Genomic DNA, 225199 nt, shown 5'->3' on the forward strand with positions numbered 1-225199 from the left:
TTTCCTTGGAACGTTGAAGCTTCGCAACCTCAGCTTCCTCGGTTCAGACCAGATGGACAACCTCCTGAAACACCAAAGTTAGCTCAGCGGATGCGCGAAGCGCAGTCCGTTGAGCGTAACCCACCAACTTCGGTTGGCATTTGCGAAAAGCATGGTGGGTCACGCCGTGCGAACCGCGCTTTGCGGTCGCAGGGCTAACCCACCCTGCGACAGCGGTGGTTCACAGAGATCAGCTGCCCGGCGGCTTGTAGGACGCGCGCAGCTTGACCGCATTCTGCCGCACCTGCTTGATCTCGTCCTGGGTGAACAGGCGCGTCAGCTTCACGTTCTGCAGCGCACCTGTGGCGACGGTCAGCCCCGAAATCGCCGGTGCAATGCTCGGATCAGGCACGTCGAAGATCACGAGAACACCGGGCCCGTCGGCAGCAACGCTGTACATCGAGACCAGCTTGCCACCGCCGGCTTCGATCACCTTTGCTGCCGCTTCCTGGCGATTGGTCGTGGGGTTTTCCAGGATCGCATTGAGAGAACGCGGGGTGTATTGCCCTGTGATACAGAAATGCATGGCTGAATTCCTTCTGAACTCATGAAAATCTGGCCGCGACGAGTTGGTCGTCACGAGCGTAGGCTTGCGAACAATGATGGAGTACTTGCCCGCCGTGGGCACAAAGGCCGCCGGTTACCGACGAGATTTCGGCACACCTCGTTGGCGGCTCGTCCTGACGATACATCAGCCGGAGCAGGTGTGAAAGACGCCTTTCGCGTGCAGCCGCTGCAAGCGCGTCGGATGAGTTGCGCTCTTGCAAGTGCACTGTCACCGCATTTTTCGAAGGTGGTGAAGAAGCCGGGGTATCCGATGGGGATCATGGCGGCAGCGCGCGTTGCTCGCTCACATCACGCGGTGAAGCATGAACGCCGCCAGCAGCCACTTCAATTCGTCGTGGTCTTGCCACCGCGCATGGACACCAGCTTGTCCTCACGAAATCCGAGAATGAGCCATGCGGTCTCATCGAAACCGTGTGGGCGCTTTCCCGCGTGAGAATACACCATCTGGGCAGCTTCCGACTTCGACGGTGGTCCCAGCGCCGTGATGACCTGCTGACGCGACATACCCAAATGCAGCTTGCCGTCGAAGACGACGGGCGAGAACTTGTCCGGGATGATGGCGCAATCGGTCGAGGCGCTGGCGTCTTTCTCGGCGAGCTCCTCGACGATCTCCGTGACGCGATGGTCCGCGCCGCCCATCTCTCCGCTGGACATCACCCATATCAGATGCTGCGCGCGCCGATAACACAGCCAGTAGATGCTACCTGCAGCGTCGCCCTGCTGTTGCATGGTCCCCTCGCCCACGGCTTCGCTGATAGCACCGAGCGGCGTCTCCTCGAAGCGGCCGGCGAATCCGCCCAGCGAAAAGCGGGTCGCCAATCTCTTCGCGACCGTCGGCGGCACGCGCTCGAGCGCATGTTCGTCGAGTGGCGGCGGCGATGTCTGCGCGAAGCAGACATCCGCAGGAATCGCGAAAAGCAGAAGCAGCAGGAAGAGCGTCTTTGTCTGAACCATGCAGCTTAGTCGCGCTCGCTCGACAAGGGTTCAGTTGGCTTCCACCGTTCACTGCGAAGTCTTGATGGAGCCTTTGCCCTTCATCCAGCTGCGGGGAACCGTCGGAAGCGCATCTATAGGCCGGTCACCTGTCCTTTGACTTAGGTCAACATAGCGCCCGCCCGCGCAGTCCTTCTACTCGGGGGCGCAGGATACAAAGCTCAGGAGTGTGCCATGGGCAGCAAAGCAAGCTTTGCGGCGATCGCGCTGCTGGCGACGACTTCATCTCTCACCTTCGCAGCCGAGACGCTATCGACGGTGGGAGTAGCGCAGCCGAGCGCCGCCGACCTGAAAAGCCTGACGGACATGCGTGTCGGCATCGTCAAGGCCGCGTTGCAATTGACCTCCGAGCAGGAAAAACTGTGGCCGGCCGTCGAGGAAGCCATCCGCAACAGAGCGAAGAACCGGCAGGCTCGCCTGGAGCGGATCGCCGAACTGCATGACGACGCCACGGATCCCCTCCACCAAGGCAACCCGGTCGAGCTCATGCAACGCAGGGCGGACCGGCTGATTCAGCGCGGAGCCGATCTCAAGAAGCTCGCCGATGCCCCTGGGAGCCGCTCTACAAAACATTGAGTGATGATCAGAAGAGGAGAATGTCTTTTGCTTCCTATGTCGTCGTGCGGGGCATGCACGACGTGATCGAGCACAGCGTCGAAGCCGAGGACGACGACGATTAGAGCCATCCACATGGAGGTAGATCATGCTTCGATACATCCTCACTGCTTTGGCAGCACTCATTCTCGTGACCGCCAGTCTCGTTCCCGATGACGCGCTCGCCCGGCGAGGTGGCGGCGGTGGCGGGTACCGTGGTGGTGGCGGCATGCGCGCCGGGGGCTTTCATGGCGGCGGCATGCGCGGAGCTCACGTCCGCGGCGGTGCCGTTCATGCCGGGCGCATCCATGGTGGCCGCGGCTACCGCGTCGCCGGAGGTCCTCGGCCGTCGCATCCAATAGCGGGCCGGCCTGGTCGCCCCGGCTATCCCGGTCGTCCGATCGCGGGCCGTCCGGGCCGCCCAATCGCCGGCTACCCCGGATATGGTGGCGGCTACTATCGCCCCGGCTGGGGCTACGGTGCCGCCGCTGTGGGAGCAGCAGCCGCTGCAGGAGCTTACGGCTACTACAACAACTACAACAGCGGCTGTTACTACGACGCCTCTGGCAACTACGTCTGTCCCGGCCAATATCCTTACGGATACAGCTACTGACGAAATCGATCGGGCGCGGGCGGCGGGCTATACCGCCCCCGCGACGTCGAACGGCCGACATTCAAAAAAATCGGCGCGAAGCGTCCTGCACATTCAGCTGGTCCAGCTTCGTACCGTCAGAACGGCCGCTGCAAAGTCTTCAGGTGCTTCCCAGGGCAAATTGTGACCGCAGTCGACGACGCGATGTTCGTGGCGGCCGCTGAACATCGGCGCATGGCTGGCCGTTCCGCCCGGCTTCAGCGGGTCGCGGGTGCCGTCGAGTGTCACGCAGGGAACGCTGATCTTGGGCTTATCCGCGAGCCGCGCTTCAAGCGGATCCAGGTGTGGCTCGCCCGCTTCCGTTCCCAAATGGAAGCGATAGCAATGGATGAAACAACATCCACAAAGTCGGGGTTGTCGAATGAGGCGGCCGTCCGCTCAAACGTCGCATCATCGAATTGCCAGCCCGGGGACCATTGCGCCCACAGAATCCGGCAAAGCTCGCGCCGGTAGTTCGCAAGACACTCGCGCCCGCGCTCGCGCTGGAACAGGTGCTGATACCAGACAACTTGTTCAAGCGAGGGCTCGTAGGCGTGCCGCTGGCGCTCGACATCGGCGACGTCATAACCGGCGTAGGAGACCAGTCCCGTAACCCGCTCCGGCCACAACGCCGAAGCGACGCACGAGGCGAGGCCGCCCCAGTCGTACCCCGCCAGAATCGCGCGATCCAGTCCCAGACCGTCGAGCAGGCCGATGATGTCGGCAGCGAGCGCCGCCTGCTGACCGCTCCGCATGCGGTCGGCCGACAAGAAGCGCGTCGGCCCGAAGCCCCTGAGATAAGGCACAATGACGCGGGCACCCGCCTCAGTAAGTTTTGGGACGACGTCATCGTAGGCGTGAACGTCGTATGGAAACCCATGCGACAGCACCACGGGCCAACCACCAGCGGGGCCCTCCTCCAGATAGGCGATCTCGAGAATATCGGTGCGCACAGTCTTCAAGGTCGACTCCCCCGCTCATCTGAAGCCACAACATTCCCATCAATAGATAGGTGCAGGTTGCGTTCCAGGATTCGAGGGCGGAGCGCAGCCCTGCGGGTTGCAATCGGTCATGGGGAATGACGGTGATGCTGCTGGACTGGACTGCATCCCTGAAGTGAGACACGATCATGGCAGTGTCGGTGCATCGGATCGTCCGCCGCCAGCGTCAGTGACGTGCACCGCAATAAAATAGAAAACGGCAGGGAAGAAACGATGCAGCGAAAAAGAAATCTGGCGCCTGATAGTGCCATGGCTTGCCCGGCTCTCGTCGCAGCCATCATGGTCCTTGCCATCTCGCCGGCACGCGCCGAAGATTCAGCCAACATCCCACCTGCGCTCAAATGCGCTGACTTGACTAGCTGGAAGCTGCCGGGATCGACGGCATCTGTCACCAAGGCCGAGCTGGTGCCGGAGGCGCCGCCGGGCACCGTGCAGCCGTCGCCGCCGGCGCCGGCCACAATATCGGTTGCGCTTCCGCAAAACTGCCGCGCGGATGGCGTGATCGATCAGCGCGTGGGGGTCGAGGGCAAACCTTACGCGATCGGCTTTGCCGTCGCCCTGCCCGATCGCTGGAATGGCCGGTTTTTGTTTCAGGGCGGCGGCGGTTTGAACGGCTCGATCCGGCCGCCGCTGGGTTACCAGGCGGCCGGCGAGGTGCCGGCGCTGGCGCGCGGCTTTGCCGTCGTCTCGACCGACAGCGGTCATCAGGGCGCGGTGTTCGATGCCTCGTTCCTGAAGGACCAGGAAGCCGCGCTCAACTTCGCCACGGCATCCGTCGGCAAGGTGACGATGGCCGCCAAGGCGATCGTCGCGCATTACTATGGCCAGCCCGCAAGACGTTCCTATTTCACGGGGTGCTCGACCGGCGGCCGCGAAGGCATGCTGGCCTCGGCGCGCTATCCCGAACAATTCGACGGCATCGTCGCCGGCGCGCCTGCGATGCGCACCGGCAACTCCAATATCGGTCTCGCCTGGGCCAACGCTGCTTTCAGCAAAATCGCGCCGAAAGATGCGTCCGGCAAGCCGGACCCCGCCAGGACGTTTTCCGCTGATGAGCGCAAGCTGGTCACCAACGCGATCCTCGATGCCTGCGACGCCAAGGATGGCGTCAAGGACGGCCTGATCTTCGACGGCAAGGCCTGTCAATTCGATCCCGCCGTGCTCACCTGCAAAGGCGACAAGACCGATTCCTGCCTGGCCCCGCCGCAGGTCGATGCCATCAGGAAAGCTTTTGCCGGCCCGAAGAATTCACGCGGCACGCCGGTCTACCCGCCGTTCCCGTGGGACAGCGGCGTGGCCGCCGAAGGCGTTGCCATTCCCGGCATCCTGGCGACAGGCGCGCGCAGCCCGGTCGGGCCGCCTGTCTGGGAAAGCATCGACGTCGATCAACTCGAGGACCGGGTCAACGCGAGCGGGATGGATCGCCTCACCAACACCGCCTACTGGACCAACCTTTCGAGCTATTTCGGCCGTGGCGGCAAGCTGCTGTTTTACCACGGTGTGAGCGATCCCTGGTTCTCGGCGAACGACACCGTGAATTACTACGAGCGCATGGCGGCGGATTCCGGCGGCATGGAGATGGTGCGGGAGACATCGAGCCGGGCCTTCCTGGTGCCCGGCATGGGTCACTGCTCGAGCGGCGAAACGCTCGATCGTTTCGATCTGCTCAGCGCGGTCGTGAACTGGGTCGAAGACGGCAAGGCGCCCGATCAGGTGGTCGCGACCGGACCCGCCTTCCCCGGCCGCAGCCGCCCGCTCTGCGCCTATCCGCAACATGCGCAGTACAAGGGCCAAGGCGACCCGGAGAGCGCGGCGAGTTTTGAGTGCAGGTAGGGAGATGCGCGCGGTTATGCATTCAATTCATCTTGCAGAGACTTCGAATAGTGGGCGGCGGAAGCAATTGAGTGCACCGTAATTTTCTGCCCCGCTGTCACCGAAATTTTCGTGTCTCACTTCGGGGGTGCAGTCGAGCACTGTCACCGTAGTGAGGCTCTCAATCGTTCAGCGACTCCGCGATGACGTCAAACAGTTCGATAAGCGCCTTGCCGCCAAGCAACAGATCGTCGCTCTCGAAAACCCGCTTGTATTCGATGACGCCAGGAACCAACCGATCGAGAGTTTCCAAATTTGTGATCTCAAAGGCGAATTTCGGATCGTTCTCGCAGTAGATCTTGAAGATGATCGGCGGCCCGATGCAAAACGCATTCCCCCCGGTATCGACCCCAACTTCAAAAATCAGAGCATCCCCATCAGAGTCCGCGATCGTCTTCAGCCATCGATTGCGGCGGCGGGTGAAACCAAGCGCGGTACAGAATTCATCCGCGAAAGGAACAAAATCACGCTTGCTGCCGGACCAATTGGTTGGCTTGATACCCAAACGCTCTCTTTCGCGTTCATGTAGCCTCCGGAAGAAGGCGGTCTCACCTTCTCGAAATGCCGCGTCGAAGTAGATTTTCTTGTAGCGCTCGAACAAGCATGGGACCAGTGGCGGAGCTCGAAACGGCTCTTCGACGATCCTCTCGAGGAAAAGCCCGTCCAGAAGACGCGAGCGATACCGGGGCTGGATAACGAACTTCCGCGTGTCGGGATCGCCGCGTCCCAGCGATTGCATCGTTTCCAGAGCGACGTCATCCCAATATTGATTGAGAATATCGCTCTGGCCCTCGCCACAGAAACCTGCGACCCTTTCTTGCCACGCTCGGTGGAGCGAGTAGCCGCGTGCCTCGAAGGCAAGCTGTGTCGGACGTCGACCAGGCCAAGTTTCAACTCTGCGCAGAATCCGTTGTTCTTCCATTCGCCTCTATTCTTCCATCGGCATCGCGAATAGCAGCAACTGTGCACCAATTGAACCGCTGTCACCAGTATGTTGCCGGCTCCATTCATCGGACGTGCCGGGAAGCCGGCTCACATTTCATTGCGGTGACAGTGCACTAAACTCCACACGTCGTCGCCGTGCGGCCGCCTAACGGCCATTGTGAATTGCGCTTGCAGGATGGGTTGTGCCCCGCGAAACCCATCTCTTCTCGATTACCGCTCTCCGTAAACCCGAGATAACCCGTCAGCAACGTCAGCTTCCGCTCGGCTCGATTGACGGTGAAGAAGCCTCCCCACGAAACAAAGCCGAGGAGGTCCGCGGTCATGGGGCGGCACTACCACGCAACAAGAGCGATGGGTTTCGCAAGGGCTCAACCCGTCCTGCGGGCTGTATACCCTTGCAGCGGCTTTCGAATGGTGCCCCGGCGTCGCGTTTGCAGCGGCTTTCGAATAGTGCTCGGCGGATACCCAATTTAGGGCACTGTCACCGCAATTCTTCGATTCAATCGTGCTTCGACGGCGTGCTGCATTCTGTGTCTGATTGTGCATTCATGAATTTGGACATCGGTTACGTTTTCCGCTTCGCAAATTCTGCGCAAGGAAGCAGTGTCCAAATCTTCCCTTTGCGATACGTCGGAGGCGACCAAACCATGGATCAGCAGGACGAACAGACCGGCACTGAATATGGTGAAAATTGAAAAATTGCTCATCTCCTCACCTCTTAGGCGTCTCCCATTGGTCCCATAACGCAAACGTCTTTGCCGAGTTTTCCCGGTCTTCAAAATATCGTCAGCGTCGGATAGCGGTGGCACTGCAATCAAGCTTGGCTGGCTTCAGCAACCGCGCCGTCTGTTGCTCCAGCACTCGCTATGGGCGTTGCAGCAGAAGAAGTCTCTATCCAACCAAACAGTTTGACCGCAATTTTCCGACAGGCCCAACCCTGCCTCAGGTTCCCCGCCCCCTGCCCCTCCCCCCACTTTCCTGCTATCTCTCCCTCGCCGTTCCGGCCCAAAGCAAAACCCTCCGACCTAAAGGGAGCAACAACCATGCGTTATCTCCACACCATGCTGCGCGTGCGCAATCTCGATGTCGCGCTGAAGTTTTACCAGGATGCGCTGGGGCTGAAGGAGGTGCGGCGGATCGACAACGAGAAGGGGCGGTTCACGCTGGTGTTCCTGTGCGCGCCTGACGATCTCGAGGCACTGAAAAAGCAGCCGCCGACGCGCGGCGCGCCGCTGGTCGAGCTCACTTACAATTGGGACGAGGAGAAGTATGGCGAGGACCGCTTCTTCGGCCATCTCGCCTATGAGGTCGACGACATCTACGCCACCTGCGAGAAGCTGCAGAAGGCCGGCGTCACCATCAACCGGCCGCCGCGCGACGGCAACATGGCCTTCGTCCGCTCGCCCGATCTGCACTCGATCGAGCTGCTGCAGAAGGGCGAGCCGAAGGCGCCCGCCGAGCCCTGGGTTTCAATGCCGAACACCGGGCACTGGTAGGCGGCTATCAGCAGGAACAAGCGCTCGCGGCCGGCGTTGGCCCTCCGATAATGCTGATGGAGGAGAACGCGATGGGACGCGGAATTTTGCTGTGGCTGCTGGGTGTGCCGATCCCGGTGATCATTCTGTTGTGGCTGTTCTTCGGCCATTGATATCGGCGCAAACGCGCTTAGCGTTTGTCGCTCCAGCGCAACGCGTTTGCGTTTGTCGCTCCGGCGCAAACGCATCTTGCTGATGTCGCATTCGGCACCGCCGCAGTGAAAGCTCCGCTCGCCTGGGCGGAGCTTTTTGCATGAGGGGCGCGCGGCAATCGGCGTCGCTGCGTGCGGCGAATTCGGCTATCACCCGCGATAAATAAACTTGCGGGAGACGCTCGATGCCGGACACACAGCTGACGATCTGGGGCCGCGCCAATTCGGTCAACGTGCAGAAGGTGCTGTGGTGCCTGACGGAGCTCGCGCTGCCCTATCAGCGCATCGATGCCGGCATGGCCTACGGCAAGACCCGCGAGCCCGCCTATCTCGCCATGAACCCCAACGCGCGGGTGCCGACGCTGGTCGAGGGCGACTTCGCGCTGTGGGAATCCAATTCGATCATGCGCTATCTCTGCATGGCGCATGGGCGCGGCACGCCCATCTATCCGGAAGCGCCAAAGCTGCGCGCCGGCGTCGACCGCTGGCTCGACTGGACGCTGTCGATGGTGCAGCCGGTCGACCGCCCGGTGTTCTGGGGCATCGTGCGCACGCCGCCTGCCGAGCGCGACATGATCCAGGTGCAGAAGGATGCCGATGCCGCCGCCGAGGTCTGGGCGATCGCCGATCAGCTCCTGGCGAGCCGCCCCTACATGGAGGGCGACGCCTTCACGCTCGCCGATATCGCCGTCGGTGCCTATGCGCGGCGCTGGCTCGGGGTCGAGGGCATCACCCGTCCGGCGCAACCGAACCTGACGCGGTGGCTTGCCGGGCTCGCCAGGCGGCCCGGATTTGCCGAGCATGTGGCCCCGCCGATGTCATGAGCCGCGGGCGCGCTTAAGGGACGGACATCGCATGCCGAATTGCCGAAAGCGCGCAAAACACCCCGCGCCCGGCGTCTACTGTGCATGGGGTTGTTTTCACGTTTTGGTTTGAAGGGCCTAGTGCCAGCCGCGCTCGACCGTCACGACGATGGCGATCAGCGCCAGCGTCACCACCGCCGTGGCTATCCTTGCAGTCCAGGACAGCCCGCGGCCGACCCACCACAGCAGCGCGCAATAGATCAGCACGGGCATCAGAAGATCGAGCCGCACCAGATCCGGTGACATCGGGCTTTAGGGCCTGACCGTGGTGTCGACGCGAACCGCCCCGCCGATCTTCACGCAGGTGCCCTCCACCATGGTGAAGCCCTGGCCATAGGCGGCGCAGGCATTGGCCTTCGCTGTCCCGCTTGTGCCCTTGAGCGGCAGGGTCTTGGCGGATGGCTCGGTGGATGGCAGGCGCAGGGTCTCGGCGCCGGCGGCGGTGGTCATCGCGAGCGAGACGAGGATGAGGAGAGCACGCATGCGGCCCTTGTAGCGTGGCGCGCTACCTGGCGCCATCCGGACCGCCGCAGCGGTGGTTTCAGAGGAACCTGACGCCGGCCGACTTGCCGCGGCGCCAGACCACCTGGCAGCTGCGCCCGGTCCGCGCGTCCCGCGCAAAGGCCATCCGGATCACGCCCGGAAGCTGGCTGGCATCCTCGTCCAGCGTGATCCTGGCGCCCGAGGGCGAGATGTCCCGGACCAGGCAATGCCGCGCCGCGAATCCGCCGTCCAGCGTGATCCAGGCGTGCTGCGACAGCAGCTTGCGGGCTGCGCGCTTCTTGGGCTGAGGCATCGGCAAAAATATCTCCCGCGTCAGCGCTAGCGCAAGGAACCCTAAGAAACCGTTGAAATCGCGGCCCGAACCAGCCCCGGGCCTTCTATCCACCGCCGGCCAAAGAGCCTGCCGGAACGGCTTGCCCACGGCCGCAAAGGCCACTATACGTTCGCCCGCTGCAAGCCGCCGGGCACGACTCGGACGGCCAGCGGGCCTGTCGCCATCAGCGGCGTGGCCTTGCGTTTGCTCCCTTCGTCTATCGGTTAGGACGCCACCCTTTCACGGTGGAGAGAGCGGTTCGATTCCGCTAGGGAGCGCCACGCAGCCGGCCCGACCTAGATCGCCTTGATCTTGAGGAAGGCGAAAGCCACCATCTTCAGCAACATCCAGCCATGTCGAAACCTCGAGATCTGGGTCTCGCCATAGGTGCGCGCGGCGTAGCGGATCGGCAGATCCACCGATTTCAGATTGAGCTTCGAGGCGCCGAAGATCAGGTCGAAGTCGCCGAACGGATCGAAATCGCCGAAATAGGCCTTGCCGGCCTTCAGGCGCTGATAGTCGCTGCGGCGCAGAACCTTGGTGCCGCACAACGTGTCCGTGTAGCGCTGATTGAGCAGCCAGGAGAACAGATAGGAAAAGATCTTGTTGGCGATCAGGTTGAGGAAGCGCATCGCGCCATCATCCATGGGATAGACCAGGCGCGATCCGTTGATGAATTCGCCCTTGCCCGACAGCAACGCCTCGGCGAATTTCGGAATCTGCTCCGGCGGCATGGTCAGGTCGGCATCGAGGATCACCAGCACGTCGCCGCGCGCTGCATCGAAGGCGGTGAAGACGGCGTCGGCCTTGCCTTTGCCGGGCTGACGCATCACCTTGATGTCCTTGGACGGGTAGGCCTGTTTGACCCGCTCCATCTCCTCGAAGGTACCGTCCTGGCTGTGGCCTTCGACGAAGATGATCTCGATATCGTTGCAAAAATCGGGAATGCGTTGGACCGCAGGCTCGATATTGCCGCGCTCGTTGCGCGCCGGGACGACGACGGTAGCCGAGGCGAATTCTTCCCTCGCCTTGAGGCTGGAGCGCGCCACCAGATAGTGCCGCAACGCCAACTGGCGGATTCCCGGCAGCACGCTGACGAAACGATTGAGAAAGCGTCCGAGCCCGAACATCCGGACCGGTAAGAGCACCCGCTGCTCCGACTTCACCGGATCGAAATCCGCAAGCCTGGCAAGGCTGCGCAAATCAGGCGGCGACAGCACGTTCTGCTCGGGATGCGGCATCCGCAGGCCGACGAATTCGGCGAATTTGAGCACCGGGTACCAGAGATGGGAGAAGTAGCCGATCACCAGCCGCGTATCCCGGGTGCAGAGCGGATGGAGGTGGGCGATGAATTTCTGGCAATCCTCAAGCGAGCCGATCGTATCGAGGACGAGGATGTAGTCGAACGGGCCCTGCAGCGCCTCGAGCGTCACCGGGTCCTCGGCATCGCCCTCGACGAACATGAGATCAGGATGGCGCTGCCGCGCGATCGCAATTTGCTTGCGACAGAAATCGATTCCAACGCCATATGACGGCGCGAGGCTCGCAAGCGTATCACCGACGCCGCAGCCGATGTCGAGCACGCGACTCCTTGCGGGGATCAGAAACTGGAGATAGCGCTCATCCTCGTGGTGGAAAAAGCTATTCTTTTCCCGCCATGCCACGCGATCCGTAGCGATGCGCTCAGCGTGATCGAGAATGCCCGCTTTCCGCGGCGACAGGCAGCCGGACATCACGGTCATGTCCAATGCAAGCCACAGGCCTGGTTGAGCCCGCTCGAACTGAAACCAATCGCGAAACCAAACGCGGCTGCGCAAGACGACGCAGCCATGAAAATAGCCATCAACATGGTCCCCCCAGACCTCGCCGTACACAAGCGCAACTGGGAGACGAGATCAACAGGAAGATGGTCGGCGAGCAATGACGCGAGATCGGGCCTCGGGCCCGTGAAAATCCGCCATCCAGGCTTGAACCTCCCCGCCCCTCACCTCCGACCAACGTCGGAAGGAAACCGCCCCGCCCGCCGCGATGGCGTCACGGACGGCAAGATCGGTTCGGCCCATGGAGCAGCGCAAATCCACCAAGAACGACCAGTCGGGCGTCCCGTCGGCGACGAGCGCGCCTCCCACTTGGATGCATCGTGCGACGTCCTATTCGCCCGACCGGCGCGCCAAGATGCTGGAGCACATGGCGCGCGCCAGATCGGTGCCCCAGCATCAGCCCGCTGTCGCACCGGTGCCGGCACGAAAGAGTGGCCTGGACATCCTCGGCGATCTGTTCGGCTATATCGTCCTGTTCGGCGCGATCGCCATTCTGTGCATGTCGCGCATTCCCCTCTATCTCGGCGCGTTTCTGTTCTTGGCCGACGATGCGCGCATCGAAGGCGCCTTCGCGGCGGTCGGCGTCCGGTTCGAGCCCGATACGGTCGGGCCCGACCTCATCAAAGCGTTCGCGTCGTGGTTCGGATGGATCGCCCTGCTCGCGTGCTTGCGAACTTCCGCCCCGGTCTGGCTTGCGCCGCTCCTGCCGCCGTCGCAGTCGTGGGCCAACATCGCCGGCATCGCCCTTGCGCTCTCCGTGGTCGAAGCCCTCGGATCGCTTGCGATGCGACGTGCTCGGCTGCGGTTCGGATGGGAGGTCGGGCTCGACGGCCTGACTGTTACGACCATCAAATTCGTGATCGCCATCGGTGCGCTGCTGCTGGTGGTGCTGCTCGGCGCCGTTTGAAGACCTGGTCCGGTCCGGGCGAGGCCGCCCGTTTACCGGAAATTTACCCCTACTCCTGAGCTCCGGTATCATTTGCTTAGAATTCGATTGCTACCGTGGAAGTACGGAAACAATCCGAAACACAATTTGGGCGCCCATGTCCGTCGCAGAGTTCCTCAGGCAGCGTGCAGTGGAAGTGACGGTGGACGGCAGCTATTCGCTGCCGCGCTGGTATGATTGCGAGGGCAAGTTGCGAAACTTCGCCTGCCGCACCAAGCGTGTCTCGCCGTTCCGCATGATCGTGGACGTGCCGGTCGTCGGCAAGATCGGCGAGCGCGTGACCTCCTACTTCCAGGATTTCGGCGAATTCCAGGGCACCATCAGCGCAACGCTCAAGTCGGGCTTCCTGATGGAGCTCGAGATGACGCGGGCGCGTCGCGCCTGGATGTCGGAAAAGCTGACCTGGCTCGAGAAAAAGCAGAGGGATGAGAGCATCCAGGAGCTGCGGCGCGAGGCCCGCTTCGTTCCGCAGGCCTCCCACACCACTCTGACGCTGGCCGACGGCAGCGGTCATTCCTGCTTCATCATCGACGTCTCCACCGCCGGCGTCGCCATCTCCTGCGAATATGACCCGACGCTAGGTACCCCGCTTGCAGTCGGCGCCTGCGTCGGGCGCGTCATCCGAAAGTTCGACAATGGCTTCGCGGTGAAGTTCGCCGAGAAGCAGCAGCGCGACAACCTCGTCCGCTTGCTCGTGCGCCAGGCCGCGCCGCCGCCGGCTTGACGCCGAAGCTCAGCCTCCTGCGGTCAACCGACTTGCCCAACCGACTTGCCCAAGCGACTTGCCCAAGAGACTTGCCCAAGCATCGCTGCCCTATCCCGGCCCCAATGCAGGATCAGCCTTCGAGGGTCCGGCGCGCCGGACCGTCAGTTGCAGACTTGCGGTCGGGGGACCGGATGGCAGTCGACAGGATCACAGTTGACAAGATCACTTGGGACCGGGTCGGGCGGGTGACCGAGCCTGGACGCTACATGTACACATTCGGCTGGCTGACGATCACGGCCGGCGATCTGGATATCTGGAAGCAATACCCGCAAGCCGCATTCACGCTGCTTGCAAACGCTTCCGAGTTGGACCAGACCATCGCCGGGGAATTCCATCTAGGCGCCTTCGACGTCGCGCCCGACGCCCCATCGCCGCTCACCACGCATTGAGCGCCGCAAGCGGCGGCGTGGTCGTCTATGCGCTCAGCGCAGGCGAGAACGGGAACGCATGGCATGCGCATTGCTTAATATTTGCCATGATGCAGATCCCAGCCGTCGACCAGGCCTTCCTGCTGTTCCTTCTCGTCTCCTGTCTCGGCACGTGCCTCGTACGCGCCCTTTGGGAGTTGGAGCAGATCCGAGCCCGCCGAATTGCGTCACCGCCGCGCCAACGTGTAACCAAGCGCGACTAGGGACTCGCGCTGTCCGGGCGAGACTTCACGCTCGCCTCTGGACTCGAAGCCCGCAGACGTGCATCGTGAAGAAACTGGCGCACCACCTTGATCCACCTTGGCAATTCCGGTCCAACAACAACCGGGGAACGGTCACCAAGGACGCCAGGGCGGTCGTGTCATGCAGTTGATCGCGCTGGTATTCCAACACGTAGGGGTCCTGATGAATGCCAGCTGTCGCGCTTGTTAAGCGACGCGACAGCCAGTGCATGACAGATGGTCGCAACTGCCGCGAGTGGATAAGCCGGCCAAGGGAACCTATTTTCGACGCCGATGTACCTGATTGAAGCGTTACCCACCGTCATCGGAACGGCCGCCATCGCCCCGGCACTGCTGATGCTGTGGCTTGTGATCGCGGCCGAGGAACGTCCTGGACCGCCAGCCCAGGTCTGGACGGCGTTCCTGCTCGGCGCAGCCAGCATTTCGCTTCTCGGCCTCGCCCGGGCCCCGTTCGCCAAGATGGTCGCCGCGCCCGAAAATCCCTGGGCGGAGCTTGCGATGCATTCGGTCTTCGGCGTCGCGCTGCCCGAGGAGGCGGTGAAGGTGATCGCGATCGTGCTGGTCTCCTCGACCAAGCGGCGGACCTTCGCCAATCCCATGGATACCGTAGTCTACGGCGCCGCTGTCGGCCTCGGCTTCGCGGCGTACGAAAACCTCGCTTATCTGGTCCAGCACGCCGAGATGTGGCGATCGCTGGCGGCGCTGCGCAGCGTGCTCACCGTCCCGTTCCATGGCGCACTCGGCATCATCGCTGGCGCTTATCTGACGATCGCGCGTGCAGGCACGGCACTGGGCGCGAACCGCCATCACCGCGACTGGGCCCGCCTCTCCAGCCGCCTGCTGATCTTCGCCGGCCCGCTGGCACTGCATTCGGCCTTCGACTTCCCGCTGCTCACGCTCCAACGCATGCCGGACCTCGATCCTACCTTGCGAATGTGGCTCGGCGGCGCGAGCCTGCTGATCGGCTTCAGCTCGATTGCCTTCGCCATGCGTCTGGTGCGCCGCGTCGCACGCCATCACGCGCCCCGCACCGATATCGCGCGGGAACGTCTCAGCCAGCTGCGCCGGATGTGGGCGCTGTGGCTGGCGGGCGGCGGCGTCGGCTTCCTCGGCCTCGCCTTCGTGCTGACCTCGATCCACCACTGGCTCATCAACCCCGACCGCAATTTGACGCTGGCACTGATCCCGATCGGCTTCGTCTCGATTCTGCTCGGCCTTGCGCTGTTGGTCGTTACGACCGCGATCTACGTGCTCGGCCGCAACCGCATCCGCACAACTGGCGAAGGTTTTTCGTCAGCGCACGGCGGCGGTTGATCCATCGCATGGCAAGCGTCGTGTGTGCGTCCTAGATTGAACCTACATCTTTCGATCTGGAGCTTGCCGATGACGTCGCCTGAGAAATTTTCACGGCTGCAATCTGCGATGAGCAAGGCGGTCAAGGCGCATTGGAAGGCCTTTCTGTTCGAAGGCATTTTGCTCGCCGTCCTCGGCATTGCCGCGCTGATCCTGCCACCGCTCGCGAGCCTCGCCGTCACGATCTTCCTCGGCTGGATGTTCCTGATCAGCGGCATCGGCGGATTGATCGCGACCTATTGGGCGCGCGCCACGCCGGGCTTCTGGTGGTCGCTGATCTCTGCGGCACTCGCCGTACTTGCCGGCATGTTACTGCTGGCGCGCCCGATGCAGGCCGTGCTGACGCTGACCATCGTGCTCGGCGCCTATTTCCTCGCCGAGGGCGTCACCACCATCATGTACGCCCTGGAGCACCGCCGCGAGCTGAGCGGGCGCTGGTCGTGGCTGCTGATCTCGGGCCTGGTCGACATCGCGATCGCGTTCATGGTGATCACGGGACTGCCTAGCTCGGCAGAATGGGCCATCGGCGTGCTGGTCGGCATCAATCTTTTGTTCGGCGGCGCCACCCTGATCGGCATGGCGCTGGCGGCGCGCAAGAGCAGCAGCTGAGGCACCTGGCCCATGTGCGCCGATTGGGGGGTGACAACTCGCTGGCGGCGCGCTATATGACCGGCCATGATCACCGTCGCCACCAGCTATTTTTGGTACTTTAGCTACGACAGCTTGCTGGCGGCAGGAGGATCGCGCTCAATCTAAGGTATTGAAGCCAAAGTCCGAACAGCCGCCAGACCTGGCGGCTTTTTTATTGGCCGGCAGGTTCTCGAAACAGACAGGAGCCCGCCGTGCTGAGCACGACCGACGATCTTCGTATCCGCGAACTGAAAGAGCTGAGCACGCCCGAGGACGTGATGCGGGAGGTCCCGCGCACCCTCACAGCCACGCGTGTGGTCATGGCGGCGCGCAACGCCATCCACGCCATCCTGGGCGGCCAGGACGACCGGCTGCTGGTCGTCGTCGGTCCCTGCTCGGTGCACGATCCCAAGGCGGCGCTCGACTACGCCGAGCGCCTCGCTAAGCTGCGCGAAGACCTCGCCGACCAGCTCGAGATCGTGATGCGGGTCTATTTCGAGAAGCCGCGGACGACAGTCGGCTGGAAGGGCCTGATCAACGACCCCGATCTCGACGGCAGCTTCGACATCAACAAGGGCCTGCGCCTCGCGCGCAACGTGCTCTCGGCCGTCAACAATCTCGGCCTCCCCGCCGGCACGGAATTTTTGGACATGACGACGCCGCAATACATCGCCGACCTCGTCTCCTGGGCTGCGATTGGCGCGCGCACGACCGAAAGCCAGATCCATCGCGAGCTGGCCTCGGGTCTGTCCTGCCCGGTTGGGTTCAAGAACGGTACCGATGGCAACGTGCGCATCGCGGCGGACGCGGTGAAGTCGGCCTCGCATCCGCATCACTTCATGGCGGTGACGAAGCTTGGCCGTTCGGCGATCGCCTCGACCGCGGGCAACGAGGACTGCCACATCATCCTGCGCGGCGGCGCCAAGCCGAACTACGACGCGGCAGGCGTTGCGGCAGCGTGCAACGAACTTTCAAAATCAGGCGTCGCGCCGCTGGTGATGGTGGATGCCAGCCACGCCAATTCGAACAAGAAGCCGGAAAACCAGCCGCTGGTCATGGCCGACATCGCGGGCCAAATCTCGGGCGGCGAGAATCGCATCATGGGCGTGATGATCGAGAGCAATCTCGTCGCGGGCCGTCAGGATGTGGTACCGGGCAAGCCGCTCGTGTACGGCCAGAGCATTACCGACGGATGCATTGATTGGGCGACAACGGCCACCGTGCTCGAGCAGCTCGCTGATGCGGTCGAAATCCGCCGCAACACTGCTCGCGCCGGACTGCACGAGCGCTCCGCGTAATCAGGGACAAACGCGGGCGGGGCGACGCTGCTCGCGCCCTGCCCGCTCTTGTTGCTAGCAGCCGCGGCAGATGCTCTTGATCTTCTTGTCGAGCGCCAGGTTTTCCTTGCTCAGGGGATCGTTGGGATCGCTGCTGATATTCTTTTCGTTCGGAACGTCGCCGGCACGGGGCTGTCGATGGCCGACGGGCGCCTGCGGCACCGATCCCGAGCTTGCGCCACCTGACGTCGATCCCTTGGCGGCGGGTTGGGCAATCGCCGCTCCGCCAAGCAAGACCACGAGCGATGCCGCCACCATGATCTTCTTCATATCCGTACCTCCATTCCTCAAACCGCCGTCCCCCTGACCCGCTCACGTTTCGGGTGGATAGAGATGAACATCGCCGCAATAGTCGACGATACGATAGCGCGTTTCCGTCATCGCATCACCAGCATCGACTGCGGTATTTTGTGCCGCCAACACATAATTCGGCCCGATCGGTGATTTGCCGACGCCGCCGGGAATGTCGATCACGTATTCGGGCTGACACAGTCCTGACACCCGTCCGCGCAGCTGCCGCATCAAGTCCTGCCCTTGCGCCAGCGTTGTCCGAAGATGCGCCGTGCCCGGCGCGAGATCGCCGTGATGCAGATAGTAGGGCTTGATCCGGCATTCGACGAAGGCCCGCATCAAATCCGACAAAGCGGCGACGTTGTCATTGACGCCGCGCAAAAGCACGGACTGGCTCACCACGGGAATCCCGGCATCGACCAGGCGCGCGCAGGCGGCGCGGGCCGTATCCGTCAGCTCGCGTGCATGGTTGGCATGCAGCGCGACCCAGGTGGTCGCGCCCTCGACCTTGAGTGCTGCGACCATGTCCTCGCTGATACGCGCAGGGTCGGCCACGGGCACGCGGGTGTGAAGACGGATGATCTTGACGTGATCGATTGCAGCAAGATCAGCCATGATCTCGCTCATGCGACGCGGCGACAGCATCAGGGGGTCGCCGCCGGTCAGGATCACCTCCCAGATCTCGCTATGCGTACGGATGTAGTCGATCGCCGCGCGATAGGCGCTGTCCGAGAGCGCGTTCTCCTTGCCGGGACCGACCATCTCGCGGCGGAAGCAGAAGCGGCAGTAGACCGCGCAGACATGGACGAGCTTGAACAGCACGCGATCGGGATAACGGTGCACGATGCCCGATACGGGCGAATGCGGGTGGTCGCCGATCGGATCGGCATTCTCGCCCGGCTGCATCTGGAGCTCCGCAGCGGCCGGAACGAACTGGCGCGCGATCGGATCATCGGGATCGGCGGGGTCGATCAGATCGACCAGCGCCGGCGTGATCGCAACTGCATAACGCGCGGCCACGCGCTCCAGCGCGGGCAGCGCCGTGACAGGCGCGAGGCCCGCAGCCACGAGTTCGGCCGGCTCGCGCAATGTCTTTGCAAGATTGGTCTTGGTCATCTCTCATCCGCAGGTGGTGTCCATACCACCTGATCAATCCGTGTTGCGCCGCTCGCCAGCATCACCAGCCGGTCGAAGCCGAGCGCGACGCCGCTCGCCTCAGGCATTTGGGCGACGGCGGCCAAAAAGTCCTCGTCCAGCGGATAGGCCTCGCCGTAGCGACGCTGCTTCTCTGCCATCGACTCCGTGAAGCGCTTGCGCTGCTCCTCGGCGTCGGTCAATTCGCCAAAGCCGTTGGCGAGCTCGACGCCGCAGGCATAGACCTCGAACCGTTCTGCGACCCGTGAGTCGTCCGTCTTCACCCGCGCCAGCGCCGCCTCTGGAGACGGGTATTCGAACAGAATGGTCAAACGCCCCCGCCCCAGATGCGGCTCGACATGTTCAACCAGGACCTTGCTGAAGATGTCCGACCAGGTGTCGTCCTCGGCGACCCGGACCTTGCCGTCGGCCGCTTGAGCGAGCGCGGACCGGTTACCGCTGTTACCCGAGATTGTCGATAGCAGGTCGATTCCAGCGAAGCGCTCGAACGCGCCGGCAACTGTCAACAGCTCCGGCTCGGCGAATGGGTCGGAGGTGTGGCCCCGGAAGGCGAAGGTCCCGATTCCGGTCGCCTGGGCCGCACTGGCGATCACGACCACCGTGTCCGCCATGATAGCATCATAGGGCGCCCCCGCCCGGTACCATTCCAGCATGGTGAATTCGGGCAGATGCAGGTCGCCGCGCTCGCGGTCCCGGAATACCCGGGCGAACTCGAAAATCCGTTGCTCGCCGGCGGCCAGCAGCTTCTTGCAGGCGAATTCGGGCGAAGTCCGCAAGTATCGGCTGGCTCGGCTGCCGTCGGCGCGGATGATCTCGGTCCGGGGGGCGTGCAGATGGGTCTCATTGCCCGGGGAGACCTGGAGAACCGAGGTTTCCACCTCGACAAAGCCCTGCTCGGCGAAAAAGCCCCTGACAGACCCGGTAACGGCCGCCCTGGCCTGGAGGAACGGCCGCCGGTCGAGGTGCCGCGAGGGGGTCCAGAACGGCGATATCGGCTTGTCCCCAGCCATCAACCGAACGTCCCCTGGACCAGCAAAGTGCTGGCATCCAACGGCAAAATCAGTATGTTGCGGCCCGAAACGGGCGCCGAGGTCTGATTTGAGGCCCCAAGTCCCCCATCGATTTGACCACGTCCTGGCCTGAGCCGGGCCAAGCAAGCAGGAAATACAGCTTTGAGAGTCATCGCCAGTTCTATTCGCAAGGGCAACGTGATCGAGCAAGACGGCAAGCTCTATGTCGTCGTGAGCGCCGAGAACATCCATCCCGGCAAGGGCACGCCGGTCAGCCAGATCGAAATGCGCCGAATCTCGGACGGGGTAAAGATCTCCGAGCGCTACAAGACCACCGATCAGGTCGAAAAGGCGACGATCGAAGAGCGCAACTACACCTTCCTGTATGAAGATGGCGACGGCTTCCACTTCATGAACCCCGAGACCTTCGATCAGGTCCAGGTTTCCAAGGACGTCGTCGGCGATGCCGCCGCCTATCTCCAGCCAGATATGACCGTCAAGCTGTCCATGCACGACACCAACCCGGTGTCGATCGCGCTGCCGCAGCGCGTGACGCTGGAGGTGGTGGACACGGAGCCCGTGACCAAAGGCCAGACCGCCTCCTCGTCGTACAAGCCGGCGGTGCTGTCCAACGGCGTCCGCACCACCGTACCGCCGCACATCACGGTCGGCACCCGCATCGTGGTGATGACCGAAGACGGCTCCTACTCCGAGCGCGCCAAGGACTAAGCCAGGGGCTGGCCAAGGGATCGGGGATCAGGGCAAGTGCCGCCGGGGGGCGAGACAGTGGTTGGGAAGAGTTTCCGCTTCGTCTCGCTGTTTCTGGCGTCGCTCGCACTCCTCACCGCCACGCCGGTCGCTGCGGACGAGATCCGGAGCCCGTCCCTCACAGCCCTGCGCGTCGATTGGCGCGCAGCGCTGGACCAACTCCGCACCGAGATCAACAGCCGCCCGCAGATCGCGGGCGATTTCATCTTCGTGCCGCGTCGGTCGGTGCCGCGTTTTGATCCGCGGGGGATGCCGGCGCTGGTGCAGCTCAATGCGATCTCCTCGCAATTCTATACCGGCATCGCCCGCAGCTCGGTTCCCGTGCTGCTGCCGTTCGATGCTGCCGCCTATCTCGAGGCGCAACGCAACGGTGCCCCGGCCACATCAGTGCTTTCGCGCTATCAGGCCGATTTCAATCCCGTCGACATGTTCGACGCCGGCCCTGCCGGTTACAGCGCAACGTTTTCACTCGAGCCCGGTGCCGGCGACGGCATGCCGGCCCGCGTGTTCGCAAAGCCGGTCGAGATTCAAATCACGGGATCTGCCCTCGTCTACGACATCGCCGATCCCGCCGGCGGCAAGGGCGAGCCGGTCAAACCGCTGGCATCCATCTATCCGGATCTGCGGAAGTTCATCCGCGAGGGCTATGTGCGCTACGCCTTCACGCGGTTTGGTGTGGCCTATGTGGTGTCCATTCAGTGCCTCGACAGCGTCGCAAAACCGCGGCGGCTGGCGTGCAAGGAGGCCTATCCGGTCGCCGAGCGCTTCCTGAAGGCGCTCCACGTCACAGGCGGCCAGCGCATGCGGCCGCTGATGGACGTTGCCTCCTACGTGATCGATCGCCCCGCCGCGCGCTCGGCGGATTTCGGCTACCGGCCCAGCGGCGACATCATCCCGAACACCGGCTATCGCAAACAGGGGGGCCACCCTGATGTGATGGCCTATGCGCAGATCCGCTTCCCGCTCGAGAAGGCGCCGGCCTTCGTGCATTCGCAATCCTACGCCAAGCGCAACAAGGATGACCGCCCGACCGCCTATCCCTGGCGTGACAATTTCTGCGAGTCCCGCAGCTTCGAGGTCTGGCAATGCGGCGGCGGCTTCGGTCACCAGGGCGAGGACATCCGCGCCGCCGACTGCCCCTCGCCCGGCGATGCCCGCGAGCCCTGCGATCCCAAGCAACGCGGCGTCGTTGCCGTGCGCGACGCCATGGTGATCCGGACCTCCAAGGATCAGGCTGCGACGCTTGAAGTCAACAGCCGCACCGAGCACATCCGCTTTCGCTACATGCACATGAATCCGCAGGCGTTGAACGCCGACGGGGTGATCAACGGCCGCATCGTCGCCGAGGGCGAGAAGATCGGCGTGATCTCGAACTATCTCGATCATCCCGCAGGCACGTCAATGCACCTGCATTTCGACGTGCAGGTGTTCACTCGTGACGGCTGGATCTGGGTCAGCCCCTACGTTACGCTGGTCTCGGCTTATGAGCGCCTGATCCGCGCCCGCGGGCGCGAGATCGGCACGGAGATCGCCGGCACCCCGCAACCGGTCGCGCACGCGCTGCCCGAGGACGTCGTCAAGCCCGACCTGCGCGAGGGATCGAGCAGCGAAGAGAACTGAACGGCCGGCACCCGCCGCCGCGCTTCGATGACCCGTCAATGCCAGCGCCCCGGGCGGCCGGATCGGATTTCGGACCCGCCCCGCACCGCCAGACCTTCCACTGGCCCCAGAATTGCTTTGCTCCCTCCCGGACAAACAGGACGAGGGGAAGCACATGCGTTATCTCACCACGGTGGCTATTCTGGCCACTGCTCTCGCTGCGCCGATACACGCGCAGGAACTGACCGGCACGCTGAAGAAGATCAAGGACACCGGCGCGATCACGCTCGGGATACGCGACAGCGCCGTGCCCTTCAGCTACATCGACGACAAGCAGAAGATCGTCGGCTACGCCGTCGACATCTGCATGAAGATCGTCGACGAGATCAAGACCGAGCTCAGGCTGGACAAGCTCGAGGTCAACGAGAGCATCGTCACGTCATCCACTCGCATCCCGCTGATGGCGAACGGCACGGTCGATCTCGAATGCGGCTCGACGACCAACAACGCCGACCGCCAGAAGCAGGTATGGTTCACCAACACGCATTTCCTCACGGCAAGCCGCTTCGTGTCCAAGAAGGCGCTGAAGCTCGATCAGGTCGACGATCTCAAGGGCAAGGCCGTCGTCTCGGTCGCCGGCACGACCAACATCAACCAGCTCACCAAGGCCAACCTGGCCCGCTCGCTCGGCATCACCGTCATGAGCGCCAAGGATGTCCCCGAGGCGTTCCTGATGGTCGAGACCGACCGCGCCGCGGCTTTCGTCATGGACGATATCCAGCTTGCGACCATGATCGCCTCTTCGAAAGACCCGTCGCTCTACGCCATCAGCAACGGCGCGTTCTCCGATCCGGAGCCGTATGGCATCATGCTGCGCAAGGATGACGTGCCGTTCAAGACGGTGGTCGATCGGGCGACCGCAAACCTCTACAAGAGCCCAGAAATCGAAAAGATCTACAACAGATGGTTCATGGAGCCCGTGCCGCCGCGCGGCCTGAACTTCCACGTCCCGATGCCGGCTTCGCTGAAGAAGTCGTTCGAAAATCCGTCCGACAATCCGGATCCCGCGTCTTACGGAGGCTGAGGATAATTTACGCGGCCCGGATGGCGCGTAACGACATCCGGACTATGGCGGTCAGTCCAGATACGTCGTCAGTTCGGCGCCCTCATCCGCCACGAACACGGCGATCAGTTCGGCAGGCTCCGTGATGCTGGCATTTGCGGAGACCAGATGCGTCGCGCCCGGCGGCTCGAAGAAGGACTGCCCGACGCCGAACGTCTCGACCGGACCGCCACCGAGCCGGGAGCGGATCTCGCCCTTGGTGATGTAAGCGGTCACTGAACCCGCATGCCGGTGCGGCCGCGAAAACCCGCCGGGACCGTAGAACACGCGCACGATAGTGACGCGTTTGCCCGGCACATTGGGCAGCGCGTAGGAGCCGATCGGCTCGACCTTGTCGAGCGGCGAGCTTTCTGCAGCGGTCGCACAGAGCGGCGAAAGCGCGCCTGAGACCGTATCCATCGTCACCGGCAGCGCCTTGCCAATCGCGAATGCACAAGCAAGCCCGCCGACGATGGCCAAAACCATCGATCGCGATTGACGTGGCGCGGCCGCCAAACTCAAAGCCGTCATGGTCATTTCCCTCGCTTGACTCAGGATGCTGCGGCATTGGCCGCGACCTGCCGCTTCGGCGGCGTCCAGCGAAAGGCCGCGCCAAAACGGTTCCAGACATTGATCGAGGCAATGGCCGACGTCAGGTACATCAGTTCGGTCTCGGAGAATTCGCGCTGCACCTCGTCGTAGACCTCGTCGCCGAACCGATCGGGCAGCAGGGTCAGAGCCTCGGCCCAAGCCAGCGCGGCACGCTCGCGCGCGGAATAGATCGGTGCCTCGCGCCAGACGGCGACCAGGTGGAGCTTGTCCGCAGGTATCCCGAGCCGCTCCGAGAGAAGAACATGATGCTGCACACAAAAAGCGCAACCATTGATTTGCGAGGCACGTAACTTGACCAGCTCGAGCAGTTGCTTGTCGAGCCCGGCCTTCGCCGCGACCTGACCGAGTGCCAGCACCAGATCATACGCATCGGGCGCGACCCGCTTGAAATCCTCGTATTCGCTGCGCGCGTGTGACATTGCGGTTCGCCTCGTGATATTGTAAGACTACTTATATCTTATAAGAGCTCGTATATTATGCGCAAGCTGGCCAGCATCACGAAATCGAAACCGGAGCGGAGGGCATCCGGCGAGGAGGTCGCGGTGCGTGTTCCCGCGCCCGGCGAGGGCAAGCGCGGCGAGCAGGGCTATCTTGGCTACCTGCTACGCCAGGCCCACGCTGCCGTCCGGCTGAAGATGGAACGGACACTGGCCGATCTCGGCGTGACCTCGCCGCAATTCGCCGTACTGACCATGCTGAATGCCTATCCGGGCCTGTCAGGCGCCGACGTCGCCCGCCTCACCTTCCTGACGCCGCAGACCGTCGGCGTGATCATCCGAAACCTCGAGCGCGACGGCGCGATTGTGATGACGCCGCATCCCGTCCATGGCCGTATCCAGCAATGGACGCTGACACCGCGCGGATCGACACTCCTGAAGGCTTGCAGAGAGCGCGTGATCGGGTTGGAGAAGCGTCTGGCCGGTAGCCTCGATGCCAAGGCGGAGGCAAGCGTTCGCCGCTGGCTCGCCAATGTCGCGACGGAGCTGCAGGAGGACTAGGCGAGGCTAGTCACAGCGTCCTCCGTCCCCGCCACCATCGAAACCGCCGAAATCACCGCCCGCGGCGCCGTCCCCTTGGATGCCGCGGCCAAAATTCTCGGCGATGATCATCAGGACCACGACCAACAGCCCGGCGCCAAACGGCCAGGGATTGGCATGGATGATGTCGAACAGTTCGCGCATGGACGCATCATGCGCAGACAGAAGCGAACCGAGCGTAAATCGACACGCTTAAAAATGGGGATATCCAGCGCGGCGCAGGCGCGGCCTATCCGCCCTTCAACTCTTTTTTGACCTCACCGTCCGGCCAGTCTTCGCCTGCGGCGATCACGCGGACGCGGCTTTGGTCCGTGCCATTGATCAGCACATGCGAACTCACCCGGTCGCCGCTCTGCTCCAGGCGCAAATCCGTTTCAGGTTTCCAGCTCAGCGTTGTCGCGAGATCGCCAGGGAAAATCCGCCAGCACGATCCGTCGTCGAGCTCGACGACATGGCTCTCCGCATGCGCGCGTATCTGCATTCGACCTCGAATATTCCGATGAACCAACCATCTTCGAAAGGAATGCAAGAGCGCGACCCTTTGTTCCGGAGGAACGGCCGGTTCCGCGCGTTCCAGGAACCGGCTCACAGCAGCCATGTTTCCCGCTAGAATGACGCCATGAAACAAGCTGATTCCTCCGCCAATCGCATCACCAGGCGCGCCCTGCTCCAATCCACGCTTGGCGCAACCGCGCTATTCGCAGCTCCGACGCGTGTCCTCGCATCGCCTCCCGGCTTTGACGAATGGCGCGAAGGCTTTCGTGCGCGCGCCATGGCAAAAGGCATCTCGGCCGCGACGTGGCAACGCGCGATGGCGCGGATCGAACCCGACATGAGCGTGTTCAGGCAAATGCGCAACCAGCCGGAGTTTCACGAGCAGGTCTGGCAATATATCAACCGCCGCGTCTCCGACTGGCGCATCATCAACGGCAAGATCGCGCTGAAGAACAACGAGGCGCTGTTCGCGCGCATCGAACGTGATTTCGGCGTTGAGCGCGGCACGCTGTTGGCGCTGTGGGGCGTCGAGTCCGCTTACGGCGATCCGCTGGTGCAGCAGAACCACATGACGCCGGTGTTTCCCTCGCTTGCTGCGCTTGCCTGGAATGAGCCGCGGCGCAAGGCCTATTGGGAGGCCGAGCTCATCAATGCGCTGCGCATCGTCGACAAGGGCTGGAGCACGCCCGAAGAGATGCGCGGCTCCTGGGCCGGCGCGATGGGAAATTCGCAATGGATGCCGGAGGTCTGGCTCAATGTCGGCATCGACTATGACGGCGACGGCAAGGTCTCGCCGTTCGGCGAGCCCGACGACGCGCTGGGATCGACGGCAAAATATCTCGTCAATCGCGGCAAATGGCGCCGTGGCGAGCATTGGGGTTATGAGGTGCGCGCGTCGGGCGAGATGAGCGGCAGCCGCACCTATGCGGCGTGGCAGGCGGCCGGCGTCACCCGCGCCGATGGCCAGCCGTTCCCGCAGCCAAATGCAACCGCGCAAATGTGGACGCCGGTCGCGGGCGGCCCGACCTTCCTGCTGGGACCGAACTTCTATGCGGTGAAGAGCTACAATCCCTCGATGAACTATGCGCTCGCGATCTGCCATCTCGGCGACCGCTGCCTCGGCGCGCCACCCTTCATCCAGCCCTTCCCCGGCTCCGAGCGCGTGCTGACGCTTGCCGAGGTGCAGGAGATGCAGACGCGGCTGACCAAGGCCGGTTTCGACACCGGCGGCACCGATGGTCGCGTCGGCAACGACACGATGAAGGCGATCAAGGATTTCCAGCTGCGCGCGGGGATCACGCCCGCCGACGGCTACGGGGGGCTGAAGGTGCTGGCGAAGCTGCGGCAGGGATCGTAGTGGCACGTCATTCCGGGGCGCGCGAAGCGCGAACCCGGAATCTCGCGCAACAATCTCCGGATTCCGGGTTCGAGGCTTCGCCTCGCCCCGGAATGACCTCTTTGATTTCAATGCCTGTACTGCGGCTCTTCCGCGTCGAGCTGGCGGCGGATCGCGGCGAGATGCAACCGGGCGGATTCGGAATCGCCCTCGCGCATTTGTTGGTAGGTCGCGGCCGCAATCGCGGGATCGACCGGCAACACCTTGCGTCCCGTCGACATCGCCAGCACCTGTACTTCGGCGGCGCGCTCGAGGTAGTAGAGATCGTCCCACGCCTCCGCGATGGTCGGCGCCAGCACCATCACGCCATGATGCTTCATAAAGACGATGTCGGCATCGCCCACGGCCGACGCGATGCGCGCGCCTTCGCGGTTATCAAGCGCAAGGCCGTTGTAGTCGCGGTCGACGGCCGTGCGCCCGTAGAATTTCAGCGCGGTCTGACCCGCCCAGATCAAGGGATCGCCGTCGGTCATCGACAGCGCGGTCGCATAAGGCATGTGGGTGTGGAACGCGACCTTGGCGCGCGGCAGGCGCTTGTGCATCTCGGCATGAATGTAGAATGCGGTTGCCTCGGGCTCACCTTCACCGTCAAGGACGTGGCCGTGGAAGTCGCAGATCAGAAGCTTTGACGCCGTCAGCTCCCGAAAGGCGTAGCCGTAAGGATTGACGAGGAAAAGATCATCGTGCCCGGGCACCACGGCCGAGAAGTGATTGCAGATGCCTTCCTCAAAGCCGTTACGCGCAGCCATGCGGAAGCATGCGGCGAGATCCTCGCGCGCGGTGCGGATCGCGTCGGTCGCAAGGTCTGGCCGGTTCGAGCGAACGGCAGCAGGTGAGGAGGCGTGAAGGCTGTGCGCCATGGCGAAGGAGACCTCTTTCGAGCGGGAGACGACAGCGTTTTACAGCGCCGACGCCTGCGCGTCAGCCCCTGCGGCCGCCGCCCTGCCCTGCGCCTTTCACGCCCGCCGCGGCACCCCGCCGGCATTCATGCCGCCGTCGATCACGAGCTCGCTGCCAGTGACGTAGCGCGAGGCATCTGACGCCAGATACAGCACACCGGAGGCGATCTCCGCGGCCTGCCCGGCGCGGCCGAGCGGTGTCGCCGCCTTGGCGCGCTCCTCCGGATCAACAGGCGCATTCTGGCCGGCGCCGGTCGCTCCGGTCGGGATCTTGCCCCAGATCGGCGTGTCGATGATCCCGGGATGAACCGAATTGACGCGGATGCCGTCGCCGGCGGCCGCGCACTCCATCGCAATCGATTTAGCGAACAGCCGGACGCCGCCCTTGGTCGCCGAATAGGCCGACAATCCAGGCGCACCGCGCAGCCCCGCCAGCGAGGACATCATGACGATCGAACCGCCGCCATGCTTGCGCATCAAGGGCAGGCAATGCTTCACCGAGAGAAACACGCCGTCGAGATTGATTGCGTTCTGCTTGCGCCAGTCAGAGAGCGTCATGTCAGTGATCGAGGATACGTGGATGCCGATGCCGGCATTGGAGACGAGCACATCGAGCCGGCCGTAGCGCCTGGCGATCTCGGCTGCGATCTCGATCCAGCGCTCCTCGCTGGTGACATCATGCTCCAGGAAGATCGCTTTGCCGCCGGCCCTTGTCACGCGCGTGGCGAGTTCGGGGCCGCGCAATTCGTCAATGTCGGTGATGACGACGGTCGCGCCTTCGTGTGCAAACAGCTCGACGATCGCCTCGCCAATGCCTGAGGCGCCCCCCGTCACCAGCGCTATCTTGCCCTCAACCTGCCCTGCCATGTTCACTCCCTTTTTTGTTGTTCGAGGTTTATTGTTTGAGGCGATTTATTTCTGCGCATGATCTTGCCGGAAAACGGCTTCGCACTTTCCGGACTATGCGCTACCTAATCACGGATGGCCCCTGGTCCGGAAGCGCGACGTCGATGACTCGGAATTGCACGCGCTCGGCGCCCTGGTACCGATCGACTGATAATGACCCCGCGACATGCAGTTGTTGGCCGCGGTTGGCGAGAAGCGCATGGCCCAGCTTCTGCCCGACCGAACGGAACGCGATGCCGTTGACGATCGCGCCGTCGCCGGACTTGAAGCGCAGCCTTAAGTGCGCCTGCCCGACCTCCTCGGCAAAGACGAGCTGATGCGCCGGCAGCGCCAGCACCGGCTCGGGATTGCCGCTCCCAAACGGTCCGGCACGATTAAGCGTGCTCGCAAGCTCCGTTGTCACCGCTCGCGCCGAGACCGCGCCATCGATATAGAGCTCGTTGACGTGGCGTGCTTCGGCGACGTCCTGCGCCAGTGCGTTATCGAGATAGGCGCGGAATTCGGCGAGCTTCTCCTTTCGGAGGGTCACGCCAGCGGCCATCGCGTGGCCGCCGCCCTTCAGCAGAAGGCCGTCAGCTACGGCCTGCCGCACCACCTTGCCAAGATCGACGCCGGCAATCGAGCGTCCCGAGCCGGTGCCGATGCCGCCGGGCTCGAGCGCAATCGCAAAGGCGGGCCGCGAGAACTTCTCCTTGAGGCGCGAGGCCACGAGGCCGACCACGCCGGGATGCCAACCCTCGGACGCCGTGACGATGACGGCGAGCTTGTCCTCCAGCCCGATCGAGGCGAGCGCCTCGGCTTCGGCCTGGGCTTCGGCGGCCTGTTCGATCACCCGACGTTCGCTGTTGAGGCGATCGAGCTCGGCGGCGATCCGCGCGGCCTCAACGCTATCGCCCTCGAGCAGAAGCCGCACACCGAGATCGGCGCGGCCGATCCGGCCGCCGGCGTTGACGCGCGGTCCCAGCTTGAAACCGAGATGCCAGGCTTCGGGCGGGCCGTTGAGCCGCGCCACATCCATCAGCGCGGTGTGGCCGACGTGGTCGCGCCGCCGCATCGCGATCAGCCCCTTGGCGACGAAAGCGCGGTTCAGCCCGATCAACGGCGCCACATCCGCGACGGTGCCGAGCGCGACGTGATGCAGCATGCCGAGCAAATCGGGCTCGGGCATCCCCGCGTTCCAGAAGCCGCGCTGGCGCAGCTCCCTGTTGACCGCGACCAGCGTGACCAGCACGAGGCCGACCGCAGCGAGATGTCCAAGCCCCGAGAGATCGTCGAGCCGGTTCGGATTGACCAGCGCGTCGACCTCCGGCAGCTCCGTGCCGGCCTGATGATGATCGATGACCACCACGGACATGCCCAGCCGTTTTGCTTCAGCGAGCGGCTCGATGCTGGTGGTGCCGCAATCGACCGTGACGAGCAGCGTGGCGCCCTTGGCCGCGAGCCCGCGAACTGCTTCCACGTTGGGGCCATAGCCCTCAAAGATGCGGTCGGGAATGTGGATCAGCGGGTCGAGCCCGCAATGGCGCAGGTGCCAGGCCAGCAGCGCAGCAGAGGTCGCGCCATCGACGTCGTAATCGCCGAAGATCGCGACGGTCTCGCCCTTCGCGGCGGCATCGGCGATGCGCCTTGCGGCCGCCTCCATCTCCGTCACCGTGAACGGGTCCGGCAGCAGCTTTCGGATGGTCGGATCGAGGAAATCAGGAACGGCATCGATGTCGACACCGCGGCCGGCCAGCACCCGCGCCAGCAGTTCCGGCAGCTGGTGCTGCTGCACGATGGCAAGCGCCTTGGCTGCCCCTCTTGCGTCCAGCCGGTCGCGCCAGAGCTTGTCGGTGAGCGAACGCGCCACGCCCAGGAAGGCCTGGGGCATCTCGACGGGCAAGGCGGTGGTGGGCGGCGTCATGGCGAGAGCTGGCTGTTGGGAACTCGGGACCCGGGTGATCACGGAGGCCGGGTACGTCAAGGGATTGGCCGGCAATCCCTGCGGATTTGCAACGGCCCAGCCGCACAAAGCGGTGGATGGCTGCCCAACCGGCCGGCGTGACTACCATTTAGGCACTCCGCCGAACAGCAAATTAAGCAGGCGTTAGGCGGAATCCTCGAAAAAGAATTGTATTCGATCTGTAGTTGATTGTTCCGGGTTCATTGCAGATCAAGACCTCATTGCCAAGGGAAGTCCCCGATGTCTGCTGCGCTGGGTCTGAAAACCAAATCGGTTGCCACCGAACCCGCCGACGACGATTCCGATATCTCCGCGTTGATCAACCGACTGACCGCGGAGGTCAACCAGATCGCGGTCGACAAGACCAAGTCGATCCAGCAGATCACCAACCAGATGAAGATGCTGGCGCTGAACGCGCTGATCGAAAGCTCGCGGGCCGGCGCCCAAGGCGCGGGCTTTGCGGTGGTGGCGCAGGAGGTGCGCGGCGTCGGCCAGCAGGTCGAGACCATCGCGCGCGAGCTCGAGACCCAGCTGACCAGGCGCACCGGCGATCTCGTCGCCTCGATCGAGCGCATGAGCCAGCGCTCGCGCGGCGAGCGCATGATGGATCTGTCGCTGAACGCGATCGAGCTGATCGATCGCAACCTCTATGAGCGGACCTGCGACGTGCGCTGGTGGGCGACCGATTCCGCCATGGTCGATTGCGCCGCCTCGCCCGCCCCTGCTGCGGTCACCCATGCCTCCCAGCGCCTCGGCGTCATCCTCGGCGCCTACACCGTTTACCTCGACCTCTGGCTCTGCGACCTCGACGGCAATGTCATCGCCAATGGCCGCGCGGATCGCTTTCGCGTCGTCGGCCAGAACGTCGCCCACACCAAATGGTTTCGCGAGGCGAAGGCCTTGCGCTCAGGTGACGACTATGTCGCCGGCGACATCGAGAACCAGCCGCTGCTCGGCAACGCCCAGGTCGCAACCTATTGCGCCAGCATCCGCGCCGGCGGAGAGGCCCACGGCGCGCCGCTTGGCGTGCTCGCCATCCATTTCGACTGGGAGCCGCAGGCGCGCGCGATCGTGCAAGGCGTGCGCGTCGGCGACAGCGACAAGGCCCGCGTGCTGCTGGTCGACTCGCATTTCCGCGTCATCGCCGCCTCCGACGGTCAGGGCATCCTGAGCGAGCGCATCCCGCTCTCGCTCGACGGCCAGCGCTCCGGCTTCTACAATGACCGGACAGGCGCGATGATCGCCTTCCACGCAACGCCGGGCTACGAAACCTATCGGGGGCTCGGCTGGTACGGCGTGATCGTCTGCGGGGCGTGAGGTTGGGCCGGTGTCCCCGGCTCCTCGATCCAAACCGTGAAAACAACCCCATGCACAGTAGCGAGAGTGCCGTTTTCGTGGCGCTTGCGCTCGCGGCTTGACACGTCGGGCAAAACACCGCCGACCTCCGATGATCGCAAGGTCTGGAACTCCATTTGCCGCCGGGCCAATACGTAGGTTCCGGCGAGTTTGCGCCTTATCAAAACCCCTCCGATCGTTCCTGCCTAGTTTTCCCGAAAATCAGGGGAGACACCCTATGCTGGTCAGGATCAACGCGGCGCACCGCCGGCCGGTCGATGGGCATTTAGCTGCGGTTGCCGGCGATCGCGCGTTCTGCAGCGAGTTCTGCTATCGCAGAGGCAGCGAGATTTTCGGCGAGGGCGAGGAAGCGGAATACGTCTATCAGATCAACTCCGGAGCGGTGCGCACCTACAAGCTGCTGCCGGACGGTCGGCGCCAAATCAATGCGTTTCATCTGACCGGCGACATGTTCGGTTTCGAGAACAACGAAACGCATCGCTTTACCGCCGAAGCCATCGTCGAGACTGACGTGCGCATCATGACGCAAAGCAATCTCCTGGGCGCGATGCCCGATCGAGCGGCCGGGCCGAAGCACCTGATCGGATTCGTCACACAAAATCTTCAGCACGCCGAGAACCACATGCTGCTCCTGGGGCGGAAGACATCCCTGGAGAGGGTCGCTGCATTCCTGCTCGAAATGGACGACCGGCTGGCACATCCGAGAGTCATGTACCTGCCGATGACGCGTCGCGACATCGCAGACTATCTCGGACTGACGCTCGAGACGGTCTCGCGCGCCCTGTCGATCTTGCGGGACGACCAGATCTTGCGATTTGACGGAACAACCCAGCGACGGGTCGAGGTGCTTGATCGAAACCGGCTTTCGAAGCTCGACGCCTGATGTTGCAGGGGACGTCGCCTTGGCTGGGCCGGGCGAGAGCCGCCTGGATCTCTGCAAGGCCAATGGGAGGAATGGTCATGCTCATCAAGACGCTCACATTGCACTCCCTGACCTACCTGGTGGGGATTAGCAGCTCGGTCGCGGTCTACCAGAATGCCCTTTGGAGCCCCGGAGCAGACCAGACGGACACGCGCCAGATTGTTCTTCGCGCAACCAAGAGCGACAGACTGCCCGTCAAGCTGAGCAGATCTCACGCGCGCGACAAAGCGCCCGCGCAGGCGCCGACAGTCGTCAATCCCAGGATCGAGGACGCTTGCAAGCCGCCGATCGACGTCCGTGGGCGCTGCTTTGCTTCGGTCGGCTTGAGCAGCCAGGCTGCGTAATTCTGCCGGCCGAGCTACCCTTCCAGCTGGGCTCTGGCGACGTCGTCCCCTTCAGCCAGCAAAGTCGCCCCGCCGAGCGTCTGCGACGGGCGCTCCCCGAACATCGCCTGGTAATATTGCGCGAACCGGCCGAGTTCATAAAAGCCCTGCTCCATCGCGACGGCTGATACGGTGACCGAGCCGGGCGCGCTATCGCGCAGGATCGAATGGACCGCGCAGAGCCGCTTGTGGCGGAGGAAGCTGACCGGGCCGAGGCCGAACACCTCCTGAAAGGCGCGGTGCAGAGTGCGCCGCGAGACGCCGAGCGCTGCGCAGATTTCCGACACATGCACCGGGCGATTGCCGGTCGTGTCGAGATGCTCCTCGACCCGACGGATCAGCCGCCTTGCCGACCGCAGCCAACCCTCATCGTCGGGCGGCAGCGACGACATGACATTCGCCGCCATGCAATCGACGATCGATCGTTTCCAGAAATTGGCGGTGGCTGGCGTCAGCGCCCCGCTATGCGTGCGCAAATGCGACATGATGCGAACCAGGCGGCGCGATGCGATCGCGCCGATCTCGGTATCCGCACGGAAATGGCCGCGGCTACGCCAGGTGTCGGGATCGCTCAACCGCGCTTCCCCGCCGAACAGCGGGACGACCTCATTGAGATCGAACCTCATGGCGGCATAAGCGGATGCGCCGTGAAAAACCCCGTCATGCTCCACTTGTGGCGGGATCACAAGCACGTCGTTGAGCTGCATGTCGAACGACCAGTGCGCGACGCGTTCCTCGGCCGACAGCAGCATTCCGATGATCAACTTGTCATCACTCGCGACACGCTGGGTCCGCATGCCGACGTTGAACGAGCCGATGCTCAGCGAGAAATCGCCGATGCCGACATGGGACAAGCTTCCGCGCAATCGCCCGCGACCGAGTTGCATCACGTCGACATGCGAGCCATGGACGGCCTGGTGAAGACCTTCGAAACCGTCCAGCCGCTTCGAATCAACCAGAAGGAATGGCTCCATGCCGTACCCTGTTACTGAAGCGCGACTATTCTGCGGCAGGCGACAAGGGAATACTACCACAACGCGAAGTGGGTGCGACAATCTGACTTCGTGTTGAGACCAACGCTTTCGAGATCGTCTCGTCAAATCCGCCTCATTCGGCTGTACTTTCGCGGATTCTCGAGGGTGGGGCGTTACGTCTTACCCAGCGCTGTCGCGTCGTGGCACAAACTGCACATCACAGCCGGCCGAACTTCGGATACGTTTTTCAACCTTAGCGATATCGATCAAAAGCGCTCTGCGGATGGCTGAGCGCTCCGCCGAAAGATTTTCCGCGTGCTCGAGAGCGTCCGCGCGATGGGAAAGAGATCTTGACGCAATGAGGCGTCGTGCTCTCCCGAACGCCAAAAAAGAGGGAACCAGACAATGCGTCCAACTTGCCGTCGTCGAATCCTGCCAGCGTCTGCGCCGTAGCGTCAGGTGGACTAAGCGTATCGGAATTTCCACCATGCTGCGGGCGGATCCGGATCACTGCGAATGGTTGCCGGATGATGCGAATACCGGCGAGATGGTCTTCATTCCCGGCGCAACCTTTCGCATAGGGTCCGATCATCATTATCCAGAGGAGGCGCCGAGCCACCGCGTCTGCGTTGACGGCTTCTGGATCGACCGCACGCCTGTTACCGTCAGGCAGTTCAAGCAATTCGTCGATGCAACAGGCCATGTCACCGAAGCGGAGATCGTGCCCGATGCGAAGGACTATCCCGGCGCACTGAGAGAGACGCTCTACGCGGGGTCGCTGGTGTTCTCGCCGCTGCCGCGCATCACAGATCTCACCGACTGGAGCCAGTGGTGGTCGTTCGTGCGCGGCGCCAATTGGCGCCACCCCTATGGCCCCGGCAGCAACATCAAAGACTTCGACGATCATCCGGTCGTACACGTCTCCTATAGCGATGCAGCGGCCTTTGCCCGGTGGGCCAGCAAGGACCTGCCGACCGAAGCCGAGTGGGAATTTGCTGCGCGCGGCGGCCTCGAGGGGGAAGAGTTTGCCTGGGGCGATGCGCTGATGCCCGGCGGCAAGCACATGGCCAACCTCTGGCAGGGCAACTTCCCTGTCCAGAATCTCGGCGAGGATGGGTTCGAGCGTACCTCGCCGGTCCTGGCCTTCCCGCCGAACGGCTACGGTCTTCACGACATGATCGGCAACGTCTGGGAATGGACGTCGGACTGGTGGTCGGCGGCGCACGCGGCCGACCCGGCAAAGCCCTGCTGCATTCCCCAAAACCCCAGCGGCGGCCGCGAGGATTCAAGCTACGACCCTCACCTCCCCGACATCAGGATTCCGCGCAAGGTCGTGAAGGGCGGCTCGCATCTCTGCGCGCCCAATTATTGCCGCCGCTACCGTCCCGCTGCCCGCCACGCCGAGCCGGTCGACACCTCGACCAGCCATATCGGCTTCCGCTGCGTGGTGCGGACGCCGCTCACGTCTCGAAGGCCGGCAGCGGCCGCCACGTCTTCACCGGACCGATGCAGATGAAGCCTTGTAGATGAGACCCTCGATCCTCGAGTGAGACCCGGGGCCACGTCATCAGGACGACGTCTGCGTTATCCGCCGCTCTCCACGAAGGCAACCGGCGTGCCTTTCGCGACGCTGGCAGCGACCCGCTCGGCATCCCAATTGGTCAGACGCACGCAGCCATGCGACTGTCCCTTGGAGATATTTTGCGGCGACGGCGTGCCGTGGATGCCGTAGCCGTCGGCGGACAGATTGATCCACATCGTGCCGACCGGATTGTTCGGCCCCGGCATGATCTTGAAAGGTTTATTGGAACGAACGCCCTTGAAGTGATAGGCGGGATTGTAGCGATAGGTCGGATTTGGATCGATCTCGGTGACCTTCAGCGTACCTGACGGTGACGGCTTTTCCTCGCTGCCGACGCTCGCGGGATAGAAGCCGATCAGCGCATTCGACTTGTCGAACAGTTTCACGGTTTGCCTGACCTTGTCGATCTCGACCCTGTCGGCCCTGGCAGGCGCAGTGCCCTCGCTGGTGTCGACGACGGCGATGGTCTCGCCGGCGCGGTCGAAGCGATGCCCTGGATTGAGCGCCGCGAGCAACTGCTCGCTCATGTGAAACCTCTCGGCCAGCTCTTCGCGCGGACTGGTGTAGCCGAGCTTCGGAATGTCCTTCATGTCTTCCATCCTGGACGGAAGCTTGTGCAGGAACGGGCCTGCGACGTCCTTGTCGGTGATGGTGTAGGTCGTCATCGGCGATCGCGCGTCCGCCTGGAGCGCCTTCCAGAGATCTTCCGTCACCGCATCCGAAGCAGGCAGTTGCCGCGCTTCCGCATAGGCGCGAAGCGCCTTCCTGGCATTCTCGCCGAATTTGCCGTCGATCTCGCCGGGCGAGAAATGGGCTCTGTCCAGCAAGACCTGCAGACGCACGCCCGCCGGGGTGGGCTTGTCGTTCGACAGGGTCTTCTTCGAAGGCTCGGCGGAAGCGATGGCGGCCGCATCCATCCCCGCAGCGAGCGCCGGTGTGGCCGCCAGGGCGAAGCATGCGGCGGCGAGCGCCATCTTCATTGCTGGCATGTTCCAGCTCCGACGTGGACACGATGATCGGATCGGCAACTCGGCTCGACGGCGGAAGTTTCCAGTTTTTCCTGAACCGCGAAGGCCGGCCGGCCGACACCCCGCCCGCGCATCGCAGGCGGTGCCGTGCGCGATCGCGCCGCGTGCCGGCCGTTGCTGGCCAGCGTGCTCCCAAACATAGGGGAATAGTTCCTTACCGATTTTGGATTGCGCTGTCCGATGCATTTTTACGCGGGGCAGGCGCAATCCCGGCAAGAACCTTGATCTAGCGCAACGTCTGCGTTGATACCGAGAGCACGGCTTCCATGGGCAGGAAACCGTGGAGCCAATCCATGAACAAGCTGCACATCAGAAACGTTGCAATCGGGGCCTCGACCTTTGTGTGCGCGGCATTTCTTTCATTTAGCTGGTCCGGGTCCGGCGGCCCGGCGCTGTCGATCGATAGCGCTCAAGCGCGCGTCGGCCGTCCGCTGACTCCGGTGAGTGTCGCCGGCGTCGCACGCCGTCAGTATCGGCGAGGCAATTACGGCTATGGCGCCGGTGCCGTTGGGGCCGGGCTCGCAGGCGCAGCCGTGGTCGGAACGGCAGCTGCTGCGGCGGCGACGGGCTGGCCTTACAACAATGGCTATTACGGGCGCGGCGGTACACTTGCGGCCAACGCCTATTATACCGGGCCGGTGGAGACCAGCCCCTTCTACCTCCAGCGCGCCTATTACGGAAACGGCCCCTGGTATGGCTACAACGGCTGGGCCGACTACAAAGCGCGCTATGGCATCGTCTGCGATCCCGGCACGACCTTCAAAGGTAGTGACGGCCTCATGCACGTCTGTCAGTAGCGTCTCAGTCCAGTGACCAGGGCGGCTCAGTCGCTGCCCCCGTTTACTCGCCGCGCCGTCATCTCCGCCGCAAGGAGCACCGCGGCGCGGCTGGCGCCTATCGATGCGACGCCCTGCCCGACGATGTCGTAGGCGGTGCCGTGCGCGGGCGTGCAGATCGGAAACGGGAAGCCGCCGAGCAAGGTGACGCCGCGATCGAAGCCCATCAGCTTCATCGCGATCTGGCCCTGGTCGTGATACATCGTCAGCACCGCATCGAAGGCGCCGGCCTTGGCGCGCAGGAACACGGTGTCGGCAGGAAACGGGCCCTCCACGGCGATGCCGGCGCGCTGGCCGGCTTCCACCACGGGTGCAATGACATCGATCTCCTCGCGGCCGAAATTGCCGCCGTCGCCGGCGTGCGGATTGAGGCCGGCAACCGCAATGCGCGGGCGCGCGAAGCCGGCATTGCGCATGCAGGTGTCGGTCAGCCTCAAGGCGCGCTGGATGCGCTCGCTCGACAGTTTTGCAGCAACATCCCTCAGCGGAATGTGCGAGGTCACGCGTGCATTCCAGAGCTCGCCCAGCACGTTGAATTCGCTGGCCGGCGTCCGCAGGCCAACCACCTCCGCGGAGAAGGCGATCTCGTCGTCATAGTCCGAGTGCGCCAGTCGCATCGCCGCCTTGTTGAAGGGGGTGAAGCAGACGGCATCGACCCGGCCGTCCCTGCCAAATTCGAGCGCCTGCTTGTAGTTGGCGAGCGCAAATTGCCCGCCCTCAAGGCTCGCCACACCCCGCTCGACCCTGATGGGATCGAGGTGGCCGAGATCGAGGAAGAGCGCATCGTCTTTCAACTCATCGAAATCGGCGCCCTGCTCCACCGCGGTCATTTCAGGCGCAACGCCTGCGATCTTCGCACCCTCGTCGAACACCCTGACGTCGCCGATGACCACGAGCCGGCACCGCGCGCGGATATCATCCTGCGCCACGAGTTTTGCCGTCAGCTCCGGGCTGATGCCGGCAGGATCTCCCATCGCCAGCGCAATCAGCGGCTTTCCGGTCATATGATCACCTTTTCCTGGTTGGTCGTTTCCAAACCGGCGGGCTTGCGGAAGATGCGTGCGAACAGCAGCAATACCAGCGGCAACAGCAGCAATGCGACGCCTGATATGACGAGACACGTCACCAGCTTGTTGGCGAAGAAGATCCCGAGGGATCCCTTCGACATCAGCATCGACTGCCGGAACGCATCCTCGGCCTTGTCGCCGATGACGATGGCGAGCACCAGCGGCGCCAGCGGATAGAACAGCTTCTTGAAGAGATAGCCGACGACGCCGAATCCCAGCATCATGACCACGTCGAGATAGGAATTCGAGACCGAATAGGCGCCGACGACGCAGATGATCACGATCAGCGGCGCAATGACCACGAAGGGAATCCGCATCAAGGCGGCGAACACAGGCACGGTCAGCAGCACCAGGGCGACCGCGACGATGTTGCCGACATACATCGAGGCAATCAGGCCCCAGACGAAGTCTTTCTGGTCCACGAACAGCATCGGACCCGGATTGAGACCCCAGATCATCAGCCCGCCCATCATGACGGCGGCGGTCGCCGAGCCGGGAATACCGAGCGAGAGCATCGGCAGCAGGGCGCTGGTGCCGGCGGCATGATCGGCGGTCTCCGGCGAGATGATGCCTTCGACCTCGCCGGTGCCGAAGTAGCGGCCACGGCGGGAGAAGCGGCGGGCGATGCCGTAGCTCATGAATGATGCCGCGGTCGGGCCGCCCGGCGTGATCCCCATCCAGCAGCCGATCGCAGCGCTACGCAGCAACGCAACACTGTGGCGTGGCAGGCGGCCAACCGCCCGAAACACCTCGCGCCAGTCGATCTTCGAGGAGACGGCACGGGCATGAAATTCCTCCTCGACCGCGACCAGCAGCTCGCCAATGCCGAACAGGCCCATCACCGCGACGACGAAATTCACGCCCTTGACGAGTTCGTCGATGCCCATGGTGAGACGGACGCTGCCGGAGACGGTGTCGATGCCGATGGCGGCGATGGCAAAGCCGATCGCAAGCGCCACGACCGTCTTGATCGGCGCCGCGCCGCCCATGCCGACGAAGCTCGCAAAGGCGAGGAAATAGACGGCAAAATATTCCGGAGGCCCAAAGGCGAGCGCGACCTGCGCCACCCAGGATGCCAGGAAGGTGATCAGGATGACGCCAACAAGCGCCCCGAACGCCGCCGAGCCGAACGCGGTGGCGAGCGCCGTGGTCGGCCGTCCGTCGCGCGCCATCGGATAGCCGTCGAACGTGGTGGCGACCGAGGACGGCTCGCCGGGGATGTTGAACAGGATCGAGGTGACGGAGCCGCCGAACAGCGCACCCCAATACATGCTGGAGAGCAGGATGATCGCCGAGACCGGCTGCATGCCGAAGGTCAGCGGCAGCAGCAGCGACACCCCGTTCGGCGCGCCGAGCCCCGGCAGCACGCCGACGAGAATGCCGAGCAGCACGCCTGTCGCCATCAAGGCCAGGTGCGGCACGGTAACCGCGATGGTGAAACCGTGCAGGAGCTCCGAGAGATTATCCATCGCCTGCTCCCTTAGAGCCCGAGCGCGGCGGCGAGCGCGCCGTGCGGAAGGCTGACCTGGAACATGCGTTCGAATACGACGTAAAGCGCGAGCGCCGTTGCCGCTGCCGTGATCGCCGACCACAGCGCCTGTTGATGCCGAGGGATCGCGAGCACCGCGAAGACGTAAGCCGCCGAGGCGATGTACATCCCGAGCAGCGGAATCGCGCCGACGAAGATCGCGGCGGGCACGAACAGGCCCGCCAGCCGCCGCAGCTCAATCGACGTGATGGCGACGGGAACGCTCGCCAGCGAAGCCGCCGGCACCACGCCGCGCGCCAGATTGTAGAGACTGCCGACGACGATGATGATGCCGGTCAGGAACGGGAACGTGCCGGCATCGACACCTTCGCTCGACCAGCCGATGCCGTTGTCCAGGCTCTGGACCACCACCGCAACGCCAAAACTGCCGGTAAGGATGGCGGTCGCAAGTTCGAGGGCGCGGCGTGAGATCATGGAAGGCTCCGGTCAGACCACACACAGCGGCGGTTATGGCCCTCGCTTTTCCCCAATGTCTGGTGTCGTCCCGGCGAAGGCCGGGACCCATACCCCCAGGGAGAAGTTTGACGAAGACTAGACGTCAAATCCACAACGGTACGACGACCGCCGTCGATCGAGAGATCACGCGGTATGGGTCCCGGCCTTCGCCGGGACGACGAGAGAGTGTGTGGCGATCTCCGCCTCACTTGACCAGCCAGCCCTGCTCGCTCGCGACTTGCTTGACGTGCTCGAGGTCCTCCTTGATGAACTTGTCGAACTCGGCGCCGGTCAGGAACGTGTCCACCTGGGAGGTCTTCTCGATGTAGTCCTTCCACTCGGGCGTCGCCTGCACCTTCTTCATGAGATCGACATAGTAGGCCGCCTGCTCCGGCGTGACCTTGCCGGGCAGCCAGACCGTGCGCGGCTGCTCATATTGCTTGATGTCGAGGCCCTGCTCGGTGCAGGTCGGAACGTCGCTCCAGCCTTCGGTGGCGGTGATCTTCGGCGCTTCAGGCAGGCGCTTCGGGCTGAAGACGCAGAGCGGGCGCTGCGTGCCGCCGCGCCATTGGCCGAGGCTCTCGCTGGGATTGTTGACGTGGGAATCGATGTGCCCGCCGGCGAGCTGCACGGCGGCCTCGGCGCCGCTCTTGAAAGGAATGTAGGTCAGCTTGACGTGTCCCGTCTTCTCGATCATGCGGGTCAGGACCTCGTCGGTGTCCTTGGACTGCGCGCCGCCCATCTTGAATTCGCCTGAGGCGGCCGCCTTCAGATAGTCGCCGGCCGTCTTGTACGGCGCGTCCTGCTTGACCCAGAGCAGGAATTCGTCCTGCGCCATGGCCGCGATCGGAGTGAGGTCGGTGTAGTTGAAGGCGACCTTGGAGACGAGCGGCTGCTGCCAGGCGTTCGAGGTGCCGAAGATCACCTTGTAGGGATCGCCGGCAGAGGCCTTGCCGTAGACATAGCCTTCCGCGCCGCTGCCGCCGCCCTTGTTGACGACGACGATCGGCTGCTCCGTCAGCTTGTACTTGGTGATGATGTTCTGCACTGCGCGGGCGAGATTGTCGGTGCCGCCGCCGGGACCTGCGGTCGCCACAAACTCGATTGGCTTTTGCGGCTGCCAGGCCGCGAATGCCGGCATCGGGCCTGCGAGCACGGCCGCACTGACGGACAGCAAAAAGAGAGACATCCCACGCATGATTTCCTCCAACTGATTTTTCTGTTTTTTAGATCAGCCGTCTCGACGTCCGTTCAGGCGACGCTTTCTTGGCGCTGCCTGGATGCCGAGACGATTGCGCCTTCTTGCTCCAGCGCTTCGATTTGCCTCTGGTCGAACCCGTGCTCGGCCAGCACCTCGCGGGTATGTTCGCCATAGACGGGCGCGCCTGATGCGACCTTGCCCGGCGTCTCCGAGAATTTGACCGGCAGCCCGATCGTCTTGACCCGGCCGAGCGTGGAATGCTCGACCTCGACGACCATCTCGCGCGCCAGCGTCTGCGGATCGCTGAGCGCCTCCAGCATGTCGTGCACGGGCCCGCAGGGCACGCCCTTCTCGTCCAGCGCGGCGAGCCAATGCGCGCGCGTATTCGTGCGGAAGCGCTCGCTCAGGACGGCTTCCAGCTCCTTCAGATTGGCCATGCGGTCGGCGCCGGTGACGAAGCGCGGATCGGCGGCGAGCTCGCTGGCCCCGAGCGCTTCCAGCATCAAGAGCCAGTGCTTCTTGTTGGCGCCGCCGACGACGAGCCAGCCGTCCGAGGCCTCGAACGCCTGGTACGGCGCGTTGAGCGGATGGGCCGAGCCCATCGCGCGCGGCGCGCTGCCGGCGGCGAGCGCAATGGTCGACTGCCAATAGGTCTGCACCAGTGCCGCCTCAAAGAGCGAGGTCTCGACCCACTGCCCCTCACCGGTCTTGAGGCGGTGCGTGTAGGCGGCCAGGATGCCCATGCTCGCGAGCAGGCCCGCGGTGATGTCAGACAGCGGCGGGCCGCATTTCACCGGCGGACCATCGGGGCGCTCGCCGGTGAAGCTCATGATGCCGCTCATGGCCTGCGCGACGAGGTCAAAACCGCGGCGGTGCTTGTAGGGACCGGTGCGGCCAAAACCCGACAACGAGCAATAGATCAGCGACGGATAATGCTTGTGCAGCTCCTCGTAGCCAAAGCCCAGGCGCTCCATCGCGCCCGGCGCAAAGTTTTCGACCAGCACGTCGGCGTCCGCGATCAATCGGCGCAGCACCTCCTTGCCGCCGTCGCTCTTCAGGTCCAGCACGATGCCGCGCTTGTTGCGGTTCATCATCAGGAACGAGGCGGCTTCGTCGCCGATCTTCGGCGGCACCGAATGGCGGGTGTCGTCACCACCGGGCCATTTCTCGATCTTGATGACGTCGGCGCCCATGTCGGCGAGCATCAGGGTGCAGGTCGGCCCGGCCATGACATGGGTGAGGTCGATGACCTTGAGGCCGGCGAGCGGTCCCGAACGGCGTGAAAAGGATTGCGATCGATCGCTTTGCATTCGGGGCGTCCTATTGGCCGCGCCACTGCGGGGCGCGCTTGCTGAGGAAAGCATCGAGCCCTTCACGAAAATCCTGGCTCGTGTAGCACATCAGGATGAGGTCTTCGCCCTCCTCCGGCATCAGCCGCCGTTGCAGCCGGGCGACCGCCTGCTTGGTCGCATTCAGCGTCAGCGGCGCGTGGCTGGCAACGAGGCGCGCGACTTCGTCCGTGCGCTTGTCGAGCGCGGTGAGATCGTCGACGACCTCGCCGAGCAGCCCGATGCCGGCGGCTTCGGCGGCATCGACGAGACGTGCGGTGAAGATCAGGTCCTTGACCCGTGCCGCCCCGATCAGCGCGGTGAGACGGCTGACATTGGACATCGACAGGCAATTGCCGAGGGTGCGGGCAATGGGAAAGCCGATCCTGGTGCTGCGCGTGCCGATGCGCAGATCGCAGGCCGCGGCAATGGCCGCACCACCGCCGGTGCAAAAGCCGTTGATCGCCGCGATGGTCGGTACCCGGCATTGCTCCAGCGTCGTCAGCACCCGGTCGATCCGGTTCTCGTAGTCGATGGAGTCCTGCGGCGTCCGGAATGCGCGGAACTGGTTGATGTCGGTGCCCGAGGCAAAGGCCTTGTCGCCGGCGCCCCGCAACACCAGCACCTTGATGGACCTGTCATCGTTGGCCTGCTCGCAGATGGTGGCGAGCCGCTCGTACATGGTGAAAGTGAAGGCGTTGCGCGCCTGCGGGCGGTTGAAGGTGATCCGCCCGATCCCGTCCCTGCATTCAAAAACGAGGTCGTCCGCCGCCACGGCCTGGTCCATTTCCTCGATCTCCGACTGTTTTTTGCATTTTTGAATGCAAAATTTTGGTTTTTCAAGATATAATTACCTGACTTTCGTCTATTGGATCATTTTTGCATTCAAAATAGAGAGTACCCCATGCTGCATGAGGAGGTCGTCGGCCGCATCCGCGAGATTCTGCTCGACGGCGAGATCCCGCCGGGCGCGCGGATTCCCGAGCGCGAGCTGTGCGAGCGGCTGGAAATTTCGCGAACGCCGCTGCGCGAAGCGCTCAAGGTGCTGGCCGCCGAGGGCCTCGTGCAGCTGCTGCCGCATCGCGGCTCGCGCGCAGCGAAGCTCACCGACAAGGACATGCGCGACCTGTTCGAGGTCTGCCAGGGGCTCGAAGCGCTGGCGGGCGAGCTCGCTTGCGAGCGCATCACCGATCACGAGATCGCCGAGATCGCCGCGGCCCATGCAGCCATGGTGCAGCATTATCGCGAGGGCGATCTGATCCAGTATTATCGCGGCAACCGCGCCATCCACGAGGGGATCGTCAACGCCGCCGGCAACCCCGTCCTCACCGGGCTCTACGCATCCGTGACCGCGCGGATTCGCCGTGCCCGCTATGTCACGCCGATGACGCCGCAGCGCTGGGCGCTTGCGGTGACGGAGCACGAGGCGATCCTGAACGCGCTCCAGCGCCGCGACGGCGTCGGCCTCTCCCACGTCCTGCGCGCGCATCTGCGCCACAAGCGTGAGGAGGTCTTGCAGGCGGGATTTGCGGAGACGGAAACGAGCGAGCCTGCGCTGAAGATTGCGTGAGGCGGCGGCTTGCCTAGCAGCCGAGCTTGTCGGCGATGCCGCCGAAATCCTTGGCGACGATGTCCCAATGGCCGGTCGCCTCGAAATCGACCTTCTGGTGCGGCCCGTACTCGGTCGGCCGGGCGACGAACGCGGTCTTCAGGCCGTTCTTCTGCGCAGCGGCGAGATCCCCATTGTGGGCGGCGACCATCATCACCTCTTCCGGCTTGAGGCACAGCAGCTTTGCGGCACCGAGATAGGTTTCGGGATCGGGCTTGTAGTGCTCGAACAGCTCGGCCGACATGATGAGGTCCCAGGGCAGGCCCGCGAACTTCGCCATGTTGGTGAGCAGCGCGACGTTGCCGTTCGACAGCGGCGAGATCACGAATTTCGTCTTCAATCGTGTCAGGCCGGCGACGCTGTCGGGCCAGGGGTTGAGGCGGTGCCAGCCCTTGGTGAGATGATCGAGGTCGGCGTCCGTGAGCCCCTTGATGGCGAATTTCTCGACCAGCTTTTCCAGGGAACGGCGATGCAGATCGTCGAGCATCACATAGCCGCGTTCGGGATGCTCGCGCACGTCCTGCATGGAGGCGACATAGGTGCCGCGCCAGCCGTCGACGAGCGCGGTCCAGTCGGCGCTGATGCCGCGGCCCTTGCCCCACCACATGAAGTCGGTGATCAAGCTGGTGCGCCAGTCCACGACGGTGCCGAACACGTCGAAGATCAGGGCTTTGACGGCGGAGAGATCGGACATGGCGCTTCCCTGGTTGTTATTTTCGTCATTCCGGGGCGCGCGGAGCGCGAACCCGGAATCTCGCGCTACAATCTCCGGATTCCGGGTTCTCGCTTCGCGAGCCCCGGAATGACGCTTCGCGTCAATCCAGATGGAACTTCGCGAGCTCGCGATGCTCGGCCTTGATGTAGCGCACGGTACCGGTGACGGAGCGCATCACCACCGTCTCGGTCTCGATCACGCCGTCCTTGCGGAATTTGACGCCCGACAGCAGTGAACCGGTGGTAACGCCGGTCGCGGCGAACAGGCAGTCGCCGCGCGCCATGTCCTCGATGCCGTAGATCATCTTGGGATCGTTGACGCCCATCTTGGCCGCGCGCTCGATCTTCTCGCCGGAATCGAGGATCAGGCGGCACTGCATCTGGCCGCCGATACAGCGCAGCGCCACGGCCGCGAGCACGCCTTCCGGCGCGCCGCCGGTACCGAGATACATGTCGACGCCGGTGTTGTCGGGGTCGGCGGTGTGGATCACGCCGGCAACGTCGCCGTCGGTGATGAGGCGGACGGCAGCGCCGGTCGAGCGCACGCTCTCGATGATGCTGGCATGGCGCGGACGGTCGAGCACGAGAACGGTGATGCCCTCGGGCTTGACGCCCTTGGCCTTGGCGAGGCGGCGGACATTGTCGGCCGGCGATGCATCGAGCTCGACGACGCCCTTGTCGTAGCCGGGACCGATCGCGAGCTTCTGCATGTAGACGTCGGGGGCGTGCAGCAACGTGCCGCCATCGGCCATTGCCATGGTGGCGATCGAGCCCGGCATGTTCTTGGCACACAGCGTGGTGCCTTCGAGCGGGTCGACCGCGATATCGACCTCGGGGCCGGCGTTGACGCCAACCTTCTCGCCGATGAAGAGCATCGGCGCCTCGTCGCGCTCACCCTCGCCGATCACGATGGTGCCCTGGATCGGCAGCTTGTTGAGCTCGCGGCGCATGGCGTCGACGGCGGCCTGGTCGGCGGCCTTCTCCTGCCCGTGCCCGCGGAGACGCGCCGACGACACCGCCGCCCGCTCCGTCACACGCACGATCTCCAGCGTGAGAATGCGCTCGAGCAATGCTTGCGGCGGCACTGAAATATGGGTCGACATCGGCTAACTCCTTCGAAGCGTTTGGGACGGAAATCTCCGTCCGCATCAACTCGTAACACCCACAGTTCGTTCGAACTGTCTTATCGTTTGAGCATGATCTTTCCGGAAAACCGCTGCACACTTTGGGCTGACGCGGTCCTTCGGGTCCGGATCATGCTCTAGTTCTTCTCAATCCTGATGACTTGCGGCCGCCCGCTGATCACCTTGTCCTTTTGCACGGCCGCGAGCGCGCGGCGCACCGCGTCCTCATGCGTGGCATAGGTGATCAGGATGACGGGCACGGGCACCGCCTTGCCGTCGCTAGGTGCAGCGCCGCCATTAGGGTGGCGCTGCACGATGGACTCGATCGAAATCTTCTGCTCGGCGAGCCGGGTCGCGATTGCAGCCGCGGTGCCCGGGAAATCGCGCGCGAGCAGGCGGATGTAATAGCCGCCTTCGTGGCGCTCCATCGGTGCCTTCTTGGTGTCGTGCAGCTGCGCGATCGGCCTTCCGAACGGATTGGCGCGAATGCCGCGCGCGACGTCGGCGATATCGGCAACGACGGCGGATGCGGTCGCAGCTCCACCCGCCCCCGGGCCGACCAGCGTGATCGGCGGAATGCCCTCGCCATCGATCGTAACCGCATTGGTGACACCCATCACCTGCGCGATCGAGGATGTCTTGGGAACCATGGTCGGATGCACGCGCTGCTCGATGCCCTTGGCGGTGCGAACGGCAACGCCGAGCAGCTTGACGCGGTAACCGAGATCGGCGGCCGCGCGAAGATCTTCCGGCGCGATGGAGGAGATGCCTTCGACATACACCGCGCTTTGAGCAACTTTCGTGCCGAAAGCAAGGCTGGCGAGGATCGCGAGCTTTTGCGCGGTGTCGTGGCCGTCGACGTCGAAGGACGGATCGGCCTCGGCATAGCCGAGCCGCTGCGCATCCTTGAGGCACTCGGCGAACGACAGGCCCTCCTGCTCCATCCGCGTCAGGATGTAATTGCAGGTGCCGTTGAGGATGCCGTAGACGCGATTGATGCCGGTTCCGGCAAGACCTTCACGTAGCGTCTTGATGACGGGGATCGCAGCGCCGACCGCTGCCTCGAAATTCAGCGCACCGCCGTGCTTTTCGGCGGCTTTTGCCAGCTTGATTCCGTGCTTGGCCAGCAGTGCCTTGTTGGCTGTGACAACCGACTTGCCAGTGCTCAGCGCGGCTTCGACCGCCGAGAGCGCGGGATCGCCGGCGCCGCCCATCAGCTCGACGAAGCAGTCGACCTCGGGATGCGTGGCGAGGGCAAGCGGATCCTTGGCCCATTCGACGCCGCGCAGGTCGATGCCGCGCTTCTTGGCCTTCGAACGTGCGGTGACGGCGACGACGCGAATGCCGCGGCCGCTGCGGCCCGCAAGCACGCGCGCCTGCGTTTCGATCAAACGGACAACTTCGGCGCCCACGGTGCCGAGCCCCGCTATGCCCACTTTCAGGGGTGCAACCATGATGCTTGAGTGAACCTGCAGAAGAGAATTAGCGCCGGTTGGCGAGTGGAACGACGTTGTGCAACGTTTCGATGCCGCTTTCAAGGAAGCGGCGCACGCCGCGTGCGGCCTGCCTGATCCGTTGCTCATTTTCCACCATGGCGATGCGGACATATCCTTCACCATGTTCGCCGAAGCCGACGCCGGGCGAGACCGCAACGCCTGATTTCTCCACCATCAACGTCGCGAACTGCATGCTGCCGACACTGCGGAACGCCTCCGGCAGCGGCACCCAGGCGAACATCGAAGCCTCAGGCGGCGGAATCTCCCACCCCGCGCGACCGAAAGATTCCACCAGTGCGTCACGGCGCTTGCGATAGGTGTCGCGCATCTCCTTGATGCAGTCGTCAGGGCCGTTCAGCGCCGCGGTCGCGGCGACCTGCACCGGCGTGAAGGCGCCGTAATCGAGGTAGGATTTGACGCGGGCGAGCGCTGCGATGACGCGGTCATTGCCGACCGCAAAGCCCATGCGCCAACCGGCCATCGAATAGGTCTTCGACATCGAGGTGAACTCGACGGTGACGTCGATCGCGCCGGGTACCTGAAGCACCGAGGGCGGCGGATTGCTCTCGTCGAAATAGACCTCGGCATAGGCAAGATCCGACAGGATCAGGATCTCGTGCTTCTTCGCGAAGGCGACGAGGTCCTTGTAGAAATCGAGGCTCGCGACATAGGCGGTCGGGTTCGAGGGATAGCAGACCACGAGCGCGAGCGGCTTCGGAATCGAATGCACGATCGCCCGCTCCACCGCCTCGAAGAATTGTGGCGTCGGCTCCGAGGGCACCGAACGGATCACGCCGCCCGCCATCAAAAAGCCGAAGGCATGAATCGGATAGCTCGGGTTCGGACAGAGGATCACGTCGCCCGGCGCGGTGATGGCCTGCGCCACGTTGGCAAAGCCCTCCTTGGAGCCCAGCGTCGCCACCACCTGGGTGTCGGGGTTGAGCTTCACGCCGAAGCGGCGGTCGTAATAGGCAGCCTGGGCGCGGCGCAGGCCGGGAATGCCACGCGAGGCCGAATAGCGGTCGGTGCGCGGCTTGCCCAGCGTCTCCTTGAGCTTCTCCAGCACATGCGGCGGGGCCGGCAGGTCCGGATTGCCCATGCCGAGATCGATGATGTCGGCGCCAGCGTTCCGCGCGGCCGCCTTGGCCCGGTTGACCTGCTCGAACACGTAAGGCGGAAGGCGGCGGATGCGGTAAAATTCTTCCATGGGTCTCTGGGCTCCGGGCAACCGGTCAGGGCAGAATCGAGGAGCAATGACACTCCTTCCAGGAGACATCGCCCGGCACGCGAAAATCACTCAAAATCAGATACTTGGAGTAATTTTCGGCGGCAAGGACTGAACTCCTTCGCCCTGACTCTCGGCTGAATTGAAGTCTTTTTAGCACGGAGTGGCGGTGGCGCCAGCGATTACGCGGCCTTATTTGGCATCCTTGGCCGCGACGGCCTGACGGTCGCGCGCGGCCGCAAGCTCGGCCTCGATCTTGGCGCGTTGGTCCGGCGGGATGATGGCCTGATCGCGGTCAGGCGGCAAATCGTGCACCGGCAAATAGCCGGCAGGCTCCTTGGGGTGAGCGGGCGTGTCGGCGGCAGACATATCCGCGAGCTGGCTCGAACAGCCGCCCAGCATGAAAGCTGCGGTCAGCAGCGCACAGCACACGAGCCGCGACTTTTGCAGGTCCCACAACGCCAACACTTGGGAATTCCCCTACTCGTCCCAACGCAAGGCTGCCGGCAACTTAGCCAACAACCCGCCCAAGCTCAAACCATTGCTGCCCACAAATGGCACGAGCGAGAAATCTTCCAAGGCCCACGGCACGAGACGTGCACCGCGATTGTGACAAAAGCAAGAAGCATTGTCGCAGTGCAGCACATCTTCGCGCCTGTTTCGCGCGAAACCGGCGAGCTTCGCGGTGACGAATACGGAATGAATCGTTACTGTTGTCCTCATGAGTACCGTCACGACCGACATGCCCAAGCCTGGCTCGACGTCAGGGTCAAAGTCCGAAACGAAGTTCGATGCGGAAGCCTTCGCGATGAATGTCGCGCGGGCGATGGAGAGCGGCGGCAAGGCGCTCGCCGCGTATCTGAAGCCGCGCGAAAGCGGCGAGGTGCAGGACCGCCCGCCGGCCGAGCTCACCGAGGTCGTCAAGACCTTCACCACGGTCGCCGAATATTGGCTATCGGACCAGTCGCGCTCGTCCGACCTGCAGACCAAGCTCGCCAAGGATTATCTCGATCTCTGGGGCTCAGCGGCACGGCGAATGGCCGGCCAGGAGGCGCAGCCCGCGATCGCGCCCTCGCCGCGCGACAAGCGCTTTGCCGATCCGGAATGGAAGTCGAACCAGTTTTTCGATTTCGTGATGCAGCTCTATCTGCTCTCCAGCAAATGGGCGCAGGAGCTGGTCCGCGACGCCGAGCTTGATCCGGCGACGCGCCGCAAGGCCGAGTTCTACGTCCAGCAGGTCACCAACGCGATCTCGCCGTCGAACTTCGTGCTGACCAATCCGGAGGTGCTGCGCGAGACCGTTGCCAGCAGCGGCGAGAACCTGGCGCGCGGCCTGACCATGCTGGCGGAGGACATCGCCGCCGGCAAGGGCATGTTGAAGATCCGCCAGTCCAACCCGGACAACCTCGTGGTCGGCGTCAACATGGCGACGACGCCTGGCAAGGTGATCTACCAGAACGAGATGATGCAGCTGATCCAGTATTCTCCGACCACGGAGAAGGTGCTGCGCACCCCGCTCCTGATCGTGCCGCCCTGGATCAACAAATTCTACATCCTCGATCTCAAGCCGGAGAAATCCTACATCAAGTGGTGCGTCGACCAGGGCATCACCGTGTTCGTGATCTCATGGGTCAATCCCGACAAGAAGCTCGGTTCCAAGAGCTGGGAAGACTACATGAAGCTAGGCCCGCTCACGGCGATGGACGTGATCGAGAAGATCACCGGCGAGATGAAGGTGCACACCGCCGGCTATTGCGTCGGCGGCACCATGCTCGCGACCACGCTGGCCTGGCTCGCCGAGAAGCGGCGTCAGCGCGTGACCTCGGCGACGTTCTTTGCCGCGCAGGTCGACTTCACCCATGCCGGCGATCTTCTCGTCTTCGTCGACGAAGACCAGATCGCCTCGCTCGAGCAGGACATGAAGGCCTCTGGCGTGCTCGAGGGCTCCAAGATGGCGATGGCCTTCAACATGCTGCGCTCCAACGACCTGATCTGGTCCTACGTCGTCAGCAATTACCTCAAGGGCCAGCAGCCGAGCGCGTTCGACCTGCTGCACTGGAATTCCGACGCGACGCGGATGACCCAGGCCAACCATTCCTACTATCTGCGCAACTGCTACCTGGAGAACCGCTTGTCGACCGGCACCATGGTGCTCGACAACACGCTGCTCGATCTCTCCAAGGTCAGGGTGCCGGTCTACAACCTCGCCACGCGCGAGGACCACATCGCGCCGGCGGAATCGGTGCTCTACGGCTCGCAATTCTTCGGCGGGCCGGTGAAGTATGTCCTGTCAGGCTCCGGCCACATCGCCGGCGTCGTCAATCCGCCGGCCTCGGGCAAGTACCAGTACTGGACCAACGACAACATCAAGGCCGCCAACGTCGCGGAGTGGATGAAGGGCGCGGTGGAGCACAAGGGCTCGTGGTGGCCGGACTGGCGCGAATGGCTGGGCGGGCTCGATCCGGAGGAAGTGCCGGCGCGCAGCGTCGGGAGCGAGGCCTTCCCGCCCATCGAGGACGCGCCCGGCAGCTATGTCAGGGTGCGCGCATAGCGCAAGGCTGCGCGTTTTCGTATAAGCTCACGACATCGAGTTGAGAGGGGACCGGGTTATGACGCGCGAATTGTTCTGGCTGACCTGTACGGTGATCCTGACCGGGATCCTCTGGATCCCCTACACCATCAACCGCTGCCAGGTTCGCGGCCTCAGCGGCGCCATGGCCAACCCCACGCGCGGCGACAAGCCGCAAGCCGAATGGGCGAACCGTTTGATGTTCGCGCATGACAATGCGGTCGAGAACCTCGTGCTGTTCGCGCCGCTGGTGCTGATCCTCAATGCGATCGACTATTCCACGAAATGGACGGTGCTCGCCTGCGTCGTCTATTTCTGGGCGCGCGTTGCGCATCTGATCGTCTATGCGCTGGGCATTCCGGTGTTTCGCACCCTCGCCTTCACCGTCGGCTTCCTGGCACAGGCCGTGCTGGCGCTGGCGATCTTCAAGGTGTTTTGAGGCTCTCTCCACCGTCATTGCGAGGAGCGCGCGACAAAATCGCGAAGCAATTTTGCGCTGATGCGACGAAGCAATCCAGACCGTCTTCGCGGTGAGAGGTCCTGGATTGCTTCGCGGAGCCTGTCATCGGGCCGCGCTGCGCGCGGACCCGGTGGCTCGCAGTGACGACGGATAGGCTGTCGCCTTATTCCTCTGGCAGGCCCAGCATCAGCCGCATGTTCTGCACGGCTGCGCCCGAAGCGCCCTTGCCGAGATTGTCCAGCCGCGCGACCAGCACCGCCTGGTGATACTTGTCGCTGGCGAAGACATAGAGCTCGAGCATGTTGGTCTCGTTGAGAGCCTCGGGCTCGAGCCGGCCGCCCTTGCTCGCCTCGTTCTGGAGCGGCATCGCCTTGACGTATTTCGAACCGGCATAGCGCTTCGCCAGCGCGGACTGAAGGTCCGCGCCGCTGGGCTTGCCCGGTAGCGTGTCGAGCTGCAGCGGGATCGAGACCAGCATGCCCTGCCGGTAATTGCCGACCGAGGGGATGAAGATCGGCCGACGCGTCAGGTTCGAATAGAGCTGCAGCTCCGGCAGATGCTTGTGCTCGAAGCCGAGGCCGTAGAGCTCGAAGGACGGCGCGCTGCCGTCTTCGAAACTCGCGATCATCGACTTGCCGCCGCCGGAATAGCCGCTCACCGCGTTGACGCAGATCGGATAGTCGGCCGGCAACAGGCCGGCATCGACGACCGGCCGCAGCAGCGCGATGCCGCCGGTCGGATAGCAGCCGGGATTGGAGACTTTCTTCGCGGCCTTGATCTTGCCGGCCTGGTCCGGCGCCAGCTCCGGAAAACCGTAGGCCCAATCGGGCGCGACCCGGTAGGCGGTCGAGGCGTCCAGCACGTTCGGCCCCGAGGGACCCATGCTATCGATCAGCGCCACCGTCTCCCTGGCGGCATCGTCGGGCAGGCAGAGGATGACGAGATCCACCTCCGCGATCAGCGCCTTCTTGGCCGCAGGATCCTTGCGCTTGTCGTCGGGAAGCGTCTTCACCACGACATCGTTCTGGAGCTTCAGCCGCTCGTTGATGCCGAGCCCGGTGGTGCCGGAGCCGCCATCGACGAAGACGGTGGCAGGCTTCCTTGCTGCGCCCGAGGTCGGGGCTTTCGTCGTCTCGGTGAGGCTCATGGTGCCGTCCTTTCGAGCGTGTTGGTTTCGTTCGCGAAGGCCTCAGGCCTTACGTCCTGCATCAGTTGCGCGATCTCTCTCGCGTCGGCATCGGCTTGCGCGCCGAGCGCATTGGCAATCGCCGTGTAATCGGCGTCCGATTTGTGCTGGTTGAGCTTGAAGCTGCCTTCGACATCCTCAACCGTCATGACCAGACCCACGATCCCTTTCTTCAGTGCCGCGAGCCGGCCCGCCGTCATCTTACCCGACGTCCACGGCTTCTTCGGCAGGAGCCGCTTCTCGAACTTCTCGCTGAGAGTGTCGACCTGCACCGACAGTTCGTCGTCGGACAACACCCGTACCGGCCCGCTCAGATGCACGGACTGATAGAGCCAGGTCGGCACCTGATCCGGGGACACGTACCAGTCCGCGGAGACATAGGCATCAGGACCGGTCACCGCGAGCAGCCAGGACGCCGTGCCGTCTGCCAGCTTTACCATCGGATTGTGACGGGCGACGTGAAAGGCGACCTGCGGCGTGCCGTCGACGGCATAGGTCAAATAGAACGGCAGCGGGGAAGCGATCGGCTTCCTGCCGTCGAAAGCACACATGATGCCGAAACCGCGTTCGCCTGCGAATTTCAGGCTCGCGGCGCGATCCGGCTTGAAATGGGGTGGCGTGTACATCGTAGTCTCCTGCTGGGCCTCCTCGGGGGCCGCCGGATCAGATCGCGCTGACAGGAGAGAGAATGCCGCGGATCGGGTCCAGCGGCAAAGACGATGATCTCAAACGCGATCGACCGCCCAAACCGCAAGAGTGCGGCGGCGGCGACGGGCGAACAGGATGGTCGCGGCGTTGATCATGGCGCGCGGCTATAAGGCCAGATGCAGTTCCCGTCAAGGTGATGGTTGTCATTCCGGGGCGATGCGAAAGCATCGAACCCGGAATCTCGCGACACAATTTCGAGATTCCGGGTTCGCTCGCTTTGCGAGCGCCCCGGAATGACGGGAATTAAATCAGCCGCCAGATCCATTCCATGATCCTGGCGATCACATCGCCGAACAGCAGAAGCGCCGCGGCCCAGACCAGTGCCGAGACGAAATTGGCCGCCTGGAAGCTCCAATACGGCATTTCGAAAATGCCGGCCGCGAGCGGCACGGAGGCGCGCAAGGGACCGAAGAAGCGGCCGATGAAGATGCTGGGCACGCCCCAGCTGCGTACGAAGGCCTCGCCCCTCGGCAGGATTTCCGGATAGCGCGAGAGCGGCCATATCTGCGCGACGTGCTCCTTGTAGCGATAGCCGAACCAGTAGGAGACCCAGTCGCCGAGGGCGGCGCCGATCGCACCGGCAATCCAGATCGGATAGAAGCTGATGCCACTCACCCCGATCAGCGCGCCGATGGCGACCAGCGCCCCCCAGGCCGGGATCAGGAGTGAGATGAAAGCCAGCGATTCCCCGAACGCCAGCAGGAACACGATCGGAGCAGCCCAGGCCTGATGGAGGCGCACGAAATCGGCCAGTGCATGCGCAAACTGCTCCATTCAAAAAATAGCCTTCCCGCCCCGCCTTGAGGTCCTGCCAGATAGGAAAGACTGGTAAGCCAAGGACTTGTGTGACATCAAGTCACAAAGACCAGGCTGGAACCGACCGAGGCGTCAAATTGCCGGGACTTGGCCAGCTTGCGGCGTAAAATTGCCGGCATTAACTCCCACCCACAGCGCCGGGTCTGCCCAACAGTGACCTTTGGGAGCCAGAAGTGGCATAGTCAGGCCAACCGATTCGCCGCCTCCGCGGCCCTCAAAACACATCAAGATATATGTCCAAACAGTTGAAAACGAAAGCCAAAGACGATTTGTTCGAGGGCAATGAGCCAAAGGGGCGCGCAAACGCCGCGAAGGCCGCCCCGCGCGCCAGTGGCGGCGAGGCCGATTACACGGCCGCTGACATCGAGGTGCTCGAGGGCCTGGAACCGGTGCGGCGCCGGCCTGGCATGTATATCGGCGGCACCGACGAAAAGGCGTTGCATCATTTGTTCGCCGAAGTCATCGACAACTCGATGGACGAGGCGCTGGCGGGGCACGCAACCTTCATTGGCGTGGAACTCTCCGCTGACGGGTTCCTCACCGTCACCGACAACGGCCGCGGCATCCCGGTCGATCCGCATCCGAAGTTCCCGAAGAAGTCGGCACTGGAAGTCATCATGTGCACGCTGCATTCGGGCGGCAAGTTCGACAGCAAGGTCTACGAGACCTCCGGCGGCCTGCACGGCGTCGGCATCTCCGTGGTGAACGCCCTCTCCTCGCGTCTCGAGGTGGAGGTCGCGCGCAGCCAGAAGCTCTACCGCATGAGCTTCGAGCGCGGCCACCCCAAGGGCAAGCTCGAGGATCTCGGCAAGATCAACAACCGCCGCGGCACGCGCGTTCGCTTCAAGCCGGACACGGACATCTTCGGGCCTAAGGCCGCGTTCAAGCCGCAGCGCCTGTTCAAGATGACGCGCTCGAAGGCCTATCTGTTCGGCGGCGTCGAGATCCGCTGGAATTGCGCGCCCGAGCTGCTCAAGGGCGTCGAGGACGTGCCGGCGGAAGCAACCTTCCATTTCCCCGGCGGCCTCAAGGATTATCTGGCCGCGGCGATCCACGCCGACACGCTGGTGCATCCCGATATCTTCTCCGGCAAGTCAGGCCGCAACGGCGCGCACGGCGCCTGCGAATGGGCCGTGGCCTGGACCGCTGATGCCGACGGCTTCCTGTCGTCCTACACCAACACCGTGCCGACGCCCGATGGCGGCACGCATGAATCGGGCCTGCGCAGCGCGCTGCTGCGTGGCCTGAAGGATCACGCCGAGCGCGTCGGCCAGGGCAAGCGTGCCTCGTCCATCACCTCGGAAGACGTGATGGTGGGCGCCGCTGTGATGCTCTCGGTGTTCGTGCGCGAGCCTGAATTCCAGGGCCAGACCAAGGATCGTCTCGCCACTGCCGAAGCGCAGCGCATCGTCGAACAGGCGATGAAGGATCCGTTCGACCATTGGCTGTCGGGCAATCCGAACATGGCCAACCGGCTGCTCGACTTCGTCATCGACCGCGCCGAGGAGCGGCTGCGTCGCCGTCAGGAAAAGGAGACGGCGCGCAAGACGGCGGGCAAGAAGCTGCGCCTGCCCGGCAAGCTCGCCGACTGCACCGATGCCGGCACCGAAGGCTCCGAGCTCTTCATCGTCGAGGGTGACTCGGCCGGTGGCAGCGCCAAGCAGGCGCGCGACCGCAAGACCCAAGCCGTACTGCCCTTGCGCGGAAAAATCCTCAACGTGGCCTCCGCCGGCAAGGACAAGCTCACCGCGAACGCCCAGCTCTCCGATCTCGTGCAGGCAATCGGCTGCGGACAGCTTCTGCACTATCGGGAAGAGGATCTGCGCTATCAGCGCATCATCATCATGACCGACGCCGACGTCGACGGCGCGCATATCGCCTCGCTGCTGATCACCTTCTTCTACCGGCAGATGCCGAAGCTGATCGACGAAGGCCACCTCTTCCTCGCGGTGCCGCCGCTCTACAAGCTGACCCACGGCAACAAGTCGGTTTACGCGCGCGACGACAAGCACAAGGACGAGCTGATCAAGACCGCCTTCAACGCCAACGCCAAGGTCGAGGTGAACCGCTTCAAAGGCCTCGGCGAGATGATGCCGGCGCAGCTGAAGGAAACCACCATGGATCCGAGCAAGCGGACGCTGCTCAAGGTGGTCCTGCTGCCTGATGACCGCGACACCACGGCGGATTCGGTCGAGCGCCTCATGGGCACCAAGGCCGAAGCGCGGTTTGCCTTCATCTCCGACAAGGCCGAGTTCGCCAGCGACGAGCTGCTCGACGTATGACCCTACGATTCCCTCTCAAAAGCCCCGGCCTCAGGCCGGGGCTTTTTCATTTTGGGGGCGCTGCACCGGCCCTTCCCGGTTATTCAACCACGGCGATCCGTCTCCCGAGAGTGCGACTCAGCCGGCGACTCATAGGGGCCAGGCAGCGCCACGGTTGAGGCAGGATTGCCTGCATTTCGGACAAAGGCGAACTCCTAACGAAAACCTACCCCGGGCCACGAATCTCAAAACACATGCAATGATATGAAATCACTCACATTTTCTGGATTCCTATGACGACGTCATGCAACCCGGGCGACCGGCGTTTTCCGGCGACTGTGCCTGCCCTGCAACAGCATTTCGGCGAGAACCGTCTATAGTCCGGGCATCAGATCACACGGACTTCAGTGCGCTCGCGCCTGCCAAGGTTGGGGATTTAATCATGAAGAAGATTGCACTCGCTCTGACGGCGGTTGCGGCGATGACCGGTTCGGCTTCCGCTGCCGACCTGGCTGCCCGTCCCTACGTGAAGGCCCCGATGGCTGCTCCGGTTGCCAACTGGACCGGCTTCTACGTCTTCGGCGGCGCCGGCGGCGGTCTCTCGAACTCCGACCAGAGCATCGTCTCGACGACGACCGGCACCCCCCTCACCATCACCCAGCGTCAGGGTGGCTCGGGCTGGTTCGGCACCGTCGGTCTCGGCTACGACTGGCAGTTCAACAGCACCTGGGTCGCCGGCGTGTTCGCTGACGGTCAGTTCGGCAGCATCCGCGGCACGGTGCAGGATCCGATCCTCGGCCTCACCGGCCGCCAGAAGCTGGAAGACTCCTGGGCCGCCGGCGTTCGCCTCGGCTGGCTGGTCGCGCCGAACGTTCTGTCCTACGTCAACGGCGGTTACTCGGGCGCCCACTTCGGCAGCACCAGCTTCACCAACCTGGCTGGCGGCCCGACCGGCCTCCACCTCAACGGCTACAACCGCAACGGCTGGTTCGTCGGCGGCGGCGTCGAGAACAGCCTGAACATCTTCGGCATCTCCTCGCCCGGCTGGTTCATGAAGACCGAATACCGCTCGGCCTTCTACGACGCGAAGACCCGGGACGAAATCGTCGACGCAACCAACCTGCCGACCGGCGTGAACAGCATCCGCGCCAACAGCTGGAACCAGACCATCTCGACCTCGCTGGTCTACCGCTTCAACTGGACCGGTCCGGTCGTCGCCAAGTACTGATCCGATCTCACGATCGAGCGTCAAAGCCCCGGCATCGCCGGGGCTTTTTCGTTGTGGGCCTTGCTAGTGCGCAACGCTCGCCTTCAACGATTGGTAGGCGTCCACGAGCTTGGTTTCGATCGCGACCCAATCGGCTTCGGTGATAGCTTCGCCCTTTGCATCGCGGAACGCCATGGCGTCTGCCCGCGTGACCCCAAAGTGCCTGATCCCTGCGTCGTCGACGCTCTTGCCATAGGTCAGCGCGGCCACGCGTGCGATGGTCAGGCCGTAGTCACGGGGACCGACCGCCTCCCGCCGAGCCTGCCACCAATCGAGCTCGAGCCGGGCTGCCTGCTCCACGTCAAACGCCACGGGCGCGGCCGCCGCGTAATCGCGATAGTAGGCCACGAGAGCCGGCAGCGCCGCATTGGCTTCCTGTCGTGAGTGCGTCGGCTGGAACATCTTGGCCGCCTCGGCGGCACTGAACGCGATATGCAGGCTCCTAAGCAGAGAAAAGCCGAACTGCGTCCGCGTCGAGGCGTAGAGATGGTAGAACAGCGCGGCATAGCGCTTGTCGTAATAGTCGCGCCACATCGCGGTCTCGAGCCGGGCCATTTCGGCCGGATCGAAAGCCCGCAGATCCGCTTGGCGCGGAATACCGGCATAAGCAGCGACAAGGACGGCCGCAGCAGCCGTGCCCAAAATCACCCTGCGCCTCGAGATCAGCTTGCGCACGGACATCCTCCCCGCGGTCTCGCGTCCGCGGCCATTGTATCCGAACTGAAGCTACGGCTAGTCTTGCGGGAAGTTTTCGTGACCGGCGGCGATCGTTCCTGCCGGGGGTCGCGACAGAATCAGACCGACAGGGAGGAATCCATGCGCAGAATTCTGCTAGTCGCAGGCCTGTTTGCCCTCGCTGTCGGGCTGCTCTGGATCGGACAGGGTACGGGCACCCTCGCCTGGCCGCGATCGAGCTTCATGATCAACCAGCTGCAATGGGCTGGCTACGGCGCGGCCATGGCCGGCTTCGGGCTGGTCCTGATCTGGCAGAGCAACCAATAAAAGAAACCAGGAAGCAAAAGCATGACATCCAACCGGTTCGATCTCCGCGGCAAGGTCGCGATCGTCACAGGAGGTAATGGTGGCATCGGGCTCGGCCTTGCGCATGGGCTCGCCGACGCCGGCGCCGACATCGCCGTGGTCGGACGCAACGAAGCCAAATCGACCGCGGCCGTCGCCGATCTCAAGGCGCGCGGCGTGAAGGCGATATCAGTCACCACCGACGTGACCGACAAGGCCGCGGTCGCGGCGATGATCGACCGCGTCGTCAGAGATCTCGGCCGCATCGACATCCTGATCAACAATGCCGGCATGAGCATCCGCAAGCCGCCGCACGAGCTCGAGCTCGACGAGTGGAACAAGGTGATCGACACCAACCTCACCAGCGCTTTCGTCTGCTCGAAGCTGGCCTATCCGGCCCTGAAGGCATCGGGCAACGGCAAGGTCATCAACATCGGCTCGATGATGTCGATCTTCGGCGCGAGCTTCGCGACCGCCTATGCGGCAAGCAAGGGCGGCATCGTGCAGTACACGCGCGCCTGCGCCAACGCCTGGGCGCCCGACAACATCCAGGTCAACGCGATCCTGCCGGGCTGGATCGACACCGATCTCACGCGCGGTGCGCGACAGCAGGTCTCAGGGCTGCACGAGCGCGTGCTCGCGCGCACCCCCGCGGGACGCTGGGGCGACATCGACGACTTCGCGGGCATCGCCGTGTTCCTCGCCTCATCAGCCTCGAATTTCGTCACCGGCACGGCGATCCCGGTCGATGGCGGCTTCTCGGTGATGGCGTAACGAACGTTCTCACGACAAAAGCCCCGGCATCAGCCGGGGCTTCGTAGGCAGCGCAACTCCGGAGAGACTAGTACCTTGCGACCACCGGGCCGCCGAAACGATAATTGACGCCGATCTTGCCCGTGTGAACGCCTGGGTCGGAGTTGCTGTTGGTGTACACGGTCCCAACGCCGCCTCCAGCGGTGAGGACGCCGGACTGGGTATATGTCTTTTGCGTACCGAGATAGAGATACTCGCCCTTGATGGACCAATTGGTGTTGAAGGCATACTCGACACCAGCTCCGACCGCGTAGGTCACCTGCGTGTCACTGTGGCGGGTGATGAGCGCGCCACCGCCGCAGCCGGGCGGGCCAGCGCCGACACAGGAATCATTGAAGCTGTAGGAGTTGGCGACGAAAGCGACGCCACCTTTGACATAGAGCAATGCCTGGTTGACGGCCCACCCGGCGCGCCCTGCGATCACCCCATAGGCATCGCCGATGCGGGTGGTATTCACACTATCGGGAAGCGCGAGGCCAAACGCAGCGGCGTTGACGTCCTGCCTTGACCCATTCAGGTGAAGATAGCCGGCCTCGCCTTCGATACCGAGCACGAAGTTGGTGCCGGGCCTCTGCCAGTTGTAGCCGATCGTGCCGCCGCCGATGAAGCTCGCGCCGAGGCTATAGGGGGTGTTGAGCCCCGTCCCGTTGTAGAAGAAACCGGCGGCATTGGCCGGCTCGCTCGCGGATGCGTCGCGGTCTGCGACCGCACCGCCGACGAAGCCCCCGATGTAGAAACCGGTCCAGTTGAACACCGGCGGCGGAACCATCGGCGGTGCTTTGACCGCCATGTCGGCGGCGGACGCCGCGCCCGAAATCGCAAGCAGAATTGACATTCCTGCTGTCAAAGCAAATGTCTTTTTCATCCATGCCCCCCTGGAAGAACTGCAAGAGCGAACGCTCCGTTGAGTCGATTTATACAAAGCGCATCTCGGGCAGCGAGGCACAATCTGCAGTTCCCGCTCGCTCGCATGCACTATCCGCGAAACAGTGACCTTTTCCGCACGCAAAGGTCAGACATACCGACCTATACACGCAAAAGGATCATAGTCCTGTTGGCGTCAATCCCACGAGGTAGGGCGCGACGTCTCTTCTTCGCTTCGGGAAAAAAGATCGCACGCGTCAGCCGATCCCGGGTCCCGGGGATTGCGCTTAATTTCGCAAAAGAAAGAAGCCCCGGGCGACGCCCGGGGCTTTGAAGTCTGGCACTGACCGTTTTCTTTTTCGGTTTCAGTAGCGCGCGATCACAGGTGCGTCGAACTTGTAGCTGGCGCGGACGACCGCCCACTGGATGTCGCGCGGCTTGGCGTCGAAGGTGTAGTTTCCGGACAGGCCGCCGAGCTGATAGGTCTGGCTGCCGAAGGCCGCGTAATTGTACTCGAGGCCGACGATCCAGTTGCGGGTGATGCCGTATTCCCAGCCGGCGCCGACAGTCCAGCCGTTGGCCCAGTGAGTCTGGCCGCCCGAGCCCTGAGCCACGCCGACGGTGTCGCTGACGTTGAGACGGTTGTTCACGCCGGCATAGCCGCCCTTGACGTAGAACAGGTTGTTCTGAACGGCGAAGCCGGCGCGGCCGACGACGGTCGCGAGAACGTTCGTACGCCAGGTGAAGACGTCATCGCCCGCACCGAACGCGGTGTTCACGACGGTGCCCTTGTTGTCGAGGCCGGAGATCGTGCCCTCCATGCCGAACACGTAGTTATTGGCCTGCCAGTTGTAGCCGATCTGGGCGCCGCCCATGATGCCGGCGCCGCGCTGGCGATAGCCCTGGCCCGGAACGAGGTCGCCGAACGGCGCGCCGGTCCCGTTGTTGATGAACTGCTCGTTGGTCCAGGCGCCACCGATGTGGCCACCGACATAGAAGCCGGTCCAGTTGAACAACGGCTCGATGTAAGCAGGCGCCTTGGTGTAAGGACGCGCGGCGAGATCGGCGGCGGAAGCAGCGCCGGTCGAAACCAGAGCGGTCGTGCAGGCGAAGGCGGCAATCAATTTGTTACGCATGGTACATCCCGTGTCCTTTGATGGGCGCACGCTCACACGCAAGTTCTTACTCAAATTTGAATCAACAAAGTTAAGGCGCCGGATTGGCATTTGGCGGTCTTTGAATCCCGGACCGCTGTTGCTGGCGCGCAACGCGGACGCCGCAATTTAACGCGGCGTTATCCCTATCAAATCGCTGCGTCAGGATGCCGGCGAATGCACGTGCTCGGGCCGCACACCGATGGCGATGAAGCGCGCGGGAATGCCCTGGAGCCACGGCCAAGCGGAGATCAGGCGCAGGATCAGCGGCACCTTGAACGGCCGACCTGTGCCTTTCAGCGCGCTGCTGACGATGTTGTTCTGCACGACCACCTGCATCGCCTGGGTCATCTTCACCGGGAATTCGCGGCGACGCCTGACGGCATCGAGCTCAGCCTCGGATGGGCAGCCCCGCATCAGCTTCTCGGCGAGCAGGTTTGCGGTCGCGACCGCATCCTGCACGGCCAGATTGACGCCGACGCCGCCGACTGGCGACATCGCATGCGCGGCGTCACCGATGCAAAGCAGCCCGGGTCGCGTCCAGTGGCTCAGACGGTTGATCGCGACCGTCAGCAGCTTCACGTCATCGAAGCTCTTGACGTCGGCGATGCCGTGCCTGAGGACCGGCGCCATGCGCACCACATCGTCGAGCAGCGCCCCCAGTCCCCTCGCCTTCACCGCATCATACTGTCCCTTGGCGATGACATAGGCGCATTGCCAATAATCGCCGCGGTCGAAGGTGACCATCATCTTGCCGGGCTCGATGCGCGCAAACAGGTTCTCGGTCTCGTCCGGCCTGCGGCCCGCGCGGAACCAGAGCACGTCCATCGGCGCCCCGATCTCCTCGACGGCAAGGCCTGCGCGCTCGCGCACCGTCGAGTGCCGGCCGTCGCAGGCGATGGTGAGATCGGCCTCGATGTCGACGTCACCGTCTGGCGTCGTTGCGCGGACGCCGGCGATGGTCTCGCCCCGCCGGATCAGGTCGACAGCCTCCGTGCTCATCAGCACTTCGAGCGAGGAGAAACGCTTGCCGGCCTCGCGCAGGAAATTGAGAAAGTCCCATTGCGGCATGAAGGCGATGAAAGGGTATTTCGTGTTCAGCCGGCTGAGATCGGCGATCCGCACCTTGGTGCCACCGAACAGGCCGTCCATCTTCTGCAAGCGCTGATGCGGCAGCTTGAGGAAGCCGTCGATGAGGCCGAGCTCGTCCATCACCTGAAGTGTCGAGGGATGCACGGTGTCGCCGCGAAAGTCGCGGAAGAAATCAGCATGTTTCTCCAGCACCACGACGTCGATGCCGGCGCGTCCCAAGAGATAGCCGAGCATCATGCCCGCAGGTCCGCCGCCAACGATGCAGCAACGGACTTTTATGGAACGTGATGCGGATTGATCCGAGGTCGCTGCCGCCATGATCCTGACCTCACTGGCAAGTGGATCCGTAAACAGGATAACAGCACCACTTTACTTCGCTACCCGCGTTCATTGGCTCACCGTGCCGGAACCAAGATGACGGGTCACCAGATCGAGGAACTCGCTGGCCATCGGTGAAATGCTCAAGGACCGGTGCCGAACGACGCCCACGGTCCGCTTGATCTCGGGCGCAGCGATCGGAATGGCCCGGATGTTGGAGCCGGAGCTTGTCGGCAGCGCCGTCGCCGGCAGGATCGCGCAGCCGACACCCGCTTCCAGCAATCCGAGGATGCAGGAGACGTGTTCGACTTCGTAAAACCATCGCAGCTTCAGGGCGGCATTTCCGAGCAATACCTCCAGCAGGAGACGGTTGCCGCTGTCGCGCCCGCCGATGACGAGCCGAACCTTTGCCGTAGCCTGAAGCTCTTGCAGCGTGATCTCCTGGCGAGCGGCGAGCGTGTCATCCTTGTGCATGGCCAGAACGAAGCGATCAGCCAGCAACGGCGTGAACGTGAGATCCGGATCTTCCCCGGGGTCAACGCCGATCCCGAATTCGGCCAAGCCCGACAATACGTGGCGAACGACAAAGTCCTGATTGCCGTCGAAGACCTGCACACCGACGTTTGGATGACGCCCGCTGAACGTCTTCAGCAAGGACGGAAAGGCCTGGCAGACCACGGTAGGGATGCTGGCCACCCGTATCTTGCCAAAGCGCTTCTCAGCGACCTCGCGGATCGAATCCAGCATTCCGTTCAGGTTGTTGATCTGCTGGCGAGCCATTGGAAGGAAGTGGCGTCCGGCCCCGGTGAGGACCACCGACCTCGTGGTGCGGCTGAACAGTTCGACACCCAGCGTCTGCTCCAGCTTCTGGATCCGGCGCGACAGACCGGGCTGGGTGAGATGAAGCTTCTCGGCGGCGCGCTGGAAATTCAGCAGCTCTGCCGCGATCACGAAGGCCTCGAGTTCAGCGTTCTCGACTTTCATGCGGCGCTCTCATCAGTCGCAAGCGAACCCGCATTGGACCTCAATGATGACGGTTCCTACGATCCCCGGGATAGCCGAACCAAAGGGAACAGGTAGCACCGATGCCCACCCAGCAGCAACTTGCCTCGTCAATGCCGATTGTGGCGGCCGCATCATCCGATGTGACCGAGGCCGATGCCACATATCGGAAGATCGTGCTTCGTATCGTTCCGTTCATTCTGGTCTGTTATTTCTTTGGCTATCTGGACCGGGTGAACGTCGGATTTGCCAAGCTCGGCATGGTCCACGACCTCAGTCTGAGCGAGGCCGCCTATGGCCTCGGTGCAGGCTTGTTCTTCATCGGATATCTCCTGCTCCAGGTGCCCGCGGGCTATCTGGTTCAGCTCCACGGCCCCAGGAAGTGCATCGCGGGATCGATGATCGCATGGGGGCTCGTCTCCGTGGCGACGCTGCTGACCCGAGACGAGGCCAGCTTCTACGCGCTTCGATTCCTGCTCGGTGTCACGGAGGCCGCCTTCTTCCCGGCCGTGATCGCCTGCTTCAGCCTCTGGTTTCCCTCCTACAGGCTGAGCAAGGTGATGTCCCTGCTGTTCCTCGCCCTGCCGCTCGGGGTGATCGTCGGCGGCCCGATGTCGGGTTGGATCATGGATGCGACCCACGGCGGCTACGGCCTGACGGGTTGGCAATGGATGTTCCTGCTCGAAGGGCTGCCGGCGATATTGCTCGGGCTGTTCGCGACCAAATCGATTGTCGAACGACCGGACGGTGTCGAATGGTTGACACCCGGCGAGAAGGCTTTGGTGCTGCGGGAGCTCACCCAGGAATCCCGGGACAAACAAACGAGCTTGTTACCTGCATTGCGTGAGCCGACGCTCTGGATTCTGTTCGCGACAACGTTTCTCTACAACCTCGGCAATTACGGCCTCGTGTTCTGGATGCCGAGCATGATCAAGTCCATCGGCGGGCTGACGAACTTCCAGATCGGCGTCGTAACTGCCCTACCCTATTTCGTCGCCGCCTGCGCGATGCTGATCAATTCGTTCCACTCGGTCAAGACCGGCGAGAGGCTCTGGCATACCGCGCTGCCGCTGATCGCTGGCGGAGTCGCCCTGGTCGCAAGTGTGACAATGCGAGACGTGCCGGCGCTCTCCCTCTTGTGCCTGACCGTCGGCATCTCCGGCATCCAGTGCACGCTCGCCATGTTCTGGAGCCTGCCATCGCGCGTGCTTGCCGGGACCGCTGCGGCCAGTGGTGCGGGGCTCGTCAATATCGGAGCGGCCATTGCCGGATTTGCCGGTCCGACGATCCTGGGCCTTCTCGGTCAACTGACCGGCAGCAATACGGCCGGCGTTTCGCTGCTGGCGATCGGGCTATTCGCCGCGGCCGGACTGATCTTTGCGATTCCGCGGCACCTGATGGCCCGGCCTGTCGTCTCGGCCTAGGAGGTGTCGTAGTGCTCTACAAGGCTCCAATTCCCCGTCTTCCCGACCCTCGCCCGCGCAAGCCATTTCGGATCGCTGTCGCCGGATTTCATATTGAGTCCGTGAGTTTTCTGCCGGTCGCCTCGACCTGGGACGATTTCGAGCAAGTGGCCCTGCGCGGGAATCGCATCGTCGAAGAGCTCCGAGGTACGAACACGGTGATGGGAGGCTTCATCGACGTCTGCGAACAGGACAGCGTGGAGTTGGTCCCCCTCGTCCACACCGCCCTCGGCGCCGTCGGACCTGCGACCGACGAGGCGGTCAGACGCTATGCGGACGAGATGGCAGTCAGTATCCGCGCACTCCCGGACCTGGATGGCGTGCTGCTCTTCCTCCACGGCGCGTGCTGGACGGCATCCTATCCAGACCCTGAGCGCTTCATCATCGACACGGTGCGTGGCGTCTTAGGGAAAGACAAACCCTTGATCGTCGCCCTGGACTACCATGGCAACATCGACGCGGACACGTTGAAGAACGCGACCGCGGCGTTCGCCTATCGGAAATCGCCGCACACGGACACGGGTGACACGGGACGCCGGGCCGCCCTCTGCATGCTGCGCACGCTGCGGGGAGAGATTTCGCCGGCATGGGCAATCGCTAAGCCGGGCGTGCTCGTTCCGTCGATCTTCAGTGCGACCGCGCTGCGCCCCCTGGCGGACATTATCGAGGAAGGACAACGGATCGAACACGACAGCCAGCATTACACCGACATTTCGCTGATGGCGGGCTTTTCCTATGCGGACGCGCACAATGCAGGCTTCTCGGCGCTGTGCGTCACGGACGGCGACCCCGCGCGCGCTCAGAGGATCGCGGACCATCTGTCAGACCGGGTCTGGCGCGAACGGCACGCGCTTTACAGGCCCTTCGACGTCTACACCGCGGAGTCAGCGGTCTCCCGGGCGTGCGCAGGCCTCACACGGCGCGACGCAAAGGGACGTCCATACGTCCTGGTCGAGCACGCGGACCGAATGAACGATTCCACGTACTTGCTGGCGGAGCTGCTGAAGCGTCGCGTCGCAAGGTCTGCCGTGCCATTCCTCTGGGATGCGGCCGCGGCGCAGAGGGCGTTCGATGCCGGTGTTGGCGCGATGGTGAAGCTTCAGCTTGGCGGCCACAGCTCGGAGAAGGCGGGACCGACCTTGGACGTGATCGCACGCGTGCTGTGGGCTGGCCCCAAGTCATACCGCGTGTCGGGGTCCTACATGCATGGCATGCCCGTCGACCTCGGAATGACGGCCTTGCTCGACGTCGATGGCGTATCGGTGAGCGTCGTTAGCGCCTTTGCGTTCGCGGTCGATGGTGATGCATTCGGCGTGTTCGGGTTGCGCCCTGAAGACTTCGACATCATCGTGCTTCGTTCCAAGACCCATTTCCGCGCCTTCTACGAAGGTTTGGCGGAGGAAATCCTGATCGTGGATACGCCCGACCACGGCGGCGCCGACCTCCGGCTCCTGCCCTACGAGCGCCTGGATACGCTTCGCGTATTTCCTCTCGCTCCCGAAACTTCAACGCACCGTGCGGCAGAGGATCGGCAGAAATCAAAGCCGCCTCACCGCGCAAACCGAACCGCTTAATTGTTGCTGCGGTTCGCCGTGCGGAAACTCTTGACCTCCGACACGCTGCCGTCACGGTAGGTCAATTCGACCGACATGAACTGCGTCGCGGGCGGCAGTTTCTCATAGAGCAGCATGCCGGCGGTGATGGCCGAGGGATCGCGGAGATCGCAAGGCGGCAGCTTGAGCACCCTGTCCGGCACCGCCGTGTCGATGCCGATGCGCGCCTCGCGGATCGCGCAGCGGTACGACACCAGGTGGGAATAATAAACCAGGAGCCCATTGAACTGCCGGAACGACAGCCAGCTCGTCGCGGTCATGTCGAGGATCTTGCGCTGGTCGCGGATCAGCGCCGCCTCGGGATCGAACTTGATCGGGAACGGCCCCTGCATCTCGCCGGAAGCATCGACGTAGCGGACCTCGATGGTGCCGGCCTGCGCATCCGTCGGCAGCTCGATCGAGGGGTTCGGCATCCGCTTGCGGGTACGAGGGTCGAGCGTATCGATAAAGCCGGTCTCGCGGAAATCCCCGTTGCCGGCCATGCGCCATGAAATTCCAATGGTGGGATCGGCGAAGGAGAACGTCACGCTCCAGCCGCCATTGTGCCGGGAGAAGCTCGCGATCGGCGCATTGGTGCTTTCTTCCTTCGGCACGCGCGGCACCGACACCGGCGGCAGCGAGGCGAGTTTTTGCGGTGGCGGATCGGCGGGCCGCGCCGCGGCCGCCGCATCCTTCGCCGCGCCGCTGAGGAAGACGTCGTCGACCATCTGGTCGAAATAGACAGGCACCTGCTTGTGCCTGACGGTGTCGGCCATCTCGCTGACCAGACGGCGCGTGTGCTGCGCGACCTGCACGAGGTTCTCGCCGGGCTGGAGCAGCTCCTTGGCGAAGGTGCGCGTGAACACCGAGTTGGGATTGGCATCGTCGTTGGAGAGACGATCGAGCGCGGTCTGGCGCGGGCCGGCCGAGAACACCGAGAACACGCCTTCAGGCAGCTGCGTCATCGGCGCGAGCCCCCCGCCGCCGGCCACCGCGCGCGTGCCTGCGCGCTCGAACGGATTGTTGCGGCAGGCGTCGAACACCAGGATCGAGGTGCGCGCCTTCTTGTTCTGGAGACGCTCGACGACACGGTCGGCGAGAATGGAGGCGTCGCGCACCAGCTCTTCCTGGCCCTCGGTCGCCGCCGGCACGTCGGTCGGCAACAGATAGTTCTGGCCCGCGATCTCGAATCCGTGGCCGGCATAGAAGAAGAACGCGGTGTCGCCCGGCTCGATCGCCCGGTCGAAGGCGAGCAGCGTCTCGGTGAATTGCTGACGGTTCTGGTTCTCGGCGACCATCACCTGGAAGCCGAGCTGCTTCAGCGTGTCGCCCATGGTGCGGGCGTCGTTGACGGCCTTCACGAGCTTCGGCACGTTCTTGTAGTCGTTGTTGCCGATCACGAGCGCGACGCGCTTTTCGGCATGTGCAACGCTTGCCACCCCTGTGAGGCTCGCCGCCACACCAAGGGCCACCAGAATTCTCAGAAGCCGACGCGTCATGTTAACATTCCCCTTGCAGCATGGCTCCGGTCGGGCCCCTTGCGCCTTTGCTCTGATAGTCGGTCCAGCCACGGCCGCGGTTCAACCAGTCCATCGGCGCGGTCCCATCCTCTGGCCTATGGCAGATTCTGCTGGAATCTGCTTCTTCTTGGCAATTGCGCGCGTGTGAGGGCTGCCGTGTATCGCTGGTGTACCGACGAAGTCGAACCTCAGGACCGCTTCGACTATTGGCGCGAGGTGCGCGCAAAAGGTCTGTTCGGAGTCACCGCTGAGCTCGAGCGCGAGCAGCGCACGGGGTTTTACGGGGAATTCTCGCTGAGCCAGGTCGGCCCCGGCGGCCTCGTCGAGCTGAAGGCCTCGTCCTATGCGGTCGAACGGAGCCCGTCCGACATCAACAACGCGCCGAGCGACAGCATCTGCGTCTACCAGCAGCTTGGCGGCGGCGGCTGGTTCGGCGGCATGCGCTCGAGCGATTTCGCCATTGCCAATGGCAGCTTTGCCACCAGCCACACCGACCTGCCCTACCGCACCCGGCCGCTGGGCGTTTCAGGCTTTCATCTGCGCATCCTGAAGATCCCCGTCAGCGGCCTTGCGACACAGGACAGGCGCATGCGCGAGCTTGCGCCCAAGACCTTCAACGATGCCACGCTGGCGCCCCTGCTCGATGCCTGTTTTGCCGATCTCGGCGAGGCGGCCGCGATTGAGGGCTCGGCCGACGCCGCCCCGCTGGTGCAGGCGCTCGGGCATCTGGCACTGATCGAGCGCGGCATCGTCAGGCCGGGCAGCCGGCGCGGACAGGCGGCGCTCCGGACCGCCCGCCTGTCGCTGGCGCGGCGCCTGATCGCGCGCCATTTGCAGGACCCGGATCTGGCGCCTTCACGGGTGGCCGACCTGCTCGGCGTCTCGGTGCGCCATCTGCATATGCTGTTCGAGGTTGCCGAGCGCAGCTTCTGGCAGACCGTGACTGAGGAACGGCTGAAAAGAAGCCGCCAGCTGATGCGCGAAGCGCCGGACCGGCTGATCGCCGACATCGCCGCCGCCTGTGGTTTCGAGAGCCTGGCAACCTATTACCGCGTCTTCAACGCCGCCTATGGCATGGCGCCCGGTGATTTCCGCGCCCGGCCACAGGAGGCCGTTAACCACCCCGTCGGCTGCCGCAGCCGAAAAGCCGAGCCGCGCCCGCTATTTGGGCAAAAACCTTAGGGTTTTTAGGACCTTCCCGCGCCTGCTCCATTGACTTTGGTCGATTCCGCCCTATGTTCCGAGGCGACGCGGCTCAGATCGAAGAGCGATTCCTGAGCCTGGCGCTTTGTTCGCGTGAGTCAGCACCCCCAGCTTCTTTGAGAGCGCGCCGTTTCGGGGTGGAACGCGACAGCCTTTTTACCCTCGATTCCGAACGGCGGTTTCGACCAGAGGCTCAATGTCCTTTTCCAATCTCGGACTGTCCGAAAAAGTCCTCGCCGCAGTGGCGGCCACCGGTTACACCACCCCCACCCCCATCCAGGAACAGGCGATCCCCCACGTCCTCGCACGCAAGGACGTGCTGGGCATCGCCCAGACCGGCACCGGCAAGACCGCAGCTTTCGTGCTGCCGATGCTCACCATCCTCGAAAAGGGCAGAGCCCGTGCCCGCATGCCGCGCACGCTGATCCTGGAGCCGACCCGCGAGCTCGCGGCGCAGGTGAAGGAAAACTTCGACCGCTACGGTGCCGGCCAGAAACTCAACGTCGCCCTGCTGATCGGCGGCGTCTCGTTCGGCGACCAGGATGCCAAGCTGACGCGCGGCGTCGACGTCCTGATCGCCACACCGGGCCGGCTGCTCGACCATACCGAGCGCGGCGGCCTGTTGCTCACCGGCGTCGAGCTGCTCGTGATCGACGAAGCCGACCGCATGCTGGACATGGGCTTCATTCCCGATATCGAGCGCATCTGCAAGCTGGTCCCCTTCACGCGGCAGACCCTGTTCTTCACCGCGACCATGCCGCCGGAAATCCGGCGCATCACCGAGGCCTTCCTGCACAATCCGCAGAAGGTTGAAGTCTCCAAGCCCGCGACCACCGCCGTCACCGTCACGCAGTCCCAGGTCCCGGCCGGTCGCGAGGCGCATGAGAAGCGCGAGCTGCTCCGTCGCCTCTTGCGCGAGGCCAAGGATCTCAAGAACGCGATCATCTTCTGCAATCGCAAGCGCGAGGTCGCGATCGTCCACAAATCGCTTCAGAAGCACGGCTTCAGCGTCGGCGCCCTGCATGGCGACATGGACCAGCCGGCCCGCATGGCCGCGCTCGACCAGTTCCGCAAGGGCGAGCTTCCCCTCCTCGTCGCCTCCGACGTCGCCGCCCGCGGCCTCGACATTCCCGAGGTCAGCCACGTCTTCAATTTCGACGTTCCCCACCACGCCGACGACTACGTTCACCGCATCGGCCGTACCGGACGCGCCGGCCGCACCGGCACCGCGATCTCGATCGTCACGCCGCTCGACCAGAAGTCGATGGTCGCGATCGAGAAGCTGATCGGCCAGAGCATTCCGCGCGCCGAAGGCGACTACGAGGTGCACGCCAACAGCGGCGAAAGTGATCGCCCGCGCGAGGAGCGTGGACGCGAGCGTTCCCGCGGCGGACGCGGCAAGCCGCAGCGCGGCGGTCGCGATCGTGAGCGCAGCCACGAGCCGCGCGGCGAGGCCAGACATCAGGCGGAAGCACGGCCCGCCGGCGAGCGGCCGGCACGCGAGGCACGACCGCAGCGCGAAGCAAGGCCGTCGTCCGAGGGGCGCCATGGCTCGCGCCAACAGGCCAACAATTCCCACGTACCGTCGATCGGCCGCCCCGAGCCGCGGCGGCAGCGGGAAGCCGACACCGAGCCAGGCGATCACTCGCATCTCCCAGCGTTTCTGTTGCGTCCGGTCCGCTCTCCCGCCGGAGCCTGACCCCGCGATACACGCGTGAGTTGAGCGGTCGAACGTTTACCGACCGTTCATCATCGTCCGTTAGCCTACGAACATAATTTAAGCATTGCCGTGGTCGATGGGCGCACCGACCGCTGTGGGGTATGTTCCGTGGTCAAAATGCTCGACGAACACGAACGCACGATGGCGTTCGCCGAGGTTGCGCTCGGTCAGATCCGATCGCTGAAGCAAGCCGCAATTCCCCGCAATTACGAGATCTGGTACGTCTACGCGACCGGCTATAACGCGCCGCTCAACAAGATCATCAACGAGACGCTGGCCCGCAACGGCAAGCTGTCCGAAGCCGATCTCGAGCAGATCTACGACACCTACCTCTCCCACATCAAAACGACCGATCGTATCGACAAGGTCGGCGCGCGCGTCATCGGTGAGATCGACAACGTGGTGAAGGTGTTGGGCGATGCGCTCGGCATGACTGGCTCCTATGACGCCAGCCTGTCGGACGCGACGGCGCAGCTATCCTCGGCCAAGAGCCGCGAGGAGATCAAGACCATCGTCGAAAAGCTGCTGCACTCGACCAGCGAGATGCGCGATACCAACAAGGCGCTGGAAGACCGGTTGACGCTCTCGAAGAATGAGATCAGCAATCTCCAGCAGAGCCTGGAGGCAATCCGCGCCGAAAGCCTCACCGATCCGCTGACGGGCCTCGGCAACCGCAAATATTTCGACCGCATGATCGGCACGGCGGTGCAGAGCGCGCTTGCGAGCGGCGAGCCGCTGTCGCTGCTGCTGTTCGATATCGATCATTTCAAGTCGTTCAACGATTCCTACGGCCATCTCACCGGCGACCAGGTGCTCCGGCTGGTCGGCCTGTCGTTGAAGCAGACCATCAAGGGCCAGGACATCACCGCGCGCTATGGCGGCGAGGAATTCGCGGTGGTGCTGCCCAACACGGCGCTGCGCCAGGCTCTCACCGTCGCCGATCACATCCGCCGCGCCGTGATGGCGAAGGAATTGAAGAAGAAGTCCACGGGCGAAATTCTCGGCCGCGTGACCATTTCGGTCGGCGTCTCCCTGCTGAAGCAGGGCGACGACACCGACGCGCTGATCGAGCGCGCGGACGCCTGTCTCTATGCGGCCAAACGCAACGGCCGCAATCGCGTGATCTGCGAAGTCGATCCGGAGTTTGCGGTCGAGCAGCACGGCCGGGTGGCCTGATACGGGCTGCGAGGTCCGGCTCCGCTTGACATTCCAATCCGACGACCAACATCTTCCTCGCCGCATCAAAGTAAGTGATCGCGAGGACCCGTCGCTTGCCCAATCCCCGTGATTTTCACACGCCGCAACCGTCCTACACCAAGGACGAGCTTCTGAGATCGAGCGAAGGCGGTTATTTCGGCCCGGGCAATGCGCAATTGCCGGCCCCGCCGATGTTGATGATGGACCGCATCACCGAGATCAGCCTGGATGGGGGCGAATACGGCAAGGGCCATATCGTCGGCGAGCTCGATATTGTGCCTGAGCGCTGGTTCTTCGATTGCCACTATCGCGGTGACGCGATGATGCCGCCCACTCTCGGGCTCGACGCCATGTGGCAGATGATCGGCTATTGGCTCGGCTGGTCGGGTTCGCCGGGCAAGGGCCGCGCCATCGGCGTCGGCGAAGTCGAGGTGACGGGAGCCATCACGCCGCAGACGCGATCCGTGCGCTACGAAGTCACCATGCGCATGGTCCGCCGCGGCAAGCTGGTGCTCGGCATTGCGGATGGGCGCGTGATCACCGACGGCACCTGCGTGTTCGTGGCGAAGGACATGCGGGTAGGTTTGACGAGGGCTGTCGATTGAGCAAATGGTCTCGTAGGGTGGGCAAAGGCGCTTTGCGCCGTGCCCACCATCCTTGCGTCGTGGGCACGCTGCGCTTTGCCCGCCCTACCGCACCGTCTTCTTGGCTAATTTTCTGGCCGATTTCTTCTTCGTCGCGATTTTCTTCGTCGGCTTGTTTGCCGCCTTCTTCGTCGCCCTCTTCCCCCTCGGCCGCTTCTTGACCTTGGCGCGCTGGGCGGCGGCGAGCGCCGCCCTCGCCCATTGCGCCAGCTCCTCGGAATCGTCGAACAGCCGTGCCGGCAGCTCCCAGTAGGAGTTCACCAGCACGGTCTTGGCGCGGGTCGAATACTGAAACGGCTTCGAGCCCTCGGCTTCAAAATCCGGGATGGTCACCTCGTCGGCGCGGAAGAACAGGCCGGCTCGCAAGGCGAGCGCGAAATTGATGCCGTCGGCGGAGATGCCGTAGCCGGAGAACATTTTTCGGATGGCGACAGGGCCGAAATCGGCGAACAGGTCGATCAGAAATTCGCGATCCATGGTTGGCTTCCCGAGGCAAGCAAGCCAGCCTTGATACCACCGCCGTCATTGCGAGCGAAGCGAAGCAATCCAGACTGTCGCCGCAGAGACAGTCTGGATTGCTTCGTCGCAAGTGCTCCTCACAATGACGAAAGAGGCTTACCCGTCGATCTTGGCCGGACGCAGCTCGACGGACTCGCCGCAGCCGCAGGCGGAGATCTGGTTGGGGTTGTTGAAGACGAACTGGGCCTGCATCTTGTCGGCCTTGTAGTCCATCTCGGTGCCGAGCAGGAACAGCACGGCCTTGGGATCGACCAGGATCTTGACGCCCTTGTCCTCGACGACCTCGTCGGTCGGGCGGATCTCGTGGGCGTATTCGACCGTGTAGGACTGGCCGGCGCAGCCCCCGTTCTTCACGCCAACGCGCAAACCCACGATCTCGGAATCGGCGCGCTGGGTCAGCTCGCTGATGCGCTGGGCAGCAGCGTCCGTCAGCCGCATCACCTGCGGGCGCGGGCGCCGGGGCTTTGGTGTCGAAGCTGGAGTTGCCTGGGTCATGTTGTTTATGTGGTCCGTTGCAGAACGAAATTCAATGCGCGTTGAGACCGTCACCACATGTTGAGCACGAGGCGGGCCTCGTCGCTCATGCGTTCCGGCGTCCAGGCCGGCTCCCAGACCACCTTGACGTTGACCACGCCGACGCCGGGCACGCTGGCGACCGCGTTCTCAACCATGGTCGGCAGCTCGCCTGCGGCCGGGCAGTTCGGCGTTGTCAGCGTCATCTGCACGTCGACGGAACGGTCATCCTTGATCTCGACCTTGTAGATCAGGCCGAGCTCATAGATGTCGGCGGGAATTTCCGGGTCGAACACGGTCTTGAGCCCGGCAATGATCTCGCGGGTCAGACGCTCGGTCTCCTCCGGCGGCAACGCCGAATGCGTCTCCATCGGACTAGCTTTGATTTCGGCCGTGTCACTCATGCGAACAAATCCCGCGCTTTGAGCAGCGCCTGTGCCAGATGATCGACTTCTTCCCGCGTATTATACATGCCGAACGAGGCCCGGCAGGTGGCCGTGACGTTGAACCGCTCTAAAAGCGGCATGACGCAATGGGTGCCGGCGCGCACCGCGATGCCCTGGCGGTCGATCACGGTGGCGACGTCATGGGCGTGCGCGCCCTTGAGCTCGAAGGAGATCACCGGGCCCTTGCCCCTCGCCGTGCCGATCAGCCGCAGCGAGTTGATCTCGCGCAGGCGCTCCTGGGCGTAGGCCGTGAGGTCGGCCTCGTACGCGGCGATGCGCTCCTTGCCGATCGAATTGACGTAGTCGATCGCAGCGCCAAGGCCGACGGCCTCGACGATCGCCGGCGTTCCCGCCTCGAACTTGTGCGGGGGATCGCCATAGGTGACGATCTCGCGCGAGACCTCGCGGATCATCTCGCCGCCGCCGTTGAAGGGACGCATCGCGACGAGATGGTCGTACTTGGCCCAGAGCACGCCGATGCCGGTGGGACCATAAACCTTGTGGCCGGTGAAGACGTAGAAGTCGCAGCCGATGTCCTGGACGTCGACCGGCAGATGCACCGCGCCCTGGCTGCCGTCGACCAGCACCGGAATGCCGCGGCCGTGCGCGATCTTCACGACGTTCTTGACCGGCACGATGGTGCCGAGCGCGTTCGACATCTGCGTGATCGCGACCAGCTTGGTCTTCGGGCCCAGCAGCTTCTCGAACTCGTCGATGAGGAAATTGCCCTCGTCGTCAACGGGCGCCCACTTGATCACCGCACCCTGGCGTTCCCTGAGGAAGTGCCAGGGAACGATGTTGGAGTGGTGCTCCATGATCGAGATGACGATCTCGTCGCCTTCTCCGATGTTCGGCCCGCCCCAGGACGATGCGACGAGATTGATCGCCTCTGTGGCATTGCGGGTGAAGATCACCTCTTCAGTGCGGGGCGCGTTGATGAACTGCGCAACCTTGGTGCGGCCGCCCTCATAGGCTTCCGTCGCCGCGTTGGCGAGGTAATGCAGCCCGCGATGCACGTTGGCATATTCGCTCGTATAGGCCTGCGTCATGCGGTCGAGCACGGCGCTCGGCTTCTGCGCGGACGCCGCGTTGTCGAGATAGACCAGCTTCTTGCCGTAGACCTGCATGGCGAGCGCCGGAAAATCCTGGCGCACGCGCGCCACGTCATAGGCGCCGTTCTTGACTGCGGGATGCGTCGTCATGACCGCCGCTCCAGCCAGCGCTCGGCAATGCCGATCACGTGCTCGCGCAAGACATCATCAGCGATCTGCTCGATCGCCTCGCCCACAAACGCCTGGATCAGCAGCGCCTGGGCCTGCTTCTCCGGCAGGCCGCGGGCCTTCAGGTAGAACAAGAGGCTGTCGTCCAGCGCGCCGGCGGTGGCGCCGTGGCCGCAGGAGACGTCGTCGGCAAAGATTTCCAGCTCGGGCTTGTTGTCGGCCTCGGCTTCGTCCGAGAGCAGGAGCGCCCGGGTCATCATCTTGCCGTCGGTCTTCTGCGCGTCGGGACGGACGATGATGCGGCCCTGGAACACCGAATGAGCGCGGTCGTCGATCACGGCGCGGAAGGTTTCCCGGCTGACGCAGTTCGGCACGGCATGGTCGACCACCAGCGTGGTGTCGCCGTGCTCGGTTTTCTGCAGCAGGTTGACGCCATTGGCCGAGAGCTCGCTGCCCTCGCCTGAGAGCGTGATGAAGCCCTGCAAGCGGCTGACCGCAGCGCCGGTCGTCATGTTGAAGAAGTTGAACTTCACGGCGGCGCCGACGGTGACGAAGTGCGAGGAGACGTTCACCGCATCAGGCGCGTCGTCCATCAGGCGGATATGCGCGACGTCGGCATCGTCACCGATCCAGAGGATCACCGCGTCGTTGACCTGGTAGCCGCTCGCCTTCCCGGCCGCGACGAAGGTCTCTACGAGAGTAGCACGCACGCCTTTGCCAATTCGCAGATGCGAGCGGGTGAACGCGGACGCGCCGGCCGCCGTCGCGATATGGATAAGCTGGATCGGCGCCGACAAATGAGTGCCGTCGGCCACCGAAACCACGACGCCGTCCGTCGCCAGGGCCGCATTGAGCGAGATGACCGCATCGGTCGAGGCGGTCCGGAGGAGATCGCCGGCGGCAGGGTTGGCCTCATTCGCGAGAACCTCACGCAGCGTCTTGACGCTGACCTCGGACGCAAGTGCCTTGACGTCCGACAGGTCGGCCGCGAACACGCCGTCGACCAGCACCAGCTTGCGGGCGCCCGCAATCGCATGCGCCTTCACCGCCTCCGCGGCGCGCTTCAGCGCGGCGGCATCGGGCGCGGCTGCGAGCGGCAGCACCTCGCCGACCAGTGCGCGCAAATCGGTGTATTTCCATTCCTCGATCCGGCGGTGCGGCAGGCCGAGACGCTCATAGGTCTCGAACGCCTCGCGGCGCAGTGCTGCCACACCAGGCGAACCCGGCAAGCGGCCTTCGGCGCTGGCGAAGAGATCGCTCACCGCGCGGCCGTTCCCGGTCTTTGCCACAGCAACGTTCATCGCAAAATTCCTTACGCGGCATCCTCGAACTGGGCGTAGCCGGATGCTTCGAGCTCCAGTGCCAGATCCTTGCCGCCGCTCTTCACGACACGGCCCCTCGACATCACGTGCACCACGTCGGGCACGATGTAGTTGAGCAGCCGCTGATAGTGGGTGATGACGACCATCGCGCGCTTCGGCGAACGCAGCGCGTTGACGCCGTCGGCCGCGATGCGCAGCGCGTCGATGTCGAGACCGGAATCCATCTCGTCGAGGATGCACAGGCTCGGCTCGAACAGCGCCATCTGCAGCACCTCGTTGCGCTTCTTCTCGCCGCCGGAGAAGCCGACATTGACGCCGCGTTTGAGCATGTCCTGCGGGATATTCAGCGACTTCGAGACTTCACGGACTTTCTTCAGGAAGTCCGGCGTCGAATACTCGCTCTCGCCGCGGGCCTTGCGCTGCGCGTTCAGCGCGGTGCGCAGGAAGGTCATGGTGGCGACGCCGGGAATCTCGACCGGATACTGGAACGCCAGGAACACGCCCTTGGCGGCGCGCTCGTCGGGTGACATCTCCAAGAGGTCCTCGCCCTTGAAAAGAATCTGGCCGTCGGTGACCTCGTAGCCGGGCTTGCCGGCGATGACGTGCGAGAGCGTCGATTTGCCGGAGCCGTTCGGCCCCATAATCGCGTGCACCTCGCCCTCGTTCACGGTCAGCGTCAGCCCATGGAGGATCTCGCGCTCCTCGACACGAACCTTGAGGTCTTTCACTTCAAGCAAAGCCATTTTGGTGTCCAGTTTATTCAATTCATGTTGGAGCGCGTGAGCGCACCGCTGGGGTCGGCAATCAGCCGACTGACCCTTCGAGCGAGATCGAGATCAGCTTCTGCGCTTCCACCGCGAACTCCATCGGCAGTTGCTGCAGCACGTCCTTGACGAAGCCGTTGACGACGAGGCCGACCGCCTCTTCCTGGCTGAGGCCGCGCTGGATGCAGTAGAACAGCACGTCCTCGGAGATCTTCGAGGTCGTCGCCTCGTGCTCGAACGTCGCCGAGGAGTTCTTCGCTTCGATGTACGGCACGGTGTGCGCGCCGCATTTGTCGCCGATCAGCAGCGAATCGCAGGCGGTGAAGTTGCGCGCGCCGGAGGCTTTCCGGTGCGCGGTGACGAGACCGCGATAGGTGTTCTGCGATTTGCCCGCGGCGATGCCCTTGGAGATGATCCGGCTCGACGTGTTCTTGCCGAGATGGATCATCTTGGTGCCGCTATCGACCTGCTGGAAGCCGTTCGAGATCGCGATCGAGTAGAATTCGCCGCGCGAATTATCGCCGCGCAGGATGCAGCTCGGATATTTCCAGGTGATCGCAGATCCCGTTTCGACCTGGGTCCAGGAGATCTTGGAATTGGCGCCGCGGCAGTCGCCACGCTTGGTGACGAAATTGTAGATGCCGCCCTTGCCTTCCGAATTGCCGGGGTACCAGTTCTGCACCGTCGAGTACTTGATCTCGGCGTCATCGAGCGCGACGAGCTCGACCACGGCGGCGTGCAGCTGGTTCTCGTCGCGCTGCGGCGCGGTGCAGCCTTCGAGATAGGAGACGTAGGAACCCTTGTCGGCGATGATCAGCGTGCGCTCGAACTGGCCGGTGTTGCGCTCGTTGATGCGGAAATAGGTCGACAGCTCCATCGGGCAGCGCACGCCCGGCGGCACGTAGACGAACGAGCCGTCGGAGAACACCGCCGAGTTCAGCGTCGCGTAGAAATTGTCCGAGGTCGGCACCACCGAGCCCAGATATTTCTGCACCAGTTCAGGATGCTCGCGGATCGCTTCCGAGATCGGCATGAAGATCACGCCGGCCTTCTTCAGCTCCGCCTTGAACGTGGTCGCAACCGAGACCGAATCGAACACCGCATCGACCGCGATCTTGCGCCTGGCCGGATCTTCCTCGCCCACCTTGGGCTCGACGCCTTCCAGCATGGCGACTTCCCGCAACGGGATGCCGAGCTTCTCGTAGGTCTTCAGAATCTCCGGGTCGATCTCGTCGAGCGAGGTCACCGTCTTCTTCGGCTTCGGCGCCGCGTAATAATAGAGGTCCTGGAAGTCGATCTTCGGGTAATCGACGCGGGCCCAGGTCGGCTCCTGCATGGTCAGCCAACGGCGATAGGCCTCCAGCCGCCACTGCAGCATCCAGGCGGGTTCATTCTTCTTCTGAGAGATGAACTTGACGATCTCTTCCGACAGCCCCTTGGGGGCCTTCTCGGACTCGATCAGGGTCTCAAACCCATAACGATACTGGTCGACGTCGATGCGCTTGACGCGCTCGACCGTCTCTTGAACGGCTGGCATTCCATCCTCCGCTCGTGGTTTCAAGGACCACGGTGGATCAAACTCGAACGACTATTACGATGTTTCTGTGCGGAAAGCACGGGCTTAGAACGGTTCAAGCCGTGTTTCGTCGCTTAGCCTCTAAGTAGGGTATTACCGAGCTTTCGCCAAGCCTCTAACGCCCTATTGATGTCCTCAGGTCCCGTGGACCAGCCCAGACTAAGGCGCACCGCTCCCTGGGCCACGGTGGCATCATACCCCATCGCCGAAAGTACATGGGACGGCTGGACCTTTCCCGAGGAACAGGCGGAACCCGAGGATACGGCAATGCCCTCGAGGTCAAAGCCGATGACGGCGGTCTCGGCCTTCAGCCCGGGCGCAGTGAACAAGACGGTATTGGGCAACCTCTTCACATCTTCGGCGAAGACCGTCGCTCCGGCAATTTCGTGAAGACCATTTCCCAAGCGATCTCTGAGGCTTGCCATCCGCTCCCCATCCTCAGGCAGAGCCTGAAGGACGGCTTTCACCGCCGCGCCGAAGCCCGCGATCCCCGCGACATTCTCGGTTCCAGCCCGCCGGCCGAGCTCCTGCCCGCCGCCGCGCAGGACCGGTTCCAATCCGGCAAGCCCCTCGGCCACGACCAGGGCACCGACGCCCTTGGGCCCGCCGATCTTGTGCGCAGAAAAGGCCGCAAGGTCGGCGCCTACCGCGTTAAGATTGAATGCAATTTTGCCCAGCGCCTGGATCGCATCGACATGCAGAAGACCGCCGGCCTCGTGGACCAGCCCTGCCGCCTCGGCCACCGGCTGAAGCGCACCAGTCTCGTTGTTGGCCGCCATGATCGAGACGAGCGCTGGGGGGCCAACATTCAGCAATTCTCGGAGGTGATCGAGATCAACGACGCCGGATCGCGTGACCCTGATCTGGCCGACGCTCTCAGCCGGAAACCGGCCGCCCGCCAGCACTGAGGCATGCTCGACGGCAGAGATCAGAAGCCGCCGCACCGGCTCGCCCGATCGGCCGCGTAGGCCGGGCGACAGCGCCAGAGCATTGGCCTCGGTTCCAGCCGACGTAAAGATCACATTCCGCGGCAGCGCGCCCACCGCCGTCGCCAGCGCGGCTCGCGCCTCCTCGACCAGCCGCCGCGCTTCCCGCCCCTCGGCATGGACCGAGGACGGATTGCCGATCAGCTCATAGGCGGCCAGCATCGCTGCGCGCGCTTCGGTGCGCAGCGGTGTGGTCGCATTCCAGTCGAGATAGACACGGCTCGGCATGGCGCCCTCTTAGCACCTTTTGTCCGCTCGCCAATCGGGCGCTGCCGCACATCAGGCCGGCTGCTGTCGCGCGATCCCGGCGACGGAACGCGGCTCCATCCGCAGACCGAACAACGGACGCAGCCAGCCGATGCGCCGCGCGAACTCGTAGCTCGCCGCACAGGCGAGCGCCGTGCCTGCTATCACGATGGCGGCCTCGCTTGCCGCAGACAGCCGGCTGCCTCGCAGCGCGTGTGCGATCATGATGATCGCGGTTTGATGGACGATGTAATAGGGAAAAATCGCATCGGTCAGGTAGCGGCGCACCGGGCCATCAGCGGTCAAATGGCGGCGCGCAAAGCCGAGCACGGCGATCATCGCGATCCATTGGTAGCTGCCATAGGCCGAACCGGCGATCCACTGGAGCATCGGCGAGCGCGGGAACAAGCCGGCGTAAGCGAGAACAAAGACGGTGAAGCAAACGGCTGCTAGCGACAGCGCCACCCATCGTTGCCGCTCGATGTCGCGCCAGATGCCGCCCTCGCGTGCGAGCAGGAAGCCGATCAAGAACGCGGTCGCATGGTCGGCGTGGTTGTACCAGTCGCCGAACAGGGCATGCGTCGAGGGGAAAATCGGCGACAGGAACAGCCGCCAGGCCGCGAACAGCAGGCACGGCAGCACCAGCAACCATGGCCCGGCGAGCAGGGCCGCGAGCCTCTGGCCGATCCAATCGGCGGCCGCCGGCCACAGCGCCAGCACGCCAGCCAGGGACATGGTGTAGACCCAGAGATAGACCACGAACCAGAGGTGGTTCCAGGTCGGCTGCACGATGCAGGGGTTCGGACAGAACTGCGCGCTGAACGCCAGATAGTGATGGAGGTAGTAGTCGGCGAACCCCTCGGGGTAACCGAAGCTCTCGGCGATCTGGAGATACGACTGCGGCGGCACGATCACGACCATGCCAAAGATCAGCGGGATCAAGAGCCGCACCGACCGGGCCCGGGCGAACGCCGCGAGCCTGACCTTGCTCAGCATAAAGCGGCTGGCGACCCCGGAGACGAGGAACAAGAGCGACAGCCGCCAGGGATTGAGGACCAGCATGGCCGGCTCGAGAAAGGTCAGCCGGTGCTCGCTCTTGATGTGAAATCCCCAGGACACGTAGAGCATGCCGACATGGTAGAAGATCAACAGCCCAAAGGCTAAAATCCGTACCCAGTCCAGATCGATGCGTCGTTCCGAACCTGATGCCTGCTGTGATGTTGACATGGATCTCTGCTCCCTAGGCTCTCGATATCAGTGGGTTTGGGGCCATGGCTGACGGCCAAAATGCGCCGGAAGCGGAGCGCGTCGAGGCGGTTTGGGATCAGAACCGAACGCGAGGGGACGAAGCGTCGTCCTCAGGGACGAGCGGTTGGCGCGCCGGGATCAGCGGCGACTGGGCGACGTTCGCTGCGATCGCCGCCATCGCGCTCATCGTCGGAATCGTCAATGCGCTCTCCGGCGCACAGGACGCGGCTTGGCGCGGCGACAGCGCCGATATCGGCCGGCGCCTGTTCTGGGAGATGACGAGCATCGTCGTCATCTTGGCCCTGGTGCCGATTCTGATGCTGTCGGTCCGGCGCATGCGCCGGACAACGAGCATCGCGGCGCGGATCGGAATCGCGGCAGTCGCCTTGCTCGGCTTCTCGGCGCTCCACGTCGCCGGCATGGTGGGCTTGCGGAAGTTCCTGCTCTGGCTCGCGGGCGGCGCTTACGAGTTCCATTTCTCGCCGGCGTTCGTCCTCTACGAGTTCCGCAAGGATGCTGTGACAGCATTGCTGATTGGGGCAACGCTCTGGCTGTTCGAAAGCCGCCGCGAACTGCGCAAGGCCGCGCAGGAACCCCAGTCCAATCCGGCCGCTTCGCTGGAGCAACCGTCGTCGAACCTGATCTGGCTGCGGGACGGTACCAGCCGGATTCGAGTCGCGCCGCGCGACATCCTGTGGGTGGCCTCCGCCGGCAATTACATCGAATACAGCCTTGCCAACGGCACCCAGCACCTGATCCGGGGGACCCTTGCCGCGACAGAAAGCGAGCTGGCCCGTTTCGCCATCGTGCGCGTTCACCGCACCCGGCTTGCCAATCTCGACCGCGTCAGCGGCGTGGACTTCAAGCCGTCGGGGGATTTCGAACTCACCTTCGACAACGGCAGGACGCTTGGCGGCAGCCGCCGCTACCGGCCCGCCGTCGCCGCACTCGGAAGCCGTGCCGCGCCCGTGTGAATCGCCGCTCGGATCGGCCGGCAGCCGATAAAACGATCGTGATTCCAAATGCTTGCCGCCTCAATGCCAACCTCCGCAATCTGCCTGCTCGATCCCGACCATGCCGGACGTCGCATTGCCATGACCCGCTAAGGTCTTGAGCAGATTGGCAGATGTCGAAGATGCTTGCTTTTTGCCCCGCTGCCTATGTTAGAACGCGCACCGTCAAGTCACCGCGCGCCATCTGCGCATCACCGCAAGGCGCACGGCCTTCTCGTCCTTCCATTCGCGCTTTCGTCGGCATCCGCCGATGAGGCCACAATCGGTTGATTGCCAAGGACCCGCTTTCCAGCAAGTCAATCCAGAGATCATCAATGCCCGAAGTCATTTTTGCCGGCCCCGCTGGCCGTCTCGAAGGCCGCTATCACCCGGCCAAGCAGAAGAACGCGCCGATCGCGATGATCCTGCATCCGCATCCGCAGTTTCACGGCACGATGAACCATCAGATCGTGTACCAGTGCTACTACGCCTTTGCGCATCGCGGCTTCTCGGTGCTCCGCTTCAACTTTCGCGGCGTCGGCCGCAGCCAGGGCTCGTTCGACCATGGCACCGGCGAATTGTCGGATGCGGCGGCAGCGCTCGACTGGGCGCAGACCATCAATCCTGAGGCGCGCGCCTGCTGGGTCGCGGGCTTCTCCTTCGGCGCCTGGATCGGCATGCAACTGCTGATGCGCCGTCCCGAGGTCGAGGGCTTCATCTCGATCGCGCCGCCGGCCAATCTCTACGACTTCTCGTTCCTCGCGCCCTGCCCCTCATCGGGGCTGATCGTGCATGGCGAGAAGGACGCCGTGGTGCCGCCGAAGGACGTCAACACGCTGGTCGAGAAACTGAAGACGCAGAAGGGCATCGTGATCGACCAGCAGGTCATTCCCGGTGCCAACCACTTCTTCGACGCCAAGCTCGAGCCGCTGATGGAAACCATCACGGCCTATCTCGACATGCGCCTCGCCAACGTGCGGTAAGACTCTTGTTGAGCATGATCTATTCGGAAAACCGCTTCACACTTTTCCGGATCATGCTCTGACATGACCGCGTTTGTAGCCCTGCTGCGCGCGGTCAATGTCGGAGGCACCGGCAAGCTGCCGATGACCGAGCTCAAGGCGATGTGCGAAGAGCTCGGCTTTGGCGCCGTGCGCACCTACATCGCCAGCGGCAACGTGGTCTTCACCAGCCGTAAATCGGAATCCGCCATCAAGGCCGCGCTGGAAAAGCGTCTGCACGCTTACGCCGGCGCGCCGGTCGGCGTGCTCGTGCGCAGCGCTGCCGAGATGGCAGACGTCCTGGCCAATAATCCCTTTCCAAAGATGGCGCCGAACCGCACAGTCGCGATCTTCCTCGACAAGGCGCCGCCCGCCGACACGCTCGCCGGCATTCGCAGTCAGAAGGACGAAGAGGTCAGGCTTGGCGGCCGCGAGATCTACGTGCATTACGGCGCCGGCATGGGGACGTCAAAACTCGTGATCCCCGCCGCCAAGGCCGGCACCGCGCGCAACATGAACACCGTCGCAACGCTAGCGAAGATGGCCGCGGAGCTCTAGGCCAGCTTCAGCGCGGCAATCCCCGTCAGGAACAGCACGATACCGACAAGCTTCATCGCGCTGAGCGCCTCGCCGAACAGCACCACACCCATCAGGAACGTGCCGGCGGCGCCGATCCCGGTCCACACCGAATAGGCGACGCCGACCTCGAGCACCTTCAAGGCACGTCCGAGCAGAAAGACAAAAGCCGCAAGCAGCACGAGCGAAGCAAGGCTCCAGCCCACGCGCGTGTAGCCTTCCGCGTACTTCATCGAGATCGCCCAGCCGACATCGAGCGCGCCAGCGATCACCAGCATCAGCCAGGCCAGCGATTGCGACATGTGCTCAGGCCGCGAGCTTGAGCAGATGAGCATCGTGCCGAACAAGGAAGGCGCGCAGCAATTGCGGATAGTCCGCGCCGACGGCGCCACCTACGCTTGGACGTTTTGCAAGCTCCGCTCGCCACGCCCGCACCTTCGGCACATCGTTGAAGATGCCGTGCTCGGTCAGTTCGTCGAACAGATCGAAATAGCGGAAGACCGGCGCGAACACCGCATCGACCAGACTAAACGCTTCGCCGGCAAAGAACGGTCCTGTGCCAAGCGCGGCCTCCACACGCGCGAATTTCGCGGCGAGTGCCTGGCGCTTGCTCTCGAATGTCGCGGGATCCGTCGTGGTCTCCAGCCCCCAGAGGTCGCCAAGGATCGCCGAGCCGAACTCCATCCAGGCGCGGTGCTTGGCGCGTTTCAGCGGATCGGCCGGATGCAGCTTCGCGCCGCCTTGCGTCTCCTCGATGTATTCGCAGATCACGTTGCTCTCGAACAGCGCGACCTCGCCCTTGTCCGTCGTCACCACCAGCACCGGCACCTTGCCGAGCGGCGATATCTTCAAGAACCAGTCGGGCTTGTTGGCGAGATCGATGTCGATCCGCTCGAACGGCACGCCCTTCTCTTTCAACGCGATCACCGCGCGCTGCACGTAAGGACAAAGCTTGTGGCTGATCAGCTTGAGTGAGGCGGACATGGTGCGATCCCGACGGTTCGATGCAACTGCATCCAATATAGATGCACTTGCATTTATCCGTCAAGATCGATGCTGTTGCATCAATCACCCGTGATCTCACGGCCGCGCGATCACCCCGCCGGTCATCGGCATCGGCACGCCTGTGGTGGCCGGATAGGACAGCGGCAGACCTTTCAGGCCGCGTGCGGCGAGGAAGCCGAAGGCCTGGGCTTCGATGGCATCAGACGCCCAGCCGAGCGTCTCGGCGGCCTCGACGGTGGCGGGCGCCAGCCGCTCGCGGAGGATCCGGAGCATGGTGAGGTTGCGGGCACCGCCACCGGCAACGATCCAGCTTTTCGGCGGCTTGGGCAGCAGCGGCACGACCCGCGCGATCGCCGCAGCGGTGAAGGCAGTGAGCGTCGCAGCACCATCGGCAGGCAGCACATCGCCAAGCTTCAACGCCACGAAATCGTTGCGATCGAGCGATTTCGGCGGCGGCAGCGTGAAGAACGGCAGCTCCAGCGCGCGCGCGATCCAGGCTTCATCCGCCTTGCCGAGCGCCGCGAACTTGCCCTCCGCATCGAACGCCTGGTTCATGATGCGGTACATGAAATCGTCGAGCAGCGCGTTGCCGGGCCCGGTGTCGCAGGCGATCAGCGTGTCGTTGCCGTCGATATAGGTGATGTTGGAGACACCGCCGATATTGACCACGACGATCGGCCCCTCGCGCGCCAACGATTGCGTCAGCGCCCGGTGATAGACCGGCACGAGCGGCGCCCCCTGCCCGCCAGCCTCGACGTCGGCGGCACGGAAGTCGTGCATGACGGGGATATGGATGGCCTTGGCCAGCGCCGGCGCATCGCCGATCTGCACCGTCAGCCGCTTCTCGGGCCGGTGCAGCACGGTCTGGCCGTGGAAGCCGACGATGTCGATGTCCTCAGGCCTCATCCGGTTCTGAGCGACGAAGGCGGCGACCGCCTCGGCATGGGCGCGCGTCACCACCCGCTCGGCCTGGGGCAGAATACCCGGCCGGGCATCGCGTTGCGGCAGGTTCACCGCCTCGCTCAGCGCCTGGCGCAGCAAATTACGCTCTGCCGGGTTGTAGGGCCGGTAGCCGGAGGGCCCGAACGCCTTCACCTGCCTTCCATCGGTTTCGATCAGCGCGACGTCCACCCCATCCAGCGAGGTGCCGCTCATCAAACCGAGTGCCGTCAACATCATGGGATCAGCGTCCTCAAACATCCCCTCCGGGATGCCGATCTTGTGCCAGAGGGGCACATCTTATAATGCCACAGCGCCAAGTGGCGGGCAGCAATCGAGTTCCCAGGTAGACCCTTAAATTGCTCCCAAAACAGTAAACCAAGAATTGTTGGGCATGCCGACAGATGACTGCATTTAAATCGGATTTCCTCAATACCCTGCAGGAACGTGGATTCATCCACCAATGCTCCGATTTCGAGGGGCTGGACGCGCTCGCCGCCAAGGGCGAGGCGACCGCCTATGTCGGCTACGATTGCACCGCCCCCTCGCTGCACATCGGCAACTACCTGACCATGATGATGCTGCACTGGCTGCAGCAGTCCGGCAACAAGCCGATCACGCTGATGGGCGGCGGCACCACCATGGTCGGCGATCCCTCCGGCAAGGACGAGACCCGCGCGATCCGCACCATTGCCGAGATCGAGGCCAACAAGGAATCGATCCGCGGCGTATTCGCAAAGGTGCTGAAATACGGCGATGGCAAGAGCGACGCCATCATGCTCGACAATGCAGAGTGGCTGACCAAGCTGAACTGGATCGAGATGCTGCGCGACGTCGGCCGGCATTTCTCGGTCAACCGCATGCTGACCATGGACTCCGTGCGCCTGCGCCTCGAGCGCGAGCAGGAGATGAGCTTCATCGAGTTCAATTACATGGTCTGCCAGGCCTATGACTTCGTCGAGCTCGCCAAGCGGACGGGATGCAAATTGCAGATGGGCGGCTCGGATCAGTGGGGCAACATCATCATGGGCGTCGATCTCGGCCGCCGCATGGGCACGCATCAGCTGTTCGCGTTGACCACTCCGCTGCTGACCACCGCGTCGGGCGCCAAGATGGGCAAGACCGCGCAAGGCGCGGTGTGGCTCAACGCCGACCAGTTCTCGCCCTATGACTTCTGGCAGTACTGGCGCAATACAGAGGATGCCGACGTCGGCAAATTCCTCAAGCTGTTCACGACACTGCCGATGGCCGAGATCAAGAAGCTCGAGGCGCTCGGCGGCTCCGAGGTCAATGAGGCCAAGAAGGTGCTCGCGACCGAAGCGACCGCGCTGCTGCACGGCCGCGATGCCGCCAATGAAGCGGCCGAAACCGCGCGCCGCACCTTCGAGGAAGGCACACTCGCCGAAAGCCTGCCGACGGTGGAAATTCCGCGTGGTGAGCTGGAGTCCGGCCTCGGTGTGCTCAACGCCTTCGTCAAGGCAGGGCTCGTTGCTTCCAATGGCGAAGCGCGGCGCCAGATCAAGGGGGGTGGCCTGCGCGTCAACGACGTCGCAGTCACCGACGAAAAAATGACGCTGTTGGCAGGCAATCTGACGCCTGAAGGCGTGATCAAGCTGTCCTTCGGCAAGAAGAAGCACGTCCTCCTCAGGCCTGCATAGGCGTATGAGCTTTTGATGCTTGTCAGGGCGCGCGGATGCGCGCTCCCTGATGGCAATGGATCAGAAGGCGCCCAAGGAAACGTCGGCGAAGGCGAGCAAGGGTTGCGTCGCGGCGGCGCCGGAAGGCGCCGTGCGCATCGCACTCACCGTGCTGGCGCTCTGCTTCACGCTGGCCGTCCTCGGGCGCGGGCTCGGCGACAGTTTTACGGTGTTCCTCAAGCCGATCTCGGAGAGCTTTGGCTGGGATCGCGCGCAGATCGTTTCGGTCTATTCCCTCACCTGGCTCGCCAGCGGCCTCACCGCCCCCTTCGTCGGACGGCTGTTCGATCACTCGGGACCACGCATCGTCTATGCGCTCGGACTTCTGCTGCTCGGCGCGGCGTTCCTGATCGCGGCGCACGCCCAGCATCTCTGGCAATTCCAGCTCTCGATCGGCCTCTGCGTCGGCATTGGCGTTGCTTTCATCGGCATCGTGCCGAACTCGATCCTGCTCGGCCGCTGGTTTGGACCACGGCTGCCGACCGCGATGTCCGTGGTGTATTCGGCGATGGGCGGCGGCGTGCTGGCGCTGTTGCCGGCCTCGCAGCTCCTGATCGATCACATCGGCTGGCGCGACACCTACCAGCTGTTCGGCTTTGCGGCATTGGGGCTGCTGGTGCCGCTGCTGCTGCTGCCATGGCGGCTGTTCGCCGCGGGCTCGCCGCATGTCGTGAAGAGGACCGATCCCGATTTCGTCGACAACGGCTGGACACTCCTCGGCGCGATGCGCCACCACGCTTTCTGGGGCTGTTCTCGACCTTCTTCTTCACCGCCGTCGGCATGTACGCGATCGCGGCCCAGATCGTGGCCTATCTGATCGACGCCGGCTTCCCGCCGCTGCAGGCCGCGACCGCCTGGGGCTTCTCCGGCGTCGTGCTGGTGTTCGGCATGCTGGGTGTCTCCGCGCTCGACGGCCTGATCGGGCGCCGGCCGTCCGTGCTGCTGAGCTACGCGATCTCGATCCTCGGCATCATCCTGCTCTGGCTGTTGCAGTATTCGCCGAACATCTTCCTGCTCACCGGCTTCGTCGTCTGCTTCGGCAGCATGATGGGCTCGCGCGGCCCACTGATCAGCGCGACTGCGATGCGGATCTTCCAGGGCAAACGGGTCGGCACCATCTACGGCACCATCTCGATCGGCAGCGGGCTCGGATCGGCCTTCGGCTCCTGGAGCGGCGGCCTGATCCACGACGCCACCCATGGCTACAACGCGCTGCTCGTTTTCGCACTTGCGAGCGTCGTGCTGGGGATGATTCCATTTCTGATTGTGCCGGCCTTGCGGCGCTAGGTTTCCCGACGGTAACCTGCACTCATTCGTGTCACCGGGGAACTACGGGCGGCCGTGCGCGTAGACGCCAAGAAAATGCAGGCACCTCGCGGCTGAAACCCCAGCCTGCGGTGTTTTGTCCGTCATGACGAAAATGTCAGCGTGAATTGACCTGGCGCAGCTTGCGAGGCGGTACCGAATGCGGTCCTAGTCGCAGCATTGGATGGAGGGCACAAACCAATGAACTTTCCTTATCTCTCTCGCTATCAACCGGTTCTCTTGAGCCTGTTTCGCTTCATCACCGGACTGCTGTTGTTCCAGTACGGCATGACCAAGCTCTTCCACATCCCGCAGGTGGCCATGTTCGCCAATCCGCCGCCGCTGATCTGGACGGCCGGCCTGATTGAGCTCGTGCTTGGCGCAGCCCTGATGATCGGACTGTTCACCCGCCTCTCGGCCTTCATCCTCTCCGGTGAAATGGCCTTCGCCTATTTCCTCGGTCACGTCTTCCACATCTCGAAGGAAGGCCCGCCGGTGTTCCTGCCGCTGCTCAACGGCGGTACCGCGGCGATTCTGTTCTGCTTCGCTTGCCTCTACCTCGCGGCCGCCGGTGGCGGCGTGGTCAGCGTCGATGCGCTGGTGGGCAAAGAGAGCGAGGCGACCGGCGGCGCCTTCGCGCGACGCTAAGGCGTCCTCGATCAAAGAAAAGAGGCGGCGCCCACGACAATCGCGGCGCCGCTTTTTTATCGCGTGCCCAGCACGTTCCAGATCAGGACCAGCACTGCCACGAGCAGCGCGAACATGATGATGCGGTGAACGAAGCGGCTCATTGCTGATCGCGCCAGGGCTGCGGCAGTCAGGTTTCGCGCTAAAGCGCGATGAGATTAGGATGAATCGTCATCGCGCTTTAGGTCATTTTTGAGCATGATCTTTTTCGGAAAACCGCTTCGCACTTTTCCGGATCATGCGCTAACGCCGCGCGAGGCTGCAACCGCTCGACAGTGGCCGCGATGATCCCGTCGGGCTGTCGCCCGCCTGCGCCGCCGGCAGCTGATCGTCGAACGGCGAGTTCTGCTTACCGGTATTGAACTCCATGATCTTCCGAGTCACGCCGGGAAATATTGCCGAGATCGGGTTGACGCGCATCACGGGCGCAGCCGGGGTGCCGATGACCTCGTAGGTCACGCCGATCAGTCCCTCGTTGTTGCCACCACCCAGGAACAACCCGAGTACCGGAATCTGTCCGAACATGTTGTTCAACCCGTACATCGGCACAAAGGTACCACTCATGCAAACCTGGTTGCCGGGATAGTCGATCGAGCCTTCGATCGTGGCGCCGATCATCGGCCCCTTGACCACGCCGTCACGAACCGTGAGCGCGCCGTTCTGCCGCGTGAACTCGGCGCGCAATGCACTGAAGGAAACGCCGTTCCCGGTCCCGTTGGGCGAACCAGCCGCAACCCGCTCGAGCTGCGCCTCGCCCTTCACCGTGAAGTCGCGCACGTTGATAAGGCCCTCGCGCGAGGTATTGGGCTCCGATGTCGGCGGCTCCATCGCTACCACCATCTGGCCGCCGACCGCCTTGGTGTAGGTGTCAGTGAACTTCAGTAGCGATCCCGCATCATTGGTCTGCAGATAGATCACCTCGCGGCTGCCTTGCGCGCGCCCGCCGCGCAGATCCGCTGCCACCGGGGTGTTTTGGCCGATCCGGCCGCTCAGCGTGAATGCCTTGATCGCCCCGGCGCGCTTCGACATCTTGGCATCGACGCTGCGCATCGTCTCGCCGTTGAACCCGGCGACCGTGCCAAGCTTCACATCGATGTCGTAGTCGATGTTCTTCAGCTTGCTCTTGCCGTCGTCCTTGGAAGTGCCCGAGATCGCCGACTTCAGGAAGCCGCGGCCGTCGAACACATCGCCGCGCATGGTGCCCCTGACCACGCCGTCCTGACCGCGCTCCACCTTGAGCGACGTCTTGTCGCCGTCGGATGGCGAGTAGACCGGGAAGTTCGCATTCATGAGGTCGCCGTTGGGGTCGACTTCGAGCGAGCCCTTGATCGAGGCGCCGCCGCCCTCGATCACGATGTCCTCGAGCCGCGTCGATTGCGCCGTCGGCACCACCTTGAACGTGGCCTTGCTCGCCTTACCCGGCAGCTTGACCCAGCCTGGGAGGATGTTGTCGAGCTTGACCGAGGTGAGGTCGGCCTCGATGCCGAGCTTGGTCGTTGCGTCGGGACTGCCGGCAATCTTGCCCGACACCTTGACCGGCACCGAGCCGCTGACGGCAGGACTGAGGTCGAAGCCGAGGCGTGCGCGGCTGGCATCGTCCAGCGTCGTCTGCAGCTTGACGTCGGCATCGCCATCGGTCGCCTTGCGATAATCGAGCGCGGCCGCCTGCCCGTTGATCTTGACGTCGCCCTTGACCTGGTACCCCCCGTTGTTGGCGACGATCCTGAGATTGTTGGCCTCGAGCTTCTGGTTCATCACCAGCTTTTCGGCGCTGAAGCCGTTGAGATCGGCGGTGACGGCGTAGGTGGTGTCCGCCTTGGTCAGCTCGCCCTTGACCGGCAGGCCGAGCTGGATATTCGCCGTGAACGTGCCCTTGCTGGTGTTGGGGTCGACGACGGTCGACGACAGATCGCTCAGCCGGTCATTGGACAGCATTTCGGCCGCCGCCGGCACCGGACCTTCGACGCGGAAGCGCGTCCGCGAGGGCGACGGTTTTGGCGCCATGTCAGGCACCTCGAAGGTGAAATCGGAGATCGTGATCTTGCGGCCCGCGGGCGTGTCGGCAATGCCCTGGCCGATATTCACCGTGGCCGTGCGTCCGGTCACATGCGCCCTGAGGTCGGCGTCGTGCACGACGGGCATGCCGTCGACAGGCCGGACCGCGACGCCGCTGGCCACGATGTTGACCGAGAGGCCGTCATCGGGAATCGGCGGTCCCTTGCGCGGCAGGTTACGTGTCGGCGAGTTGACGCCGACCTCGATGCGCTGGAGCGTGCCGCGCTCGATCCGCTCGATCACCCATTGGCGCAATTCAGGCACGACCAGCGTCGGCCACATCCGCTTCAAGGCGGAGGCCGACATCGGCGTTCCCGCAAAGCCGAGCGTCAGGCGCGGCTCGCCGGAATAGTCGATCGCACCGGTGCCGGCGACGCCGATCTCGCCGTTGCTGATATCGGCCTGCATCAGCAGCATGCGCTTGTGGTCGGTATCGAAGCGGAAGCCGATCGCGATGCGGTTGAAGACGAGCGGCGGCTCGTTGTCGATGCCGCCGAGCAGGATCGAACCGCCGCTGAAGCCGAGCTGCCAATCGTTCACGGTGCCGTTGGGCGGCTCAAGATGGGCCAGCAGTGTCAGACGGTTCGCGCCCGAAAGGATCTTGAACGGCGCGACCAGCACCCGTCGATTGGCATCCCATTCGATGTTGATCTCGGCCTGGTCGATCGCCATCGGATAATCGGGCGTGTCGGTGTCGATGATGTTGCCCGCGCCGATGCTGACCTTGCCGCGGAAGAATGTCGGCACGCCGTCGCGGCCGAGCTCGCCTTTCAGCTCGCCAGTCAGCGGCAGGTCGGCCGTATAGGTCAGGTCCTTGACGCGCAGCGCGAGCAGGATGTTCGAGGTCGAGACCTTGTCGGCGCGGATATCGACCGAACGCACCCCATTCTCGCTGGGTCCGATCGTGGCGCGCAGCGACCACGGATGCGCGCCCTCTTCGCCGAGGCTGAGCGCCACACCGCCCTGGCTCGGCCGGCGCAGGCTGAGCGTGATGTTCTCAAACGTCCATTTGCCGCCGCGCTGCTGGTCGTCGACGATCAGATTGCCGTTCTTGAGACCGATCTCGTTGAGGTTCTGGCCGTCGAGGCCGGTCATGCTCAGGCTGTCGAGCCAGTCGAGCCCCTGAAGAATGCCGCTTTGCGCGGCGGGTTGGGGCGCGGCCTGGGATGCATCCGGCGTTGCAGGCGCCATCCCGAAAGGCGGCGGCGGCACGCCGTTGCGGGGGAAGGTCGGCGGCAGCCCCGCTTCCTTCTTGGACGCGACGCCGGTCGCGAGCGGCTTGGCGGTGTCGCCGGCGGAGACCGTGACGGTGCCGTCGGGCGCGATCCGGATCGCGAGTTCTGCATCGACCAGGTTGAGGCTTTCGGCGCGCAGGCGACCGGTGAGAAGAGCTGTTCCCGACAGCCTCACTTCGGCCTTCGGCGCGCTGGCGACGATGGCATGGTCATGATCACGAACGATGATGTCGCGGATGCGCACGGCGATCCCGACGCGCCCGGTCCGTTCGATCTGGGTGCCGCCGACCTCCACGGTGTTGCCGTGGCCGATATTGTCCTCGATTGCGGCGGCGAGCCATGGCGTTGCCACGTCGAGATTGATGGGGCCGGCGCCAAGCCGCCACCACAGCGCGCCAAAGCAGCCGACGAAGATGACGATCAAGGAGCCGAGGACGACGGACATCCGGCGAAGCCAGCGTCCGCTCGGCAGTGTCCGGCGAAACGCCGAGGCGCCGTTACCGATCTGGAAGCGCGAGTTGGAACGCGACAACAGGCGGCGTGCGCGGTGGCCCGCCTCCTCCTCCTGGTCCTGATCCCAGTCGGCCTCGTCCCAATCCGGCTGCTCGTGATGGCCGGCGTGTCGATCGAAGTCCCGATTGTGATCCTGGGTGTGATCCTGGGGCGACGTATTCCTTGCCATTGCCTCTCGATACAGGCGCCCGTCGTAGGATTGAGCGCCGCCGGGACCGCAGCCATCGACGGGGATAGACGCTCCCCGCCCCGGCATTGCCGCCATACCTCTGATGTTCCTGCTGTTCGTCATTTCGCCCCGGGAGCGCGTTCAACGAGCAGTGGGGTGGTGCGTGGAATTCCTTGTAACCATACTCCGGCGCCGCCAAAATTGCCCAGCCGAGGGCGCGAATCCGGCACACCGGACGAGAGCTGCAATACCGCTTTGGTTGACCCGCCGAAAGCGACGAAAGGAAGGCGTATGTCCAAGAAATCCCGAAAGAAATCGTCCAAAACGCCCTCCGGCAGTTTGACCGCTAAAAAGAAGCCCGTGAAAACGCGGGCAACGACTCAAACGCGCAGCGCAAAGACACAGCCGGTATCGGCCGGCACATCAACCAGGACGGGCGCAAAATCAGCATCGCATAAGGCCGCATCGAAACGGTTAAAATCTTCTGAAAAGGCCTCCAAGCCCGCGGCTACGGCGCCCGGCGCCAAATCCGCTTTGGCCGAGGGCCAGAAGGCCCCGGCGTTCCGCCTCCCTCGCGACGGTGGCAACGTCGTCACACTGTCGGACTACGCCGACCAGAAGCTTGTCCTGTTCTTCTACCCCCGCGCCGACACGCCGGGCTGCACCCGCGAGGCGATCGACTTCACACGGCTCAAGGGTGACTTCGCGGCCGCCGGCACCGCGGTGCTGGGCATTTCGGCCGATCCGCTAAAGGCCCAGGAGAAATTCCGCGACAAGCACGGTCTCGGTATCCCGCTGATCTCGGACGAACACCATGAGATGCTGCAGGCCTATGGCGCCTGGGGCGAAAAGTCCATGTATGGCAAGACCTTCCTCGGGATTCTTCGCACCACGGTGCTGATCGGGAGCGACGGCAAAGTGGCCAGGATCTGGCGCAATGTGCGGGTCGACGGCCATGCCGACGAGGTGCTGGCTGCAGCAAGAAGTCTTTAACCAGCCCGTTAAAATCGAGCACTCCCGTTTCCGGAAAATTAACCATGACCGGCCCAGATTGCTCGGCAATTTGAGGCCGCAAGGAACCGTTCCGACCGGCGCGGGAGTGCCGATGTCGAAAAGTTCTGCCCAATATTCGCAGTACCCCCAGCATCATCCGCACGACCACGGACGGTCCTTTCACCGCCGCCCTGCTCCGGCAGTAGCTGCAGCGATTCCCCTCTCCGATACCGACGACGCCTACACCATCCAACATCACGGCAAGCAGGTTCGCCTCGGGCCCGTGGTGTTTTGGATCGTGGTCGGCACCGTCGTTCTGCTCGGGCTCTGGTCGGCGGCAACCGCCACCTATTTCGCTTTTCGCGACGACGTGCTGACACGGCTGATCGCCCGCCAGGCCGAGATGCAGTACGCCTATGAAGACCGCATCGCCGAGCTGCGCGCCAAGGTCGATCGCGCCACCAGCCGGCAACTGCTCGACCAGGAACAGTTCGACCAGAAGCTCGACCAGATCATGAAGCGCCAGACGGCGCTGGAGTCCCGGGCCACGGCGCTCGGCGCCATGCCCGACGTGACCGGATCGATCCCCCGCGCGGCGCCGCAGCGTGGCGAGGCGAACCAGACGACCCAGGGCACGCCCAAACCGTCGCCGATCAGCGACACCGTGATCTTCGTGGCGCCGCCTGACCGAGAGGCGCGACTCGAATCGCGCGCACCTGCCGTGATCGCCCCGCCGGTCAATCAATTCGCCAAGAACCAGGGTTTTGACAATGTCCTGGTCCGGCTCACGAACGCGCTCGATCAGGTCGAGCGCCGCCAGGTCGCGGCGCTCAACGCCGTCGAGGAAGGCATGGATTCGCGGATGCGGCGGATGCGCGGCGTTGTCAGCGACCTCGGCCTGAACCTCGCCAGCCTCGAGGCCGCGGTGCCGCGCGCGCCGATGGGCGGTCCGTTCGTGCCGGTGAAGCTCACGGCGAACGCCGGCCCCTTCGAGAAGCAGCTCTATCGCATCAACGTCACCCGCGCCGAATTGGACCGGCTCAATCGCACGCTGGCGCAGGTGCCCTATCGCAAGCCGGTCGTCGGCGAGGTCGAATTCACGTCCGGCTTCGGCGTGCGCAGCGACCCCTTCCTCGGCCGGCCGGCGATGCACACCGGTCTCGACTTCCGCGCCGCGACCGGCGATCCCGCGCGCGTCACCGCCAACGGCAAGGTGGTCTCGGCCGGCTGGTCCGGTGGTTACGGCCGCATGGTCGAGGTCGATCACGGCAACGGTCTGTCGACCCGTTACGGCCACCTCTCCGAGATCAACGTCAAGGTCGGCGAGATCGTGAGGATCGGCCAGGTCATCGGCCTCGTCGGCTCGACCGGTCGTTCAACCGGTCCGCATCTGCACTACGAGACCCGCATCGACGGCGAAGCCGTCGATCCGCAGAAGTTTTTGCGTGCCGGCGTGCGGCTCAGCGCCGGCTAGGCCCCGCACGTCGGCCCTTCGCGCCGCCAGCTCTGATTACTGGCTGTGCTCGTGGCCGACCTCGCCGGTGATGACGTCGCCGAACAGCTCCCAGGCCTGTCCGTTGAAGCGCATCAGCTGCATCTGCTCGATCGGGAAATAGTCATCAGGTGAGGTGTTGACCATGATGCCCGGCAGCATCAGGTCGGTGTGAAAGTTCTTCAGGCTGGCCGCTTGCTTCATGACGTTGTCGCGCGTGAGATTGTCGCCGCACTGCCTCAGGACCTGCGCCATCGCCTCGGCCTGCACGTAGCCATAGAGGTTGTTGGCGTTGGTCTTGTCGCCATCAGGATAATACTTGTCCATGAACCCCCGCCACGCGATCACCGCCGGATCCTTGTCCCAGGTCGGATCGGTCGGATCTTTCAGATAGGCCGTCGAGATGATGTCCTTGGCATATTCGAGCCCGGCGGGCTTGAGCACCGAGGCGATCGACGTTGCGGTGTTGGCCAGGAAGAATTTGGGCTTCCAGCCGAGCTCACCGACTTTACGGATCGCCTGGGCCGAGCCCTTCGGCGCGGCCCATGAGAAGAAGATGTCGGCGCCCGAATCGTGCAGCGCGACAATCTGCGAGTCGATCGAGGGATCGCTGACCTCATAGGATTTGTCGGCGATGATCATGCCAGCCTTGTCGCCAAGGCCATCTTTCAAGCCCTTGAACTGATCCTTGCCGGCGTCGTCGTTCTGCCAGAACACCGCAATCTTGCCATCAGGGAAATTGTCGAGGATGTATTTTGCGTAGATCCGCCCCTCGCTCTGGTAGTTGGGCTGGAATCCCATCGTCCACGGAAAATTCTTCGGGTCGCCAAACTTGGTGCCGCCGGAGGCAACGAAGAGCTGCGGCACTTTCTTGGCGTTCATGTACTTCATGATCGCAGAGTTCGAGGGCGTGCCGAGCGCCTGGAAGATCAGCAGCGCCTCGTCGCTCTCGACCAGCTTGCGCGCCTGCTCGATCGCCTTCGGCGGCGAATAGGCATCGTCATAGCTGATGAAGTTGATCTTGCGCCCGTTGATGCCGCCCTGATCGTTGATCATCCGGAAGAACGCCGCCTCGGTCCTGCCGATCACGCCATAGGACGACGCCGGCCCGCTGTAGGGCATGATGTTGCCGATCTTGATTTCGGTGTCGCTGGCGCCGGGACCGTATGTCTTCTGCGCCAAAGCCGGCGTCGCGACGAGTACGCCGGCAACGAGCATGGCGAGGGCAGCGAGGTGTTCGCGACGACCCGGCATTGGTCTCTCCCTGGATTTTATCGTTCTTGTTTTGGGAGAGTGTCGCAAGGTGGCCGGCTGCTGGCAAGCGGCAGGATTTTCCGCGAAGTGAAACGATCGGACTGGGAACTTACCCGACGCGCTGCAACACTCGCAGAGCCCGTCCGTCGATCACGATCAAGGCGCTGCCGATGATGATTGCGCCGCCTATCTCGTGCATGGACATCGGCTCACCCAGCACGAGCCATCCCAGCAGGATGGCGGTGACGGGGATGAGCAGCGTCACCAGCATGACGTTTGTTGCGCCTGAGCGTCGTATGATCTGAAAGAAGACGATGTAGGCAAGCGCGGTCGAGAGCGCGGCGAGGCCGAGCACCGCTAGCCAAGTCGCAAGGCCCGGCATCGGGTGCCGCCAGGGCTGCTCCACGACACCTGCGACGATCGCCATCATCACCGTTGACGCCATCAGTTGAAATGCCGCCGTGCCGAGCGGGGCTGAGTCCTTCAGCAGCCTGCGCGCGGCAAGCGCCGCAAAGCCATAGCTCAGCGCGCCCCCAAGACAGAGCAGGATGCCGATCCCTTGCCCGCTTCGCGTCTCGATTCCCGATCCCCGCAGGATGATCACGCCGGCGATGCCCAGCGCCACGCCAGCCACCCGCCGCGCCTGCAAGGTTTCTTCGCCCGCAGCGGCCATCACCAGCACCGTGAACAGCGGCGTGGTCGCATTCAGGATCGACGCCAGCCCGCTCGGAACGAGGGTCTGCCCGATCGCGATCAACGAGAACGGGATGACGTTGTTGAGCAACCCGATCGCGACAAACGGTGTCCAGCCGGCGACGCCCTTGGGAAAGCCGATCCCCTGCATGCGCAGAAGCGGCAGCAGCATGGCCGCGCCGAGGACGACACGCAGGAACACCAGCGTCAGAGGCGGCAATTCTCGCAGCGCGGCGCCGTTGAAGAAGAACGAGCCACCCCAGAGGATCGAGAGGACGGCAAGCAGCGACCAGTCCCGCGCGTCGATCCGGTGGTCGTTCGGAGACATAGGTTTCACCTCGGCGGGGCGAGCTTGCTCGCCTAGGACAACATCCTGCCACCCGATTTCCGTTGAAGTCTGCAATTCCAAGTCATCAGCGGCAAACGCAACTGGTCTGCGCCAGCGTTAAGACGGCTGCTTCGGCCGCGATACCAGCTCGATCATCCTGCCTTCGTCGTCGTCGGGCATTGCGGCCTTCGCCTGCGCGTAAGCATCGACCGCAGCCCGCGAGACCAGTGGCTTGCCCGCGAGCAAGCTCTCGGCCAGCTTCACGGCATAGGCGGCATCCTTGTGCCGCAGCGCGGTCGTGAACGTCGCGCCGCTGAAATCGCGGGCGACCATGCGCTTGGAGTGGCGCTGAACCTGCGGGCTCGCGGCAACGCCCGCCTGGATCGACTCCAGCACCAGCGTCATATCGAGCCCGGCCTGCTCGGCGATGGCGAGGCCCTCGGCAAGGCCGGCGATCTGGATCGCGCCCATCAGATTGTTGATCAGCTTGTAGACCGTGCCGGAGCCGACCGCACCGAAATGCCTGACGGTCGAGCCGATCGGTTCGAGGAAGGGCCGCGCGCGCTCGAGGTCGGCCGGGTCGGCGCCAACCAGCAGTGTCAGCTTTCCGGCCGCTGCCGCATCCGGCAATCCCGTCACGGGACAATCGATATAGATCAGGCCACGCGCATCGAGCTCACGGCCCATCTCGCGCGCGTGGTCATAGGAAACGGTGGAGCACTCGATGGCGATGGTGCCCGCCTTCGCGGCCTTGGCGGCGCCATTGGGGCCGAGCCAGACCGCGCGCGAGGCTTCGTCGTCGGCGACCATGGTCACCACGGCATCGGCGTCGATCGCGGCATCCTCAGGCGAGGTCGCCCACTTTGCGCCGCGCGCGATCAGGTCTTCCGCTTTGGCCTTGCTGCGGTTCCACAGCGTGACCGTGAAGCCGGCGTCGAGATAGCGGCCGGCCATGCCATGGCCCATCCGCCCAAGCCCGATGAAGGCCACGCGGGTCATCGCTAATCCACGTCCTCGACATCGCCTGCAGTGGTGCCGAAGGCGCGCTGCGCCAGCGTCGCGGCCATGAACTCGTCGAGCTCGCCATTGAGCACGCCCGACGTGTCGGAGGTCTGCACCCCGGTGCGCAGATCCTTCACCATCTGGTAGGGCTGCAGCACATAGGAGCGGATCTGATGGCCCCAGCCGATGTCGGTCTTGGCGGCCTGGTCGGCCGCGGCCTTCTCCTCGCGCTTCTTCAGCTCGATCTCGTAGAGGCGCGCGCGCAGCATGTCCCAGGCCTGCGCCCGGTTCTTGTGCTGGGAGCGGCCGGCCTGGCAGACCACCGCGACGCCGGTCGGGATATGCGTCAGGCGCACCGCGGATTCGGTCTTGTTGACGTGCTGGCCGCCGGCGCCGCCCGACCGCATCGTGTCCGTGCGGACGTCGGATTCCTTGATGTCGATCTTGATGCTGTCATCGATGACGGGGAAGACCTGCACGCTCGAAAACGAGGTGTGGCGCCGCGCGTTGGAATCGAACGGCGAGATACGCACGAGGCGATGCACGCCGGCTTCCGTCTTCAACCAGCCATAGGCATTGTGGCCGGAGACCTGGATGGTCGCGGACTTGATGCCGGCCTCTTCGCCTTCGGACTCTTCGAGATACTCGACCTTGAAGCCGTGATTCTCGGCCCAGCGCGTATACATGCGCAGCAGCATCTGCGCCCAGTCCTGGCTCTCGGTGCCACCGGCCCCGGCATGGACTTCGAGATAGGAATCGAAGCGGTCGGCCTCGCCCGAGAGCAACGCTTCGAGCTCGCGCCGCGCGACTTCCTTCTTCAGGTTCTTCAGCGCAGCTTCGGCTTCGGCCACGACGCCGTCATCGCCCTCGGCCTCGCCGAGCTCGATCATGCCGATATCGTCTTCGAGCTCCTGCTCGACCTTGCCGATGCCCGAGAGCGAGTCCTCCAGCGAGGTCCGCTCCTGCATCAATTTCTGGGCTTTCTGGGGATCGTTCCAGAGGTTGGGATCTTCTGCGAGCTTGTTCAGCTCAGCGAGGCGCGCCGTCGATTTCTCGACGTCAAAGATGCCTCCTCAGCAGCCCGACTGACTGCTTGATCTCTTCTACCAACCGCTCGATTTCGGGGCGCATGTCGTTCTCTGGTTTCGCGGAACTGGTTCCGCGCACAATTGAGACCGGGATGTAGCGGCGGCGGCTGCAAAGCGCAACCGCCGGAGCTGCGATCGTCCGTCTTATCCGCTGGCCTAGTAGAGCCCGCCGGTGCCGGGCCGCATGAAGAAGCCGGAATCCGGCGCCTGCTGCGGCGGCGACACGCCACCACGCCCGTCGGCGTCGGCAACGCCGATAACGGAGTAATTATCCGGCGGCGCCGTGCCCGGCTTGAAGGCCTCCAGGATGGTTCCACCGGTCTCGCCGGGACCGGCGCGCATGCCGGTCTTGGCAACGACGCGGACCAGCTTGATGCCCGCCGGCACCTTGAACGGCACCGCCGGCTTGTCGGCGAGCGCGAGCTTGAAGAAATCGCGCGCGATCGGCGCCGAGAGATGGCCGCCGGTCGCCGCATTGCCTCGGCCGAGCGGACGCGGCTTGTCGTAGCCCATGTAGATAGCGACAGCGACATCGGGCGAGAAGCCGACGAACCAAGCGTCCTTGGCCTCGTTGGTGGTTCCGGTCTTGCCGGCGATCGGCTTGCCGACCTCCCGGACGACTGTCGCGGTACCGGCCTGCACCACGCCTTCCATCAGCTCGGTGATCTGATAGGCGGTCATGGCATCGAGCACCTGCTCGCGACGGTCGATCAGCTGCGGCTCGGGCTGATTCTTCCAGCCGCTGGGCGCATCGCAGCCGCGGCATTCGCGCTGGTCGTGCTTGAAGATGGTGTGGCCGTAGCGGTCCTGGATGCGGTCGATCAACGTCGGCTTCACACGACGGCCGCCATTGGCGAGCATCGAATAGGCCGTGACCATGCGCATCGCCGTGGTTTCACCGGCGCCCAGTGAGTAGGACAGGTAATTGGGCAACTCGTCATAGACGCCGAAGCGTCGGGCATATTCGCCAATCAAGGGCATGCCGATGTCCTGGGCAAGCCGCACCGTCACCGTGTTGCGCGACAGCCGCAGCGCATTGCGCAAGGTCATCGGCCCCATATACTTGCCGGCATCGAAGTTTTCAGGCCGCCAGACACCTGCGCCCTGGCCCTGGTCGATTTCGATCGGCGCATCGAGCACGACCGTCGACGGTGTATAGCCGTTGTCGAGCGCGGCCGAATAGACGATCGGCTTGAACGACGAGCCGGGCTGCCGGTAGGCCTGGGTGGCGCGGTTGAACTGGCTCTGGTCGAACGAGAAGCCGCCGACCATCGCGAGCACGCGGCCGGTCCAGGGGTCCATCACCACCATCGCGCCCGAGACTTCGGGAATCTGTCGCAGGCGATACTGGCCTTCGACCGGTTGTCCTTCCTTGCTGTAGAGCGGATCGGCATAGATCACATCGCCAGGCTGAAGCACCTGCGCTACTGACGTCGGCGTCTTGCCCTTGAAGTTGCCCTGGGTCGGCCTCGCCCAGCGCACGCCGTCGACCGTAATGAGTCCAGTCTCGCGCTGCTTGCTGACGGCGCCGCCAAGCTCGCGGTTCGGCTGGAAGCCGATGCGCGCCGACTGGTCGCTGGTTTCCAGCACCACCGCCATACGCCATGGCGAGATGTCGGAGAGCGACTTGATCTCGGCGAGCTTCACGCCCCAATCGCCCGAAATATCGAGCTTGCTGATGGCGCCGCGATAGCCCTGCTGCTCGTCATAGTTCACGAGGCCGGCGACCATGGTCTTGCGCGCCATGACCTGGATCTTCGGATCGAGCGTGGTTCGAACCGAGAGGCCGCCCTCGTACAGCTTCTTCTCGCCATAGCGCTCGAAGATGTCGCGGCGGACTTCCTCGGCGAAATATTCGCCGGCGAAGGTGTGGGCACCGTTGGAACGGCTGGTGACGACCAAGGGCTCCTTGCGCGCCTTGTCGGCGTCAGCCTGCTTGATCCAGCCGTTCTCCTGGAGACGGTCGATCACGTAGTTGCGGCGCTCGATGGCGCGATCGCGGTTGCGCACCGGATGCAGCGTCGCCGGCATCTTCGGCAGCGCCGCGAGGTAGGAGGCCTCAGCCACGGTGAGCTCATTCACCGACTTGTCGAAATACACCAGCGAGGCGGCGGCAATGCCGTAGGCGCCGAGGCCGAGATAGATTTCATTCAGATAGAGCTCGAGGATCTTGTCCTTCGAATAGGTCTTCTCGATGCGCATCGCGAGCAAGGCTTCCTTGATCTTGCGCGAGAACGAGACCTCGTTGGTCAGCAGGAAATTCTTGGCGACCTGCTGGGTGATCGTGGAGGCACCCTGCGGACGGCGGTTGGAGCCGAAGTTCTGGAGATAGAGCACGCCGGCGCGCGCCATGCCGGTGTAGTCGATGCCGCCATGCTCGTAGAAATTCTTGTCTTCGGCGGCGAGGAACGCGTTGATCACGAGCTTCGGCACTGCCTGGATCGGCAGGTACAATCGCCGCTCCTTGGCGTATTCGCCGAGCAGCGAGCCGTCGACCGCGTGCACGCGGGTCATCACCGGCGGCTCATAATCCTGGAGCTGAGAGTAATCGGGCAAGTCCTTGGAGAAATGCCAGATCAGGCCTGCCACGGCGCCGACACCGACAAGGAACACCACCGTTCCCGCGGCGAACAGGAAGCCCATGAACCGCACAAGCAAGCGCATTATGTGTTTATCCGTTTAATCCCAGGATCAGCCCAAGCCGCCTAAACAAGGCGCCCCAAACGGGCGCCGTCCTCACGTCGCGAATTCACCGGCCTACCCAATACCATCGATGCCGGACCGAAAGACGCTCGCCGAACGGGATTCTCGTCGATTCCGGAACCCCCTGCCTCGTTTTTATAAGGCGCCCGCTGTGGCCAAACTAGGGCTTAACAGCTGACTCGGCATTCTCTTCTTAATTGCTGGCCCCCGCCGTCGCCATCCGCTTGGCCAGGAACGTGTCGATCGCCTGGGCCATCGAGCCGACGGCTTTGGACCGCCAGCCCTCGGAGACGAGATGCTCGAGATCGCCCTTGTTGGAGACGTAGCCGATCTCGACCAGCACCGAGGGCACGTCGGGCGCCTTCAGCACCCGAAAGCCGGCCGACTTCAGGGGATGCTTGTGCATCCGCATGGTCGTCTTCATTTCGCTCATCAGCAGATGGGCAAAACGGCTTGAAAAGGTACGGGTTTCCCGCTGCGTCAGGTCGATCAGGATATCGGCAACGTCGGTCGGCTCTTCCGCCAGGTTGAAGCCGGCGATCGCGTCGGCGCGGTTTTCGGCATCGGCCAGGCGCTGCGCTTCGGCGTCGGAGGCCTTGTCCGACAGCGTGTAAATGGTGGCGCCCTGGGCGTCGCCCTCGGCCTTCGGCAGCGCATCGGCGTGGATCGAGACGAACAGCGCGGCATTCAGATTGCGGGCGACCTTGGACCGGTCATTCAGCGGAATGAAGGTGTCGTCGTCTCGCGTCATCACCACCCGGTATTTGCCTGATTTTTCCAGCCGGTCGCGCAAGGCGAGGCCAAAGGCCAGCACCAGATTCTTCTCGCTCTCACCGCTCGACTGGGTGCCGTTGTCGATGCCGCCATGGCCGGGATCGATCACGACGACCGGGCGGCCGTCCGAAGGTGCACCCGGCTTCTGCTGCGCCGGTTCGGGCGCGGCGGGAAGGGTTGCCGGGGGAACGACGGCGATCGTCGGCCGCAGCTCGGAGCGATTTTCCGGCGGGGGAGTTTGCACGAAGGCGGCGCGGTCGACCTCCTCGAGTTCCAGCACCAGCCGGGCTGGCTGGCCATTGGCCGCATCGAGCACGTAGGAATTGGCGATCTTGGCCGGCCCGGTCAGGTCGAACACGATTCGGGAGCCGCCGGGCATCACCAGCCCGTACCGGAAGGCCTTGACCAGCCCTCGCCCGGCCCCTGTGCCCGGCGCCAGCTGAAAATTGACCTGGGGAACATCGACCACCACCCGGTAGGGATCGGCGAGCGTCGTGGCGCGGAAGGTCACGGTCTGGTCGAGATCGAGAATGAAGCGAGTCTGCTTGCCGTCACCGGCCAGGCGCGCAGCTGAGGCGACAGGAAAATTTGCTGCCGCTACAGAGGGCCGCGAGGGGCTTTCCGCCGCGTTGAGGCGCGAGGAATCGGCGCATGGCAAGGCTGAGGCGCATAGAAGCGCAAATCCCAGCAAAACCCGTTGATTTGTGCGGCTCGCCACCGAATCCGTGCCTCCGAGCAGCCCTCTTTAACGCAATAGAACCACAGGGTTAATCGGTCCTTAATGACGGAAACGCAAAACTCCCGGACTGTGACCGGCGTGCGACGCTCCCTTGCACGGATGGCCCATTCCTCGTATGTACGGAATGCTGACGGCCAATGATTTCCGGTTGTGTCGCATTCAGCCTCCCGGTGCAGCGCCGGAGCTCCCAAGGTTCGGGAATTCCAGCGTTTTTCTGTTCCCCTCAACGACCAGCGCGGTGCGCGGCAGCGAGGCGAACGGGGCAAGCCCCGGCGGCGGACGGTTTCCGGTTACCACACTGTTTCCGGAACAGTTTTGACAGCGACGCGGCCAGTTACCCACTCCCTTAATCCAGAGGGGGCGGTTCTTGATCCAGGGCGAGCGCGCACGCGCCATGCCTGGCCAGCAGCAACTGATTAGGGGCGGCCCCGCCGTCCAACGTTTCATACGGGCCGACGCTTGATGCGCCAGACTGTGCCGACGAATTCTGAAGGACCTTTCGCGACGCGGCGGAGTGAAAATCCCGCGCGCCGCTTCGGTTCTGAAGCTTCCGATTCGGCAAGGCGCGAGAGACGGCGTTTCGGCCTTCCCCTCACCCCCGAATCAGGTGGACCGTCGCGTCACCCGGCAGCGCTCTTCGCGCCCACGGTGAACCGCGCCCGCCGCCGCCAAGAGTTAAGACATGCCCAACAAGATGTTGATCGACGCCACCCACCCGGAAGAGACCCGGGTCGTCGTGGTCCGCGGCAATCGCGTCGAGGAGTTTGACTTCGAGACCGCGCAACGCAAGCAACTGCGCGGAAATATCTACCTCGCCAAGGTCACCAGGGTCGAACCCTCGCTCCAGGCCGCCTTCGTCGAATATGGCGGCAACCGCCACGGCTTCCTCGCCTTCAGCGAAATCCATCCCGACTATTACCAGATCCCGGTTGCCGACCGGCAGGCGCTGATCGAGGCCGAAGAGCAGGCTCATCGCGAAGCCGAGGAGGAGAGCGAGAACCGTTCGCACGGCCGCCGCCGCTCGCGGCACCGCAATGCCCGCCGCCGCGGTCACGGCGAGCGTGTCCGCAGCGACATCGTCGAGGGTCTCGACGCAGGCGCCGATCCCGCCGCCCAACCGGTCGAAGGTCAGTCCCTGCCCGAGCACGCCGAAGGCGCGCTGCAGGAGGGCGAGCACCTGCACGCTGATGCCGAGCATCACGGCGAGCACCACGAGGATCAAGATCACGACCATGATCACGACGATCACGGGCATGACGATCATGAGCATGATGATCACGGCCATCACGATCATCCTCACGCCCATGATGACGCGCATGCGCACGATCATGACGATCATGGTCATGACCACGAGCATGATCATGACGAGCACGAACATCACGCCGACGAGACGCCCGCGCCTGTCGCGGCTGTGGGCGCCGAGCCCGCGGTTGCGGCCGAAACGGTTGCCGAGCCTGAGCGGGCTCCTGCCGTCGAAGCCCATGGCGAAACGTTTGCGGAAGTCGTGACCTCGGTCACCGAGCCGGCCGATGCCGTTTACGCCGCCGGCGAAGCGGCGGAGGCGCCGCATGGCGAGGCTGCGGAAACCGAAGAAGACGAAGAGGACGACGAGGACGGCGAAGAAGCCGAAGAGGAAGTGGTTGAATCCGTCGGCGGTGACGACGTGCTCGAGGAAGTGCCGGAGCGCACCTTCCGTCCGCGCCGCCAGTACAAGATCCAGGAAGTCATCAAGCGCCGCCAGGTGATGCTGGTGCAGGTGGTCAAGGAAGAGCGCGGCAACAAGGGTGCGGCGCTGACGACCTATCTGTCGCTCGCCGGCCGTTATGCCGTGTTGATGCCGAACACCGCCCGTGGCGGCGGCATCAGCCGCAAGATCACCTCGGCGCAGGATCGCTCGCGCCTGAAGGAAGTGGTGCAGGATCTCGACGTGCCCGAGGGCATGGGCATTATCCTGCGCACCGCGGGTGCCGCCCGCACCAAGCCCGAGATCAAGCGCGACTTCGAGTACCTGATCCGGATGTGGGAGACGGTGCGCGATTTGACGCTGAAGTCGCAGGCCCCGACGCTGGTCTACGAGGAAGGCTCGCTGATCAAGCGCTCGCTGCGCGACCTCTACAACAAGGAGATCGACGAGATTCAGGTCGCCGGTGAAGCCGGCTACCGCGAAGCCCGCGACTTCATGAAGATGCTGATGCCCGCCAATGTCAGTGCGGTGAAACAGTATCGCGACGGCCAGCCGCTGTTCTCGCGGATGGGCGTCGAGAGCCAGCTCGATGCGATGTTCTCGCCGACCGTGCAGTTGCGCTCGGGCGGCTACATCGTCATCAACCAGACCGAGGCGCTGGTCTCGATCGACGTCAACTCCGGACGATCGACCCGCGAGCACCATATCGAGGACACCGCGCTCAAGACCAATCTGGAAGCGGCCGAAGAGGTCGCCCGCCAGCTTCGCCTGCGCGACCTCGCCGGCCTGATCGTCATCGACTTCATCGACATGGACGAGAAGCGCAACAACCGCGCGGTCGAGCGCAAGCTGTCCGATTGCCTCAGGCAGGACCGCGCGCGCATCCAGGTCGGCCGCATCTCGCATTTCGGCCTGCTCGAGATGTCGCGTCAGCGCATCCGCGCCAGCGTGCTGGAGTCTTCGACCGATCCCTGCCCGCATTGCGGCGGCACCGGCCATGTCCGTTCGGTGTCCTCGGTGGCGCTGCAGCTGCTGCGCGGCCTCGAAGAGATCCTGATGAAGGGCGCGACCCACAATCTCGTGGTCCGCACCCGCACCGACGTCGCGCTCTACGTGCTGAACCACAAGCGCGGTCATCTCCGCGATCTCGAGAACGGCTTCAAGGTCACGCTGTCGGTGATCGCCGATCCCAGCGTCTCAGGACCGCAGGCTTATGTGATCGACCGCGGTGAGCAGGTGCATACGCTCGAAGCCGCCAAGGCGCTGCTGGCCGCACAGGCGGCCGCAAGCCCGCCGCCCCTGCCCGAAGAGGCCTATGACGACGAGGACGGTTTCGACCTCGAGACCGAATCAGAGGTCGAGACCGACGAGACCGAAGGTCTCAGCGAGGAGCAGGCGTCCGGTGAAGCCGGGTCCGAAGGAGACGGCCAGCGCCGCAAACGCCGCCGCCGTCGCCGCGGTCGCGGCGGTCAGCGCGACGGCGAGCTTCGGGAAGATAGTCCGGCCACGCTTCCAGAGCCGGCCCTGGCCGCCGGCGAAGGCGAAGAGGATGGCGACACCGAGCAGGACGGCGAGGACGGTGAGGAGCAGGCCGCCCGTGGCGAGCAGCAGGGCAGCGGCGAGCGCCGGCGCCGGCGCGGCCGTCGGGGTGGACGTCGTCGGCGCGGCGGCAACGAGGACGGTCTCGCCGGATCCATCGGCGACGAACTCGGCGGCAATCCGCCGCCGGAAGCAACCAACGCTGTGGCCGATTTCGACAGCGCCGACAGCGAGGCCGCTCCGTCGATTGCGCATTCAGGGCAGATCGCCCCTGATGAGCACGAGACGTCCCAGCCCGAGCCCCAATACCACCAGGCCCCGGTTGAAGCGCCGGTCCAGGCCGCACCGGCTGCTGCTGTGGCCGAGGAAGAGCCGGTCGTCGACGGCGACGGGAAGGCGGCACGTCGCCGGTCGACTGTCCGCGAGAAGGTGAGCTTCCTGTCGAGCAGCCCGAGCGAGCCGGCAACCCCGGTTGCTTCAGCTCCGGAGCCGGTTGCTCCGCCCGCCCCTGCACCCGCGCCGGAAGCGGCGACCGAGACGCCGGCGGCCCCGCGCCGCGCCGGCTGGTGGTCGCGCCGTTTCGGCGGCGGCCAATAAAGCCGAACACCCCCAATGCAAAACGCCCGGCCAAAAGCCGGGCGTTTTCGTTTTCATGCCCCGCCAATCCGCTACGGCGGCAGTTCGCCATCACCTGATGAGGCCACATCTCGCGATGCGATCTGGCGAAGCTGGTCGTAGAGATCGGGCGCCTCGCTGGTGCAGAGACAGACGCCCTTGGCAGACGCTCCCTCGCCGGCATTGAGGTAGGCGTGGCCCATGGTGCTGTCGAGATAGATGCCGTCGCCCTCGCCCAGGATCTCAGGTGCGTAGAACTCGGTGTGGACGGCCACGCGCCCGCTCGTCACCAGAAAATACTCTTCGCCGGCGTGACGCAGCAGTGGCCCGAATTCGTCCAACGAGCGCGCGCGGACCTCGGCGACGATCGGCACCATGCGTTTGCCGATCAGGTCGGTGCATTGATAGGTGTAGGTGTAGAATTTCGTGTTGATCAATTGCCCCTGCCCGGCCCGGCTGATGCTTCGGCGCGCGGTGACCGGCCGGCCCTGTGCAGGCGTCGCGACCGCGGGATTGAACAGCTCCGCGATCTCCATCTTCAGACCTGAGGTCAGCTGGAGCAGCTTGTCGTAGGTCAGCGACATCAGGCCGTTCTCGACCTTCGACAAGGTCGACAGCGCCATCCCGGTCCGTTCCGCTACCTGCTTGAGCGTCAGACCGCGCGCCTGACGGGCGGCCTTGAGACATTGGCCGAGCTGGGAGTTGGCACCCTCTGACGTCGTGATCTCGCTCATGGAGCATCTCTACCATGGACCCGAGAAAAAATATTGGCTGATCGGCCTAATCTTTTCGACGCCATGCACTCTCGGATACCTCTCTTGGTTGCCGGCTGGGCATGCCGGCCAGGATTTGTGCACGAATGGGCCGGTTTTGACGAATATTGGTGCGTCGGAGCTCATTTCCGATATGCTAAATCGTTTTCATAATCTGAAAGGGATTGGTCTTGCCCGACCTGTGCGATTCCAGCGCCGTTGAGTTACGCCGCCTGCTGGCCAGCAAGGCGATCTCGCCTGTCGAACTGCTCGACGCCTGCCTGTCACGCATCGCCGCCGTCAATCCCGCTGTCAACGCCGTCGTCACTCTGGACGAGCCGGGCGCTCGCGCCGCCGCAAAGACCGCCGAGACCGCCATCCGGTGCGGTGAGGATCGAGGCCCGCTGCACGGGCTCCCCGTTCTGATCAAGGACACGCAAGACACCGCCGGGATGCGCTCGACCTATGGCAGCCCGCTGCTCCGCGACAACGTGCCGGCTGCTGACCAGGGCTCGGTCGCGCGCTTGCGCGCCGCCGGCGCCATCATCTTCGGCAAGACCAACACGCCGGAATGGGCGGCAGGCGGCAACACCCGCAATCCCGTATTCGGCGCGACCGGCAATCCCTTCGATCCCATGCGCTCGGCGGCCGGCTCCTCCGGCGGCTCCGCGGTCGCGCTCGCCTGTGGCATGGCGCCGCTCGCCTCGGGCTCCGACACCGGCGGCTCCCTGCGCAATCCGGCGGGCTTCTCCGGCATCGTCGGGATGCGCCCCTCCTATGGCCTGGTGCCGAGCGAGAAGCGCATCTTCGGCTGGTCCAACCTGTCGACCGATGGACCGATGGCGCGCAACGTTGCCGACACCGCATTGATGCTGTCGGCAATGGCGAGCGACGATCCCCGCGATCCACTCGCCTACACCCTGCCCGGCGAGCCCTTGCGCGGACGCGCCGAGCGCTGGGCGGCGCCGCGCCCAACAGACCTCGGCAAGCTGCGCCTTGCCTTCACCGAGGATTTCGGATTCGCGCCGACCGAGCAGGCGATCCGCCGCGTGTTCCGCCAGCGCGTGAGCAAGCTCGCGCCGCTGTTCGCCGAGAGCTGCGAGGCGACACCCGACTGCACCGGCGCCGACGATGCTTTCGCCGTGCTGCGCGCGGGCCTGTTCCTGGCGACCCATGGCAAGACCTACAAAGAGCGGCCCGAGATGCTCGGCCCCAACGTCCGCGCCAACGTCGAGGAAGGCCTCCGCTATACGCTCGAAGACCACGCCCGCGCTTGCACGACGCAGACACGGATTTATCGCGCCTATCAAAGCTTCTTCGAAACCTGCGACGTGCTGATCAGCCCGACCATCACGCTGAGCCCGCGGCCCTGGTCGGAGCTCTATCCCGCCGAGATCGACGGCGTGCCGACGAAATCCTACTTCCACTGGCTCGCGCTGGCCTACGCCGTCACGCTTGCCGGCCACCCCGCGATCAGCATTCCGCTCGGCCTTGATGAAGCCGGCCTGCCGTTCGGCCTCCAGATCGTCGGCCCGCGTGGTGGCGATGCCATCGTCCTCTCGGTCGCCGCGAGCATCGAGGCTGCGTTCGCGAACGATCCGGAAATGTGCCGGCCGGTGCCCGACCTCGCACGGCTCGCCGCCGCGCCGCCGCTGTCGGCCGCGCCCGGCTTTCTCACCTGGGAATAGAGCCGGCGCATAAACCAAACAGGCATGACCGCCGGCTCGCCGGCATCGAGGAGATCAGCATGGCCGAATTGTCGAACCGAAAGACCGGAATCGTCGCCTTCGTCCTGCTCTATCTCGCCTATTGCATCTCCTATATCGACCGCGCCGCGATCTCGCTGGCGCTGGCGCAGATCGGCAAGGATTTCAATCTGCAGGCTGCCGATCTCGGCATCGTCATCAGCGCATTCTTCCTGGGGTATGCAGCCATGCAGGTGCCCGGCGGATGGCTCTCCGACCGCTTCGGCTCGAAATATGTCGTCATCGTCACCATCGTGATGTGGTCGCTGTTCACCGCGTTCACGAGCCTTGCCTGGTCGCTGACCTCGCTGATCGCGATCCGCTTCATCTTCGGCATCGCCGAAGGCGGCTTTCCGCCGGCAAGCATTCGCGCCATCGCGGAGCTCTTCAAGAAGGACAGCCGGCCCAAAATGTCGTCGCTGCTGCTGTCTTCGAATTATGCCGGCAGCATGATCGCACCGCTGATCATGGCGCCGCTGATCGTCTGGCTGGGCTGGCGCCACGCCTTCAATACGATCGGCATCGCCGGCATCGTCTTCGCGGTGATCTACTTCGTCTTTGTTCCGCATCTGGCGCGTATCGGCGTCGGACCGGTGACGGCAAAGCCCCGCGCGCCGATGCGCGAGCTGATGAAGAATCCGCTGCTGTGGCAGCTCATGGTGGTGTGGTTCGGCCTGAGCTGCGTCAACAAGGGCCTGGATTCCTGGATGCCGCTCTATCTGCTGCAGCAGCGCGGGCTCGACCTCAAGACCGTCGGCGTGGTGGCGCCGATCCCGTTCGTGATGGCGACATTTGCAACCGCAATCGGCGGCTGGGTGATGACCACCTTCTTTGCCGAGCGCGAAAAATATCTCTTGATCGGCAGTTCCGCGTTAACGGGCATCTTCCTCTACGCCATGTACAAGGCGGAGACGATCACCGCCTTGATCGTCTATCAATCGGTGGTCTACTTCTTCAAATCCTTCGTCCTGGCCTCCGTGATTGCGCTGCCGACCAAGCTGCTGCGTGACGACCAGATCGGATCGGGCATCGGCATGGTCAACCTGGGCGGCCAGAGCGCGGGCTTCGTTGCACCCGCCATCATGGGGTTCATCGTGACGGGGTCAGGATCATTCGACGCGGCCTTCGGCTTCCTGGTGACGATGACGGCGATGTCGGTCGTCGTCGCCGCGACCATCAACACGGCGCAGCCGAAGTTGGCGCCGAAGCCGGCCTGACGGGAGTTCTGCAGATGCGAAGCGCAATCATTCTCGGCGGCGGCATGGTGGGGGTCGGCGCCGCCGTGCATCTGCGCCAGCGCGGCTGGACGGTGACACTGGTCGACCGCCGGGAGCCCGGCCGCGAGACCAGCTACGGCAATGCCGGCATGATCCAGGCCGAAGCGGTGCGGCCCTATCCGATGCCGCGCGACCTCTCTTCGCTGCTGAACATCGCGACCGGCCGCACCAACGACGTGCGCTACAGTTTTTCCTCGCTGCATCGTCACGTCGAGCCGCTGTTGCGTTATTGGTGGCATTCGGCGCCGAAGCGCCATCGCGAAGCGATCGCGGCCTGGGCGCGCCTGATCGCTTATGCGACGCCCGAGCACGACGTCCTGATCCGCGAGGCCCACGCCGACAATCTGATCCGCCGCGCCGGCTATCGCGCGGTGTTTCGCGATGCCGCGGCGCTCGACCACTCGATCAAGGAGGCGGAAGCAGACCGCCGCGAGTTCGGCGTGAATTTCCGCGTGCTGTCGGGCAGTGAGTTGACAAAAGCCGAGCCGATCCTGCGCAACGATCTTCCCGGCGCGATCCACTGGCTCGATACCTGGACCGTGTCCGATCCCGGCGCACTCGTGACGGCCTATGCCGAGCTGTTCGAGCGCCTTGGCGGTCAGATCGTGCTCGGCGATGCGCAGTCGCTGCAACAGACCGCAACCGGATGGTCGGTGAACACCGACAACGGCCGCATCGATGCCGCCAACGCCGTCGTGACACTGGGGCCGTGGTCGCCGGATCTCTTGCACAAATTCGGCTACCGGATTCCGCTGGTGCGCAAGCGCGGCTATCACATGCACTACACCGGCGGCGCCACGCTCGATCTGCCGCTGGTCGACAAGGGCCAGGGCTACGCCATGGGTCCGATGGCCAAGGGCATCCGCATTACCACAGGCGCGGAGCTGACGGGCCCTGATGCACTGGCGACGCCGGTGCAGCTCGCCAGTGCCGAAGCCTCCGCGCGCGAACTGATCGATCTCGGCAAGCGCGCCGAGCCCGAGCCGTGGTTCGGCACCCGCCCCTGCACGCCTGACATGGTGCCGGTGCTCGGGCGCGCCCCGCGCCACGGCGGCCTCTGGATGAATTTTGGCCACGGCCACCAGGGCTTTACGCTGGGACCCGCCACCGGTCGCCTGCTCGCGGAGATGATGAACGGCGAAACGCCGTCGATTGATCCGACACCATACCGTCCGGAGCGGTTCTAGCCGTCAGATCGCGCGACGAGCACTTTCCTGATGCGCTGGGCATCGTCCGGCGTCGCCGGGTTGTAGACGACCATGCCGAGATCGGGCCGGCCGTCGACCGCGAAGGCCGAATATTCGAACGCCATCTGGCCGAGCACCGGATGGCGCAGATGCTTGACGCCCTCGCTATAGGAGCGGACGTCATTGTCGGCCCACAGCTTGGCGAAGTCCGGGCTGAGACGGCACATCTCATCGACGAAGTCAGCGACATGCGAGACCGCGCCGGCGCGCGCCACGTCGGCACGAAACGCTGCGACTACGAAACGGGCCACGCTCTCCCAATCATATTGGGCGGCGCGAACCCGCGGCTCGCAGAAGATCAGGCGCAGGATGTTGCGCTGTTCGGGCAGCAGCTTTGAATAGTCGGTCAGCACGATCGTGGCCGCCCGATTCCAGGCGACGACGTCCCAGGTCACTGTCCTGATGATGGCGGGGCTCGTCTCCAGCGCATCGAGCACGCGCTGAAGCCGTGGCGAGACGCCTTCGCTCGCCCGGTAGCGCACCTCTGGCGGACGGCCCAGCCCGATCAGAAACAAGTGCTCGCGCTCGACGTCGGTCAGCATCAGCGCACGCGCGATGCGGTCGAGCACGTCGGCCGACGGCGCGCCGCCCCGGCCCTGCTCCAGCCAGGTGTACCAGGTCGGGCTGATATTGGCGCGCTGCGCCACCTCCTCGCGGCGGAGCCCGGGCGTGCGCCTGCGAGGGCCGCTGAAGCCGAACGCCGCCGCATCGAGCCTGACACGGCGGTCCTTCAGGTAGGTCCCGAGCAGGTTGTCGCTGGTCGTCTCGCTCATCCTGTTAGCTATTATACCCTGATAACGTCACTACTTTACCGGGATAATCCTAGCGCAGATGCTGGCTCCAACCAACTGGAGACCTGCTCATGCGTGTATTCGTCACTGGCGCCACCGGCTTCGTCGGCTCCGCCGTCGTTGCGGACCTGATCGCCGCCGGCCACAGCGTCACGGGCCTTGCGAGGTCCGACGCCGGCGCGGCCGCCCTCACCGCGATGGGCGCCAAAGTCCATCGCGGCTCGCTGGAGGACCACGCCTCCTTGCGCAGCGGCGCGGCCTCTTCCGACGGAGTCCTGCACCTCGGCTTCAACCACGACTTCTCGAAGTTTCTGGACAATTGCGAGCTGGACCGCCGCGCCATCCTCGCCCTCGGCGAGGAGCTCAAGGGCTCCGACCGTCCGCTCATCGTCACGTCGGGCGTGGCTCTGCTGGCGCCGGGGCGGCTTGCAACGGAAGACGACGAGGCCGCGCACCGCTTTCCGCGGGTATCGGAATCCACCGCGCTGTCGCTGGAAGGTGTCCGCGCCGCGGTGGTTCGACTGCCGCCGACGACCCATGGCGAGGGCGACCATGGCTTCGTGCCGATCCTGATCAACCTCGCGCGCCAGAAAGGCGTGGCGGCGTATATTGGCGATGGCATGAACCGTTGGCCGGCCGGGCACCGCTGCGATGCCGCTCGCGTCTATCGCCTCGCACTCGAGCAAGGCGCAACGGCACCGCGCTATCACGCCATCGCCGAGGAAGGCATCCCGTTCAAGACGATTACGGAGGTGATCGGCAAAAGGCTGGGCCTGCCCGTGGTCTCGAAATCGCTGGACGAAGCGACCGAGCATTTCGGCTGGTTCGCACAATTCGCCGGTGCCGATGTGCCGACGTCCAGCGCCAAGACGCGCGCCCTGCTCGGCTGGCAGCCCAAAGAAAAAGGGCTGATCGAGGATCTCGACCAGCCCTATTACTTCAAGGTCTAACGGCGCAACGCGCCGTTAGATCCTGATCAGTCCGTCGTGACGGCGGTTTCCATGTCGGTCGGATCGATCTGCTGGCTCAGCCGCGCGTTGAGCTTGTCGCGATCGAGCTCGCCCTCCCACCAGGCGACGATCACGCAGGCGACGCCGTTGCCGCAGAGATTGGTCAGCGCACGGCACTCGCTCATGAACTTGTCGATGCCGAGCACGATCGCCATGCCCGGCACGAGGCGCGGATCGACCACCGCAAGCGTCGCCGCCAGCGTGATAAAGCCCGCGCCGGTGATGCCGGACGCGCCCTTCGAGGTCAGCATCGCCACGACCAGGATCGTGAGCTGCTGGCTGAAGGTGAGGTCGTAGCCGAGCGCCTGCGCGATGAACAGCGTCGCCAGCGTCATGTAGATGTTGGTGCCGTCGAGATTGAACGAATAGCCCGTGGGCACCACGAGGCCGACCACCGACTTCGAGCAGCCGAGCCGCTCCAGCTTCTCCATCAAGGACGGCAGCGCGCTTTCGGAGGACGAGGTGCCGAGCACGATCAACAGTTCGTCCTTGATGTAGGCCAGGAACTTGAAGATCGAGAAAACCGCGATCCGCGCGATGATGCCGAGCACGACGAACACGAACAGCGCGGCGGTCAGGTAGAACGTCGCAATCAGGCCCATCAGGTTGAGGATCGCGCCGGTGCCGAACTTGCCGATGGTGTAGGCCATCGCGCCGAAGGCGCCGAGCGGCGCCGCGCGCATCACGATGGAGATGACGCCGAACACCGCGTGCGCGGCATCGTCGATGAAGCTGCGGATCACATGGCCGCGCTCGCCGAGGCCCATGATGGCGAAGCCGAACAGTACCGAGAACAGCAGCACTTGCAGGATCTCGCCTTGCGCGAAGGCGCCGACCACGGTGTCGGGAATGATATGCAGGATGAAGTCGACCGACTTCTGCGCTTCGGCCTGCTTGGCAAAGTTGGCAACGGCATTCGCATTGGCTGCCGCACTGCCGAAGCCTGCGCCCGGCTTCACGACATTGCCGATGATCAGGCCGATGATCAGCGCGAATGTCGAGACCACCTCGAAATAGACCAGCGCCTTGACACCGATGCGGCCGACCTTCTTGGCGTCCTGGATGTGGGCAATGCCTGACACCACGGTGCAGAAGATGATCGGGGCGATCACCATCTTGATCAGCTTGATGAAGCCGTCGCCGAGCGCCTTGATCCAGTCGTTGGTGGCAACCGTCGGCCACAACCAGCCGACGATCGCGCCAAGCACGATCGCGATTAGCACCTGGACATAGAGAATTTTATACCACGGCTTGGCGGTAGCAGGTGCAGCCGGCGCGCCAGCCATCGTTGTCGTTGTCATTGTTACCTCCCCCTCGAAACTCTGAGCCAGCCAAGATCAACTTGGCCGGCCCTGTCAATTGGAACCGTTCGCCGTGGTAAGCTCTAGCAGCGGTGGTCGACGATCCGGCGCACCGCCGGCAGCAGCGCAGCCCCGAGCGCGTTCTTGATGACCGAAGCCGCGATGAACGGCGCGACGCCGACCGCCCAGGCCTTGTCCGCACCAACGCCGATTCCGTAGGCCAACCAGCCGAAGCCGGCGATGAAAATGACGACATGACCGGCGGCCATGGCCGCAAACAGCAATACGACGTTGCGATCCCAGCCGCGCTCGGCGAGCCAGCCGGTGATGAAGGCAGCGGCCACGAAGCCGAAGAGATAGCCGGCGGTCGGGCCGACCAGCGGTGCAATTCCACCGACGGGGCCGGCGAACACCGGCAGCCCCATCGCGCCCTCGGCGAGGTAGGCGATCATGGTTGCGCTGCCAAGGCGCCAGCCATAAGCCGCGCCGATCATCAACACGACCAGCGTCTGCAGTGTCATGGGCACGTAAGGCAGCGGCAAATTGACTTTGGCCGACAGCGCCATCAGCGCGGAGCCGAGCGCAACAAGCACCACAGCACGCAAGTGCCCGACGGCTTCGCCCGGTCGGGTCGGCCACATCACGGCGGCAAGAGGAGAACGCGACGGGACGGCGGACTGGACGGTTCGGTCAGACAAGATGCACTCCGGCAGTAGCAAAAACTGGCGGCTATTTAAGCCAGTGAGCGATCCGGTCAACTGCCTCCTGCATCTCTTGAAGCGAGCGCGCATAAGAGAATCGAATGAACGAACGGCCATGAATCGGATCGAAATCGACGCCGGGCGTGGCCGCAACATGGGCCTTCTCCAGCATCTGCTTGGCGAACTCCAAACTGTCGGAGGTGAAATCCGAGACGTCGGCATAGAGGTAGAACGCGCCATCCGCCGGCAGGAACTTCGCCAAGCCCGCCCTGGGCAATCCCTCGATCAGGATGCGCCGGTTTTCCTGATAGCCATGCTTGATCTCCTCCATCTCGACGGCGCCGTCGAAGGCGGCCTCCGCCGCGATCTGCGAGAGCGAGGGCACCGAGATCGAGAGATTCTGCTGCAGCCGCTCGATCGGACGCACCAGAATATCAGGCACGACCATCCAGCCGACGCGCCAGCCCGTCATGCAAAAATACTTCGAGAACGAGTTGATCACGAGCGCATGGTCGGACAGCGCGGCCGCCGTCACGGCGGGAAACGCATAATCGAGCCCGTGATAGATCTCGTCGGAGATGAAGCGAATGCCGGCATCTTCCGCGGCTGCAATCAGGCCGGCGAGCGCCTCTCGGGACATCATCGTTCCCGTTGGATTGGCGGGGCTGCCGACCAGCACGCCCTTCAGCGGCGCCTTGCGATGGGCGGCGAGCAGCGCCTCGCCGGTGAGCGCGTGGCGGGTGTCATGGGTGGTCTCGATCAACACCGGCTCGCAGCCGAGCGCGGTGAGGATGTGACGATACGGCGGATAGCCAGGCACCGTGACGGCGACGCGATCGCCGGGCTCGAACATCGACAGGAAAGCCAGGATGAAACCACCGGAGGAGCCCGTGGTCACCACGATCCTGTCCGGACTGACGGTGCAGCCATAGGCGTCGCGATAATGCCGCGCAATGCGCTCACGCAGGCTGGGAATGCCGAGCGCCGAGGTGTAATCGATCCGCGCCGTCGCAAGCGCCGCCTGAGCAGCCGCAATCGCCGTCTTCGGCGCACCTGCCGCGGGCTGGCCGACCTCCATGTGAATGACATGGCCGCCAGCGGCCTCCATGCGGGCCGCTGCCGCCATCACGTCCATCACCATGAACGGGGGAACATCGCTGCGGCGGGAGGGCTCGAGCCACTGCCCCACCCGGTTCCTTAGTGTCGCATCGTGCATTGATTTCTGCTATTTCGCTGGCAAAACAGGGCGCTTGCGCCCCAGACTAGCCGCATTATACGGCTCATAAGGGCATATCGCGTATCCGGTCCGCCGCCAATCGCCAAAACCAATCACAAAACTGCATCCAAATCCGTTTGCAAGCCCGTTTGATGTCGCTCCAGATCGTATTGCGCAAGAAGGCCACCGCCCTCACCGCCCTCGTTACCGCGACTGCAATCGCGCTGCTGCCGGTCCCGGCAGCGCAGGCGCAGGAAGGCCGCGGGCCGCCGACCTTGCGCGACTCGGAAACCGAGCAGCTGCTCCGCGAATATACGCGCCCGATTCTGCGCGCCGCCGGTCTGGAGAAGCAGAACATCCAGATGGTGATCATCAACGACAACTCGTTCAACGCGTTCGTCGCCGATGGCCGTCGCATCTTCGTCAATTACGGCGCAATCCTGCAGTCGGAGACGCCGAACCAGCTGATCGGCGTGCTTGCGCACGAGACCGGGCATCTGGCCGGCGGCCATCTGGCCAAGATGCGCGAGCAGCTCGCCAGCGCCCAGACGCAGATGATCATCGCCATGCTGCTCGGCGCCGGCGCCATCGCGGCCGGTGCCCGCGGCGGTGGCAATAGTGGGCTCGCCAACGCCGGCGCGGCCGCGGTTGCCGGCCCGCAGGAGATGATCCGCCGCTCGCTGCTGTCCTATCAGCGCCAGCAGGAGGAGAACGCCGACCGCGCCGGCGTGAAGTTCCTGACCGCGACGCAGCAGTCGCCGAAGGGCATGTACGAGACCTTCAAGCGCTTCACCAGCGAAAGCCTGTTCGCGGCGCGCGGCTCGGATCCCTATCTGCAGTCGCACCCGATGCCCGCCGACCGCGTAGCAGCGCTCCAGGAATTTGCCAGCACCAGTCCCTATTGGGACAAGAAGGACGATCCCGCACTCCAGCTGCGCCATGACATGGTGCGCGCCAAGATCTCCGCCTTCATGGAGCGGCAGGAGGTGGTCTATCGCCGCTACCCCCTGACCAATGACAGCCTGCCGGCGCGCTATGCCCGCGCCATCAGCACCTATCTGCATGGTGACTTGCGCAGTGCCCTCGCCCAGATCGATGCCCTGATTGCGGTGCAGCCCAACAACCCGTACTTCTACGAGGTGCGCGGCCAGGCCCTTCTGGAGAGTGGCAAGCCCGCCGATGCGATTGCCCCCCTGCGCAAGGCCGTCGCACTCTCGAACAATTCGGCCCTCATCGAGATGTTACTTGGGCAGGCTCTGGTTGGAACCGATAATAAGGCCTACACGGACGACGCCATCAAGATTCTCCGTGAAGCGGTGGCGCGCGAGCCCGAGGCGCCGATCGGCTACACCCAGCTTGCGATGGCCTATGGCCGGAAGGCAGACTATGCCGAGGCGGATCTCGCCTCTGCCCAGGCCGCTTATCTGCGCGGCGACAACAAGACCGCTCGCGAGCTTGCCACGCGCGCGAAAACCCGTTTCGCCGTCGGCACGCCCGGATGGGTCAAGGCCGACGACATCGTGGCGTCGAAATCGCCGCGCAACTAAAGCGTTTTCAAGCGAAGTGGATACCGGTTCGCGCCAGGAAAACGCGTCAAAACAAAAAGCTGGAGCCCCGTTCCGACCTCGTCGGATCGGGGCTCCAGACCGAAGCCTGAACTGCTCATTTGACGTCACGACACCACGACTAGGTCCGCCGGGACGTTGTTTCAAAACCTGCTCTGGATAAGAGGATTTGCCAATGCCATCGCTGCGCCTGCTTGCTTCCGCGCTCATTGCGCTCGCCTTCGTCGGCGCAACGGGACCGGCTTCGGCCGAGAGCTTCTCGGATGCCCAGCGCACCGACATCGAGGCCATCATCAAGAACTACCTCGTCAGCCATCCTGAGGTGCTCGAGGAGGCGATGACGGAGCTCAGCAAGCGGCAGGCCGCGGCAGAGACCGAGAAGCACGAAGCCAGCATCGCGCAGAACTCGGATGCGATCTTCAACTCGCCGCGTCAGGTCGTGCTCGGCAACAAGGACGGCGACGTCACCTTCGTCGAGTTCTTCGATTACAATTGTGGCTATTGCAAACGCGCGATGAGCGACATGCTCGACCTGATGAAGTCCGATTCCAAGCTGAAGGTGGTGCTGAAGGAGTTTCCGGTGCTGAGCCAGGGCTCGGTCGAGGCCGCCCAGGTCGCGGTCGCAGTGCGCATGCAGGATCCCTCCGGCAAGAAATATCTCGACTTCCACCAGAAGCTGCTCGGCGGTCGCGGCGCGGCCGACAAGGCGCGCGCCATGCAGGCGGCCAAGGAAGCCGGCCTCGACACCGCGAGGATCGAGAAGGACATCGCCAGCCCCGAGGTGCGCTCCACCATCGAGGAGAATTTCAAGCTCGCCGAGGCGATGGGCATGAACGGCACGCCGAGCTACGTGATCGGCAAGCAGATCGTGGTCGGCGCCATTGGCCTCGAGGGCCTCAAGGAAAAGATCGGCGTGGCGCGCTGCGGCAAGGCGACTTGCTAGCGAGACGATTCACCACTTGCGGACGGAACGAGGCCGGCTGAAAAGCCGGCCTTTTTCGTATGCCGAGAACCGGCGCGAATCCGGCGCGGATGTTCATCTCGCGTTTAAGAAACAAATGCCGGGGAACAGCAGATGTTCCGGAACAAGTGACACCTCCTCTCGTTGTCGGCGCGGGCAATGACGCAAAGAAACACGTGAGGAGAATACGCATGTTGAACCGCTTTATGATCTCGGTTGCCGCACTCGCGCTGATCGCGGGCGCCGGTCTGGCGAACGCACAAGGCACGATGAAGAATGACAGCGGCGCCGGTGCGCAGCCGATGGAGCACTCGCAGTCTTCGGGCGGCGCCACCGAGCGCGGCAAGGAATCCGCAAGTCCGCAGAAGGGCACGGTGGGTCAGGCCGGTGGCTCCATGAAGCAAGGCGAAGAGAAGTCGTCTGGCGCGATGGAGAAGTCCGGGACCGCGGAGAAATCCGGCGGCGCGATGAACAAGAACGCGGCTGAGGAGAAGGCCGGCGCGGCGAAGGGTGAACACGCCCAGAGCGCGCAGGACAAGTCCACGCAGGACAAGTCCAAGAACATGAGCCAGGACACCAGCAAGTCCGGCGCCCAGAAGGACATGAAGGCTGAGGGCAGCAAGAGCGGCACCTCGACCAACAATGCCGAGAACCAGAAGGGCACCACGAGCACCAACCAGAAGGCCCAGGGTCAGACCAGCCCCAGCACCAACCAGAACGCCCAGGGCCAGACCAGCCCCGGCACTAACCAGAACGCGCAGGGCCAGGGCAGCACCAACACGACGGTCGGCCAGGCCGGCGCCGGTGCCAAGCTCTCGACCGAGCAGCGCACCCAGATCACCTCGGCGATCCGCGAGGAGCACATCGCTCCCGTGAGCAACGTGAACTTCTCGATCTCCGTCGGTACCCGCATTCCGCGCGAGGGCATCGAGCTGCACGCCCTGCCGTCGCGGGTCGTGACGGTCTATCCGGAGTGGCGGACCTACAAGTACGTCCTGGTGAAGGATGAGATCGTGATCATCAATCCGGACACCTACGAGATCGTGGCTGTCCTGAACGTCTAAGGCCGGAAGACGGCAACCTCAGGGGCGGGCAGCGATGCCCGCCCCTTTTGCATTGGGCCGGCAGCCATGCTTGGAACTGGTTAGCAAGCAATTTCCGTAGTTTCCGCACAGGTTTTTGCATGCTGGATGAGGTGCCTGAACCGGCCCGGGAAGCCCTTGAAGGCTTCCCCTCACGCACTTTGTTACCTATAACCCCGCCACGCCGAAACACCTTTCCGGGACAGAATGGCCGAACCAGCGACCGACACGATCCTCGTTCTCAACGGGCCGAACCTCAATATGTTGGGGACGCGGGAGCCGGAGAAGTATGGCCATGTCACGCTGGCCGACGTCGAGAAATTGTGCCGGGAGACCGCGGCGAGCTTCGGCATCAAGGCCGACTGCCGGCAGTCCAACCGCGAAGGCGAGCTGATCGACTTCATCCACGAGGCACATGGGCGCAAGACGAAGGGCATCATCATCAACGCCGGTGGCTATTCGCACGGCTCGATCGCACTGCACGACGCGCTGCTCGCCGCGCAGATCCCGACGGTCGAAGTGCAGGTGACCAACATCCACGCCCGCGAGAGCTTCCGTCACCACTCCTACACCGCGCGCGCGGCCTTGGCCTCGCTCTGCGGCTTCGGCATCGAGGGCTACCGCCTCGCTATCCAGGGGCTTGCCGCCAAGCTCGGCACCAGGCCCAAAGCCTGACGCTCTCTCTCTTCACCCAGAACATTCGGATCAAAGAACATGGCGCGCCAGCCAGACGACAAAGCAGCCGCAAAGTTTTCCAGCGACGATTCCGCGCTCATCCGCGAGCTCGCTCTGCTGCTCGATGAGACCAGCCTCACCGAGATCGAGATCGAGCGCGCCGGCCTGCGCCTGCGCGTCGCCCGCAACATCAGCGTCGCCGCGACCATGCCGATGCCGGTTGCTGCCGCAGCCCCCGGGGTCGTCGCAGCTCCCGCTGCCGCGCCTGCGACCTCAGGCGTCGCAGACGTCTCCAAGCATCCAGGCGCGGTGACCTCGCCGATGGTGGGGACCGCCTATTGGGCGCCGGAGCCCGGCGCCAAGCCGTTCGTCGAGGTCGGCTCCAAGGTCTCGGTCGGCCAGACCCTGCTGATCATCGAGGCGATGAAGACCATGAACCAGATCCCCTCGACCCGATCAGGCACCGTGACGCAGATCCTGGTCGAAGACGGCCAGCCGGTCGAGTTCGGTGAGCCGTTGGTCATCATAGAATAACGCAAATGGCGAGTAGCGAAGGGCGAATGGCGTCAGCCTTCCCTATTCGCCATTCGCCACTCGCCATTCGCTGCAGGACAACATGTTCGACAAGATCCTCATAGCCAATCGCGGCGAGATCGCCCTTCGCATCCTGCGGGCCTGCAAGGAGCTCGGGATTGCGACCGTCGCCGTGCACTCCACCGCCGATGCCGACGCCATGCATGTGCGCCTGTCGGACGAGAGCGTCTGCATCGGGCCGCCGCCGTCGAAGGACAGCTATCTCAACATTCCCGCGCTGCTTGCGGCCTGCGAGATCACAGGCGCCGACGCCGTGCATCCCGGCTACGGCTTCCTGTCGGAGAACGCGCGCTTCGCCGAGATCCTTGCCGAGCACAATCTGCAATTCATCGGTCCCAAGGCCGAGCATATCCGCCTGATGGGCGACAAGATCGAGGCCAAGAAGACCGCCAAGCGGCTCGGCATTCCCGTGGTGCCCGGCTCCGACGGCGCGGTCGGTCCCAACGATGACGCGATGGCGATCGCCAGGAAGATCGGCTTCCCCGTGCTGGTGAAGGCGGCGGCCGGCGGCGGCGGCCGCGGCATGAAGGTCGCGCAGAGCGAAGCGGATCTGCAGATTGCGCTGTCGACGGCGGCCAACGAAGCGAAATCCGCGTTCGGCGACGCCTCGGTCTACCTGGAAAAATACCTGCAGAAACCGCGCCACATCGAGATCCAGATTCTCGGCGACGGCCGCGGCGGCGCAATCCATCTCGGCGAGCGCGACTGCTCGCTGCAGCGCCGTCACCAGAAGGTCTGGGAAGAAGGCCCCTCGCCCGTGCTGGCTGCGGCTGCGCGCGCCAGGATCGGTGAGACCTGCGCCAAGGCGATGCGCGAGATGAAATATCTCGGCGTCGGCACCATCGAGTTCCTCTACGAGGACGGCGAGTTCTACTTCATCGAGATGAACACGCGCATCCAGGTCGAGCATCCCGTCACCGAGAGCATCACCGACATCGACCTGGTGCTGGAGCAGATCCGCATCGCCGCCGGCGGCGAGCTGCCGGCCCGGCAGGACGAGATCCAGATCATCGGCCACGCCATCGAATGCCGCATCAATGCGGAGAACCCGCAGACCTTCCGCCCTTCGCCCGGCCGGATTCTCCAGTATCACCCTCCCGGCGGCCTCGGCGTGCGCATCGATTCGGCGGTCTATCAGGGCTACCAGATCCCGCCTTATTACGATTCCCTCGTCGGCAAGCTGATCGTCCATGGCAAGACCCGCGCCGAATGCCTGATGCGCCTGCGCCGCGCGCTGGACGAGATGGTGGTCGAGGGCATCGAGACCACGCTGCCGCTGTTCCGCGATCTGGTCCGCCAGGATGACATCATCAACGGCGACTACCACATCCACTGGCTGGAACAGTACCTCGCCGCCAAGTCGGAACCATCAGCGAAATAATCGTCACCCTGGTCGGGAACCCCTTGGCCCCCATTGCGTTTTGGACGGTGGGCAGTTCCAAGGGGGCGTTTTGACTTCCAGATATGATCGAGCGAGTTCGTCGTGACCGCCGAGGGGCAGCGACGTCGCGCATTTTGGCAGATCCTGCTGTTCGCAGCCGGCCTCGTCGTGCTGACCGCGATCAGCGCAGGCTCGGTCTATCTGGTCAACGAGGCGCGCAACGACAGCAAATGGGTGGTTCACACCATCGAGGTGGAGAACCAGGTCAATGCATTGCTGCTCGAGGTCCGCCGTGCCGAGAGCGGCGCGCGTGGCTACCTGCTGACGCGGGAGGCGGGTTTCCGGACCGATCACGAAAAGGCCGTCGCCGCGATCATCCCTGCGCTCGACAGGCTGACGCGCCTGATCGGCGACAATCCGGCACAACGCCAGAATATCGAGCAGCTCAGTGCCGCGATCGAAACCCGCCTCGGCCAGTTCGCGCGCGAGATCGATTTCGTGGGCCAGGGTCAGCCGGAGAAGGCCACGGCGCTCGTCAGCGAAGCCGCTAGCGCCGGCACCACGATTGCCATCGGCAGTGCCGGCAGCGCGATGATCCGCGAGGAGGAGCGGCTGTTCCAGCTCCGCACGGCCAACGCCGACCGCAGCCAGACGCTGGCTGCCTCCCTCACCGGTATCGGTTCCGGCCTCGTGGTGGTCCTCGCCCTGATCTCGATCTGGCTGGTGCGGCGTTCGGCGCGCATCCGCGACGAGGCCGAGGCACAGCTGCGCGATGCCAACGTCAACCTGGAGGCCACCGTCGACGAACGCACGGCAGACCTGCGTGAAGCCAACGACGAGATCCAGCGCTTTGCCTATATCGTCAGCCATGACCTGCGCTCGCCGCTGGTCAACATCATGGGCTTCACCAGCGAGCTCGAAGAATTGGGCAACGACATCTTCCGACGGATCGGAGGGCTTACGCGTGTGCCGGCCGGCGGTCCACCGGTCGATGCCGCAGAGATTCCGCTCGATGACGCCGACAAGCAGCTGTCGGCGGATTTTTCCGAAGCGCTCGGCTTCATTAAATCTTCGATCGCCCGGATGGACCGGCTGATCTCGGCGATCCTCAACCTCACCCGCGAGGGCCGGCGCGAGTTTCAGCCGGAGCGGATCGACACCCGCGACTTCATCGAGGCCATCGTCTCCTCGCTGGCGCACCAGGCGGCCGAAGCGCAGGCCGAGATCCACATCGAGCCGTTGCCGAATATTGTCAGCGACCGCCTTGCACTGGAGCAGATTTTCTCCAATCTGATCGATAACGCGATCAAGTACCTCAAGACCGGGGTCCCCGGCGAGATCAGAATTCGCGGGCGCACCAAGCTTGGCTACGCTATCTTCGACATCAGCGATAATGGCCGTGGTATCGATCCCAGGGATCATCAGCGGATTTTCGACCTGTTCCGGCGTGCTGGAACCCAGGACAAGCCCGGTCAGGGCATCGGTCTTGCCCATGTACGTGCACTTGTGCGCCGCCTCGGCGGCACCATGTCGGTATCATCGGAACTGAATGCAGGCAGCACGTTCACGATCACGCTGCCCATCAATTGGAACGCCAGCAACCGGAATGCGGACCGATGACAATGCCCGTCACCATCATCATGATCGAGGACGACGAGGGCCACGCCAGGCTGATCGAGCGCAATATCCGCCGTTCCGGCGTCAACAACGAGATCCTCTCCTTCACCAACGGCAACTCGGCGATGAAGCATCTGTTCGGCCCGGACGGAACCGGGCTCGCTCAGAAGGGCAACGCGCTGCTGATCCTGCTCGACCTCAACCTGCCCGACATGAGCGGCATCGACATCCTGAAACAGATCAAGGAAAACAAATATCTCAAGGCCTCACCCGTGGTGGTGCTCACCACCACCGACGACAGCCAGGAGATCAAGCGCTGCTACGAGCTCGGCTGCAACGTCTACATCACCAAGCCCGTCAATTACGAGAATTTCGCCAATGCCATCCGGCAGCTCGGCCTGTTCTTCTCGGTCATCCAGGTCCCGCCCGCCGCCTCATGACCCAACAGCGCACCCCGACACTGCTCTATATCGATGACGACGACGCACTGGCGCGCCTGGTCGATCGCGGCCTCACTCGGCGCGGCTACAAGGTCGTCCATGCCGCCAGCGGCGAGGAAGGCCTCGAGCGGATCCGCAACGCCAGCACTCAGGGCTGCATCGATGTCGTGGCGCTCGACCAGTACATGCCGGGTCTCGACGGGCTCGAGACGCTCGAGCAGATCATGGCGATCCCGGACGCCCCGCCCGTGGTCTTCGTCACCGCCTCGCAGGATTCCAGCATCGCCGTCACCGCGCTGAAAGCTGGCGCGGCCGACTATCTGGTCAAGGACGTCAAGGGCGACTTCATCCCGCTGCTGCATGTCGCGGCCGAAGGCGCGCTGCGCCAGGCCGAGCTGCAGCGCGCGCGTGACGAAGCCGAGGCCGAGATCCACGCCTCGCGCGACCGCTACGCCGCGCTTGCCGCCGAACGCGAGCTGCTCTTGCGCGAGGTCAATCACCGCGTCGGCAATTCGCTCCAGATCATTGCTTCGCTGCTGCACCTGCAGGCGAGCTCCGCCGCACAGGACGAGGTCAAGGCCGCCCTCACCAACGCGATGGGCCGCGTTGCCGCCGTCGCCCAGGTGCACCGCCGCCTCTACACCTCGCAGGATCTGAAGAGCGTGATGCTCAACCAGTATCTCGACTCCTTGCTCGAGGACCTCCGCCGCTCCGCCGAAGGCAACCGGATGTCGCGCCTGACGGTGAAGGCCGAGCCGATCGAGATCGACCCCGACCGCGCCGTCGCCGTCGGTATCATCGTCAACGAGCTGGTGATGAACGCTGTGAAATACGCCTATCCCGATGGCGCCGGGCCCATTCACGTCGAGCTGACCTCGCAAGGCGAGGATCTCCTGCTGTCCATCACCGACGACGGCGTCGGCGACAACGTCAAGGCCGATCCGCGCTCCACCGGCATGGGCCAGCGCATCGTCGCGGCCATGGCTTCCAAGCTCGATGCCACCGTCGAGCGCGATCCGAACCATTCCGGGACCCGCATCCTCCTCCGGTTCCGCCGCACCCCCGCCGTATCAGGCCAGGCGAACAGCGCCGCGGCGGCGAGCTGATCCCGGCCCCGCCCCATCGCACCGGCATCGCGATCCTGCTATTGTAGCGATCATGACTTCGCGCGACTCCGCCTCATCTGAAATCACACCCGCCGTGCTGCTGCGCGCCTATGCCTGCGGCATCTTTCCGATGGCCGAGAGCGCGGACGACCCGACCCTATTCTGGGTCGAGCCGGAAATGCGCGGCGTGATCCCGCTCGATGGCTTTCGCGTCGCCTCGCGCCTGGCGCGCACCGTGCGCGCGGACGCGTTCCGCGTCACCGTCAACACCGCGTTCAAGGCAACCATCGCCGGCTGCGCGGCGCCGCAGGCAGGGCGCGAGGACACCTGGATCAACAAGCGCATCCGCGACCTCTATGGCGGCCTCTACGAGCTCGGCCATTGCCACAGCGTCGAGGCCTGGCAGGGCGACGATCTCGTCGGCGGCCTCTACGGCGTGAGCCTCGGGCGCGCCTTCTTCGGCGAGAGCATGTTCCACACCGCGCGCGATGCCTCCAAGGTCGCGCTGGTGCATCTGGTCGCGCGGCTGATCCACGGCGGCTTCGAGCTGCTCGACACCCAATATGTCACCGAGCATCTGAAGAATTTTGGTGCGACCGAAATCTCGCGGCGGCGCTACACCGCTCTGCTCGACAAGGCGCTCACCGGCGAGCCCGGCGATTTCCTGCGACTGTCGTCAGGCGATGCGATCCCGGGCGCACGCGCGCTCGAGATCATCGCTTCGCGGCAGTAGATCAGCCTTACCGGCTGCCAAGGGATTTGGCCTAGCGGCCAAACCCGGGAATACCGAACAGACCGGGCCGCTGCTCCGGCGGCGGAGGTGGCGGCGGGGCCGCCTGCGGCGGTGGCGGCAGAGGCTGCGGCGGACGCTGCTGCACGGCCTGCTTGGGCGCGGCCTTCTTCTGCGCCGCTGGCGGTGGTGGGGGCGCGGCCGGCTTGGTTGCCGGATCCGGCGCTGCGGTCGCAATGGTCTGCTGCGGCTCTTTGCAATCGGTCAGCCAGATATCGTAGATCGGGTGCTCGACGCCGTGCAGGCCGGGGCTTGCGGCATACATCCAGCCGGAGAAGATCCGCTTCACCTCGCCCTGCAAGGTGATCTCGTCGACCTCGACGAACGCGTCGGTGTTGGCGGCCTCGGTCGCGGGGCGCGTGTAGCAGGCATCGGTCTTCACCCGCAGCGCGCCGAATTGCACGGTCTCGCCGATATCCTCGTCGAAATTGATGATGCGGCCGGTGATCTTGTCGAGGCCGGAGAAGGTCGCCTTCTTGTTCACGATCTTCTGGGCCGGCGGCTCGGTGACGACCTCGTCGCCCGGCTGCAGGCTCGCCGGTGCCTGCGGCACGGCGCCCTGCTGGGTCCCGCCCTTCTGCTGCGGCTGGCGCTGACCAGGAACAGCACCGGGAGCTGCGCCCGGCTGGGCCGGCCCGCCCGGGGGCGCAACCGCCACGGCCGGCGGCTGGTTCTGCGGCGCGATGGTGGTGCCCGGCGGCGGCGCCAGCGGCTGGGTTTCGACCGGTCCGGGCATGGCATTGCCCTGGCGCGGCATCGGGCGCGACGGCAGCACACGGCCCTGCGGCGGCAGCTCAGGCACCTCTTCGTCGTCGTCGGGGGTCGGGGCCGGCTGCGGCTGTCCGCCACGGGGAATGGTCCCCGGCGGGCGCAGCGGCGGCGGATCGGAGAAGATCGTGCCGATCTGCGCCTGCACCGGCGTTGCAACCGTCAGCGCGCTGGCAGCCAGCAGCGCCGCAAGGCCTGTCAGGGTAAAGGTTTTGAACATCTCGCGCGGCTTCAACAGCGAATCGGGCTTGTTGGACATTCTACAGGGGATACCGCCGCTCGCAGGCCAACCGGTTAACACGGCGAATACGGCGGGGAAAGGGCGGCATTCCTGGCCTGCCGGCCACCCGCTGGCCATCCCGGCCCCTGGATGGGATAGTTGGAGGCCTCTCCCCGGGGCCCGAAGCGGGCATTGCCCCCGTCCAACGATAACCAGAAACCACCGAGGTCGCCCCCATGCCCGTCGTGCTCGATCCCGATGCCGCCGCCGTCTACCGCACCTTCCAGGAGGCTGGCCGCCCTCCCTATGAGACGCTGCCCCCTGCGGAAGCGCGCGACGATTACCTCCGGGCCCGGTTTGCCACCAACCCCGAGCCGCCCGAGCTGGCCCGCGTCGCGCCGCTGTCGATCCCTGCACCCCACGGCGCAATCCCGGCACGGATCTATGTGCCGAAACAACCGCGCCTCAAGGATGGGCTGGCGCCCGCGCTGGTGTTCTTCCACGGCGGCGGCTGGGTGATCGGTGATCTCGACAGCCACGACGTCGTCTGCCGACAACTCGCCGACGCAGGCGCGCTGATCGTGATCGCGATCGACTACCGCCGCGCGCCCGACCATAAGTTCCCCGCCGCAACCGATGATGCGATTGCCGCGACCAGATGGGTGGCTGCGAATGCGCGCGAGCTCGGCATCGACCCTGCGCGCCTTTCGATCGGTGGCGACAGCGCCGGCGGCAATCTCGCGGCCGTCGTTGCGCTGGCCGCGCGTGATGGCGACGGCCCCAAGCTCGCGGGCCAGGTGCTGATCTATCCCGCCGTCGACTTCGCCATGACGCACGGCTCGCACAGCGAGCCAGAGACCAGCGTGCTGCTGACGCATGCGGTGGTCCGCTGGTTTCGCGACCATTATCTCAACGGCGCCGCCGATATCCATGACTGGCGCGCCTCGCCGGCCCGTGCGACCACGCTCATCGGCCTGCCGCCGGCCTATGTGCTCACCGCCGGGGCCGATCCCCCGCGCGACGAGGGCGAGGAATACGCCGCACGGCTGAAGCAGGTCGGCGTGCCGGTCACCACCAAGCATTATCCCGGCCAATTCCACGGCTTCTTCACCATGGGCAAACTGCTGCAACAGGCCAATGTTGCCGTGAGCGAGATCGGCGCCTGGCTGAAGACGTTGGGCTGACAACGCCACCATCCTGATGTCATCAGCGCTTCAATCCCTCTTCGCCCTTCCGCTGCGCGGCCTGACCTGGCTCGGCAGCCAGGGCACGCGCGCGGTGGCGGCTGTCGTATTCATCGCCGCAGCCGTGCCTCCGCTCGGCGCGTTGCTGCGTCCCTACGTCACCGAGGCGATCCTCGTTCTACTCTGCATCTCTTTCATGCGGGTCGATCTCGTGGCGCTCTATGGCCATCTGCGTCGGCCTGCGCTGGTGGCGACCGCCACGGCCTGGACCACGATCGGCGTGCCCGTCATCGTTGGCTTGATCGCGCATGCGACCGGGCTCACCGAGCACGCGCCCGGCCTGTCGCTGGCTCTGATGCTGCAGAGCATGGCCTCGCCGATGATGGCCTCTCCGGCGCTCGCCGCCCTGATGGGCCTCGATGCGACCCTGGTGCTGGTCACCCTGGTGACCGCAACCGCGATCGTGCCGTTCACCGCCTCGCTGTTCGCAAGCCTGTTTCTCGGCGGCATGCTCAGCATTTCCCCACTCACGCTTGGCCTGAAACTGCTCGGCATCCTGGCGGCATCGCTGCTGGCCGCGACCGTCATCCGTCGGCTGTTCGGCACCGAGACGATCCAGCGCTACAAGCAGCCGATCGACGGCTTCAACATCATCATCCTCTTCATCTTCGCGGCCGCCGTGATGGGCGACGTGATCAGCGACCTGATGGCGCGGCCGATCTTCACCATCGGCCTCGCGGCTCTGTCCTTCACGATCTATTTTGCGCTGCTTGCCATCACGACCTTGCTGTTCCGCCGCATCGGCACCGAGCGCGCGCTCGCACTTGGGCTGATGGTGTCACAGCGCAATCTCGGCCTGATGCTGGCCGCGACATCAGGCGCGCTGCCGCCGACGACCTGGATCTATTTCGCGATGACGCAGTTTCCGATTCATCTGGCGCCGTACTTGCTGACACCGATCGCGCGGCGGCTGACGGCGCGGGCGGAAACGTCCAGCCCGGTGGCTCCAAGCAGCGCAACTTAAAAGCTGCCGTCTGGAGGGCGCGGAAGCCCTTATGGATTGCGCGACTTCTTTTTCTTGCACTCCGCCAAGATCCAGTCGTGGAACGCCTTCATCGCATGCGAGAGCCTCTTGGATTTGAGCGACGTGAGCCAATAGGATCCCAGAAAGACTTGGTCGTCATAGGGGCAAACCAGCCGCTTGCGCGACAGATCGTCCGAAAACAACGCGACCGGCAGGAGCGCGACCCCGGCGCCTTGAGCCGCGGCATGCGCCAGGGAGACCGACGAGTCGAAGGTGGGGCCGGTCATCCGCGGTTGCCTGCATTTGACCGCCTCGAACCATTGCGCCCACTCGCCCGGCCGGTACGACCGCAACAACACCTCCTTATGGAGGTCGACTGGATCTTTCAGGCGCTTGGCGACATCAGGCGCGCACATCGGTGTGAAATGGGCCTCGACCAGCCGCTCGGCGTTCGTTCCATGCCACGCGCCGTCGCCAAATCGAATGGCGTAGTCCAACCCTTCGCCGCCGAGGTCCACACGGTTTTGTTCGCAAAGATTCTGACATCGATGTTCGGATGATCAGAGGTGAAGCTCCTGAGACGCGGAAGGAGCCAGCCGGATGCGAACGTTCCGACGACGCCAACTGTCAGCATTTCGCGCATTCGACCGTTCTCGAACCGGTCCAGCACCTGATTGATTCGGCCGAACGCATCCGAGATTGCAGGCTGCAGCGCCTCGCCTTCTTCCGTGAGAGCGAGCCCGCGGGTCAATCGCCGGAAAAGCTTGACGCGCAGGCTCTCTTCCAGAACCCGCACCTGCTGGCTCACGGCCGCCTGCGACACCCGCAGTTCGAGACCGGCCTTGGTGAAGCTGAGATGGCGCGCGGCCGCTTCGAATGAGCGGAGCGCGTTCAGGGGCAGATTGGAAATATTGGCAGGGCGACGGGCCAAGTCCGGATCCAAGTTTTTTCCGATCCAAGTTTTACTTATGGATGGCCTTACGAACCATCGTTTGTCAATCGCCCGGGCGCGACGCAAAACCTTGCCGCATTCAGGGGAGTTCTCGATGCTCACACGACGTCAATTCAGCTCATCCGCATTTGCGATCGTCGGAAGTCTGTTCCTGCCAGATGTTTCGGTTGCCGCGTCAGGTGGAACTGCACCGCTCATCGAGGCGATCAAGCAGCTGGAACAGAAGAGCGGAGGCCGACTCGGCGTTTCCGTGCTCGACACGAATTCCGGCGTTCCGATCCATCACAGGGGAGACGAACGCTTTCCCATGTGCAGCACATTCAAGGTCCTGGCAGCGGCAGCAATATTGAAAGACGTGGGCAGCAAGCTGGAAGGCCTTGAACGGCGCGTTCGTATCGAGCAGGCCGATCTCGTCGAGTACTCGCCGGTCACGAGCAAGCATGTCGGCGGAGAGGGAATGTCGCTTCGCGAACTTTGCGAGGCTGCCATCACCCTGAGCGACAACACGGCCGGCAACGCACTTCTGAAAAACATTGGCGGTCCCGCCGGCTTGACCAGCTTTGCGCGCAGCCTGGGCGACGAGACGACCAGGCTCGACCGGATTGAAACCGAACTGAACGAAGCCGCGCCGGGCGATCCCCGCGACACCACCACGCCGAATGCGATGGCCGCAAATTTCCGGCGTCTGCTGCTCGGTGATGCCCTCGTTCCTGAAGGGCGCGATCAACTGATCAAATGGCTTGTGGCCAACAAGACCGGCGACAGCCGTTTGCGCGCGGGCCTGCCGCAAGGCTGGCGTGTCGGCGACAAGACCGGTTCGGGTCAACGCGAGACGGCCAACGACGTCGCCATCGTGTGGCCGCCTGCGCGTTCGCCGATCATCATCGCGGTCTATCTCACCGGCGCATCGCTCGATCCCAACGGACGAAACGATGTGATCGCATCCGTCGGTCGGGAGGTCGGCAAGGCCTTTGGCTGACGATCGTGTGCCCGCCCTCCCCGTGCCGCTGTCGATCCCGGCCCCTACGGCGCGGAGATGTGCGGGGCTACTCCGGCAAGCCAGCGGCTCGCAAGGCCGATGCGATCTGCTTGCGCACGTCGTTTGAGCGGAAAGGAACAGCCTGTCGGCCACGCGAAGCGTGGTAGTCCGGCTGAAGTTTCAACAATTGCGCCGCCGCTTCGCGGGCTTCGAAAGCATGTCCAGCTCGGACCGAGTTCGCAATATAGGCTTCGAGCATATTTGTATCGGCGGTGAACTGGAATGCCTTCACCGCCAAGGCGCATCCTTCCTCGAATCGTCCCTGACAAAAGTGTGCAAACGAGATCCCCAACCAAGCAGTTGCTCGTAACGGATCAAAAGGACTTAACCTGATCATTCGGTCGAAACTCTCAATGGCGCGTTCTGGTTCACCACACATCAGCGACACCCATCCCCGGGAGTACCAGGCGATGGCGAGATTTGGGTTGAGAGCGACAGCCTGCTCGACCATCAACAATCCACGATCATATTCCTGCCCAAAGTACGTCAGCACATGGCCGCACCTGGCCAATGTGAAAGCGTCGAAATTTGCCGCTCTTGCACCCAAGCGAGCAAACTGAACCGCATCCGCTCGCATTTCCTCCGTCAGAGGCAAGCCGCTGGTCACTTGCTGCACGAGAAATGTCCACGCAGCCATGGCAAATGCTGCGGCGTATTCTTCGTCTCGTTCAAACGCTTCCTTAAAGAAGGCCCGCGCTAGAGGTTGCGCCCTCCGACTTGTCCCCAGCGCCATACCCCGCAAGAAGAAATCGTAGCTGTCCAGCTTTTCGGTAGGTTTCCGTCTCGATCGTTCGATTTCCGCCTGCTCGAGTTTCGGAGCAATCAGCCCAACGACCTTTGCTGTGATTTGGTCTTGCAGACCAAAAACGTCCTCGAGCGCACCATCAAAATGGTCAGCCCACAAATGTCGATCCGTCACAGCCTCTAGAAGCTGCCCGGTAATGCGAACCTTGCTTCCGGCTTTTCTAACGCTTCCCTCTAATACGTAGCGGACGCCGAGTTCTCTACCGACCTGCTTTGCGCTGACAACGCGCCCCTTGTAGGTGAAGCTCGTGTTGCGACCAATGACGAACAGCGATTTGAACCGGGACAGTGCAGTCGTGATCTCTTCAGTCATGCCATCGGCAAAATACTGCTGCTCGGGATCACCGCTCATATTCTCGAACGGCAGCACCGCGATGGACGGTCTATCGGGAAGCGCGAGAGTGGGTGCTTCCGGTCCTGGCCTGCTCCCAGGGCCCATCGGCTCTCTGGTCTCACTCTCCGCCACGGTTCCGATGAACCGGACGCCCTTGCGCGGCAGGGTCTTGATGAGGCGCTGCTCTTCACCGGAGTCGCCGATCGCAATTCGGGCGGCATTCAGGCGGGTCGTCAGCGCAGCGTCGGACACGATGCGGCCCTTCCAAACGGCGTTCACCAGGTCATCCTTGCTGACGACCCGATCCCTGTTTCTGATCAGGTAGTCGAGCAGGTCAAATACCTGGGGTGCGATCGCGATGAGGCTATCCCCGCGATGCAGCTCGCGCCGGTCGGTGTCGAATGCGTACTCTTCGAACAGATAGCGCAAATTCTGATCCGTTGAGTGAGCCGGCCGACCGGAGGTTGGTCCCGGCGAAAACCGCAAGAATAAGCTGCTGAAAAGGAAAATGTAAGCTGCCGGTCAAGCGCGGCTGGATCTCCCCTGGCAATCTCGTGCGGGTGCAGATCTTCCAGAGGAGACAGGGCAATGAGCACGATCTACAGCACCAGCTGGCTCGAAAGAACCTCCGCATCAACGCGGTGTGTCTGCAGCCTTTTCTGGGAGTGCTGGGATGCCTTCCAAGAATGGAGTGATAGGCAGAAATTACACGCTACGTTGTCTAACTTGAGTGATAGGGAGTTGATGGACATCGGCGCTTCGCGCGGCGAGATCGACTACGTCGTCTCAAACAGCGACATCGGCCCGCGAGGCATCCGGAGCCGCGTCCATCCTCTCGTCTGAGGCGCACCGGCCTCCATTGGACCGCCTATCCCGCCCGTGCCGCGCGCCGCAACGCCTGCGGCGGCTGGCCGAAGGCGCGGATGAAGGCGCGGCGCATGCGCTCGGGGTCGCCGAAGCCGGTTGTTTCGGCGACGCGCTCGATCGCCTCGCGCGAGGACTGCACGCGCTCGCGGGCGACCTCTATCCTTAAGCGCTCGATCGCTTTCGATGGTGTCGTGCCGGTCTCGGCGGCAAAGGCGCGGGCGAAATGTCGCGCGCTCATGCCGGCGCGATCGGCGAGGTCTTCCACGGTCAACCTCGCGTCGAGATTTTCCCGCGCCCACGACAACAGCCCACCGAAGCGGCCGTTCGGCGTCTTCAACTCGAGCAGCGACGAGAACTGCGACTGGCCGCCGCTGCGGCGATGGTAGAGCACGAGCTGGCGCGCGGTCGCTTGCGCGATCTCCTCGCCGTGGTCCTCGGTGACCATCGCGAGCGCGAGATCGATGCCGGCGCTGATGCCCGCCGACGTCCAGACGTTGCCGTCCCGGGTGAAAATCTGGTCCGGCTCGAACTTCACCTTGGGATAGCGCGCGACGAATTCGCGGGTGCGGCCCCAATGCGTGGTGGCGCGGCGGCCGTCGAGCAGGCCGGCCTCCGCAAGCACATAGGCGCCGGAGCAGACACTGGCGATGCGCACACCGCGCCTGGCCAGCCGCTGCACGAAGGCGAGCGTCGCAGGACAGCCCGCCGGAGCCGACACGCCCGCGCCGCCGGCCACGACCAGCGTCGTGATCGCGTTCGCAGATTTGAAATCGCGCGCCATCATCTCGACGCCGGAGGACGAGCGCACGGCGCCCGCATTCAGCGCCAGCACCCGCAGCGCCAGCGGCTTGCCGCTGGCGCGTGCCGCGATCTCGAACACCGAGATGGGACCGGCCGCATCGAGCAGCTGGAAGTCCGGGAAGATCAGGATGCCGATCATGGTCATGTCCGAAAGTGAGGGAAGTACGCCATTTTGGACAGGAGGGCACCATGCCATTTTGCGCCCGTCAAGTTCTTCTTCGGAGGCTCTCATGTCGGCACCGCTCCAGATCGGACTTCTGGTATTCCCGCGCGTCACCCAGCTCGACTTCACCGGCCCGCTGCAGGTGTTCTCATCCCTCCCCGGCGCGACCGTGCACCTGATCTGGAAGACGCTTGATCCGGTGCCGAGCGATTCCGTGCTGATGCTGACACCATCAGTGACATTCGCCGACTGTCCGCAACTGGATGTGATCTGCATTCCCGGCGGGTTCGGCACCGATGCGCTCCTGAATGATGAGGAGACGCTCGACTTCGTGCGCAAGCAGGCAACAAGCGCCAAATTCGTCACCTCGGTCTGCACGGGATCGCTGGTGCTGGGCGCGGCCGGGCTTCTGAAGGGCTACAATGCCGCGACCCATTGGAGCGCAATGGAGATGCTGAATTTGTTCGGTGCGACACCGACAAAGACACGCGTCTGCGTCGATCGCAACCGCGTCACCGGCGGCGGCGTCACGGCGGGGATCGATTTCGCATTGACGCTGGTCTCGCTGCTGGTCGACCGCACCACTGCCGAGGCCATCCAGCTCCGCCTCGAATACAACCCCGCGCCGCCCTTCAATTCGGGCTCGCCGGAGACCGCGCCAGACGAGGTGCTCGCGCTCATGAAGGAGCGGATCGCGCCATTCCAGGCGCGGCGCTTGGATGCGGCCAAGCGGGCGGCCGAGCGGCTGATGTAGTGTGTCCCAACGCTGCGCTCGCAATGACAGAGCCCGCGGCCCCGCTCTTCTCCCCCCAACCCAACAGAAAAAGGCCGCTCGGTTTCCCAAGCGGCCTTTCCTGTCTCACGGCGGCGCACATTCTCATCGGGCGATGTCGGAGCTTCCAGACCGGGGGCCTATCTCCCGATCGAGTCCTTCCTCGGCAGCCGCTGCATTTCGGGACAGTCGCGAACTGTTGCCCGAACCGAACGCGATGGTTTCCCATCTCCGTAAGATGGGTTCATTGAGCCGCATTGCTCGTGCGGACGCAACGGCCCGGCAATCAGCATCCCCGCTGATCCCGTTGTCCACAGCGACGTCATCAGGATGCGCGTGCATCCAATCCGGAAGATGAAGAAGGCTGGAGCTAACCAGGCGTCCAGGGCTGGTAGTCGCCGGTCGCCTTCGGCCGCCTGCCGCTGGCCAGGGTCGAGCCCGCGGGCCGGTAGGCCTTCGGCGTGCCGGTCAGATTCGGCTGGTGCGGCTTTTCCCACTCGCGCGGCTGGTAATTGATCTCCGTCGGCGGGGTGTCGACGACGTGATGGATCCAGCCGTGCCATTCCGGCGGAATGCGGCTGGCCTCCGCATAGCCGTTATAGATCACCCAGCGCCGCTCGAAGCCGAGCGTTGGGTCGATCTTGCCGCCGGCGGTGCGGTAGTAACGGTTGCCCTGCTCGTCCTGGCCAACCAGCTCCCCGAACCTGGAGGTCCAGAGTTGGGTGCCAAAGGTCTGGCCGTTCCACCAGGTGAAGAGCTTCAGGAAGAATTGTTTCATGCGGCAAGGGCCCTGCTTCGTGGGGTCCTGATGCCATCCGGACGGCCAAATGTCCAGTTCGGCGGGCGCGGCCATGCCCGGCCCAAATGCGGTGACGGGGCCGCCAGAACGACCACAAAGAGAACGCCGCGCCTCGGACGCCATCCGTTCACGCTGGGTACAGCAGCCCGGTGGGAATCTGCGGTCCATGCGCAAACCGGCGTGATCCCAGGAACTGGTGCCCTCTCAAGGGATTTGCTTTTCGGGAAAAGGAGTTTGAACATGAACAGTCTGAGAGTTTTGGGTGCGGCCGCAACGCTGGCACTCGTTCTGCCGATGGCGACGCCGAGCTTCGCCCAGGGCCACGGCGGCCATTTCGGCGGCGGTGGCGGTGCTCACTTCAGCGGAGGTGGTGCTCACTTCAGTGGTGGCGGTGCTCACTTCGGCGGCGGCAGCTTTGGCGCCGCCCGCCCCGCCGGTGGCAATTTCGCTGCCAGCGCAGCCGTACGGCCGTCCGGAGGAGCGACCGGCTTTACGGGCCGCAACTTTGCAGCAGCCGGAGGCCAATGGAATGGCGGCGGCGGCCACTGGAACGGCGGTAATTGGCACGGCGGCTGGCATCACCATGGCGGCTTCTGGCCGGGTTTCGCGGCGGGCGCAGCGATCGGCGGACTCGGCTCATACGCCTATTATGGCGGCCCGTATTACGGCGATGGCTACTACGACGACGGCTATTATGACGACAGCGCGACCGTCGCCGTGGTGCCCGACACAGGTGGCGATTCGTCGGCCTATTGCGCCCAGCGCTACCGGTCCTACGACCCGGCCTCGGGCACCTATCTCGGCTATGACGGCTTGCGTCATCCCTGCCCGTAGGACGGGGTGACGATCATCGTTCAAGGGCGGCGCCGATGACAGGCGCCGCTCTTTGCTTGACCGAGCCTTCGCCAATTGGGCCCATCACCTCAACCTGTCATTGTAATCCGATGAAATTCAGCTGCGGCACCCACGCCGGCATCGGGAACTCGCAGGGCGCTATGCATTGCTCCGTGCATATCTTTCGGTCCAATCCAAAATTGACCCGACGTACGATTCGCCTATATCACCAGTCGCTGTGGGGACTTCGATCTACTGGGAAAGGTCATGCCGCGTATTCTCGTGGTCGATGACGATCCGATGGTCGGCGCGACCATCGAGGTCCTCCTCCAGCGCCAGGGCTTCGACGTCACGTTGACTGACGGTGGCGAAACGGGACTTGCTGCGCTGGAAGCGCAGACGTTTGACGTGATGTTGGTTGATATCTTCATGCCGCATATGCGCGGCTTTGAATCGATCCGTATCTTCCACGAACGCGCGCCGGCGATTCCGTTGATCGCCATGTCGGGCTACGCCTTCGCCTCATCCGCCTCGCCCTCCCCGGACTTCCTGCGCATGGCGCTGGAGCTCGGGGCGACGCGCTGCCTACGCAAGCCATTCACGCCCGAAGCGCTGCTGGCCACGATCCGGGAATGCCTCGGCGAGAGCGCGCCGCCAAAGGACCAGAAAGAGGCCCCTTGATCCCCTCGCAGCGCGTCATTCTCGGTGCTGGACTTGCCGTTCTCCTGCTCATCACCGCCGCCTCGATCGGTCTCGATGTCAAGTCGCGGTCGGACGCCGCCCAGGTCAACCGTACCGTCGAGGTGCTGAAGAAGGTCTCGGATCTGCGTATCCTGCTCCGCCGTGCCGAAAGCGCCGCGCGCGGCTACGAGATCTACCGGAGTTCAAGCTTCAACGACGAATTCCAGACGGTGCGTGCCCGGATCGCGCCTGCCCTTGCCGACCTCAAGCGCAACAGGCGCGACAATCCGGATCAGCTCGCGCTGCTCGAGAGCACCGAGCCGCTAGCGCTGCGCCGGCTCGACATCGCCGCGGAGGCCATGCGCCTGCGCACCGCCAATGACAGCGACGGCATCGCCGCGCTCCAGAGCAAGGGCGAAGGCCGCAGCCTGATGGACATGGTGATGGGCAATCTCGACCGCCTGAGTTCAGGGGAAGAACGGTTGCTCAACGAGCGATCGCAGGCTTCGCGCCGCACCGGCACCGTGCTGCTCGGCATCGACGTCGCCGGCGCCCTGGTGATCCTGTTGCTGGTCGTGATGGTGATGCGCGAAAGCCAGCGTGCCACCGTACAACTTCAAAGCTCGCTCGATCAGACGCAAGCGGCCAAGGAGGCGCTCGAGGCCGCCGTTGCCGAACGCACCGAGCACCTCGTCATCGCTCACGACGAATTGCGTCTGTCGGTCAACGTGCTGCAGAGCACGTTCCGCAGCATGGCGGAGGCGGTGCTGGTGATCGACAAGGAAGGCACCGTGCTGCTGTCCAATCCGGCGGCCGAGCGCATGCTGCTGCATCGGGCCGGCACGAACCTCGGCAATCTGCGCGCGCTGTCCGACGTGTTCCACGGCGACGGCGTCACGCCGCTGAAGTCCGACGAGCTGCCATCGGTGCGCGTGCTGCGCGGCGAGGAGTTCGAAGATCTCGAGATGATCGTCCGCCCGCACAGCGGCAACGGCACGCGCCACCTGATGATCAGCGGCCGGCCGATGCGCGACGGCCAAGGCAACATCTCCGGCGCGGTGCTGGTCTATCACGATGCGACCGCCTCGCGCGAAACCGAGCGGCAGCTGTATCAGTCGCAGAAGCTCGATTCGATCGGCAAGCTGACCGGCGGCGTCGCGCACGACTTCAACAACATGCTGACCGTGATCTCGGGCAATACCGAGACGCTGGTGACAGGGCTGAAGGATCAGCCCGAGCTGCAGCGCACCGCGCGCCTGATCGACGATGCCGCCGCGCGCTGCGCCGACCTGATCCAGCATTTGCTGGCCTTCGCGCGCAAGCAGCCGCTGCAGCCGCGCGATGTCGAGATCAACGCCGCCATCACCGACATCGCAAAATTGCTGCGCCCGACCCTCGGCGAGCAGATCCAGATCGAGACCGTGCTCGAAAAGGGACCGATGACCTCGCACATCGATCCGTCCCGCCTCACCAATGCCGTGCTCAACATGGCGATCAACGCCCGCGACGCCATGCCGAACGGCGGCAAGCTGCTGCTCGAGACCCATCACGTCGTGCTGGACGAGGCCTATGCGCAGGCCAATGCGGACGTCACGCCCGGCCCCTACGTCATGCTCGCCGTCAGCGACACCGGCACCGGCATGCCGCAGAGCGTGCAGGACAACGCGTTCGAGCCGTTCTTCACCACCAAGGAGATCGGCAAGGGCTCCGGCCTCGGCCTCTCCATGGTCTACGGTTTCGTCAAGCAGTCCGGCGGCCACATCAAGATCTACAGCGAGGAAGGCCACGGCACCACGATCAAGCTCTATCTGCCGCCTGGCCAGGGCATCGCAGAAGCGGCCGGCGTGAGCGTGCCGCAGGCTGAAGGCGGCGCCGAGACCATCTTTGTCGTCGAGGACGACAATCTGGTGCGCACCTTCGTCACCGCCCAGCTCCAGAGCCTCGGCTACAAGACCGTCGCCGCCGCCGACGGCAAGGCGGCGCTGGAGCTGATCGACGCCGGCCAGGCCTTCGACCTGCTCTTTACCGACGTCGTCATCCCCGGCGGCATGAGCGGCCGCGAACTTGCCGACGAAGTGGCCAGACGTCGGCCTGGTGTGAGGGTGCTCTACACCTCCGGCTACACCGACAACGCCATCGTCCATCACGGCAAGTTGGATGACGGCGTGATGCTGCTGACCAAGCCCTATCGGCGCAACCAGCTCGCGGAGATGATCCGGAAGGCGCTGGGAGCATGATCCGGAAAAGTGTGCAGCGGTTTTCCCTCGCGACATCAGCGGAACGCGTTTGCGCGGAGATCATGCTCGAACAAAAAGCCTAGCGCGTCGCCAGCAGCACCGCGGCGAGCGTGAAGATCAGCCCGGCGATCTGCCCTGATCCGAGCGGCTCGTGCAGCGCGATCGCCGACGCCACCACGCCGATCACAGGCACCGCCATCGTCCCGATCGCCGCCACCGAGGCCGGCAGGCGCGCCAGCGCTGCGAACCAGCTGACATAGGCGATGCAGAACTGCACCACGGTCGAATAGACCAGCAGCCACCAGCCAACCGGCGTCACCTTGTCCAGATGCGAGGTCTCGACGAGTAAGCCGATGATCGAGATCGGCAGGCAGCCGATGCCGATCTGCCAGGCCGCAGCCGTGATCGGCGGCAAATGGATCGGGTACTTCTTCGAGAACACCGTGCCGATTGCAAAGCCGAGCGCGCCTGACAGCGCCATGATGATGCCGGGCAGCTTCTCGGCGCTGGCGGCAATGCCGTTGCCGCCCATGATCGAGGCAAGGCCGGCAAAGGCCATCACCAGCCCCAGCGTGCGCAGCAATGTCGGCCGCTCGCCGAGCACGGGCCAGGCGATCAGCGAGGCCCAGACCGGCATGGTGTAGGCGATCAGCGCCGCCTCGCTGGCCGGCAGCCAGAGCAGCGCCAGCCCCATCAGCACCATCCAGCCGGTGACGTTGAGGAGCGCGGCCGTCAGCAGCCGTGGCCAGATCGCGGGCGCGACCTTCAGGCTGTCGCCGCGCACCAGCGCCAGCAGCGCCAGCAGCGCGGCGCCGAGCACGCCGGTGACGCCGCGCAAGGTGAGCGGCGGCAGCTCGCCGATCAGGAATTTGGTAACAGGCCAATTGAATCCCCAGCCGATCGAGGTGATGGCGAGGAACATCAGGCCGGCCGGGGCGATGCGCGGTCGCGCATCCCGGCGAGTCGAATCAAGCATGTGGGCAGTCCGGCAAATCAGCGCTCAGCTTGGCGCGGATTCGCGGCCGCGACCACCACCGCGGCGGGCATGCCTGCCCTCAGCTTCCGTACCACTACGTGAGTCCCGCTGACGCAATCCCGGTCCCGAAAAATATACCTGCCCTGTGAACAGCGGGATGAAGGGTCCGGATCAGCGCGGGATGCAAATTTTTTCGGTTGGGAATCCCTGAGGACTCACCGATACTTGCCTCCACAACAGGCACGGGCCTGCCCCCTGTTATCCCCCGCAATCCACCATATTTAGTATTTGATTCAGGAACTCGCACTAGTTCTTGACGGGCGCTTTGGAGAGTCCTAGCTTTCGGACCGTTCGGCGCGAGTGAGTTTGCGTCCCGCCGGCACTCCCCCAAAGGGTCCGCACAACTGCACTCCGCCAAGCCAGACGAAGGCAGCGGGATGAGGGCTTGTCTGCCCTTGGAAGGCGGATTTTCGGGCGCCAGAACGGGCCGGCAACAGGCTCGGATGGCATCAGTAGACGTTGTGACGTTGTGGGGCGTTTGAACGCATGTCGGGCTCATCCCTTTGGGGCGGATGGGCCTGGGCATGCCGGCGGATGATCGGTGCGCGCATCGAGGAGTCACGTCGGGAGAAACTGGGCCGGATCCACCGGCTGAACTGCGGTGCCCAAGGGCCGATGCGGCCCTGAAGGAAACGCGAAATGAAATGTCGAGCCGGCCGCCTTCAACGAGAGGCGGATCCGGCTCAAGATTAAGGACGGGGCAAGACCATGCGGATTGAGCGGCGCCACACCATCTCGGGACAGTCACCTTATGCGGGAATCGAATTCCGCCTCACCACGTCGGAGATCCGGAATCCCGACGGCTCGGTCGTGTTCAAAATGGACGGCGTCGAGGTCCCGGCCGCATGGTCGCAGGTCGCCTCCGACGTGCTCGCCCAGAAGTATTTCCGCAAAGCCGGCGTTGCCGCCCGCCTGAAGAAGGTCGAGGAGGAATCCGTCCCCTCCTTCCTGTGGCGCTCCGTGCCCGACACCGAGGCGCTGGCGTCTCTCCCCGAGAAGGAGCGCTATGTCAGCGAGCTCTCGTCAAAGCAGGTGTTCGACCGCCTCGCCGGCTGCTGGACCTATTGGGGCTGGAAGGGCGGCTATTTCTCCTCCGACGAAGACGCGCAGGCCTTCTACGACGAGCTCCGCTACATGCTCGCCATGCAGATGGTGGCGCCGAACTCGCCGCAATGGTTCAACACCGGTCTGCATTGGGCCTATGGCATCGACGGCCCCGGCCAGGGCCATTATTACGTCGACCCCTTCACGGCTAAGCTGACCAAGTCCAAGTCCGCCTACGAGCATCCGCAGCCGCACGCCTGCTTCATCCAGGGCGTCGGTGACGACCTCGTCAACGAGGGCGGCATCATGGACCTCTGGGTCCGCGAAGCCCGCCTGTTCAAATATGGCTCCGGCACCGGCTCCAACTTCTCGCGCCTGCGCGGCGAAGGCGAAAAGCTGTCCGGCGGCGGCCGCTCGTCCGGCCTGATGAGCTTCCTCAAGATCGGCGACCGCGCCGCCGGCGCCATCAAGAGCGGCGGCACCACGCGCAGAGCCGCCAAGATGGTCGTGGTCGACGTCGACCACCCCGACATCGAGACCTATATCGACTGGAAGGTGAAGGAGGAGCAGAAGGTTGCTGCGCTGGTCACCGGCTCCAAGATTAACCAGAAGCACCTCAAGGCGGTGCTGAAGGCCTGCGTCAACTGCGAAGGCTCGGGCGACGATTGCTTCGACCCCGAGAAGAACCCTGCCCTGCGCCGCGAGATTAAATTGGCTCGCCGCTCGCTGGTGCCTGACAATTACATCAAGCGCGTCATCCAGTTCGCCAAGCAAGGCTACAAGGACATCCAGTTCGACACCTACGACACCGACTGGGACAGCGAAGCCTACCTCACGGTGTCGGGCCAGAACTCCAACAACTCGGTCTCGCTGAAGGACGATTTCCTGCGCGCCGTCGAGACCGACGGCGACTGGAATCTCAACGCCCGCACCTCGAAGAAGGTGACGAAGACGCTGAAGGCACGCGACCTCTGGGAAAAGATCGGCTACGCCGCCTGGGCGTCGGCCGACCCGGGCCTGCACTTCAACACCACCATGAACGACTGGCACACCTGCAAGGCGTCAGGCGACATCCGCGCGTCGAACCCGTGCTCGGAATACATGTTCCTGGACGACACCGCCTGTAACCTGGCGTCCGCCAACCTCTTGACCTTCTACAACACGACGACAAAACAGTTCGACGTGAAGGGCTACGAGCACCTCTGCCAGCTCTGGACCATCGTGCTCGAAATCTCCGTGATGATGGCGCAGTTCCCGTCGAAGGCGATCGCCGAGCTCTCCTACGAGTTCCGCACGCTCGGCCTCGGCTATGCCAATATCGGCGGCCTCTTGATGACCATGGGCCTGTCCTATGACAGCAAGGAAGGCCGTGCGCTCTGCGGCGCGCTGACCGCCGTGATGACCGGCATCACCTATAAGACCTCAGCCGAGATGGCGGCCGAGCTCGGCACCTTCCCCGGCTACAAGAAGAACGCCGCGCACATGCTGCGCGTGATCCGCAACCACCGCCGCGCCGCGCATGGTGAGGCCAGCGGCTATGAGGCGCTCAGCGTCAACCCGGTGCCGCTCGACCACGCTTCGTGCCCGCAGGCAGACATCGTCGCCCATGCCAAGGCGGCCTGGGATGCGGCGCTCGAGCTCGGCGAAATCAACGGCTATCGCAACGCCCAGACCACTGTGATCGCGCCGACAGGCACGATCGGCCTCGTCATGGATTGCGACACCACCGGCATCGAGCCCGACTTCGCGCTGGTGAAATTCAAGAAGCTCGCCGGCGGCGGCTACTTCAAGATCATCAACCGTGCAGTGCCCGCGGCGCTGCGCGCGCTCGGCTATCGCGAGAGCGAGATCGCGGAGATCGAAGCCTACGCCGTCGGCCATGGCTCGCTGTCCAATTCGCCCGGCATCAACGCCTCGACCCTCAAGGCAAAGGGCTTCACCGATGAAGCCATCGCCAAGGTCGAGAAGGCGCTGCCGACCGCCTTCGACATCAAGTTCGCCTTCAACAAGTGGACCTTTGGCGAGGATTTCATCCGTGACCAGCTCGGCATCGGTGCTGAAGCCATTGCGGCCCCCGGCTTCGACCTGCTCCAGGCCGTCGGCTTCACCAAGCGCGAGATCGAGGCGGCCAACGTCCACATCTGCGGCGCGATGACGGTCGAAGGTGCTCCGCACCTCAAGGCCGAGCACTATCCGGTGTTCGACTGCGCCAATCCCTGTGGCAAGATCGGCAAGCGCTATCTGTCGGTCGAGAGCCACATCCGCATGATGGCGGCGGCGCAGCCCTTCATCTCGGGTGCGATCTCCAAGACCATCAACATGCCGAACGACGCCACGGTGGAGGACTGCAAGTCCGCCTACATGCTGTCGTGGAAGCTCGCACTTAAAGCCAACGCGCTCTATCGCGACGGCTCCAAGCTCAGCCAGCCGCTCAACTCGCAGCTCATCAGCGACGACGAGGACGAGGACGATGCGGTCGACCATCTCTACGAGAAGCCGATGGCGGCGCGCGCCGCCCAGGTCTCGGAAAAGATCGTCGAGAAGCTGGTCGAGCGCATCATCGTGATGCGCGAGCGCGAGAAGATGCCGGACCGCCGCAAGGGTTACACCCAGAAGGCTGTCGTCGGCGGCCACAAGGTGTACTTGCGCACCGGCGAATATGACGACGGCCGTCTCGGCGAGATCTTCATCGACATGCACAAGGAAGGCGCCGCGCTCCGCTCCTTCATCAACAATTTTGCGATCGCGGTCTCCCTCGGTCTGCAATATGGCGTGCCGCTCGATGAATATGTCGACGCCTTCACCTTCACCCGCTTCGAGCCGGCGGGCCCCGTGCAGGGCAACGACAGCATCAAATACGCGACCTCGATCCTCGACTACGTCTTCCGCGAGCTCGCGGTGAGCTACCTTTCTCGCTTCGACCTCGCCCATGTCGATCCCAACGAGACCGGCTTTGACGCGCTCGGCAAGGGCGTCGAGGAAGGCAAGGAGCCCGACGAGGACGGCGGCCACCACGCCACCAAGCTGGTGTCGCGCGGCCTCACCCGCTCGCGGACCGACAACCTCGTCGTGATGCGCGGCGGCAGCGCCGCGATCGCCCAAGGCAACGACAGCGCTCCGTCAGGCGGCAGCAAGATCACGGCGCTGGCCCACGGCGCCTCCCGCGTCGGCGACGCCATCGAAGGCGCCGTCGCCCTGAAGCAGGAAGCCAGCCACGACCTCTCGCCCACCGAGAAGCTCGAGGCCCTGCAATGGAGCAAGGCCGGCAGCGCCGCGACCGCCGCCCCCACCAAGGCCGAGCGCCGTGCCGAAGCCAAGGCCAAGGGCTACGAGGGCGAGATGTGCTCAGAGTGCGGCAACTTCACGCTGGTGCGGAATGGGACCTGTATGAAGTGCGATACGTGCGGAAGTACGACGGGGTGTTCGTGAGGGGAGCTCGCGCTCGCTAGGATCGCTGAGCCCGACTTTGCTCAAGCATCTCAAAGGGCGGTCGCGAGACCGCCCTTTCTTCATTCTCGTACTGCAACTTATAGTTTTCCATCGTCAACTATTTTGAACGAGGACCAAAATGAGCTTCGGGACACTTGGAGCGCGTGGAGGCGGTGGATCGAGGAATGTATTGGCCGTGACAAAATATGCATTTGTTGATGGAGGCTTTATCGACGCAATGATTCGGAAGACTTCCGAATATTTCGCAATGGACCTCAGTCGCAACAAAATCGACTACCGCGCAATCGCCGGCGGACATCAAAGAACCTTTTACTACGATGCTCTGCCAGCCCAAAAGGAAAATGAATCTGATGAGGAATACGAACGACGAGTAAGACGCAAGCGAGAACAATTCGAGCTGGTCAATCGCACGCCATTTATGCACGTTCGAGAGGGTCTGACGCGGGGGCAAAATAAGACGCTACGTCAAAAAGGCGTCGACATCTTACTCGCAATTGACGTTTTCAAACATGCGACGTCAGGGCACATGTCCGAAGCCCACATCATGACCAAGGACCTGGACTTCTTTCCGCTTTTTGAAGCGTTGCGCGATACGCCGGTAGCCGTGCATTTGCACTGCTATCCAGCCGAGACATCCAGCGAACTAATGGCACTGGCTGATGTCGTAGTACCGGTCAATCCATTCAAGATATTGCAGTGGATGCACCACCAATCAAGGGATAGCTACGTCGAGTGGAACATCGCTTGGACCGACGTGAATCCTCAGAAGCTATTCATAGTCGGCAACTACGAAGGGCTAGACTTCCATATTTACCAGGACGACGATAAGCCGTTCGTCGGTCGCGCCATGGCACACAATCCTCTGAGCTTGATGCGCTCCGACCGATGGGAACATATCGTTGCTGACTTTGAGGCCCGCGTCGGTAAGCGTGTCTACTTGGATCAATTGAACCGATAACCCACAGGAACACGGTGACAGCCCGTAGGGTGGGTTAGCGCAGCGTAACCCACCTCTTTGCTTTCCGAGCGGATCAAAGTTGGTGGGTTACGCCTTCGGCTAACTCACCCTACGCGCTACAGTTCGCCGTTGGGCCTCGATCCACCCCGACCCACCTCCACCCCGACCCACCTCCGCCCGGCCATAATTTCTCCTTTGCCCGCGCGTTGTGTTGGACGACGGCGAGGCCTATCCTTGCAGCGATCGGACTGCCGCACTCCCATTGACCCGACTGGATGGAGCGCGCATCGGTGCCTGAAGCGAACGACCCCAAGCCTGACAGCGAAAAAACTGAGACCCAAAAGCCTGACGCCCCCAAGCCGAACGAGGCGCGGGCCGATGGGCTGGCGCGGGCCCTTGATCAGATCAAGAGCGCCGGGGAAGATCTTGCGCGGCTGGACCGGCTGGTTTCGGGAATGGAACACGACGGTCCGCGAGCCTCGCCGGTAAGTGCCGGTGCGAAAGCGGCCGAGACTTCCCAGTACGTGGCTCCCAAGTACGGGGCGACCGACAGCAACGTTCGCGCGCGCGGCCTGAAGGGAGATCGGCCGATGCTGCGTGCTTTGGTTGGCCTCGTGCTCGCGATCGGCATCCTCGGTGCCGCCTTCGCTTCGCAGTATCGCGATGAGGCCAAATCGATCAGCAAGTCGATCGTGGCGCGGTGGGTTCCGCCAGCCACAAGCCAGCCCCAGCAGGCAGCCGCGGTTGAAAGTCCGGCGCAGCCGCCGGCCGTGCTACTGGCTGCTGCGGATCATCCGACTTCGATCCCCGCGCCGCCAGTCGGCAAGGAAACGGAAAGCGCTTCAAGACCTGAAGCTCAAAGTCCTGACGCTTCAAAAACCGGCACCACAGCGCCTGACCAGTCGTCGTCCGATCTCGGGCAATCGCTCAAGACCATCACAGGCGAGCTTGCGAGCATCAATGGAAAGCTCGAGCAACTGAGGAGCCGCAACGAGCAGGCGCTGCGCGAGCAGGCCGACACCATTCAGCCGCTCAAGGCGGCGCAGGAGAAGGACGCGGCTGAAAATGCGCGCCTCGCTGCGCAGGTCCAGGCGCTACAAACGCAGCTGCAAACGCAAGTGACGTCTTCATCCGCATCTGCACCCACGAAACCCGCCATGCGGAGCGTGATGAACAACGAGGCGGCTGCACCTGCACGTCCGCACGTGCAAGCTGCGCCACCCCGGCGGCCGAGGCCTCCGCCGCGAGGACCCTGGATGCCCCCGCCCTATATGGACTACGGCGATCCGTATTGGTGAGCCCGCAGGGCGCGTGATTGCGCACGGCGGCGAGAACGCCGTACAGCCCGGATGTCGCTCACGCTCCACCCGGGCTTTCTGCTCCTCACCCCTCATCATTCGCCACCACATCTCGACGCGCCTGTCGTGCAGCTTGCCTCGCCGCTCTCCTCGCAACCCAGCGCGCGCGAAACTGCTTTGCGGCACGAAAGGTCCGCGGGGCCACGACCTGAAAGGCCAAAGAGGCTATTCCGGCGACCACTCCTTTGACCACGTCGAAAGCGAAATCGGGTCCAAAATACTGCCACATGACCCTGCCTCCTTCTCGCGAAGGCTCCGCCGGGCGGACGTGGGCAAATTGCAAATATGAAAAAGCCCCGTCCGTCACCGGCGGGGCCCTCGGGAAAATCTCTGTGCGCTCTGTTCAGCGCACGCGAAATCTCTCGGTACACCCGCTCATGGTGGACTCGATGAACCAGTTGCAAAGCATGGCCGTGCGATAAAAAACGCCCATGGCGATCACCCCAAAATTTCGAAATGCGATGGCGTCAGGTGCGCAATGCCAAATGCGCGCATGAGAGGCCTGTTGGCGGCAGATAAACAGACCGGACGGCCGCCGTCTGTGGCGTAATTCACATCTGCGGTGCGACTTTTTTGCGGCGCGGTTGAGCGAAGCGGCTCCCGTCGGCGCGATGCGACACTCTCTCCTATTTCGCAGCCCCAACCGCGTCCATCAGCGGCATATCGCGATGAGATTCGCAGAACCGCGCGAGCTTGTTGCCGTTTCGCTCCACGGCCTGCACGTCGACGACCGGGTTGTTCTGGCGACCCGCGTCGAAGCCGGCCAGCCAGACGTTCACGGTCCGCGTATGGGTGATGCGCTGGGTGAGATATTGATCGCAGCTGATCTTGGAAACATCGATCGTCACCTGGGCATCGGCCTGCGCGACCATCAGGACCACGGTTGGAATTGCGGCGAAGGTCGCTTTTGACAAAAACATGATCTCTCCTCTCGACTGATGCCGCGAGGTTCACGTCCTGTCCCGCCATCGTCTTGATTCAGATCAACGAGCCATCCTTCAGCGAAGCGCGTAGGGTGGCTTACCCCTGCAGATGCGCGCAGCGCTTCTGCTCGGCGTAACCCACCTCTTTATTCCCCGCAGAGACAAGATCGGTGGGTTACGCCGCGCGATCTGCGCTTCGCGCAATCGCACGGCTAACCCCACCCTACGCGCTGTCACCTTCATGCGCACGAAGTTCGCGCGTGCTATTCCGGCATCCCCGCCTCTCGAAAAGCCTTTGCGACGGCACGTTTCACCTCTACAACTCCCATCCCACCGGATTTGCAACGGAACCGGTCAGACGCGCGGAGGAGAAGCTATGTCCAAGCCGGAAAGCTTCCCGATCGAGAAGATCTTCGTTCCGACGAAGCGGAAGAAAGAGATCAAGCCCGAGGTCGTCGCAGAGATCGCGGAAAGCATGTTGGACATCGGGCAGCAGGCCCCCATCTCCGTCCGGACCGAGGGAGACCGCCTCGTCCTGGTCGAGGGATTGCATCGGCTGGAGGCCTGCAAGGCGCTCGGCGAGACCACCATCCTCGGTGTCGTGGTTCCCCCCGAGCTGGCGCAACACAGAAAGCTGTTGTCCGAACGACCCGAAGTCGAGGCAGAACGCCTCAAGATGGCGCGATTGAAGCAGCTGCGCCTCGAGCGGGAGGCTGCGGAAGCGTCGAAGCGCGTCCATGAAACGAAAGCGCCGCGCGCCCGTCCGACCAACGGCGTCCGGGATACTGCGAAAGCACCCAGCCGGACTGCGAAATCACCACCGAAAACATTGTCGGACTGGATCACGCAGCAAAAGAGCAGCGGCGGCCGCTATTGATGGCCGGCCGCCCGCTCATGTCAGCCAATTCATCCAGTGCCGTAGGGTGGGCAAAGGCGCAAAGCGCCGTGCCCACGATCTCTCTCGGTCACATCAAATTCGTGGGCACGCGGAGCCTGTCATCGGGCGCGCATTCGCGCGCCCCGGTGGCTTTGCCCACCCTACGAGACTGTTCGCGCGGCGGCCTACCACCAATACGGCCAACGCCATCCCTCATAGCGAACATAGGACGGCACAAACGGCGGACCATACGGATCGACCTTGTCGTCTTCGGGCCGATAGCGATAGCGCGGCACGACATTGTAGTCCCACGGCGTCGGCCTCAGCACGGGCGCCGTCACGATGAGCCGTTCCTGCGGAACGGCGACGACCTTCCGTGTGCGGGCTTCCGCGCCGGACGCCCCAAGCAGCACCAGCGCCGTTCCGAGCGCACATGCGACAGTCACGATCTTCATGCGTTGATCTCCTTTGCTGCGGAGAGTGCGCAAGGACGCCAGCCAAGGCAAGTCAATTCATCGCGGCTGAACGAAGTGCCGTAGGGTGGGCAAAGGCGCCCTCGCGCCGTGCCCACGATCTCCCTCGGTCACATCAAATGCGCGGGCACGCCTCCGCCTGCGCTCTGCGAGCTTCGGCGGACGCTTTGCCCACCCTATTCGCAGCTCGGCCAGACCCTCGCCTTCCCTCAAGCCGCGCGGGTTTGCGGGCTGGCATTGATCTCCTTCAGGCACGGATCGCTCTGATGGATGGCGAGAATGTTGATGCCGAGCGTCATCAGCTGGTAGCCGACGTCCACGAGCCATTGCTCGAGCTGCTTCAGATCCGTCTTGATCTTCTCGATCAGCAGGATCGGGCGATAGCTCTTGATCGTCTCGCGCGCCCCGGCGAGCGCCTCCATCTCCATGCCCTCGATGTCGATCTTGATGAAATCGACCCGCGGCAAATTGAGCTCGTCCAGCGACATCTTGCGCACCAGGACCGTGTTATTGGTGTAGTCGATCGGCTGACCGATGAATTCATTGCTGGGGCGCGGGCGCAGCTCCAGGCTGCCGAAGCTCGACGGCGTGAAATAGTTCGGGTTCGGCACCTGCATCGTGCCTGCCTCCGACGACACCGCCGCGTGCACCGCCAGCGCATTGAAGCAGTTGTTGATGGCGATGTTGCCGGCCAGCGCATAGTAGATCCGCTCCTGCGCCTCGATCGCGATCACCGAGCCCCAGCCGGTCATGGCGGATGCCCATTCGATCGTGTGCACGCCGATATTGGCGCCGCAGTCGATGGCGATGAGGCCGTCGCCATGGTGCTTGCGCCGCAACGCCAAAAGCTCCAGCGCGATCTTGACCTCGCCGGGATCGAACGCCGCCGCTTCCAGGATCTGATAGCCGACGCCGTAACCGCGGTCAGGGCCGACCATGCGATAGTCGAAGCGGTTGACGATCATGGTGCCGTGGTTGGACGAGGCCATGACAAAGGCCAGCTTTTGCCCCGCGATCGGCATTTGCAGAATCTCCTCAAGATGAGTGCGGATGCCGTTATTGCAAGGAGTGCTTATGCCAGGCTTGCCCCGATAGCAGTTGCGGGCGTAGTGCCGTAGGGTGGGCAAAGGCGCAACGCGCCGTGCCCACGAACTCTCTCGGTCACATCAAATGCGTGGGCACGCCGCGCTTTGCCCACCCTACGAAGCCCGCGCAAGACCAGGAATCACCTCATGACGGTCCTCCGCATCTCCGCCTTCTCCGACGGCATCAGGGGCGGCAATCCCGCCGGCGTCTGGATCGGCGACGCCCTGCCCGATGCCGCTGCCATGCAGGCGATCGCGGCCGAAATCGGCTTCTCCGAGACGGCCTTTGCCGCGCCCGAAGGCGAAGCCTGGCGCGTCCGATATTTCTCGCCTGTCATGGAGGTGCCGTTCTGCGGCCACGCCACCATCGCGCTCGGCGCCGCGCTCGCCCATCGCTTCGGTGACCGGACGTTCGAATTGCATCTGAATGCTTCAGTGATCTCCGTGTCGGGCCGGCGCGACGGCAACACCATCGCGGCCGCGCTGCAATCGCCGCCGACGCGCAGCGCGCCGCTCGATCCCGGCTTGCGCGATGAATTGCTCGACCTGTTCGGCTATGCCAGCCCTGATCTCGACCCAAAGCTTCCGCCGGCAAAAATTCACGGCGGCGCCGATCATGTTCTGCTGGCCCTGCGATCGCGCCAAGCGCTGGCGCGCATGGCCTATGATTTCGAGCGCGGCCGCGCGCTGATGGCGCGGGAAGGCCTCATCACCATCGCGCTGGTGAACGTGGAGACGCCGCGCCTGTTCCACGTGCGCAATGCCTTTGCCGTCGGCGGCGTGGTCGAGGATCCCGCCACGGGCGCGGCCGCCGCCGCGTTCGCCGGCTATCTGCGCGACATCGGCTGGCCGCATGGCGGCGCCATCGACATCATCCAGGGCGAAGACATGGGCGCGCGCTCGCTGATCCGCGCCGAGATCGGCCCGGCCAAAGGCAGCTCGATCCTGATATCGGGCACGGCGCGGTTCATGGAGGGCTGATAGAAAAAACTCTTCGCCATCAGGCGCGTCAATTGCGTTTCAGGCTCAAGATGTACTCGGAGAGCACGTCGGCCTGATCGGGCGCGATCACCAGGTTCGGCATGTCGTGGTGGCTGGTGCGCCAGAACACCTTGAGCGAAAGCGCGGTGGTGCCGTGGCGGTCGGCGACGGCCTGGAAGCTCGGCGCCAGGTCGAAGAACCCGGACATGTCAGGCTCGATGGCGTGGCACGTCTGGCACCAGGCCTGCGCGAGGCGATGTCCTTCGGCAACTTTGCGCGGGGAAAGGGCGTATGCGCCAGCCGCGGTGTGGACGACGCCAAGGAGAAACAGCACCGACAAAGCGATCAGGACGGCAAGACCAACGTAAATTCGAACGCTGCGCGACATCGCTCCGGCCTCGCCTTCGCTGCGGTGATTTCATCAGCGTAAGGCGGCCCGCGCGCAGGACATTTGATCTGCCTCAACTGGTGATCTGCCTCAACTGGCCGGGGCCATGCCCGCAGGAAGAGATGGGCTGCGCGCAATCCGGGCTACCGGGCGCCGCGCCGTCGCACCTGCCCATTCTGCCATCCTACGCCTGTTTTGCCCGACGGATCAACAAATATTCTGCATTACCGAAATCGGAAAAGTCGCAGTCGTTTCTACTGTGCATGGGGTTGTTTTCGCGAAAATTGACCTGCATCAAGACATCAGACCCGATTCCCCGCCAAGAGCCCGCCCATGACCTCCTCGACACACTGCCCCGCCTGCCGCTCCGAACACGCCTATCAGGATCGCGATCTCTGGATCTGCCCGGAGTGCGGCCATGAATGGAGCGCGCTTCCCGGCGCCACCGCGGATGCGCCTGTCGAGGCCGGCGTGCGCGACGCCCATGGCAATGTTCTGGCCGATGGCGACAGCGTCATCGTGATGAAGGACCTCAAGGTCAAGGGCTCGTCCTCGGTCGTCAAGGGCGGCACCAAGGTCCGCAACATCCGTCTGCAGGACGCCACCGACGGCCACAACATCGCCTGCAAGATCGACGGCATCGGCGCCATGAACCTGAAGTCGGAGTTCGTGAAGAAGGCCTGAGGCGGAGCTCGCCCGCCCCGCTGCCGTTCTCGGCCGGCGGATTTGATGCTAAGCTCCGCCCGGCTGGCGGAGGAGCGCATCATGACAATCTTTCGACGAATCCTGCTGACATCTGCGGCACAAGTGCTGCTGCTTGGCGCGGTCACTGCAGCCAGCGCCGACGGCCTCTGCGGTCCCGGCTGCCACACCAGCATGTTCGGCGCCTGCGTCGCCGATGGCTGGGAGACCGGCGCGCGGGTCCGGAATGAATGTCCTGTCACGACGCGCCCACGCCCGCCCTGCGGCGGTCCGGACTATGTCTGGAGTCCGCGCAAGCAGGCCTGCTTTCCCCGGGTGAAAGACTGGCTCTGACGCGCCTGTCGTCGACTGCGCTCAGAAGAAGCCGGGGCTGAGATCGAGCCCGTAGGTCAGGCTGAGCACGAACACGAACAGCGCGGCAGCTGCGAACATCGCGAGATGCCGGACAATGAACTCACGCGGCGAGGTGGCGGCAGCAACGACTTTCTGCGCAACGGGCATGACGGCTCCACTATGAAAAATGATTCTTGGCCGCCAATATGCGGCGCGCGCATCAAGCGCCGCGATCAGCAAAACAACTATTAAGCAGATCACACTCGTTTTGAACCGCGGTACACACGTCGCGCGCGATCAGGCATTTTTGCGCGGAGGAATTCTCAGTCAGCGCATCGAGACGCAACGCCCCGGCGCCACGGGAACCTCGGGGAACCCGAGTTGCATTTGCGCAACACCGGCTTGAAAAGCCCGATTTGGGAGATTTGCGCCATTGCGCTGCCACATCATCTCTCAAACAATTGACCCGCCGCGTACTTGGCTATGCAATCTGGTTCGTTCGCGAACCTCGGAGGCAGGGATCATGAATGATCGGCAGTCTCTTCTTGTGGCTGTTGCGTGCCCCTCGGCCGTGATGGTCGGCTGGCTGGCGCTCTCCCTTTCTGCTTATGCCCCCGCCTTGATCGAGAACAGCGGCGCCAATGCAGCCGCCGTCTCCCGCGCCAAAGATCTCACCCGTCTCGAGCTTGCCGACATCCCGCGTGCCGCAACCATCGACGATGGTATCGCGCTGACCGCCGACATCGCCGCGGCTGCCACACCACCCCTGGCGATCGTCGAACCGCCACCGCCCGAAGCATCCGCCCCCGCCGTCCAACTCGCCTCGGCCGATCCGACCGAGGTCTTGCCTGCGGCCTCGCCCGCGCCGCAGATCGCGCCCGAACCAGCCCCCGTCGCCAACGAAGCTGCGGCCGTCATCAACGAAACTGCGGCCGTCACCAACGATGCCGCGTCCGCCGCGAATGAGTCTGCACCCGCGGCCGAGCCCGCAATCAAGCTCGCCTCTGCCGATCCCGGCGACGTCGTGCCGCAGGAGACGCTGTCGCCCGCCGCCATCGCGAGCGGGCCCGTGCCCGAGAGCAAGGCCTCGCCGTCTGCCGACACGGTGGCCGTGCTCGACGAATGCTTCTCGATGGATGCCTGCATCGACCGCTATCTCTGGGCGCTTTACCAGCGCACGCCGAAGGAAGACTCGATCAAGGTCGAGGACCGCCGTGCCGTCACCATCAAGCGCAGGGGCAAGATGGTCACCGTGATGCGCAGCTTCACGAAGCTCGTCGACGAGGATTTTACCTGGAAGGATCCGAAGGCGGCCGAGCACGCCAAGATGCCGCTGATGGATTACGTCATCGGCGGCATGGACAAGAGCTTCAAGCAGAAGCTGTTCCGCATGCTACTTGCTGCGGAAGCTGCCGGTCTGTCGCCCGGCATCACCAGCGCGTTCCGTGACGATTACCGCCAGGAGATTGCGAGCGGCCTGAAGGCGGCGTCCAACCGCTCCTATCACGGCGGCAGCCTTCGCGGTGGCTACGGCCACGGCCTCGCAGCAGACATCGTCAGCACCAAGGGCAACAACCGCGCGCAGCGTTGGACCTCGACGGAAGTACTGTGGAAATGGGTCGACGCCAACGGCAAGGCGCTCGGCATCGGTCGGCCCTATCTCGACCACGATCCGCCGCATGTCGGCCCGATCGATGGCCCGGAATATATCTCCAAGCGCGGCATCGCGACCGACCGCAAGGAGGCCGCCAACACCAAATCGAAAAAGGCGCGCGTTGTGGCGAGCGCCAAGCGCTCCAAGGCGCAGGCTGCACGCGAGCAGAGGGCTTCTGCAAAATCGCAAAAATCGGCGCAATCGGCCGGGAAGCGGACGACTTGATCCGGACCTTAAGTGCCTGATGCGGGCAGCGGCACGAGACGCATCTCCGCCGATCCTGCCGCTTGCGTACGAACGAGCACGGCAAAAATAGTTTCGACCGCAAGCCGCACCGCCGCCTTGATCGCCGTGCCCTTGGCAAGACGCGCCGCGATCAGGCCGGTCAGGAGATCGCCGGTGCCATAGGGGCGGATCGGCAGGCGCGGCGTTGCAAAGCGCGACAATTGCCCGTCAGCCCACAGGATCGTCTCCACCTGCCCCGCTTGCGTGTCCGCCAGCGTGCAGCCGGTGGCGACGACGTCGATCCGGCGTTGCCCCGCCAGCGCGGCCGCTGCGGCGCGCAGGCCCTCGGTATCAGCAATCTTGACGCCGGAGAGCAGCTCGAGCTCGAACTGGTTCGGCGTGATCAGGTGCGCCGCCGGCACCAGGCGGTGCCGTACCACATCGAGGATTCCGTCGGCGACATAAACGCGATCGTCGTCGCCGATCACGGGATCGCAGAGATAGACCAGCCTGGAATTGCGCGCCAGCGCCCGCTCGACGAAATCGGCGATGACGACGGCGTTGTCGGGTGAGCCGAGATAGCCGGTGACGAGCACGGCGGCCTCATCGACGAGGCCTCGTTCCTCGACGCCCCTCAGCAGATCGGCGACCAGCTCTGCGTCGAGCACCCGTCCGCGCAAGGTCGGGTAACGCGGATGGTTCGACAGCAGCGTCGTTGGCACCGCGGCGACGTTCACGCCCTCGGCCTGCATGGCGTGAACCGCCGCGCTGTTGCCGACATGGCCGTGGACGACCTGGCTTTGAATCGAAATGACGAGCATGCAAGAGCTCCGTAAGATCAAAAGCCTGAGGTGGCAAGTGCACCCACGGATGTCAGGAATGACCTCCGCGGTGCGCCAGCTCGTTGAGGTAGGCGCAGAACATGTCGGCCAGCCCGTCGGCGTGACGGATGATCTCCGCCTCGCTGCGCGATGTCTCCGAGAAGCGCTTGCCAATTTCAGTCAGCGTCGTCTTGATCAGCTCCCCGGCGAGCTCGCGCGTTGCCTCCGGCGCGTTTGGCAGCGCGTCGCGCATGAAGGCCGCGACGATGCCCTTGCCCGCCGCGCGTGCTTCCTGCGCCTCGGGCGCATCGCGATAGAGTGGCGCGGCATCGCTGAGCGCGCCGCGGATCGCGGCCTCCTCGCATTCCGAGCGAATGAAGGCGTGCACCAGCGCGCGCAACCGCGCCGGTGGCGGCCTCGTCCCATCAGCCAAAATGCCGCGCAGAAGCTCGCTCGTGCTGCGCCATTCGTCGCTTTGCAGGCGGAACAGGATCGCCGCCTTGTTGGGAAAATATTGATAGAGCGAGCCAACGCTCACCCCGGCCCTGTCAGCCACCCGCGCGGTGGTGAAGCGCTGTGCGCCCTCCTTCGCCAGAACCTGAACCGCGGCATCGAGAATCGCCGCAACGAGCTCGTTGGAGCGCGCCTGTTGCGGCTGTTTTCGTGAGGAAACTGAACGGCTTCGACGATCGGCCATAACGCTTCCAGGGGAATGCGAATAGGAAATGCGATGCATTAGTCGTATTTCCATTCGCACGCAAGCATGCGCTCTGCCCTGAACCTGGAGATACCAAATGACCACCCCGACAATCACATCGCTGGCACCGCTGCTGGATCGTCTGTTCGACCAGGACGAAGCAGCGCGCGGCGACCTGCGAGCCGCCTTCGCCGGTGTGACTGACGCCGAACGCGTCAAGATGACGCGAAGCAAGACGGGTTACCGCGACCTCTACGCCCGCCTGAAGGACGCACCACTCGCCGTCTCGCGCGAGACGGGCAGCCTGCTGTACATGCTGGCGCGCAGCGCGCGCGCCAGCACGATCATCGAATTCGGCACCTCGTTCGGCATCTCGGCCCTGCATTTGGCTGCAGCCTTGCGCGACAATGGTGGCGGACGCCTCATCACCAGCGAATTCGAACCATCCAAGGCCACGCGGGCCCGCGATAATCTCAGCGACGGCGGGCTGATTGATCTGGTCGAAATCCGCGAAGGTGATGCGCTGAAGACGCTGAGCGTCGATCTACCCGATCAGATCGATCTCGTGCTGCTCGACGGCGCCAAGGCGCTCTATCCAGAAATCCTCGATCTGGTCGAGGATCGCTTGAGGCCGGGCGCGATCATCGTGGCGGACAATGCCGACGACAGCCCCGATTATCTGGCGCGCGTGCGCGCGCCCGGCAGCGGCTACATGTCCACACCCTTCGCAGAGGATGTCGAGCTCTCCGTGCGGATCATTTAGAACCGCATCGAACATATCGCGCATCCCGGAGCCGCCGTACGATTCGTCGCGCGGTGGCTTGGTGTCGTCGGCCGGGGAGGTCTTCAGGTTCGCCTTGTCGCAGGCTCGTCATTCACACGTGATAGCTGCTCTCGACACAAAAGCCATGTTGCGCGTGCTGAACATACCTATCGCGCGATATCTTTGCCGCGCACGCTCGAGATCGCAATGACCTCCGCTTTCACCTCCTATGCTGCGCTTGCCCTCGCTATCGTGTTCGAAGTGACGGCATCGGCCTTTTTGCAGCAGTCCGCGCAGTTCACGCGGTCGTGGCCGACACTGGCAATGGTGCTGTTCTACGTCGCCTCGTTCTACGCGCTGTCGGTCGCGATCCGGGTGATCCCCTTGAGCATTGCCTATGCGATCTGGGGTGGGGTCGGCATCATCCTGACCGCCACCGTCTCGTTCGTGCTGTTCCGCCAGATGCTGGACGCTGCAGCCTTCGTCGGCATCGCCCTGATCGTCTCAGGCGTCGTCGTCATCAACCTGTTCTCCCAGACCACGGCGCATTGATGCCGGCGAATCAAAATGGTGAAACGACCCACCGATCTGCGCGCCGTGCACGACCGCCTGATCGCACAGACCTATCGCCGCCAGTAGTCAGGCGACTATTGGCCCTGCACAGCAGGCTTGGGCGGACGCGGTTTGGATTTTGCTGACTTGGATCCGGGCTTCGCCGCAGGGCCAGGAGGCGGCGTGTCGACTGATACCAGATAGGCCGCGAGCGCCTTCGCCGTATCCGGGCCGGCCGAATAATGATCTTGAAGGAACCAGGACAGCGTCAGGGTGTAGCGCCCCTTGGCAAGCCCGCGGGGACTGCGATGGCAGGCTGCACAGCCGTCGGCGAACAGCTTTTCGGGCGATTTGCCGGCGTCGAGATTTTGCGCGGAGACAAACGGCGTCGTCAGCACCGCGGCAGCCGCGGCAAAGATTCCAAGAATCATCAGAGGCGCGATGACCTCGCGCCCCGGTCGAAATAGCAATCTCAATGTCGTCCCCAGCCCGTGCTGCGGTCAAGCCGCCAGCAATCGATCGAACTCCGGCGGAGCGTAGGCCTTGCCGTCCTGATCGGTGATGACAACGCGCCACCCTTCGCTTGCCCAAACCTTCGCCTTTGCCACGATGAGCAATCGGCTCTCGCGGGCAAAACTGTACTTCTCATTGTCGCGTTCTGCGATCATTTTATAGGCCAATGTACATCCCCTAGCGTTGCCCCGCACCCGATCTCGTCGTGGCAGCCGCCTTTGGCGGCATTTCGCCGGGAGCGTGGCAATTTGGTGCCATCCGCGGCAGCATTGTGAGCCGCCCTGCTCGAGCCGAGCGAAGGCGCCTCGTGATGTGCTGCATCGTGAATGTGATTCTGCCTGCCAGAAGCTGGTTCGAAGGCTCGCCTGCGGACGCGCAGGTGCCAAGCCGCCAGCCGGGCTCCGGCCCATCGCCGCCGCGACAGAACCGATAGCACCCGGGCTCCGCCTTAGTGGACGCGGATCACATGTGGCCGGCCGAGATCTATCAGACCCTGCACAGCCGATAGACGGTCGTCCAGGGCCGCAATGGTGAGCAGCAAATTGTTGCGACGCTCGTCGAGCATACCCATCTGCGCGCTGGAGAGTTTTGCGCTCGCCCGTTCCTTGTGGATGCCGTCGAGGGATTCGCGCAAGCCTGCAATCAAGCCGGCCAGCTGCTTGGCCTCTCTCGTCATCGACCGCTTCGCGACACTTTGGCGGCGCGACTCCGCCTGGTTTTGTCTCATCGTCATCATCCTCCCGTAGCCCCGCTGCCCCGAGTGGACGCTTACAGCTTTGAATAGAGATATTACGATCAATGAAATCTGTGCGCGAAGAACTTTCTTAAATTGTACGCGGCCGGAACCCGCGCCGCGCCAAAAAGAAAGCCCGGCACGAAGGCCGGGCTTTCGTTCGCGGATCCTAGTGTTTCTCGTGGCCGCCCGGCGCGCCGCCACCGTGTGGAGCGGGAGCGGCATTGACGTGCGGAGCAGCGCCACCACCGCCGCCGGGATGCGCCATCGCAGGCGCAGGTGCGGCCGCTCGCGGCGCCGGCATCTGCGCGTGCGCATTCATCGGCGCGCCATGGCTGACATTCGGCTGAGCGACGTGCGGCATCGTAGGCCGCGCCGCCGGTGCAGCTGCCACGCGCGGCGCTTCATGTGCACGCGCCGTTTCATGTGGACGCGACATGGGCTGCGCACGCACCGCGGCACGACTCGCCGCCTGTTCGTGCATCATGCGTGCCTGCGCGTCGCGGGGATTGCGCGCCTGCACGGCGGCGCGCTCATTGACGATACGCTGGCTTCGTTCGGTACGATTCCGGTCGATCCCAACCGCAGCTTCGCGCTTGGCGATGGTCGCATCATGCCGCGCCGTCACGGCGTCGCGCCCGGAGACCGCGACATTGCCCTTGACGTGCGCATCGCGGCCCAGCGCGATCGCAGCATCGCGCGTCGCCGCACGGCCGATGCGGGCGGCGCGCGGATCGATCGTCATCCGTGTCGCGAAGCGCTCATGCGACGTCCAGTAGCCATCCCAGTAAGCATGACGGCGATACCAAGGACGTCCTTCGTAGTAGCTCGACCAGTACGAGCTCAGCACGAAGGGAACGACCGGCACGTCGACCTCGTCGGCATAATCAGGGAGATAGACGTAATGATTGCGATAGAGATATTCGAGATATTGCGACGACACCCAGCCGCGGTCGTCGGAGAAGCTCACGTCACACCAGGCATGGCCGCGCAGGCAACCATGGATGTTGACACGGGCGCCCTCGGGGATGCGATCGACCAGCGGAAAGCCCGCACCCGGACCGGCGCGCAAGCCCGTCGAGACGGTGACGATCCCAGGCGCGGCCAATACAGCGGTCGGGGCAAGCAGCAATGCGGCAACTAAAGCGGTTTTCAGTCCCATGGCGAAGTCCTCCTCTGGGAGGCGGAACGCGCAAGCGGAATAAAGCGTTCCGCTCGCGAGCGTCGCATCAGCCAAAAGATTGAGATCCGCGCTGGGCTTGGTTCAATATTCATCCGCCATTCATCAGCGGAGCAAAACCTCAGTTCGCTTGCAGCATAAAGCCGTCGAAATACCCGGCGAGCCCGGCAAAATCATTGAGCGGCAGCACCTGCGCGACGTACTGGTCCGGCCGCACCACGATCATGCAGCCGGCCTTTCGGTCGATGCCACGCATGGCGAAAATGTCGTGGCCACTCTTGAGGTCAGGACAGAACATCTTTTCGTAGTCGAGCAGACCGTAGCGTCCTTTGCGCGGGAGGAGCAGCGCGGGCATTGCCTCGATCGCAAGCTCGCGATGGCCTTGCTGAAACACTGCGCGCAGGTCGATGACACTGTCGATGTCGGAGCCCACGGGAGTGTATCTCCGGATCGGAGATTCCCGGGACCCCGCAAGAAAATTACACAGGGCATGAATCGCCGACCCCGTCATTGCAGGGTTCTCAGCCGGAGAAAATGCATAGAGGCGGAAGCGGCCATCGGCCTGCGCCGCGTGGCCGAGATGAACGGGCTTGGCGTCCCCGAGCCGAATCACTGGAGCCGAGTGGAAGCGCTTGCCGATGACGAAGCCTTTCGCGAGATGCTGATGCGCGGCCGTGCCGGTGAGGATCGACGGCGCGTAGTGCGTCGCCGTGCCAGCCGTGTAGCGGCCATGCCTGACAAAATAATCCTGCGTCTTCGCCGCATCGGCCCCGCCGGCCTTCGCCGCCGAGGCCAAAATCCCGGCCCATTCACGATCGAAATCGATCAGCTCCTTTGCCACCGCTTGCCGCTCGGCCGAATAGGAATGCAGCAGGCTTGGTGCGCTCTGCTTCCGCAGCACCGCAGCAAGCTTCCAGCCGAGATTGAAGGCGTCCTGCATCGAGACGTTCATGCCTTGCCCGGCCTTCGGACTATGGGTGTGGCAGGCATCGCCGGCAATGAAGATGCGCGGCAGCCGCGTCGCGGTTTCTGCGTCCGGTACGTCATCGAACTTGTCGGTCAGGCGCTGGCCGATCTCGTAGACCGACCACCAGGCGATCTCCTTCACGTCGAGCGTGTGCGGCTTCAATATCCGCTGCGCCTTCGCAATGACGTCGTCAGCCGTGATGTTGCGGCTTGCGACGCGCTCGCCGACATCGAGTTTTGCCAGCTCGACATAGATGCGAACCATATAACCGCCCTCGCGCGGAATGATGAGAAGGCTGCCGTCCTTCGCCGACTGGATCAGGGTCTTGAAGCGGATATCGGGGAAATCGGTGACCGCCAGCACATCCATCACGCCCCAGGCGTGGTTGGCGGAATCGCCATGCAGCTCGCGGCCAATCGATCTGCGCACCGTGCTGCGCGCGCCGTCGCAGCCGACGACGTAGCGTGCCTTGATGGTCTCGACCTTGCCTTCGTTCGCCGCATCGCCACGTTCAAGGCGCACGGTCACCGCATGATCGGCGGGACCTGCGGCCGGATCGACCTGCAGGTCGAGCAGGCGCCTGCTGTAATAGGGTTCGAGCTTGGCCCGAGATTTGCGCATGACGTCGAGAAATCCGTCATGAACGCGCGCCTGGTTGAGGATGACGTGCGGGAATTCCGACAGCCGGTCCTCGACGTCCTGCACACGGCCGCTGCGGACGATCTTCTCGGGGCTGTGCTCGTCCGGCTTCCAGAACGTCGTCTCGTTCACCCAATAGGCTTCCTTGAGCACGCGCTCGCTGAAGCCAAAGGCGTGGAACATCTCCATGGTGCGGCAGGCGATGCCGTCGGCCTGGCCGACGGTGAGCCGGCCCGGCTTCTGTTCGACGATGCAGGTCTTGATATCGGCGAACTGCGCGAGCTGCGCTGCAAGCGTCAGGCCGGCAGGGCCACAGCCGACGATGAGGACATCGACCTCGCCTGGCACGGCGCCCTCGGCACCTCCGGCCTGCACGCGCTCGGCGGGATCGGCGATTTCAGGGTCGCCCGGCTGGAATCCATTGAGATGGAATTGCATGCACACCTCTCCCGTCGACGACTTGTTCAATATTGATCAGTATACTGACTATCAGTATACTCGTCAATCATCCGCGACCGTCCCTGCCCTCACGGAGAATTCGGTGAAAGACAACAACGACATGCCCGGCCATTTGGCGCGGCGATTTCAGCAGATCGCGGTGGCGGTATTCTTGGCCGAGGTCGGCGAAGCCGGGTTCGACCTCACGCCGGTGCAGTACGCGGCGCTTGCGACCATCAAGGCCAATCCGGGACTCGACCAGGTCACGCTCGCCGGCCTGATCGCCTATGACCGCACCACCATCACCGGCGTCGTCGATCGCCTGGTGCAGAAGGGCCTTGTCGAGCGCCGCGCCAGTCCCCGCGACCGCCGCGCCCGCGCGCTGGAGATCACCGACGAGGGCCGGCGCACGCTGCGCAAGATCACGCCGGCGGTTGAATCCGCCCAAGCGATCATGCTGCGCGGCCTCAGCGCCAGGGAAGGAGAGGAACTGATGCGGCTGCTGCGCAAGGCCATCGCCGCCGGCAATGAGCTTAGCCGCGCCCCGTTGCGTGAGGTCGATCTCAAGGCGTGACCAGTTCCCGGAATACGTAGATGCCGCAGAGCGGCGAAACCTGGAACTAACTTTCGGCTGCTACCGTCGCTGCCAATTCGGCGCTTAACGCGCGATTAACTTTGCCGTTTGGAGTTTCGGATGTCCAGGTTCGTCATTGCGACCGCAATCATCGTGCTGTCCGCCGGCCATGCGCTCGCGAACGGGCACGGCGGCGGCGAAGCCCCTCCTCCGCCGAAGACCGAGGCGACGACGGCGCCCGCGAGGGTGGTCCTGACCAAGCAGGGCCCCAAGCTCGTCGATCTCAAGGGGATGACGCTCTACACTTACGAGCGCGACACCAACGGAAAGACGTCGAACTGCAACGGCAAGTGCACCGAAAATTGGGTGCCGCTCGCCGCCACCGCCGAAGCCAAGCCCATCGGCGATTTCACCGTGATCGATCGTGCAGACGGCAGCAAGATGTGGGCGTACCGCTATCGCCCACTCTACACGTCACCGGCCGACAAGGCGCCGGGCGATGTCAACGGCAACGCCACGACGCTGCAATGGCGCATAGCGCGGCCTGACAATTAAGGCGCGAACGGCGCGCGTTCGCCAGCGTTCGGCGCGCCCGCAAGCTTGGCGTGAGCCGTGGCATCGACCGCGGCGTAATTCACCTCGGGCGTCCAATTCAACGCCGCGTAAAGCACCAGTCCGGCCAGGATCGATCCGTAGAAACCGAGCGCGGCCCAACGCCAACTGCGTACGATGCGGCGATCGTTCTCGTCAAATTGCTCAATGAAATTCTGCATGATGCCTCCAATGGCAACGAGCCATGGAGGCATAGCGCACCTGCAGCAAAACGCCTGTGAAGCAATTCACCCTTGCGGCAGTCACCTCGCCCGGCGGGCCATCAAGCTTCGGTGATGCCGACCGACGTGACAGGTCAGATCGGTTGCCTTATCCGTGCCAGCTCGGCCCCGACTCGATCTGCGCGCTCTGGCCCGGCGGCAGTACCACGACGGTCGCGTTGAGCTTCACCCGGTCGAACAGATCGATCACGTCCTCGTTGCGCATCCGGATACAGCCCGACGAGATCGCCTGCCCGATATATTCCGGCTGGTTGGTGCCGTGGATGCGATAGAGCGTGTCCTTGTTGCCGACATAGAGATAGATGCCACGTGCACCCAGCGGATTGGCGGGACCGCCGGGCACGCGCGCCGGATAGGGCCCTAATCGCGCTTGGATCTCGGGGGTCGGCACCCAGTCCGGCCATTCCGCCAGCCGGCCGACGCGCGCAACGCCCGAGAAGGCCATCGCCTCCTCGCCGACCGCGACGCCATAGCGGATCGCCTTGCCGTCGGGCAGCACGTAGTAGAGGTAGCGCGCATTGGTATCGACCAGGATGGTGCCCGGCTGCTCCTTGCGCGGATAGTCGACGATGTGACGGAGATATTGCTCGGGCACGTTTGCCTGGGCGTAAGGCGTGTGTGCGAGCAACTGACGGTCGCGCGCGGTCATGCTCGCATCCGTCGATGGCGAGAGAGTCGTCTGCATGCAGCCGCCGAGCGGCAGCAGCGCAATGGCGAACAAAACGAGGAGAGATCTTGGCACCGCCGGCCCCCCGATTAGCGGATAGCACCCCCAGCAGCCTCAGATGCTGCCCAAATCGTGCTGAAAACAAGGCAACGCGGAACAATTGGCCGTGTTCGGCATATCAGGTTCCATCACCACATCTGGCAGAAGACGGTCGCGATGTCTCCATCGCCTCGCCTTGCTTTGGTCAAACCCGGCTGGACTCGTGGGGCTCGGAGCTCGGATGGGCTCATGCAACAGATCGGCTCGCGCCAATGCGGACGACCAAGGGGTCAAAGGAGCTGCGATGCTCGCGACGTTGAACAGCCGCCAGATCGTCGATGAGATCGTCAAGGACACGGTCAAGGACACGGTCAAGGACAACGATCCGCATGATGCAGTACAGATTTCGCCCGATGTGATCAGGGCATCGCGCGTGAACAGCCAGGCGCCCACGCTGGCACCGGAGTTCACGGCTCGCCCCGAGCCGAAATTCGCGCTGGACCGGAAATTGACGATCGAGCCGAAGTTCAGCCCCGTTTCGGAGCCGCCGGCAGTGGCGCCCCAAGCAGCTGCACCTTCGGTCGACACCGCAGTCCGCGTCACCGCATCAGATGATCACATCAGGCCGAAGCGATCGGCGGCTGGCAAATGGCTGCGCGGCGCGTTCGTGACGTTTCTGTTTGCGGGCGGCAGCGCCGCCGCGACCATCGCCTGGGAGAGGCACGGCGACACTGCGACGCAGATGCTCGCCGAATGGACACCGGCCCTGATGTCGCTGCTCCCTTCGACCTCGCAGACAGCACCGGTCGCAGCCGCGCAGACAGCACCGGTCGCAGCCCCGCAGGCGACGCCATCCGCCGCGCAGGATCAGGCTACCAATCAAGCCGCTGCACCGCCAGTCGCGACGGCCGCTGCCGCACCGGCGGCAAGTGCCGCACCAGCAGCAACACCAACCGATGCCGCGTCTTCGGTGGAATCGATGACGCGCGACATCGCCGCGATGGCGCAGCAGATCGAGCAGCTGAAGGCCAACATCGCCGAGTTGAAGGCAGGTCAGGAACAGATGGTGCGCGAGATGGCGAAGCCGCCAGCGCCCAAGCCGATCACTGAGGCGAAACCACCGGTCACCTCGCCCGCGCGCGTGTCGGCGCTGCCGCCGCGCGCTCCGGCGCCGATGCCGCCTGTTCGCAAACCGAAGCCCGTGATATCGCACACCTACGCGCCGGCTTATGCGCCCGCGCCATCAGCACCACCGCCGCCTTCACAGGCTGCCGCGCTGCCGCCGCCACCGATGGCACCGCCGGTCGCGACGACGCAAGCTGTCGCCGATGACGACGGACCCGTCGTACGTCCGCCGATGCCGCTGCGCTAAAGCATGATGATGACGATTCATCCTGATCTCATCGCGCTTGAGAGCCTCAACCAATCGAACGACGCAAGCTGTCCTGTTCGATGTGATGATGTGATGATGTGATGATGTGAGTCCGTGCAACTACGGGGATGCGCGACTCAACAAAAAGAGAAAAGGCCGTCGGGATCTATGCCGCCGGCCTTCTCTTGCAGCTGCCGGTTCCCGGAGCCCGGTTCTGCTGCAATTCCATGCCTTATGATCATGTGGACATATTTAATAAAATCTTAAAGCGCTCGAACGTTGCACATCATTTCTGCGCCATACGCACAGAGATTGCGCGCTCCGTTCTCGGTTAGAGATCGACTCAGTGCTATGATCCAGCCTGTGTCGAAGACTTCCGTTGAAGCCTTCTTGGTGAAGATTTGGGTCGTCACACCGGGGAATTCGGATGCCGTACTACTCCTTCGATCTCGTTGACGGTGAAGAGTTCAAGAACCAGGGCGGAATCATCCTCGAAGATATCGAGGTCGCCTCCGATCGCGCCGTTCAACTCGCAAGCGAGCTGTCGCAGGTGAAGCCTGAGCTGCAGCGGAAAGGTTGCTCGGTGCGCGTCACCGATCGCGATCACAAAGAGGTCTATCGCACCCCGCTCGATCCCGTGCCGGCCTGGCGGCGCTAAGCGTCTGCACCGCACGCGCACGCGACAATCGCGCCCCGCCACCATTGCGGAGCGGCCCGCAGGACGCTAGCCTCCCCGGAAAACGAGGAGGACCAGGGATGCGCGCCCCTTTGCTGTTGGCAGGCCTGTTGCTCATCGCAGCTCCAGCCCGGGCAGCTGATGATCACACTCGCTCGAACTATGTGACGATGGTCTTGCAGGCCTTCGCCGCCAAGGTCGAGTGCCCTGGTACTGATGTCGTCTATCAGGATCTGGTGCAAAAGGCCCAGCAGATGCAGCTGCCCGACGGCACCACCGAGCAGGTGCGCAAGGCGATTGCCTGGATGCACACCGGCGGCAAGATGGGCGAGAAGCAGGCCGACGACATCATGGCGGAGGTCGCGGTCGCAACCCAGATGACCGACCTCGACCAGCGTCGGCTCGGCATGAGCAATTGGTGCGAAAAGCAGAAGACCAACCTCGCCGGTGTGATCCGCAGCAAGGGCGGCTAGGCCCTATTGCGCCGTTAACGACACTGGGATCGAGCTGCCGGCGCGGCAAATAATCGTCACATTCCTCGGCAGCATGCGGCGTCTTCGAGCAGGAGATCCCCATGCGAATTGCCCATGTTGTTTTCGCAAGTGCTCTCGCGATCGGCGCCGCGCTGACCGCCCCAGCCGTCGCGAAGAATGCCGACGCCCAGAAGGGCGAGGACAAACCGACTTCTTCGTCCTGCAGCGCCTATCAGCAGGCAGCGAACGGATCGTGGGAGCCGCTTCCGTGCAAGGAAACCGGCGAGCGGGCGCAGCCGCAGACCCAGCACAAGCCGGCGCCGCAGGGCGCTGAGCAAGGCGAACGCTGAGCCGCGGATCATGCGAGCCGCGTCCTCGACATAAGGATGGAACCTGAAGGAGCTGACGCTGCTCAGCTGTGCGCCGGGCCGCGCATGATCTTCATGGCATCGGCGATGTGACGCCATTCCCTGGCCTCGTCAGCCTCCCCACGCCCCTCGCAGGCTTGGGCCTGTTCGGCAGCCTTGGCGATCGCCGAGAAACCATGCTTCTCTAGCATTTGCCGGGCGATGGTATGGACCTGGACCTCGGACATCATGGGTGCTCTCCCGTCATGAGGACACCGCGGCGCGCGGCTCGGCGCTCCGCGGGCTTGCTGACAACGATCGAATAGCGCGTCTCGTTCCCGCTCATGCGAACGACAAAGGCGGCCCGCTGTGCCCAGCGGACCGCCTTTGCACCCACCCCAAATGGGAGCGGCGTCGGCCGGGCACCCCTACCCGACCGCCACTTTCTTGCGCTCGAAATCGTTGGGCACCTCGATATCGACCTCCAACGTCGAGACCTCGTCGCCGCGTTCGAGCCGTACGATCACCTTGGTCGGATCCAGCATCACATGCTTGGAGACGACGGCCAGAATTTCCTCACGCAGCACGCCGAGCAGATCAGGCTGGCCGCGTAGTCCGCGTTCATGGGCCAGCAGAATCTGCAGCCGTTCGCGCGCGACGGGTGCGGATGCCTTGTTGCCGCGGAGAAGCCGGAGCAGACCCATGCTCATGCAGCCCTCCGTCGCAGCAGTCGATCCATGAAACCCTTGCGCTCGGTCGGCACCTGCATGGCGACCGTTTCGCCGCACAGCCGCCTCGCCGCATCGATATAGGCCCGCGCGGGTGCGCCTTCCGCGTTCGACAGCGTCACCGGCGTGCCGACGTTGGAGGCCTTCAGCACGTCCTGGCTCTCGGGGATGATGCCGAGCAAGGGCGTTGCGAGGATTTCCAGGATGTCGTCGATGGTCAGCATCTCGCCGCGCGCGGCACGCGAGGGATCGTAGCGCGTGATGAGAATATGCTTCTCGACGCGCTCGCCCTTCTCGGCCCGCACCGTCTTGGAATCGAGCATGCCGATGATGCGATCGGAATCGCGCACCGAGGAGACTTCCGGATTGGTGACGATGACGGCCTCATCGGCAAAGCGCATCGCCATGGAGGCGCCGCGCTCGATGCCGGCGGGGCTGTCGCAGATCACCCAGTCGAACCGGCTGCGCAAATCGGCGATGACCTTGCCGACGCCCTCTTCCGTCAGCGCGTCCTTGTCGCGGGTTTGCGAGGCGGGCAGCAGCCAGAGATTCTCCAGCCGCTTGTCCTTGATCAGCGCCTGCGGGAGCTTTGCCACCCCCTGCACCACGTTGATGAGGTCGAACACCACGCGGCGTTCGGCGCCCATCACGAGGTCGAGGTTGCGCAAGCCCACGTCGAAATCGACGACGACGACCTTGTCGCCGCGTTGCGCCAGCGCCGCCCCCAATGCGGCGGTCGTGGTCGTCTTGCCGACGCCGCCCTTGCCTGATGTCACGACCAGTACTTTGGCCATTTCAAATCTCTCCTTCTGGTCAGTTCAGCGCAGTAATTCGCATGGTGTTGCCTTGCAGCCAGGCCTGGGCCGGCTTGCCGCGCAAGGCGCTGTCGATGTCGTCCGCAGTCTGATAAAATCCATCGATCGCAAGCAGTTCGGCCTCGATCTTCTGGCAATAGATGCGCGCGCTCGTGTGTCCGTTCACGCCCGCCATGGCGCGGCCGCGCAGCGCGCCATAGATGTGGATGGAGCCGCCGGCAACGACCTCGGCGCCGGAGCCGACCGAGCCCAGAATGGTGACGTCGCCTTCGGGGAAGATCACGGTTTGGCCCGAGCGCACGGGGCTCTCGAGCAGCAGTGAGGTCGGCTTGGTCTCGACCTTGGCTTGCGGCTTTTTCGGCGCGGTCGGCTCGATCACGCAGCTCCGCCCGCCCGACAGCAACGGCGGCATCGACGGGGTCAACCGGCTCTCCTCCACGCCCTCGATGCCGAGCACGCGGATGTTGCGGTCCTGAAGGCTGGTGAGCAGATGACCGATGCCGGACTGGCTGAGATCGACCGAGGACAGATCGATGACGACGGGCCGGCCGGCGAAGAACCCTGGCGAGCGCGCGATGGTGGTGTCGATTTCCTGGAGCCAGTCCTGGATCGGAACCGTCGGCACGAAGACGAAGGCCACGTAGGAGCGCCCGCGCAGGCGCACCATTTGGCGTTGGACTTTTGCTGCAGCCTCCATGGTGGCCGACTCGTTCCCCGTTATTGAATGGTTAACGATGCAGCCAATGTGGTTAATGTCCGGTTAATTTCTCCGTGGGGTTACGTTGGATGAGGCGTGAAGGAGCGCCCGGGCCAGGCGCTCGAAACCCGTGGGGTGGGCAAAGCGAAGCGTGCCCACCTTCCGCGTGCGATCGGAGAGAGATCGTGGGCACGGCGCTTTGCGCCTTTGCCCACCCTACGAGAGCGAGGGCGTAGCCCCGTGGGCTACATCCGGGCATCGAAGACCGCGAAGGCAACGCTCAGAGCAGCTTCGCGCTCACGAACAAGGCGCGCACGGCATTGGTCGCCTGGACCGCGAGCATGGCGTTGCCGGCAGCGCCCTCCAGCGCCGCGATGGCCTCTTCATGCAGCGAGCGGAATTCCATCCACTCGACCGATTTGAAGTTGGTGAGGAATTGATAGGCCTGGCCGACGGTCGCGATCGCCAGCGTGTCACCGTTCAGCTTGATCTTGAACGTCGTGCGCAGCGGGGTCTCGGAGCTCTGTGGATCACTCATGGGCTGCTTCTGAACGACAACGGCTTAATGAAGGGAAAACGGCAGGCCGGCCGCACCTGACAAATGTCAGGAGTCGGTGCTGGCGCGCTGCGAGGCGGTGGTCGCACCGCTCAGGCTCGGCACCACGACCAGGCGGTTGAACTCGCCATTGTCGTAAGCCTTGAGGAAGCGATCATAGTCCTTGATCGAGACGCAGCCATTGGAATCGCCGCGCGGGCCGAGCATGTAGGTGTGGGTGAGCAGGCCGACGCGGCCGAGCGCGCTGGTGCCGTCGGTCGGCGTCATGCGCAGCGCCCGCACGCCGTGGAACAGTTTTTCGCGCGGCTTGAGGTCGTAAGTCGCAGGCGGGGTTGCACCGACCATGCGCTGGTCGACATGGTCAGGATCGTCCATCAGCGCGCCCATGCCCGAATGGGCCTCGATCGCGACGCCGCTCGGCAAATAGAGCGCCTTGGCCTTGATGTCGTAGACCGCCGTCTTCGAATCGTAGCCGAGCGCGGCGAGATCCGGCGCCCTGCCCAACAGGCCGTCCCCGGGGTTCAGCGAGGCCAGCCTGATCTTGTCGGTGAACTTCTCGAAGAAGTTGCGGTTGTCGACCCGGGGTTTGGCCTCGGCATAGGCCTGACTCGAGGCGATCTGCGCGCTGAAGTCCGCCTGGACCGGCCGCGAGCGCGGCACCGGCACGGCATCGGCGCGCTGCGGGGGCTTTGCGGTCTCTTCGGTTGCGGGCTCGATCAAGGTCGAACGCCAGTCGTCGCCCTGGAGCTTCTGGGCCAGCATCGCCTTGGCATCGCGCAGCTTGAGCTGGACCGCATTCAGGGCGGAGCGCTCCATGGTCTGCAGGCCAAGTTCGCGCGTCGGCGGATTGTTGCCGGACAGCGAGGCGAAACGATCATTGAACGAAGGAGAATTGGCCGGCGGCAGTGCGGCGGTCACCAGCGCGCTGGAGTTGGCCGAATCCGAAACGCCGATATCCGCGACCCACGCGGCGGCACCCAGCGCCAGCGCGATCGCAGCCATGGACAGCAGTACCGTCTCGGCTCGCCCAATACGGCGGCGCGACAACGGCCTGTCGGCGCGTACGCGGTCGGAAACCATCAGATCCCCAAATCGACACCCCCGGGGGACCCAACCCCCACCCGGAGACTCTCTATACCAGCTACCACATTGGGAGCCAAAAGTTAGGCATAATCGCGGCCGGCAAGTCCTCTGGAGGTATCTTATGACCGATCCTTTCGATCTAGAGCGCTTCCTGAAGGCCCAAGAGCCGGTTTTTCGCGCCGTTTTGGCGGAGCTGGGCCAGGGCCGGAAGCAAAGCCACTGGATGTGGTTCGTTTTTCCGCAAATCGCCGGCCTCGGCTTCAGCGCCATGTCGCAGCGTTACGCGATCGGGTCGCGGGCGGAGGCCGAGGCCTATCTCGCCCATCCCGTCCTCGGTCCACGCCTGATCGAATGCACCCGCCTCGTCCTCGCCGTGCAGGGACGAACCATCAACGCGATTCTCGGCGCGCCTGACGATGCCAAATTCCGCTCGTCGATGACCTTGTTCGGCGCCGTGTCCGACGAGCCCGTCTTCGACGAAGCGCTCGCCCGATATTTCGCGGGCAAGCGCGATGATGCGACGCTGGAGATCCTGGCGGCTGTCGATCGAAAGGCCTAACCGGCGCACCTGCCGGCGCAAGTGGCAACGTAAACCCGCGGTTAACAGGCTCCCCCTATTTTGCGCGGAGAAAAACATTCTCTCCCGCGCCCATTGCCGGACCAATCATGAAAATCGGTACGCTGCTGACCACCGCCATTGTCTCGCTCTCGACCGTCGGCGGCGGCCTTGCCGTCTATGTCGCCGTGACGAAGTACCAGACGATGGGGCGGATCACCGAGGCACAGGGCCGGCTCGCGATCGTCCGCGCCGTCAGCGACATCCCGCGCTATCTCAATCCCGAGCGCGGCTTTTCCACCAACATCCTCTACGGGCCCGCGACCATCGATCCCGCGCTGCTCGCCGAGCAGGACAAGCTGCGCAAGCAGACCGACGGCGCCCGCGACAGGATGAATGCGCTGCGCAGGGAGCTGCCTGCGTCCTTCGACGACGGCACCACCATCGGCAGCAACATCGACGGTATCAATGCGAAGTTCATGTCGCTCCGCGAGGCCATCGACAAGGCGCTGAGCGGTCCGGCCGATGCGCGCAAGGACGCGGCCAAGCAGATCGTCGCCGACAACGCCGTGCTCAACTCTGGCGTGACCGTGCTGCTCAACGAGCAGGTCCGCCGCATGGCGATCCTCAACGGCGACGCCTACCGGCAGGCGAGCTACGCCAACATCGCCATGACATTGCGCGACGTCGGCGGCTTCAACTCCAGCCTGCACAAGAACCTCGTCGGCGGCAAGAAGCCGGCGACCGACGCCGAGAAGGCCGACATCGCCCGCTCGCAGGGCCGCAACGACCAGATCGTGATGTCGCTGCAGGAACTGCGCGGCAACCCGGCCACCCCGGCCAACGTCGCCGCTGCGCTGGAGAAGTTCAATGCGGTCTATGTCGAGGAGTTCGGCCGCGAGCTCAAGCTCGTGAAGGACGGTGCAGTCACCGGCAAGTACGAACACGACATGGAGACCTACTTCGCCTCCACGCAGCGCGGTCTCGCCACCATCATCGAGGTCCGCGACGCCTTCTACGACAACGCCGAGCAGGTTCTGGCCGGCGCGTCTACCGCCGCCCGCACCAGCTTCACCATCGCCCTCGTCGGCCTGCTCGCCGTGCTGATCGCCAGCGCAGGCCTCATCGTGACTGTCCGCCGCCGCGTCTGCGCCCCGATCGTCAACCTGACGAGCCGGATGTCGCGGCTGGCTGACGGCGATGTTGCCGAGGAGATCCCCGGCGCCGAGCGCTCCGACGAGATCGGCGCGATGGCCGCCGCCGTCCAGGTCTTCAAGGACAACATGATCCGCGCCGACCGGCTCGCCGCCGAGAAGCAGGCCGAGAACGACGGCAAGATGCGCCGTGCCCAGGCGCTTGACGAATTGACCCGCGCCTTCGAGGCCAAGGTCAGCGAGCTGGTCGGCGGCCTATCGCAGGCCTCCTCCACCATGGAGAGCACCGCGCAGTCGATGACATCGACGGCGGCCCAGACCAACAGCCAGGCCGCGGTCGTCGCCGCCGCCTCCGAGCAGACCTCGACCAACGTGCAGACGGTCGCCAGCGCGACCGAGGAGCTGACCTCCTCGATCGCCGAGATCGGCCGCCAGGTCGCGCAATCGACCGAGATTGCAGCCCGCGCCGTCGACAACGCCCGCCGCACCGGCGACACCGCACGTGCGCTTGCCGAGGGCGCGCAGAAGATCGGCGACGTCGTCACCCTGATCCAGAGCATCGCCGAGCAGACCAATCTGCTGGCGCTCAACGCCACCATCGAGGCCGCGCGCGCCGGCGATGCTGGCCGCGGCTTTGCGGTGGTCGCATCCGAAGTAAAATCGCTGGCCGGCCAGACCGCCAAGGCCACCACCGAGATCTCCGAGCAGATCACCGCGATCCAGACCGCCAGCGACGAGACCGTGGCCGCGATCCGCAACGTCGCCGACGTCATCGCCGAGATCGACCAGATCGGCACCGCGATTGCGGCCGCGATCGAGGAACAGGGCTCGGCGACCAAGGAGATCGCCCGCAGCGTCCAGGAGGCGGCGCGCGGCACCCAGGAGGTCAACGCCAACATATCGGGCGTGCAGCGCGCCGCCGGTGATACAGGCAGCGCTGCGAGGGACGTTCTCGGCGCCGCCGAGCAGCTCTCGACGCAGTCGCGCGACCTCGCCGGTCAGTTCGACCGCTTCCTCGCTGAAGTCAGGTCTGCCTGAAGCAGCCCATCCGTCAGGCGCTCTTTTGCCACCATCCGTCGCCCTCCCAACTCGATGAAGGGCACCTCGATAAAGCGCCACATCAGCCATGCCGCCGGCGTTGTGATCAATAAGGCGACCACGGCCAGGGCCGCTGCGCGGATGGTCGGCGGCAGGTCGAACGGCAACAGGCGAACAGCGATCGCAAGTCCGATCGCGTGAAGAAGATAGAAGCTGTACGATATTCGCCCGTACAACCGGACGACATCGAAGTCGAACGGCCGCAGCGCTGCGAGCTTGTCGGGGCCGAAGGCCGAAAAGCAGACGAGCGCAGACGCGCAGAGCGTCTCGGCCGCGATCGTTACGGCGGTCTGCTTCCGGACCGCGACAACAAGCATCATGACCAAAGCGGTGGCGACGACGACATTTGCCCGAGACGGTTGCACTCGTCCGACAAGCAAGTTCCCGCCCGATCGCGTGAGCAAGCCGACGACGAAGGCATAGAGTGGCGCAAGATTGGTGAAGTCACCCAATAAGTGAACATAAGGTCCCCAGAACGAGATCGCGACGAGAAAGCCGACCACCATCCAAACCGGCGTCGCGCCATGACGCCTCAGCAGCGCATGCGAGATCAGGATCACGGGAATTGCGACGCATTCGACGGTCAGGGACCACATCACCCCGTTGATGTCGCTCCTGATGAGAAGCGCATTAAGGACAATGTTGAGCGGGTCGAACGAGGGCAGGAAGCCCACGTAGAAGCCGCTGCTTCGATACGCCAGCGTCAGCAGCAGCACGGTCACAATTGCCGCCGGCAGCAGCCTGAACAGCCGGTGACGGACGAATGTGAGGGGATCAGGATCGCGATCCAGAGATCGCGAGAGCAGGAAACCACTGAGCACGAAGAAGACAACGACCGGCGCCATTCCGGTTGCAATCGTCTCCCAGGACTGCATGCAGGCGTGGAACGCGAGCACTGATACGGCCGCAAACCCGCGCATAGCTTCAAGTCGCGGCAGAAATGCAGTATCGCGATACGCGGCCATTGTGCGGAACGATTAGCCCAGCGGATCGCTGACGGCAACCGCGCCCGGCGCCGGGACGTCCTAATAAGGCGGCGCCTTGCGCGCGCGCTGCGCCTTGGCCGCCTCGATCCACCACAGCAAATCATCGGCAAAGCGCGGGAACGAGCGTTCCAGCGCCTTGCCGCCCTCACCGATCGGCTCGCTTTCGGCAGACAGCGTCTGCGCGATCGGGCCGACGCCGATGGTGCTCGAGATCACCACCATGCCCATCTCCGACAGCGTGCCGTGCCACGCGGTCGAGGCGCGCGCGCCCGATAGGCGCCCGGCGGAGTAGCTCACGATCGCGGCCGGTCGCCAGAACCACTCCTCCAGGAAATGATCGGTGAGGTTCTTCAAGCCGGGCTGGATGCCCCAATTATATTCGCCGGTCACAAAGACGAAGCCGTCCGCACCGCGGATCTGGCCGGCCAGCTTTTCCAGCGCCTCCGGCGCCGTGCCTTTGGGGTACTCCTTGTACATGCGATCGAGCATCGGCAGGCCGATGGCCTTGGCGTCGATCAACTCGACGTCCTCGCCGCGACCGCGCAGGCGATCGATGACGAAATTCGCCAGGCGGATGCCCATGCGGTCGGACCGGTAGGAGCCGTAGAGGACGAGGATGCGGTTGCTCATCGCGGCATGCTAGCACGAATCCGGGGGCCATCCCCAGCCGCTTTATCGTGCTATCGCCCGCGTCCGCGCTCCAGCGTTTCCGACGGCGTCTCGCCGAACTGGTCGCGATAGCTGCGGGAGAAATCTGACAGATGCCAGAAGCCGAAGGCCAGCGCGACGGTCTTCACGCTCTCGGCGCCGGCGAGGAGCTGCCGGCGGACCAGCCACAGGCGGTGGACCCGCAAGTAGCGATGCAGGCTCATGCCGCGATAGCGGCGGACGACGTCATGCATCGTGCGGACGGAGAAACCGAGCTTGCGTGCGATCTCCTCGCTATAGATCGGCTGCGACAGATCATCGGACAGAAGCGCGCGGATATCCTGGAAGATCTTGAAGTTGCGCTCATCGTTCGGACGCAGGATCCATCGTGCCGGGACCAGGTTTTCGAACACCTGGTCGACGGCGCCGAGCAGAGATTCCCTCATCGCCGCCGCCTTCAACGGCATCGCCGCGGCTTCAACCGGCTCCGTCGCAACAGCCAGAACCTCCCGGACCACATCACGCAGCCGGTTCAAGCTGGCTGCGGTCGTCTCGTAGATCCTGAAGGTCGATGTCGTGCCCGGCCAGCCGCGGCCCGTCACCTGCGGCCTGAACATCACCGAAGCAATCTGCCGCTGCACTTCCTCGATCGTGGTGTAGGCAGCGCCGTTGCTGCCAATGACGATGGCCGGACGGACGCGGTGCGAACCGTTGAAGCGAATGGGCACGTCGAGGTCGTCCATCGTGAAGCCGACCGCCGTGCAATCTTCGACCAGTTGTGCGTCGACAACGCGCGGGAACGCGCGCGTCACGTTCACGTCGCAGCCCGGCAATGACAGGATCGTCTGCTCGGACGAAATGTGCCTGACGAAAGGCGTAAACTCGAAATTCAGGCCCCGTATGGCGCTTCGAAATTGATCGACATCAGAGAAGCGAAATGTCTTGAGAGCCAACGCGGGCGCATCATCAATACTGTTCATGGTAATTTGAAACGTCGCATCCAAACCGACGCCCGTCCGGCGGCGGTGCCGGCTCGATCCTCCCCTTTGAGCTATCCGGTTAGCCCGAAAGACTCATTCTGACCTATTCGGCCAGTTGGCGAGCGTCACAAGCCGGCCCGTCAAAGCTCGCCAAATTTCGATATCGTTTCCTACCTCCGAGGTGGTGCAGGAATACCCGCACAACCGAAGCATAAATCTAAATTAACATCTTTGGATTGCAATGGACCCTGTTTGATATTTTTAAGCCTTTTTTGAGTTCAGGCTCCTGCCATGACGGCAAATTCGCCTGCCGATATTCTGGTTGAGTTGGAAGAAGCGGTCGCCGCCTGCCCGCAGGAGCGCTGCGCCCGTATCCTTGCAGGGATTGTTCGCCTGCTCGCATCCGGTCGCGACAGGCCGCAGGAATTGCTGGTCAACGTGGTCGACGGCGTCTTGCTCCGGCTGACCGGGCGCGTCGCGCCTGCCGCGCTGATGGAGCTGAGTGAGGCACTTGCGAGGCTGCAAGTTGCACCGCAAGAAACGCTGCGACATCTGGCATCGCATGATGATCCAGCCATCGCATGCCCGCTCCTGCGAAAGTCGCAGGCCCTCTCGACCGCCGACCTTGCGGCGATCGCGACATCATGCAGCGAAGCCCATCAACTCGCGATCTCGACCCGTGATGGGATCGAAGAGGCTGTAGCCGAAGCGCTCGTCGCGCATTGCACGCGCGCAGTTCGCCTCGCCCTGATCAAGAATGCTGGAGCCAGATTTTCCGAAGCGGTCTACACCCTGCTCGTCGAGACCAGTGCAGCGGACGACGAGATCACGAAGCTTCTGGCGCTCCGACCAGGCACGCCTGACCACGTCTTGCGCAAGCTGCTCTCGGCTTCGCCCGGACCGAAAGCTGCGGCCAAGCCCAATGCCTCCGCCGGGCCACCGGCACAGATCCCCGCGCCTGTTGCGCTGAAGCTACCCACGGCAGACGACTATGCGAAAGCAAGACCCGAGATCGTCGCCCTCAACCGCGTCGGAAGGCTCAACGATTCAACGGTGAACCGTTTTGCGATCCGCGGCGAGACCGCCAATCTGGTCACGGCCTTGTCGGTGCTGTCAGGCGCCCCCATCGAGATCGTCGAGCATGTCATGAGAGACGAAGATTGCGAGGGCCTCGTAATGGCTTGTCGGGCCTCGCGCCTGAACTGGGCGACCACGCTGGCAATCCTGAGTAACCGCGGCGGCACGCGACTCTCATTCGCCCAGCGGGAGCGCGCGCAACATATTTTCGAGACACTTCTTCTGTCGACCAGCCAATGGACGGTGCGCTGGGGCGAAATCGCAGCAAGCGCAAGCACACGCGATCCCGGACATCGCGGCGCCGGAATGGGGAGATAGCCGATGAGATTAGATGGCCGCAAGAACGCTCGCGTGAAAATGGACCACCGACAACCCGTCAACTTGATGGGCTCGGACGGTACCTGGCGGCGCAGTTGCGTGCTGCTCGACGTGTCGCAAACCGGCGCCAAGCTCGAGGTCGAGGGCACGCTCGATGTATTGCAAGCCAAGGAATTCTTCCTGGTGCTGTCTTCCACGGGGCTGGCCTATCGGCGCTGCGAGCTGGTGTGGATCGACGGCACCACCGCCGGCGTTCACTTCGTCACTGCGGGCGCCAAGAGGAAAGCGGCGAACGCGACGGCCGCCATAGCGCAAAGCAAGTAGGCAGCAAAGGCTCAAGACATCATCAGGCTCGCTCAACCCCAGTATAGTTCAGATCTTCCGTGCAGAACGCGCGAACCATGACCGGCTACGTCAAAGGCGACCGCCATCGAGCAGCAGCATCGGCACGTCCTTTCGTGCATGTGCTGGCCGATTGCTCCGACAAACTGTCCCGCATCTGCGCGGTGCTCGAACAGCGGTTCGCCGTTGCTGGCGAGCGGCTCGACGCGGAAGCCAAGCTGTCGCAGGTGCCTTACGCCATCGTGATCCGCGCGGAGCTGCGTGACGTCGACAACATCGCGGCGATCAAGAAGCGAAGCGCCAGGCTTGCAAAGGCCACCAAGCGCATCTTCCTCGTCGAGCAACCCTCGCACGTCTGCGTCTCGCAGGCCTACGCGCTCGGCGCGACCCTCGTCCTTCCCGGCCCGCTCAACAAGATCAGGCTGCTGGCCGCGCTGGCTGAGCCAGCCGAGCCGGCAGCGGATTCAGCCAGCTGCTCGACGCAGCCGGACAACGCGGTCGAGACCGCGGCGACCGCTATCGCGTCGATGTTCACGGCCGTCACCATGGGCGAGCCGCTCGACGTCGACGGCACCAAGGACGCCGGGCGCAGGATTGCCGATCGCATCACCGAGCATGGCTTGTCCGAATGGCTCACGACCGTGCGGCGCCACCATGAGGGAACCTACCAGCATTGCCTGCTGGTCACGGGCGTGGCCATCGACTTCGGGCTGAGCCTCGGCGTCGGACGAGCCGACCTGGAGCGGCTGTATTCGGCCGCCATGTTCCATGACATCGGCAAGGCCCGGATCCCGCTCGCCATTTTGGACAAGCCGGGCCGGCTCGACGACGCCGAGCGCGCCGTGATCGAGACGCATCCGGTAGCCGGTTACGACTTTCTCAAGGACCATGGGAAGATCTCGCCGGAGATTCTCGACGCGGTCCGCCACCATCACGAATATCTCGACGGTAGCGGCTATCCCGACGCACTGGCGGGGCACAGCATCAACGATATCGTGCGCATTCTCACGATCTCGGACGTCTTCGCCGCACTGATCGAGCACCGGCATTACAAGCCGACGATGCCGCGCAACGAGGCCTATGACATTCTCTGCGGGATGACGGGAAAGCTCGAGAAGGCGCTGGTGGCCTGCTTCAAGGAGGTCGCACTCACGAGATAACCCGCGCGCGATCGTCGACCCGGAATGACGTCGCGGGTTGTCGCGTTCTAGTGCGTCGCCCGGAATTTGATGCGGCGCGGGATCGAGCGACAGGCCAGTCCCTCGGCGAGCAGCTTCATATCCTCGCGTTTGCCGCTGCGGATCAGCCTGCTGAATTCTTCAGGGGTAAAAGGAAGACTGGGATCATCATCGATCGGGTGCCGCATCCGCGGACCGAAGAACCATCGAACCAGGCTAGCCAGCCGCCGCATGTCAATTCCCTCGCGCCAGCAACAAACCCTTGAGTCCGTATATTGTTCCTCCTGCACGATGCAGATTGCAAGAGGTCGCGATGACTCCACACGAAAAAAATCGCGAGGGGAATAATCTCCTCCGGCCTCTGCTTTCAGTCGGCGAAACCGACATGGCGCACGAACTCGTGGTTACCCTCGCGATCCGAACGAACGGCGTTCGCGGCAAAGTTGTCGTCGGGATCACCCATCGCAACGCAGGTCATGATGACCTCGTCTTCAGGAATCGCAGCGACCTCGCGCACGATGTCGGAACGCATGATGTCCTCCGCAACAGCACCGGTTGCCGATGCGGCGCGCGAAATCTATGCTAAGGCGCAAGCAAGACCAAGAACCCTGGAGGAGCTGTGATGGCCGCGCCGCTCGACCCCGTCATCGCCCAGATCATTCCGCTCATGCCGATGCGCGATCCCGCGATCATGACGCCACAGAGCGCCCGTGATTCCTTGCGCGCACTGGCTGCCGCGCGCGCCACCGTGCCGCCACCGCCCGTCGCTGAAGTCCAGGACATCAAGGTGAAAGGCGGCGCAGGCCCGCTCGATGCACGTGTTTACCGGGTCGGCACCAAGCCTGCGCCGACCGTGGTGTACTTCCATGGCGGTGGCTGGGTCGCGGGCGACCTGGAGACTCACGACCGCCAGGCGCGCAATCTCGCCATCGAGACCGGTTCGGACGTCGTTTCCGTAGATTATCGGCGTCCGCCGGAGACCCGATTTCCGGGCGCGTTCGAAGACGCCTTCAGCGCCGTGAGCGATGTCTTCAACCGCGTCGCGGAATTTGGTGGCGATGCCAGGCGGCTCGGCGTTGCCGGTGACAGTGCCGGCGGCAATCTCGCCGCCACCACCGCGATCGCCTGCCGCGATGCCGGCATCAAGCTCGCCGCGCAATTGCTGGTCTATCCCGTGGTTGACGCCGTGGGCAGCTACGCGGACGCGCGCGAGAACGCGCGCTTTCCGTCTCGTACCGACAATGCCGACGGCTACTTCCTCACCCGCGCCACGATGGAATGGTTTTGCGGCCACTATCTCGCTGATCCCGCTGACGCCGCGGACTGGCGGGTTTCGCCGCTGCGCGCGGCATCGCTTGCCGGGCTCGCGCCGGCCGTCGTGACCACCGCCTGGTTCGATCCGCTGCGTGACGAAGGCGCGGCCTATGCGCGGGCACTGGAAGCCGCCGGCGTGCGCGTCAAGCACCACGAGGGCCCGGGCTTGATCCACGGCTATTTCGGCATGGGCGATGCCTCGGAGGCAGCGCGTGCCGAAGCAAAGCGCGCACGCGCGGACTTCGGCGCGTTGCTGGCGCGCGGCGCCTGATCGCGTTGCAACCGGGCCGGATCGAAGTGTCGCGTCATGTCATCGGTATTCTTGTCGGCGTGGCGACCAATTTGCTGTCGGTCGCAGCCGCTTCTGCGGCGCCGAAGACCGTCTACTTCAACAGCGCCGATGGCCAGACCGCGCTCACGGGCTATGTGTTCGAGCCGAGCACACCGGGCCCCTGGCCTGCCATCGTCATGCTGCACGGGCGCGGCGGACCTTATTCCAGCAACGTCAATGCCGATTGCACCTTCGTCGGCGCCGGCACCAGTTCCCCTTGCAACGCGAACACCTTGTCGAAGCGCCACGCCATGTGGGGCGAATACTGGGCGGCGCGTGGCTATCTCGCGCTGCTGCCGGACAGCTTTGGCCCGCGCGGCAAGGCCCATGGCTTTGGCCGCTTCACGCATGGCGATCCTGACCGCGCCGACGTCAACGAGACCAATGTTCGCCCGCTCGACGCCGAAGGTGCACTCGCTTACTTGCATAGCCGCAACGACGTCTTCGCCGGTCAGATCTATCTGCAAGGCTGGTCCAATGGCGGCAGCACCGCACTCAACGTGATGATCCGGCAAGGAAACCAGCAACCCAACCAAGCGGGCTATCGCGGTGCCCTCGCATTCTATCCCGGCTGTGGGCCGTCCGCGCTGCTGGCATCAAAAATCTCGACCGCGATGCCGATTGCGATGTTCCTCGGCGCCGACGACGAGGAGGTCTCGCCGGTGCGCTGCCTGCGTTTCGCCGACCGCTCACGGCAGGCGGGCAGTCCCATCGACGTCACCGTTTATGCCGGCGCCACCCATGGTTTCGACGAGCCGTCCTCGCGGCGGCAGTCCACTCCCGGGAATCGGGCAGCGATGGACGACGCTCTCGTCAAGGCCATTGCCATCGTCAACGGCTGGAAAAAATGAAGCGATGACCAATGCCGCGCCGCGATCCTGCTTGATTGCGCCATGATTCCGGGCTCCAATCCGAGACGCCATTTTTGGTTTAGGGAGACGCCCAATGATGAAACGGATTTTCCTGGCTGCGATCGTTGCCACCTTTGCGGCGGGCTCGGCCCTTGCGGACGACACCTGCGAAAGCAAGGCGATCGGCAAGGACGGCAAGGCTCTCGCCGGTGCGGCCAAGACCTCGTTCATGAAGAAGTGCAAGGAAGATGCTTGCGCGCCCAAGGCCGTCGGCTCCGATGGCAAGCCGCTCGCCGGCGCGGCCAAGAACAGCTTTATGAAGAAGTGCGAGATGGGCGCGTAAGGCGTTGTGCGTTGGCCGCTTTCAGCCAGCCATCAACAAGCGAACTCCGCCATGGCCGGGCAGAAGCGCGTCTTCGCGCTAGATGTCCCGGCCATTGGCGTTTCAAGGCCCTCGCCTCGCCGAGCGCCGTCCTGCGCGCGCCGAGCGCGTAAGGCCAGATCATCGCCACCCTAGACAGAACGCCTCCGCTGGCGGATCATGCAGCGCTGAGCGAAGTGGGGCGCATCAACGAAGATTCTAGCCAAGGGTGGTCGAGATGTTGCGGTTTCGAGTGCGTGATTACATGATGGTGACGATGGGCACGCTGTTTGCGCTGCTCATCAGTCTCGACGTTGCGAACGCGAGAGGTCCTGGTCTGCCCAACGTCATGGTTCTGGCGACCGGCGGCACGATTGCCGGCACCGGGGCCAGCAGCACCACGGTGGTCGGTTACACCGCGGCGACGGTCGGCATCGACACCCTCCTCAACGCCGTTCCCGAGCTGAAGACGGTGGCCAACGTCAAGGGCGAGCAGGTTTTCCAGATCGCCAGCGAGAACATGAACAACGACTACTGGCTCAAGCTTGCCAAGCGCGTCAACGCGCTGCTCGCGCAGGACGACGTCGACGGCATCGTCATCACGCACGGCACCGATACGATCGAGGAGACCAGCTATTTCCTCGACCTCGTGGTCAAGAGCAAGAAGCCCGTCGTGATCGTCGGCGCGATGCGGCCGTCGACTGCGATCAGCGCGGACGGGCCGATCAACCTCTTCAATGCCGTGATCCTGGCGGGCAGCGAGGAGGCCGTCGGCAAGGGCGTGCTCGTCGCTCTCAACGACCAGATCAACGCGGCACGCGAGGTCACCAAGAACAACACCTCGACCGCGGACACCTTCCGCACGCCCGAGCTCGGCTTTCTCGGCTACATGCAGGGCAACAAGCCGTATTTCTATCGTCAATCGACCCGTCGGCACACCGCGGACTCCGAATTCGACGTCTCCAACCTCGAGACGCTGCCGCAGGTCGATATCGTCTACGGCTATGCCAACATGAACCGCGTCGCGGTCGACGCCTTTGTCGCCGCCGGCGCCAAGGGCATCGTGCATGCCGGCGTCGGTGACGGCAGCCTGGCCCGCCCCGCGGTCGAGCCGGCGCTCGACGAGGCGCGCAAGAAGGGTGTCGTGATCGTCCGCAGCAGCCGCGTCGGCAACGGCATCGTCGCGCGCAACGGCGAAGCCAAGGATGACGAGCACGACTTCGTCGTCTCCGATACGCTCAATCCGCAGAAGGCGCGCATCCTGCTGATGCTGGCACTGACCAAGACATCGGACACCAAGGAAATCCAGCGGATGTTCTACACTTACTAGAGCGTCGGCTGGTCCCGCTTGAAGCGGTCATCAAAGGCCGCATGGCGTCGATCGCAAGATGCTGCGCGAGATCTTGCGGTAAGCGAGCGCGCGATATCCTGCGCGATCGAATTTCGTAGGGTGGGCAAAGGCGCACTTGCGCCGTGCCCACCTCCTCTCCATGAGCCCGACAGAACGTGGCACGTCGCGCGAACACGCGCGCCTTTGCCCACCCTGCGAGAGCTGCTTCATTGCAGGACCCGCGAACAGCCCTAGCTCCGCAATCCCGGCGCCTCCTGCCCGGTGCGCGCGACATATTCCGTGTAACCGCCGCCATATTGGTGGATGCCATCAGGCGTCAGCTCGAGCACACGGTTCGATAGCGTCGCGAGGAAATGCCGGTCATGCGAGACGAACAGCATGGTGCCTTCGAAATCCGACAGCGCATTGATCAGCATTTCCTTGGTGGCGAGGTCGAGATGGTTGGTCGGCTCGTCCAGCACCAGGAAGTTCGGCGGGTCGAACAGCATCTTGGCCATCACCAGGCGCGCCTTCTCGCCGCCCGAGAGCACACGGCAGCGCTTCTCGACGTCGTCGCCGGAGAAGCCGAAGCAGCCGGCGAGCGCGCGCAAGCTCCCCTGCCCCGCGGTCGGAAACTGGTCCTCCAGCGACTGGAACACGGTGCGCTCGCCGTCGAGCAGGTCCATCGCGTGCTGGGCGAAATAGCCCATCTTGACGCTGCCCCCGAGCGCCACGGTGCCCTCGTCCGGCTCGCTCGCGCCCGCGACCAGCTTGAGCAGCGTCGACTTGCCGGCGCCGTTGACGCCCATCACGCACCAGCGCTCCCTGCGGCGGATCATGAAATCGAGGCCATCATAGATGCGCTTGCTGCCGTAGCCCTTGTGCACGCCCTTGAGCGCCACGACGTCCTCGCCCGAGCGCGGCGCCGGCGGGAAGTCGAAGGCGATGCTCTGGCGGCGGCGCGGCGGCTCGACCCGCTCGATCTTGTCGAGCTTCTTCACCCGGCTCTGCACCTGGGCTGCGTGGGAGGCGCGCGCCTTGAAACGCTCGATGAACTTGATCTCTTTCGCAAGCATCGCCTGCTGGCGCTCGAACTGCGCCTGCTGCTGCTTCTCGTTCAGCGCGCGCTGCTGCTCGTAGAATTCGTAGTTGCCGGTGTAGGTCGTCAGCGAGCCGGAATCGATCTCGACCACCTTGGAGATCACGCGATTGATGAACTCGCGGTCATGCGAGGTCATCAGCAGCGTGCCTTCGTAATCGTGCAGGAACTTTTCCAGCCAGATCAGGCTTTCGAGATCAAGATGGTTGCTCGGCTCGTCGAGCAGCATCACGTCGGGCCGCATCAAGAGAATGCGCGCCAGCGCCACGCGCATCTTCCAGCCGCCGGAGAGTTTTCCGACATCGCCGTCCATCATCTCCTGGCTGAAGCCGAGACCGGACAGCGCCTCGCGCGCACGGCCGTCCAGCGCATAGCCATCGAGCTCCTCGAAGGCGTGCTGCACCTCGCCATATCTGGCGATGATCTCGTCCATCTGGTCGGCCTTGTCGGGGTCGGCCATATCAGCCTCGAGCTGGCGCAGCTCGGCCGCGACCTCGCTGACGGGACCGGCGCCATTCATCACCTCGGCCACGGCGCTGCGGCCACTCATCTCGCCGACGTCCTGGTTGAAATAACCGATGGTGATGCCGCGATCGGTCGACACCTGCCCTTCGTCCGGCAGCTCCTCGCCGGCGATCATCCGGAACAGCGTGGTCTTGCCGGCGCCGTTCGGGCCGACGAGCCCGATCTTCTCGCCCTTGTTGAGGGCGGCGGAGGCTTCGATGAACAGGATCTGGTGGCCGGCTTGCTTGCTGACGTTGTCGAGGCGGATCATGAGGTCTTTTCGGGGGAATTTTGCGTTGCAGCGTAATAGGCCATGCCCCTGCCCAAGGGAAGTCCGGCGGGGTACGGATTTCGCCCTTGAAGAGCGCCAAAACGCGCCGACAGGCCGCCCCCTGCTTGATGCCGCCAGCGATCGCGGGAAGCCGGTTGAGGTCAGGAACATCTCCGCTATTGCCGAGTTTTCCCGATGCCCTTCCCCAAGGGCGACCCCGAATGGCCCCAGCTCAATGCCCCCCGATACCACGCGAGCTGGGGCCTATTTTTTCGTCCCCTCGAGCTTGGCTGCATCCTGCGATGGATCCGGCAGGTTGCCGTTTGCCGAATGGAGGATGCACACGGCCGAACAGAACAAAGCCCGAAAAGGATCGTAGCCCGACAGGCCGACTCTTTCGAGCTTGGCCCGCCGAACAAGCAAAAGGCAATGGAGGAGAGAATATGCTGCGTTCAGTCTTGTTGGTCGCACTGGCAGCCGTGATGATAACCCCGACCGCGGTCCTGGCGGACAGCAAATCCGATTGTCAGAAAGGTCTTGAGATGATCAAGGCAGAGCTCAGGAAGAAACATCCGGCTCCAGTGATGGCAACCTTGCGCAAGGCGGTTAGCGGTGCCGAGAACGAGGTGAGAGAGGAAGATTGGCCCGAATGCATGGACTACATCAAGACCGCGCGTGCTGCGCTAAAACAATGAGCGCTACCGCAAACGAGTAGTGGTCTTTTTACTGTCGTCCCAAACGAGAGACCCTCGCGGGCCCGCCAACCTACGGACTTTCGAAACGCGCGACGATCCCTGCGGCACCCTTCGCATGTCCCTTCAACTCGCGAAGGAGCTCTTCCCGCGTCAGTCCTGGAGCAAGAGCGGAACGGTCGAGATCCGTTGCAATCAGGGTGATGACGTAATGGTGCTGCCCGGTGCCGCGGGCGGGACACGGCCCTAAATAGACGGTGGTCCCCAGAGTATTCCTGCCCCCTACAAACTTGTCAGAGGCAGAGCCGAGCTCACCTTCGGCGAAACCGGTCAACGAGGGCTCGATGCCGTACCCGACCAGGTGCGACACGCCGAGACCGTTCATGCCCTGCTGATCGTCCATCAGGGCCACAAGGCTCCTTGTTCCAGCGGGGACACCAGACCAGCTCAGCGGCGGTGAAACGTTGTCACCGATGCAGCTTGGAACATTGGGGTTCTTCCCCGCATTTTTCGTCTGAAGTTTGCCGTTGTCCTCGAACGCCGGCGACCTGAGCTCAAACAGCCCCTCGGCGCGGACCGAATGAACCGACGCCAGGCAGAGAATGGCAGTCGCGAGCTTCGCCAAGATCGTCAAGGTGCCTCTCCCTTCATCTGCGCTTGGCCGGGCCGCATTCCGCGCAATGCGCGAGCAGGCTCTTATGACCGGCGACATACTTGCTCCGAGAATTCGAACCAGAACCGGCTCACTCCAACGCTTTTCGCGAATTTTCGGGTGCGAGGAACACGCCGAGCAGGGCCAGACAGGCGATCACCTCGAAGTACAGGATCACCGGTGTGAAGCTCGTGCTTGAGCCCATCAGTGCGGTCCCGATCAGAGGCGCCAGTCCGCCTCCCAGCACAATCCCGAGCTGCTTGCCCAGCGAGCTGCCGCTGACGCGAACCCTGGTCGGAAACAGCTCTGCGGTGAACGCCGCCTCTGGCGCGAACATCAACGCATGCACCAGGCCGAGCGATACGAGGAAGCCTGCCACGATCGCCAGCGGTTCTTTGGTCAGCAATATCTGGAAGAAAATCGGATACCACGCGGCGGCGACCACGATGCCGAGCATGATAAACGGTCGGCGGCCGAGCTTGTCGCTGAACCCCGCGATCAACGGAACGGCGCACATCTCCAGGATATTGGCGACCGTCACGCCCGATGTGATCGACGATTGAGGCATGCCGAGGGTCTTGACGGCGTAGCCGAGCACGAAAACCGTGCTCATATAGTTGAACGAGCTGTGCACCATATTGACGAGGCATGCCAGAAGGACCGGCTTCTTCCAGGACCTGAGAATCGTCAGCAGGGGAGTCCGATCGTCTTCCGCTTTGGCCCGGGTCGCGAGAAACAGCGCGGATTCGTCCACCTGAGCGCGCACATAGGTGCCGATCAGGACCAGAGCCAGGCTCAGAGCGAACGGCACCCGCCAGACCCAGTTCGCAAATTCCGCCGGCGAATAAATGAATCCGAGAAGAGCGATGAGGCCAGAGGCCGCAACGACGCCGACGGGACCCGAGGCATTGATCCAGGATGCGAAGAAGCCGCGCCGCGCAGACGGCGCGTTCTCGAGCGTCAGAGACACCGCATTCATGTATTCACCACCGAACGCGAAGCCCTGGATGAAGCGAAGAGCCACAAGTCCTAGTGGCGCCAAGAGCCCGATTGAATCGTAGCTCGGCAGGCAACCGATCAGAAAGCTGGCGATGCCCATGAGCAGGAAGGTCATCATCAGCATCGCCTTGCGGCCGACGCGATCGCCATAATGGCCGAAGACAATTCCTCCAAGCGGACGCGCAACAAAGCCGACGGCAAAAGTGGCATAGACGGCCATCGTGCTCGCGACGGAGTCCATCTTGGGGAAGAAGAAGCGGTCGAAGACGATGGGAGCCGTGAACGCGTATACGAAGAAGTCATAGTGCTCGATGGCCGAACCAAGCGAGGAGGCGATCGCCAGTCGCCTGAAGGCCGGCGACGATTTGCTTGGCACCGACGTCTCGATCACGCTTCCCTGCTCTACCGCCGTCATGTTTTCCTCCCTTTGTCGTTTCCCCGCGGCGTCGATTTCTGCTGTTCGACTGCCGCCAGTATCGTCCTGGCTAGGCACCCACCATCGCAAGCCCGCCGTTGCAGAGCAGGAATTGTCCGGTCATGTGCCGCGAATCGTCCCCTGCCAGGAATAGCGTCGGGCCGACCATGTCTTCCGGCGTCGCGATCCGGCCGAGCGGCGTCTGCTTCAGGATCTCGTCGCGCCGGCCGTTCTTCCAGTCGTGCCGGTTCTTCAGCGCCTCGGTCTCCATGAAGGCCGCGCCCAGCGTGTTCACCCGCACCTTCGGTGCCAGCGCCCGCGCATATGATTTGGTCAGGCCGATCACGCCGTACTTGGCCGCGGCATATTGCGGCGCGCGCGGGCTTCCTGCGATCACCACTTGAGACCCGATATTGACGATCACCCCGCCCGCCCCGTCGAGCATTCGCGAGCCGACTTCATGGATCATGAACATCGTGCCCTTGATGTCGACGGCGAGCGTGTGATCGATCACCTTCTCGTCGAACTGGCGCCAGGACACCTGGTCGAGCGCCATGTCCCCGACATTGTTGACGAGAATGTCGAGGCCGCCCAGGGCTTCGAAGGAGGTTTTCGTGATGTGCAGGACGTCTGCATGGCTGGAGATGTCGCCCCTGACGATCGCGGCCTTTTGTCCCAAAGCGCGAATTTCGGCGGCAACCGCCTCCGCACCCGCGGCTGAGCTGTTGTAGTGCACGACAACGTCAGCACCTTCCCGAGCGAAAGCCAGCGCCAGGGCGCGGCCGAACCCGCGACCTGCGCCGGTCACCAGCACTTTCCTTTCGGCGAATTTCTTCATCGGCGTTTCCAATCAAGGTTGAGTGCGGTCAGGAGACCTGCCGGGCGAGCTCCAGGAATTCCGCATCGCTGAGCAGCCGCCGCTTCGCCATGGCGAGTTTCTTCACCTCCGCCAGAAGCCTGGCGTGCGCTCCCGGGGGAGCTTCGATGCCAAGCTCCCTGCACTTGATGGCGATCGAGGCGGCGCCGCTCTTCTTGCCGAGCACGATGCCTCGCGACGTGTTCAAGAGCTCGGACGAATAGGGCTCGATCGCCTGCGGAATGTGAAACTGCGCCGCGACGGCACCGGTTTCGCGGATGAACAGGTTGCGGCCGACGGCCGCTTTCCATGGCTCGAGCTCATATGAGGCGATTTGGCGCAAGCGTTTCGATGCATCGCGCACGCGCGCGAGATCAATGCCGGTCTGGATTCCGTAGAGCAGCTCCAGGGTCAGCGCGATCTCGGGCAGATTGGCGTTGCCTGCTCGCTCGCCGATGCCGTCGATGGTGCCGTGGATCCAGGACGCGCCCGCATTGATCGCCGCAACCGCGCAGGCCGTCGCGAGGCCGAAATCGTTGTGGCCATGAAAATGCACCGGAACGGTCCCGGCCCACGACTTGACGCGGCGGACCAGAAAGTCCACGGCTTCCGGACAGGCGATGCCGAGCGTGTCGACGATCGCCAGCTCTCTTGCGCCGGCCTCGATCGCCGTCTTGTAGGTGGTCTCGAAGAACTCCAGATCCGCGCGCGTCGAGTCGACGCCGAAAAAAGCAACATTGAGGCCGTTCCTTGCACCGAAGGCGACCGCATGCTTGATGCGCTTCAGCACGGTCTCGCGCGCAACCTCGAGAGCGCCGAGCTTCGCGTCGGAAATCGGAGCCTCGATCACCAGATGCTTCAAGCCGAGATCAGCGACCGCGGCGACATCCTCGATGATCGCGCGCGCAAAGCCCCAGAGCTCCGCCTTCAGACCGGCGCCGGAAATTGCCCTGATGGCCTCCTTGTCCTCGTCGGACACGCGGGGAAAACCGGCCTCTATCCGTCCGACCCCGAGCCCGTCCACCAGCTTTGCGATTTCCAGCTTCTGCTCGACGCCGAACACCACGCCGACCGCCTGCTCCCCGTCGCGGAGTGTCGTGTCATAAAAGCCCGCGGATGGCTTGGGCCTGCCGGCAAGAGCCGTTTCGTTGAGAGAGCCGGTCCATATCCTCGATCGATCAATCATGACCCGCACCTCAGAACTTTTGGAATGCCGGAGCAGGCGCGCCATGCCCCTCCTCCCAGGAAATCACCCGGTTACGGAGCATGCCGATCTTCTCGATCTCGGCTTCGATGACGTCGCCGGGTTTGAGATACCAGGCCTGCGGGTTGGCACTGAACGCGGCAACGCCGGAGACGGTGCCGGTGGTGAGGATATCGCCCGCGGAAAAACCTGCCGGCGAAAACTTGGACAGCAGTTGGGGCAGGGTCACCGACATGTGGCTGGTGTTCGACACCTGCCGCCTCTCGCCATTGACGCGCAGCTCGATGTTCAGATTGTATGGGTCAGGTATCTCGTCGGCGGTGACGATCCAGGGCCCAAACGGGCAGAACGTGTCGATCGACTTGGAGAAGCTGAAATTCGCCGACTCCATCTCGCGCCGCTGGATGTCACGGGCGGTGATATCGTTGAAGATCACGTAGCCGCCGATGTAGTCCTTGGCCTCGGCCTCGCTGAAATGTTTGCCGGACCTGCCGAGCACGACACAGAGCTCGATCTCGTAGTCGAGTTCCTTGGTCAGATGCTCGGGGTAGATGATCGGATCGTCGGCTCCGATGATCGCATCGACGTTCTGGAAGAATACAATCCAGGGCTTGATCGCCGCCACCCAGTTCGACCGATCGCCTTCGTGCGCGTGCTCGGCGTAATTGCCTGCGGTATGGAAGATCTTCTTTGGGATGATCGGCGCCTGAAGCTTCACGTCTTTCAAGGCGAAACGGCGCGTCGTCTTGGCGCGCTGGGCAAATTCCTGGACCGGTGCCCCCCTCTCGAACAACGCTCGCATGTTGGGCACATCGAGCACGACCAGCTCGTCCCCTTCCAAGGCGCCAACGAGCTGCTCCTGCCCCACTTTGAATGTCGCAAGCTTCATAAAATCGATCTCCGCACGACCAAAACCGGCGGGCCAGATGTTCAAGATCGCGGCGGGATTCGTATCCCGCGTGTTCGGCGATCTTGTTCTCCTCCCTTGGGAGAGACCCTAGTCAGCGGCTATCTATGCGTCCAATACGATGTTTTTTGAAAACCATGCATTTTTGTTATGGAGGACCGCGGCTCCCTCGCCCCTTTCCCCGACGCACCTCCGGACCTTGCTTTGGCACAATGAGTTCGTCTTTCGACACGCGGCGGAGGATCTCCACCAGCCGCGTGGCGATCGGCGACAACTTGTCATTCCGCCTCCACGTCATGCCGACGGGACGCTGGCTCCCCACACCTTTCAGCGGGACCACACGCAAACGACCGGCGGCCACCTCGACCTCGACCAAGCCGCGCGCCATCAGCGACACGCAGTCTGTACTCATGACGATTGCCTTGATGGCGAGGATCGAGTTTGTGTTGATGCTGCGCGTCGGCCAGCCGAGAGCGGAGGCGGCGAACAGCCTTTCCATCTGTTGCCTGAACGCGCTGCCGCCTGCAGGCAGCACCCAGCGCACGTCTTTCAGGTCGGAGAGCCGCACAAACGAACGTGCGCTGAGCGGATGGTCCACCCGCATGATCAACCCCCAATCGGAGTAGAAAAGCTCTTCCTCCTCCAGCTCGGGATCGTTCGATCCGCTTCCGATCCGGCTGACGACGAGATCGAGATGGCCACGCCTGAGCATGTCGGCGATCTCGCTGTCGAGACCTTCCGTCAAGGACACATGTACCTTCGGAGCCGCCTTCACGAGGATCTCGAGGGCACGCGGCACGATCCCGGCAGCTGTGATCGGCGTCACGCCGATCTTGACGGATCCCTCGAGGCCGAGCGTCCGCAGTCGCATGTCCTCCCTGGCGCGCTCAAGCAGGGCTTCAAGTGCCTCAGCATGGAAGACCAGCGCCCTCCCCATCGCGTTGAGCTGCGCGCCCTGTCTGCCGCGCTCGAGCACCTTCGCGCCCACTTCCCGCTCGAGCAATGCGATACTGCGGGAGAGCCCGGGCTGCGAAACGTTCATCGCTGCTGCGGCCGCACTGAAGGAGCGATGCTTTGCCACGCTCAGGAGATCGAGGAGACGACGAGGATCGATCTTGACGCGTGGCCCCATTTCCCTGCTCGCTGTCTGGCTATTGATCTCCCCTATTATGGCACGGTTCTTCGCCTGGTACCGCCGCCTCCGCAGATTGCCGATCAGGCCGGGGCGAGCTGGGTTTCAATCAGCGTTCGCAGCAGCCGGCGAGCCTGGATCCCTCCCGCATCCGCGGGGATGTTGACGCTCGATGGTCCGGCGAATAATTCGATCGATCTTTGCTGCGCCTCCAGAATTTGCTTGTCCTCCTCGAATGCGGTGGTGATTTCGTTGAAGATGAGCCGGGTCGTTTCCGGCGAATGCACCTGAAAGTCCCTGGCGACAACCCAATAGTAGTTGGTTGACACCGGCGTCTCCGGGGTCATCGCATTCATGATCCACATGCCAAGACCGCCCACCCGATTGCCCTCCGGCGCTCCCGTTCCGGTCTTCGCGGAGCCAACATGGATCTGGATGAAGGACGGCGGCAGGAAATCGATGATCTGCCATCGATCCACGCGGTGGCCCTGCCTGAAGATCCCGCTTCTGACGTGCGTCGGCGGCGGCGCGCAATCAATCACCCAGCGCGTGACGCGAATTCCATGCTCCGTCCTTTCCGTCCTCACGGTCGCCTTCTCCCCCATCTCGGGCGTACCGATCGTGGAGCAATGCACGTAACCGACATGCGACAAATCGAGGAGATTGTCGTTCAGGAGCTCATAGTGCGCGCGCACGTGATTGACCGCACCGGTTGGTGCAAATGTCGGGTCTGACATCCTTGCGAAATCCGGGATCACGTCTGGATCGGCCAGATCGGGATCGCCCATCCAGATCCAGACAAAGGCGTATCTTTCGAGAGCGCGATATTTTCTGACCCTGGCCTGGAGCGGAGTTGCGGTCTGGCCGGGAACCTTGGTGCAAACCCCCTCTTCGTTGAAGACCAGGCCGTGGTAGCCACACTGAATATCCGAACCGAGTACCCGGCCGCAGTGCAGTGGGGCATGACGATGCGCGCAGCGATCCTCGAGGGCAACGATCGATCCGTCCGCCTTGCGATACAGCACGACAGGCTCGTCCAGGACGATCCTGCCGACAGGCATGTCGCCCACGTCTCGTGACCACGCGGCGACATACCAGCAGTTTCTTAGATACATTGGTCCTCCGTGTCTGACGATGGCTGGCGTCGGCCCGTCACGTGGCCTGCGGCGGCTCGGCCGCGACCTCCGCATGAATTCCCAGAATTCGTTCGACGAGGTCGGGCTTGCGGGCCCGCGCGAACCCGCATTCGGTGGCGATTCCGAACTCCGGGACGTATTTGCTCGCCAGCTCAATCCGCCGGCGCGCGCCGTCGGCGCCATCTGCCGCGTGAATGAGTCCCAGGTACAATCGAGTCCCAGGCGCGAGCTTGAAGTCCCGCATGGGCGCAAAATACTCATCGTTTGCCCGCGGCAGCGGCACCGGCACATGGATGTATGCGATTTCGTGCCCGACAGTCGCCGCTATGCAGTTGGCGATCTCCACGAGATGGCGCGCTGTCACCGGATCGAAGAAGTGCTTGCCGCCAAAATCGCCATAGCAGAGGTGAAAGCCGAGCTCGACATCGGAGGGAATGGAGGCACAGATCCGCGCAAACCTGGCGGCAATCTCCGCTTTCGACGCGTTGATAAGCGGGAACTGGTCCTGGGGTTGGCCGTCCCACACAATCATGTCGTGGCAGACGTCCCACTGGAGGCAAAGGTCCCGATGCGGGATATGCCGGCAGATCGTCTCGACCTCCCGCAGCATTGCCGCTTCGTAGGCCGGCTCGATCTCGGTAATGTCCCGGGCCGTGCAGAACGCATAAATGACGCTCATCGGTGTCGGCAAGCAGACCTGAAATCGCGCACGGGGCTGGATGTCCCCGCGCTCCCGGGCGGCCAGAAAGTCCTGGTAAGAGGCGCGCGCCTCGCGCGCATAACCCAGTTCTCCGAACCGAACCTCGCCTCGCTTCACCTCCTCGCCGAGGCACAGCAGCGGGAGACCAGAGGTCTTTCTCGTTGCGCCGCTCGGATCGGGCCGCAGAAAGGGGCTCGCCCTCAGGAACGGGTATTGAAAGCTGACCCACAAGCGGCGCGGTCCCGGCTCGCCATCCGGAACGCGGTCAAGTCGCCGGCCGAGCGCGCGCCCAACCCGGCTGAATACATCCTCGGCTGTGTCCAGACCTACGCTGCCGACCAGATGCACGTGATGGCACTGCGTCATCCTTCTCCTCCCCGGGGACAAGCGCAAATCCGGTTTTCAAGGAATGCGCGTTGCCATTCGGCGAACTTGAGCTTGGTTTTTCCATTGATGTCAAATAAGGATACTGGCGTATTCCATAGGCTTTCCAAATGGATCTCGACCTCAAGCAGCTCCGCTATCTAGCAACCATCGCGCAGTGCGGGTCATTCAGTCGCGCGGCGCAGCTTCTGAGATTGTCGCAGCCGACCCTCTCCAATAGCATCGCACAGCTGGAAAGGCTGATTGGCACGCGCGTCCTCGAACGAGGTCGTGCGGGCGCCAAGCTGACCGAGGCAGGCGAAATCCTTTCGCGGCGCGCGATCCAGCTGGAAACGATCGTCGCGCGCACCCGCACTGAAATCCGCACTTTCAGAGCATCCGCCCTTGGGCCGCTCGCCGTGGGCGTGACCCCGGTGGCCGCGGCCGAACTGGTCCCACGGGCTCTGGCGCGACTGAAGAAGGAGATTCCGGCCGCGACCGCCATCGTGCGAGAAACGACGCATTCCCAGGGGCTGGCGGCCCTGCGCAACGGCGAGTTGGACTTGCTGGTCGGGCCCGTTGGAGTCTATCCGACATCAAATGATATGATCGAAGAACGGGTCGCAATGGACCCGTTCTGCGTCGTGGTCCGCGCCGGGCATCCCCTCTCCGCAACGCAAAGAACGACGCTCCGTCGCCTTCGGGACGCTGAGTGGGTGTTGCCGAGCGACGATAGTGCATATCACCGGCAGCTCGAGGCGCTGTTTACGGTGGCAGGGATCGACTGGCCGCTACGTGCCATTCGCACGAATTCGATGACTGCCATGAAATCGATCGTCATTTACGGAGAAGGCGTGGCACTGATGCCGAAGCAGTTAGTCACTCTCGAACGGCGAGCCGGTCTATTGCACGCCATCAGGCTGGATGGAGCCGGCGCGCGGCGTGCGCTCGGGGTGATCCGTTTGAGCGATCGCGAACTATCACCATTAGCGCGAAGGTTCGGCCAACTCATCAGAGAAGTCGCGGCGAAATAGCAGGAGGCCGAGATTTGAGCTGGCAAACACGCGCTCCATTTGCTGCCTGAATGTGCTGCCGCCGGCGGGCAGCACCCAACGCACGTCTCTGAGATCCGAGAGCCGGACGCTCGAACGCTTCGCGATGGGATGATCCGGGCGGGTGATGAGCCCTCAGTCGGAGCGAAAGAGTTCTTCTTCTGCCAGCTCCTGATAGGCCGATCCGCCCCCGATCCTGCTCACGACAAGATCGACATGGCCACGCCGCAGCATTTCGGCGATTTCGCTGTCGAGGCCTTCGGTGACGGAAACGTGGATCTTTGGTGCGGCCTTGACCAGGATTTCGAGCGCGCGCGGATCTAATTAGAGCCGGTCGAACAGCCCGTGGTTTTTGAATTTGTCTTGAACTTGGAGACAGCCAAGCGGCTTGGCTCAGTTATTCCCGATGCGATCGTGGCGCGAGCGGACAGAATTGTTGAATGAGGATGTCCAACTCGTGCTTCTGTGAGGTCACGCGTGGGCTTCGAAACGCCTCCCCTCAGCAAACGGTACAGCGACCTTTGATCAGGCTCCCTACACGCGTCGCATCAGCCTGAGCGATGCTGCCAACCGCAGGCTGCGCTTTCCCGCGAGCGCGATGCCTTCGAGCTCGCCGCCGTCTTCCGTGCAGCTTCCGGAGAAGCCGATCCCGACCTCGTAGCCACCGAAGACGGGATTGTCGCCCTTCGCCGGCGTGTGCTCCTGGTTGAGCATCTCGCCCTTCCAGCGGCCGTCCACCGAGGAATAGGAGCCCAGATAGTAGAAGAACGCGTCGCCACCGAGAATGCGGCCGTCGAGCAGCAGCATCACGCCGGAAAGGCTTGCATCGACGCCGTCGAGTGCGCGCAGCTGCATCGCATAGAGCCCGTTGGCGATGCTGCGTTGCCCGATCGTGCCACGCGGCGGCAGCGCGGCGTCGTCGAGCAGGGCGAGGTTGGCCCAGAACACGCCGTCTGGCATCGCATCCGCCCTGCCCTCCAGCAGGATGGTCGATCCCTCGGTGCGACCGCGCACCCTGATCGTGGTGACGTCGGCACCCATCAACGGCTTGAAATTGGGATCGTCATTATAGCGCTCCGTGATGACCTCGGCTTCGATCACGCCGTCCCTGACCACGTAGCTGCCGAGATGCGCAAAGGCGGAATTGCCGCCCAGCATCTTGCCGTCGTGCAGACACATGATGCTGCGGCCGAAGGCGCCGTTGATGCCGTATTCAACCTTGTAGAGCCCGTTGAGCAAAATCGTGAACCCGCAAAATCAAAAGGAATCGCCGGGTCCTAGCATCGTCGCGGCATCGATGCCACCAGGCTTTTCCGCGCAGGGGCTCGCGGAACTGATCCTGCCAAGGTGCCATCATGCACCTGTTTTGCCCGACGGGTCAAGCCAATTTCGTAAAATCAGCAATAGTCGTTCAAGAGCTCGGCCTTTCAACCCCTTGCCTACTGTGCATGGGGTTGTTTTCGACTTTTGCGTTGACGCACGTGCGGCGTTCGGCAACCGTCAATGACGCTTGAAATACTGCACCTCGCGCTCGTGCTTCTCGGCTGCCGCGCGGCTCTTGAAAGTGCCGAGATTGCGCCGCTTGCCGGTCTTGGGATTCACCTTGCGCGAATACAGCCGGTATTCGCCGGATGCGAGCTTGCGGATCATGGTTGCGCCTCCTGCGTGGACTTGCCAGTCAAACTGTGCCGCACGCGGTCCGTTCCGTCATGGCCTCGCCGGCGGCGCAAACAGTTGATTGGCAAACGGCTGCGGGTCTGCGGGAACCTTGATGACGACGAAGCTGCGTCCCATCGACCGGTGACAGGCGTTGCAGCCCTCGGTGAGATCACCCAGGGCCTTTGCGAATTTGCGGCCGTCCTTGGCCGCAATCGCGTCGGACGTCGCCTGCAGCGACGGCTCCAGTGTCGTGATATTGCTGACGGGGATGCCGGAATAGAGCAAGGCGGCCTCGACCAGGCTCGCCTTGAGCTGGCGCAGCTCGTAAGCCGAAAGCTCCCAGTTCTGCGACTTGCCGGCCAGCCAGAGCTTCTGGTGGCGCGTCTGTGCGGCGCTCATGATGTCGCCGAGCCGCGGCACGTACTGGTCCGCCGACGGCGATTTGAGATCCTGCGCCGTCACGGCCGTGGCCGCTCCCATCAAGGCCAACACGACTATCCAACGACACAGTTTCATCGCACGTCTCCATTCCAATGGAGACGCAATCTAGGCCCGCCGGGCCGTGCCACCTTGCGCTCGATCAAGAGCGGCCTCGTCATCCTCTAGAAGCAAAGCGTGGTGACGAGCCTGCCCTGCTTGTCCTTGATCGCATAGGGGCAGCGCAACCGCTCCAGCGCCTTCTTGGCGTCCTCGTCGCCGAGCGCAGCCGCGCGCTCGTAATAGGCCTTGGCGGCGTCCTTGTCCTTCGGACCGCCGCGCCCCTCTTGCGCGAACGCGCCCATCCGCTCCAGCGCGCCGGGATGGTTTTGCGCGGCCGCCTTCTCGAACAGCGCGAGCGCCGCGACATCATCCTTCTCGCCGCCATCGCCATTGGAGAGCATCAGGCCGAGCTGGTACTGCGCCTCCGCATTGGTCTCGGCGGACTTGCTCAGAAGGCTGCGCGCCTGCGCCGGATCGGCCGGCGTTCCGCCACCGGCCCTGCCGAGCGCGGCGAGGTTGGAGACGCCGCGGGGATTGCCTGATTGCGCCGCTTTCTCAAACAGCGTTCGCGCCTGCGCCTCGTCCTTGGCAACACCGGAGCCGGTGCCATAGGCGACACCGAGCTCCACCATCGCCGCGCTGGAGCCCTTGTCGGCGGCCTTGCGCCAGGCAGCGAGCGCTTCCGCCGTCTGCCGGTTCGCGGCATAGGCGCGCCCAAGCGCAAACATTGCGCGGCGCGACGATGCGGACGCCTGCTTGCAGAATTTGATGGCGGTCGTGATGTCGGCGGCCGCGATCTCAGGCACGCCCTTCACGTCGGCCGGCTTGTCCGGATCGCTGGGATCGGCGGCAACACGGTCGCACAGCACGAGATCGGCCGATTGCGCGTGCGCGGCGACCGGCGCGGCAAGAGCGAAGAGGATGGCAAAGAGACAGGTTCGCATGGCCATCACGTTGCGTCGGCGTGCCGGCGAATTCAAGGCTCGAGTCCAGACCGGCGCAGCACGGGCATGACCTCGGGGGATGCGAGATAGCGCAGCAGGCGATCGGCCGCCTTGGCCTGCTTCGCATCCGTCATGCGGCCGGCGGAGAACACGGCAGGCGTCTGCAATTCGTGCGGGACCGGGCCGATCACCTCGATGCCGCCGACCTGCTTCAGCTCGCTGATCTGCTGCACGGCGAGATCAGCCTCGCCGCTGACGAGCCGCTCCGCCGTAAAGCCCTGCTCGACGATGGTGGCCTCGGCGTTGATCTCGGTGGCGATGCCCATCCGCACGATCAGCTGGGCGAAGTACACGCCGCTCGCACCCAGCCGTGAATAGGCGACGGATCGGGCCGCGAGCAGCGCCTTGCGCAGCGCGGCTTCGCTGGAAATATCGGGATGCGGCTGCCCGGCCCGCACGGCGAGGCCGACATAGGAGCGCGCGAGGTCGGCCGCGCTGTCCGCGATCACGCGCCCCTCGCCGATCATCTCGTCGAGCCCATCACGCGTGAGAATGACGAGATCGGCCGCCTCCCCGGCGCGCAGGCGCCTGAGCAGCGCCAGGGTCGGCGCAAAGTCGGCATCGACGTGAATGCCCGTTGCGGCCTCGAACGCGGATGACAGGCTGCGCATCGCCCCCATCAGGCCGAGCGTCGAGAGCATGCGGATTTTTTCCATGAGCAATTTCCCCTGTAGCGATCAGGCGCGATGCATCAGCTTGAGCGTGGCGGACAGGCGCAGGCTGCGCTTGCCGGCCAGTGCAGTCGCTTCCAGCATCGCCTGATCGCCATCATAGGTGCCGGCAAACCCGATGCCGACCTCGTGGCCGCCAAAGATCGGATCGTCCTTGGCCGGGGTGTGCTCCTGGTTGAGGATCTGCCCCTTCCAGCGTCCGTTCGCGGCGGTGTAGCTGCCGAGGTAATAGAATGAAGCATCGCCGCCGAGGATGCGGCCGCGGTTGAGCAGCATCACGCCGGTGAGCCCGCCGTCGACACCGTCGAGCATGCGCAGGTGGATCGAATAGAGACCATCGGTGATGCCGGCCTCGCCGACCCCGCCGGCGATCGGCACCTCCTCCTCCGTGATCGGTGTCATCACCGACTGGAAGGGCACGCCGGGCAGCTCTTTCAGCTCGCCCTTGAAGCGGTAGAGATCGCCGTCCGCAAAACCTTTCGCGATCAGCGTCGCATCGTCGGTGCCGGCCATGGCGCGGTAATTCGGATCGGGGTTGTGGCGGACGGTCTTGATGATGATGTCGACGCCGCCTTCGGTCTTCTCGTAGGTGCCGATATGGGCGAACGCCGAATTGCCGCCGAGCATCTTGCCATTGCCGGCATACATCACGCTCCGGCCGACGGCGTCGCCGAGCTGAAACCGCACCTTGTAGAAGCCTTCAAACACCAGCCGTGTCCCCGGCTCCGCGCACATCCTGACGACTACTCTATCCCGGTTTCGGCCGACATGGACAGGCTTCACGCCGGCATAGAAGCCAGACCCACAATAAGCGTTGTCATCAGAACGCAAAAATCCGCCGGGGCTTCGCAGCTCCGGCGGATTGAAAGCCAACCCGGACCAAGCCCCCAAAGGTCCGGGCCGGGAGGATCTTAGGCGACGGCCTTCTTGTCGACAGGCACGGACGAGATCGTCTTCAGGATCTGCGAAGCGATCTGGTATGGGTCGCCCTGCGAGTTCGGACGGCGATCTTCCAGATAGCCCTTGTAGCCGTTGTTGATGAAGGAGTGGGGAACGCGGATCGAGGCACCACGATCAGCCACACCGTAGCTGAACTTGTTCCACGGCGCGGTCTCGTGCTTGCCGGTCAGACGCTTGTCGTTGTCCGGGCCGTAGACGGCGATGTGGTCCATCAGGTTCTTGTCGAAGGCGGCCATCAGCGCCTCGAAGTACTCCTTGCCGCCGACCGTACGCATGTACTCGGTGGAGAAGTTGGCGTGCATGCCCGAGCCGTTCCAATCGGTATCGCCGAGCGGCTTGCAGTGGAATTCGATGTCGATGCCGTATTTCTCGGTCAGGCGCAGCATCAGGTAGCGGGCCATCCACATCTGGTCGGCAGCGGTCTTGGAGCCCTTGCCGAAAATCTGGAATTCCCACTGGCCCTTCGCGACTTCCGCGTTGATGCCTTCATGGTTGATGCCGGCAGCGAGGCAGAGGTCGAGATGCTCTTCGACGATCTTGCGGGCAACGTCGCCGACGTTCGAATAACCGACGCCGGTGTAATACGGGCCCTGCGGCGCCGGATAGCCGGACTCGGGGAAGCCGAGCGGACGGCCGTTCTTGTAGAAGAAGTATTCCTGCTCGAAGCCGAACCAGGCGCCGGCGTCGTCAAGGATGGTGGCGCGCTTGTTGGACGGATGCGGGGTCTTGCCATCGGGCATCATGACTTCGCACATCACCAGCACGCCATTGGTGCGGGCACCGTCCGGGAACACGGCGACCGGCTTCAGCACGCAATCGGAGCTGTGGCCTTCGGCCTGCTGGGTCGACGAGCCGTCGAAGCCCCACAGCGGAAGCTGCTCGAGCGTCGGAAACGACGAAAATTCCTTGATCTGGGTTTTGCCGCGCAAGTTCGGAGTCGGCGTATATCCGTCGAGCCAAATGTACTCGAGCTTATACTTGGTCATTGAGCCTCTCTGTAGATGATGCGAAAGGTGGGGTTGAGAGCCCCGCACGTTTGTACCCGGCCATCATCGGCCGGCCCTCTACAAGCATGTTGCGTGCCAAAAAGCCGCAGCGCGGAAGCTTTTCCACCGCGCCGGAGTGGGTCCAGCCGACGGAAAACCGTCCCCAGCCGCATGCGTCATAGAAGCGCACCTTCTCGTGAAGCTGCACTGCAAAAATCCCGCGGAAAACGCCCGATTTTGAAGCAGGCAGGCCCCCTGCCTGAGGTTGCCGATCAAACGCGCATCAACGTCCAGCAACTTTCGAAAAGCCGCCCCCTCCTGCCTAGCAACCTTTGGAACGGCCCAGACGTTAGTCATCGATCCGGTGCCTTAGGGGGTGCAGATAGCTACCTGCCCAAGAATTGGGCGGAAACTGATATCGTTTTCAGCACTTTGCTTTTGGGAGTGCGAGGCCGATATGGGGATTCCAGTAACCACATCAGAACGAGTCGGGCGCACCATGGAGGCCAAGTCGCTTCGACCCAGGAGCAATCGCAATGATGAATAATGGTCTAAGTTACGGATCTGCGAAGATCTACCAATTCCCTGCCGGGGGCCGCGCGGCTCTCGCGGGGCGCCGCTATGGCGAGCCACGCCTTCCTGCCGATCACGCCTCGCTTCCAGCGAACGCCTCGATCTGCAGCGATAGCTGGTACCACCAGGACGCGGTCGACGAAGCAAAGCCCAAATGGGAACGCTGATGCCGGTGTCCAGTTTGAGACCGCCGCGCTCTTTCGAGTGCCCGACGGAAGTTTGAAAAAGGGTCGAAACAACGAGGTTTCGACCCTTTTTGATTCTGTCCGGACGTCCGTTCAAAGGGCGGGCTTTTCAATCACCGCGCAGGCCGTGACCGGCCGTTTCAAATGCTTGACCGTGGTGGCTCCGCTCTTGTCGATCCTCAGCGTGATGCCCGCCCCCGAATAGCGCATGCCCGATACCGTCAGGCGCTTGGCAAGCGTCACCGGCTCGCCGTCGATCTGAAGGAAGGCGCGGGTGTCATAATCATAAAAACCCACGATGAACTGGGTGCCATCGACGCAGCGATAGGTCCGGAACGTCTGCGCGTCGGCGTGCCCCGCGCCTGACGGTCCCGCCGTCAGTATGGTGATCCCCAAAAGAACAGCCTTGTCCCGCCCCATGATCGCCCCCTGTAATGATGCGTCGGCAACATAACAAAAGCGGCTCCGATGTCAGACTCCCCTGCCCGGCACCTCGCCTTGCAAGGCGCCAGCAATTTTCGCGACCTGGGCGGCTACGCCACACGTGACGGCCGCATCACGCGCTGGCGCCATATCTTCCGCTCCAACCATCTCGGCCAGCTCACCGCCGCCGACATCGAAATCGTTCGCGCACTCGGCGTCAAAAGCGCGTTCGACTTCCGCGGCGTCGAGGAGCGGACCGCTGGCATGTGCGTCGTCAACGAGATCACCGTACATTCGCTGCCGATCGAGCCGACGGTGGTGGCTTCGCTGCGCGCCGAGCTCGCCAGGGACGCGCTCACTCGGCAGGTCGCGCTCGAGATCATGCGGGAGTCCTATCGCAACTATGTCCGCCACAACACGCATAGCTTCCGCATGCTGTTCGGCTATCTGCTGGAGGACCGCGCTCCGCTCGTGATCCACTGCACCGCCGGCAAGGACCGTACCGGCTTCGCCAGCGCCCTGATCCTGCATGCGCTCGGCGTCCCCGACGACGTCATTGCCGAGGATTATCTGCTCACCAACCGCCACTACAAGCGCGACACCTCGAGCGTCTCCGACCTGCCCGCCGACGTCCTCGACGCGATCGGCTCGGTCAACGCCTCCTTTCTCGCGGCCGCTTTCGATGCGGTCAGGGACGACTATGGCGATGTCGAGGCCTATTTGCACGACGGCCTCAAGCTCGGCGCGCCCGAGCGGATCGCGCTGAAGGAGCGTTATCTGCAAACGTGATGGCGGCGGCCCCTCACGCCGTCACCCCCGCAGCCTTGATGATGACATCCTTGAAAGCGAGTGAAACCTGCATGGTGCTCCAGTCGCTCTGGTGCAGCTGGTCGGGATCGGTCACATCGACCAATTGCTCGAACGACACCTTGTTCTGCACGTGCCAATGCCGCATCAGGGCCCAGCGCTGAAACAGATTGACCCCGGCGTCATTGGCCGCATCGCGGATCAGCCGGACCATTCTGTCCGACAGCTCGGCGCGATCATCCCACAGCATCTTCGTCGTATATTGCGGGTCCATCACCACGACCTCGAAGCCGCGGGCACGCAATTGCGCCAGCCCCTTCCTGATGTTCCCGGCAACGACGTCAACGTCGTATTGGTCGTTGTGAAAAACCGCATTCGTTCCCACCTGCCAGATCACCAGCGCGGGATCATCGGGAAAAATATCGGCCTCGAACCGCCCAAGCTCCTCGGTCGCCTCTTGTCCGCCAATCCCCCGGTTGAGCACGTCAATCCGGATATCCGTCCGATGCAGGACGTCCTTGAAATATTGCCGCAGATACATCTCGAGCCGATAGGGATAAGGCACGACATCGGCTCGTCCGGCCGTCGACGACGACCCCATGGCTACGATCCGCACCACGCCCTTTCCATCGAAGGCTTGCCGGAGCCGCATCAGGGGATATTTCAGGTCGACGATCGCAGAGGGAAATTCGATGGGCGGAAAAGGTTCGGGCATGAAACAGCCTCCTCGAACGATCTAAAGTTGCATTTATAGCCCAGCCTTGATGCGAGCGCCATTGCAACTGCAACTGGCCTCGCGCAATAGTCGGCGCGAATAGAGGCGAGGGAGAGAACCGTGCAGGGAAAAGTCATCGTCGTGACCGGCGCCCTCGGCGCGCTTGGCAGGGTGGTCGCCGACGTCGCACGGTCGCGCGGTGCACTGGTGGCTGGCATCGATTATGCGCCCTCACAAATGCCGGCCACGACCGAGCGCATCGAGATCGGCGGCGTCGACCTTTCCGATGCAGCGCAGGCGAAGACAGCGGTCGAGGCTGCCGCGAAGCACTTCGGCAGACTGGACGCGCTGATCAACATCGCCGGCGGCTTCGCCTTCGAGACCGTCGGCGACGGCGACCTCAAGACATGGCACCGCATGCACGCGCTGAATCTGCTGACGGCCCTCAACACCTCGCATGCAGCGCTGCCGCACCTTGCTGCCTCAAAGGCCGGCCGCATCGTCAATATCGGCGCCATGGGCGCGGTTCAGGCGGGCTCCGGCATGGGACCTTACGCGGCATCGAAGGCGGGCGTGCACCGCCTCACCGAGGCGCTGGCCAGCGAATGGAAAGGCAAGGTCACGGTGAACGCCGTGCTGCCGTCGATCATCGACACCAAGGCCAACCGCACCGACATGCCGAAAGCGGACTTCGCCAAATGGGTGACGCCGCAGGAGCTTGCCGAGGTGATCCTGTTCCTCGTCAGCGACGCCGCGAGCGGCGTCACCGGGGCGCTGATTCCGGTGAGCGGTCGGGTGTGATCAATCCGGCACCAGCAGCCGCAGATTGCCCTTGAAGCGGATGCTCTGCTTGCCCGCGAGCGCAATGCCCTCGCCATAGGCGGTCTCGTCGGTATAGGTGCCACTGAAGCCGATGGTCACGACCTTGCGGCCCCACACCGGGCGCTCGTCGAATGAGGGCGAATGCTCCTCGTTGGTCAGCTCGCCCTTCCATTTGCCGTCGGCCGAGCTGTAGCTGCCATAAGCGAAGAAAAACGAGTCGCCGCCGCGCATGGTGCCGTCGCGCAGCACCATGACACCCTGATTGCCGCCCTGGACGCTATCCAGGAACTCGATCCGGATGTGATAAAGCCCGTTCCTGATCGTCATATCGCAAGCGCCCTGTTCCCCGCGTGAGGATATAGCTGGCCTGACCGCGTTCGGGCAAATGCTCGCCGGCCTCGATCCCGATCCGGGCTAGACTACAGGGAATTGATTCTCCGATTGGAAACTCACCTTGGAAACCGCGCTCTACCTCCCCGTCAAACGCTTCCTCGAAAGCCTCGGCTTCGACGTGAAGGGCGAGATCCGCGGCTGCGATCTCGTCGGCCTGAGCGCCGGCGATCCGCCTGTCGTGGTGATCGGCGAGCTCAAGCTCGCCTTCAATCTCGAGCTGATCCTGCAAGCAGTCGATCGTGCGCCGGCAGGCGACGAGATCTGGATCGCGGCAAAAATATCCGCACGCGGCAAGGGCCGCGAGAGCGATGCGCGCTATCGCAATCTGTGTCGCCGCCTCGGCTTCGGTATGCTCGGGGTAACCGATAAGGGCGAGGTCGAGGTGCTGGTGAAGCCGCCGACAGCGGCCCCGCGCCGCGAGCCGAAGACGCGCTCGCGGTTGGTCGCCGAGCATCAGCGCCGCCAGGGCGATCCCGTGCTCGGCGGCAGCACCCGCGCGCCGATCATGACGGCCTATCGGCAGCAGGCACTGGCCTGCGCATCAGAGCTTGCCGCTGGCCCGCGGCGGGTGCGCGATTTGCGCGAACGCTGTCCCGATGCCGGCAAGATCTTGCTTAACAATGTGTATGGCTGGTTCGAGCGCGCCGACCGGGGAATCTACGGGCTCACGCAGGCGGGACATGCGGCGCTGAAACGCTGGCCGCAGCAACGCCCCGAGATCGGTGCCCCGTCACCGCTGTGACGCCCAAGCGGTGCATAGCTGAGCTGCCACACCAATTTCATATTGCAATGCAACATGTAGGGCACTACGTATCCGGCATCAAATGAGGCCGTTATGAGCGCAGATTGGAATACCAAATATGGCACGCGGCGCGTGCGCCACGATCCGCCCACGCTGGATGAGGCGATCTTCGCCGCCGTCGGCATTACCGACGACCAGGAGCAGCAGGCCGAGATCGCTGCCGCGCTGATGGGGATGCCACTGGAAACCGTTCAGGCCGAGGTCAAGAAGCAGGCCCGCACCAACAGCCGCATCACCGCGACGCGCGTGATCGCCGGCGAACAGGGTGCGCAGCGCTCTGTCGTGGTCGAGCGCCGCGTCGTTCGTCGCTTCGGCAACGACAAGCGCACCGGCACCTAAGCCCTCACCTTCTTGCTTCAAAAAAAAGCGGACCGGCCTCGCCGGTCCGCTTTTTGATTCAGGCCTTTGCTGTCAGGCCGCGCGATTGCCGTACATGCTGGAGATCAGCTTCCAGCAGGTCGAGTTGAAGCTGAGCAGCGCGCGGCCGGCCTTGAACGGCGCCGAGGCGAGATCCGCAAGCTCGTCCTCGGGCGTCTTGGTCAGGTCGATCGTGCCGGTCGATTCGCCATGGCGGAATTGCAGGTTCGCGCCGAACTTCCTGGCGAGCGCGCGCATGGCGTGATTCTCCGCGCCCGTGGTGATGCGCAGGCTCTTGTAGCCCTTCCAGCGCGCTTCCGCGATCAGGCGGCTGAACAGCACGGTGCCGACGTTCTGGCGGCGTGCGGAGGCCTCCACGCTGAAAGCGACTTCGGGCAGCGAATCGCCCTCCGGCGGATGCAGCTCAGCCGCACCACGGACCACGCCGTCGACGATGTAGGCAACGATCACGGTGCCATCATCCGCGCAGCGGGCCGCGTAGCGCTCGATGAAATTGTCGTCGAGAAAACCGTTGAAGCGGTCGTGCCGGCTTTCGGCATCGAGCCTGAGCAGATGATCGCGCAACAGCGGCAATTCTTCCTGCTGGCTCAGGGTCCGCACATAGCCCGGAACGGACGTCGCGCGAACGGTCTCATCAAGTGTCACGTCAAAACTCCTCTTGGTGTCCCTCGAGGAGGCGTTCGAATCCCTAGGGCCCCAATATTGTGCGTCGCAACAAAATTATCAAGACGGGAACCTGCTCAAGTTTCCGGCATCGGGAACGACTAATTCGTTAACAAAATCAAAGCCCCGTAGTCTTACAGGACCAGCTGCGTCTGGGTCACCACGGCCACCAGCTTGCCGTCCTCGGTCTCCAGCCGGGTGGTCCAGACCTGGGTCCGGCGCCCCCGGTGAACCGGGGTCGCGATCGCGATGACAGTGGTTCCCTCCTTGGCGCCACCGATGAAGTTGGTCTTGCTCTCCAGCGTCGTGGTGCCCCTGGCGTCATCAGGCAGATTGATCACGGTCGCCGCTGCGCCAACGGAATCGGCGAGCGCCATCACCGCGCCGCCGTGGATGGTGTGATGCAGGGTGCAGAGATCGGGCCGCACGATCATCCGCGCGACCACGCGATCCTTCCCGGCTTCGACGAATTCGACGCCCTTGAGCTCGGCGAACGGCATTTTCATCGCCTTGAGTTTTTCGAGCGGCGTCATCGGATCTCCTCCCAATTCATCGTTGTCTCAACGTGAATGGCTTCGCGCGGCAAAGCAATGACGTCTGAGGTAATGGTTGCCGTGACGCCGGCGCTCCCCCGGCAGGGACGCGCCGACCATCCCTCCACCGTCATTGCGAGCGAAGCGAAGCAATCCAGACTGCCTGCGCCGAGGGATTCTGGATTGCTTCGTCGCAAGAGCTCCTCGCAATGACGCCGGAGAGGCTTCGTGTTTCACGTCACTGCGTTCACGACCTGATATTCCGGCCGACGCCACAGCTCGCCTGCGATCACCTCCTCGATGATCTCGGCCGCACGGACGATCTCGCTCTCGCCGATATAGAGCGGCGTGATGCCGAACCTCATGATATCGGGCGCACGGAAATCGCCGATGACGCCGCGCGCGATCAGGGCCTGCATCGCGGCGTAGCCGCCCGCGAAGGCGAACGAGACTTGCGAACCACGACGCTCGTGCGCGCGCGGGGTCACGAGCTCCAGGGACGGGCAACGACGCTCGACCTCCGCGATCAGGAGATCACCGAGCGCCAACGAGCGGGCGCGGATCTCCTTGATATCAACCCGATCCCAGATATCGAGCGAAGCCTCCAGCGCCGCCATCGCCAGTACCGGGGGGGTGCCGACGCGCATGCGCTCGACACCGCCGGCGGCGGCATAGCCAAGCTCAAACGCAAACGGCTTTGCGTGGCCCATCCATCCGGAGAGCGCCGCACGCGCGCCGTCGGCACGACGCGGCGCGACGTAGAGAAACGCCGGCGCGCCGGGGCCGGCATTGATGTATTTGTAGGTGCACCCCGCGGCGAAATCGACACCGCAGCCGGCGAGATCGACCGGCAGCGCGCCGGCTGAATGCGCGAGGTCCCAGACCGTGACGATATCAAGCGCATGCGCCTTCGCGGTCAGCTTCGCCATGTCGTGACGGCGGCCGGTGCGGTAGTCGACCTCGGTGATGTAGAGGACGGCGACCTCTTCCGACAGCGAAGCCTCGATCTCCTCCGGAGCCACCAGGCGCAGCTGATGGCCGCGCCCGAGCGTCGCGATCAGGCCTTCCGCCATGTAGAGGTCGGTCGGGAAATTGCCGGTGTCCGACAGGACGACCTTGCGCGAGGCGTTCATGTCGAGCGCAGCGGCGAGTGCCTGGTAGACCTTGAGCGAAAGCGTATCGCCGACCATCACCGAGCCCACCTCCGCGCCGATCAGCCGGGCGATGCGATCGCCGACATGGCGCGGCTGGGCATACCAGCCTGCGCTGTTCCAGGCGCGGATCAGCTCATCGCCCCACTCCGTCGTGATGACGCGGTTGACGCGCTCGGCGACACCAAGCGGCAATGCGCCGAGCGAATTGCCGTCGAGATAGATCACACCCTCGGGCAGATGAAACAGCGCCCTGGTGTCGGCGTAGACGCGAAGCCTGGACATGGACATCCCTACAGAATCGTGCGCACGCGCCAGAGTTCGGGAAACAGCTCGACCTCGAGCATGCGCTTCAGATAGCTGACGCCACCCGTGCCGCCGGTGCCGCGCTTGAAGCCGATGACGCGCTCGACCGTGGTGACATGGTTGAAGCGCCAGCGCCGGAAATAATCCTCGAAATCGACCAGCTTCTCGGCAAGCTCGTACAGCATCCAGTGCGTCTCCGGCGCCTGGTAGACCTCGCGCCAGGCGTCAAGCACGCCCTCGCTGAAGCTGTGGGTCTCGCGGACGTCGCGCGCCAGCACGGCGGCCGGCATCTTGAGCCCGTGGCGATCGGCAAGCCGCAGCACCTCGTCATAGAGGCTCGGCGTCGCGAGCTCAGCCTCGAGCAGTTTTGTCGTTTCCACATCGTGCGCGTGCGGCTTCAGCATGGCGTGGTTGCGGTTGCCGAGCAGATATTCGATCAGCCGATATTGCCGCGACTGGAAGCCGGAGGACTGGCCGAGCTGGGAGCGAAAGCGGGTATATTCACTGGGCGTCATCGTACGCAGCACGTCCCAGGCGTTGTTTAGCTGCTCGAAGATGCGCGACATTCGCGCCAGCATCTTCATGGCGGGAGCCACCTCGTCCCTGGCGATGGCGCGGCGCGCGGCGCTGAGCTCATGGATCGCGAGACGCATCCACAGCTCCGTGGTTTGATGCTGAATGATGAACAGCATCTCGTCATGCGCTTCGGAGAGCGGATGCTGCGCGCCGAGAATGGCATCCAGCGACAGATATTCGCCATAGGACATGCGCCGGGCGAAGTCGGTCTCGGCGCCTTCGCTTGCGGGATCGTAATCGTTGGACGTCATGACATGTCCTTTCGATCGATCATTCCTGCCCTCGTTCAATCGAGCCCGATCAGACGCGCGGTGATCTGCGAGGACGGGTCCTTCAGCGCGTCGATCACGGTGAAATGGTTGAGCCCGGGATCGACGACGAGCCGCGTCGGCACGTCAAAGCCGGTCCAGACATTGGCCAGCAGGTCGGACTGGCGGATGAATTCAGGCCGCTCGCTGCCGCCGACCCAGGCGGTGACAGGCGAATGCCCGCGCGGCAGATGCAGCGCTGCGCTCTCGAGCGTCGCCTCCTCCATGGTCATGCGCAGCGTCTCGTTCATCTTCGTCTTCAGCAGCGGCCGCAGATCGTGCAGCCCGCTGATCGAGAGCGTACCGGCGATGCGGCTGAACACTGAAGGCTCGAGCCGGCTGTCGTCGCACAGCATGCGCGTGACGAGATGGCCGCCGGCCGAATGGCCGGCGAGCCGGATCGGTCCCGCGACGAGCGAGGCGGCTTTCGCGATCGCGGCGGCTATCTCCGCCGTAATGTCGGAGATGCGCGCCGCCGGCGCCAACGTGTAGCTCGGCAGGCATACGGTCCAGCCGTGATGCCGCGCGCCTTCGGCAAGATCCGTCCAGGCCGATTTGTCGAAGCGCATCCAATAGCCGCCGTGCACGAACACAACGAGGCCCTTGCTGTCGCCGTCGGGCAGGATCAGGTCGAAACTCTGACGCTCGGCGGAGCCATAGGCGATGTCAGGGCGAAAATCCTGCAGCCCGGCCCGGTAGGCCGCCGCCCGCTCCGCCCATTGCGCCGGCATCTTGTCCGAACCCGGTATATGGGCCGAATTGGCGTAAGCATCATCCCAATCGCGCATCGTGACTCCCCCGGGGACTCGTTCAGCGAACCGAACGCCAGTCTGCCACCGGTCAGGGCGGCATCCTAGTCTTTCTTTTAAGCTTAAAGGATTTGGATAGGCCCGTGTTTCGGGCGACCGGCGTTCCAGCCAAGACCACCCGTCATTGCGAGCGCAGCGAAGCAATCCAGTCTGTTTCCGCAGCAACTCTGGATTGCTTCGTCGCAAGAGCTCCTCGCAATGACGCGGAGAGGCCGCTACGCCCTCTCCACCCCGCACCATTCGGCGATGAACAGCGCCATCGCCTTGGTCGTCTTCTTCAGCGATTCCAGATCGACGAATTCGTTGAAGCCGTGCATCTCGCCGCCGCTGGCGCCGAAGCACAGGCTCGGGATGCCGTGGTTGAGGCCGTAAAAGCGGGTGTCGGTGAGCGCGGTGAAGACGAGGTCCTCGACCGCTCCGCCATAAACCTTGTTGAAGGCTTTGCTGAAGGCCGCTTCCGACGCCGCCGAATTTGTCAGCTCATAGCCTTCCGACAGGAAGCCGGACCATTCGACCTCCGGCGGATTGTTCGCGAGGAAGCGGTGATTACGCGAGGCCGCCGCGATGCACGCCAGAATCTCCTTCTGGTGGTCGGCGATCGACCAACCCGGCAACACGGCAATGCGGCAATCGACGTCGCACCAGGCCGGGACGCTGGAAGCCCAGTCGCCACCCTTGATGATGCCGGGGTTGAAATTGATGGGATGGTTGAGCGTCTTGAAGTGGCGGTCGGCCTTGGCACGCTCGTTCCATTCGATCTCGAGCTTCTGCACCGCCTGGATCAGATGATACGCCGCCATGATCGCGTTGGCACCCGAGCCGGCATGCGCGACGTGGACGGGATGGCCCTTCACGCGAAGGCGAAACCAGATCACGCCGACCTGCGCGCGCACCATCTTGCCGCCGGTCGGCTCGGGAATGAAGCAGGCATCGGCCCGGTAGCCCCGCTGCAGCGTCGAGAGTGCGCCGACGCCGGTGCTCTCCTCCTCGATGACAGACTGGAAGTGGATCCGAGCCGTCGGCTTCAGACCGGCCGCCTTGATCGCATCCAGCGCATAGAGTGCGCCGATGGTGCCCGACTTCATGTCGCAGGCGCCGCGGCCGAACATCTTGCCGTCCTTGATGACGGGTGAGAACGGCGGGGTATCCCACAGTTCCAGCGGCCCCGCGGGCACCACGTCGCAGTGGCCCTGGAGGATCAGCGATTTGCCCGCCTCGGTGGACGAACGATACGTACCGACCACCGTGCGCGCCCTGGAGAAATCATGCTCGATCGGCCCGAAGCCGCGCAGATCCTTCAAGTCGTCGACATTGATGTGCCAATCGTCGACCTCGTAGCCGCGTGCGCGCAGCAAGTCGCCGATCATGTCCTGGCACGGCCCCTCCGCTCCGCGGGTCGAAGGGATCGCGACGAAATCGCGCGTGGTCGCAAGCTGGGCTTCGAAGCCGGCGTCGACGGCGTCAAGAATCCTCTGCTGCGTTTCGGCATCCATCAGGCAACTCCCGGCATCCGATTGGTCTAAGGAGCGCGCAAGCTAGCCGATTTCAGCCGTTGGGGTACTCTACAAAATAAGCATCCCGCAATGCATCTTCGAGCAGGCGGCCCTCGGAATAGCCATCCAGCGTCGCAGGACGCGTGACGCCATCGAGCAGCCGCGGGCACGGCTCGGGCGCGCCGAGAACGGTGCGAACCGGAATGCGCTCGGCATAAATAGGCAGTTCGTAGTCCTCTTCGTCGTCGGCGACACCCTTGGCGCGGATCTTGGCCGAGGCTTCCTCGATCTCCATCGCGATAAAGGAGGTCGCCTTGATCTCCTGGATGTTGCTGGCCCGCAGGCCCGCGGTGCGATCCGGGAAGAAGCGGTCGACCATCGCGACCACCGCGCGCTCCTTCTCGACGGGATCGGTGACGAGATAGGCGGTGCCGAACGCCATCACCGCGCGATAGTCGGCGGAATGATTGAAGCCGCAACGCGCCAACACGAGGCTGTCGAGATGGGCCACCGTCAGGCACACGCGCTCGCCTTTGGTTTGGTTGCGCAGCATGCGGCTGGCGCTCGAGCCGTGCCAGTACAGCTTGGTCCCCTCGCGCCAGAAGAAGGTCGGCGTGCAATAGGGCTGACCGTCGATCACATAGGAGACGTGGCACAACATCGAGGAATCCAGGATGCGGTGGACGGTGGCGTGATCGTAGAAGCCGCGGTCGTGCCGGCGCTTCACCTGGTTGCGCGCCGACGTCGGATAGGAATTTGGGCTCTCGGTCTGGCTCACGGCCGCTCCTGTCGGGTCTGGAACAGTTCCAGACCAGTTGTAGCCGCGCATTTGGTCTGCGATAGTGCCAATTCCATGCAAAAAATTCCGACCAATTCTCCCGGGAAGGCCGAGCTGCCGCTCGATCTCACCGGCCCGCACATCACAGCCGGCGCGTCCTCGGCGCACCGGCTGTACCAGGCGCTGTGCGAGATGATCGTCGGCGGCCTCGTCAAGTCGGGCGAGCCGCTGCCGCCCTCGCGCACGCTGGCGAAGCAGACCGGCTTTCGGCGCAATGCGGTGGTCACGGCTTACGAGCGCCTGATCGCCGACGGGTTTGCGGAAGCAACCGTTGGCTCCGGCACCTTTGTCGCCGCGCGCATCCCAGCCCGCGCCGCCGCATCGAAGAAGCCGAAGGTGATCGTCGAGGCGCCGAAACAAGGCACCCTCTCGCTCGGCTGTACCCATATTGACGAGCGCGCGGTGCAACGTTTTCGCGCCTTTGTCGGCCGACGGATGCGCGCCTTTGGCAGCGAGCATCTGCACTACGGCGACCCGCGCGGCAGCAATGAGCTGCGCGTTGCGATCGCCGATCATCTGCTCTCGGCGCGGGGCCTGCGCTGCGACCCCGACCAGATCATGCTGACGTCGGGCACGTTGCACACGCTGCGTATCGTGCTGGGCGCTCTCTTGAAACCGAATGATCAAGTCTGGTGCGAGGATCCAGGCTATCCCACGGCGCGCAAGACCATCGCGCAATGCGGTTACCGTACCGTCGCCGTTCCCGTTGACGCCCACGGTCTGCAAGTCGCGAGGGGCCGCTCCGCCGCACCAGGTGCGCGCGCAGCCTATGTCACGCCGTCGCACCAGTTTCCGCTGGGCGTGCAGATGTCGATGCCGCGGCGGCTCGAGCTGCTGGACTGGGCGAAGCAGGCCGGCGCCTTCGTGTTCGAGGACGATTACGACAGCGAGTTCCGCTACGACGGCGCGCCGCTGATGTCGCTTGCCGGCATCGATCACCTCCAGCGCGTGATCTACATGGGCACCTTCGCCAAGACGCTGTTTCCGGGCCTGCGCATCGGCTATTGCGCCCTGCCCGAGCGCCTGATCGGCGACGTCACGGCCGCGCGCGCTACGCTCGACCGCTTCCCTGCCACGCTGATGGAAGGCGCGGTCGCCGACATGCTTAACTCAGGCGCATTCACCGCAAATCTGAAGCGGGTACGCAAGCTCTACCGTGAAGCGCGCGACGCGCTGGCCGAAACGCTCGAGGCCGCGTCAGGTGGTGCGCTGTCGGTCCCGGTGCCGTCGCAGGGCCTGCACCTCGTGGCCCGGTTCGATCCGTCGGTTGCCCCAGTGGTCGCTGCTGAAGCAAAGCAGGCGGCAGGTGCGGAAGGCTGGCTGCTCGCCGACACCTATGCGCGGACGCGGCCCCTGCCGGGGTTCGTGCTGGGATTTTCAGGGCATGCGGTTCCACAGCTCGTCACTGCCGCCGAACGACTTGCAAAAGAATCGCGCGCCAGATTGCGCCCGAAGGGCCATCACGCCCGGCAGGCCTGACAAAGGTTCAGTATCAGAATCGGTGGCTGCTGCTTAACATTGCAGAATCGATTCCGGGATCCCTCATCATGTCACCCGTCGCCTCACTCGGCCGTGCAGCCTGCCTCGCGCTCCTGATCTCCTCCTCGCTCGCCTCGGCGGCCTATGCGACCACGGTCGGGCGTGAGCAGGATATCGTCGACCTCAAGCTCGGCCAGCGCGTGCAGGTGGATGACGGAACCTGCCCGGCCGGACAGGTCAAGGAAGTACGTGGCTCGAAGATGACGGACAAGGGCGTCGCGCGAACGGCATCCTGCGTGCCGCGGTTCGGTCCGAAGTAGAGGTGAGACCTTAGGATTTCGCAGGGTCGAACATGCACTGCAAGGTCGGCTTGGCAATCTTGGTGAAGGTCGCGCCGATCTCGCCTTGCTTGGCGGCCGGCACCCAATCGGTCTCGATCGTGGGAACGCCGGTCTCACTGATGCCGCGCAGCAGCGCTTCGCGCAGGTCGCGATCCTCGACGACGGCAGCCGCGTGATCATGCAGGCAGCCGCAGACCTCTTCCGGGTGCTCCCAGCGCCCGAGCATGCGCGGCGCACATTGCCTCACGAACTCGCTGCGCGGATCCGGCAACCGGCTCGGTGAGCGCACCTGAGCCTGAACGGAGCTGATGGTCAGAAGGGACAGGAACGCCGCGGCGCAGAAACGAAGATACATGATGGCGCCTTTGCGGGCTGGTTTTCTTGTTGGGGGATCAGAAGCGCGCCGCCACAACGATCGGCTGCGGCGCCGTGGTTGAGATCGGCGAGCCGCTGTACTGGAAGGTCCCGATGCCGGGCAGATTGCCGTCCGGTGCTCCCGCGAACGAGGAACCGGCGAGCACGAAACCGAAAGCAAGGATGAAGCTGAGCGCGCGCATGGGATATCTCCGAATTGCGTGGCCGGCGGTTCCGCCGTCGTCGTTGTCACCCTGATAACCATCAGCGGTTTCTTCCGTGATGCGCCCAAAGCCCAGAATGGTTTCGTTCCCGGTGAGAATTGTTTCGTCGCTCACGGCGCGACGAAACAATCTGCCGAAAACATCAATCATTTCAGATGGGGCGATTGATGGTTTCAACCGGCATGAGAACGACCGTCTGCGTCACTGGAGGCGAAGCGGTCATATCGGCGACGTCTGCGCTTCACATGCATTTTACGGTTTTCTGCTGAAGAGGTCGGCGAACGAGGGCCGGCCCCCCGATGAACCGAGAATCGATCGGACGCGACCGAAGCCTTCGAAACCGAACGGCCCGTCATTATCAGGGCACATATTGAGGGATGGCCATCATGATGGCGCAAGATCGCGCAACGGTGCGCGAGGAGGCGCAGCCTACGGACCGCGCCGATCGGCAGATCGGCGACCGTACCGGTTTGCCCGGCGCGATGGCTCTGCAATCAGGACGCGGCTACGAGGCCGCGCCGCAGGCGTTCGTGCGGCTAAGCGGCTCGCACCTGATGAAACCGCGCATGAAGCGCGATCCCACTACTGAGTGAACGCAAGCGCGTCACTGAGTAAAGAAGTCGCCGCACTTCTGGACGTTCGCGTCAGCCGGTCCCCACGGCATGATCGGAACGGTCGAGGTCGAATTCTTCGGCGATCCCTCGATCAGCTTGTCCGAATAGACCATGTAGACCAGCACATTGCGCTTGGCGTCGCAGCCGCGCACGATCTGCATCTTCTTGAAGAACAGCGACCGGCGCCTGCGGAACATGTCGTCGCCCTGTTCCATCTTCTCCTTGAACTTGATCGGGCCGACCTGGCGGCAGGCAAGTGAGATGTCCGAGACCTCCTCGGCAAGTCCCAGCCAGCCCTTGAAGCCACCCTTCTCCGGTACCGTGAAATGACAGGCCACGCCCTCGACCTCGGGGTCGTCGAGACCATAGGTCGCGAGCTTGTCATTCGGGCTCATCCATTTGAACACCGTGGACCGGCGGAAGATCAGATCAGGCTCGTCGGCGGCCGATGCGCAAGCCAGAGGAACGGCCAGAGCCAGGAGCACTAAAGCAAGGCCTTTCAAGCGGATGCCGGAAAGACCGGGGAAACGGGATGACATGAAGTTCTCCGGTAACAAGTCCTGGCAATGTAGGTATGGGAGGTCCCGACAGGAAGGTGACAGCAGGCCGGGCGCGGCCGCCGTTTACCGCTCCGTGAGGCTTTTTTGTTACGTCTTGAACAAATGTAGCGGATCGCAGAACCACCGTGCTGGTGAACGCGTATCCCCTCTGCGACACTAACGTCTGATTTGGATTGTGGATTCGAGGAATGAATAGCGTGAACGGGTCCCCCTTCTCCGCCGCGCCGGCACGGCTGTGGCAGGCCGCGATTTTGGCGGCGGCGGGTGCGATCGGAACGACCAGCCAGGCGGAAGCAGCATTCTATTATTATCCGGACTATTCGGGCGCGTACTACGCCCCGCAACAGCGCTATCCGGCGGAGCCGCGACTGAAGCCGCAGAAGCGCGGCTCGGCAGCCGCAAAGACCAAGAAAGAGACCGTCGGCGAGAAAGAGACCGGCGCGAAGCCGCAAGGCCCGCTCGTCATCGTCGTCTCGATCGAGCGGCAGAAGGTGACGATCTACGACTCCAAGGGCGTCTTCGCGGAGTCGCCGGTGTCGACAGGCATGAAGGGCCATTCGACGCCGATGGGTGTGTTCAGCGTCATCCAGAAGCACAAATTCCACCACTCCAACATCTATAGCGGCGCGCCGATGCCGTACATGCAGCGGATCACCTGGTCCGGCGTCGCCATGCATGCCGGCGTATTGCCGGGCTATCCGGCCTCGCACGGCTGCATCCGCATGCCGATGGCGTTCGCGGTCAAGATGTGGAACTGGACCAAGATGGGCGCGCGCGTGATCGTCACGCCGGGCCAGATGACGCCGCAAAGCTTCTCGCATCCGATGCTCGCTTCCCTGCGCGTCCCGCCGCAGCCCGCAGCAAGCCTCGAGCCGCCGACGAGCGTCGGCGACAAGGCGGACAAGGGCGCGCCTGACACCAAGGTCACGGACGCAAAGCCCGTTGAGACCAAATCTTTGGAGAGGAAGACAGCCAGCGCAGAAGGCGTGCTCGAGCTGCGCTCCACGGTGGGCCATACCGTGATGTCGGATGTGACCACGGGCAACGCGCCGGTTCGCGACGAAGCGGCGAAGACGGACGACGCTGCCAAGCCCGTTGACGCGGCGAGCACCGAAACAAAGCCGACTGACGCTGCTGACGCGGCCAAGACGACGCCAGACGAGAAGCCGGCAGACAAGGTCGACCCCACCAAGTCCGAGCCGGCCAAGTCCGAGCCCGCCAAGTCCGAGCCCGCCAAGGCTGACACGGCGGCGACCGAGAACAAGCCCGACGCGGCTGCGACAACGGTTGCGCCCGCGCAAGCTGCTTCGCCGGATGCGAAGAAGGATCAGACCCGCATCGCCGATCCCGCGCCGTCCGTGAAGCCGGACCTGCCGAAGCGGACCGGTCAGATTGCGGTGTTCATCAGCCGCAAGGATTCCAAGCTCTACGTGCGGCAGAACTTCGCGCCGATGTTCGATGTGCCCGTCACGATCGCGGCCAGCGACCGGCCGCTCGGCACACACGTCTTCACGGCCGAGGTCGACAAGACCGATTCGAATGCGCTGCATTGGTCGGTGGTATCGCTGCCTGTCACCGTCCGCGCCGCCGCGCGCGAGGACGACGGTCATTTGTCGCGCCGGCAGCGTGGCGCTGCCGTGATCCCTGTTGCCGCCAGGCCTGTGGTGACGCCCGACAGCCCGGCCGAGGCCCTGGATCGCATCACGATCCCTGCCGAGGCCATGGCGAAGATCAACGAGATGCTCACCACCGGCGCCTCGGTCATCGTGTCCGACCAGGGCATCAACCAGGGCGAAACCGGCGAAGGCACCGACTTCATCGTCCGCCTGTACTAGCAGCGTAGCCGCGTCAGATAACGCGGTGTTGAGCGAGCCCGTCGCATCAGCGGGGTAAGCTCCGCCCCGTTTCACATCCGGGGGACGCCGCCATGTTGAGCCGCAGGACCATGCTCACCACTGCGCTGCTCGCTGCAGCCGCATCGGCAACGCGCGCGCGGGCCGACGGCGGCATGAGCCGGATTTCCGCTTACGCCTTCTCATTTCCCGCTTTGTCCGGCGACGACATCCGCCTCTCCGCCTTCACCGGTAAACCGCTGCTGGTCGTCAACACGGCCTCGCTGTGCGGTTACACGCCGCAATATGCCGGGCTGCAGGAGATCTGGAGCGAGTTTCGCGACCGCGGCCTCACCGTGATTGGCGTGCCCTCCAATGATTTCGGCGGCCAGGAGCCCGGAGGCATCAGCGAGATCTCGGAGACCGCGCACCACCAATACGGCGTTACCTTCCCGATTGCGGCCAAGGCGGTCGTGTCAGGGGCGAAGGCCCATCCCTTCTACAAATGGGCGGCCGAGGCGCGGCCAAGGGAGGTTCCGAAGTGGAACTTCCACAAATACTTGATCGGCCGCGACGGCTATATCGCCGAGGTGTTTCCTTCAGCCGTGGAGCCTGCCGACACGCGCGTCAAAACCGCGATAGCCCGGACATTGGCCGACAGTTGACGGGCCGGTCGCAACGCGGTTGGGCACAATTGCGGCGGAGGGCCAAACAGCCGTTGCAATGGCGATGGAGCACCATCTAGGCTAAGGTGATAAGGGGCAGGAAGGTTTTGCCGGAGGCGAAAAGCCACGGCGGAACAACGGGGTCAATCTCGAGGACAACACCATGCGTGTGGCGGCAAAACTGATTTTGGCAAGCGCGATGTCCGTTGCGCTGACAGGCGCGGCATGGTCGCAGACCCCGGCTGCAAAACCCGCAGCCGCCACCCAGGCCGCGCCCGCAGCAGCACCGGCTGCAAAACCCGCGGCAGCACCGGCTGCGGCGGCAGCTCCAGCAGCCGCGGCCCCGGCGGCAGCTGCTGCGCAACCGAGCGCAGCCTTCCCGCCCCCGCCGCAACAGGCGCCGCAGCCGGCACGCGCCGCCTGCAACAATCCGAACGCGCTGGGCGTCGCCCGCACTGTGGAAATCGACACGACGGGTGGCCCCGGCTTCGGCTTCGAGCATTTCAAGGAGCTCGACTTCCTGCGCGATAAGGAGGTCGTCCTGACCTTCGACGACGGTCCCTGGCCACGCAACACGCCTGCCGTGCTGAAGGCGCTCGCCGACCAGTGCACCACCGGCATCTTCTTCTCGATCGGCAAGCATGCCACCTACGAGCCGGAGATCCTGAAGCAGGTCTACGCCGCCGGCCACACCGTCGGCACCCACACCTGGTCGCACGCCAATCTCAACGACAAGAAGCTGAACGAAGCGCAGCGCAAGGAAGAGATCGAGAAGGGCATCAGCGCCGTGAAATGGGCGCTCGGCGGCATCTCGCCCGCCGCGTTCTTCCGCTTCCCGGCGCTGCAGCATCCGCCGGAGATGGTCACCTATCTCGGCAACCGCAACGTTGCGATCTTCTCCTGCGACATCGACTCCTTCGACTTCAAGGCCTCGAAGCCCGAGAAAGTGATCGAGACCGTGATGAAGAGGCTCGAGACCAAGGGCAAGGGCATCATCCTGATGCACGACTTCCAGAAGCACACGGCGGAAGCCCTGCCCGAGCTGCTGAACCGCCTCAAGGCCGGCGGCTACAAGGTGGTGGCGATGCGCGCCAAGGCGCCGGTGGCCTCGCTGCCCGAATACGACCAGCAGCTGATGAAGGACGTCAAGCTGCCGACAGTCAGCACGCGCCCGGTCAATTCCGTGGTGACGACCGTTTCCGAATAGTCGTCATTTGTCGTTCCATTTCGAAGGCTACGTCATCGTCTCGGCGGACGGCATGCTTGCCGACGCCAGCCATGTCATGCCCGACAGCCTGAAGTTCAAAGGCGACAAGCTGTTCTTCGAGCAGGCGCTCGATGGTGCTGCGC

Annotated in this window: 230 protein-coding genes, 1 tRNA gene and 4 pseudogenes (1 of these 235 cut by a window edge); 107 read left to right on the plus strand and 128 right to left on the minus strand. The window is 63.9% G+C overall.

Annotated elements, in window-relative coordinates:
- Positions 1-229: 229 nt before the first annotated feature.
- Together XH80_RS36475 and XH80_RS36480 are read right to left on the minus strand one after the other, a co-directional pair.
- A complete protein-coding gene (locus tag XH80_RS36475) occupies positions 230-565 on the minus strand; it encodes a GYD domain-containing protein (RefSeq protein ID WP_057754711.1) in 336 nt (111 codons plus the stop codon).
- 365 nt (positions 566-930) lie between these two features.
- Positions 931-1560, minus strand: coding sequence for a hypothetical protein (locus XH80_RS36480; protein ID WP_271602799.1), 630 nt, complete (start codon positions 1558-1560; stop codon positions 931-933).
- Positions 1561-1773: 213 nt separating this feature from the next.
- Here XH80_RS36480 and XH80_RS36485 point away from each other — a divergent pair, with 213 nt between their 5' ends.
- A complete protein-coding gene (locus XH80_RS36485) occupies positions 1774-2175 on the plus strand; it encodes a Spy/CpxP family protein refolding chaperone (protein ID WP_271602800.1) in 402 nt (133 codons plus the stop codon).
- Positions 2176-2302: 127 nt separating this feature from the next.
- On the plus strand, positions 2303-2806 hold the full coding sequence (locus XH80_RS36490) for a hypothetical protein (RefSeq protein WP_271602801.1): 504 nt from the start codon (positions 2303-2305) through the stop codon (positions 2804-2806).
- Positions 2807-2899: 93 nt separating this feature from the next.
- Here XH80_RS36490 and XH80_RS43785 read toward each other — a convergent pair whose 3' ends face one another.
- Both XH80_RS43785 and XH80_RS36495 read right to left on the minus strand, forming a co-directional pair.
- On the minus strand, positions 2900-3073 hold the full coding sequence (locus tag XH80_RS43785) for an alpha/beta hydrolase (protein WP_333968913.1): 174 nt from the start codon (positions 3071-3073) through the stop codon (positions 2900-2902).
- The gene (locus tag XH80_RS36495) at positions 3070-3777 is read right to left on the minus strand and encodes an alpha/beta fold hydrolase (protein WP_333968935.1); all 708 of its coding nucleotides are present in this window, start codon (positions 3775-3777) and stop codon (positions 3070-3072) included. The genes XH80_RS43785 and XH80_RS36495 overlap by 4 nt, the downstream gene beginning before the upstream one ends.
- A 327-nt stretch (positions 3778-4104) precedes the next feature.
- On the opposite strand from XH80_RS36495, the pseudogene XH80_RS44160 reads away from it, so the two are divergent.
- Both XH80_RS44160 and XH80_RS44165 read left to right on the plus strand, forming a co-directional pair.
- Positions 4105-5121, plus strand: a pseudogene (locus XH80_RS44160) (tannase/feruloyl esterase family alpha/beta hydrolase); the annotation flags it as partial.
- A 120-nt stretch (positions 5122-5241) separates the two neighbouring features.
- A complete protein-coding gene (locus XH80_RS44165; RefSeq protein ID WP_442869202.1) occupies positions 5242-5658 on the plus strand; it encodes a tannase/feruloyl esterase family alpha/beta hydrolase in 417 nt (138 codons plus the stop codon).
- A 160-nt stretch (positions 5659-5818) separates the two neighbouring features.
- On the opposite strand, the gene XH80_RS36505 is transcribed toward XH80_RS44165, so the two are convergent.
- The gene (locus XH80_RS36505; RefSeq protein ID WP_271602803.1) at positions 5819-6619 is read right to left on the minus strand and encodes a hypothetical protein; all 801 of its coding nucleotides are present in this window, start codon (positions 6617-6619) and stop codon (positions 5819-5821) included.
- A gap of 205 nt (positions 6620-6824) precedes the next feature.
- Between XH80_RS36505 and XH80_RS36510 the strand changes: the two genes are divergently transcribed.
- The 3 genes from XH80_RS36510 (at position 6825) to XH80_RS36520 (ending at position 9153) form a co-directional block, all read left to right on the plus strand.
- A complete protein-coding gene (locus XH80_RS36510; RefSeq protein WP_271602804.1) occupies positions 6825-7337 on the plus strand; it encodes a hypothetical protein in 513 nt (170 codons plus the stop codon).
- Positions 7338-7685: 348 nt separating this feature from the next.
- A complete protein-coding gene (locus XH80_RS36515; protein WP_057754696.1) occupies positions 7686-8138 on the plus strand; it encodes a VOC family protein in 453 nt (150 codons plus the stop codon).
- 376 nt (positions 8139-8514) lie between these two features.
- The gene (locus XH80_RS36520) at positions 8515-9153 is read left to right on the plus strand and encodes a glutathione S-transferase family protein (protein WP_271602805.1); all 639 of its coding nucleotides are present in this window, start codon (positions 8515-8517) and stop codon (positions 9151-9153) included.
- 117 nt (positions 9154-9270) lie between these two features.
- Here the strand turns inward: XH80_RS36520 and XH80_RS36525 are convergent, their stop codons facing one another.
- The 3 genes from XH80_RS36525 to XH80_RS36535 are packed head-to-tail and all read right to left on the minus strand — an operon-like array spanning position 9271 to position 9988.
- Entirely contained in the window at positions 9271-9438 is a 168-nt protein-coding gene (locus XH80_RS36525; RefSeq protein WP_271602806.1) for a hypothetical protein, read from the minus strand.
- A 6-nt stretch (positions 9439-9444) separates the two neighbouring features.
- Entirely contained in the window at positions 9445-9675 is a 231-nt protein-coding gene (locus XH80_RS36530) for a porin (protein ID WP_271602807.1), read from the minus strand.
- 58 nt (positions 9676-9733) lie between these two features.
- Complete coding sequence (locus XH80_RS36535; RefSeq protein ID WP_057754690.1) at positions 9734-9988, minus strand: PilZ domain-containing protein; 255 nt, start codon at positions 9986-9988, stop codon at positions 9734-9736.
- 227 nt (positions 9989-10215) lie between these two features.
- On the opposite strand from XH80_RS36535, the gene XH80_RS36540 reads away from it, so the two are divergent.
- A tRNA-Glu gene (locus XH80_RS36540) sits at positions 10216-10290 on the plus strand.
- 15 nt (positions 10291-10305) lie between these two features.
- Here the strand turns inward: XH80_RS36540 and XH80_RS36545 are convergent.
- Positions 10306-11751, minus strand: a complete 1446-nt coding sequence (locus XH80_RS36545; RefSeq protein WP_271602808.1) for a glycosyltransferase — start codon at positions 11749-11751, stop codon at positions 10306-10308.
- Positions 11752-12070: 319 nt separating this feature from the next.
- Between XH80_RS36545 and XH80_RS36550 the strand changes: the two genes are divergently transcribed.
- From XH80_RS36550 to XH80_RS36575, 6 genes are all read left to right on the plus strand, one after another.
- Positions 12071-12736 carry a hypothetical protein gene (locus XH80_RS36550; RefSeq protein WP_271602809.1) on the plus strand — a complete coding sequence of 222 codons (666 nt, stop codon included), beginning with the start codon at positions 12071-12073 and terminating at the stop codon, positions 12734-12736.
- A gap of 136 nt (positions 12737-12872) precedes the next feature.
- Positions 12873-13499, plus strand: a complete 627-nt coding sequence (locus XH80_RS36555; protein WP_271602810.1) for a PilZ domain-containing protein — start codon at positions 12873-12875, stop codon at positions 13497-13499.
- Between the two features lie 173 nt (positions 13500-13672).
- The gene (locus tag XH80_RS36560) at positions 13673-13930 is read left to right on the plus strand and encodes a hypothetical protein (protein WP_271602811.1); all 258 of its coding nucleotides are present in this window, start codon (positions 13673-13675) and stop codon (positions 13928-13930) included.
- A gap of 554 nt (positions 13931-14484) precedes the next feature.
- Positions 14485-15525, plus strand: coding sequence for a PrsW family glutamic-type intramembrane protease (locus XH80_RS36565; protein WP_271602812.1), 1041 nt, complete (start codon positions 14485-14487; stop codon positions 15523-15525).
- Between the two features lie 69 nt (positions 15526-15594).
- A complete protein-coding gene (locus tag XH80_RS36570; protein ID WP_271602813.1) occupies positions 15595-16173 on the plus strand; it encodes an HdeD family acid-resistance protein in 579 nt (192 codons plus the stop codon).
- 233 nt (positions 16174-16406) lie between these two features.
- Complete coding sequence (locus XH80_RS36575; RefSeq protein ID WP_271602814.1) at positions 16407-17492, plus strand: 3-deoxy-7-phosphoheptulonate synthase; 1086 nt, start codon at positions 16407-16409, stop codon at positions 17490-17492.
- A 54-nt stretch (positions 17493-17546) separates the two neighbouring features.
- Here XH80_RS36575 and XH80_RS36580 read toward each other — a convergent pair whose 3' ends face one another.
- From XH80_RS36580 to epmA, 3 genes are read right to left on the minus strand one after another with little or no spacing between them, the layout of a single operon-like run.
- Positions 17547-17801, minus strand: a complete 255-nt coding sequence (locus XH80_RS36580) for a hypothetical protein (RefSeq protein ID WP_057754665.1) — start codon at positions 17799-17801, stop codon at positions 17547-17549.
- Between the two features lie 42 nt (positions 17802-17843).
- Entirely contained in the window at positions 17844-18938 is a 1095-nt protein-coding gene (locus tag XH80_RS36585) for a lysine-2,3-aminomutase-like protein (RefSeq protein WP_271602815.1), read from the minus strand.
- Positions 18935-19987, minus strand: a complete 1053-nt coding sequence (epmA, locus tag XH80_RS36590; protein ID WP_271602816.1) for an EF-P lysine aminoacylase EpmA — start codon at positions 19985-19987, stop codon at positions 18935-18937. Before epmA ends, XH80_RS36585 begins: the two co-directional genes overlap by 4 nt.
- Positions 19988-20149: 162 nt before the next feature.
- Here epmA and efp point away from each other — a divergent pair, with 162 nt between their 5' ends.
- From efp to XH80_RS36605, 3 genes are all read left to right on the plus strand, one after another.
- Positions 20150-20716, plus strand: a complete 567-nt coding sequence (gene efp, locus XH80_RS36595) for an elongation factor P (protein ID WP_057754657.1) — start codon at positions 20150-20152, stop codon at positions 20714-20716.
- A 36-nt stretch (positions 20717-20752) separates the two neighbouring features.
- The gene (locus XH80_RS36600; RefSeq protein WP_271602817.1) at positions 20753-22375 is read left to right on the plus strand and encodes a M23 family peptidase; all 1623 of its coding nucleotides are present in this window, start codon (positions 20753-20755) and stop codon (positions 22373-22375) included.
- 154 nt (positions 22376-22529) lie between these two features.
- Complete coding sequence (locus tag XH80_RS36605) at positions 22530-23438, plus strand: amino acid ABC transporter substrate-binding protein (protein WP_271602818.1); 909 nt, start codon at positions 22530-22532, stop codon at positions 23436-23438.
- Positions 23439-23489: 51 nt separating this feature from the next.
- Here the strand turns inward: XH80_RS36605 and XH80_RS36610 are convergent, their stop codons facing one another.
- Together XH80_RS36610 and XH80_RS36615 are read right to left on the minus strand one after the other, a co-directional pair.
- On the minus strand, positions 23490-23987 hold the full coding sequence (locus XH80_RS36610; RefSeq protein WP_271602819.1) for a cupin domain-containing protein: 498 nt from the start codon (positions 23985-23987) through the stop codon (positions 23490-23492).
- 20 nt (positions 23988-24007) lie between these two features.
- The gene (locus XH80_RS36615) at positions 24008-24487 is read right to left on the minus strand and encodes a carboxymuconolactone decarboxylase family protein (protein ID WP_271602820.1); all 480 of its coding nucleotides are present in this window, start codon (positions 24485-24487) and stop codon (positions 24008-24010) included.
- 57 nt (positions 24488-24544) lie between these two features.
- Here XH80_RS36615 and XH80_RS36620 point away from each other — a divergent pair, with 57 nt between their 5' ends.
- Positions 24545-25066, plus strand: a complete 522-nt coding sequence (locus XH80_RS36620; protein WP_442869198.1) for a MarR family winged helix-turn-helix transcriptional regulator — start codon at positions 24545-24547, stop codon at positions 25064-25066.
- Positions 25067-25072: 6 nt separating this feature from the next.
- Here XH80_RS36620 and XH80_RS36625 read toward each other — a convergent pair whose 3' ends face one another.
- Both XH80_RS36625 and XH80_RS36630 read right to left on the minus strand, forming a co-directional pair.
- Positions 25073-25249 carry a hypothetical protein gene (locus XH80_RS36625; protein WP_271602821.1) on the minus strand — a complete coding sequence of 59 codons (177 nt, stop codon included), beginning with the start codon at positions 25247-25249 and terminating at the stop codon, positions 25073-25075.
- An 85-nt stretch (positions 25250-25334) separates the two neighbouring features.
- Positions 25335-25586, minus strand: coding sequence for a hypothetical protein (locus XH80_RS36630; RefSeq protein WP_271602822.1), 252 nt, complete (start codon positions 25584-25586; stop codon positions 25335-25337).
- Positions 25587-25724: 138 nt separating this feature from the next.
- On the opposite strand from XH80_RS36630, the gene XH80_RS36635 reads away from it, so the two are divergent.
- A complete protein-coding gene (locus XH80_RS36635; protein WP_271602823.1) occupies positions 25725-26957 on the plus strand; it encodes a lytic murein transglycosylase in 1233 nt (410 codons plus the stop codon).
- A gap of 107 nt (positions 26958-27064) precedes the next feature.
- Here XH80_RS36635 and XH80_RS36640 read toward each other — a convergent pair whose 3' ends face one another.
- The 3 genes from XH80_RS36640 to recJ all read right to left on the minus strand — a co-directional run bounded on the left by XH80_RS36640 (position 27065) and on the right by recJ (position 30704).
- Positions 27065-27856 (minus strand): aldolase, encoded by a 792-nt coding sequence (locus XH80_RS36640; RefSeq protein WP_271602824.1) that lies wholly within the window; start codon positions 27854-27856, stop codon positions 27065-27067.
- 96 nt (positions 27857-27952) lie between these two features.
- A complete protein-coding gene (locus XH80_RS36645) occupies positions 27953-28762 on the minus strand; it encodes an SDR family NAD(P)-dependent oxidoreductase (RefSeq protein WP_271602825.1) in 810 nt (269 codons plus the stop codon).
- 100 nt (positions 28763-28862) lie between these two features.
- Entirely contained in the window at positions 28863-30704 is a 1842-nt protein-coding gene (gene recJ, locus XH80_RS36650; protein WP_271602826.1) for a single-stranded-DNA-specific exonuclease RecJ, read from the minus strand.
- Between the two features lie 279 nt (positions 30705-30983).
- Between recJ and XH80_RS36655 the strand changes: the two genes are divergently transcribed.
- The 3 genes from XH80_RS36655 to XH80_RS36665 all read left to right on the plus strand — a co-directional run bounded on the left by XH80_RS36655 (position 30984) and on the right by XH80_RS36665 (position 33365).
- Positions 30984-32060 carry a methyl-accepting chemotaxis protein gene (locus tag XH80_RS36655; protein WP_271602827.1) on the plus strand — a complete coding sequence of 359 codons (1077 nt, stop codon included), beginning with the start codon at positions 30984-30986 and terminating at the stop codon, positions 32058-32060.
- 256 nt (positions 32061-32316) lie between these two features.
- The gene (locus tag XH80_RS36660; protein ID WP_271602828.1) at positions 32317-32982 is read left to right on the plus strand and encodes a helix-turn-helix domain-containing protein; all 666 of its coding nucleotides are present in this window, start codon (positions 32317-32319) and stop codon (positions 32980-32982) included.
- A gap of 77 nt (positions 32983-33059) precedes the next feature.
- On the plus strand, positions 33060-33365 hold the full coding sequence (locus XH80_RS36665) for a hypothetical protein (protein WP_271602829.1): 306 nt from the start codon (positions 33060-33062) through the stop codon (positions 33363-33365).
- Positions 33366-33379: 14 nt separating this feature from the next.
- Here XH80_RS36665 and XH80_RS36670 read toward each other — a convergent pair whose 3' ends face one another.
- Positions 33380-34378 (minus strand): helix-turn-helix domain-containing protein, encoded by a 999-nt coding sequence (locus XH80_RS36670; RefSeq protein WP_271602830.1) that lies wholly within the window; start codon positions 34376-34378, stop codon positions 33380-33382.
- Positions 34379-34865: 487 nt separating this feature from the next.
- Between XH80_RS36670 and XH80_RS36675 the strand changes: the two genes are divergently transcribed.
- Positions 34866-35894 carry a formylglycine-generating enzyme family protein gene (locus XH80_RS36675; RefSeq protein WP_271602831.1) on the plus strand — a complete coding sequence of 343 codons (1029 nt, stop codon included), beginning with the start codon at positions 34866-34868 and terminating at the stop codon, positions 35892-35894.
- A gap of 68 nt (positions 35895-35962) precedes the next feature.
- Here XH80_RS36675 and XH80_RS36680 read toward each other — a convergent pair whose 3' ends face one another.
- A complete protein-coding gene (locus XH80_RS36680; RefSeq protein WP_271602832.1) occupies positions 35963-36949 on the minus strand; it encodes a L,D-transpeptidase family protein in 987 nt (328 codons plus the stop codon).
- A gap of 332 nt (positions 36950-37281) precedes the next feature.
- Here XH80_RS36680 and XH80_RS36685 point away from each other — a divergent pair, with 332 nt between their 5' ends.
- Complete coding sequence (locus XH80_RS36685; RefSeq protein ID WP_271602833.1) at positions 37282-37785, plus strand: hypothetical protein; 504 nt, start codon at positions 37282-37284, stop codon at positions 37783-37785.
- 26 nt (positions 37786-37811) lie between these two features.
- On the opposite strand, the gene XH80_RS36690 is transcribed toward XH80_RS36685, so the two are convergent.
- The 6 genes from XH80_RS36690 to XH80_RS36715 form a co-directional block, all read right to left on the minus strand.
- Positions 37812-38828: a 4-hydroxythreonine-4-phosphate dehydrogenase PdxA gene (locus tag XH80_RS36690; RefSeq protein ID WP_271602834.1), complete on the minus strand. Its 1017-nt coding sequence runs from the start codon at positions 38826-38828 to the stop codon at positions 37812-37814.
- A complete protein-coding gene (locus XH80_RS36695; protein WP_271602835.1) occupies positions 38825-40360 on the minus strand; it encodes a tripartite tricarboxylate transporter permease in 1536 nt (511 codons plus the stop codon). The genes XH80_RS36690 and XH80_RS36695 overlap by 4 nt, the downstream gene beginning before the upstream one ends.
- An 11-nt stretch (positions 40361-40371) precedes the next feature.
- Entirely contained in the window at positions 40372-40854 is a 483-nt protein-coding gene (locus XH80_RS36700; protein ID WP_271602836.1) for a tripartite tricarboxylate transporter TctB family protein, read from the minus strand.
- A gap of 226 nt (positions 40855-41080) precedes the next feature.
- On the minus strand, positions 41081-42073 hold the full coding sequence (locus XH80_RS36705) for a Bug family tripartite tricarboxylate transporter substrate binding protein (protein ID WP_271602837.1): 993 nt from the start codon (positions 42071-42073) through the stop codon (positions 41081-41083).
- A gap of 53 nt (positions 42074-42126) precedes the next feature.
- Complete coding sequence (locus tag XH80_RS36710; RefSeq protein WP_271602838.1) at positions 42127-43386, minus strand: CaiB/BaiF CoA transferase family protein; 1260 nt, start codon at positions 43384-43386, stop codon at positions 42127-42129.
- Between the two features lie 10 nt (positions 43387-43396).
- The gene (locus XH80_RS36715; RefSeq protein WP_271602839.1) at positions 43397-44191 is read right to left on the minus strand and encodes an enoyl-CoA hydratase/isomerase family protein; all 795 of its coding nucleotides are present in this window, start codon (positions 44189-44191) and stop codon (positions 43397-43399) included.
- A 117-nt stretch (positions 44192-44308) separates the two neighbouring features.
- Between XH80_RS36715 and XH80_RS36720 the strand changes: the two genes are divergently transcribed.
- Positions 44309-44974: a GntR family transcriptional regulator gene (locus XH80_RS36720; protein WP_271602840.1), complete on the plus strand. Its 666-nt coding sequence runs from the start codon at positions 44309-44311 to the stop codon at positions 44972-44974.
- A 13-nt stretch (positions 44975-44987) separates the two neighbouring features.
- On the opposite strand, the gene XH80_RS36725 is transcribed toward XH80_RS36720, so the two are convergent.
- From XH80_RS36725 to XH80_RS36750, 6 genes are all read right to left on the minus strand, one after another.
- Positions 44988-45707 (minus strand): haloacid dehalogenase type II, encoded by a 720-nt coding sequence (locus XH80_RS36725; protein WP_271602841.1) that lies wholly within the window; start codon positions 45705-45707, stop codon positions 44988-44990.
- A 121-nt stretch (positions 45708-45828) separates the two neighbouring features.
- Positions 45829-46830 (minus strand): class II fructose-bisphosphatase, encoded by a 1002-nt coding sequence (gene glpX / locus XH80_RS36730; RefSeq protein WP_057754573.1) that lies wholly within the window; start codon positions 46828-46830, stop codon positions 45829-45831.
- A gap of 158 nt (positions 46831-46988) precedes the next feature.
- The gene (locus XH80_RS36735) at positions 46989-48305 is read right to left on the minus strand and encodes a homoserine dehydrogenase (protein ID WP_271602842.1); all 1317 of its coding nucleotides are present in this window, start codon (positions 48303-48305) and stop codon (positions 46989-46991) included.
- A gap of 28 nt (positions 48306-48333) precedes the next feature.
- Positions 48334-49554 carry an LL-diaminopimelate aminotransferase gene (locus tag XH80_RS36740; protein WP_057754565.1) on the minus strand — a complete coding sequence of 407 codons (1221 nt, stop codon included), beginning with the start codon at positions 49552-49554 and terminating at the stop codon, positions 48334-48336.
- A gap of 210 nt (positions 49555-49764) precedes the next feature.
- Positions 49765-50040, minus strand: a complete 276-nt coding sequence (locus XH80_RS36745; RefSeq protein WP_271602843.1) for a hypothetical protein — start codon at positions 50038-50040, stop codon at positions 49765-49767.
- A gap of 12 nt (positions 50041-50052) precedes the next feature.
- Positions 50053-50316, minus strand: a complete 264-nt coding sequence (locus tag XH80_RS36750; protein WP_271602844.1) for a hypothetical protein — start codon at positions 50314-50316, stop codon at positions 50053-50055.
- Here XH80_RS36750 and XH80_RS36755 point away from each other — a divergent pair.
- A complete protein-coding gene (locus XH80_RS36755) occupies positions 50294-52123 on the plus strand; it encodes a PHA/PHB synthase family protein (protein ID WP_271602845.1) in 1830 nt (609 codons plus the stop codon). The two genes, XH80_RS36750 and XH80_RS36755, sit on opposite strands and share 23 nt — an antisense overlap.
- Before the next feature lie 58 nt (positions 52124-52181).
- Positions 52182-52580: an MAPEG family protein gene (locus XH80_RS36760; RefSeq protein ID WP_057754556.1), complete on the plus strand. Its 399-nt coding sequence runs from the start codon at positions 52182-52184 to the stop codon at positions 52578-52580.
- 184 nt (positions 52581-52764) lie between these two features.
- Here the strand turns inward: XH80_RS36760 and argC are convergent, their stop codons facing one another.
- From argC to XH80_RS36775, 3 genes are all read right to left on the minus strand, one after another.
- The gene (gene argC / locus XH80_RS36765; protein WP_271602846.1) at positions 52765-53748 is read right to left on the minus strand and encodes an N-acetyl-gamma-glutamyl-phosphate reductase; all 984 of its coding nucleotides are present in this window, start codon (positions 53746-53748) and stop codon (positions 52765-52767) included.
- A complete protein-coding gene (locus XH80_RS36770; protein ID WP_271602847.1) occupies positions 53745-54413 on the minus strand; it encodes an FMN-binding negative transcriptional regulator in 669 nt (222 codons plus the stop codon). Before XH80_RS36770 ends, argC begins: the two co-directional genes overlap by 4 nt.
- 325 nt (positions 54414-54738) lie before the next feature.
- The gene (locus tag XH80_RS36775) at positions 54739-55269 is read right to left on the minus strand and encodes a DedA family protein (protein WP_057745026.1); all 531 of its coding nucleotides are present in this window, start codon (positions 55267-55269) and stop codon (positions 54739-54741) included.
- Between the two features lie 275 nt (positions 55270-55544).
- Between XH80_RS36775 and parE the strand changes: the two genes are divergently transcribed.
- Both parE and XH80_RS36785 read left to right on the plus strand, forming a co-directional pair.
- A complete protein-coding gene (gene parE, locus XH80_RS36780; RefSeq protein ID WP_271602848.1) occupies positions 55545-57593 on the plus strand; it encodes a DNA topoisomerase IV subunit B in 2049 nt (682 codons plus the stop codon).
- A gap of 421 nt (positions 57594-58014) precedes the next feature.
- Complete coding sequence (locus XH80_RS36785) at positions 58015-58800, plus strand: outer membrane protein (RefSeq protein ID WP_271602849.1); 786 nt, start codon at positions 58015-58017, stop codon at positions 58798-58800.
- A gap of 63 nt (positions 58801-58863) precedes the next feature.
- Here XH80_RS36785 and XH80_RS36790 read toward each other — a convergent pair whose 3' ends face one another.
- Positions 58864-59514, minus strand: coding sequence for a hypothetical protein (locus XH80_RS36790; RefSeq protein ID WP_271602850.1), 651 nt, complete (start codon positions 59512-59514; stop codon positions 58864-58866).
- A gap of 141 nt (positions 59515-59655) precedes the next feature.
- Here XH80_RS36790 and XH80_RS36795 point away from each other — a divergent pair, with 141 nt between their 5' ends.
- A complete protein-coding gene (locus XH80_RS36795) occupies positions 59656-59841 on the plus strand; it encodes a hypothetical protein (RefSeq protein ID WP_057745043.1) in 186 nt (61 codons plus the stop codon).
- A 21-nt stretch (positions 59842-59862) separates the two neighbouring features.
- A complete protein-coding gene (locus XH80_RS36800) occupies positions 59863-60633 on the plus strand; it encodes an SDR family NAD(P)-dependent oxidoreductase (protein ID WP_271602851.1) in 771 nt (256 codons plus the stop codon).
- Positions 60634-60700: 67 nt separating this feature from the next.
- On the opposite strand, the gene XH80_RS36805 is transcribed toward XH80_RS36800, so the two are convergent.
- The 4 genes from XH80_RS36805 to XH80_RS36820 form a co-directional block, all read right to left on the minus strand.
- The gene (locus XH80_RS36805) at positions 60701-61507 is read right to left on the minus strand and encodes an outer membrane protein (RefSeq protein ID WP_271602852.1); all 807 of its coding nucleotides are present in this window, start codon (positions 61505-61507) and stop codon (positions 60701-60703) included.
- 394 nt (positions 61508-61901) lie between these two features.
- Complete coding sequence (locus tag XH80_RS36810; protein ID WP_271602853.1) at positions 61902-62672, minus strand: outer membrane protein; 771 nt, start codon at positions 62670-62672, stop codon at positions 61902-61904.
- A 180-nt stretch (positions 62673-62852) separates the two neighbouring features.
- Positions 62853-64100 carry an FAD-dependent oxidoreductase gene (locus XH80_RS36815; RefSeq protein WP_271602854.1) on the minus strand — a complete coding sequence of 416 codons (1248 nt, stop codon included), beginning with the start codon at positions 64098-64100 and terminating at the stop codon, positions 62853-62855.
- 69 nt (positions 64101-64169) lie between these two features.
- Positions 64170-65084, minus strand: coding sequence for a LysR family transcriptional regulator (locus XH80_RS36820; protein ID WP_271602855.1), 915 nt, complete (start codon positions 65082-65084; stop codon positions 64170-64172).
- Positions 65085-65185: 101 nt separating this feature from the next.
- On the opposite strand from XH80_RS36820, the gene XH80_RS36825 reads away from it, so the two are divergent.
- The gene (locus XH80_RS36825; RefSeq protein WP_271602856.1) at positions 65186-66526 is read left to right on the plus strand and encodes an MFS transporter; all 1341 of its coding nucleotides are present in this window, start codon (positions 65186-65188) and stop codon (positions 66524-66526) included.
- Positions 66527-66537: 11 nt separating this feature from the next.
- On the plus strand, positions 66538-68139 hold the full coding sequence (locus XH80_RS36830) for a M81 family metallopeptidase (protein ID WP_271602857.1): 1602 nt from the start codon (positions 66538-66540) through the stop codon (positions 68137-68139).
- Here the strand turns inward: XH80_RS36830 and XH80_RS36835 are convergent.
- Positions 68136-69656, minus strand: coding sequence for a caspase family protein (locus XH80_RS36835; protein ID WP_271602858.1), 1521 nt, complete (start codon positions 69654-69656; stop codon positions 68136-68138). The two genes, XH80_RS36830 and XH80_RS36835, sit on opposite strands and share 4 nt — an antisense overlap.
- Before the next feature lie 177 nt (positions 69657-69833).
- Here XH80_RS36835 and XH80_RS36840 point away from each other — a divergent pair, with 177 nt between their 5' ends.
- The 4 genes from XH80_RS36840 to fabA all read left to right on the plus strand — a co-directional run bounded on the left by XH80_RS36840 (position 69834) and on the right by fabA (position 74402).
- Complete coding sequence (locus tag XH80_RS36840) at positions 69834-70859, plus strand: helix-turn-helix transcriptional regulator (RefSeq protein WP_271602859.1); 1026 nt, start codon at positions 69834-69836, stop codon at positions 70857-70859.
- A gap of 217 nt (positions 70860-71076) precedes the next feature.
- Entirely contained in the window at positions 71077-72579 is a 1503-nt protein-coding gene (locus XH80_RS36845) for a DEAD/DEAH box helicase (RefSeq protein WP_271602860.1), read from the plus strand.
- Positions 72580-72708: 129 nt separating this feature from the next.
- On the plus strand, positions 72709-73776 hold the full coding sequence (locus XH80_RS36850) for a GGDEF domain-containing protein (RefSeq protein WP_271602861.1): 1068 nt from the start codon (positions 72709-72711) through the stop codon (positions 73774-73776).
- Positions 73777-73871: 95 nt separating this feature from the next.
- Positions 73872-74402 (plus strand): bifunctional 3-hydroxydecanoyl-ACP dehydratase/trans-2-decenoyl-ACP isomerase, encoded by a 531-nt coding sequence (fabA, locus tag XH80_RS36855; RefSeq protein ID WP_271602862.1) that lies wholly within the window; start codon positions 73872-73874, stop codon positions 74400-74402.
- A gap of 59 nt (positions 74403-74461) precedes the next feature.
- Here the strand turns inward: fabA and XH80_RS36860 are convergent.
- From XH80_RS36860 to XH80_RS36900, 9 genes and pseudogenes are all read right to left on the minus strand, one after another.
- Positions 74462-74918: pseudogene (locus tag XH80_RS36860) on the minus strand (TfoX/Sxy family protein); the annotation flags it as partial.
- Between the two features lie 138 nt (positions 74919-75056).
- On the minus strand, positions 75057-75455 hold the full coding sequence (locus XH80_RS36865) for a HesB/IscA family protein (RefSeq protein ID WP_083514086.1): 399 nt from the start codon (positions 75453-75455) through the stop codon (positions 75057-75059).
- Positions 75456-75505: 50 nt separating this feature from the next.
- Positions 75506-75877 carry an SUF system Fe-S cluster assembly protein gene (locus XH80_RS36870; RefSeq protein ID WP_220005952.1) on the minus strand — a complete coding sequence of 124 codons (372 nt, stop codon included), beginning with the start codon at positions 75875-75877 and terminating at the stop codon, positions 75506-75508.
- Complete coding sequence (locus XH80_RS36875) at positions 75874-77121, minus strand: cysteine desulfurase (protein WP_271602864.1); 1248 nt, start codon at positions 77119-77121, stop codon at positions 75874-75876. Before XH80_RS36875 ends, XH80_RS36870 begins: the two co-directional genes overlap by 4 nt.
- Positions 77118-78440 carry a Fe-S cluster assembly protein SufD gene (gene sufD / locus XH80_RS36880; RefSeq protein WP_271602865.1) on the minus strand — a complete coding sequence of 441 codons (1323 nt, stop codon included), beginning with the start codon at positions 78438-78440 and terminating at the stop codon, positions 77118-77120. The genes XH80_RS36875 and sufD overlap by 4 nt, the downstream gene beginning before the upstream one ends.
- Before the next feature lie 11 nt (positions 78441-78451).
- Positions 78452-79204 (minus strand): Fe-S cluster assembly ATPase SufC, encoded by a 753-nt coding sequence (sufC, locus tag XH80_RS36885; protein WP_128952026.1) that lies wholly within the window; start codon positions 79202-79204, stop codon positions 78452-78454.
- A 61-nt stretch (positions 79205-79265) separates the two neighbouring features.
- Complete coding sequence (gene sufB / locus XH80_RS36890) at positions 79266-80762, minus strand: Fe-S cluster assembly protein SufB (RefSeq protein WP_271602866.1); 1497 nt, start codon at positions 80760-80762, stop codon at positions 79266-79268.
- 113 nt (positions 80763-80875) lie between these two features.
- Positions 80876-82015: a cysteine desulfurase family protein gene (locus XH80_RS36895; RefSeq protein ID WP_271602867.1), complete on the minus strand. Its 1140-nt coding sequence runs from the start codon at positions 82013-82015 to the stop codon at positions 80876-80878.
- A gap of 51 nt (positions 82016-82066) precedes the next feature.
- Positions 82067-83260, minus strand: a complete 1194-nt coding sequence (locus XH80_RS36900; protein WP_271602868.1) for an acyltransferase family protein — start codon at positions 83258-83260, stop codon at positions 82067-82069.
- A 44-nt stretch (positions 83261-83304) separates the two neighbouring features.
- Here XH80_RS36900 and XH80_RS36905 point away from each other — a divergent pair, with 44 nt between their 5' ends.
- From XH80_RS36905 to XH80_RS36915, 3 genes are all read left to right on the plus strand, one after another.
- On the plus strand, positions 83305-84255 hold the full coding sequence (locus XH80_RS36905; RefSeq protein WP_271602869.1) for a LytTR family DNA-binding domain-containing protein: 951 nt from the start codon (positions 83305-83307) through the stop codon (positions 84253-84255).
- Positions 84256-84608: 353 nt separating this feature from the next.
- Complete coding sequence (locus tag XH80_RS36910) at positions 84609-85256, plus strand: alpha/beta hydrolase (protein WP_008143006.1); 648 nt, start codon at positions 84609-84611, stop codon at positions 85254-85256.
- A 63-nt stretch (positions 85257-85319) separates the two neighbouring features.
- Entirely contained in the window at positions 85320-85832 is a 513-nt protein-coding gene (locus XH80_RS36915; protein ID WP_271602870.1) for a DUF1697 domain-containing protein, read from the plus strand.
- On the opposite strand, the gene XH80_RS36920 is transcribed toward XH80_RS36915, so the two are convergent.
- From XH80_RS36920 to XH80_RS36930, 3 genes are all read right to left on the minus strand, one after another.
- The gene (locus XH80_RS36920; RefSeq protein WP_271602871.1) at positions 85829-86152 is read right to left on the minus strand and encodes a DMT family transporter; all 324 of its coding nucleotides are present in this window, start codon (positions 86150-86152) and stop codon (positions 85829-85831) included. The genes XH80_RS36915 and XH80_RS36920 overlap by 4 nt on opposite strands.
- Positions 86153-86156: 4 nt before the next feature.
- A complete protein-coding gene (locus tag XH80_RS36925) occupies positions 86157-86834 on the minus strand; it encodes a glutathione S-transferase family protein (protein ID WP_271602872.1) in 678 nt (225 codons plus the stop codon).
- Positions 86835-86930: 96 nt separating this feature from the next.
- Positions 86931-88034 (minus strand): anhydro-N-acetylmuramic acid kinase, encoded by a 1104-nt coding sequence (locus tag XH80_RS36930; RefSeq protein ID WP_271602873.1) that lies wholly within the window; start codon positions 88032-88034, stop codon positions 86931-86933.
- 164 nt (positions 88035-88198) lie between these two features.
- Here XH80_RS36930 and tyrS point away from each other — a divergent pair, with 164 nt between their 5' ends.
- From tyrS to XH80_RS36945, 3 genes and pseudogenes are all read left to right on the plus strand, one after another.
- Positions 88199-89452: a tyrosine--tRNA ligase gene (gene tyrS, locus XH80_RS36935; RefSeq protein WP_271602874.1), complete on the plus strand. Its 1254-nt coding sequence runs from the start codon at positions 88199-88201 to the stop codon at positions 89450-89452.
- Between the two features lie 55 nt (positions 89453-89507).
- Positions 89508-90778, plus strand: a pseudogene (locus XH80_RS36940) (MFS transporter).
- A 219-nt stretch (positions 90779-90997) separates the two neighbouring features.
- Positions 90998-91444: a DoxX family protein gene (locus tag XH80_RS36945; protein ID WP_220003344.1), complete on the plus strand. Its 447-nt coding sequence runs from the start codon at positions 90998-91000 to the stop codon at positions 91442-91444.
- Between the two features lie 282 nt (positions 91445-91726).
- On the opposite strand, the gene XH80_RS36950 is transcribed toward XH80_RS36945, so the two are convergent.
- Positions 91727-95542 (minus strand): YhdP family protein, encoded by a 3816-nt coding sequence (locus tag XH80_RS36950; RefSeq protein WP_271603316.1) that lies wholly within the window; start codon positions 95540-95542, stop codon positions 91727-91729.
- Between the two features lie 204 nt (positions 95543-95746).
- Here XH80_RS36950 and XH80_RS36955 point away from each other — a divergent pair, with 204 nt between their 5' ends.
- Positions 95747-96448, plus strand: coding sequence for a redoxin domain-containing protein (locus XH80_RS36955; protein WP_271603317.1), 702 nt, complete (start codon positions 95747-95749; stop codon positions 96446-96448).
- A gap of 112 nt (positions 96449-96560) precedes the next feature.
- Complete coding sequence (locus XH80_RS36960) at positions 96561-97922, plus strand: M23 family metallopeptidase (RefSeq protein WP_271602875.1); 1362 nt, start codon at positions 96561-96563, stop codon at positions 97920-97922.
- A gap of 36 nt (positions 97923-97958) precedes the next feature.
- Here XH80_RS36960 and XH80_RS36965 read toward each other — a convergent pair whose 3' ends face one another.
- From XH80_RS36965 to XH80_RS36995, 7 genes are all read right to left on the minus strand, one after another.
- Positions 97959-99194 (minus strand): ABC transporter substrate-binding protein, encoded by a 1236-nt coding sequence (locus XH80_RS36965; protein WP_271602876.1) that lies wholly within the window; start codon positions 99192-99194, stop codon positions 97959-97961.
- Positions 99195-99303: 109 nt separating this feature from the next.
- Positions 99304-100215: a DMT family transporter gene (locus XH80_RS36970; RefSeq protein ID WP_271602877.1), complete on the minus strand. Its 912-nt coding sequence runs from the start codon at positions 100213-100215 to the stop codon at positions 99304-99306.
- A 117-nt stretch (positions 100216-100332) separates the two neighbouring features.
- Positions 100333-101214 (minus strand): NAD(P)-dependent oxidoreductase, encoded by an 882-nt coding sequence (locus XH80_RS36975; RefSeq protein ID WP_271602878.1) that lies wholly within the window; start codon positions 101212-101214, stop codon positions 100333-100335.
- A gap of 2 nt (positions 101215-101216) precedes the next feature.
- Positions 101217-102348, minus strand: a protein-coding gene (gene prfB / locus XH80_RS36980) for a peptide chain release factor 2 (RefSeq protein ID WP_157083446.1) whose coding sequence is annotated in 2 segments (ribosomal slippage) — positions 101217-102278 and positions 102280-102348 — 1131 coding nt in all. Because the reading frame shifts where the segments join, the coding sequence is not laid out codon by codon here.
- Between the two features lie 113 nt (positions 102349-102461).
- On the minus strand, positions 102462-104969 hold the full coding sequence (locus XH80_RS36985) for a penicillin-binding protein 1A (protein WP_271602879.1): 2508 nt from the start codon (positions 104967-104969) through the stop codon (positions 102462-102464).
- Between the two features lie 232 nt (positions 104970-105201).
- On the minus strand, positions 105202-106500 hold the full coding sequence (locus tag XH80_RS36990) for an N-acetylmuramoyl-L-alanine amidase (protein WP_271602880.1): 1299 nt from the start codon (positions 106498-106500) through the stop codon (positions 105202-105204).
- 613 nt (positions 106501-107113) lie between these two features.
- Entirely contained in the window at positions 107114-108091 is a 978-nt protein-coding gene (locus XH80_RS36995; protein ID WP_271602881.1) for a hypothetical protein, read from the minus strand.
- Between XH80_RS36995 and XH80_RS37000 the strand changes: the two genes are divergently transcribed.
- Entirely contained in the window at positions 108026-110341 is a 2316-nt protein-coding gene (locus XH80_RS37000; RefSeq protein WP_271602882.1) for an Rne/Rng family ribonuclease, read from the plus strand. The two genes, XH80_RS36995 and XH80_RS37000, sit on opposite strands and share 66 nt — an antisense overlap.
- 71 nt (positions 110342-110412) lie before the next feature.
- On the opposite strand, the gene XH80_RS37005 is transcribed toward XH80_RS37000, so the two are convergent.
- On the minus strand, positions 110413-111093 hold the full coding sequence (locus XH80_RS37005; RefSeq protein ID WP_057744921.1) for a helix-turn-helix domain-containing protein: 681 nt from the start codon (positions 111091-111093) through the stop codon (positions 110413-110415).
- A 209-nt stretch (positions 111094-111302) separates the two neighbouring features.
- On the opposite strand from XH80_RS37005, the gene XH80_RS37010 reads away from it, so the two are divergent.
- The 3 genes from XH80_RS37010 to XH80_RS37020 are packed head-to-tail and all read left to right on the plus strand — an operon-like array spanning position 111303 to position 115320.
- Complete coding sequence (locus XH80_RS37010; RefSeq protein ID WP_271602883.1) at positions 111303-112799, plus strand: amidase; 1497 nt, start codon at positions 111303-111305, stop codon at positions 112797-112799.
- 59 nt (positions 112800-112858) lie between these two features.
- Entirely contained in the window at positions 112859-114073 is a 1215-nt protein-coding gene (locus XH80_RS37015) for an MFS transporter (protein WP_057744918.1), read from the plus strand.
- A gap of 14 nt (positions 114074-114087) precedes the next feature.
- Positions 114088-115320 carry an NAD(P)/FAD-dependent oxidoreductase gene (locus XH80_RS37020; RefSeq protein WP_271602884.1) on the plus strand — a complete coding sequence of 411 codons (1233 nt, stop codon included), beginning with the start codon at positions 114088-114090 and terminating at the stop codon, positions 115318-115320.
- Here XH80_RS37020 and XH80_RS37025 read toward each other — a convergent pair.
- Positions 115317-116153, minus strand: coding sequence for a helix-turn-helix transcriptional regulator (locus XH80_RS37025; RefSeq protein ID WP_271602885.1), 837 nt, complete (start codon positions 116151-116153; stop codon positions 115317-115319). The two genes, XH80_RS37020 and XH80_RS37025, sit on opposite strands and share 4 nt — an antisense overlap.
- An 89-nt stretch (positions 116154-116242) precedes the next feature.
- Here XH80_RS37025 and XH80_RS37030 point away from each other — a divergent pair, with 89 nt between their 5' ends.
- Complete coding sequence (locus XH80_RS37030; RefSeq protein ID WP_271602886.1) at positions 116243-117121, plus strand: SDR family oxidoreductase; 879 nt, start codon at positions 116243-116245, stop codon at positions 117119-117121.
- A 26-nt stretch (positions 117122-117147) separates the two neighbouring features.
- Here XH80_RS37030 and XH80_RS37035 read toward each other — a convergent pair whose 3' ends face one another.
- The 3 genes from XH80_RS37035 to XH80_RS37045 form a co-directional block, all read right to left on the minus strand.
- Complete coding sequence (locus tag XH80_RS37035) at positions 117148-118482, minus strand: dicarboxylate/amino acid:cation symporter (RefSeq protein ID WP_271602887.1); 1335 nt, start codon at positions 118480-118482, stop codon at positions 117148-117150.
- Between the two features lie 83 nt (positions 118483-118565).
- Complete coding sequence (locus tag XH80_RS37040; protein ID WP_271603318.1) at positions 118566-119123, minus strand: biotin transporter BioY; 558 nt, start codon at positions 119121-119123, stop codon at positions 118566-118568.
- Positions 119124-119211: 88 nt separating this feature from the next.
- Complete coding sequence (locus XH80_RS37045) at positions 119212-120399, minus strand: pyridoxal phosphate-dependent aminotransferase (RefSeq protein WP_271602888.1); 1188 nt, start codon at positions 120397-120399, stop codon at positions 119212-119214.
- A 152-nt stretch (positions 120400-120551) separates the two neighbouring features.
- On the opposite strand from XH80_RS37045, the gene XH80_RS37050 reads away from it, so the two are divergent.
- The 10 genes from XH80_RS37050 (at position 120552) to aat (ending at position 130553) form a co-directional block, all read left to right on the plus strand.
- A complete protein-coding gene (locus XH80_RS37050; RefSeq protein WP_271602889.1) occupies positions 120552-121946 on the plus strand; it encodes a M48 family metalloprotease in 1395 nt (464 codons plus the stop codon).
- A gap of 193 nt (positions 121947-122139) precedes the next feature.
- The gene (locus XH80_RS37055; RefSeq protein WP_220003365.1) at positions 122140-122907 is read left to right on the plus strand and encodes a DsbA family protein; all 768 of its coding nucleotides are present in this window, start codon (positions 122140-122142) and stop codon (positions 122905-122907) included.
- A 209-nt stretch (positions 122908-123116) separates the two neighbouring features.
- Positions 123117-123989 (plus strand): DUF1236 domain-containing protein, encoded by an 873-nt coding sequence (locus tag XH80_RS37060; RefSeq protein ID WP_271602890.1) that lies wholly within the window; start codon positions 123117-123119, stop codon positions 123987-123989.
- Between the two features lie 225 nt (positions 123990-124214).
- Positions 124215-124682, plus strand: a complete 468-nt coding sequence (gene aroQ / locus XH80_RS37065) for a type II 3-dehydroquinate dehydratase (RefSeq protein WP_271602891.1) — start codon at positions 124215-124217, stop codon at positions 124680-124682.
- 39 nt (positions 124683-124721) lie between these two features.
- The gene (gene accB, locus XH80_RS37070; protein WP_271602892.1) at positions 124722-125216 is read left to right on the plus strand and encodes an acetyl-CoA carboxylase biotin carboxyl carrier protein; all 495 of its coding nucleotides are present in this window, start codon (positions 124722-124724) and stop codon (positions 125214-125216) included.
- 82 nt (positions 125217-125298) lie between these two features.
- Positions 125299-126657 carry an acetyl-CoA carboxylase biotin carboxylase subunit gene (gene accC, locus XH80_RS37075; RefSeq protein ID WP_271602893.1) on the plus strand — a complete coding sequence of 453 codons (1359 nt, stop codon included), beginning with the start codon at positions 125299-125301 and terminating at the stop codon, positions 126655-126657.
- A gap of 102 nt (positions 126658-126759) precedes the next feature.
- Positions 126760-128277, plus strand: coding sequence for a sensor histidine kinase (locus XH80_RS37080; protein WP_271602894.1), 1518 nt, complete (start codon positions 126760-126762; stop codon positions 128275-128277).
- Positions 128274-128714: a response regulator gene (locus XH80_RS37085; RefSeq protein ID WP_057744874.1), complete on the plus strand. Its 441-nt coding sequence runs from the start codon at positions 128274-128276 to the stop codon at positions 128712-128714. The genes XH80_RS37080 and XH80_RS37085 overlap by 4 nt, the downstream gene beginning before the upstream one ends.
- Positions 128711-129820 (plus strand): sensor histidine kinase, encoded by a 1110-nt coding sequence (locus tag XH80_RS37090; protein ID WP_271602895.1) that lies wholly within the window; start codon positions 128711-128713, stop codon positions 129818-129820. The genes XH80_RS37085 and XH80_RS37090 overlap by 4 nt, the downstream gene beginning before the upstream one ends.
- A gap of 52 nt (positions 129821-129872) precedes the next feature.
- Positions 129873-130553 (plus strand): leucyl/phenylalanyl-tRNA--protein transferase, encoded by a 681-nt coding sequence (aat, locus tag XH80_RS37095; protein ID WP_271602896.1) that lies wholly within the window; start codon positions 129873-129875, stop codon positions 130551-130553.
- Between the two features lie 31 nt (positions 130554-130584).
- On the opposite strand, the gene XH80_RS37100 is transcribed toward aat, so the two are convergent.
- Complete coding sequence (locus XH80_RS37100; protein ID WP_271602897.1) at positions 130585-131637, minus strand: DUF2155 domain-containing protein; 1053 nt, start codon at positions 131635-131637, stop codon at positions 130585-130587.
- Between the two features lie 197 nt (positions 131638-131834).
- On the opposite strand from XH80_RS37100, the gene XH80_RS37105 reads away from it, so the two are divergent.
- Positions 131835-132782 carry an alpha/beta hydrolase gene (locus tag XH80_RS37105; RefSeq protein WP_271602898.1) on the plus strand — a complete coding sequence of 316 codons (948 nt, stop codon included), beginning with the start codon at positions 131835-131837 and terminating at the stop codon, positions 132780-132782.
- A 16-nt stretch (positions 132783-132798) separates the two neighbouring features.
- The gene (locus tag XH80_RS37110; protein ID WP_271602899.1) at positions 132799-133806 is read left to right on the plus strand and encodes a Na+-dependent transporter; all 1008 of its coding nucleotides are present in this window, start codon (positions 132799-132801) and stop codon (positions 133804-133806) included.
- A 29-nt stretch (positions 133807-133835) separates the two neighbouring features.
- Here the strand turns inward: XH80_RS37110 and XH80_RS37115 are convergent.
- Positions 133836-134716 (minus strand): annotated as a pseudogene (locus XH80_RS37115) (LysR family transcriptional regulator).
- Positions 134717-134852: 136 nt separating this feature from the next.
- On the opposite strand from XH80_RS37115, the gene bla reads away from it, so the two are divergent.
- A complete protein-coding gene (gene bla, locus XH80_RS37120; RefSeq protein ID WP_271603319.1) occupies positions 134853-135737 on the plus strand; it encodes a class A beta-lactamase in 885 nt (294 codons plus the stop codon).
- 67 nt (positions 135738-135804) lie between these two features.
- Here bla and XH80_RS37125 read toward each other — a convergent pair whose 3' ends face one another.
- Positions 135805-137364 (minus strand): winged helix-turn-helix domain-containing tetratricopeptide repeat protein, encoded by a 1560-nt coding sequence (locus XH80_RS37125; RefSeq protein ID WP_271602900.1) that lies wholly within the window; start codon positions 137362-137364, stop codon positions 135805-135807.
- A 159-nt stretch (positions 137365-137523) separates the two neighbouring features.
- Between XH80_RS37125 and XH80_RS37130 the strand changes: the two genes are divergently transcribed.
- Positions 137524-137778: a DUF1127 domain-containing protein gene (locus XH80_RS37130; protein WP_271602901.1), complete on the plus strand. Its 255-nt coding sequence runs from the start codon at positions 137524-137526 to the stop codon at positions 137776-137778.
- A gap of 25 nt (positions 137779-137803) precedes the next feature.
- Here XH80_RS37130 and XH80_RS37135 read toward each other — a convergent pair whose 3' ends face one another.
- A complete protein-coding gene (locus XH80_RS37135) occupies positions 137804-138742 on the minus strand; it encodes a GlxA family transcriptional regulator (protein ID WP_271602902.1) in 939 nt (312 codons plus the stop codon).
- Positions 138743-138833: 91 nt separating this feature from the next.
- Here XH80_RS37135 and XH80_RS37140 point away from each other — a divergent pair, with 91 nt between their 5' ends.
- Positions 138834-139520: a DJ-1/PfpI family protein gene (locus XH80_RS37140; RefSeq protein WP_271602903.1), complete on the plus strand. Its 687-nt coding sequence runs from the start codon at positions 138834-138836 to the stop codon at positions 139518-139520.
- Between the two features lie 388 nt (positions 139521-139908).
- On the opposite strand, the gene XH80_RS37145 is transcribed toward XH80_RS37140, so the two are convergent.
- Positions 139909-140316, minus strand: a complete 408-nt coding sequence (locus XH80_RS37145) for an NADH:ubiquinone oxidoreductase subunit NDUFA12 (RefSeq protein ID WP_271602904.1) — start codon at positions 140314-140316, stop codon at positions 139909-139911.
- Between the two features lie 261 nt (positions 140317-140577).
- Between XH80_RS37145 and XH80_RS37150 the strand changes: the two genes are divergently transcribed.
- The 3 genes from XH80_RS37150 (at position 140578) to XH80_RS37160 (ending at position 144089) form a co-directional block, all read left to right on the plus strand.
- Positions 140578-141171: a BA14K family protein gene (locus tag XH80_RS37150; RefSeq protein ID WP_271602905.1), complete on the plus strand. Its 594-nt coding sequence runs from the start codon at positions 140578-140580 to the stop codon at positions 141169-141171.
- 267 nt (positions 141172-141438) lie between these two features.
- The gene (locus XH80_RS37155; protein WP_271602906.1) at positions 141439-141852 is read left to right on the plus strand and encodes a response regulator; all 414 of its coding nucleotides are present in this window, start codon (positions 141439-141441) and stop codon (positions 141850-141852) included.
- Complete coding sequence (locus XH80_RS37160) at positions 141849-144089, plus strand: CHASE3 domain-containing protein (RefSeq protein ID WP_271602907.1); 2241 nt, start codon at positions 141849-141851, stop codon at positions 144087-144089. The genes XH80_RS37155 and XH80_RS37160 overlap by 4 nt, the downstream gene beginning before the upstream one ends.
- A 79-nt stretch (positions 144090-144168) precedes the next feature.
- Here the strand turns inward: XH80_RS37160 and XH80_RS37165 are convergent, their stop codons facing one another.
- Positions 144169-145065 carry a DMT family transporter gene (locus XH80_RS37165; protein WP_271602908.1) on the minus strand — a complete coding sequence of 299 codons (897 nt, stop codon included), beginning with the start codon at positions 145063-145065 and terminating at the stop codon, positions 144169-144171.
- A 768-nt stretch (positions 145066-145833) separates the two neighbouring features.
- Between XH80_RS37165 and XH80_RS37170 the strand changes: the two genes are divergently transcribed.
- The 3 genes from XH80_RS37170 to XH80_RS37180 all read left to right on the plus strand — a co-directional run bounded on the left by XH80_RS37170 (position 145834) and on the right by XH80_RS37180 (position 151875).
- The gene (locus tag XH80_RS37170) at positions 145834-149598 is read left to right on the plus strand and encodes a vitamin B12-dependent ribonucleotide reductase (RefSeq protein ID WP_271602909.1); all 3765 of its coding nucleotides are present in this window, start codon (positions 145834-145836) and stop codon (positions 149596-149598) included.
- Positions 149599-149737: 139 nt separating this feature from the next.
- Positions 149738-150577: an NYN domain-containing protein gene (locus XH80_RS37175; protein WP_271602910.1), complete on the plus strand. Its 840-nt coding sequence runs from the start codon at positions 149738-149740 to the stop codon at positions 150575-150577.
- A gap of 290 nt (positions 150578-150867) precedes the next feature.
- Positions 150868-151875: a hypothetical protein gene (locus XH80_RS37180; protein WP_333968916.1), complete on the plus strand. Its 1008-nt coding sequence runs from the start codon at positions 150868-150870 to the stop codon at positions 151873-151875.
- 686 nt (positions 151876-152561) lie between these two features.
- Here XH80_RS37180 and XH80_RS37185 read toward each other — a convergent pair.
- Positions 152562-152855: an HdeA/HdeB family chaperone gene (locus XH80_RS37185; protein WP_220003390.1), complete on the minus strand. Its 294-nt coding sequence runs from the start codon at positions 152853-152855 to the stop codon at positions 152562-152564.
- 379 nt (positions 152856-153234) lie between these two features.
- Here XH80_RS37185 and XH80_RS37190 point away from each other — a divergent pair, with 379 nt between their 5' ends.
- Positions 153235-153735 (plus strand): ParB N-terminal domain-containing protein, encoded by a 501-nt coding sequence (locus XH80_RS37190; RefSeq protein WP_271603320.1) that lies wholly within the window; start codon positions 153235-153237, stop codon positions 153733-153735.
- 185 nt (positions 153736-153920) lie between these two features.
- Here the strand turns inward: XH80_RS37190 and XH80_RS37195 are convergent, their stop codons facing one another.
- Both XH80_RS37195 and XH80_RS37200 read right to left on the minus strand, forming a co-directional pair.
- Positions 153921-154190 (minus strand): hypothetical protein, encoded by a 270-nt coding sequence (locus XH80_RS37195; protein ID WP_271602912.1) that lies wholly within the window; start codon positions 154188-154190, stop codon positions 153921-153923.
- 227 nt (positions 154191-154417) lie between these two features.
- On the minus strand, positions 154418-155230 hold the full coding sequence (locus XH80_RS37200; protein WP_271602913.1) for an FkbM family methyltransferase: 813 nt from the start codon (positions 155228-155230) through the stop codon (positions 154418-154420).
- A 210-nt stretch (positions 155231-155440) separates the two neighbouring features.
- Here XH80_RS37200 and XH80_RS37205 point away from each other — a divergent pair, with 210 nt between their 5' ends.
- Positions 155441-156274, plus strand: a complete 834-nt coding sequence (locus XH80_RS37205) for a PhzF family phenazine biosynthesis protein (protein ID WP_271602914.1) — start codon at positions 155441-155443, stop codon at positions 156272-156274.
- A gap of 28 nt (positions 156275-156302) precedes the next feature.
- Here the strand turns inward: XH80_RS37205 and XH80_RS37210 are convergent, their stop codons facing one another.
- Complete coding sequence (locus XH80_RS37210; RefSeq protein WP_271602915.1) at positions 156303-156662, minus strand: c-type cytochrome; 360 nt, start codon at positions 156660-156662, stop codon at positions 156303-156305.
- A gap of 333 nt (positions 156663-156995) precedes the next feature.
- Here XH80_RS37210 and XH80_RS37215 point away from each other — a divergent pair, with 333 nt between their 5' ends.
- Both XH80_RS37215 and XH80_RS37220 read left to right on the plus strand, forming a co-directional pair.
- Entirely contained in the window at positions 156996-157346 is a 351-nt protein-coding gene (locus XH80_RS37215; RefSeq protein ID WP_220003396.1) for a zinc ribbon domain-containing protein YjdM, read from the plus strand.
- A gap of 81 nt (positions 157347-157427) precedes the next feature.
- Positions 157428-157697 carry a hypothetical protein gene (locus tag XH80_RS37220; RefSeq protein WP_271602916.1) on the plus strand — a complete coding sequence of 90 codons (270 nt, stop codon included), beginning with the start codon at positions 157428-157430 and terminating at the stop codon, positions 157695-157697.
- Positions 157698-157718: 21 nt separating this feature from the next.
- On the opposite strand, the gene XH80_RS37225 is transcribed toward XH80_RS37220, so the two are convergent.
- Positions 157719-157865 (minus strand): hypothetical protein, encoded by a 147-nt coding sequence (locus XH80_RS37225; protein ID WP_271602917.1) that lies wholly within the window; start codon positions 157863-157865, stop codon positions 157719-157721.
- 355 nt (positions 157866-158220) lie between these two features.
- Between XH80_RS37225 and XH80_RS37230 the strand changes: the two genes are divergently transcribed.
- Positions 158221-159576 (plus strand): hypothetical protein, encoded by a 1356-nt coding sequence (locus XH80_RS37230; RefSeq protein ID WP_271602918.1) that lies wholly within the window; start codon positions 158221-158223, stop codon positions 159574-159576.
- A gap of 8 nt (positions 159577-159584) precedes the next feature.
- Here the strand turns inward: XH80_RS37230 and pdxY are convergent, their stop codons facing one another.
- Both pdxY and XH80_RS37240 read right to left on the minus strand, forming a co-directional pair.
- The gene (gene pdxY / locus XH80_RS37235; RefSeq protein WP_271602919.1) at positions 159585-160397 is read right to left on the minus strand and encodes a pyridoxal kinase; all 813 of its coding nucleotides are present in this window, start codon (positions 160395-160397) and stop codon (positions 159585-159587) included.
- A gap of 52 nt (positions 160398-160449) precedes the next feature.
- Positions 160450-161094 (minus strand): TetR family transcriptional regulator, encoded by a 645-nt coding sequence (locus XH80_RS37240; RefSeq protein ID WP_271602920.1) that lies wholly within the window; start codon positions 161092-161094, stop codon positions 160450-160452.
- A 97-nt stretch (positions 161095-161191) separates the two neighbouring features.
- On the opposite strand from XH80_RS37240, the gene XH80_RS37245 reads away from it, so the two are divergent.
- Together XH80_RS37245 and XH80_RS37250 are read left to right on the plus strand one after the other, a co-directional pair.
- The gene (locus tag XH80_RS37245; RefSeq protein WP_271602921.1) at positions 161192-161857 is read left to right on the plus strand and encodes an O-methyltransferase; all 666 of its coding nucleotides are present in this window, start codon (positions 161192-161194) and stop codon (positions 161855-161857) included.
- Between the two features lie 207 nt (positions 161858-162064).
- Positions 162065-162409, plus strand: coding sequence for a DMT family transporter (locus XH80_RS37250; RefSeq protein WP_271602922.1), 345 nt, complete (start codon positions 162065-162067; stop codon positions 162407-162409).
- Between the two features lie 95 nt (positions 162410-162504).
- On the opposite strand, the gene XH80_RS37255 is transcribed toward XH80_RS37250, so the two are convergent.
- From XH80_RS37255 to XH80_RS37275, 5 genes are all read right to left on the minus strand, one after another.
- On the minus strand, positions 162505-162840 hold the full coding sequence (locus XH80_RS37255; RefSeq protein ID WP_271602923.1) for a hypothetical protein: 336 nt from the start codon (positions 162838-162840) through the stop codon (positions 162505-162507).
- 69 nt (positions 162841-162909) lie between these two features.
- Positions 162910-163116 carry a hypothetical protein gene (locus XH80_RS37260; protein ID WP_057757642.1) on the minus strand — a complete coding sequence of 69 codons (207 nt, stop codon included), beginning with the start codon at positions 163114-163116 and terminating at the stop codon, positions 162910-162912.
- Between the two features lie 254 nt (positions 163117-163370).
- Positions 163371-163598 (minus strand): hypothetical protein, encoded by a 228-nt coding sequence (locus XH80_RS37265; protein ID WP_271602924.1) that lies wholly within the window; start codon positions 163596-163598, stop codon positions 163371-163373.
- Positions 163599-163824: 226 nt separating this feature from the next.
- Positions 163825-164817 carry an SH3 domain-containing protein gene (locus tag XH80_RS37270; RefSeq protein ID WP_271602925.1) on the minus strand — a complete coding sequence of 331 codons (993 nt, stop codon included), beginning with the start codon at positions 164815-164817 and terminating at the stop codon, positions 163825-163827.
- 139 nt (positions 164818-164956) lie between these two features.
- Positions 164957-166879 (minus strand): FAD-binding monooxygenase, encoded by a 1923-nt coding sequence (locus XH80_RS37275; protein WP_271602926.1) that lies wholly within the window; start codon positions 166877-166879, stop codon positions 164957-164959.
- 103 nt (positions 166880-166982) lie between these two features.
- On the opposite strand from XH80_RS37275, the gene XH80_RS37280 reads away from it, so the two are divergent.
- Both XH80_RS37280 and XH80_RS37285 read left to right on the plus strand, forming a co-directional pair.
- The gene (locus tag XH80_RS37280) at positions 166983-167453 is read left to right on the plus strand and encodes a MarR family winged helix-turn-helix transcriptional regulator (protein ID WP_271602927.1); all 471 of its coding nucleotides are present in this window, start codon (positions 166983-166985) and stop codon (positions 167451-167453) included.
- A 120-nt stretch (positions 167454-167573) separates the two neighbouring features.
- Positions 167574-168008, plus strand: coding sequence for a COG4315 family predicted lipoprotein (locus XH80_RS37285; protein ID WP_271602928.1), 435 nt, complete (start codon positions 167574-167576; stop codon positions 168006-168008).
- Here XH80_RS37285 and XH80_RS37290 read toward each other — a convergent pair.
- On the minus strand, positions 168005-168226 hold the full coding sequence (locus XH80_RS37290; RefSeq protein ID WP_271602929.1) for a hypothetical protein: 222 nt from the start codon (positions 168224-168226) through the stop codon (positions 168005-168007). The genes XH80_RS37285 and XH80_RS37290 overlap by 4 nt on opposite strands.
- Positions 168227-168374: 148 nt before the next feature.
- Positions 168375-168971 (minus strand): L,D-transpeptidase, encoded by a 597-nt coding sequence (locus XH80_RS37295; RefSeq protein WP_167354021.1) that lies wholly within the window; start codon positions 168969-168971, stop codon positions 168375-168377.
- Between the two features lie 325 nt (positions 168972-169296).
- Between XH80_RS37295 and XH80_RS37300 the strand changes: the two genes are divergently transcribed.
- The 4 genes from XH80_RS37300 to XH80_RS37315 all read left to right on the plus strand — a co-directional run bounded on the left by XH80_RS37300 (position 169297) and on the right by XH80_RS37315 (position 171863).
- Positions 169297-170364, plus strand: coding sequence for a hypothetical protein (locus XH80_RS37300; RefSeq protein ID WP_271602930.1), 1068 nt, complete (start codon positions 169297-169299; stop codon positions 170362-170364).
- A 427-nt stretch (positions 170365-170791) separates the two neighbouring features.
- Positions 170792-171022 (plus strand): DUF6894 family protein, encoded by a 231-nt coding sequence (locus tag XH80_RS37305; RefSeq protein WP_057757659.1) that lies wholly within the window; start codon positions 170792-170794, stop codon positions 171020-171022.
- Positions 171023-171120: 98 nt separating this feature from the next.
- Positions 171121-171513 (plus strand): hypothetical protein, encoded by a 393-nt coding sequence (locus XH80_RS37310; RefSeq protein WP_271602931.1) that lies wholly within the window; start codon positions 171121-171123, stop codon positions 171511-171513.
- A gap of 101 nt (positions 171514-171614) precedes the next feature.
- Positions 171615-171863, plus strand: coding sequence for a hypothetical protein (locus XH80_RS37315; RefSeq protein WP_057757668.1), 249 nt, complete (start codon positions 171615-171617; stop codon positions 171861-171863).
- 62 nt (positions 171864-171925) lie between these two features.
- Here XH80_RS37315 and XH80_RS37320 read toward each other — a convergent pair whose 3' ends face one another.
- The 6 genes from XH80_RS37320 to XH80_RS37345 all read right to left on the minus strand — a co-directional run bounded on the left by XH80_RS37320 (position 171926) and on the right by XH80_RS37345 (position 175667).
- The gene (locus XH80_RS37320) at positions 171926-172111 is read right to left on the minus strand and encodes a hypothetical protein (protein WP_271602932.1); all 186 of its coding nucleotides are present in this window, start codon (positions 172109-172111) and stop codon (positions 171926-171928) included.
- A 177-nt stretch (positions 172112-172288) separates the two neighbouring features.
- Entirely contained in the window at positions 172289-172570 is a 282-nt protein-coding gene (gene minE / locus XH80_RS37325; protein ID WP_271602933.1) for a cell division topological specificity factor MinE, read from the minus strand.
- Positions 172567-173382, minus strand: coding sequence for a septum site-determining protein MinD (gene minD, locus XH80_RS37330; RefSeq protein ID WP_057757677.1), 816 nt, complete (start codon positions 173380-173382; stop codon positions 172567-172569). The genes minE and minD overlap by 4 nt, the downstream gene beginning before the upstream one ends.
- A 19-nt stretch (positions 173383-173401) precedes the next feature.
- Positions 173402-174100: a septum site-determining protein MinC gene (minC, locus tag XH80_RS37335; RefSeq protein WP_057757680.1), complete on the minus strand. Its 699-nt coding sequence runs from the start codon at positions 174098-174100 to the stop codon at positions 173402-173404.
- Between the two features lie 280 nt (positions 174101-174380).
- Positions 174381-174638 carry a hypothetical protein gene (locus XH80_RS37340; RefSeq protein ID WP_057757683.1) on the minus strand — a complete coding sequence of 86 codons (258 nt, stop codon included), beginning with the start codon at positions 174636-174638 and terminating at the stop codon, positions 174381-174383.
- A 66-nt stretch (positions 174639-174704) separates the two neighbouring features.
- Complete coding sequence (locus XH80_RS37345) at positions 174705-175667, minus strand: DUF2778 domain-containing protein (protein WP_442869203.1); 963 nt, start codon at positions 175665-175667, stop codon at positions 174705-174707.
- Between the two features lie 193 nt (positions 175668-175860).
- Here XH80_RS37345 and XH80_RS37350 point away from each other — a divergent pair, with 193 nt between their 5' ends.
- Both XH80_RS37350 and XH80_RS37355 read left to right on the plus strand, forming a co-directional pair.
- Positions 175861-176298: a DUF1810 domain-containing protein gene (locus XH80_RS37350; RefSeq protein WP_271602934.1), complete on the plus strand. Its 438-nt coding sequence runs from the start codon at positions 175861-175863 to the stop codon at positions 176296-176298.
- Positions 176299-176405: 107 nt separating this feature from the next.
- Entirely contained in the window at positions 176406-178487 is a 2082-nt protein-coding gene (locus XH80_RS37355; RefSeq protein WP_271602935.1) for a methyl-accepting chemotaxis protein, read from the plus strand.
- On the opposite strand, the gene XH80_RS37360 is transcribed toward XH80_RS37355, so the two are convergent.
- The 3 genes from XH80_RS37360 to XH80_RS37370 all read right to left on the minus strand — a co-directional run bounded on the left by XH80_RS37360 (position 178448) and on the right by XH80_RS37370 (position 181161).
- Positions 178448-179467 (minus strand): acyltransferase family protein, encoded by a 1020-nt coding sequence (locus tag XH80_RS37360; RefSeq protein ID WP_271602936.1) that lies wholly within the window; start codon positions 179465-179467, stop codon positions 178448-178450. The genes XH80_RS37355 and XH80_RS37360 overlap by 40 nt on opposite strands.
- A gap of 105 nt (positions 179468-179572) precedes the next feature.
- On the minus strand, positions 179573-180163 hold the full coding sequence (locus XH80_RS37365) for an NADPH-dependent FMN reductase (protein WP_271602937.1): 591 nt from the start codon (positions 180161-180163) through the stop codon (positions 179573-179575).
- Positions 180164-180213: 50 nt separating this feature from the next.
- Positions 180214-181161, minus strand: coding sequence for a helix-turn-helix domain-containing protein (locus tag XH80_RS37370; RefSeq protein WP_271602938.1), 948 nt, complete (start codon positions 181159-181161; stop codon positions 180214-180216).
- A gap of 291 nt (positions 181162-181452) precedes the next feature.
- On the opposite strand from XH80_RS37370, the gene XH80_RS37375 reads away from it, so the two are divergent.
- From XH80_RS37375 to XH80_RS37385, 3 genes are all read left to right on the plus strand, one after another.
- Positions 181453-182556: a DUF2336 domain-containing protein gene (locus tag XH80_RS37375; RefSeq protein ID WP_271602939.1), complete on the plus strand. Its 1104-nt coding sequence runs from the start codon at positions 181453-181455 to the stop codon at positions 182554-182556.
- Positions 182557-182559: 3 nt separating this feature from the next.
- Positions 182560-182880: a PilZ domain-containing protein gene (locus tag XH80_RS37380; protein ID WP_271602940.1), complete on the plus strand. Its 321-nt coding sequence runs from the start codon at positions 182560-182562 to the stop codon at positions 182878-182880.
- 77 nt (positions 182881-182957) lie between these two features.
- Complete coding sequence (locus XH80_RS37385) at positions 182958-184058, plus strand: HD-GYP domain-containing protein (protein ID WP_271602941.1); 1101 nt, start codon at positions 182958-182960, stop codon at positions 184056-184058.
- A gap of 47 nt (positions 184059-184105) precedes the next feature.
- Here the strand turns inward: XH80_RS37385 and XH80_RS37390 are convergent, their stop codons facing one another.
- Positions 184106-184309, minus strand: coding sequence for a hypothetical protein (locus tag XH80_RS37390; protein WP_057757707.1), 204 nt, complete (start codon positions 184307-184309; stop codon positions 184106-184108).
- 134 nt (positions 184310-184443) lie between these two features.
- Positions 184444-184608 carry a hypothetical protein gene (locus XH80_RS37395; RefSeq protein ID WP_271602942.1) on the minus strand — a complete coding sequence of 55 codons (165 nt, stop codon included), beginning with the start codon at positions 184606-184608 and terminating at the stop codon, positions 184444-184446.
- Between the two features lie 90 nt (positions 184609-184698).
- On the opposite strand from XH80_RS37395, the gene XH80_RS37400 reads away from it, so the two are divergent.
- The 4 genes from XH80_RS37400 (at position 184699) to XH80_RS37415 (ending at position 188263) form a co-directional block, all read left to right on the plus strand.
- Complete coding sequence (locus tag XH80_RS37400) at positions 184699-185661, plus strand: alpha/beta hydrolase (RefSeq protein WP_271602943.1); 963 nt, start codon at positions 184699-184701, stop codon at positions 185659-185661.
- A 26-nt stretch (positions 185662-185687) separates the two neighbouring features.
- Positions 185688-186572 carry a dienelactone hydrolase family protein gene (locus tag XH80_RS37405; protein WP_271602944.1) on the plus strand — a complete coding sequence of 295 codons (885 nt, stop codon included), beginning with the start codon at positions 185688-185690 and terminating at the stop codon, positions 186570-186572.
- Positions 186573-186666: 94 nt separating this feature from the next.
- Positions 186667-186915 (plus strand): hypothetical protein, encoded by a 249-nt coding sequence (locus tag XH80_RS37410; protein ID WP_271602945.1) that lies wholly within the window; start codon positions 186667-186669, stop codon positions 186913-186915.
- 256 nt (positions 186916-187171) lie between these two features.
- Complete coding sequence (locus XH80_RS37415) at positions 187172-188263, plus strand: type II asparaginase (protein WP_271602946.1); 1092 nt, start codon at positions 187172-187174, stop codon at positions 188261-188263.
- Positions 188264-188514: 251 nt separating this feature from the next.
- Here XH80_RS37415 and XH80_RS37420 read toward each other — a convergent pair whose 3' ends face one another.
- Complete coding sequence (locus tag XH80_RS37420) at positions 188515-190137, minus strand: ABC-F family ATP-binding cassette domain-containing protein (RefSeq protein WP_220003546.1); 1623 nt, start codon at positions 190135-190137, stop codon at positions 188515-188517.
- Positions 190138-190580: 443 nt separating this feature from the next.
- Here XH80_RS37420 and XH80_RS37425 point away from each other — a divergent pair, with 443 nt between their 5' ends.
- The gene (locus XH80_RS37425; RefSeq protein ID WP_271602947.1) at positions 190581-190832 is read left to right on the plus strand and encodes a hypothetical protein; all 252 of its coding nucleotides are present in this window, start codon (positions 190581-190583) and stop codon (positions 190830-190832) included.
- Positions 190833-190902: 70 nt separating this feature from the next.
- On the opposite strand, the gene XH80_RS37430 is transcribed toward XH80_RS37425, so the two are convergent.
- The 8 genes from XH80_RS37430 to XH80_RS37465 form a co-directional block, all read right to left on the minus strand.
- Complete coding sequence (locus XH80_RS37430) at positions 190903-191463, minus strand: YbhB/YbcL family Raf kinase inhibitor-like protein (RefSeq protein ID WP_271602948.1); 561 nt, start codon at positions 191461-191463, stop codon at positions 190903-190905.
- Between the two features lie 109 nt (positions 191464-191572).
- Complete coding sequence (locus XH80_RS37435; RefSeq protein ID WP_271602949.1) at positions 191573-192895, minus strand: MFS transporter; 1323 nt, start codon at positions 192893-192895, stop codon at positions 191573-191575.
- 70 nt (positions 192896-192965) lie between these two features.
- Positions 192966-193733: an SDR family NAD(P)-dependent oxidoreductase gene (locus XH80_RS37440; protein WP_271602950.1), complete on the minus strand. Its 768-nt coding sequence runs from the start codon at positions 193731-193733 to the stop codon at positions 192966-192968.
- A 28-nt stretch (positions 193734-193761) separates the two neighbouring features.
- Complete coding sequence (locus XH80_RS37445; RefSeq protein WP_271602951.1) at positions 193762-194937, minus strand: LeuA family protein; 1176 nt, start codon at positions 194935-194937, stop codon at positions 193762-193764.
- A gap of 10 nt (positions 194938-194947) precedes the next feature.
- Positions 194948-195844, minus strand: a complete 897-nt coding sequence (locus XH80_RS37450; RefSeq protein ID WP_271602952.1) for a fumarylacetoacetate hydrolase family protein — start codon at positions 195842-195844, stop codon at positions 194948-194950.
- A 166-nt stretch (positions 195845-196010) separates the two neighbouring features.
- Entirely contained in the window at positions 196011-196994 is a 984-nt protein-coding gene (locus tag XH80_RS37455) for a LysR family transcriptional regulator (RefSeq protein WP_271602953.1), read from the minus strand.
- A gap of 83 nt (positions 196995-197077) precedes the next feature.
- The gene (locus XH80_RS37460; protein WP_333968917.1) at positions 197078-198184 is read right to left on the minus strand and encodes an aromatic ring-hydroxylating dioxygenase subunit alpha; all 1107 of its coding nucleotides are present in this window, start codon (positions 198182-198184) and stop codon (positions 197078-197080) included.
- A complete protein-coding gene (locus tag XH80_RS37465) occupies positions 198147-199196 on the minus strand; it encodes a hypothetical protein (RefSeq protein WP_271602955.1) in 1050 nt (349 codons plus the stop codon). Before XH80_RS37465 ends, XH80_RS37460 begins: the two co-directional genes overlap by 38 nt.
- 128 nt (positions 199197-199324) lie before the next feature.
- Between XH80_RS37465 and XH80_RS37470 the strand changes: the two genes are divergently transcribed.
- Complete coding sequence (locus XH80_RS37470; protein ID WP_271602956.1) at positions 199325-200227, plus strand: LysR family transcriptional regulator; 903 nt, start codon at positions 199325-199327, stop codon at positions 200225-200227.
- Here XH80_RS37470 and XH80_RS44170 read toward each other — a convergent pair.
- The 8 genes from XH80_RS44170 to XH80_RS37505 all read right to left on the minus strand — a co-directional run bounded on the left by XH80_RS44170 (position 200180) and on the right by XH80_RS37505 (position 206005).
- Entirely contained in the window at positions 200180-200374 is a 195-nt protein-coding gene (locus tag XH80_RS44170) for a LysR substrate-binding domain-containing protein (protein ID WP_442869204.1), read from the minus strand. The genes XH80_RS37470 and XH80_RS44170 overlap by 48 nt on opposite strands.
- Positions 200375-200779: 405 nt before the next feature.
- The gene (locus XH80_RS37475; RefSeq protein ID WP_271602957.1) at positions 200780-201484 is read right to left on the minus strand and encodes a GrlR family regulatory protein; all 705 of its coding nucleotides are present in this window, start codon (positions 201482-201484) and stop codon (positions 200780-200782) included.
- Positions 201485-201745: 261 nt separating this feature from the next.
- Complete coding sequence (locus tag XH80_RS37480) at positions 201746-201895, minus strand: hypothetical protein (protein ID WP_007609497.1); 150 nt, start codon at positions 201893-201895, stop codon at positions 201746-201748.
- A gap of 57 nt (positions 201896-201952) precedes the next feature.
- A complete protein-coding gene (locus XH80_RS37485) occupies positions 201953-202420 on the minus strand; it encodes a hypothetical protein (protein WP_271602958.1) in 468 nt (155 codons plus the stop codon).
- 86 nt (positions 202421-202506) lie between these two features.
- A complete protein-coding gene (locus XH80_RS37490; RefSeq protein ID WP_271602959.1) occupies positions 202507-203328 on the minus strand; it encodes a tetratricopeptide repeat protein in 822 nt (273 codons plus the stop codon).
- 32 nt (positions 203329-203360) lie between these two features.
- The gene (locus XH80_RS37495) at positions 203361-204044 is read right to left on the minus strand and encodes a substrate-binding domain-containing protein (protein ID WP_271602960.1); all 684 of its coding nucleotides are present in this window, start codon (positions 204042-204044) and stop codon (positions 203361-203363) included.
- Positions 204045-204065: 21 nt separating this feature from the next.
- Complete coding sequence (locus tag XH80_RS37500; protein ID WP_271602961.1) at positions 204066-204767, minus strand: GrlR family regulatory protein; 702 nt, start codon at positions 204765-204767, stop codon at positions 204066-204068.
- A 203-nt stretch (positions 204768-204970) separates the two neighbouring features.
- Positions 204971-206005, minus strand: a complete 1035-nt coding sequence (locus tag XH80_RS37505) for a glutamine synthetase beta-grasp domain-containing protein (RefSeq protein ID WP_057757742.1) — start codon at positions 206003-206005, stop codon at positions 204971-204973.
- 536 nt (positions 206006-206541) lie between these two features.
- Here XH80_RS37505 and XH80_RS37510 point away from each other — a divergent pair.
- Complete coding sequence (locus tag XH80_RS37510; RefSeq protein ID WP_220003446.1) at positions 206542-206745, plus strand: DUF2735 domain-containing protein; 204 nt, start codon at positions 206542-206544, stop codon at positions 206743-206745.
- A 111-nt stretch (positions 206746-206856) separates the two neighbouring features.
- On the opposite strand, the gene XH80_RS37515 is transcribed toward XH80_RS37510, so the two are convergent.
- A complete protein-coding gene (locus XH80_RS37515) occupies positions 206857-207183 on the minus strand; it encodes an MliC family protein (RefSeq protein WP_271602962.1) in 327 nt (108 codons plus the stop codon).
- 48 nt (positions 207184-207231) lie between these two features.
- On the opposite strand from XH80_RS37515, the gene XH80_RS37520 reads away from it, so the two are divergent.
- Positions 207232-207975 carry a tyrosine-protein phosphatase gene (locus tag XH80_RS37520; RefSeq protein ID WP_271602963.1) on the plus strand — a complete coding sequence of 248 codons (744 nt, stop codon included), beginning with the start codon at positions 207232-207234 and terminating at the stop codon, positions 207973-207975.
- Positions 207976-207988: 13 nt separating this feature from the next.
- On the opposite strand, the gene XH80_RS37525 is transcribed toward XH80_RS37520, so the two are convergent.
- Positions 207989-208708, minus strand: a complete 720-nt coding sequence (locus XH80_RS37525) for an SGNH/GDSL hydrolase family protein (protein WP_271602964.1) — start codon at positions 208706-208708, stop codon at positions 207989-207991.
- A 120-nt stretch (positions 208709-208828) separates the two neighbouring features.
- On the opposite strand from XH80_RS37525, the gene XH80_RS37530 reads away from it, so the two are divergent.
- Complete coding sequence (locus tag XH80_RS37530; protein WP_271602965.1) at positions 208829-209509, plus strand: SDR family oxidoreductase; 681 nt, start codon at positions 208829-208831, stop codon at positions 209507-209509.
- Here XH80_RS37530 and XH80_RS37535 read toward each other — a convergent pair whose 3' ends face one another.
- Entirely contained in the window at positions 209510-209857 is a 348-nt protein-coding gene (locus XH80_RS37535) for a GrlR family regulatory protein (RefSeq protein WP_271602966.1), read from the minus strand. It lies immediately after the preceding gene.
- 127 nt (positions 209858-209984) lie between these two features.
- On the opposite strand from XH80_RS37535, the gene XH80_RS37540 reads away from it, so the two are divergent.
- Together XH80_RS37540 and XH80_RS37545 are read left to right on the plus strand one after the other, a co-directional pair.
- Positions 209985-210665 carry a DUF2161 domain-containing phosphodiesterase gene (locus XH80_RS37540; protein WP_271602967.1) on the plus strand — a complete coding sequence of 227 codons (681 nt, stop codon included), beginning with the start codon at positions 209985-209987 and terminating at the stop codon, positions 210663-210665.
- 93 nt (positions 210666-210758) lie between these two features.
- Entirely contained in the window at positions 210759-211064 is a 306-nt protein-coding gene (locus XH80_RS37545) for a hypothetical protein (RefSeq protein WP_271602968.1), read from the plus strand.
- Between the two features lie 72 nt (positions 211065-211136).
- On the opposite strand, the gene XH80_RS37550 is transcribed toward XH80_RS37545, so the two are convergent.
- The 7 genes from XH80_RS37550 to XH80_RS37580 all read right to left on the minus strand — a co-directional run bounded on the left by XH80_RS37550 (position 211137) and on the right by XH80_RS37580 (position 217720).
- Entirely contained in the window at positions 211137-211748 is a 612-nt protein-coding gene (locus XH80_RS37550) for a GNAT family N-acetyltransferase (protein WP_271602969.1), read from the minus strand.
- Between the two features lie 152 nt (positions 211749-211900).
- The gene (locus tag XH80_RS37555) at positions 211901-212299 is read right to left on the minus strand and encodes a PaaI family thioesterase (protein ID WP_271602970.1); all 399 of its coding nucleotides are present in this window, start codon (positions 212297-212299) and stop codon (positions 211901-211903) included.
- A 233-nt stretch (positions 212300-212532) separates the two neighbouring features.
- Positions 212533-213735: a kynureninase gene (gene kynU, locus XH80_RS37560; protein WP_271602971.1), complete on the minus strand. Its 1203-nt coding sequence runs from the start codon at positions 213733-213735 to the stop codon at positions 212533-212535.
- 8 nt (positions 213736-213743) lie between these two features.
- Positions 213744-214583, minus strand: coding sequence for a tryptophan 2,3-dioxygenase (gene kynA / locus XH80_RS37565; protein ID WP_271602972.1), 840 nt, complete (start codon positions 214581-214583; stop codon positions 213744-213746).
- 35 nt (positions 214584-214618) lie between these two features.
- Entirely contained in the window at positions 214619-215428 is an 810-nt protein-coding gene (locus tag XH80_RS37570) for an alpha/beta hydrolase (protein WP_271602973.1), read from the minus strand.
- Positions 215429-215664: 236 nt separating this feature from the next.
- Entirely contained in the window at positions 215665-216942 is a 1278-nt protein-coding gene (locus tag XH80_RS37575) for an ArgE/DapE family deacylase (RefSeq protein ID WP_271602974.1), read from the minus strand.
- Between the two features lie 52 nt (positions 216943-216994).
- On the minus strand, positions 216995-217720 hold the full coding sequence (locus tag XH80_RS37580) for a pyridoxamine 5'-phosphate oxidase family protein (RefSeq protein ID WP_271602975.1): 726 nt from the start codon (positions 217718-217720) through the stop codon (positions 216995-216997).
- Between the two features lie 75 nt (positions 217721-217795).
- Between XH80_RS37580 and pdxR the strand changes: the two genes are divergently transcribed.
- Positions 217796-219259, plus strand: coding sequence for a MocR-like pyridoxine biosynthesis transcription factor PdxR (gene pdxR / locus XH80_RS37585; protein WP_271602976.1), 1464 nt, complete (start codon positions 217796-217798; stop codon positions 219257-219259).
- A 68-nt stretch (positions 219260-219327) separates the two neighbouring features.
- Complete coding sequence (locus XH80_RS37590) at positions 219328-219579, plus strand: DUF6719 family protein (RefSeq protein WP_271602977.1); 252 nt, start codon at positions 219328-219330, stop codon at positions 219577-219579.
- 10 nt (positions 219580-219589) lie between these two features.
- On the opposite strand, the gene XH80_RS37595 is transcribed toward XH80_RS37590, so the two are convergent.
- Both XH80_RS37595 and XH80_RS37600 read right to left on the minus strand, forming a co-directional pair.
- Positions 219590-219955, minus strand: coding sequence for a hypothetical protein (locus XH80_RS37595; RefSeq protein ID WP_271602978.1), 366 nt, complete (start codon positions 219953-219955; stop codon positions 219590-219592).
- 37 nt (positions 219956-219992) lie between these two features.
- Positions 219993-220355 carry a hypothetical protein gene (locus XH80_RS37600; protein WP_271602979.1) on the minus strand — a complete coding sequence of 121 codons (363 nt, stop codon included), beginning with the start codon at positions 220353-220355 and terminating at the stop codon, positions 219993-219995.
- A gap of 209 nt (positions 220356-220564) precedes the next feature.
- Here XH80_RS37600 and XH80_RS37605 point away from each other — a divergent pair, with 209 nt between their 5' ends.
- Entirely contained in the window at positions 220565-220771 is a 207-nt protein-coding gene (locus tag XH80_RS37605; RefSeq protein WP_271602980.1) for a hypothetical protein, read from the plus strand.
- Positions 220772-220782: 11 nt separating this feature from the next.
- Here the strand turns inward: XH80_RS37605 and XH80_RS37610 are convergent, their stop codons facing one another.
- Positions 220783-221331 (minus strand): CreA family protein, encoded by a 549-nt coding sequence (locus XH80_RS37610; protein WP_057757796.1) that lies wholly within the window; start codon positions 221329-221331, stop codon positions 220783-220785.
- A gap of 209 nt (positions 221332-221540) precedes the next feature.
- Here XH80_RS37610 and XH80_RS37615 point away from each other — a divergent pair, with 209 nt between their 5' ends.
- From XH80_RS37615 to XH80_RS37630, 4 genes are all read left to right on the plus strand, one after another.
- On the plus strand, positions 221541-223187 hold the full coding sequence (locus XH80_RS37615) for a L,D-transpeptidase family protein (RefSeq protein WP_271602981.1): 1647 nt from the start codon (positions 221541-221543) through the stop codon (positions 223185-223187).
- A 92-nt stretch (positions 223188-223279) separates the two neighbouring features.
- Positions 223280-223849 (plus strand): glutathione peroxidase, encoded by a 570-nt coding sequence (locus XH80_RS37620; RefSeq protein WP_271602982.1) that lies wholly within the window; start codon positions 223280-223282, stop codon positions 223847-223849.
- A gap of 163 nt (positions 223850-224012) precedes the next feature.
- A complete protein-coding gene (locus XH80_RS37625; protein WP_271602983.1) occupies positions 224013-225056 on the plus strand; it encodes a polysaccharide deacetylase family protein in 1044 nt (347 codons plus the stop codon).
- A gap of 7 nt (positions 225057-225063) precedes the next feature.
- Positions 225064-225199: the 5' portion of a dihydrofolate reductase gene (locus XH80_RS37630; RefSeq protein ID WP_271602984.1), read on the plus strand. 416 nt of this gene lie beyond the right edge of the window; only the first 136 of its 552 coding nucleotides appear in the window; it begins with the start codon at positions 225064-225066; the stop codon falls past the right edge of the window.

Origin of the sequence: Bradyrhizobium sp. CCBAU 45384 (assembly GCF_028128665.1) — a bacterium.
Classification (GTDB): domain Bacteria; phylum Pseudomonadota; class Alphaproteobacteria; order Rhizobiales; family Xanthobacteraceae; genus Bradyrhizobium; species Bradyrhizobium manausense.

Coding starts and splice junctions, on each gene's coding strand:
- XH80_RS36475 (WP_057754711.1), bottom strand. CDS start 565: ATGCATTTCTGTATCACAGGGCAATACACCCCGCGTTCTCTCAATGCG.
- XH80_RS36480 (WP_271602799.1), bottom strand. CDS start 1,560: ATGGTTCAGACAAAGACGCTCTTCCTGCTGCTTCTGCTTTTCGCGATT.
- XH80_RS36485 (WP_271602800.1), top strand. CDS start 1,774: ATGGGCAGCAAAGCAAGCTTTGCGGCGATCGCGCTGCTGGCGACGACT.
- XH80_RS36490 (WP_271602801.1), top strand. CDS start 2,303: ATGCTTCGATACATCCTCACTGCTTTGGCAGCACTCATTCTCGTGACC.
- XH80_RS44165 (WP_442869202.1), top strand. CDS start 5,242: ATGGATCGCCTCACCAACACCGCCTACTGGACCAACCTTTCGAGCTAT.
- XH80_RS36505 (WP_271602803.1), bottom strand. CDS start 6,619: ATGGAAGAACAACGGATTCTGCGCAGAGTTGAAACTTGGCCTGGTCGA.
- XH80_RS36515 (WP_057754696.1), top strand. CDS start 7,686: ATGCGTTATCTCCACACCATGCTGCGCGTGCGCAATCTCGATGTCGCG.
- XH80_RS36520 (WP_271602805.1), top strand. CDS start 8,515: ATGCCGGACACACAGCTGACGATCTGGGGCCGCGCCAATTCGGTCAAC.
- XH80_RS36525 (WP_271602806.1), bottom strand. CDS start 9,438: ATGTCACCGGATCTGGTGCGGCTCGATCTTCTGATGCCCGTGCTGATC.
- XH80_RS36530 (WP_271602807.1), bottom strand. CDS start 9,675: ATGCGTGCTCTCCTCATCCTCGTCTCGCTCGCGATGACCACCGCCGCC.
- XH80_RS36535 (WP_057754690.1), bottom strand. CDS start 9,988: ATGCCTCAGCCCAAGAAGCGCGCAGCCCGCAAGCTGCTGTCGCAGCAC.
- XH80_RS36545 (WP_271602808.1), bottom strand. CDS start 11,751: ATGACCGTGATGTCCGGCTGCCTGTCGCCGCGGAAAGCGGGCATTCTC.
- XH80_RS36550 (WP_271602809.1), top strand. CDS start 12,071: ATGGAGCAGCGCAAATCCACCAAGAACGACCAGTCGGGCGTCCCGTCG.
- XH80_RS36555 (WP_271602810.1), top strand. CDS start 12,873: ATGTCCGTCGCAGAGTTCCTCAGGCAGCGTGCAGTGGAAGTGACGGTG.
- XH80_RS36560 (WP_271602811.1), top strand. CDS start 13,673: ATGGCAGTCGACAGGATCACAGTTGACAAGATCACTTGGGACCGGGTC.
- XH80_RS36565 (WP_271602812.1), top strand. CDS start 14,485: ATGTACCTGATTGAAGCGTTACCCACCGTCATCGGAACGGCCGCCATC.
- XH80_RS36570 (WP_271602813.1), top strand. CDS start 15,595: ATGACGTCGCCTGAGAAATTTTCACGGCTGCAATCTGCGATGAGCAAG.
- XH80_RS36580 (WP_057754665.1), bottom strand. CDS start 17,801: ATGAAGAAGATCATGGTGGCGGCATCGCTCGTGGTCTTGCTTGGCGGA.
- XH80_RS36585 (WP_271602815.1), bottom strand. CDS start 18,938: ATGACCAAGACCAATCTTGCAAAGACATTGCGCGAGCCGGCCGAACTC.
- epmA (WP_271602816.1), bottom strand. CDS start 19,987: ATGGCTGGGGACAAGCCGATATCGCCGTTCTGGACCCCCTCGCGGCAC.
- XH80_RS36605 (WP_271602818.1), top strand. CDS start 22,530: ATGCGTTATCTCACCACGGTGGCTATTCTGGCCACTGCTCTCGCTGCG.
- XH80_RS36610 (WP_271602819.1), bottom strand. CDS start 23,987: ATGACGGCTTTGAGTTTGGCGGCCGCGCCACGTCAATCGCGATCGATG.
- XH80_RS36615 (WP_271602820.1), bottom strand. CDS start 24,487: ATGTCACACGCGCGCAGCGAATACGAGGATTTCAAGCGGGTCGCGCCC.
- XH80_RS36620 (WP_442869198.1), top strand. CDS start 24,545: ATGCGCAAGCTGGCCAGCATCACGAAATCGAAACCGGAGCGGAGGGCA.
- XH80_RS36625 (WP_271602821.1), bottom strand. CDS start 25,249: ATGCGCGAACTGTTCGACATCATCCATGCCAATCCCTGGCCGTTTGGC.
- XH80_RS36630 (WP_271602822.1), bottom strand. CDS start 25,586: ATGCAGATACGCGCGCATGCGGAGAGCCATGTCGTCGAGCTCGACGAC.
- XH80_RS36635 (WP_271602823.1), top strand. CDS start 25,725: ATGAAACAAGCTGATTCCTCCGCCAATCGCATCACCAGGCGCGCCCTG.
- XH80_RS36640 (WP_271602824.1), bottom strand. CDS start 27,856: ATGGCGCACAGCCTTCACGCCTCCTCACCTGCTGCCGTTCGCTCGAAC.
- XH80_RS36645 (WP_271602825.1), bottom strand. CDS start 28,762: ATGGCAGGGCAGGTTGAGGGCAAGATAGCGCTGGTGACGGGGGGCGCC.
- recJ (WP_271602826.1), bottom strand. CDS start 30,704: ATGACGCCGCCCACCACCGCCTTGCCCGTCGAGATGCCCCAGGCCTTC.
- XH80_RS36655 (WP_271602827.1), top strand. CDS start 30,984: ATGTCTGCTGCGCTGGGTCTGAAAACCAAATCGGTTGCCACCGAACCC.
- XH80_RS36660 (WP_271602828.1), top strand. CDS start 32,317: ATGCTGGTCAGGATCAACGCGGCGCACCGCCGGCCGGTCGATGGGCAT.
- XH80_RS36665 (WP_271602829.1), top strand. CDS start 33,060: ATGCTCATCAAGACGCTCACATTGCACTCCCTGACCTACCTGGTGGGG.
- XH80_RS36670 (WP_271602830.1), bottom strand. CDS start 34,378: ATGGAGCCATTCCTTCTGGTTGATTCGAAGCGGCTGGACGGTTTCGAA.
- XH80_RS36675 (WP_271602831.1), top strand. CDS start 34,866: ATGCTGCGGGCGGATCCGGATCACTGCGAATGGTTGCCGGATGATGCG.
- XH80_RS36680 (WP_271602832.1), bottom strand. CDS start 36,949: ATGCCAGCAATGAAGATGGCGCTCGCCGCCGCATGCTTCGCCCTGGCG.
- XH80_RS36685 (WP_271602833.1), top strand. CDS start 37,282: ATGAACAAGCTGCACATCAGAAACGTTGCAATCGGGGCCTCGACCTTT.
- XH80_RS36690 (WP_271602834.1), bottom strand. CDS start 38,828: ATGACCGGAAAGCCGCTGATTGCGCTGGCGATGGGAGATCCTGCCGGC.
- XH80_RS36695 (WP_271602835.1), bottom strand. CDS start 40,360: ATGGATAATCTCTCGGAGCTCCTGCACGGTTTCACCATCGCGGTTACC.
- XH80_RS36700 (WP_271602836.1), bottom strand. CDS start 40,854: ATGATCTCACGCCGCGCCCTCGAACTTGCGACCGCCATCCTTACCGGC.
- XH80_RS36705 (WP_271602837.1), bottom strand. CDS start 42,073: ATGCGTGGGATGTCTCTCTTTTTGCTGTCCGTCAGTGCGGCCGTGCTC.
- XH80_RS36710 (WP_271602838.1), bottom strand. CDS start 43,386: ATGCAAAGCGATCGATCGCAATCCTTTTCACGCCGTTCGGGACCGCTC.
- XH80_RS36715 (WP_271602839.1), bottom strand. CDS start 44,191: ATGGACCAGGCCGTGGCGGCGGACGACCTCGTTTTTGAATGCAGGGAC.
- XH80_RS36720 (WP_271602840.1), top strand. CDS start 44,309: ATGCTGCATGAGGAGGTCGTCGGCCGCATCCGCGAGATTCTGCTCGAC.
- XH80_RS36725 (WP_271602841.1), bottom strand. CDS start 45,707: ATGTCCGATCTCTCCGCCGTCAAAGCCCTGATCTTCGACGTGTTCGGC.
- glpX (WP_057754573.1), bottom strand. CDS start 46,830: ATGTCGACCCATATTTCAGTGCCGCCGCAAGCATTGCTCGAGCGCATT.
- XH80_RS36735 (WP_271602842.1), bottom strand. CDS start 48,305: ATGGTTGCACCCCTGAAAGTGGGCATAGCGGGGCTCGGCACCGTGGGC.
- XH80_RS36740 (WP_057754565.1), bottom strand. CDS start 49,554: ATGGAAGAATTTTACCGCATCCGCCGCCTTCCGCCTTACGTGTTCGAG.
- XH80_RS36755 (WP_271602845.1), top strand. CDS start 50,294: ATGAGTACCGTCACGACCGACATGCCCAAGCCTGGCTCGACGTCAGGG.
- XH80_RS36750 (WP_271602844.1), bottom strand. CDS start 50,316: ATGTCGGTCGTGACGGTACTCATGAGGACAACAGTAACGATTCATTCC.
- XH80_RS36760 (WP_057754556.1), top strand. CDS start 52,182: ATGACGCGCGAATTGTTCTGGCTGACCTGTACGGTGATCCTGACCGGG.
- argC (WP_271602846.1), bottom strand. CDS start 53,748: ATGAGCCTCACCGAGACGACGAAAGCCCCGACCTCGGGCGCAGCAAGG.
- XH80_RS36770 (WP_271602847.1), bottom strand. CDS start 54,413: ATGTACACGCCACCCCATTTCAAGCCGGATCGCGCCGCGAGCCTGAAA.
- XH80_RS36775 (WP_057745026.1), bottom strand. CDS start 55,269: ATGGAGCAGTTTGCGCATGCACTGGCCGATTTCGTGCGCCTCCATCAG.
- parE (WP_271602848.1), top strand. CDS start 55,545: ATGTCCAAACAGTTGAAAACGAAAGCCAAAGACGATTTGTTCGAGGGC.
- XH80_RS36785 (WP_271602849.1), top strand. CDS start 58,015: ATGAAGAAGATTGCACTCGCTCTGACGGCGGTTGCGGCGATGACCGGT.
- XH80_RS36795 (WP_057745043.1), top strand. CDS start 59,656: ATGCGCAGAATTCTGCTAGTCGCAGGCCTGTTTGCCCTCGCTGTCGGG.
- XH80_RS36800 (WP_271602851.1), top strand. CDS start 59,863: ATGACATCCAACCGGTTCGATCTCCGCGGCAAGGTCGCGATCGTCACA.
- XH80_RS36805 (WP_271602852.1), bottom strand. CDS start 61,507: ATGTCAATTCTGCTTGCGATTTCGGGCGCGGCGTCCGCCGCCGACATG.
- XH80_RS36810 (WP_271602853.1), bottom strand. CDS start 62,672: ATGCGTAACAAATTGATTGCCGCCTTCGCCTGCACGACCGCTCTGGTT.
- XH80_RS36815 (WP_271602854.1), bottom strand. CDS start 64,100: ATGGCGGCAGCGACCTCGGATCAATCCGCATCACGTTCCATAAAAGTC.
- XH80_RS36820 (WP_271602855.1), bottom strand. CDS start 65,084: ATGAAAGTCGAGAACGCTGAACTCGAGGCCTTCGTGATCGCGGCAGAG.
- XH80_RS36825 (WP_271602856.1), top strand. CDS start 65,186: ATGCCCACCCAGCAGCAACTTGCCTCGTCAATGCCGATTGTGGCGGCC.
- XH80_RS36835 (WP_271602858.1), bottom strand. CDS start 69,656: ATGACGCGTCGGCTTCTGAGAATTCTGGTGGCCCTTGGTGTGGCGGCG.
- XH80_RS36845 (WP_271602860.1), top strand. CDS start 71,077: ATGTCCTTTTCCAATCTCGGACTGTCCGAAAAAGTCCTCGCCGCAGTG.
- XH80_RS36865 (WP_083514086.1), bottom strand. CDS start 75,455: ATGACCCAGGCAACTCCAGCTTCGACACCAAAGCCCCGGCGCCCGCGC.
- XH80_RS36870 (WP_220005952.1), bottom strand. CDS start 75,877: ATGAGTGACACGGCCGAAATCAAAGCTAGTCCGATGGAGACGCATTCG.
- XH80_RS36875 (WP_271602864.1), bottom strand. CDS start 77,121: ATGACGACGCATCCCGCAGTCAAGAACGGCGCCTATGACGTGGCGCGC.
- sufD (WP_271602865.1), bottom strand. CDS start 78,440: ATGAACGTTGCTGTGGCAAAGACCGGGAACGGCCGCGCGGTGAGCGAT.
- sufC (WP_128952026.1), bottom strand. CDS start 79,204: ATGGCTTTGCTTGAAGTGAAAGACCTCAAGGTTCGTGTCGAGGAGCGC.
- sufB (WP_271602866.1), bottom strand. CDS start 80,762: ATGCCAGCCGTTCAAGAGACGGTCGAGCGCGTCAAGCGCATCGACGTC.
- XH80_RS36895 (WP_271602867.1), bottom strand. CDS start 82,015: ATGCCGAGCCGTGTCTATCTCGACTGGAATGCGACCACACCGCTGCGC.
- XH80_RS36900 (WP_271602868.1), bottom strand. CDS start 83,260: ATGTCAACATCACAGCAGGCATCAGGTTCGGAACGACGCATCGATCTG.
- XH80_RS36905 (WP_271602869.1), top strand. CDS start 83,305: ATGGCTGACGGCCAAAATGCGCCGGAAGCGGAGCGCGTCGAGGCGGTT.
- XH80_RS36910 (WP_008143006.1), top strand. CDS start 84,609: ATGCCCGAAGTCATTTTTGCCGGCCCCGCTGGCCGTCTCGAAGGCCGC.
- XH80_RS36915 (WP_271602870.1), top strand. CDS start 85,320: ATGACCGCGTTTGTAGCCCTGCTGCGCGCGGTCAATGTCGGAGGCACC.
- XH80_RS36920 (WP_271602871.1), bottom strand. CDS start 86,152: ATGTCGCAATCGCTGGCCTGGCTGATGCTGGTGATCGCTGGCGCGCTC.
- XH80_RS36925 (WP_271602872.1), bottom strand. CDS start 86,834: ATGTCCGCCTCACTCAAGCTGATCAGCCACAAGCTTTGTCCTTACGTG.
- XH80_RS36930 (WP_271602873.1), bottom strand. CDS start 88,034: ATGATGTTGACGGCACTCGGTTTGATGAGCGGCACCTCGCTGGATGGG.
- tyrS (WP_271602874.1), top strand. CDS start 88,199: ATGACTGCATTTAAATCGGATTTCCTCAATACCCTGCAGGAACGTGGA.
- XH80_RS36945 (WP_220003344.1), top strand. CDS start 90,998: ATGAACTTTCCTTATCTCTCTCGCTATCAACCGGTTCTCTTGAGCCTG.
- XH80_RS36950 (WP_271603316.1), bottom strand. CDS start 95,542: ATGCCGGGGCGGGGAGCGTCTATCCCCGTCGATGGCTGCGGTCCCGGC.
- XH80_RS36955 (WP_271603317.1), top strand. CDS start 95,747: ATGTCCAAGAAATCCCGAAAGAAATCGTCCAAAACGCCCTCCGGCAGT.
- XH80_RS36960 (WP_271602875.1), top strand. CDS start 96,561: ATGTCGAAAAGTTCTGCCCAATATTCGCAGTACCCCCAGCATCATCCG.
- XH80_RS36965 (WP_271602876.1), bottom strand. CDS start 99,194: ATGCCGGGTCGTCGCGAACACCTCGCTGCCCTCGCCATGCTCGTTGCC.
- XH80_RS36970 (WP_271602877.1), bottom strand. CDS start 100,215: ATGTCTCCGAACGACCACCGGATCGACGCGCGGGACTGGTCGCTGCTT.
- XH80_RS36975 (WP_271602878.1), bottom strand. CDS start 101,214: ATGACCCGCGTGGCCTTCATCGGGCTTGGGCGGATGGGCCATGGCATG.
- XH80_RS36985 (WP_271602879.1), bottom strand. CDS start 104,969: ATGCGCTTGCTTGTGCGGTTCATGGGCTTCCTGTTCGCCGCGGGAACG.
- XH80_RS36995 (WP_271602881.1), bottom strand. CDS start 108,091: ATGCGGCGCCTCCGCCGCTTCGCCGGCGGCGTAAACGGCATCGGCCGG.
- XH80_RS37005 (WP_057744921.1), bottom strand. CDS start 111,093: ATGAGCGAGATCACGACGTCAGAGGGTGCCAACTCCCAGCTCGGCCAA.
- XH80_RS37015 (WP_057744918.1), top strand. CDS start 112,859: ATGGCCGAATTGTCGAACCGAAAGACCGGAATCGTCGCCTTCGTCCTG.
- XH80_RS37020 (WP_271602884.1), top strand. CDS start 114,088: ATGCGAAGCGCAATCATTCTCGGCGGCGGCATGGTGGGGGTCGGCGCC.
- XH80_RS37025 (WP_271602885.1), bottom strand. CDS start 116,153: ATGAGCGAGACGACCAGCGACAACCTGCTCGGGACCTACCTGAAGGAC.
- XH80_RS37030 (WP_271602886.1), top strand. CDS start 116,243: ATGCGTGTATTCGTCACTGGCGCCACCGGCTTCGTCGGCTCCGCCGTC.
- XH80_RS37035 (WP_271602887.1), bottom strand. CDS start 118,482: ATGACAACGACAACGATGGCTGGCGCGCCGGCTGCACCTGCTACCGCC.
- XH80_RS37040 (WP_271603318.1), bottom strand. CDS start 119,123: ATGTGGCCGACCCGACCGGGCGAAGCCGTCGGGCACTTGCGTGCTGTG.
- XH80_RS37045 (WP_271602888.1), bottom strand. CDS start 120,399: ATGCACGATGCGACACTAAGGAACCGGGTGGGGCAGTGGCTCGAGCCC.
- XH80_RS37050 (WP_271602889.1), top strand. CDS start 120,552: ATGTCGCTCCAGATCGTATTGCGCAAGAAGGCCACCGCCCTCACCGCC.
- XH80_RS37055 (WP_220003365.1), top strand. CDS start 122,140: ATGCCATCGCTGCGCCTGCTTGCTTCCGCGCTCATTGCGCTCGCCTTC.
- XH80_RS37060 (WP_271602890.1), top strand. CDS start 123,117: ATGTTGAACCGCTTTATGATCTCGGTTGCCGCACTCGCGCTGATCGCG.
- aroQ (WP_271602891.1), top strand. CDS start 124,215: ATGGCCGAACCAGCGACCGACACGATCCTCGTTCTCAACGGGCCGAAC.
- accB (WP_271602892.1), top strand. CDS start 124,722: ATGGCGCGCCAGCCAGACGACAAAGCAGCCGCAAAGTTTTCCAGCGAC.
- accC (WP_271602893.1), top strand. CDS start 125,299: ATGTTCGACAAGATCCTCATAGCCAATCGCGGCGAGATCGCCCTTCGC.
- XH80_RS37085 (WP_057744874.1), top strand. CDS start 128,274: ATGACAATGCCCGTCACCATCATCATGATCGAGGACGACGAGGGCCAC.
- XH80_RS37090 (WP_271602895.1), top strand. CDS start 128,711: ATGACCCAACAGCGCACCCCGACACTGCTCTATATCGATGACGACGAC.
- aat (WP_271602896.1), top strand. CDS start 129,873: ATGACTTCGCGCGACTCCGCCTCATCTGAAATCACACCCGCCGTGCTG.
- XH80_RS37100 (WP_271602897.1), bottom strand. CDS start 131,637: ATGTCCAACAAGCCCGATTCGCTGTTGAAGCCGCGCGAGATGTTCAAA.
- XH80_RS37105 (WP_271602898.1), top strand. CDS start 131,835: ATGCCCGTCGTGCTCGATCCCGATGCCGCCGCCGTCTACCGCACCTTC.
- XH80_RS37110 (WP_271602899.1), top strand. CDS start 132,799: ATGTCATCAGCGCTTCAATCCCTCTTCGCCCTTCCGCTGCGCGGCCTG.
- bla (WP_271603319.1), top strand. CDS start 134,853: ATGCTCACACGACGTCAATTCAGCTCATCCGCATTTGCGATCGTCGGA.
- XH80_RS37130 (WP_271602901.1), top strand. CDS start 137,524: ATGAGCACGATCTACAGCACCAGCTGGCTCGAAAGAACCTCCGCATCA.
- XH80_RS37135 (WP_271602902.1), bottom strand. CDS start 138,742: ATGATCGGCATCCTGATCTTCCCGGACTTCCAGCTGCTCGATGCGGCC.
- XH80_RS37140 (WP_271602903.1), top strand. CDS start 138,834: ATGTCGGCACCGCTCCAGATCGGACTTCTGGTATTCCCGCGCGTCACC.
- XH80_RS37145 (WP_271602904.1), bottom strand. CDS start 140,316: ATGAAACAATTCTTCCTGAAGCTCTTCACCTGGTGGAACGGCCAGACC.
- XH80_RS37150 (WP_271602905.1), top strand. CDS start 140,578: ATGAACAGTCTGAGAGTTTTGGGTGCGGCCGCAACGCTGGCACTCGTT.
- XH80_RS37155 (WP_271602906.1), top strand. CDS start 141,439: ATGCCGCGTATTCTCGTGGTCGATGACGATCCGATGGTCGGCGCGACC.
- XH80_RS37165 (WP_271602908.1), bottom strand. CDS start 145,065: ATGCTTGATTCGACTCGCCGGGATGCGCGACCGCGCATCGCCCCGGCC.
- XH80_RS37170 (WP_271602909.1), top strand. CDS start 145,834: ATGCGGATTGAGCGGCGCCACACCATCTCGGGACAGTCACCTTATGCG.
- XH80_RS37175 (WP_271602910.1), top strand. CDS start 149,738: ATGAGCTTCGGGACACTTGGAGCGCGTGGAGGCGGTGGATCGAGGAAT.
- XH80_RS37185 (WP_220003390.1), bottom strand. CDS start 152,855: ATGTTTTTGTCAAAAGCGACCTTCGCCGCAATTCCAACCGTGGTCCTG.
- XH80_RS37190 (WP_271603320.1), top strand. CDS start 153,235: ATGTCCAAGCCGGAAAGCTTCCCGATCGAGAAGATCTTCGTTCCGACG.
- XH80_RS37195 (WP_271602912.1), bottom strand. CDS start 154,190: ATGAAGATCGTGACTGTCGCATGTGCGCTCGGAACGGCGCTGGTGCTG.
- XH80_RS37200 (WP_271602913.1), bottom strand. CDS start 155,230: ATGCCGATCGCGGGGCAAAAGCTGGCCTTTGTCATGGCCTCGTCCAAC.
- XH80_RS37205 (WP_271602914.1), top strand. CDS start 155,441: ATGACGGTCCTCCGCATCTCCGCCTTCTCCGACGGCATCAGGGGCGGC.
- XH80_RS37210 (WP_271602915.1), bottom strand. CDS start 156,662: ATGTCGCGCAGCGTTCGAATTTACGTTGGTCTTGCCGTCCTGATCGCT.
- XH80_RS37215 (WP_220003396.1), top strand. CDS start 156,996: ATGACCTCCTCGACACACTGCCCCGCCTGCCGCTCCGAACACGCCTAT.
- XH80_RS37220 (WP_271602916.1), top strand. CDS start 157,428: ATGACAATCTTTCGACGAATCCTGCTGACATCTGCGGCACAAGTGCTG.
- XH80_RS37225 (WP_271602917.1), bottom strand. CDS start 157,865: ATGCCCGTTGCGCAGAAAGTCGTTGCTGCCGCCACCTCGCCGCGTGAG.
- XH80_RS37230 (WP_271602918.1), top strand. CDS start 158,221: ATGAATGATCGGCAGTCTCTTCTTGTGGCTGTTGCGTGCCCCTCGGCC.
- pdxY (WP_271602919.1), bottom strand. CDS start 160,397: ATGCTCGTCATTTCGATTCAAAGCCAGGTCGTCCACGGCCATGTCGGC.
- XH80_RS37240 (WP_271602920.1), bottom strand. CDS start 161,094: ATGGCCGATCGTCGAAGCCGTTCAGTTTCCTCACGAAAACAGCCGCAA.
- XH80_RS37245 (WP_271602921.1), top strand. CDS start 161,192: ATGACCACCCCGACAATCACATCGCTGGCACCGCTGCTGGATCGTCTG.
- XH80_RS37250 (WP_271602922.1), top strand. CDS start 162,065: ATGACCTCCGCTTTCACCTCCTATGCTGCGCTTGCCCTCGCTATCGTG.
- XH80_RS37255 (WP_271602923.1), bottom strand. CDS start 162,840: ATGATTCTTGGAATCTTTGCCGCGGCTGCCGCGGTGCTGACGACGCCG.
- XH80_RS37265 (WP_271602924.1), bottom strand. CDS start 163,598: ATGACGAGAGAGGCCAAGCAGCTGGCCGGCTTGATTGCAGGCTTGCGC.
- XH80_RS37270 (WP_271602925.1), bottom strand. CDS start 164,817: ATGGGACTGAAAACCGCTTTAGTTGCCGCATTGCTGCTTGCCCCGACC.
- XH80_RS37275 (WP_271602926.1), bottom strand. CDS start 166,879: ATGCAATTCCATCTCAATGGATTCCAGCCGGGCGACCCTGAAATCGCC.
- XH80_RS37285 (WP_271602928.1), top strand. CDS start 167,574: ATGTCCAGGTTCGTCATTGCGACCGCAATCATCGTGCTGTCCGCCGGC.
- XH80_RS37290 (WP_271602929.1), bottom strand. CDS start 168,226: ATGCAGAATTTCATTGAGCAATTTGACGAGAACGATCGCCGCATCGTA.
- XH80_RS37295 (WP_167354021.1), bottom strand. CDS start 168,971: ATGCAGACGACTCTCTCGCCATCGACGGATGCGAGCATGACCGCGCGC.
- XH80_RS37300 (WP_271602930.1), top strand. CDS start 169,297: ATGCTCGCGACGTTGAACAGCCGCCAGATCGTCGATGAGATCGTCAAG.
- XH80_RS37305 (WP_057757659.1), top strand. CDS start 170,792: ATGCCGTACTACTCCTTCGATCTCGTTGACGGTGAAGAGTTCAAGAAC.
- XH80_RS37310 (WP_271602931.1), top strand. CDS start 171,121: ATGCGCGCCCCTTTGCTGTTGGCAGGCCTGTTGCTCATCGCAGCTCCA.
- XH80_RS37315 (WP_057757668.1), top strand. CDS start 171,615: ATGCGAATTGCCCATGTTGTTTTCGCAAGTGCTCTCGCGATCGGCGCC.
- XH80_RS37320 (WP_271602932.1), bottom strand. CDS start 172,111: ATGATGTCCGAGGTCCAGGTCCATACCATCGCCCGGCAAATGCTAGAG.
- minE (WP_271602933.1), bottom strand. CDS start 172,570: ATGAGCATGGGTCTGCTCCGGCTTCTCCGCGGCAACAAGGCATCCGCA.
- minD (WP_057757677.1), bottom strand. CDS start 173,382: ATGGCCAAAGTACTGGTCGTGACATCAGGCAAGGGCGGCGTCGGCAAG.
- minC (WP_057757680.1), bottom strand. CDS start 174,100: ATGGAGGCTGCAGCAAAAGTCCAACGCCAAATGGTGCGCCTGCGCGGG.
- XH80_RS37340 (WP_057757683.1), bottom strand. CDS start 174,638: ATGAGTGATCCACAGAGCTCCGAGACCCCGCTGCGCACGACGTTCAAG.
- XH80_RS37350 (WP_271602934.1), top strand. CDS start 175,861: ATGACCGATCCTTTCGATCTAGAGCGCTTCCTGAAGGCCCAAGAGCCG.
- XH80_RS37355 (WP_271602935.1), top strand. CDS start 176,406: ATGAAAATCGGTACGCTGCTGACCACCGCCATTGTCTCGCTCTCGACC.
- XH80_RS37360 (WP_271602936.1), bottom strand. CDS start 179,467: ATGCGCGGGTTTGCGGCCGTATCAGTGCTCGCGTTCCACGCCTGCATG.
- XH80_RS37365 (WP_271602937.1), bottom strand. CDS start 180,163: ATGAGCAACCGCATCCTCGTCCTCTACGGCTCCTACCGGTCCGACCGC.
- XH80_RS37370 (WP_271602938.1), bottom strand. CDS start 181,161: ATGAACAGTATTGATGATGCGCCCGCGTTGGCTCTCAAGACATTTCGC.
- XH80_RS37375 (WP_271602939.1), top strand. CDS start 181,453: ATGACGGCAAATTCGCCTGCCGATATTCTGGTTGAGTTGGAAGAAGCG.
- XH80_RS37380 (WP_271602940.1), top strand. CDS start 182,560: ATGAGATTAGATGGCCGCAAGAACGCTCGCGTGAAAATGGACCACCGA.
- XH80_RS37385 (WP_271602941.1), top strand. CDS start 182,958: ATGACCGGCTACGTCAAAGGCGACCGCCATCGAGCAGCAGCATCGGCA.
- XH80_RS37390 (WP_057757707.1), bottom strand. CDS start 184,309: ATGCGGCGGCTGGCTAGCCTGGTTCGATGGTTCTTCGGTCCGCGGATG.
- XH80_RS37395 (WP_271602942.1), bottom strand. CDS start 184,608: ATGCGTTCCGACATCGTGCGCGAGGTCGCTGCGATTCCTGAAGACGAG.
- XH80_RS37400 (WP_271602943.1), top strand. CDS start 184,699: ATGGCCGCGCCGCTCGACCCCGTCATCGCCCAGATCATTCCGCTCATG.
- XH80_RS37410 (WP_271602945.1), top strand. CDS start 186,667: ATGATGAAACGGATTTTCCTGGCTGCGATCGTTGCCACCTTTGCGGCG.
- XH80_RS37415 (WP_271602946.1), top strand. CDS start 187,172: ATGTTGCGGTTTCGAGTGCGTGATTACATGATGGTGACGATGGGCACG.
- XH80_RS37420 (WP_220003546.1), bottom strand. CDS start 190,137: ATGATCCGCCTCGACAACGTCAGCAAGCAAGCCGGCCACCAGATCCTG.
- XH80_RS37425 (WP_271602947.1), top strand. CDS start 190,581: ATGCTGCGTTCAGTCTTGTTGGTCGCACTGGCAGCCGTGATGATAACC.
- XH80_RS37435 (WP_271602949.1), bottom strand. CDS start 192,895: ATGACGGCGGTAGAGCAGGGAAGCGTGATCGAGACGTCGGTGCCAAGC.
- XH80_RS37440 (WP_271602950.1), bottom strand. CDS start 193,733: ATGAAGAAATTCGCCGAAAGGAAAGTGCTGGTGACCGGCGCAGGTCGC.
- XH80_RS37445 (WP_271602951.1), bottom strand. CDS start 194,937: ATGATTGATCGATCGAGGATATGGACCGGCTCTCTCAACGAAACGGCT.
- XH80_RS37450 (WP_271602952.1), bottom strand. CDS start 195,844: ATGAAGCTTGCGACATTCAAAGTGGGGCAGGAGCAGCTCGTTGGCGCC.
- XH80_RS37455 (WP_271602953.1), bottom strand. CDS start 196,994: ATGGGGCCACGCGTCAAGATCGATCCTCGTCGTCTCCTCGATCTCCTG.
- XH80_RS37460 (WP_333968917.1), bottom strand. CDS start 198,184: ATGCGGAGGTCGCGGCCGAGCCGCCGCAGGCCACGTGACGGGCCGACG.
- XH80_RS37465 (WP_271602955.1), bottom strand. CDS start 199,196: ATGACGCAGTGCCATCACGTGCATCTGGTCGGCAGCGTAGGTCTGGAC.
- XH80_RS37470 (WP_271602956.1), top strand. CDS start 199,325: ATGGATCTCGACCTCAAGCAGCTCCGCTATCTAGCAACCATCGCGCAG.
- XH80_RS37480 (WP_007609497.1), bottom strand. CDS start 201,895: ATGATCCGCAAGCTCGCATCCGGCGAATACCGGCTGTATTCGCGCAAG.
- XH80_RS37485 (WP_271602958.1), bottom strand. CDS start 202,420: ATGAAACTGTGTCGTTGGATAGTCGTGTTGGCCTTGATGGGAGCGGCC.
- XH80_RS37490 (WP_271602959.1), bottom strand. CDS start 203,328: ATGCGAACCTGTCTCTTTGCCATCCTCTTCGCTCTTGCCGCGCCGGTC.
- XH80_RS37495 (WP_271602960.1), bottom strand. CDS start 204,044: ATGGAAAAAATCCGCATGCTCTCGACGCTCGGCCTGATGGGGGCGATG.
- XH80_RS37505 (WP_057757742.1), bottom strand. CDS start 206,005: ATGACCAAGTATAAGCTCGAGTACATTTGGCTCGACGGATATACGCCG.
- XH80_RS37510 (WP_220003446.1), top strand. CDS start 206,542: ATGATGAATAATGGTCTAAGTTACGGATCTGCGAAGATCTACCAATTC.
- XH80_RS37515 (WP_271602962.1), bottom strand. CDS start 207,183: ATGGGGCGGGACAAGGCTGTTCTTTTGGGGATCACCATACTGACGGCG.
- XH80_RS37520 (WP_271602963.1), top strand. CDS start 207,232: ATGTCAGACTCCCCTGCCCGGCACCTCGCCTTGCAAGGCGCCAGCAAT.
- XH80_RS37525 (WP_271602964.1), bottom strand. CDS start 208,708: ATGCCCGAACCTTTTCCGCCCATCGAATTTCCCTCTGCGATCGTCGAC.
- XH80_RS37535 (WP_271602966.1), bottom strand. CDS start 209,857: ATGACGATCAGGAACGGGCTTTATCACATCCGGATCGAGTTCCTGGAT.
- XH80_RS37545 (WP_271602968.1), top strand. CDS start 210,759: ATGAGCGCAGATTGGAATACCAAATATGGCACGCGGCGCGTGCGCCAC.
- XH80_RS37555 (WP_271602970.1), bottom strand. CDS start 212,299: ATGACGCCGCTCGAAAAACTCAAGGCGATGAAAATGCCGTTCGCCGAG.
- kynU (WP_271602971.1), bottom strand. CDS start 213,735: ATGTCCAGGCTTCGCGTCTACGCCGACACCAGGGCGCTGTTTCATCTG.
- kynA (WP_271602972.1), bottom strand. CDS start 214,583: ATGACGTCCAACGATTACGATCCCGCAAGCGAAGGCGCCGAGACCGAC.
- XH80_RS37570 (WP_271602973.1), bottom strand. CDS start 215,428: ATGCGCGATTGGGATGATGCTTACGCCAATTCGGCCCATATACCGGGT.
- XH80_RS37575 (WP_271602974.1), bottom strand. CDS start 216,942: ATGGATGCCGAAACGCAGCAGAGGATTCTTGACGCCGTCGACGCCGGC.
- pdxR (WP_271602976.1), top strand. CDS start 217,796: ATGCAAAAAATTCCGACCAATTCTCCCGGGAAGGCCGAGCTGCCGCTC.
- XH80_RS37590 (WP_271602977.1), top strand. CDS start 219,328: ATGTCACCCGTCGCCTCACTCGGCCGTGCAGCCTGCCTCGCGCTCCTG.
- XH80_RS37595 (WP_271602978.1), bottom strand. CDS start 219,955: ATGTATCTTCGTTTCTGCGCCGCGGCGTTCCTGTCCCTTCTGACCATC.
- XH80_RS37605 (WP_271602980.1), top strand. CDS start 220,565: ATGATGGCGCAAGATCGCGCAACGGTGCGCGAGGAGGCGCAGCCTACG.
- XH80_RS37610 (WP_057757796.1), bottom strand. CDS start 221,331: ATGTCATCCCGTTTCCCCGGTCTTTCCGGCATCCGCTTGAAAGGCCTT.
- XH80_RS37615 (WP_271602981.1), top strand. CDS start 221,541: ATGAATAGCGTGAACGGGTCCCCCTTCTCCGCCGCGCCGGCACGGCTG.
- XH80_RS37620 (WP_271602982.1), top strand. CDS start 223,280: ATGTTGAGCCGCAGGACCATGCTCACCACTGCGCTGCTCGCTGCAGCC.
- XH80_RS37625 (WP_271602983.1), top strand. CDS start 224,013: ATGCGTGTGGCGGCAAAACTGATTTTGGCAAGCGCGATGTCCGTTGCG.